Source organism: Rhizobium sp. Root149 (assembly GCF_001427345.1).
GTDB lineage: Bacteria > Pseudomonadota > Alphaproteobacteria > Rhizobiales > Rhizobiaceae > Neorhizobium > Neorhizobium rhizoryzae.
Map to the genome: position 1 here is coordinate 57,327 of NZ_LMGD01000023.1, position 230,686 is coordinate 288,012.

The window sequence follows — 230,686 nt, forward strand, 5'->3', positions numbered from 1 at the left end:
GAAAACGAGCATCTGCGCAGGAGGCGTGGTGATGATGACGTAGAAGAAGAGCGAGATGGTGATGAAGATGATCGTCGCAATGTCACGTGCGCGGTCGCTGATGTCCTTTTTGAAGACCGTGATGAAGGAGACCGACGTATAGGCCGCACCGATGACCGAAGTAATGGCGGCGAACCAGAGGACCGCACCGAAGATGCGAAGGCCGAACTCGCCTGCCGCAGCCTGAAAGGCCTGCGCAGCTGGGTTGGCGCCTTTGCCCGACACATCGATCGCGACACCCGCCGATACCACGCCGAGAATTGCGAGGAACAGGACATAGCGCATGATGCCTGTCACCGCGATGCCGGAGAGCGCTGCGCGGTTGACGGCACCGAGGTTTTCGATACCGGTCTGGCCTTTGTCCAGGAGGCGGTGTGCACCGGAGTAAGTGATATAGCCACCAACAGTGCCGCCGACGATCGTGGTGATGGTGGCGAAATCGATGGTGGAAGGGATGAAGGTTTCAAACATCGCCTTGCCGACGGGTGGCTGAGAGACAATCGCAACATAGAGGGTAAGGATGATCATCAAGACGCCCGCGCCGATGATTGCCTTGTCAACAGCGACCCCAGCACGCTTTGAGCTGAAAATGCCGATGGCGATCAGAGCGCTGATGGCGCCGCCCCATGTGGGGTCGAGGCCGAGAAGCGCGTTGAGACCAAGGCCCGATCCGCCAATATTCCCGATGTTGAAGAACAGCCCACCAACGATGACGAGAATTGCAAGGATGTAGCCTGTGCCGGGAATGGCAGCGTTGGCAATGTCGGATGCGCGCATCCGTGTCAGTGTAACGATGCGCCAGATGTTCAACTGGACGACGAAGTCGATCAGGATGGACGCCAAGATGGCGAATGCGAAGGCGGCGCCAAGCTTTGTGGTGAAGGTAGCGGTCTGGGTGATGAAGCCCGGTCCGATCGCTGATGTGGCCATCAGGAAGACGGCAGCAGTGAGCGCCGCGCGGCGTGACTTGCCAGATGCAGGATCGGCAGATGGTACGGCAGTTGGCTGTTCCATGGTTCCCTCTTTTGTTTGAATGAGAGCGGCCTCAATGGATCCCCGACCGTTCTCCTAACGCTAAGGGTTATCCCGTTTTACAAATTCGTCAAGATTGTTGAACGATATTTCTTTTATCGCCATACATAAGCACAATTGTTGTGCGGCGCGATGATTTGCTGTGCAGTGCAAGAGAACTGTTGTTCAGCCGACCAAGTCATTGAAGAAGCGCAGAAACAAAAGCGGGGCGGAGATTGCTCTCCGCCCCGCTTGCGTCTTGAATAGGCGATGTCTAGTGGGTGACCGGCGCGGTTGAAGGCGAGGCCTCAGCGCCATCCGTCGGCTTCTTGATCCGGAACCAGACGATGTAAAGGGCTGGAAGGAACAGGAGAGTAAGGACGGTACCCACCACGATTCCACCCATCATCGCATAAGCCATCGGTCCCCAGAAGATCTCGCGGGCAATCGGAATGAGGGCGAGGCTGGCAGCCGCGGCGGTCAGCATGATTGGCCGCATCCGATGCTCCGATGCCTCGATGACCGCATCCCAGGCATGACGCCCCGCGGTGCGAAGCGTCTCGATCTCCACCACCAGAATGACGGAGTTTCTGATCAGAATGCCGATCAGCGCGAGAACGCCGAGGATGGCCACGAAGCCGAGCGGTGCGCCGCTTGGCAGAAGAGCGGCTACTACGCCGATCAAGCCAAGCGGTGCAACAATGACCACCAGGAACAGGCGCTGGAAGCTCTGCAACTGGAACATAAGGATCGTTGCCATGGTCAGGAGCATCAATGGAACGACAGCCACAATCGGAGCCTGGCTTTTCGCGCTGCTTTCGACAGAGCCGCCGGTCTCGATCTTGTAGCCGATCGGCAGCTTCGTCTTGAAGTCGTTGATGGACGACTTGAGGGAGGCATCGATCGTCGCCGGCAGGGTGCCGTCAACAATGGCTGCTTCCACGGTTACGGTTGGCAGGCGATCGCGACGCCAGATCACCGGCTGTTCCAGCTCGTAGCGGAAGTTTGCAATCGAAGCGAGCGGCACGGATTGACCGTTATTGCCCGGCAATTGCAGATTGCGTAGCGTCTCGATGGAACGACGCTCGTCTTCGGTCGCGCGGCCAATCACGTCGATCAGATAGATGCTGTCGCGGATCTGCGTGATGGTTGAGCCGTTCGTGATATTGTTGAGCGCCGTGGCAATGTCAGAGGATGTAACGCCGAGCTGGCGGGCCTTATCCTGAAGCACATCCACCTTCACGCTGCGTGCGGGTTCGTTCCAGTTGAAGACCACGCGACCTAGACGGGGATCCTGACCCACTATCCCAGCTAGTTGGCCTGCAAGCATGCGGACCTGCTGAGGATCAGGACCACTGACGCGGTACTGGATGGGGCGGCCTACCGGGGGTCCAAGTTCCATTTCTTTCAAGAGGATGTCCGCGCCCGCATACTCGGTCTCGGCAACCTTCTCGAGCTTGGCCTTCAGGCGCTCGCGAGCTTCTATGCTCTTGGTGACAATGACCATCTGACCGAAGTAGGCGGTGGATGGCTGTACGTCAAACGAGAGTACGAAGCGCTTTGCTCCCTGGCCGACATAGGAGGTCCAATGAACGATATCCTCATCCTTGGCAAGATAGGCTGCCTCGAACTTGTCCATATCAGCCTTGGTCTGGTCGATCGTGTAATTCTGGCGTGAATTCCAGTCGACGATGAGTTCCGGGCGATCGGATTGAGGGAAGAATTGCTGCTGAACGAAGCCCATCCCGTAAACGGAGGCACCAAACAAGGCGACCGTAACGAGGATTGTCATCTTCGGCCAGGTGACGCAGACGTGCAGGATCCTTGAAAAGACCCGTGCCATCAGGCCTTTGTGGTCCTCGTGCTTTTTCATGGTCTTCGGCAGCATGACCACGCCCAGCAATGGAGCAAAGAGTACCGCAACGATCCATGAAACGATCAGTGATATCGCAATCACAACGAAAAGCGAGAAGGTGAATTCGCCCGCCGCGCTATCGTTCAGACCGACGGGAATGAAGCTCGCCACGGTGACGAGTGTGCCTGTCAACATTGGAAAAGCCGTTGAGGTGTAGACGGCGGTTGCCGCCTTGGCGAGCGTTTCACCGGCTTCCAGTTTGGACACCATCATCTCGATCGCGATCATGGCGTCATCGACGAGCAATCCAAGTGCGATGATGAGAGCACCGAGCGAGATGCGCTGAAGCGAGATGCCCAGATACTCCATGAAAACGAAGGTGATCGCCAGGACCAGCGGAATGGAGACGGCAACAACCAGGCCAGCTCGCATCCCAAGGCTGAGAAAGCTGACCACAAGAACGATGGCGATGGCTTCGAAGAGAGCTTTGGTGAAGCCGCCGACGGCTTCCTCGACGACGACGGCCTGATCCGCCACGTGGTGCACGCCAATACCCACAGGCAGGTCGGCTATGACGCGATCCATCGTCTTCGACAGGGCTTCACCGAAGTTCAGCAGGTTTGCTCCCGGCTTCATGCCGATCGCGAGACCAATGGCCGGCTGACCATTGTAGCGGAACAGAGGCTGTGCAGGATCCGAATAGCCACGCGTGATCTTTGCCACGTCGCTGAGACGGAAGAAGCGGTCATTGACCCGAAGATTGATGTTGCGGATGGCATCCTCGGTTGCGAATTGGCCCGATACCCTGATGTTGATGTTTTCGGCCCCGGTACGCATCGTGCCGGAAGCAACAACCGCGTTCTGTTGCTGCAGCGTGTTCAGGATCTGGCTCTGGGTAATGCCCAGAGCAGCCATCTGGCGCGTGGAGAACTCCAGGTAGATAACCTCATCCTGTGCTCCGATGAGGTCTACCTTGCCGACATTTGGCACACTGAGAATTTCGGTCCGCGCCGCTTCCAGATAATCACGCAACTCGCGCTGCGTCAGCCCATCGGACGTGAACGCGTAAATGTTGCCGAACACATCGCCGAAACTATCGATGAATGCGGGTCCCTGCACACCCTGTGGAAGTGTGGGAGCGATATCGTTGATCATGTTGCGAACTTTGACCCAGGTCGGTTTTACATCCGCCGCCTTGGTGTTTTCTCGCAAGTTTACATAGATCGTGGTTTGACCGGGAGTGTTGATGCTCTTTGTGTAATCGAGCGATTCCAGTTCCTGGAGCTTCTTCTCGATCCGGTCGGTCACCTGACTGGTCATCTCGTTTATCGAGGCGCCCGGCCATTGGGCCTGGATCAGCATGGTCTTGATGGTGAAGTCCGGATCTTCTTCACGCCCGAGGTTGATGTAGGAGAGCAATCCGGCCACTGCCGAAAGGATCATGAAATACCAGACGAGCGACCTGTGCTTGAGTGCCCATTCGGAAAGATTGAATTTCTTGTTCATAGAGGCAGCTCTTCAGCAAAACGGACGGGTTGATTATCGGTGAGGGAATTGACGCCTGCGGTCACGACCCGTTCACCTTCCTGCAGGCCCTGCGTGACGTTGACGCCGCCAGTTGCGGAAGGCTGGATTCCGACGGGGCGTCGAACGACTTTTTTGCCCTGTGGATCGATGACCCATACGAAGGTCGCTCCATCCTTTTCGCCAACCGCCCGGGACGGCAACCAGAGGGCCGCTTTGATCTCTTCCATCGGTGTCGCGGTGACCGTGCTTCCCAGTCGGTAGCTTTCTGGTGCCGTTTCCAGCGCAATCTTGGTTCGCCGTGTACGGGTCGCGGCGTCTGCCTGTGGTGCTGCTTCACGCACCTGTCCCTTCACCTTGATCTCCGGATCGGCCTGCAGCGAAACGAGGAAAGTGCTTCCAATCCTGGTCAGATCACCATAGCTTTCCGGTATGTCGATCACGGCGTCCTTGGCGTCGAGGCGTGCAATCGTTGCCACCGTCTGACCAGCCGCCACGACCTGTCCGACTTCAGCGGCAAGCGACGACACCACTCCGTCCGTCTGGGCGATCAGGGTCGCATAACCCAGTTGCTCCTGGGCTTTTGTGAGATCTGCCTCCAGTTGAAGAACCGATGCCTCGGACGCTGCACGAGATTGAACGGCCTCTTCGACGCGTTCCTTGGTCGTAGCGTTTGTCTGGAGAAGCGTGCTTTGACGCTGCTCGTTGACACGGGCCAGATCAAGCTTGGCACGCGAGGATGCGAGATCCGCTTCTGCTTTCGTGACGGCGAGTTGCAGCGCAGTGGCATCGAGCTTTGCCAGTTCCTGCCCTTTGCGCACAACATCCCCGACATTGATATTGCGTGAAACGATGCGGCCAAGGACCTGGAAGCCGAGATCGGCGCTCAGCTTTGCTTCAACCGTGCCGGTAAAGCCCAGTGTTGTCAGTTCGCGCGGCTTGACTGTTGTGAACAGGACGGGTCGAACCGGCGGTGGTGGCTCCTGTTCTTCGGTGCAACTGGTAAGAGCCAGGCCTGCGGCCAGCAGCGTCAGTGAGATAGAGAGCTTCATCGTGCTACTCCTGCATCGAAAGAGACCTGCTGGTTTTCACGCAGAAACTGAGCGCCCTCGATGACCACAAGATCTCCGGCTTGCAATCCGCTGGAAAGAACGACCTTCGATGAGTCGTATCGTTGTATCTCGACCTGCTTCAGTCGACTGGTCTTCTTTTCGGGATCGATTGTCCAGACGGCAGGTTGACCTGCCTTGGACATGAGAGCCTGCCACGGTACGTTGATGCGTTCCTGACGCTCCATGTCGACATTTGCGACAATCGGAGAGCCAAGCGACATCGCGGGCGGAGGATTCTCAATGGCGAGCTTCACCCGAACGGTGCCAAGTGATCGGTCTATCGCGGGGCTGACCTCCCGGATGGAAGCCTTCGCCCTCACGGAGGGGTCTGATACCAGGGCGACTTCCATCGCCAGCGGCTGGCGATTACCGGTGAGGACCGACTCCTGAACGTTGAACGCCGCATCGCGCGCACCATCATGCGCAAGCGTAAAGACGGACGTCGAAGGCTGGACGACCTGACCAACTTCGACACCTCGAACGGTAATCGTGCCGTCCGCGTCAGCGCGCAATTCAGTTTGCCTTAAGGTATCAGTCGCCACGTCCAGACGTGCCTTTGCTGCGTCCAGGTCGTTCTGAGCGGATTGGAACTGTTGAATCGCGCTATCCAGATCCTGCTGCGACAATGCACCCGTTTGCGTCAATGCCTTTCTCCGAGCCAGCACGGAGCTTGCCATGCGCAGGGTTGCCTCTTGTGAGGCGACCGCGGCCTTTGCCGATTCCAGATCAGCCGACTGCTCAGTTGAGTCTAGCCTGGCCAGGAGATCGCCTGCCTTCACGCGATCACCGACATTGACCTCCCGCGAAATGACGCGACCGCTGACCTTGAACGAGAGTTCACTCTCTATGCGCGCCTTGACCTCGCCGGTGCCGCTGGCACGCACGACGTCGGGCGTCAGCCGAACAGATTCGACTTTGACATGAGCGAGATAGGGCTCCCGTTCCTTGCTCTGCTCGTCACAGGAAGAGAGAGCCAGAGCCGCTATCGCGATGAAAACGGCGGGAAGGGATCTTTTTGGCGCCTTCAGGCCTTTGGGAGGAGGAGTAGACGTTGCCGTCATTGGTGATCCTGATCATAACAGGGTTGAAATAATTCATCAGATGTTGAATATATGTCTTGCAAGCATGGGAGTTGTCAAGATGGAAGCACGAACGAAACCACAGCAGGCGCAAAAGGCGAGGGCCGGACGAGGAAGGCCCCGCAAAGGCGCAGAGCCTGGGACCGACACCTTGCTTGAGTCTGCCCTTCAGAGCTTTGCTGAAAATGGTTTCGAAAACACATCGCTTCGAAATATTGCGACGATAGCGGATGTAGATGTCGCTCTTATTTCATACCGTCACGGGTCAAAGTTCGGGCTTTGGACTGCCGTTGTTTCGTCGGTCGCCGAGGAGTCTTTGCAAAACATCGATAAATTCATTGCGGATGCTTTGAAGCTCCCCGCGGAGCAAAGAGTTGATTACGTTGCAGAACAGCTCGTCGAGATGATTTTCTCAAAGCCGCACTTCGCCCGACTGATGATAGGGGAAGTGGCCGGAAGCCCTGATCGGGAGCGGCAGACTTTTATCGCGGAAAAACTTGGCAAGCCTATTCATACCAAGTTGCGTCATTTTCTGGATGACCACAAAGAAGAGGCGAGACTGATCGATGATGATCTTGCAGTGTTTGCCTCAATCTCACTTCTTGGTCTTCTCTCGACAACGCAGGATTTTTTGTCGGAGATGGTCGGCATCAAGCACTCCGACAAGGAGCTCAAGTCTCAAATGACCCGAATTGTTACCGGGCTTCTCACGCGATGAGCCGCGCGCAGGTCTGTCAGCGTTAGGCGTTTGGCTTCAAAGCTGGTCCGGCTGATGCTGCCTCCAGTTCTCTCTTGCTGCGCGAACCCGACCACCGGGAAAAGATCAGATAGATGATCGGCGTCGTGTAGAGTGTCAGCGCCTGCGAGACGATCAGGCCGCCAATGATCGTGATCCCGAGCGGACGATGAAGGTCGGCACCCGGGCCGCTTGCCAGGATCAGCGGTAGCGCGCCCATGAATGCCGCAAGGGTCGTCATCATGATGGGGCGAAACCGCTTGAGGCATGCTTCATGGATGGCCTCGGCAGGCGTCATGCCAAGCCGGCGTTCTGCATCGAGGGCAAAATCGACAAGCATGATGCCGTTTTTCTTCACGATCCCGATCAGAAGAATGATGCCGATGAATGCAACAAGTGTCAGTTCCGTACCGCTCACCCACAGTGCCAGCAGAGCACCGAGCCCGGCCGATGGCAGCGTCGAGATGATCGTCAGCGGGTGGACGAGGCTTTCGTAAAGAATGCCAAGCACGATATAGACGGCCAGCAGGGCGGCTAGAATCAGCAGCGGCTGGTTGCTGGAGGAATCGCTGGCATTGGCAGCGTCGCCCGCAAATTCAGCGTGAAGCGTATCTGGCAGATGCATATCCGCAACGGCGGCTTTGATGGCCTCGTTCGCCTGAGACAGCGTAATGTCCGGCCCGACATTGTAGGAGATCGTGACGGAGGGGAACTGATCCTCATGGTTCACGCCAATCGGCGCCAGGGTCCGCTCGACCTTGGCAAATGCGCTGAGGGGAACCTGCGTGCCGCCTGTCGCTGGAACGTAGATTTTCAGGATATGCTCAGGGTCTTTCGCGAATTCCGGATAGGCCTCCAGAATGACGCGGTACTGGTTTCGCTCTCCATAGATCACCGTGACCTGTCTCTGCGCAAAGGCATTGTTCAGGGCCGTATCGACCGCGCTCATGCGTATGCCAAGTCGCGAAGCGGCCGTCCGATCAACCACCACATTGGCCTGCAATCCATTGGGTTGCCGGTCGCTGTTCACATCCGTCAGCAGCGGTTCCTGTCTCAGCCTTGCCAGAATTCGCGGCGCCCAGGTTATGAGTTCGGCATAATCGGCACTCCAGAGGGTGAACTGAAATTCCGAATCCGAAGATCGGGCACCGACGCGAATATCGCTCGGCGAATGAAAGGAGGTATCGAGGCCGGGAATGACCGCTGTCGCCCGGCGCAGCCGCTCGACAACCACATCGGTGGGATCTCGCTCCGCCCGCGGCTTCAAAGAGATCTGCATCTGCCCGCGATTGGCGGTTCCGAGAAAGCCACCGCCGACGCTTGCGCCTATGTTCTTGACGGCCGGGTCCTTCTCGACGATCGCCAACGCACGCCGCTGAAGCTGAACTATCGCCGGATATGAGATGTCACTGGCCGCCTGGCTGTTGCCCATCACGAAACCTGTATCGTCCCTCGGAATGAAACCCTTCGGAACTTTCGCATAGAGATAGCCTGTCAGCGCAATGCAGGCGGCCGTCGTGACAATGGCCAGAAAACGGTGATGCAGCAGGCTGCTCAGGGTTCTGTCATAGAAGGCAATCATGGAATCCATGGTGCCCTCGACCAGTCGGTCGAACCAGTTTGCCCGAGCCTCCAGATCATGCGGCTTCAGCTTGTGGCCGCAGATCATCGGCGTCAATGTGAGCGAGACGATGGTTGAGACGAGAATGGTGAAGGCCAAAGTCAGCGAGAAGGTTAGGAAGAATTTTCCGACGATCCCGCCCATGAAGAACAGCGGAATGAAGGCAGCCATCAGTGAGACACTGATTGCAATCACGGTGAAGCCGATCTGGCTTGCGCCTTCAAGTGCCGCCTGCAGTGGGCTCATGCCCTTTTCCAGATTTGCATAGACATTCTCGATCATGACGATGGCATCATCGACGACGAAGCCGCTGGCGACCGCCAATGCCATCAATGAGAGATTGTCTATGGAAAGGCCCGTAAGCCACATCGCGGCAAAGGCCCCGGCAAAGGACAAGGGCACCGTGATGCCCGCCGCGAATGTCGGCACCAGTCGCCGGAGAAAAACGAAAACGACGGCCATGACGAGGCTGATCGTAGCAAGCAGCGTGAACTGCATGTCCTTCACGCTTGCATTGATGGTCGTCGTGCGGTCGTTCAGCACGTCGATTTCGATACCCGCAGGGATCAACTGCTTGAGTTCGGGAAAGAGCGCGCGCACAGCATCGACAGTTGCAACCACATTGGCGTCCGTTGCCTTGGTGATGTTGAGCAGCACGGCCGGCTTGCCGTTGAACCAAGCATCGGACCGCCGATTGCGCACGCCCGGTTCCACGCTGGCAATGTCCGACAGCCGGGTCGCGGTTCCATCGCCAGACCGAATGATCAGGTCTCCGTAATCTTCCGGTTTCGTGAGTTGCGCGTTGAGAGAGAGTGCATAGAAAGCATTAGGCCCATCGATGGCACCCACGGGGGCGAGGGCATTTCCATTGACGATGGCATTGCGTACATCGTTTGCGGAAAGACCGATGGCTGCCAGCCGATCCGGATCGAGCCGCACGCGGACCGCCGGTTGATCCGCGCCGCTGACATTTACATCGCCCACACCCTCCACCTGTGAGATGCGCTGAACGACGACCGTATCCGCGGCATCGAAGATGGCACTTGCTGGAAGAGTGGATGAGGTGAGCGCCAGCGTCAGTATGGGTGCTGCGGCAGGGTTTGCCTTGCGCATCGACGGCAGGTTCGGCATGTCGCTCGGCAAATCCGCCACGGCAGCATTGATAGCCGCCTGCACATCCTGTGCGGCGCTATCGACGTTGCGGGAAATGTCGAACTGCAAAAAAATGTTCGTCGTGCCCAGCCCGCTGGTCGATGTCAGTTCCGTCAATCCGGCAATCGCACCAAGGTGCCGCTCGAGTGGAGCGGCAACGCTTGATGCCATGCTTTCCGGATCGGCACCCGGACGACTGGCGGACACACGAATTGTGGGGAGATCCACCGCTGGCAGGCTGGAAACAGGCAGGAAGCGATAAGCCACAATGCCCAATATCATCAGGCCAATCGCAAGAAGTGTGGTGCCAACTGGACGCCTGATGAAGGGGGCGGACAGGTTCATGCCGTTTCCCCGGCGTGGCGCACTTCAGGTGTTTCGCTTGGACGCTCCGCCTTGCGAATGCGCAGTCGATCCAGTGCGAGATAGATGACCGGCGTCGTATAGAGGGTCAGCAACTGGCTGAGCAGCAGGCCGCCGATGATAGAAATGCCGAGCGGAATGCGCAGTTCCGCGCCGGAGCCTTGTGCCAATGCAAGCGGAAGGGCGCCGAAGAGGGCCGCCAGCGTCGTCATCATGATGGGACGGAATCGAAGGCTCGCCGCCTTGATGATGGCTTCACGCGGAGAGAGCCCGTCCTCCCGCTCAGCGCTCAGCGCAAAGTCGATCATCATGATGGCGTTCTTCTTTACGATACCCATCAGGAGGACGATGCCGATCAGCGCGATGATCGAGAGATCCTGACCGAATGCCATAAGCGCCAACAGCGCACCCACACCGGCCGACGGAAGGGTGGAGAGGATCGTGATCGGGTGGATGGCGCTTTCGTAAAGCAGGCCAAGAACGATGTAGATGGTGATGATAGCTGCCAGTATTAGCCAGGGTTCACCCGCGAGGGATCGATCGAACTCTTCCGTATCGCCGCTGTAATGGCGCTGGATAGATGCTGGAAGGCCAATCTCGGCTTCGGCGCTTTTGATCGCGGCCACAGCGTCCGACAAGGAGGCGCCGCGTGCCAGATCGAAGCTCAGGGTGACGGCCGGGAATTGTTCGCTGCGGCTGATCACCAGCGGAGCCGTGGTGAAGCGTACCGTAGCAACGGTGCCAAGCGGTATCATGGCGCCATTGGCGCCCGCCACATAAAGCTGGTCCAGTGCCTTCGGATTGCCCTGAAAACGCTCTGCTGCCTCCAGAATGACGCGATACTGGTTGGCTTGACCATAAATCGTGCTGATCTGGCGCTGCCCGAAGGCATCGTAGAGCGTATCGCTGATCGCCTGCATGGATACGCCGAGCCGAGCCGCCGTCTCCCGGTTAACCTGAATCGCCAGCCGTCCGCCGCCGAGCTCCACTTCAGAGGTAACATCAATGAGGAGAGAATCCTGTTGAAGGCGACGCGCGAGCCTCTCCGCCCAGTCTGCGACAGTCGCCGCGTTCGTACCGGTCAGCGTGTATTGATAGGGCGCGCGGCTGGCCCGTGTGCTGATCGAAATATCGCGAACGCTCTGGAATGTTGCATGAATTCCGGGAATTCCGGCAACGCGCTCCCGCAGCCGATCGATCAGGTCGGTTGAGGATATGTCCCGTTCGTCCTGTGGCTTCAGAACAATGCGGTAGCTTGCGGTGTTCAGCGTCAGGTTCGTCGCGCTCGTGCCGATGACGGCCACCACACTCTCAACCGCGGGATCCTGCCGCAAACGGTCGCCGATCACCTTTTGCGTCGTCTTCATCGCGTCGAAGGAGCTCGTCGGCTCCGTTTCCACGACAGCGGTTATCATGCCCGTATCCTGAACCGGCAGGAATCCCTTCGGGATGATGAGATACAGAAAGACTGTTACACCAAGGGTAATTGCTGTCAGGCCCAGCATCAGCCAGCCGCGATCGACTGCCCAGACAACACTTCTATGATAGCCTCGATTGACCCAGTCCATGAAGCGATCGCTGAGACCCAGAATACCGGTGCTTCTGGCCTTTGGCGCCCGCAAAATGCGAGCGCACATCATTGGTGTCAGGGTCAGCGAAATGATGGCCGATACCACAACGGCAATAGTCAGTGTCAGCGCAAACTCGCGGAACATGCGCCCGACAATACCCGTCATGAACAGCAGCGGAATGAATACCGCGATGAGAGAGGCAGTCAGCGAGATGATGGTGAAGCCGATTTCTCCAGCACCCTTCAGTGCTGCCTTCATCGGATGTTCGCCCTCTTCGATGTGACGGGCGATGTTTTCGATCATCACGATGGCATCGTCGACGACGAAACCTGTTCCGATGGTCAGCGCCATCAGCGAAAGGTTGTCGAGGCTGAACCCGGCAAACCACATGATGCCGAACGTTGCGATCAGCGAGAGTGGAAGGGCGACCCCGGCGATAATGGTAGCCGTGAGAGTTCGCAGGAAAAGAAAGACGACGAGGATAACCAGTGCGATCGACAGCACCAATGTCCACTGCACATCGTGAATGGAAGCCCGGATCGTCTCTGTTCGGTCATTGACAATATCAAGCGCGACGCCCGCCGGGAGTGTCGCCTTCAGCCGGGGAAGTTGCGAGCGCACATCCTCGACCGTCTGTATGACGTTTGCTCCGGGTTGGCGCATGACGTCGACGATAACGGCGGCACGACCGTTATACCATGCGCCGACACGGCTGTTCTCCAGCCCTTCGACGACATCTGCGACATCCTTCAGACGGACCGGCGCGCCGTTCTTGTAGGCGATGATGGATTGTCGATAGACCTCAGGCTCGTGGATCTGGTCGTTGGCGGAGAGCGTGAAAGATTGAAACGTGCCATCCACGGCACCTTTCGCTCCCGACACATTGGCATTGGTGATGGCCGTGCGCAGGTCCTCCATCGAAAGACCGTAGGAGGCAAGCCGTGTCAGGTCTGCCTGAATGCGGATGGCTGGCCGTACCCCGCCCTCGACGCGCACATCACCCACGCCCGAGACTTCGCTCAGGCGTTGGGACATGATGGTATCGGTAAAATCACTCAGGTCACGAATGGGATAGGTATCCGAATGCAAGGCCAGCGTGATGATCGGTGTGTCCGCCGGATTGACCTTGGCGTAGGTGGGCGGATAGGGCAGCGTCTTGGGAAGGCTCCCGGCTGCTGCATTGATGGCAGCCTGCACATCCTGAGCCGCTCCATCGATATCTCGATCAAGATTGAACTGCAGCGTGATCTGGCTGATGCCGAAGGCGCTCGAGGACGTCATGGCGGCTACAGACGGAATTTGCCCCAGCGGCCGTTCCAGCGGCGCGGTGACCAAGGCCGTCATGGTGTCCGGATCTGCTCCGGGCAGCTGTGTCGTCACCCGGATCGTCGGAAAATCCACCTGGGGCAGCGGTGCGACCGGAAGCGAGAAAAACCCGAGCAGTCCGCCCAGCAGAGTGGCAATTCCGAGAAGCGAAGTTGCGACGGGTCGCGAGATGAAGGGCGTGGAAACACTCATCGCGATGCATCAGCCGACTTCTGGCCGTCAACCTTCGGCGCATCAGGCTGAGCACCCTCTTTTGGAGGCACCGCGCCGCCATCTCCCGGAGGCCTTTCTGAAGGCGTTTCCGTGCCTTTGTCGGCGTTTCCATTTTCGGGATGAGGCGTGGCTGAACCCGGTTGACCGGAATGCTCTCCAGCAGGAGGTTTGTTCTGCCCATTGTTTCGGTTTCCGCCACCCTTGCGACGCTGTGCGCGATTTTCATCCGAAAGCGGGACGACCATCTTGGCAGGATCAGCCTCTTCAGGCGTTGAAACCTTGACCTGCGCGCCATCCTGCAATCGCGCAAAGCCGGTTGTCACAACGCGCTCACCCGCCTTCAGGCCGTCGCTGATCACTGCGATCTGATCATCCTGCATCTGCACCGAGACCGCCTGCATTCGCACCTTGTCGTCACTCTCGACAACATAGGAATAGGTGCCACCCGGCCCTCGTTGCACGGCTGCGGATGGAACGGTCAACCGGTCTTTTCGTGTTTCGACCAGAAGGCGCGCATTGACAAAGGCTCCCGGCCACAGCGAAAGATTCTCATTGGGAAATTCTGCGCGCAGCTTGACTGTGCCTGTCGTGGCATCGACCTGATTGTCGACCACAGTCAGGCGCCCTTGTCCGAGCACCGTTTTGCCGTCATCCGCAAATGCATCAACACTCAGAGGTGCTTTGGAGCTTGCTGCGTTGACGCGGGCCAGTTCCTGCTGGGGCACGGAAAACACGACAGTGATCGGACGGATCTGCGAAAGTGTAACGATCCCGCTGGAATCGCCACTGGAAACGATGTTGCCGACGTCGACATTGCGAATGCCGGTCCGTCCGTCGATAGGCGCGCGGATAGTGGTGTAATCCAGCTGAACCTGCGCAGCCTCGATCGATGCCTGGTCCGATTGGACCTGGGCTTTGTACTGCGCCACGAGTGCCCGCTGGTTATCGACCTGTTGCTGGGTTGCAGCAGAATTGCCGGCCAAACGCTGAACGCGCTCGAATTCGACGACCGCATTGCCCAGCAATGCTTCGTCCTGGGCCTTCTTGGCGATAGCCTGATCGAGCTGTGCCCTGTAGAGCGCGTCGTCAAGACGGGCGATAATCTCACCCTTCTTGATATCCTGCCCTTCCTGAAAGCGGATCTCGGTGATGCGACCGCTGACCTGCGCACGCACGACGACAGAATTGGCGGGTCGTACCGTCCCCACGCCCGTCGCGTAAATCGGCACATCTGCAAGTTTAGCTGGCGTTGCCACAACGGGAATGGACCGATCCCGGCTGCCTTCCCGCTCTTTCTTCTCTTTTCCAAGCCAAGACGATGCCACCGATTGCATATGCGGATGCTGAACGGCATAGGCAAGCCCTGCTCCAGCAAGCGCGAGGCCGAGCAGAACCATTTTTGTTACTGACTTCATCGATCAACCGTTCATGTCGTGTTGGCATAGTCCTCATGCTCCGAAGTTCTGAAAACCGCTCGAAGCTGTCTGACATCATCGTGATAACCCAATCACAACTTTGAGAAAATGCCACTTACAAGAACGTAATGTTCCGACTTTTTCAGGTTGCTGTGTCCAGTCCTGAAGTATCAATCCAGAAGCTTGGCTTCCAGCGATGCGCGAATGAATGCCTCCCGCGCAAGATCCTGCGCCATTTGGCGGTTGACTGCTGCCAGGCAACTGGTTCGTGCACTCCGGTAGTGACGCCCGCGCCGTGGCGGCCAACGGAACATCAGCTTCTCCAAAGCTTCTGCCGGGCCATGAACCGCTTCCGGAGATCCGTCGTTCAAACGGACCCACACTGGCGTCAGCCACCGTGGAGCGTTACGACCGTCTACCACTTCATTCGTCATTAAGCCTATCTCCCTGTCGCTCAGAGAAACGCCGAATGTAAACAATGGGTTCCAGCCGATCATGCATCGGATCTGCTGGTCCGGCAATAGTTACCATACTCTTAAGAACGAGAGTTAGCCAATCAATGCTGCTTCACAAATTTGACACGATGCGACGGCTGTGCCGCTGGCTCATCTAAAGGGCACGTGTTTCATCCAAGTTTATCTCATATTAAACTTATCACTATTAGTCTTAATTACATTAGTGGTGCCTATCCGCCCCAACCCGCGTCATGATGTCGTGGAAAGACTGTCCCTGCATCTATGTCATCCTATTCGAGGCATTCATGTTCGCCTTACTTTCCCGTTCCATCGCAGCAAAGCTCCTTTTCGTCACTGGAATATCGATCGGCCTTGTTCTCTTCCTCTCCAATCTTGTTCTGATCTCGCAGACACGAGATCGCGTGCAGGCATTGACGATGGAGCAGTCGAATGCGGAAGCCAAAGCTATTGCGCGTGAAATCGCTGGCGATGTCGGCGAACTGGCGAGTGCCGCCCGGACGATGGCAGGCGTCATAGGTCGAGCGCATGAAGGGAAGTCGCTCGATCGCCTGGGGATCACGAATGTTCTGCGTGCCAATCTCGAGCAGAATCCGTTCGCGTTCGGAAGCTGGATGGCGGAAGAGCCGCGCGCTATCGATGGACGTAAGGACGAGGTAAAAGGGCAGACCAATCTCGGTGCGAATGAAGACGGCGTCTTCACGCCCTATTGGTCCAAAGATCGAAACGGCGCAATTCAGTACTCAACATTCGCTGCCAAGTACGATGCGGAATGGTATGCCCTCGCTGCCAAGAGTCGCAAAGGTGCCATTACTGCCCCCTACCTTGCCGAGGGCACCGACGTCCCTACGACCATGAGTTCCATAGCTTACCCGGTCATCTCCGGCGGCAAGATGATCGGGGTCAGCGGCGTTGATATCTCACTTCGTTCGCTCTCCGAAAAACTGAAAGCGCTGAAGCCGTTTGGAACGGGCCGTGTCCTTCTCGTCGATCAAACTGGCCAATGGATGGTTGCGCCGAAGGATGATCAACTGATGAAGCCCTATCAGGCCGAAGGCGCGGATAGTTTGAAAACGGCGCTGGCAAGCGTCAAGAGCGCTGTTCTGGAAAACCTGACGTCAGATACAGGGGAAGGTTTTGACCGTCTGATCTATCCTTTTGCGGTCCCTGGCGTAAACGCGACCTGGGCGGTTATCATCGATATCCCCAGCACGGCGATCAGTGCGCCTGTGACCGAACAGACCAAGATGATGATCCTCGGCGGTCTGATCGTCCTCGGCGCCGTCATGATTTCCCTGTTCCTGGCGGTCAGAGGGCTGGCGCAACGCCCACTTCATGGTCTGGTCGGTGATGTCGAACGGATGTCGAACGGCGATTACTCGAATGAAATTTCGAACCAGGCCCGTGGTGATGAAATCGGCATGGTTGCCAAGGCGCTCGAAGGTTTCCGCCATCGCCTTGCGGAAAGTCATAACCTTGCTGCGGAAGCTGATGCTCAGCGGAGTGCCGCGGAAGGCGAGCGGAGACGCAATGAGGCTGAACGCAGCCAGTCCGCTGCGATCCAGCAACATATCGTGGCCGCGCTCGGAACTGGGTTGGCACATTTGTCGCAAGGCAACCTGACTTACCGGATCAACGATGACTTCCCGGGCGACTACGCCGCGATCAAGCGCGATTTCAACAGCGCGGTAGAAAGTCTGGAGCAGGCGATTGCTTCCGTAAACGGAAGCGTGGTCAACATTGCGGCAGGGACAAGCGAGATTTCCGAGAGTGCGGCAGACCTCGCCAAGCGGACCGAGACACAGGCCGCCAGCCTGGAACAAACCGCCGCGGCCCTGAACGAATTGACGGAGCAGGTCAATGCCAGCGCAGATAATGCCGGGACCGCTGCCAGCGCCGTTTCGATTGCTGTCACGGACGCGGAAAAATCAGGCGGTGTCGTCCAGAAGGCGGTAGCGTCGATGCATGGTATCGAGCAATCCTCACAGGAAATATCACGCATCATCGGTGTCATCGATGAGATTGCCTTCCAGACCAATCTCCTTGCGCTGAATGCAGGCGTAGAAGCTGCGCGTGCAGGCGAGGCGGGCAAGGGATTTGCCGTCGTTGCGCAGGAAGTACGCGAGCTTGCTCAACGTTCTGCCAATGCGGCCAAGGAGATCAAATCCCTCATCAACGCCTCCGCAGCACAGGTGCAGGACGGCGTAGCGCTTGTCGGCGAAGCTGGAAAATCGCTTGAAAAGATCGCTCAGCAGGTGATGCAAATCAACGGGCTGATCCGCCAGATCTCCGTCTCGGCGAGCGAGCAGGCGTCTGGCCTCAAGGAGGTCAATATGGCCGTCAACCAGATGGATCAGGTAACTCAGCAAAACGCTGCCATGGTTGAGGAAACAACTGCGGCCAGCATGGCACTGCTCGGTGAGTCCAATACCCTCAGAAATCTGGTTGCCCGCTTCCAGGTTGCGGGAGCGCAGTCCGCCGCTTTGAGAGCAACGGGAGAAGCAATGCGCGCGGCCACGAACACCCGCACGACGGGCACCCTGCCGGCGCGCCAGCCAGTGGTTCGCAAGGTAGCCGGTGCTGGAACCCAGTCTGTGCCAGTCGCCTCTGAAAACTGGAGCGAATTCTAAATCCAGACGTGGTTCGACCAGCTTTTACGATTTTGCGGGGTCGCAGAGATAATTGCGATCCGGCTTTCTATGAGCACAGGTGCAACTGAATGACGCACGGGTTTTGGTGTATGTTTGACCGATCCTCACGACACGGCTTGCTGGAAGTATAATTTCAACTTATTAGTATTCTTGCAGAAACGTTGAAACTAGCACGGTGCGGTGCTCATCTAAGGTTGCATGCTATTGGCTCTCAATACTTGCGTGTACTGAACCGACGGAGCGAAGTTGGCGTCGATGCCCAATTTTTGACGCGGATGAATTGTCGTCGGTGCCAAGGAACCATTCCTGTCTTCCGTAATTGATGCTGCAACAGCCTCCGGTAAGTGTACCAAATAATTGAGAAGGTAGTGAAAACGTCGTGAGCAAATCCTTCTCCGTGACTTCGGCAGAAATGCTGGCGAAGATGAATGACGAGCTTCAGGCTGCGGATTCCAGATTGGTCGGGAACGCGGCCTTGTTGGCATCCGTGCTAAATGGCTGCGGGGATTGCATCAAGATCCTGGATCTCGAGGGACGCCTTCAATTCATGAGTGAAGGCGGCAAACGGGTGATGGAGGTTGATGACTTTAGTGCATTCCAAGGCTGCCCTTGGCCGGATTTCTGGGCTGGAGACGGTAACGTTGCCGCCCGTCAGGCTGTTGAAACAGCTGCATCTGGACAGCCCGCACAATTTTTCGGTGACGCCAAGACCGCGAAAGGAACGCAAAAATTCTGGGAGGTTCAGGTCATTCCGGTATTTGGCGAGGGTGGAAATCCCACCCATCTGCTGTCCATCTCAAAAGACATCACTGATGTTACCGACGCTCTGCGCCGAAACGAGTTACTCGCACAGGAACTTCAGCATCGCATTAAGAACACCCTCGCCATGGTCGCGGCAGTAGCCTCCCAGACCTTGAAAGGCGAAGATATCAGCGATCGCAGAACGGCATTTCTGACAAGGATCCAGGCGCTTTCGAAAGCCAATGAGATCATAACCGCAAAAACATGGCAGAACGCACCAATGCGCGCTGTGATCGAGAAGGCTCTGGAACCGCATCTGCCACGGCCGGAGCGATGCTCTATTCAAGGTGACGATCTTGATCTGACCGCCAAGCAGGCGCTCTCTCTCGCCTTGTCGGTGCATGAACTGGCCACGAATGCGACCAAATACGGCGCATTATCTGGAGAAGATGGCAGGGTTGACATTGAATGGCGCGTCGATGACGAACAGCCTGTCGGCGAGCGATTGCTGTTTGAATGGCGCGAAACTGGTGGCCCGCCAGTAAGTGAACCAAGTTCACGTGGCTTCGGATCCAAGCTTGTCATGCGCGCTCTCGCCTCGGATTTCCAAGGCAAAGTCACGCTCGATTATCTGCCTACCGGCGTGGTTTGCAGAATGCTCGCGCCGGCGCCAACTGTAGCCTTGTGATGCTGACCACGGGTGAACGGTTCATGTTTGCGGCGTCTCAGGCGACGGCTTCTCTTTGCGATTTGAGTGTAATTTCCAGCCGGCTTATGGATTGATTGGCCCGTTTTACGAAGCCATTGAATCCGGAGAAGAAGATCCGGAGGAACCTTTCTGTTTCATGTTCAGCTGGGCTTGGCGTATGTTTCAAACATCGCGCGCCCAAGGCTGCATAAAGATCAAGCCTGCTTTGGCTGATCGTGCCGAAAGCCAGTTGCGAGGCTTGCCGTAGACAATACCAATCGAGAATGATGTCGATCAGGGGAATGTCGCCAAGATCCGCTTCCGGCAAATTGACCGTTTCTGCCAGATGACGCAGGAGGTCCGGCTGATCGAGTGCCGAACCGAGAATGCCACAAGCGCTCCGAAAGTCTTGGTCCATCAGGTCCTGAACGACGGCTTGAGGCCATTCCTTCTTGAAATAGCGATGCTGGATGAGCGAACGAAGGTGGTCGACCAGAAACGTCCGGTAATCATTTGCTGCAATGGCACTATCTTCGGTCTCACCCGTACGGTTCGCTTCAAGTCTATAGGCAGCCGAGATAGCTTGCTCGACGGGCATATCGTTGAGGGAAATGGTGTCGACCATGACACCCTTATCGGTCAACGCGACTGTCTTGAAGGCGGGCGGGAAGGCCACGAGAGACGGGACTGCAATATTGCGAAGTTCGCCATGTTCCATGACGGCACGTGTTACGCCTTCGACATGGAGGTGGCCGCTGAAATGCACTTCCACGCCGGACTGGATGAGCTTTGCGGCAGCAGCCGGTTGCGGTGTCCTGCGAACCACATTGGTTTCGCCGAACAGAGCCGCTTCAGCGGCGCTGGTACCGTCGAATGGGTCAAGCACCGGGTAATGTGAAAAGGCAAGCAGGGTCTTTCCGGAAGCATTGGCCCTGGCTGCAACACTTGCGATCCAGTCGATCAGAAATGGCTTGCATCGCAAAAGCGCATTCCATCCGGCGGCGGTGCTGTCGATGAAGGCGGCTTCCTCCTCCCGAGCAAAACTTCCGTTCCGCGGCTCAAAGATGTTGGCATCGATCATCAACAGCCAAAGGCCGGGTTCCGGTTCTACCAGATAGGAGGCATCCATAAGCGAGTACACGTTCTCGCCGTCCGGTGATGCGATCTCATATCGCCGGTCTTCATCCCGGTCCGATAATCCGAAGGGCGTTTCCCAATGAAGGTACGAGGGCTGGCGGTAATAGCCGAACTCCCGCATTGGCTGGAGCCCGACAGGGTAACCTTCGCAATACATGTCGTCGCTGACGATCACAGCACCATGCGTCAGGGTCTTGTCGCTGGTGATGAGGACGCCGGATCCATCGGCACTGATAAATTGCTTCGTCTGATGACGCCCGGCAGGTCCGAAGATGTCGTGATTTCCAGGGAGCGCGTAGAACTTCAGGCCAAACTCTTTTTCATAGCCCAGCAATATTTCACGGAGCCGCCGCATGGTGGACCGTTGCCCGTCATCAGAATAGTCGCCCAGCAGGACAACGTGCCGGATTCCCCGCTCTATGACTGCCTTCAATGCCGCGTGAAGCGCTGGCGCGCTCTCATTGAATACGCGCGTTGATTGGCGTGTTTCGGACCAGGTGCGCAGAGCCATGCGCCGGCCATCTATTGTTATCCCGGGGAAACCAAAGTCTGCGTCAAGATCATGGAAATGGATATCGGCGATAACAGCGATGGTATTGTGATGAGGCATGGCGACAAGCTTGTACTATGTTCTGAAATCCGGTCGAACCTATTCTTCGCCGATGAGACCGTCGAAGACTTCCATCATGGCATCGACAATGGCCTGACCCAGGGCGTTTGCCGTTTCTCCGACCTTTTCATCCGTGCCGTCGCGAGCCGCAAGCGCTAGGTCCGCCCCTTGATCCGCAACGATAGCCTTCGCCCGCTCGATTGCCCACTGGGCAAAATCACTGCGGCTGCTAATGGTCATTTCATCGTCCTGCTGATCTGTCATTGTCGCGATTTTCTCCAGAGGAATATCGGCTAACTACGCGCAATTGCCGTGATTGACAACGAGGCGCAGGGACGATGGATTGTCTTCGCGAAAATCGTGCGGGCTTAACTCAGATAAGTTCGGGGAGGGCGCCCCAGAATGCGCCGAAACATTGTAGAGAAAGCAGCAATATTCTCGTAGCCAGCGTCCAGTGCGACGGTGGTGACACTCTGCCCTTCGGCTAGACGGGGAAGGGAGGCGAAGACACAGGCCTGCTGACGCCACTGGGTGAAGCTGATGCCGGTTTCTTCCCGGAAGCGGCGCGTAAAGGTGCGCCGGCTCGTCTTCAGTTCTCTGGCCCAGTCATCGATACTGGTGGCTACTGTTGGCGCGTTGAGAAAACGGCGACAGAGTTTTGCCAGGCCTGCATGGTTGGGAAAGGGAAGCCCTAGCGGCCTTTCTGGAAACTGCTCAAATTCGTCCAGAAGAAGATCTGTCACAAGGCTTAGCCGATGATATCGTTCAGGCTTTTTCTCGACATTGACAAGTTCGCCGATGAGGTTCTGAGCAAGAGGCGTGACCTCCACGACGCGCGGATGGGCGGGGCTCCCTTCCGGCAAATCCCAGTAGATCGACTGCATGTGCACTTCGCTGATCATCTCCGCCGAGTGTCGATAGTTGGAGGGGATAACCAGCGCATGTCCCGGCGGGATCATCCATCGCCTGCCGTCGGTATTGACCAGCACAATACCTTTGCGCGCAAACCATAACTGAGTGCGGCTGTGGGAATGCACCGGCACCTCAAAGCCTGCCGGATAAACGCGCTCAAGCGCGATCAGCCTCTCATTGGTCTGCTCTATCCAGACAAGGCTACGGTTGTGGTCCTGATAATCCGGTCCATCGTCGGACGTATGATCCACAATACGCATTTGGCCCACTCGCGAAATATATAGACCGAAACACAAATGCGGGCCATCTGCAACCTCGCTAAACCAACTTCTGCGGTGTTTCGACGCAACCGAGGCATAATATCAAGAGGACAGAGGAACGGTCATGGCGAGCATAGCTGCCACAGGAGCTACGGCAGAGAAAACTGCTGTTTCCATCATCTTCGCGGCAAGTTTTTGCCACATGCTCAACGATATCATGCAGTCACTGCTGACATCGCTTTATCCTCTCCTCAAGGCTAATTACGCGCTCGATTTCGTACAGATCGGCCTGCTGACCTTCGCGTTTCAGGTGACCGCATCCCTATTGCAGCCTGCCGTTGGCGTTATCACCGACCGTTGGCCGATGCCCTTTTCGTTGCCGACGGCCATGCTCTCCACCTGCGCTGGTCTGATCACACTTGCCTTTGCCCACCACTTCGTTGTGCTGATTATTGGCGCCTGCCTCATTGGCATTGGTTCGGCGATTTTTCACCCGGAAGCGTCTCGCGTTGCGAGATTGGCATCGGGTGGCCGTCACGGACTGGCTCAATCCATGTTTCAGGTGGGCGGAAATACGGGCACGGCCATCGGACCTCTTCTCGCCGCTTTCATCGTCATCCCCTATGGACAGTCGGTTCTGAGCTGGTTCTCGCTGATCGCCCTGCTTGGCTTTTGTGTGCTGTCCGGGGTCAGCGTCTGGTACATGCGCCATCGCCGCAGTAACGCGGGCCGCTCCAATCCAAGCCGGACTCTGCCGCTGCAACGTTCGCATGTGGCTTGGACACTTGCGATCCTGATTGTCCTGACCGCGACGAAAAATGCCTATTTGGCCAGCATTTCGAGCTATTTCACATTCTATGCGATCCATAAGTTCAACGTCAGCGTTCAGGATGCGCAGCTCATGCTCTTCCTGTTCTTAGGCGCGTCGGCGGCGGGCGTCTTCGTGGGAGGTCCGATCGGCGATCGTTTCGGTTCTCGAAGCGTGATCTGGTTCTCAATTCTCGGAGTCATTCCTTTTGCACTGATGCTGCCCTACGCTGATCTGTTCTGGACGTTGGTATTGGTCATCCTGATCGGCTTCATCTTCTCGTCCGCGTTTTCAGCAATCGTGGTCTTCGCGCAGGAACTGGTTCCGGGTCGCGTAGGATTGATCGCCGGATTGTTCTTTGGCTTTGCCTTCGGGTTCGGGGGGATTGGAGCTGCGGTGCTCGGCGTGTTTGCCGACCGGCAGGGCATCGAGTTTGTCTATAGCCTCTGCTCGTTCATGCCGCTCCTTGGGCTGCTCACTGTCTTGCTGCCTCGGCTTCCGAGCGAGCGACGCGCCTGATGCCGGATATTGGCGAAGCCGGGAAGGCTTCGCTAGTAGCTCTTAATCGTCCGATTGCAAACGCACAAATTTAAAGCACTTGATCGTCTGAAGGCTTCCCCAGGGCTTCGTTGTTCGCCAATGGTCGCCGCTAAAGGCGGAATGCAAAACCTCTTGCATGGCATGTAAATTGCATACACTTTCGGTAATTATCGCAGCCCTGTGCCGGAGGTTTGAATGCTGCCGACTATTCTCGATCTCGAAGCCGTGAGAGCGGCCTATGCCTCTGGTCTGACGCCCCTGCAGATGATCGATGAGATCATTGCGCGCCGAGAAGCATCCGAGGATCCGGCAATTTTTATTACGCAAAGCTCTCCAGATCAGTTGCGTATTGCGGCCAGAGAATTGATGGAACGAGCGCCGGAGCCGAACAGCCTGCCGCTCTGGGGGGTGCCATTTGCAGTCAAGGACAATATCGATGTGGCGGGACTTCCCACCACGGCCGGATGTCCGGCCTTCGCTTACGAACCCGTTGCAGACGCTACGGTCGTCGCGCGCCTGAAGGCTGCGGGTGCTTTGGTGATTGGGAAGACGAATCTTGATCAGTTTGCAACCGGATTGAACGGAACGCGCTCGCCCTACGGCGCGCCACGCTCCGTATTCAATCGCGATTATGTTTCGGGTGGTTCGTCTTCCGGGTCTGCCGTAGCCGTTGGCGCAGGATTGGCAAGTTTTGCGCTGGGAACAGATACAGCCGGCTCCGGTCGCGTTCCCGCAGCCTTCAATAACCTCGTGGGCATCAAGCCAACTCCAGGGCTCGTTCCCAATGTGGGCGTGGTACCAGCCTGCCGCAGCGTCGACGTCGTGACGATCTTTGCAGCGACTGTGGGGGATGGCGTCGCCATTCGCAAAGTCATGGAGGGCTATGATGCGGCCGATCCCTATTCCCGCAAGGCGATTGCGACAACCCTTCCGCACCAGGGTCTGCGCATTGGTGTGCTTGACGTCTCTGAGCGCGAGTTCTTCGGAAACAACGAGGTAGAAGCTCTCTATGACACTGCGATTGAGAGGGCGCTGTCGCTTGGCGCAACAATCGTGCCCTTTGACTACGCGCCATTCCGTCAGGCAGCGGAACTGCTTTATAACGGGCCGTGGGTGGCGGAGCGGTTGGCAGCGGTCACAGATTTCCTTGCGACGAATGCGCAGGATTTCGACCCAACCGTGAGACAGATCATCGAAGGTGCTAAAGCCTATGATGCCGTCGCGGCGTTCGAAGGGCAATATAAACTAGGCCACCTGCGTCAGAGGGCTGATGCGGAATGGGCAAAGGTAGACATATTGATGCTGCCGACCTCGCCGACAACCTACACGGTAGATGCGATGGTAGCTGATCCCATCGTCAAGAACAGCCACTTTGGCCGCTATACAAATTTTGCCAACCTCTTCGGATACGCAGCGATTGCTGTGCCCGGAGGTTTCGGTGCAACCGGCCTGCCGAATGGGGTGACCCTTTTCGGCCCAGCCTTCTCCGACGATGCGCTGGCGCCTTTCGCGGATGCCCTGCATCGTGCTTGCGCGTCGGGAATGGGCAAGGACCGCGGCGCTGTATTGCCGGAAGCTTCAATGGTGACAGAACCTGATGATGGGTTTGTTCCTATCGTCGTGGTCGGAGCGCATCTCACGGGTATGCCGCTGAACCATGAACTGACCGGCTCAGGTGGGCGCTTGATCAAAAGCTGCCGGACGGCAGCTGACTACCGGCTTTACGTTTTGCCGAACACGACACCACCGAAGCCGGGGCTCATCCGAGAGCCGGGTTATTGCGGACCAGGGCTGGAGGTGGAAGTCTGGAAGGTAAGCCCCCAGGCATTCGGGCGTTTTGTCCAAAACATCCCGGCACCGCTTGGTATCGGGAAGGTCACGCTCGACGATGGCTCCCAGGTCTCTGGTTTCCTGTGCGAGCCTTACGCGCTTGGGAACGCCAGGGAGATCACAGCCCTTGGCGGTTGGCGCGCTTACATTGCAAGCATCAGGCAAGCCGGATAGCACCGTAAGCGTGGGATCCATTGAAGGGATCTGATGCCGCCGCGCGAATGTCTCTTCCTCGAGGAGCAGGACGGATGTCGGCTGCTCAACTTGGCGTGCGTCATAAAATATACGTATTCAGGCTGCTGTCAGCTTCGGTTATCAGTGCTGGTCATTGAAACTGGTCGACCCTTTTCGACCAGAACCGAAAATGACAGAGCCGGAGCCTATGATGTTCAAACGCCCAATCCTGGGAAGCATCCCGCTGAGCATCATCGTCTCGGTCTATATTCTGTTGCTCCTGAACCGAACGTTCTGGGCAAAGACATTCGGGATCATGGCCGGGCAGAACCTGGCCATCGCAGCCTTTGCTGTTGGCATCACCTTTGCATTCATCGCTTTGTTCGTCAGCTTTTCGGTCAAATATCTGATGAAGCCGCTGCTGATCGTGTTCATCTGGACGGCTGCTTCGTCCGCTTGGTTCATGGATCAGTTTGGCGTCATCATTGACGACGATATGATCAGAAATGCAGCGGAGACGAACACTGCAGAAGCCAGTCATCTGATCACTGCAGGCTTCATACTGCACATGTGTCTCTACGCACTCTTGCCCAGTCTGTTGATCGCATGGGTGAAGATCCGCCATCGGAACTTTTTCAGCAAAGTCGTGCGCAACCTAGCGGTTATCATTCCCTCTCTTGTCATCTTCGCCGTTGCCGGGCTGTCTCATGCGGGGATTTACAGTTTCGCGCGGCGCCAGAACCACGATTGGTTCGAGATGTTGAATCCTGTTTTCCCGATGATCAACGCGGTCACCTATGTCCGCAAGGCCACTGCCGAAAAGAACATCGTCGTAAAGCCGCTTGGCCGTGATGCGAAGGTGGCAGATGCACTCAAGGCCTCACACAGAAAGCCCCGAGTAACCATTGTCGTCGTCGGCGAAACGGCGCGTGCCTCCAGCTTCCAGCTCGGCGGTTACGAACGCCCGACGAACCCTGAGCTTTCAAAGCGGGACATCTTCTACTTCACCAAAGCCACGAGCTGCGGAACAGCAACCGCCATCTCTGTTCCTTGCATGTTTTCGAACCTGGGCCAGAACGGTTACGCGCATGCGAGAGCTCTTGCGCAAGAAAACCTGATGGATGTTCTGGTCCATGCTGGCGTGCGGACCGAGTGGCTGGATAACAATACTGGCAGCAAGGGCGTGGCTGATCGTATCCCCTATAGCGATCTCTTCAACTCCAAAGATGCTCGCTTCTGTAATGGCGGCGAATGTTGGGATGACATCCTCCTTGATCGTCTGGACGGCTGGCTGAAAACTGTCAGCGGAGATGCGGTTCTGGTTCTGCATCAGCTTGGCAGCCACGGTCCGGCCTACTACGCCCGCTACCCCGACGCGTTTAAGATTTTCCAGCCTGATTGCCGCTCTTCGGAATTCTCCAAATGCCATCGCGATGAGATCATCAACGCCTATGACAACACGATCGTCTACACGGACCATGTCCTTGCGAGCATCATCGACAAGTTGAGCGCGCAGCAGGATCGCCTTTCGCCATCGATGATCTACATGTCGGATCACGGGGAATCTCTCGGCGAGAAGGGCCTGTTCCTTCATGGTGCACCGTGGCTCGTTGCACCGGAACAACAGACGCATATTCCCTTTGTTCTGTGGCTAGGAGCCGAAGCGAGGCAGGGGATAGAGTCGGAATGCATTGATAAGCTGGAAAAAGAGCCCGTCTCGCACGACAATCTCTTTCATACCGTGCTGGGCTTGATGCATGTAGAAACCAAGGTAAAAGATCCAAAGCTTGATATTTACGGTTCCTGCAAGGCATCGAATGCAAAATCCTGATGAGATTCCGCGCAAGGTAACGGGAATAAGGCATCTTTTTGCGGCACAGCGATATTCCGCTTCAGGCGCCAGAAGGTTGTGGCAGGAAGCGGCATTTCGTCACGAATGCCTCGCAATGCTGGCGTCACTTGTCTTCTTCGCCATCATAGGCGCAAGCGTTGCGCGCTTTTTGATTCTGATCGGTGTTTTCCTGATCGTCGTCGCGCTGGAAGCGCTTAATACAGCCATCGAAGAGATCATCGACCGTATCTCGCCCGAATTCTCAGCCACCGGACGGCATGCGAAAGATCTCGGCTCATTTGCCGTTTTCTGCGGGCTTCTCGCCTGGGGAATTCTGATGCTGGATACGACGGTCCGGGTGATCGTTGGCTGAGATCTAATGTTCGATCTTCGTATCGAGGATCTCCAGGCTTTTCGGATTGAAGAAGGCAGCAACCTTCTCCCCCTCTGCATTGATGGCGAAAGCTTCGTAGCAGCCATCTTCGCTTCGGATGGATCTCACTTTCCAACCAACGCTTTCGAGCTTTGCTTGCAAGACCTTGCGTGGTTGCCAATCGGCAATCGGTACGTTGCACCGTTCGCTTGCAACGGCTGCCGTCCCGACGGCCCAGCTTGCAATCGCAATAGCGACGAGACGTTTCATGTGATCTGCTCCAGCCATTATTCGCCTGTTACGCTGTATTCTTCAGCTGACATCCACCTGAAAACAGGAGAAATTCATCACGGAATCGCAACGCGGTCGATTTCAGTTTGGTGACAGTTTGATAAGACACTTGCGTGGTCGAAATGGAGACACGTTGCCTTGCGTATCCTGCTTGTAGAAGATGATGCAACACTGGCGGATGCGGTGCGCACTCACGTCACCCGGCACAACCATGCAGTGGATCTTGCGGAAGACAAGGAGAGTGCGCTTGCCTGTCTCGCTGGTGTTGATTACGCGCTGGTTCTCCTCGATCTTCGCCTGCCCGATGGAAGCGGCCTCGATATTCTCAAGCACATCCGGCTGAAGAAGCAGATGATACCGGTCATCGTTCTGACCGCGCATGACCAGGTATCTGACCGGATCGCAGGGTTGAATGCAGGTGCGGACGACTATCTGGTCAAGCCCTTCGACCTGGATGAACTGGAAGCGCGAATCCATGCGGTTTCCAGACGATACGGCGCCAGTCAGACTCCGATGGTCGAACTGGCCGGCTTCGAGGTCTATCCGTCCGAACATCGCATCGAGGGAAAGACCGGTGAGCGCATTTCCCTTTCCGCGCGTGAGTGGGCTGTGCTTGAATGCCTTCTTGCGCGACGCAATTCTATCGTATCCAAGTCCCAGATCGAAGAAGCGCTCTATGCTTTTGGTGCCGAAATCGAAAGCAATACCGTTGAGGTTTATGTGAGCCGTCTTCGGCGCAAGTTGGGGAAGGAGATTGTCGAAACAGTTCGCGGTATCGGCTATCGGGTGGCTGAATGAGTATGCCGAGGCCCCGCAGCATTGCACGCGAACTGCGCATTTCGCTCGGATTGACCCTATTGGCTTTCTGGCTGCTGGCTGCAGGACTTGCCTTTTCTGTCATGCAGGAGGAAATGGGCGAGGTTTTCGACAGCGCTCTTCAGGAGACAGCAGAACGCCTGGCACCTCTGGTCATTGATGACCTTTACACTCGAGAGGATACCAGCGCTCCCCGGAAGCTGACGGCGTTGCGCGAAAACGTGCCAGATGAGTATTTGACCTATCAGGTTCGGGATGGCTCCGGTCGCGTGCTGCTGCATTCGCATAATGTCAGTGCCGATCCTTACGAAGCGCCGCTGGTGGAAGGCTTCTGGAGTGGCGGCGAAAAACGCATATTCACGGTTGCTGCCGTCAGTGGCAGCATCTTCGTACAAGTCGCAGATTCGCTGGAGCATCGGCGGGAGGCCTCAATTGAGGGCGGTACGGCACTGCTGCTGCCGCTTCTCCTGCTCCTGCCGGCGAGTCTGATTGCCGTCAGTTGGTTCGTGCGCCGAAACGTCAGCGAGGTGGATCGTTTGAAGCGCGTTATCGGCCTGCGCGACAGCGGGAATCTTGCACCCATCGATCTCAAGGATCTGCCTATCGAACTCGAACCGATCCAGCAATCCGTCAACCTTCTGATCAAGCGGGTGGACGATGCGCTGGAAGCAGAACGTTCCTTGACCGCCAACAGTGCTCACGAATTGCGGACACCCATTGCAGGTGCACTTGCACAAAGCCAGCTCCTGCTTTCCGAGCTTGAGGATGGACAGACCCGGGATCGCGCCAGGCAGGTTGACGCAGCACTCAGGAAGCTCTCCGTGCTGACGGAAAAGTTGTTGCAGCTTGCGCGAGCCGATGCGGGCATCGGTAAGTCTGCGGTTCGTTCGGACCTGTCGACGATCCTTGACGTCGTTATGGAAGAATTCTTGCGCAACAGCCAGAGTGGCTCGGTTCTTCATTATCATCGTCCGGAGAGAATGGTCCTTTCTCGCGAGGTAGATCCGGACGCCTTTGCCATTGCTGCCCGTAATCTGGTCGAAAATGCTCTCGCCTACCGCTTGCCTGACACGCATGTCGACGTGCACCTGAAGCCGGATGGCCTGCGCGTATCGAACCTCACGTCGCCCAAGACCTTGCTTCCTCCGGAAAAGCTGCGACAGCGCTTCGTGCGCGGCCATTCCCTTCATCCCGGCTCGGGTCTGGGGCTCGCCATCGTGGAACGGCTGGCGACCCAGATGGGCGCGCAACTGGAACTGACGGCCACGCCGCTGGCGCCCGACCAGTCTCGTTTCGATGCGAGCATCGTATTTCCTGACCCGTGATTCTGTCTCACAGTTGTTTTCTCGTGAAATCGCCGTGAACGGGATTGCGCTGCGCTCAAAAACAGTCTTAGGCTTCCCGATGATGGTCTCGGTTGCCCATAAAGCAACCGGTGAAAAGGGAATGTGGTGATGCAACGCAAGTTGCCAATGCCACGGCTGCCCCCGCAACTGTAGGCGAGGAGCGACATCCGTTATCCACTGGCGTCAGGGCCGGGAAGGGGGATGAAGCTGCGAATCGCAAGCCAGGAGACCTGCCATCAGAGGCGGACATTCGTCCGATTATGACACACCAATCGACCGCGCGGTGGGCGCGGGGAGGCAGATATGCATATTGAACCGGGCGTCGTTGACGGCGCAAAAATCGTGCTCAGCTACGCGACAGCATTGGCCGCGCTGGGGCTGACAGCCAAAATGGCAACAGACAGTGTTCGTCGGGATGGTGGTGTCGCGTCGCTCGCGTTGCGAAGTGCCATTACGACCGTTCTCGTCTTCGGCTTTTTCGAGGTCTTGCCGCATCATCCGGTCGGCGTTTCCGAAGTTCACCTCATTCTTGGGTCGACCCTGTTCCTGATGTTCGGCGCAGGTGCTGCGTCCATCGGGCTTGCCGCCGGCCTCCTCATCCAGGGCCTGTTCTTCTCGCCGTTCGATCTTCCTCAGTATGGCATGAACGTAACGACCTTGCTCGTTCCGCTTTGGGCCATCAGCCAGCTCGCGGCCAAGCTTATTCCGGCCCGCACGGCCTATGTTGATGTGACCTATCGCCAGGCATTTACACTGTCTACCGCCTATCAGGGTGGTATTGTTGCCTGGGTGGCCTTCTGGGCGCTCTATGGCCACGGGTTCACGGTCGAAAATCTCGTGAGCATCGGAAGTTTCGGCGTGGCCTATATGAGCGTTATCCTCATTGAGCCGTTGGTCGATCTGGCCGTGCTTGCAGCGGCTAAATCCTTGCGCAAATACAGCCAGGGCCCGATTTTCAGCCGTCGACTGCATCAGGCAGCCTGACACTGTGATCTCTAAGCCGGCGGCCTGATTGCAGGCCGCCGATTGCCGAGACGTTATGGAACGTCCCGGCCTTCTGCCGTGGAATAGAGTTCGAACCAGTCTTCCCGCGAAAGCTTGACTTTCATCGCATCGCCAATCTGTCGAATACGTGCAACATTGTTTGTACCCATGACGGGCAGAATATGGGCCGGATGTGCGAGTAGCCAGGCGACGGCAATGGCTGTGCGATCTACACCTTGTTCGGCTGCGATGCGATCCAGCGTCCTGCCAAGGTCAGTGTCATCTGAAAAAAGGCGGCCACCACCCAGAGGTGACCATGCCATTGCCCGGACCTTGTCTCGTGTCATCGAGCTCAGATCACCATTCGTGAACGGGTCCCGCGCCAAAAGGCTCAGTTCGATCTGGTTGACCACGAGTTTCGTCTGCATGCACGACTGCAGCGCCGCGAGATCCCAGGGGCGGAAATTCGAAACGCCGACGGCTCTGACCTTGCCGGATGACACGGCGGCATCGAGAGCGCCGCCGGTTTCCGTAAAATCCATGAAAGGATCGGGGCGGTGGATCAGCAAAAGATCGATGTAATCTGTGCCCAGGAGACGTAGAGATCTGTCGATCGACGCGCTGATGTGCTGTGCCGAGGTATTATAATGCTTCAGCCGTGCCCCGGCGTAGTCTCCCGTGGGTGCAACTATGCCGCATTTGGTAACAATTTCGATCTTGTCTCGAAGTCCGGCGCCTTTCAATGCTCTGCCGAAATGCTCTTCAACGGTATAGCCGCCATAGATATCCGCATGATCCATGGTGGTAATACCCTGTTCAAGGCATGCTTCCACTTTGGCAATGATATTGCCCGCGGACACATCCTGATCATCGGCTAGCCGCCACATGCCATAGACGATCCGTGAGAGATCCAATCCGGCCTGAATTTCAACGCGCTGCATCTGCTTCCTTTCTCGCCAAATCGCGGGCTGCAGCCCGCCGCTGCCACGCGGTTTATCTCAACTCTGTGATATTGTCGAAGCGGTGATGGACGAATAGCAGCGCTTACTGGAACAGCCGTTGCAGGCGTGGCCTGATGCGCAAAAAGCCACGATAAAGTAGGTCGAAAAGGGGAGTCAAGGGCGCCCATCCTGCCATAATTCCGAGTGGGCGGAACATGGGAATCGCCCGCCACATTGCAGCAAACGCCTGTGCACCGACATAAAGCTTGCCATTTTCTTCTGCATGAAACCGCGCCAGTGCTTCTGCACGATCAATCGGGCAACTGGCCGATGCATCATAAAGGTCTACGAAGCGGATGGCATTGCCGCGGTCCAGCTTTCGCATCAGCGCAATTTCGCGACGGCAAAGCGGACATCCGCTGTCAAACCAGACTGTCGCACGATGAGGGTTCATTCCGTCTAGCCTTTCTTTTGTGCCAATCTACGCCCTCTCTGATCCGACGGATCAATGGGGACCCGAAGAGCGCTTTGACCCGGGAGCCTATTTGGTTTACGAGACCCCCAGACTGAGGCGAATGCGGAACAGACCGGACATGATGGCCTATCTCGGGCTGATGGCAACAGCCTTCGTCGCGGCAACCCTATTGCCAGCACAATCGGAAGCACTCCTTGCATATCTCGTCGTCCAGGCTGAACACCCGGTTGTTCTGCTCGTTGTTTTTGCCACCATCGGGAATGTCGCAGGATCCGTCGTGAACTGGGCGCTCGGTCGGGGCATCGAACGTTTTCGCAACCGGCGCTGGTTTCCGGTCTCCGAAGCTGGCCTCAATCAAGCAAGCCGCTGGTACGGAAAATACGGCCGATGGTCTCTGTTGGCGAGTTGGGTTCCGATCATTGGCGATCCGATCACGGTCGTAGCGGGCGTGCTGCGAGAACCGCTGGCAAGCTTTCTCATCTTCGTTACGATCGCAAAGTCTGCGCGCTATTGCGTGATCGCAGCGCTAGCATCCAACGCATTTTGAAGCATGGGTCGGTCTCGACCGTTCAAGAATATTCCCTATCACCGTCTGTAGACGCGCGATTCTTTGCGTGAAACGAACTGGATATCGATCAGACTTTCTCCGCGCTGATCACGAAAATGAAACAGATTTCTTTAGGGGCGGACCTTCGTTGACTAAGTCGACCTGTTCGGTAGTCTTAAGCCATCAACTGGAGGGAAGTTGCCATGTCGAAAGATATTCGCACTCTGAGGTTTGCCATGGCCTGTGTACTTGCATCGCTTCTAATGGCACCGGCCGTGCATGCCGACACGACACTGTTGAATGTCTCTTATGATCCGACACGCGAGTTTTATAAGGACTTCAACGCGGCCTTCGCCAAGCACTACAAAGCGCAAGCTGGTGAGACCGTTACGATCCAGCAGTCTCATGGCGGTTCTGGCAAGCAAGCGCGTTCGGTAATCGATGGTCTTGGAGCCGATGTGGTGACGCTTGCACTGGAAAGCGACATTGACGCCATTGTACAGAATGGCGGGAAGATAAAGCCCGACTGGCGCGCACGCCTCGGCAACAACTCTTCTCCGTATACCTCCACGATCGTTTTCCTTGTTCGAAAGGGCAATCCCAAGGGCATCAAGAACTGGGGCGATCTGGTCAAGGGTGACGTGAAGATCGTGACCCCGAATCCAAAGACCTCCGGTGGCGCTCGCTGGAACTATCTGGCGGCATGGGCTTGGGCCAACGAGGAATTCAAGGGGGATCAGGCCAAGATCAAGGCGTACATTGCAGATCTCTATAAGCGTGCCCCGGTGCTGGACAGTGGTGCCCGCGGCTCGACGGTCACCTTCGCGCAACGCCAGATCGGCGATGTTTTGCTGGCCTGGGAAAACGAAGCTTTTCTCGCCGGTGAGGAATTCGGCAAGGATGCGTTCGAAATCGTCGTGCCCCCGATTTCAATCCTCGCTGAGCCGCCGGTTGCTGTCGTTGACGCCAATGTCGATGCAAAGGGAACGCGCAAGGTCGCAGAAGCCTACCTGCAGTACCTGTATTCCGATGAAGGCCAAAACCTCGCAGCGAAACACTTCTATCGTCCGGCCAACCGTGCGGTAGTGAAGCCGGAACTGCTGAAGGCCTTGCCAGACATCAAGCTAGTCACCATCGATGATCCGCAGTTTGGTGGTTGGAAGAAAGCGCAGCCTGAGCACTTCGGTGACGGCGGTATCTTCGACCAGATCTACAAGCCGGCACGCTGAGGAGTGAGCCTGATATGACATCAACCACCGCTTCGATGCGGTGGCGATTGAAAGAGCCGAGCATCATCCCAGGTTTCGGATTGACGCTTGGCTTTTCGCTCGCCTACCTCGGCCTCATCATCCTGATACCGCTTGCCGGTCTCATAGTTCGGGCTAGTTCGCTCTCGGCATCCGAGTTTCTGTCCATCCTGACGGATGAGCGGACACTGGCAGCCCTCAAGATCAGCTTCGGAACTGCGCTGATCGCAGCCCTGATCAACGGTGTCTTTGGCGTATTGATCTGTTGGGTTCTGGTTCGCTACGACTTTCCCGGCCGTCGCCTGATCGATGCGATGGTGGATCTTCCGTTCGCCTTGCCAACGGCAGTCGCAGGCATTGCGCTCAGTGCGCTCTATGCTCCGAAAGGATGGATCGGCGCATGGTTCACCCCCTTCGACATCCGTATTGCCTACACACCGATCGGCATCACCATAGCGCTGATTTTCATCGGGCTCCCGTTCGTCGTCCGCACTGTGCAGCCTGTCATGGAGGAGATCGATCGTGAGGTCGAGGAGGCGGCAGCCACGCTTGGTGCCAACCGCTTTCAGACCGTCTTCAAGGTCTTGCTGCCCAGCCTGCTGCCCGCGATCATGACGGGTTTTGCCCTGGCGTTTGCACGCGGCGTCGGCGAATACGGTTCGGTCGTCTTCATTGCCGGAAACATTCCTTACGTTTCCGAGATCGCGCCATTGTTGATCGTCATCCGATTGGAAGAGTTCAATTATGCGGGCGCGACGGCGATTGCGACGATCATGCTGGTTATCTCATTCGCCATGCTTCTGATCATCAATTTGATCCAGTCGTGGAGCAGGGGGAGGTACGGCAATGGCTGATCGTGCAACTCGCTTCGTCAATCCTGTCGACGAGAGGATCGGAACCAAGATCGTCCTGACATCGATCGGTGGCCTGTATCTCGCCTTCTTTCTCTTCCTGCCGCTGGTGGCCGTGTTCATCGAAGCCTTCCGCAACGGTGCTGCCAGCTATTGGGAAGCTTTGGTTGAACCAGATGCCGCGGCGGCCATTCGGTTGACATTGCTCGTTGCCGCTATTGCGGTTCCGTTGAACCTTGTCTTTGGCGTCGCTGCCGCCTGGGCAATCGCTAAGTTCGAGTTCAAAGGCAAAGCTTTCCTGATAACCCTCATCGATCTGCCATTTTCAATCTCACCGGTCATTTCGGGTCTGGTTTATGTGCTTCTCTTTGGAAGCCACAGTGTGCTGGGACCTATCTTAAAGAGCTATGGGATCGAAATCCTCTTTGCGGTTCCAGGTATCGTCCTGGCGACGGTGTTCGTGACGTTCCCCTTTGTCGCGCGTGAGCTGATTCCGCTCATGCAGGATCAGGGTTCGGGAGATGAGGAAGCGGCACTTTCTCTTGGAGCTTCCGGTTGGCAAACCTTCTGGTACGTAACACTGCCCAATATCAAATGGGGTCTGTTGTATGGCGTGCTGCTCTGCAATGCCCGCGCGATGGGCGAATTTGGCGCGGTGTCTGTCGTCTCCGGCCATATTCGCGGCCTGACCAACACAATGCCCCTTCATGTCGAGATTCTCTACAATGAATACAATATGGCGGCGGCGTTTGCCGTTGCGTCTCTGTTGGCTGCGCTCGCGCTCGTGACACTCGCGCTTAAAACGCTTCTTGAAATACGATTTGGCGCTGGCAATGCTGGCGGACGACATTAAGGGCATGATGATGGAAGTTACCGTATCAAACGTCACCAAGGAATTTGCCCGGTTTCCGGCCCTCAACGATGTATCTCTCGATATCCGTTCCGGTGAACTCATTGCTCTGCTTGGCCCGTCAGGTTCTGGAAAGACAACGCTTCTGCGCCTCATCGCCGGACTCGATCAGCCTACGAACGGGAAGATTCTGTTCGGTGGAGAGGATGCCTCCCATAAGAGCGTTCAGGAGCGCAACATCGGATTTGTCTTCCAGCATTACGCGCTGTTTCGGCATATGACGGTGGCTGATAATATCGCGTTCGGATTGAATGTTCGTCCGTCTTCCACTCGCCCTCCCAAAAATGAGATTCGGAAACGGGTCGCCGAGCTCCTTGAGATGGTCCAGCTTTCGGGTCTGGAAAAGCGCTATCCCAATCAGTTGTCCGGCGGTCAGCGCCAGCGTGTGGCTTTGGCGCGTGCCATGGCAATCGAGCCGCGGGTTCTTCTGCTGGATGAGCCATTCGGGGCACTGGATGCCAAGGTTCGCAAGGAACTGCGCAAATGGCTCCGAGAATTTCATGATCGTACTGGCCATACGACTGTGTTCGTTACCCATGATCAGGAAGAAGCATTGGAACTTGCCGATCGCGTCGTGGTGATGAGCCAAGGCAAGATCGAGCAAGTCGGATCAGCTGACGATGTTTACGACAAGCCCGGCTCTCCATTCGTGCATCGCTTCATCGGTGAGGCATCGGAACTGCCGGTTCGTGTTGAAAATGGAGAGGTATGGCTTGACGATCGCACAGTCGGTCTGAAGGCCGATGGCGCAACCGAAGGTCCGTCTTCGCTGTTCTTCCGACCGCATGATGTCGAGTTTCTAAGTGGCTGCGGCGGCTGTTTCGATGGAATTGTGGTGGGAAGCAGGCGTTTGGCGGGAGCCCGTCGCCTGGAACTCGCACTGGGAGGGAGCCAGTATCGTGTGGAAGTCGACGTACCTGTCGATCATCCGGCGGCCATCAGAAGCCAGATCAACTTCAGGCCGAAACATTGGCGTCTCTTCCCCAGAGCAGCGTGATCTCAGTATGAAGGAGGAGCGCGCTCCGCTCCTCCCTGCTCTGGCTGTGGTCTGGGACGAGTCAACAACTCATGATGTCAGAAGGTAGGCGGTGTATTGACCCAGATCAGCACCGTTTCACCGTCATGGATGTTCCTCCAGGAGTGTAGGCGAGTACTTTCGAAATAGAAGCTGTCACCGGCTGCGAGTTCGAAGAAGTTTGACCCATCCAGCATGATCTCAAGGTTTCCGCTGAGAATATGCAGAAACTCCTCACCTGGATGTCTGTAGGCTCCTTCACTTGAGGCGCCGGGTGCCAGAACAAACCGATGGCATTCCATCTGGTTGCGTCCCTCCGCCAAACACTGGATGGTGACGCCTGAAAAGGTCGTTGGCCAAGTCGACCATCTACCGGATCGGATGAGTGATTCCGCGCCGCTTGGTTCCTCCTGTCCGCTCAAGGACGTGATGGTCGTGCCGAAATAGTTGGCCAGATCATGCATTCCTTTGAGCGACAACCCCTGCGATGTCCTCTCGAATGTCGAGAGAAGCGAAATCGGGATATCGAGATCGCGCGCCACGGCATCGAGAGTCTTGGCTGCCTCTCGTCGCATACGTCTGATCTTCTGGCCGATCGATAGATTGGAGCCTGAGGTAAGCTCTTCCTCGTTGGAGGCACTGTCAGTGTCTGCATCTGCAGATTCTTGCTTCAACTGCTCACGGATTGCCGCCGGGTTCAGTCCTTTTTCGGTCCTGAGGTAGCTGATCATTTTCAGACGGTCGATGTGTGAGCTGTCAAACAGGCGCTGCCCGGAGGGCGTCCGGATCGGCTCAATCAACCCCTGGCTTTCCCATAGGCGCAGGGTTGAGGGCGAAACCCCCGCCATGCGCGCCGCCTCCGCAATTTTGAATAGGATTGTATCCATCTTGCCGCTGCTCTGAATTTCTGATCGGTCCATGCTGAAATAATGTGCGGAACCCCGATTGTAAAACTACAGAAAAAATGCAAGAAATCGTTAGAGGGCGATTTTCGTTCCGGATCTTTTTCAAAGAGGGGCGCAGCATGGATAATCAGGCATTGGCGGTTCGCCGCAGCGACGCAATTTCGCGCGGCGTGGGTGTCACCACGAGCGTTTACGCAGAACGCGCCGAGAATGCAGAAATCTGGGATGTGGAAGGCCGCCGCTATATCGATTTCGCCGCGGGCATCGCCGTCGTCAACACGGGGCATCGGCATCCGAAGGTCATGGCTGCGGTTCGTGATCAGCTCGACCACTTTACCCATACCTGCCATCAGGTCATTCCTTACGAGAACTATATTCGCCTGGCTGAGCGTCTCAATGATGCGGTCCCGGGCGACTTTCCCAAGAAGACGATCTTCGTGACGACCGGTGCGGAAGCGGTTGAGAATGCGGTAAAAATCGCCCGCGCTGCCACAAATCGGTCGGCGGTGATCGCCTTTACTGGCGCCTTCCACGGCAGGACATTCATGGGCATGACGCTCACCGGCAAAGTGGTGCCTTACAAGACGGGGTTCGGTGCCATGATGCCCGATGTCTTCCACGTACCGTTTCCGGTTGCTCTGCACGGCACAACCGTCGAAGATACGCTGGGCGTTCTCGACAAGCTGTTCAAGGCTGATGTCGATCCTAACCGGGTTGCTGCCTTCATTGTAGAGCCAGTTCAGGGCGAGGGCGGCTTTTACGAAGTGCCGCGCGCGTTCATGGCAAAGCTCCGCGAGCTCGCTGACAAGCACGGTATTCTGCTGATTGCAGATGAAGTTCAGACCGGGTTTGCCCGCACCGGCAAGCTTTTCGCCATGGAGCATTATGGCGTTCATGCAGATCTGACCACCATGGCGAAAGGTCTGGGCGGCGGTTTCCCTATCGCTGCAGTCACAGGTCGCGCCGACATCATGGATGCGCCTGGACCGGGAGGACTGGGGGGCACTTATGGTGGTAACCCGATTGGCATTGCTGCGGGGAACGCGGTGCTCGATGTGATCGAGGAAGAGGCGCTTTGCGCACGGGCAGACCAGCTTGGCGCGCGGCTCAAGCAGAGATTGCACTCGCTGACGGAAGCCGTTCCACAGATCGCGGATATTCGCGGACCTGGCTTCATGAATGCTGTCGAATTCAATCTCCCTCACTCAACGACTCCAAACCCGGATTTCACGAACAAAGTGAGACTTCGGGCGCTGGAAAAGGGCTTGATCCTCCTGACCTGCGGCGTCCACGGCAATGTGATCCGCTTCCTCGCTCCGATCACCATTCAGGACGATGTCTTCGCGGAAGCGCTGGATATTCTGGAAACCACCCTCCGCGAATGCGCGGCGGAGGCTTGATCCATGTCGGTTTCTTCCACGCTCGCATCACGGCTCGAAGATCCGTCCTTGCTTGTCGATACCGCGCTGATCGCTGACCGCTGGGTCGGACGGAGCGAAACAGGCGAAACCTTTGAAGTCACCAATCCGGCAACTGGAGAGGTGCTGGCCGTATTGCCCGATATGGGGCGAGCGGAAACGGCGGATGCAATCGAGGCGGCGCATGCGGCGCAAAAAGCATGGGCTGCGAGAACGGGTAAAGAGCGCGCCGGTGTGCTGCGTCGCTTCTACGATCTGATCGTGGCGCATGCTGATGATCTGGCGATCATCCTGACCTCGGAAATGGGCAAACCCCTTGCCGAGGCCAAGGGCGAAGTTCTCTACGGCGCTTCGTATGTGGAATGGTTTGCCGAAGAGGCAAAGCGCATATATGGCGATACCATCCCCGGACATCAGCCAGACAAACGCATCATCGTTCTGAAGCAACCCGTTGGTGTCGTTGCGTCGATCACGCCGTGGAATTTTCCGAATGCGATGCTCGCCCGCAAGCTTGCGCCTGCCCTGGCGGCTGGCTGTGCCATGGTTTCCAAACCGGCTGCGGAAACTCCGCTTTCCGCACTGGCGCTCGCTGTTCTGGCGCTACGCGCTGGCTTGGCGCCTGGACTTTTCAACGTCGTGCTGTCCACGGATTCAGCCAGCATTGGACAGGAGATGTGTGCGAACAGTAAGGTTCGCAAACTGACTTTCACCGGGTCCACCAATGTCGGCAAGATCCTCATGCGGCAAGGCGCAGATCAGGTGTTGAAGCTTGGGCTGGAGCTTGGTGGCAACGCACCTTTCATCGTCTTCGATGATGCAGATCTCGATGCCGCAGTAGAAGGCGCGATGATCTCCAAATTTCGCAATAACGGCCAGACTTGCGTTTGCGCAAACCGGCTATACGTACAATCCGGTATCTATGATGCGTTTGCAGCCCGGCTTACGGAACGTGTCGCACAGTTGAAGATTGGCAATGGCTTCGAGGAGGGTGTTCAGGCAGGCCCGCTCATTTCATCCAAAGCACTCTCCAAGGTTGAGGAGCATATTTCCGATGCTCTTTCTCAGGGGGCGAATGTGACCACCGGTGGGCGACGCGACGGCCAAGGCGATCTCTTCTTTCAGCCAACGGTCCTGACGGATGTAACATCTTCCATGAAGGTCGCACGGGAAGAAACCTTTGGCCCGGTCGCGCCTCTCTTCCGCTTCGAGACTGAGGAAGAGGTGATCGAGCTTGCCAATGATACGGAGTTTGGTTTGGCCTCCTACTTCTACGCTAAGGACCTCTCCAAGGTCTTCCGCGTGGCGGAAGCTTTGGAATATGGAATGGTCGGGATCAATACCGGATTGATCTCCACCGAAGTTGCGCCATTCGGAGGGATCAAACAATCCGGACAGGGGCGTGAAGGCTCGAAATACGGCATCGAGGACTATCTCGAAATCAAGTATCTCTGTCTTTCCATCTGAGCCTCAGCCATCACTGTCTCTAAATTGAAAACAGTGATGGCGCAATTGTTCATCTTATGAAGACGTCTGACAAATGTCATCTTTCACGCAACGGAAGCACTGTCTTGCTTCACACGTGAAAGGAAATGAAGATGACCCTGATCCACGAGAATATGAGCCGCGGTCGTACGAATACTGGTTGGCTTGACAGCTTTCACACGTTTTCCTTCGGTGGCTTTCAAGATCCGACCCGTATGGGATTTGGCGCACTTCGCGTGATCAATGAAGACCGGATCGCGCCGGGTTCCGGCTTCTCAGAGCATGGTCACGCTGACATGGACATTCTGACGATCGTGCTTTCCGGTCAGTTGGAACATCGCGATACATTGGGCAATGTCGCAACGATTGCGCCCGGTGAAGCTCAGTTGATGTATGCTGGCAGCGGCGTGCGCCATTCTGAGATGAATGCTTCAGCTGACGCACCTGCTCATTTTCTGCAAATCTGGTTGATCCCGGACGTTCGGAATGGCCTGCCCACATATCAGCAGGCACCCTTGCCGGTTGAAGACGATATGACTGGGGGATGGCAAGTTCTTGCGGCAGGCGGTGATGCGAAGGCGCCTCTGAGGCTGAATTCCGATACGCGGCTTTTCCTAGCAAACGTCGCTGAGGGGACACGGCTTCCTGTCCCATCGTCGCCCGAACGGTTGACCTTCGTGCATATCATCGAGGGTCTGGCAATGGTCGACGGTGAGCGTCTTTCATCAGGAGACGGTATCCAGTTGGGAACTGGTTCAATTCCCGATATTGAATGGGTGACTGACGGAAGGGCGCTGCTGTTCGATATGCATCGCTAACGGCATGTCGTAGCAAAAATTGTGCTGCGGTTTTGCGGTAACGACATGCGATCAAACAAAAAGTTAAAGCGTCGAGAGCGGATCTGAAAGATCGCGCTACCCTTTAACGGCATTAGGCAGCCTGCGCAGGAAGTGGCTTGTTTCTGCGCAGGTTGAAAAGGTTACCGGTGAGGATCAGGGCTGCGCCGCAGGCTGTGAAGACGTCGATCGCTTCTGCATAAAGCAGATATCCAATCACGGCGGAAAGCGGCACCCTGAGATAATCCATAGGCATGACGACAGTGGCATCTGCATAGGAAAGTGCTTTTGCCATGCAAAAATGGGCAAATGTACCGGAAAACGCGATCAGAAAGATCCACGGCCACAGACCAGCCGATGGCCAGACCCAGACATTGAGGGCTGGAGTAAAACCGATAACCGACTGGATGATCAGCATCCAGAAAATGATCTTGGTGGCGCTGTCACGCCTGGTGAGTGCTTTCGTCGTGATGAACGATACCGCGAAGACAAAGGCTGCGCCCAGGACGACGAGCTGGCCGGGATTGATGGATGTACCACCGGGCCTGACAATAATGATAACGCCGACGAGGCCCAGCAGAATCGCGAGCGATTTTCTCCAGGTCAGCTTTTCACTGAGAAAGGCTGCCGCCATGAGGGCGGTCCAGATTGGCGCGGTAAACTCAATTGCGATCACCTGCGCCATCGGAATCATGGTCAGCCCCATGAGCCACAAAAACTGGCCGACATAATGTGCACCATTGCGGACGATATGACTGAACAGGATGCGCGTGCGCATCGCGCGGAAGCCACCCTCCCGATACACGAATGGGAGCAGCATAAAAAATGCGATGACGGATCGCATTTCCATGACCTGAAAAACGTTCAGCTCTTTTGTCGTCGCACGACCCGAAACGGCCATCAGGAGCAATAGGGCGATTGAAGCCAGCATCCACGCTGCCGCCTTGAGTGTGTTGGGCCGGGTCTCTGACATCGCGAATACTTCTTTAAATGGTGCAAGCTGCCACCTCAGTCTGGCTTGCGCTCGCTTCGCAAGCGAATGAGCGGCAGCAAACCAACTATTTGAGGCATATCTAATTCTTGCCCCTCGTTACCGGTTTTATGGGGCAGATACCAATTCAAATTTGTACATTCTGATCCAAATGCGTTGATCGATCAGTTTCTGCGATTACAACTCTTGGCAGATGCTCAAATGCCTCTACCTTGGGGGGTGAACTCAAGCTCAGGATAAGTGCAATGCCCGGAACGATCGACCCGTTCAAATTCCTTGGCCATGATGGCGAAATGGCTGCACTCGTCCGCAAGTTTGAATGGCGTCAGACACCCTTGGGCGATGTGTCAACCTGGCCCCAATCTCTGAAAACGGCGATTGCGCTGCTGATCCAGTCTCCGGTTCCAATTGTCATGCTATGGGGGGAAGAGGGCGTCATGATCTATAACGACGCCTATTCGGTCTTTGCTGGCGCGCGACATCCAGCATTGTTCGGCTCAAATGTGCGGGAAGGATGGGCCGAGATAGCCGATTTCAATGATCATGTCATGAAGGTCGGCCTGTCAGGAAAAACCTTGGCCTACCGCGATCAGGAACTGACACTCCACCGCAAAGGCTACCCCGAGCAGGTGTGGATGGATCTCGATTATTCTCCAGTGATGGATGAGGAAGGTCGTCCGGCGGGGGTCATTGCGATCGTCGTTGAAACCACCGAGCGTGTTCTAGCGGAGCGCCGCAACAAGGAGGAATTCCAGCGGCTGCAGAACCTGTTTTCGCAGGCGCCTACATTCATGGCGATGTTGAGCGGACAGGACCATCGTTTCGACCTGATCAATCCCGAATATCAGAAATTGATCGGAAGCCGCGACGTGCTCGGGCAACCCATTGCGTCGGCGCTACCCGAAATGGCAGATCAAGGTTTCATCTCGCTTCTTGATCAGGTTTTCGCAACCGGGGAACCGGTCATCCGCATGTCGGAGCGCGTTGTCATCGGACGCGCCAAGGGTGGGAGAATGGAGGAGCGGTTTGTGGACTTCGTCTTTCAGCCGATCCGGGATGAGGCCAACTCTGTGAGCCACATCTTTGTTCAGGGATCCGATGTCACGGATCGGGTACGGGCTGAAAATTATCAGAAGCTTCTGATCAACGAATTGAACCACAGGGTGAAGAACACGCTCGCCTCCATCCAGTCCATTGTTAGCCAGACGCTGCGCAACGTCGAGGGGGCTGCGGCTGCATCCAACGCCATAACACGACGAATTCTGGCGCTCTCGAAAGCCCATAATGTCCTGACAAACGAGAACTGGTCAGGCGCAAGCCTGAAGATGATGATTGAAAGCGCGCTTGAAGCTTTCCAAGAAGGCGGTAAACGGCGCTTCGTTCTATCAGGGCCGGATCTGCGGGTCGGGCCGCACGCCGCAATGTCCGTCGCCCTTGCGATCCATGAACTTGCGACAAATGCGCTCAAATATGGAGCTTTGTCCGTGCCTGACGGATATGTCGATATTGCCTGGTCTCTTGAAGATCAGACGTTTCGCCTTCTCTGGCGAGAGCGTGGAGGACCTGCCGTTATCGACGCCGGACAGCGCGGCTTTGGCTCAAGGCTCATTCTTCAGGTGCTCCCTCACGAATTATCCGGCGACGCCCAATTACGCTTTGATCCAGCCGGCGTGATTTTCACGCTGGATACAACTCTGGAGGCAATTCGGGATAAGCCGGTCATGGATTCTGTCTGATGCGTATACTTGTTGTTGAGGACGAAATGTTGGTCGCCATGTTGATTGAGGATCTTCTTGTCGACCTCGGGCACCAGCCGATTGGTCCTGTCATGCGGCTTGAACCGGCCATTGAAAAGGCTGCGACTGCAGAGATCGATATGGCAATTCTCGACATCAATCTTGCTGGCAAGCGTTCCTTCCCGGTGGCAGATCGCCTGACAGAGCGGGGCATACCCTTCATTTTCGCCAGCGGCTATGGTGCTGCCGGTCTCGAACCGCCATACCTTTCGGCACACGTCCTTCAGAAACCTTTCGATTTACCCCAGCTGAGGGATGCTCTGAAACACATTGGCGTCGATGAATAGGTCCTTCAGTCGTGGAGGTGGGTTCAAGTTTTACTTAAACATGAACGCCAGCAGGCTATGGATGACTGTTGCGCCGCCGATCGGCGCGATGAACAGAACCAGGATGTTGAAGCAGATCACCCATGCCAGGATTTTTTGCTCCCTTGGGCTGAGGTTGGGCTTCGATGGTTTGGGCGGCAGTGGCTCCGGCCTTGGCCCATAGCTCTTCATATCCAGAAACATCGGCAAATCCGCTATTGGTCGTTCTGAGTTGACTACGATCTCAATCCTCGCCGGATCATCGACCCAGCCGTTCGATCAAAACGGCTGGGTCGTCGAATGTTAGAGGCCAAGAATGTCCTCGATATGGATCGGGAAATGTCGTACGCGCCTGCCCGTCGCATGCCAGACGGCATTTGCGATTGCGCCCACGGTTCCAGTAATGCCGATTTCGCCGACGCCCTTGACGCCGATGGCATTGACGTATGGATCGTCCTCTGCAACCAGTATGGCTTCCAACGACGGAACATCTGCGTTCACCGGAACATGATATTCCGCGAGATCGGCATTCATCACGCGGCCTGTGCGCTGGTCAATGAGTGCGGCCTCATGCAGGGCGAACGATGTTCCCCAGATCATCCCGCCATAATACTGACTGCGGACCAGCCGGGGATTGATGACGCGTCCTGCGGCGAAGGCGCCCACCAGTCTCGTTGTGCGGATTTGTCCAAGATCAGGATCTACCTTGACCTCGGCAAATACGGCGCCGTGTGAGTACATGGCGAACTTTTCCGCATTCCCGGGTTCCCGCATCGACTTCGCTTCGCCGATGACTTCGCTCTGCTTTGCCCGTGTCAGGATGTCGGCAAAACGTTCACCGCGGCTTTCGTCGTCACGACGGACCAATCGTCCGCCTCTGGGAAGGACACCAATGTTGCCAGCACCGAACAGTGGTGAGTCGGGATCGTTGGTGGCAATTTCCGCAAGCTTTGCGAGCGCATCGAGACCTGAATTGCTCAAGGCGAGGCCAGCACTGGCGGTGTGGCCTGATCCCCCGGCGACCCCGGCATCCGGCAGCGTTGAAACGCCGGATCGGAATTCGATCTCGTGTGCTTCCAGCCCCAGCGCCTCTGCAGCAATCTGCGCCAGTGCGGTCCATGCGCCCTGGCCCATGTCAACGCCGCCGGTTTCCACGAGAACGGAGCCATCCGCCCGCACGGTTGTTCTTGCCTGTGCCGGGAACATGGGGCAGGGGAACACGGCCGTACCCATTCCCCAGCCGACGAGCAGCCCATTGTCGTCCCGCATCGTGCGCGCTGCGCGCGGGCGCTGTTTCCAACCGAATGCCTCCGCGCCGCGCTCATAGCATTCACGCAGTGCCTTGGAAGAGAAGGGTCTGCCGGAGCCGGGCTCACTCTCGGCGTAGTTCAGCAGACGGAACTCGAGCGGATCCAGTCCGCAGGCTTCGGCGGCTTCGTCTATGGCAACTTCAAGCGCAGCGGATCCGCTTGCTTCGCCGGGTGCACGCATCGGCCCTGGTGTGCCGATGTCAAGGCGCAGACCTTTGTGCTCCGCCAGCAGCGCATCTGCCGCGTAGAGCGGAAGCGAAGCATTGGCGGCAGGTTCCAGAAAATCGTCGAAGCTCGACGTGGCAGATATCGAACGGTGATGGATTGCTTTCAACCTGCCATCACTCGACAATCCCATTCGCAGCGTTTGCCATGTCTGTCCACGATGGCCGACCGGTCCGTACATCTGGGCACGGGTGAGTGCCAGTCTGACCGGGCGCTTCAGCTTGCGTGCGGCGGCAATCGCCAGAATCTGCGGGCCATTGAGAATTGCCTTCGAACCGAAGCCGCCACCCAGAAATGGAGACCGTATGACGACATTTTCGACTGGAACATCGAAATAGCGCGCATAGGAGGCGCAGCTCATGGCCAGCGCCTGATTGGGCATATCGAGGGTGAGGTGATCGCCGTTCCACTCTGCGACAACGGCATGCGGTTCCATGGCATTGTGATATTGCGCAGGTGTTGAATATTCCGCTTCGACGATCGTTTCTGATGCGGCGAAGGCGGCATCGAGATCGCCGTGGGAGGTCGATGGCGGGCCACCCACCCCGACCGCTTGCGGGTCAAACTGAACGCCGTTGTCGCGACCGGTGCGCGCTTCAGCCGTCTCATAGACGGGTTGAAGCAGGCGCGCGCCTTCCGTTGCTGCTTCCAGCGTTTCCGCTACCACCAGAGCAATTGGCTGTCCGGCGTAACGGACTGAATGGTTCTGCAAGAGCTCCAGCCGAAAGCCAAAGGGTGGCATCTTTTCATCCGGATCATGCGCGAAAGCGGGTGCATTATCCGGCGTGAAGACCTCGATGATGCCGGGATGACGGCTGGCAGCTTCCACATCCATGGCCGTTACGCGGCCGCGGGCGATTGTTGCGCCAACCATGACGGCGTAGGCAAGTTGTGCGGGATGGTTGTCCGCGGCATAGGTTGCCTGCCCGGTCACCTTGAGAACGCCATCGCGCCGGGTCAGGGGCTGCCCCGAGTTTGATCCATAACGGGTCGTTGGTCTTGCCGAAGTGTCTGACGAATGGTCAAGCGACATGGGCATCTCCTGAAAATGTCGATAGCGGCGAGCCAGGAAGTGCTGGCATCGCAGCAGGTGTTCCGGCACTGGCAGCAGACAAGGCTCTGGCGGCAAGGCGGCCAGCAAGCTCGATCTTGAAGGCATTGTCCCCGCTGGGGATTGCCCCCTGCAAGGCGAGACCGGCGGCGTGATGGAAGAGGTCCTTGGATGGTATTTGTCCGATCATTGCCGCTTCCGCATCTCTCGAACGCCACGGTTTGGCGGCAACGGCGCCGAGGGTCAGGCGAGCCTCTAGAATGCGACCATCCTCGATCGTCATGGCGGCCGCTGCCGAAACCAGGGCAAAGGCATAGGAGGTACGCTCGCGAAGCTTCAGATAGCGGCTATGCGCTGCAAATCGTGATGCGTCCGCCGGGATGCGGATTGCCGTGACCAGTTCGCCCGCTTCGAGCGCGTTTTCCTTGGCCGGCTGATCTCCCGGAAGAAGGTGAAAGCTTTCTATCGGTATCTCGCGGGTACCTCCCTTGCCAGTTACCTCGACCATCGCTTCAAGAGCCGCAAGCGGGACGCAAAAATCGGAAGGATGGGTGGCGATGCAGTGATCGCTCCAGCCCAGGACCGCGTGCAGGCGATTGAGACCGTGGCGTGCATCGCAGCCAGAGCCAGCATTTCGTCGGTTACAAGCGCTGGCCACATCCTGATAGTAGGAGCAGCGTGTCTTCTGAAGAAGATTTCCGCCCGCCGTCGCGGCATTGCGCAACTGAGCAGAGGCACCGGATAGCAAAGCCTCTGCAACCATGGGAAACGCAGTGGCGAAGCGGGTTTCGTAAGCCAAGTCTGAATTGCGCACGAGCGATCCGATGCGCACACCGCCATCCGTTAGCCAATCGATACGCTTCAGATCTTCCAGGCGCGTTATGTCGACAAGCGTCGTCGGTTCAGCAACGCCGATCTTCATGAGATCCAGAAGGTTTGTGCCGCCCGCCAGTATGCGCGCGCCGGGCTTCGCAACTGCGGCAACAGCTTCATCGACAGAGGATGCTCGGACATAGTCGAACAGGTTCATGCCGCATCCCTTTCCTTGAAGATTGTTGCATCTTTTTCCATCGCGGCAAGGACGGCTTCCGTGATGCCCTTGTAGGCACCGCATCGACAGATATTACCGCTCATCAGTTCTCGAACGCGCTCTGGATCACCCACAGCTTGCCCTTCGGCGATCAGGCCGACGGCACTCATGATCTGCCCCGGCGTGCAATAACCGCACTGCAGGCCATCACACTCAAGAAACGCTGCCTGAACCGGATGAAGTTCATCGCCGGTTGCCAGGCCTTCAATCGTCGTGACGTGAGCCCCGTCGACCGTCATTGCAAGCGTAAGACAGGAATTGATCCGGCGACCGTCCACGAGAACAGTACAGGCGCCGCACTGCCCTCGGTCGCAACCCTTCTTGGTTCCGGTCAGTTGCAGGCGTTCACGCAGAAGATCGAGCAGCGTCACGCGTGGATCTTCAAGAACAATCGTTCTTGCGTCTCCATTTATGGTAAGGCTGATGGAGAGTGACATGCGTACCCCATTCAGAAAGAGTGATGTTGAGCTTTGAACCGCGATTGACGGTATGTCCGGCAGTATGAAACTTTGAATTGCCATCGTGGCCAAAAAAGCAGTGCGTCAGCTTCTGCTTTACATACTCAATATACGGAGGCACCCTCCGTTTAGCAAGAGGCTTAAGTCAGAAATTGGAAATGGTCCCTGAAGCGAAGAAGACAAGGCGCAAGCCGCGAGCGGACTCGGTGCGTAACCGTGAAATCTTGCTCAAGGCCGCGACGGAAATTTTCAGCGTCGGGGGAACGCAGGCCAGTCTTGAGGCGGTCGCGAAGAAAGCAGGCGTCGGGATCGGTACGCTTTATCGGCACTTTCCGTCACGGGAAGAACTCTTTGAGGCAGTTTACCGCCATGAGGTTGACCAGCTTTGCGATTTGGCCTCGACGTTGGGTCATGAGACTGACGCCTTCGCAGCACTCAGGCAATGGCTTCAGGCCAATGTGAGGCTTGTTGCCACGAAAAAGGGGATGATGCAGGCCCTGCAACTGGCGGTCTACGGCAATCCCGAACTGAAAGCTTCGTCAACAGCGCGCATGGTCGAAGCGCTGGACTTGTTGCTTCAACGTGCCGTAGCCGGGGGGAGTCTTCGCGACGATATCTCTGCGGAGGATCTGCTGCGGACGCTGATCGGGATCTATTACGCGCAACCCGAGAATGATTGGCAAGCCAAGGCGCTTAAGTTGCTCGACATCTTTCTGGATGGGCTAAGAGCCAAGGCGTGAATAGGCACCGAGAATGAAACGCTCCGCATCGAACAGATAGTCGCGCAGCATGTCCGCGGCTTTTGCTGTCTGACCGGCTTCCAGTTCTGACAGGATGAGCAGGTTCTTGTCCACGTAGCGCGCGTGGAGGTATTCCGGATCGCGCAGCAGGCCGAAAACAAGGCGAAGCTCCAGCGCTACCTGTGCGAAAAACGTATTGAGGCGAGGACTGTCCGCCAGCTCGACAATGGCCGCATGATAGGCGATATCGGCGGTTCCGGCTTGCAGCCATTCTCCAGCTTCCCGGTAGCGAACCGCTTCTTCGACGGCGGCCCGCATTTTTGCAACACCCGGATGCCTGGGGTGAGCGCCTGCCATCGCCTGACATTCGATCATGCGTCGAACATTGTAGATATCGATGATAGTGGCCATGCTTGGCGTGCTGACAAACACCCCCCGATTGGCTTCGTGGCGAAGGAGGCCTTCCTTCGTGAGGAGGCGAAACACTTCTCGCAACGTATTGCGCGACACGCCGAGTTCCTCACCCAGCGCAACTTCCGAGAGATGGCTGCCCGGTGTCAACCAGCCCGAAATGACACGTTCCCGAATTTTGTCCGCAATGCTTTCTGCCAAGGTTTGGGCAGGTTCGCTTGCTTGTCCCACCTTGTCTGCCGGCATCGCCTTCTTCATGCGTCAGTTGTTCCATCGGTAATAGCAAAGATGCGGATCGATAGCATCAAGCCTTGGCGCCGTCACGTGTAATTCAGCTATGCATTTCCGCCGTACCCAATGCATGGTAGCCAGATAGTCATCGGATCACGACGAGGACGAACGGATGGTGACGCTGTTTCAAAAGACCTACGACCGGATGTTCGACCGCGTGATGAACCTGCTTCCGAAAGGCGATGTGGCCGAAGTCTGGAGCTTCGATGACAGGACAACCCGCCTTGAGATGGAAGCCGAAGCCAAAAGCCGTGGAATCACGTTACGCGCACGTTCCGCTTACAAGCCGCTGGTGAATGCATTTCTGGAAGAAATTGACCTGTCGGACGTGACCGCCGTCAGCGTCAGCTATCCCGTTTCGCCGTTCGCGGACAAGAAACGTTTTCGTCTCGAGGCTTATCCTCTGGCGGCCCTTGTTGGATCTCGTTCCTTTGAGTTGCAGCCGAAGGCGCCCGTTGAGGATCTGTGCTACGAAGTCAATCTTTCCATCGGGAGCGACATCCATACCCGCACGATCTATGCGCCGAACCGCGTGTACGTTGACCTGACGGGACAGAACGTCTTGTCGCCCACTGGCTGGCTCAGAGTGCCGGAACGGGGCCTCAATCAACGGATAGAGACGGATTTCGAAGAGATTTACAAAGACGCGATGAAGATCATCGCCGCCCATGGGTGGAAGAGCGATGCCCCGTTTTTCGAGGAGTTGAACGTCTCTGTCCAACTCCCGCAGATGGATTTGCCACTGCCGCCTCTGGATGAAAGCATGAGCCTGCGCGAGGCGCTACATGAGGATCTGTATTTCTCCGCCCTCGAATATTTCACGCTGAAGTCCGGCAAGATGCTCGGTGATCGTAATGTCAGGCCGGGACAGATCGTGCCCGAAATCACCTTCGCGACTGGGCGTCCTGAACTGTCGATAGAACTCCGGCCTTATGATCGGCGCGCGCGAGGAGGTGAGGCCCAGCCTCTTGATGAGGCGCAGCAGGCGGCTGGGGAGGCGCAGATCGTGACCGAACTGAATAGCCTGCGCGGGGAAACGCTCACTTGCGAGACGGTTGCGGGTCGCCTGGTTCATGCGCGATATCTTCAGGGGTCGGACGCGCCGGTGCTGATCAGCGGCGGGCAACATGCAAATGAGACATCCGGAATAGTAGGAGCGTTACGCGCGGCCCGGATTCTTTCAACCTCGGCGTCTTCCCATTTCACCGTCATTCCTTGCGAAAATCCTGACGGCTATGCCTTGCAAGGCCGGTTGTCTGCGGAAAATCCGTCGCATATGAGCCATGCCGCACGCTACACTGCGCTCGGAGACGATCTGGAATATCGCAGTGTGTCTGACGAGGCGCTGATCTTCGAGAAGCGCTTGCGAGTGCAGACGCGAAGACAAACGGGCGCTGGGCTGCACATTAATCTGCACGGATACCCCGCACATGAATGGACCAGACCTTTGACCGGCTATGTTCCGCGTGGCTTTCCGGCGTGGATGATCCCGAAGGGGTTCTTTCTCATCCTGCGGCATCATGAAGAAGCAAGGCCTGAAGCCATGGCGTTGCTGGATCACGTGACGCGCCGGTTGGCGAGCCTGAAAGACCTGATGGCCATGAACCGTCGCCAGCACGCACTCTTCGAAACGCATGCAGGACCGAACGGCCTCACGCTTGTGAACGGGTTTCCGTGCATGGTCACTGTCGGGAATGATGGGCTTTATCCTGTGACCTTGATCACGGAATATCCCGATGAAACGCTCTATGGCGCGCCCTTTGTCGCCGCGCACACAGTGCAGATGGAAGCCGTTCTTGCAGCGTATCAGGCCTGGCAGGAAATTCTAAGGCCTGGATTAACGTAACATGATTGCGCGGAAATCATTGACGTTCGTTCCCGTCGGTCCAGTGACGAACAGGTCGCCAACTGCCTCGAAGGCTGAATAGCTGTCATTCCGACTGAGGAGTTCCCGGGCATCGATACCAGCTGCGCGCATGCGCTGCACGGTTGTGCCGTCAACAAAAGCGCCGGCATTGCTCTCGGAGCCGTCAATGCCGTCGGTATCCGCAGCGATCAGGCTTGCTTCCAAATCCTGAAGCCCCAAGGCGGCGGCCAGTGCAAATTCCCCGTTGCGACCACCACGCCCACCCTGTCCCCGGATCGTCACCGTCGTCTCGCCACCTGAAATGAGAACGCAAGGCCTGCTGAATGGTCTATCGCGTTGACCGATCTCGCGCGCGAGCGCTGCATGAACGTTCGCGACGTCCCTTGCTTCGCCTTCAATGGAATCCGACAGTATATGGGGCGTGATGCCAGCTTGCGAGGCTGTCAAAGCTGCGGCTTCCAATGAGAGGCGTGCCGACGCGATGATGCTGATGGAGTTGCGCGCGAACGTTGGGTCGTCTGGAAGAGGAGCATCCGCACCGGGTGATTGGAGATGTGCCATCATTCGCGGAGACAGTGAAATTGCGTACTGTTCGATGATGGCTTGCGCGTCGGCTCGTCTGGTCGAGTCGGGAACGGTTGGACCGGAGCCGACAAAGGCCGGATTGTCACCGGGTATGTCGGACACGATGAGGCTTGCAACCCGCGCCTTTGTTGCTGCCGCCAGCCGACCGCCCTTGATACCGGAGAAATGCTTGCGGACCGTGTTCATTGCCGAAATTGGCGCGCCAGACGCAAGCAGAGCCTCGTTCAACGCAATTTCGTCATCCAGCGTCAGTCCGTCGGGCGGGCAGGGCAGGAGCGCAGAAGCGCCGCCGCAAATCAACGCTATGACGAGATCTTCTTCGTTCAAATCAACAATGGTGTCGAAGAGGCGTTTGGTCGCCTGCAACCCAGCTGCATCCGGAACAGGATGAGCAGCCTCAATGATATCGATGAAGCGAGTGCTGCATCCATAGCCGTAGCGAGTCACGACGACGCCGGTCAAAGGTTTCGGCCATAGCTCTTCCAGCGCTGCTGCCATCTGGGCCGCCCCTTTGCCTGCTCCAATCACCACCGTTCTTCCGGAGGTTGGCGGCTCAGGGAGATGACGCGCCAAAGCGGTCCTGGGATCTGCGGCGTCAACCGCTGCCCGAAACATCGCCGCCAATAACTCCCGATCGTGCATGCCCAACTCCCCATTATGCGTGTCAGTGAGCCTACAGTCCGGTCATCAACTGTCAATCCGCAAGGCTGCTCGGCCTAATTGCATTAGGGATATTGCATATTTTTAGGGAACAGCGCGGCGATTTTCGCATTCTGTCATTCGAGTTCACGACAGGAGAGCGGCCTTGAAAACTTTAGCGAATCTTGCGCTCAATTTGACGCTCGCGGTTGTTCCGTTCGGCATCGCGATCGCCATCGCAGATGAGGCCCTGAAGGAAAACCAGCCAGTTTCGAGCCTGGATATGAGCGCACCAGAGTTGTGGACAACGCAGCCGGTAGTAGTAAATGATACGTCCGCTTATGAACGAGTGCCGGGCGTTCAGTATGCTGAGGTCAAGCCGGCGGAAGACTCTGCTAAGCTGATGGCTGGGTCACGCCACCTTCCGGCTCAATCGGAAATTCTTCAGGAAGCGGTCGTAGCTTCAAAGATCGATATTGCGGGCATTGACGCCTGTAGCAATCGTTATCGATCCTATCGAGTCGGGGACAATACCTATCAGCCTTTCGATGGCGGTCCTCGCCGATTGTGTTCTTTGCGGAATGATGGATCTGAAACCGCCAATGCCTCAGAAGGGCCGGTCTACGCATCCGGTGCTGTCATGGACGACTCGAGAGATCCGGTAACCGCCTCATCCACCCATGCCGAATGGTGTTCTGCTCGCTACCGGTCCTACGACGTTTCGACGAATAGCTATCAGCCATTTTCGGGCGGACGCCGAACCTGCGTGTCGCCCTACAACTGAAATAACGCTGTCCCGCAAATTCGCTTTTCAGCAATGGCCTGCTCGGACCGTCGCAATACGATTGATGTTGTCTGCAGACAGATTGCTCGACATCTCGTCTTGAAGTTGTTTGATCAGTGCAGCACGCGCTGTATCCATGTGTTCCGCCGCAGTCTGTGATCCAAGCGTATTCGCGATCGATACAGCGTATCCAATCATGTTGATAAGCGCGAAGAACTCATCGCGACGTTCGTTGTTTTCGAAATTCATGGAAACTACGTTCATTGAGCCTGCCTCGTTCCAACTGTTGGAACCATTGCATAGCTTTGCGTTGCAGGCGCGTTGCAAAAGCGTTGCACACGTCGAACGCGTTTCCGCATTGCTGAAATAAAGTTTTAATTGCTCATATTTCTCCATAGAGGCGCCGCCATGTTGGCGTGGTATGGAAGCTCCATCCAGGCGAAGCCCCGCGACTGTCTTCGCAACGCTGAAGCTCACGCATGAGCATCAAAGCATCCTCGCGCTTTTGATCGACAGAGCAGTCGGCAAGCATTTCACGTAGCCGGTCCGTCGGAAAGGCGCTTTCCTGTGCAATCCGTTTCCAGGTTCGCTCTTTGAAAAAGAGGGCGCGCGAGGCCGAAGCCAGAGCGTCTCTCTCATGCTCATCGATGAAGGATCGCTCAAGCGCCTTGCCAAGCGTTGCATCAACATTGACGAGCGGAATGGTAAGGGGCGGATAGTTCAGCTCGGCGGGGCCGTGCAGAAGCGCCACATCGCCATCATCAAACCGCACGCCTTCGCGGTAATCCTCAAAGATCCGGCCGATGCCTCGCATGCCAAAGGCGGCGCATTCACAAGCCCTGAGAGCTCCCATGCTTGCAGCACCCAATACCGTGCAACCGGAACTGAGGGCGTAGAGAATTTCCTTATGCCACACCGGAGCAACATATTCGAAATAACCATCTACGATGCCGATGACGGTCGCGCCAGCGGAAACGGCGTTCATGACATCTCCCTGCTTTGCAGGCGGTGCGATGATGACGTTGGTACCATTGCCAGTTTGCGTGGCAGCATCGGGAAGGGTGGGGCCTACAAAGACGATCTTCATTGCAGAGCCTTCGACAAAGCCCGTGCGCCATAACGGCTTCGTCGCTCGCCCTCCGGGTTTTCGAGATCCGGCGCCACAACTTTAACGACTGATACCGGCAGCCAGCCAGGGGTCAGGTCGACGGCATAGAGCCTTTTCTGGCCTGATGTCTGCAAGGTTGAAAGAACAAGATCGAGCGCCTGTTCCGGAGAATGAACATCGGTAAGCCGTGAATCCGATAGCGTTGTCTTGCACCGGCTCTCGAATGCGCATTTATGGTCATCCGAGAGTGGACGCTGGTATAGTTCCGGAAAGAGATCATCTCGAGCGCCTGCGATGAAGGTCATTCGAGACTGTGCCGCCTCTGTCACGGCGCGTATCGCCGCAGCCTCCAGCGAAAGTCCCGCCCCTGCGCCGAGCGTGACATCGACATGTCGCAAGCCTCGACCATTAAGCCGTTTTGGTCCGAGCATGGCGCACGCGACAGGGATTCCTGTATCGTTGGTAATGTCGAAAATCGCGATCTGCATCTGCGCCTGTTGAATACGCCGAAGCAGGCCAACCATTTCCGAGCCGCCGGTTTCAGGATCGATGCGCTCTTTATAGCGGAAGGGAGCACGGGCTACTTCCCACAGGGTCAGCGCATCGCGCTCTACGCGTTCCAGCAATCCATGCAGTATTGCTTCTGCCTGGGTGTTGCCGGATGCCAATCCGTCTGAACTTTGCCAATAACGAGGCCGCAGGATAGTTCGGTCCATGGTGACCGCCTCATAGGGCAGCCAGACATATGTTCCCGTCAGGAGATCCTTGGCCAATGCCCAATCAATGATCTCATCGTCTTGAAGCACATTCGACCCGGGGACGAGGAGGCAGTCGAGCCGATCGAAATCCTGTCCGATTCGTCGGAGATCTGCTGTAGAAGCGCGCATTGTCTCGCATGCTGCCTGGGAAGCGATTGATCTTTCAATCGCTTCCATCATTGCAGAGATTCTCGCGCTGTCGTCGTCGAGTCCCTTTCCATTCGCAATGACGATGGATTTTGCGTTCGGCGTGAACGCACACCAGACGGGAATCCCGAGCCGATCGAGATCCGTCTGGCGTGCGACACGCGTAATTCCAAGTCTGGGAAGGAAAGCGGCTACTTTTGAATAAGTCTCCGCAGCAGAACAGGTACGAAGAAGCAACGACTTCTTAGCTTTCGTGGAAGCTCGAAGCGATGGATGAAGAGGAATCAAGCGCGATCGCAGCCTTGACACCCTTGGTCACGACGGCACCTGATTGCGTAAGGGTAATCAGAGAAGCAAGCTCGCCGGTGGGCTGACCGGTAACCGGAACAACCGTCCCCGCCTCAAGATCCGCTGCATAGAGCTGGCTTTCACCCGCGACGCTCAGAATAATCAATTTTGCCATGCTTTTCTCCTTTAAAAACCGGCTTTAACAAGCCCCTCACGATACATTTCCGTCTGCCACTTTTCCTTGTGTGGCAGCACCGCAACCCAGCGCTCCAAATCAAAATCCGGGTTGTTTCTAAGGACTCGCAGTCTGTAAGTGCGAGCCTTCGCGGCATCACCTAGCATGGCCCAGCAAGCCGCTGCTAGTCGATCCGCTGGTTTGCTGTCTCGCATGCGTCCGATAAATTCAAGCGCCTGAGCAAACTCTCCCAGAAAATAACAAGCTCCCGCAGCGGCCCAGAAATAAGGGTCCGGGGGCAGGGGGTTCAGTTCGATCGAATTCAAGACTTTCCGTAGTGCATCTGCAGGTTTGCTGGCATGGACCAGGCTATCCGCATGACTGAACAGCACATCCGCATAATGCGGGCTTAAAGTTTCAGCCTTTTCCAGAGCCTCAAGACTTTCATCGATCCGTCCCATGAACAAGTGACTGACACCGACTTCCTTGAATGCTCCTGCCGACTGGCCATTGTGGTTGACAGCTTGATCCGCAAGCCTGACTGCCTGTTGCAACAGGTCCTGATCGCCGCGTGCTGTCAGGATCCATTCCATGCTGAAGGTCCGCGAAAGACCAGCAAGCGATGAAGCAAAGTTCCGATCAATCTCAAGCGAGGCTTTGAAGTGTCGCCTTGCACGTCTTATGGATGGCAGCGACATGTGCGACAAATCCTGCAATCCCCGGAGAAAGGAAACGTAGGCCTCAGGCTGGCTGCTGACGTCCAAAGCCATGGTCTGCGTCGAATGCAATTGTCTGACCAGAGACGTCTGGACTGCATCGGTTATGGTTTGTCGCTGACCCGCAATTTCACCGGGGTCAAGCTTGAAACGCGTGGCCCAGATGATCTCATCAGTCGGCAGGAATACGAGTTGAACGAACAGAGCATCCTCGGTGCGCTGCGTATCCAAAACGTATGTAATCTTATGGCGCTCGAGAATGGCCGCCTTGTCGCGTGAACTCCGAATTCGTTCGGAAGTATAGGGCGCCACGACAGAAACCGCCCTGCTGGCGCAAAGTCCGATAGTCAGATCTTCAATCAGCGCGTTTGCGACTGAGCCAGCTTTCTGTGCACTGACTGCCGTATCTGGCGGAAGGAGTGCTATCCGCGGCACCGTCCAAAGATCACCGGACGGTGGAGGTGCCATGATCTGCTGTGATTCTCGCGGCTGAACGGCGACGCGTTGCTGATCCTGCCCCTCGGATACGGAGATACGGCGTCGAATCTCTTCATCGCCCGGATCGTGTTCCAACAGCAGTACTGCCGCACGCCTCAGATCTGAGCGTGCTACCTTTTCCAGGTTATCGGCCGCCTTCAGGAATTGCTGGCGCAGCAGGGCCACGTGACGCTGTCTGACATCCTTTACCCAGATGGAAAGTTGCGCAGACGTTCGCCCTTCCAGCGGTAGAAAGACCTTGGCGACCGCATCGCTGCAAAGGTTGAGATTGTCGGCAGAGATTTCGGCTGTTTCGAATTCCAGGTCACAGGTCAGCGCTTGATGATTCAGCGTCAGGTAGGCGCCGTCCGCTTCGATAACGGGCACCCTGTTCTCGCCAATTGCTTGGGACAATCTGCGCAGGGCGGAACGAAGGTTTGTTGACGCGGCATCGGGATTGCCCGCCCATATGAGTTGGGCAGCGCTCCTGCGCGCAACCTGTGTTTCTGACGAGTACAAGTATGCAAGCAAAACCAGAGACAGGTAAGGCGCGGCAATTGTCTGCCCCGCCTCGTCCTGCAATTGGCAGCCGCCCAGAGTGGTCAGCCGTAGGGACATAATGTACTCAGTGCGAAGCGAATGTCAGATCGCTCACATCTGCAAGTACAGACTGTTCTTTGGAAAGACTACGAACAAGCCCCAGAATAGACTGGCGAACACGCTTGTCTTCAATGGCCGCAAAAGCAGCAGCAAGCGCAACGCATTCTTTGGAATTCATAAAATCAGCGGCGGATTCCTGCTTGCCATCGTCTTCCATCGCGCCCGGGCTTCCTTCGAAGAAGAACGGGATCGGAACGTTCAGTATTTCTGCAATATGCTGGAGACGGCTTGCGCCGACGCGATTTGCACCCTTTTCGTACTTCTGAACCTGCTGAAACGTAATACCGAGACTATCGCCCAGCTTTTCTTGGCTCATCCCGAGCATAGTGCGGCGAAGACGAATACGAGAGCCGACATGAACATCTATCGGATTTGGAGTTTTCTTTACCATTGTAGATCCGGAAAAAACATATACCTGTGCGTACATTGCGCTGATTTTGTTCCTGACGCAACTATTTTCCGTTGACTGAGAATTGGATTCTCGATCTCCTGTTGCATTCTTGCGCGAAATTGATGGAATGCGACTTGGCTTTGACTTGTCATCGGGCAGGTTGTGGATCGACCCGATCAAATAGTGCTTGAATGGATCGGGTAACGAGATTTTTGCCATATATCGCAAGCATATTGTGGCGGTATAGCCAATGAAAAACCCGATTTTCGCTCGTTGTTTAAGAGCAGTTTCATCCATCCGGCTGGTTATTTCGGAGCAATCCGGAGCAGGCTACGATGCGGGTCGTTCAAGTCACTATGCATGATTTATGATTCATTAACCAGTTGCAGCACAAGAAATGTGTCAAAGACTCAGGTGAATTCATGTTGAACCGACCACTATTCCGCCGTGCGGACGACCTGGACGATTTCGTCGATCTCAGTTCCGTCCCGCGTCATCGCTTTATCCACAACAATGCCTTCATTGCGCGGCTTCGAAAGGCTGTTGAATTCGATTACGTCATGGTGAGCGGGCTGGATATCGAGGGCTTTCATTTCGGGACCGCACAATCAATCGATACCGACTTTCCTCCTGCATTTCTGGAAGCCTATTACGAGGAGAAATTCTACCTAACCGATCCTTTTGTTATCGCCTGCAAAATGGCGCATCGCGTCGTGGTCGAGTCCGAAGCCGTGAGTGATGCCCCTCGCAATGAGCGTCTCGCCTATTTGCTGGAGACCTTCAATGTCAGAAACAGGACAGTCTTCCCCATCCGGAGAGGCGATCTCGTCTATGGGTCAGTGGGTTTCACGCGTTCGGTTCCATTTGACGCTGACGAAATTGCCTTCCTCAACGCTATTGCGGAGGCCACGCATCACGAAATTACTGGTCCGTTGATGCGAAAATTCGCAGCGACTGAACTCAAGCTCTCCCAAGGCGAAGTGGCTTGTCTCCGATTAGCGTCCGGCGGTCTGACAAGCGAGCAGATAGCAAGTGAGAGCGGATATCAGGTGGATACCGTCAATACCTACATCAAAAATGCGACGAAGAAGGTTGGAGCAACAAACCGCACGCAAGCAATCGCTGAGGCGATTCGCCGAGGGCTGATTGACTGAAACTAAGAGTAAGTGGTTCCAGTCACTTTAAATTTCGTGATCGCTAATAGGACGGACAGCGGTTTACAATGGTGGCTGCATCGCTATCTTGCCAGACATCAACCGCATATGCGCGGCACTGTATTGCGTACGATCAAAGCTCAGAAGCTTCTGATCCAACTTCAGCCATGGAGAAATCTGGGTGAATTCAACAGACGATGATCTGGCGGCTTGCGCGCGCGAGCCGATCCACGTGCCGGGAGCCATACAGCCCCACGGCGCTCTCATCGTCTTGGACCCCGATGGCTGGAACATTGTGCGAATGAGCGCAAATTCAGGCGACTTCCTGGGATGCGAATTGTCTCTCGGTGGGAGGCTGCCAGCGCATATGAATGACCTGCAACAGCATTTGCGCGCCTGGCATGCCACTCCAGAGTTCTCGCTTCAGTATTCCTGCTCGACAACGAAGCACATTTATACGGCGCATCGCGCACAACAGATGGTCATTGTCGAGGCTGAAGCTTTGGGCGACAAGCCTCTTGATGAGGTTTTCAGTGCGCTTCGGTCTTTCACGCGCAGGCTTGCATCTGAGTCAGATATCACGCAGTCACTGAACGCGGTGGCGCAGTTCGTTTACGAGATTACAGGTTTCGATCGGGCACTCATCTACAGGTTCGATCCTGAGTGGAATGGACATGTGGTGGCGGAGGCTGGCAATGAGATGCTTCCATCTTATCTTGGTCTGCGGTTCCCAAGCTCCGACATTCCGGCGCAGGCTCGAGCCCTCTACGCAAGTAACCGCCTCCGTATCATTCCCGATGCCAGCTATACTCCTGTTCCAATTCTGGCTGCAGACGATGCTCTTGATGCAGAACGCCTCGATATGAGTTTTGCGCAGCTGCGCAGCGTTTCGCCGGTTCATCTTGAATATATGCGCAACATGGGAACAGGCTCATCCATGTCTGTCTCCATCCTGGTGGAAGGGCAGCTGTGGGGCCTGATTTCGTGCCACGGCGTTGGGGCGCACAATGTCCCGCAAGCCATTCGGGAGACGTGTGATATGGTTGCGCAGTCGCTGGCCATGCGCATTGAGGCCCTTGATCGCGCTAAAATCGTGGCCCGCCGTCTCAAGCTTGGACAGGTTACGTCCGCCCTCTTGCGACAGATGGCGGAGGGCGCCGACTGGAGCTCGGATCTGGTTCGTGACGAACAACTCCTGCTGAGCCAGGTCAACGCAGGTGGCGCCGTTCTTTATGCCGGAGAGGCCAGCCAGCTTGTCGGTTTATGTCCCTCTGCCGTTGAATTGAAGGGCCTTGTGGAGTGGTTGAGCCAGAAAAGCCGTGACGTGGTCGCGACCAACCAGCTTGCGTCTGAATACGCTGCTGCCGAGGCATTTGCAGAAACAGCAAGCGGTATATTGGCCATCAGACTTTCCACACTGCGGCCCGACTGGCTGATCTGGTTTCGGCCCGAACTGGTACGGACTGTGAAGTGGGGCGGAAATCCCCATAAGTCCGTGCAGGAAAGCGGACGCATTCATCCTCGCAGGTCGTTCGATGCCTGGCGAGAGCAGGTCAGACTTCAGTCATCTGCATGGGACGAGGCGGAAATTGAGGCGGCTAAGAACCTTCGACAGGCGATTGTCGGCATTGTCCTGCGCAAAGCAGAGGAACTGGCGGAACTCTCGGGAGAATTGCAGCGCTCCAACAAGGAGCTGGAGGCCTTTTCCTGTTCGGTTTCTCACGATCTTCGTGCTCCGTTTCGCCATATCGTCGGTTTCGCCCAGCTTTTGCGGGAGCGAGAGACATCGCTCGATGACAAATCACGCCATTACCTGCAAACCATTTCCGATGCGGCGGTCTCTGCCGGTCGCCTGGTTGATGACCTTCTCAACTTTTCGCAACTTGGTCGTGCCCCGATCATGTCAAAGCCGGTAGACATGAACAAACTTGTCGCCGAAGTCATGAAGAGCATTCAGATGGATTTTGGAGACAGGTCAATCGAGTGGTCAGTTGAATCTCTGCCTCAGGCATGGGGGGATGCAACGCTGCTTCGGCAGGTCTGGTACAACCTCATCGAAAACGCAGTCAAGTATACGCGACCTCGCAGTCCTGCGCGGATATCCATCTCGGGCGAAACCGAAGAGCATGCCACGCGTTACAGCGTTTGTGACAACGGGGTAGGGTTCGATATGGCCTATGTCGGAAAGCTCTTCGGCGTTTTCCAGCGACTTCAGCGGGCCGAAGACTTTGATGGCACCGGTATAGGCCTCGCCTTCGTGCGACGCATAATTGAGAAGCATAGTGGAAGCATCACGGCGGAGGGCGAGGTCGACAAGGGCGCCCGCTTCACGTTCGTTTTGCCAAGTCAGGGTAGAAAGGTTCGTACGCTTGCCTGAACTTCGTCCAATCCTTCTGGTCGAGGATAGTCCCAGAGATCTCGAACTCACGCTTGCTGCACTTGAAAAGTGCCAGCTTGCGAACGAAATCGTCATCGCTCGCGATGGCGCGGAGGCTCTTGATTATCTTCTGTCGACCGGCCCCCATCGTCAACGACCCAGCGGCGATCCGGCTGTAGTCCTTCTTGACCTGAAACTCCCGAAAGTCGACGGGCTTGAGGTTCTGGAGCGGGTCAAGAGCGATGATATGTTGCGGCATATCCCCATCGTGATGCTGACGTCCTCTCGCGAGGAACAGGACCTGGTTCGCAGCTACGAACTGGGTGTGAACGCATTTGTCGTCAAGCCTGTTGAATTCACGGAATTCTTCAAGGCTATTCAGGATCTTGGTGTCTTCTGGGCACTCCTCAACGAGCCCCCGCCGGGATATTCCAGACATGCAAAATATTGAACCTCTCTTGCGTCCGGCTCGTATTCTCCTGTTGGAGGACAGCCTGCTTGATGTCGAACTGATCAGTGAACATCTCGCGCAGTTGTCGCCAACACCTGAGATTCATCGGGCTTTCAATCGTGCCGGCTATGTCCGTGCTCTCGATGAAATTGAGTTTGACCTCATACTCGCAGATTTTTCCCTGCCGGATTTCGATGGCATGGCGGCGCTCGATATGGCGCATGACAGGGTTCCGGAGACGCCTTTCATATTCGTGTCCGGTGTCTTGGGAGAAGAGGCAGCGATCGAAAGCTTCCGGCGCGGTGCAACGGACTACGTGTTGAAGCAACGGATGATCCGTCTTGCGAGCGCGGTCGAGCGGGCTCTGTCGGAATCGAGAGAGCGTGCCGAGCGAAAGCGGATCGAGCAACATCGCGAGCTACTCGTTCGAGAGTTGAGCCATCGGGTGAAAAATACGATGGCGATGGTCATGTCCATTGTACGTCGCACCGTCAAGAACAGCGTCAGTGTCGATGACTATGTTGAAAATCTCATGGGGCGCCTCAGAGCCATGGCAGATGCCCATGCGCTCCTGTTCGAAACGAACTGGAAGGAGGCGGCGCTTCAGGATGTGATCTACAGAACCATCAGTGCTTACATTCGCAATCTCGATCGTATCAGCCTGACTGTTGGTCCTTCTTCCACGCTTGACCCCAAGGCCGCGTTGGCCTTCAGCATGGTGCTGAATGAACTTGCCACCAATGCGTTGAAGTATGGTTCGCTGAGCAACGACAGCGGTAGGGTGGTGCTCAACTGGTCAGTCACCGACGATCATGAAAAGCAACTGAATTTCGAATGGCGTGAAGTCGGCGGACCGCCAGCGCAAGAACCCACCCGGACTGGCTTCGGCACGACCTTGATCAGTCGCACCATCGAGTATGAGCTTCAGGGCAAGGTTGCGACCGAGTATTCGCCAAGTGGATTGGTGTGCAAAATCAGTTGGCCACTCCAGGATCCAGCCCCTCCGCTGCCGGATGGCATCACATCATCCTACTACTCGGGTAGCGATAAGGACGTCACGCATTAAGGCGTCCAGCCGCTCAGGCATCCATGGTTTCCCAACGTGAGGTATCCCCTGGAGCCTCGTCCTGACCTCCGGTAGTTCAACGTAGCCACTGCAGACAATGACTGGCACGCTACGTTGATTTAGCAATTCGATAACCGGAAATGAAAATTCGCCGTTCAGGTTGAGGTCAACGATCGCGAGGTCGATCTCGAGATCGCCAATTGAATCCATAGCATCGCCGACACGTCCAAAGGGCCCGTGTACCTGAAAGCCGCGGCTGATGAGATGATCCTCCATGTCCATGGCAAGAAGCATGTCGTCTTCCAGAACCAGGACAGAGAGAGATGAGGGAGCGCCCGTGCTGTTCATGCTTTTTGTCTCCAGGTATGCTTTTTATGGATCATCACACGCGCTTAGATGCATCACTCCTCAACAAGTTCAAGGATTTGGATGGTAAGATTTCAAGGTTTTATATTCGGCAAACCTTAAGGTAGTGGCATCTAATAGAAGGCAGTTGCGCAGGCGCGTTACCAGCATTTGACAGGTGATATGCATGACACAGAGTCCTGAACCGGCACCGAGGCGGCGCATGTTGAAAGGCGTACGGTTGGTCTTCAACAACGGGCACAGCGTCGTTAACGGCGTTCTGCGAGATATTTCCGATACGGGCGCTCGCGTTTCGGTCGAGAATGGATTGGCGCTGCCTGATGAAGTCAAGCTCGTGCTGGACGAAGGCGGTAGCCATCAGTGCTTAGTGGCGAGACGAGAGTTGAAGGAGTTGGGGCTGCGCTTCCTTTAGTCCGCGATGGACTGTGTTTGTAAGCAGTCCGGTTTCCGGACTGCTTACAAATGAATAAATGTTGTGGCGAAGATCCCGGCTCTTAAGCCGAGGTTGTTGAGATCGGGATTTGGTCTTCGGTCAGGCATCTGGTGATACGGCTTCGTCCGACATCAATGACGTGGCGCATGGCGGCAACCGCTTTTTCCGGGTCGCGGGACGCAATTGCGTGAGCGATGCGCAGGTGATTGTCGGCAATCGCGTCGATCATCTCAGGCGATGCGGCAGGCGACGACAGCCTGAACGAGATCGCCAATGCCGCCTCGATCAAAGCAGTGGCAGAACGCATGAAGGGATTTCCTGACATGCGGGCAATCGCAATATGGAAATCAAGGTCGACTTTGGCGATCGTTTCCGGGGTGTGGGATAGATTATCGAATTTGGCGGCAATGGCATAAAGTGCGACTATATCATCGCTCGTGGCGCGCATTGCAGCAGCTGCGGCTGCCGCAGGCTCCAGCGCCAAACGGATTTCCGCCAGGTAATCGGTAAATGTCTGGTCGATCCCCGCATCGAAACGCCAGCCTAGAACGTCCGGATCGAAGAAATTCCATTTGTCGCTCGGAAGCACGCGCGTGCCCACCTTCGCCTTCGGCTCAATCAGCCCCTTGGCGGCAAGCGTTTTCATCGCTTCACGCAGAACGGTTCGCGAGACGTTGAACCGCTGCGTCAATTCGTTATCGCCCGGCAGGATCGTCCCAACCTTTATGCGACCCGATACGATTGAGCTCCCGAGCTCAGCCACAACATGCGCATGGCTGCTGCTCCGCTTTTTGCCCGTGATTGCCGATTCCAGAAGGCCCACGTCTCTCTCCCTGACTCTGTCTCAACACATGCACCAGCGCCTACCCGCGCGAATCGCACGCCGTTTTGCGACTTAATTACGAACCGATGCGTTTCCAAAACCAAAAGCATTGTAAGATGCAGCATTGCTACTGCATGCCCGCATCATTCATCCTCTCCCGACGCCGACAGGCTTCGCTCTCCCAAGCGACCCGCCGAAAAAACGAATGAGCCAATGAACATCATAAAATCATACTTTTGAAAAGGTGATTATTCCATTGTGTTGGAATATGAGCGGAAAATCGCAATTTAAATCGATATAAATCTTGCAAATCGATTTAAACTTTGGCAATTGGTGCCTGTCTACGATGAGGTATTCCAAAAAGTCGGTCGCTTGACAAAGCCCGGTGCGTGCTAATAGTCATATTTTTGACGGCGCGGACGCGCAGGGAGGTGCTACGAGGGAGTCGTAGCTTCACAAACGGAATTATATCGATGTTGAGACTACTGCAGGTTTCGGTCAATGGGCAGGCGCGTGTTGTTGCCTGGAATGGTGAAGACGACGCGCGGATCGTGGAAGGTGTGGCTTCCGTCTATGATCTTGCCCAGCAGGCTATTGCCGCTGGCCGCACGTTCGCCGAACAACTTTCGCAGTCTACCTTGGGTGAGGTTGTGGATCTTGATGCTGCCGCGCGCGAGAAGCGTTTGCTGCTGCCTGTGTCGCATCCGGATCCTGCACACTTTGTCGTCGCCGGGACTGGCTTGACGCATCTGGGTTCCGCCGATGGCCGTGACAAGATGCACAAGGCGGCACAATCGGCTGAAAAGCCAACGGATTCCATGCGCATGTTCCTCATGGGTGTCGAGGGCGGCAAGCCTAAGGCTGGTGAGGCCGGCGTCCAGCCTGAATGGTTCTACAAGGGTGATGGTTCGCAGTTGAAGGCAACGGGTGAGGATCTTGTATCTCCAGCTTTTGCCCTTGATGGTGGAGAAGAGCCGGAACTTGCTGGCATCTATCTCATCGGTGCGGATGGCACACCTTTCCGTCTCGGCTTCTGTCTTGCGAACGAATTTTCCGACCATGTGACCGAGAAGGGCAATTATCTTTGGCTGGCGCATTCCAAGCTGCGCGAGGCGGCGCTTGGACCTGAGTTGCTGGTCGGTGATCTGCCGGATCATGTCGAAGGCACCTCGAAAGTCATTCGCGGCACAGAAGTGATCTTCGAAAAGCCCTTCCTGTCTGGTGAGGCGAATATGTCGCATACGATCGCCAACCTGGAGTATCATAACTTCAAGTACGATCTGTTCCGTCGTTCGGGCGACCTTCATGTCCACTTCTTCGGGACGGCAACTTTGTCGTTCTCGGAAGGCATCAAGACAGAGCCAGGTGACGTGTTCGAGATTGAAGCAGCACCGTTCAAGCTCCCGTTGCGCAACGCTCTTGCAGTTGCGAACGAGCGTCCGGTGTCTGTTCGCAAGCTTTGAGGTGATGCCTGTGCCGAATATTCGTCTTGCCATTGTCGGGCTCGGGAAAATCGCACGCGATCAGCATCTTGGTGCTATTGCGGCGACGGATGGCATTGATCTGGTAGCCGTTGCCAGCCGCAATGCCTCGCTTGAGAATATCCACTGTTTCCCCGACATTGATGCTCTTCTGGCCTCCGATGTCGACGTTGACGCGGTTTCGCTCTGTACGCCCCCGCAGGGACGGTTTGAGCAGGCACGCGCAGCGCTGATGGCGGGAAAGCACGTGATGCTTGAAAAGCCGCCGGGCGCTACGATTGCGGAGGTTTTTGCACTGGAAGCTTTGGCGCGCAAACAGGGTGTCAGTCTGTTCGCGACCTGGCATTCTCGCGAAGCAGCTGCCGTTGAACCTGCGCGTCGTCTTCTGGCCGAGCGCCGCATCCAGTCTGTCGAAGTCGAATGGAAGGAAGATGTTCGCCACTGGCATCCGGGGCAAGCCTGGATCTGGGAGCCAGGCGGACTTGGTGTCTTCGATCCTGGCATTAATGCCCTGTCGATCGTCACCCGCATCATGCCCGAGAGCTTTCATCTGGTCTCTTCGGAGCTTTCCTTCCCGGCAAACCGGGCAGCACCTATCGCTGCTGATCTGGAATTTCAGACGGCCAGCGGTACACCCATCAAGGCAGCCTTCGACTGGCGCCAGACGGGGCCGCAGACCTGGGATATTCGCGTTTCCACACAGGAAGGCGATGTGGTTCTCACACACGGTGGCAGCCGCCTTATCGTTAATGGCGAGGCGCAGATCGTTGAGGAGGATCGCGAATACCGCAGCCTCTATAAGCATTTCGTTGACCTTGTCTCATCGAAGCGGTCGGACACAGACTTCTCCCCGCTGGTACATGTCGCAGATGCCTTTATGCTTGGCCGTCGCAATGTCGTTGAGTCTTTCGAAGATTGATTTGCGCCGTCTGAACCTATTCCTCTCGTGAGAAGAAGATCATGAGCAACGACAATTTGCCCACCAAAACTGCAACCGGTCCGAACGGAAAGCTCCGCTCGCGTGCATGGTTCGATAATCCTGCCAACGCCGACATGACGGCGCTCTATCTTGAGCGTTACATGAACTTTGGTCTCAGCCAGGCTGAGCTCCAGTCCGATCGCCCGATTATCGGCATCGCCCAGACCGGTTCGGACCTTTCGCCGTGCAACCGTCATCACCTCGAACTGGCAAACCGCCTGCGCGAAGGTATCCGGGAAGCGGGTGGTATCGCCATCGAGTTTCCGGTGCATCCAATCCAGGAAACAGGCAAGCGTCCGACAGCAGGTCTGGACCGTAACCTCGCCTATCTAGGCCTCGTCGAAGTCCTGTACGGTTACCCGCTGGACGGTGTGGTTCTGACTATCGGCTGTGACAAGACGACGCCTGCCTGTCTGATGGCTGCGGCCACCGTCAACATTCCGGCTATCGCTCTTTCTGTCGGTCCGATGCTGAACGGTTGGTTCCGTGGCGAACGTACCGGTTCCGGAACTATCGTCTGGAAAGCACGCGAACTGCTGGCCAAGGGCGAGATCGATTATGCCGGTTTCGTCAAGCTGGTTGCATCGTCCGCTCCTTCGACCGGTTACTGCAACACCATGGGCACCGCGACGACCATGAACTCGCTGGCGGAAGCTCTCGGCATGCAGCTTCCGGGCTCGGCCGCCATTCCGGCTCCCTACCGTGACCGTCAGGAAATTTCCTACCTCACCGGCCTGCGTATCGTTGAGATGGTGAAGGAAGACCTGAAGCCGTCGGACATCATGACGAAGGAAGCATTTGTCAACGCGATCCGCGTCAACTCGGCGATCGGTGGTTCTACAAATGCACCGATCCATCTCAATGGTCTGGCGCGTCACCTTGGCGTCGAACTGACGGTTGATGACTGGCAGAAGTACGGCGAAGAAATTCCGCTTCTCGTCAATCTGCAGCCTGCTGGCGAATATCTTGGCGAAGATTACTATCATGCAGGCGGGGTACCGGCAGTCGTCAACCAGTTGATGCAGCAGGGCCTGATCCACGAAGATGCCATGACGGTAAACGGCAAGACCATCGGCGAAAACTGCCGTGGCGCCGTGATCGAAGACGAGAAGGTCATCCGTCCTTACGATCAACCGTTGAAGGAGCGGGCGGGCTTCCGCGTCCTGCGTGGCAACCTCTTCTCGTCCGCCATCATGAAGACGAGCGTGATCTCCAAGGAGTTCCGCGATCGCTACCTTTCCAATCCGAATGATCCCGATGCATTCGAGGGCAAGGCGGTGGTGTTCGACGGACCGGAAGACTATCACCATCGCATCGATGACCCGGCGCTCGGTATCGATGAGAACACGGTTCTGTTCATGCGTGGTGCTGGTCCAATCGGTTATCCCGGTGCGGCCGAAGTCGTCAACATGCGCGCTCCCAGCTACTTGCTGAACAAGGGCGTTACATCCTTGCCGTGCATCGGCGATGGCCGGCAGTCCGGCACATCGGGCAGCCCGTCCATCCTCAATGCATCGCCCGAAGCCGCCGCAGGCGGCGGTCTGGCGCTGCTCAAGACCGGTGACAAGGTCCGCATCGATGTGGGTCGTGGCACGGCAGACATTCTTATTTCCGCAGAAGAGCTTGCAGATCGCCGTCGCGAACTGGAAGCAAAGGGCGGGTATCAGTATCCGAAGCACCAGACACCGTGGCAGGAAATCCAGCGCGGCATCGTCGGGCAGATGGAGACCGGCGCCGTTCTGGAGCCGGCTGTGAAATATCAGCGCATTGCTCAGACGGAAGGTATTCCGCGCGACAATCACTGATAGAAAAGAAACGGCAGGAATCAGGCTCTGATTCCTGTTGCCAACAATGGCGAGCTCGATGGGGGGCTCGACCAAGGAGGAGAGCAAGAATGAAAATTTTGAAGTATTTGACGACTGCTGCGATGTTTGCCGCCATGGCCTTCGCTGCTCCTGTCAGCGCTGCTGACAAGGGTCTGGTCGGCGTTGCCATGCCAACCAAGTCCTCCGCCCGGTGGATCGCTGACGGCGACAACATGGTGAAGGTTCTGAAGGAACGCGGTTACTCGGTTGACCTGCAGTACGCAGAAGACGACATTCCGAACCAGCTTTCCCAGATCGAAAACATGATCACGAAGGGTGCGAAAGTACTCGTGATCGCGTCGATCGACGGCACGACGCTCTCGGACGTTCTGCAGCAGGCTGCCGACAAGAAGATCAAGGTCATCGCTTATGACCGCCTGATCCGCGATACGCCGAATGTCAGCTACTACGCGACATTCGACAACTTCCAGGTCGGCGTTCTGCAGGCCACGACGCTGGTAAAGGCTCTCAAGGCTGATACAGAAAAGGGTCCGTTCTACATCGAACTCTTCGGCGGTTCGCCGGACGATAACAACGCCTTCTTCTTCTACAACGGCGCCATGAGCGTTCTCCAGCCGTTGATCGACAAGGGCGTTCTGAAGGTTGGTTCGGGCCAGGTTGGCATGGACAAGGTTTCCACGCTGCGTTGGGACGGTGCAACCGCCCAGGCTCGTATGGACGCCATCCTGTCTGCATTCTATGCCGACAAGAAGGTCAACGCTGTTCTGTCTCCTTATGACGGTATCTCCATCGGCATCCTGTCCTCGCTCAAGGGCGTAGGTTACGGTTCCGGCGGCGTTGCAATGCCGTTCGTTTCCGGTCAGGACGCAGAAGTTCCGTCTGTTAAGTCCATCATCGCTGGCGAACAGTACTCCACGATCTTCAAGGATACCCGCGAACTCGCGAAGGTAACCGTCGACATGGTTGATGCTGCGATGAGCGGCAAGGAGCCGACTGTCAACGACACCAAGACCTACGACAACGGCAAGAAGGTCGTTCCTTCCTACCTGTTGAAGCCGGTTGCTGTTGACAAGACCAACTGGAAGGAAGTTCTGGTTGGCAGCGGTTACTACAAGGAAGACCAGCTGAAGTAATTCCTGTATCGATAGTGCGGCGGCGCGTTGAAATCGCGTCGCCGTATTCTTTGTTTCCCATCGGAGATGATGGCATGCTCGCACACGTCAATGCGGCTGAACGCCCCCCGATTCTCGAAATGCGTGGCATTTCTAAGTCGTTCGGTGTTGTTAAGGCTTTGACCGACGTCTCGTTCACCGTTCGCGAGGGCGAAATTCACGCGCTCGTCGGTGAAAACGGCGCTGGTAAATCTACACTCATGAAGGTTCTGTCCGGCGTCTATCCGCATGGCAGCTACGAAGGCTCCATCCTGTTTTCAGGTGAAGAGCGCCAGTTTCGCGATATCAATGATACTGAAGCGCTGGGCATCATTATTATTCACCAGGAGCTCGCGCTGATACCGCTCCTGTCCATTGCCGAGAACATCTTTCTGGCCAACGCTCCGTCGCGTTTTGGCGTGATTGATCGTTCGGCCGTTCATGAGCGCACCAAGGCTTTGCTGGCCAAGGTCGGCCTGAACGAGCAGCCGGATACGCTGATCACCAATCTCGGCGTCGGCAAGCAGCAGTTGGTCGAAATCGCCAAGGCTCTTTCAAAGGACGTTCGTCTTCTCATTCTTGACGAGCCGACTGCATCTCTCAACGAAACAGACAGTGCTGCACTGCTGGAGCTTCTGAAAGAGTTCAGGAACCAGGGCATCACCTCAATCATGATCAGCCACAAGCTGAACGAGATTTCCGAAGTCGCCGACCGCATCACGGTTCTGCGCGATGGCCGCTCTGTCGATACCATGGATTGCCACGCTGGCGTCGTGCCGGAAGACGAGATCATCCGCAAGATGGTCGACCGCGATATGGAAAGCCGCTACCCGAAGCGTACGCCGAAGATCGGCGAGATGATCTTCGAGGTGGATGACTGGTCCGTTTATCATCCGCAGCACACGCATCGCCAGGTCGTGAAGAACCTGTCGCTGAAGGTTCGCGCGGGCGAAGTCGTTGGTATTTCCGGCTTGATGGGTGCGGGCCGCACCGAGTTTGCTATGAGCGTCTTCGGCCGTTCCTGGGGCCGCAATATCACCGGCACTGTGAAGATGCACGGCAAGCCTGTCGATGTCTCGACGGTTACCAAGGCGATCGATGCGGGTCTGGCCTATGTCACGGAAGACCGCAAGCATCTCGGGTTGATCCTGGCGGAAGACATTCGCAAGAACATCTCGCTGGCAAACCTGCCTGGCGTCTCACGCAGCAGTGTGATTGACGACATCTCAGAAATGAAGGTGGCGCAGGAGTTTCGCGCGCGCATGCGCATCCGCAGCCACAATGTCTATCAGGAAACGGGCAAGCTTTCCGGCGGCAACCAGCAAAAGGTCGTGCTGTCGAAATGGCTGTTCACAAACCCTGACCTGCTGATCCTCGACGAGCCGACCCGCGGGATCGACGTCGGTGCAAAATACGAAATCTATTCCATTATCAACGAACTCGCGGATGCCGGAAAGGCAGTCGTGGTGATCTCCTCGGAAATGCCGGAGCTGATCGGGATTTGCGATCGCATCCTGGTCATGCATGAGGGCGAATTCGTCGGCGAAGTTGCCGGCGCTGAAGCCACCCAGGAGAACATCATGCGCGCTATCATGCGCCGCAAGGGGAGAGACGAATGAGCACGCCTGAAACAACTGCACCGGCACCGCAGAGCGTCGCCGGTTTCATCAAGGACAACCTGCGCGAATACGGGATGCTGATGTCGCTTCTCGTCATCGTCATCTTCTTCCAGTTTGCGACAGGCGGCATTCTTCTGAAGCCGCTGAACCTCACGAACATCATCCTGCAGAACAGCTATATCGTCATCATGGCGCTCGGCATGCTGATGATCATCGTGACCGGCCATATCGACCTCTCGGTCGGGTCCGTGGCAGGTTTCATCGGCGCAGTCGCCGCCATGATGATGGTGCAATACAACTTCGATTTCGTCACGGCCTGCATTATCTGCCTGGTCCTGGGCGGACTGATCGGAGCTGTACAGGGCTATTTCGTCGCCTATCTGAAGATTCCATCGTTCATCGTGACGCTTGCCGGCATGCTTGTTTTCCGCGGGCTAATGATCGCCGTCCTCAGCGGTCGCTCGATCGGACCATTCGATGTCACGTTCCAGCGGCTGTCATCCGGCTTCATTCCGGAATTCATCTCGTCTGAGGGCGGCTTGTACCTGACATCGCTGGTTCTCGGCGTTGCAGTCGCTGCCTTCCTGGTCTGGCAGAACATCAAGAACCGCGGGCGTCGCATGTCGCATGGCGTCGAAACCGAGCCGTTTGGTTTCTTTGTCGCAAAGAACATCCTTGTTCTCGCCAGCATCAGCTATGTTGCCTACTTGATCGCGTCCCATCGCGGTATGCCAAACGTTCTGATCATCATGGCGATCCTGATTGCGGCTTATGGTTTCTTCACCAACCGCACGATCATCGGTCGCCAGATCTACGCAGTCGGCGGTAATGCCCGTGCAGCCGAGCTCTCCGGTATCAAGACGCAGCGTCTGGTTTTTGGCACCTTCGTCAACATGGGCGTACTGGCAGCTCTTGGTGGTCTCGTGGTTGCAGCACGCCTGAACAGCGCGACACCGAAGGCTGGCGCAGGTTTCGAACTCGACGTTATCGCTGCCTGCTTCATCGGCGGTGCATCTGCCTATGGTGGCGTTGGCAAGGTTACCGGTGCTGTTATCGGCGCCTTCCTCATGGGCGTCATGAACAACGGCATGTCCATCCTGGGTATCGGCATCGACTATCAGCAGGTGATCAAGGGTCTCGTTCTGCTCGGTGCAGTCTGCGTCGACGTTTACAATCAGCGTCGTTAAGCATCCTCCCAAGCATTTCGACTGCCTGACAGGCCGCGCATCGCAAGGTGCGCGGCTTTTGCGTTTCTTCGGCTGGACATTACGGGCGATCGGCGATTCGAGAGCTCGGCAGCCCGCGAACTTTAATTGCGCAAATTAGCACTCGTCCTTTCCGGCTCATGCGCTGTCACGCTCAACATAATCAGGACATTTCGGGCAGGTCGAGACTACCATTACCGTCAGATCAGGGGCGTTCCTGCCGCAAGAGGAGCGGTATTACAGCCACCAGATCCACGGTAGAGCGAGGACGAGGAGGTTTTCCGAGCCCTGCCGCACATGGATTTCAGATTGAACGAATGCACTTCTTTGGAGGAGAAGAACGTGACTTCGCATTGCAAACTCTCATTTGCGCACCCGCCCGCCCGACCGGGCCAGACGCCTGATTTCTCCTCAGTGGAGATTCCGAAGGCCGGCCTGCTGCCTGTTCTGCCACTTGATGTGACGGCTGCGGATTGCGTTGAGCACGCCAACTCGCTCATTCGCGTCATGGATGAGAATGGCGAAGCAGTTGGGCCTTGGGCTGAGTTCTTGAACCGCTTCGATGTCGATACGCTTCGCGCTGGGCTGCGCGATATGATGATGTCGCGCACCATCGACATGCGTATGATGAATGCGCAACGGCAGGGCAAGATGTCGTTCTATATTCAGGGCGTTGGCGAAGAGGCGATCGCCTGTGGCTTCCAGCGCTGTCTGAAGCCGGGCGACATGAACTTTCCCACCTATCGCCAACAGGGACTGCTGATTGCTGGCGGCTATCCGCTGGAAATGTTGCTGGGGCAGTTCTATTCCAACGCATTCGATCCGCTGCAGGGCCGCCAGTTGCCAACGCTGCATTCCGCGCGTGACTATGGATATTTCACAGTTTCCGGCAATCTTGGCACGCAATATGTGCATGCTGTTGGTTGGGCAATGGCCAATGCGCTCACTCAGAAGGATAACATCTCGATCGGTTGGATCGGTGATGGTTCTACCGCATCCAACGATTTCCATACAGCGCTTTTGTCCGCCTCGTCCTACAGCCCGCCGGTTATCCTCAACGTCGTGAACAACCAGTGGGCTATCTCGACCTATACAGGCGTTGCCAAGGGCAAGGGCAGAACCTACGCCGCGCGCGCTCTGGGTTATGGAATTCCGGCCATCCGCGTAGATGGCAATGATTATCTTGCAGTGCTTGCAGTTTCGGAATGGGCAACACAGCGCGTGCGTGCAGGCCATGGTCCGGTGCTAATCGAATGGTACACTTACCGCGTCGGGGCGCATTCATCATCCGATGACCCGAGTGCGTACAGGCCTAGAGACGAAGGCAAGGCCTGGCCCTTCGGTGACCCTATCGATCGCCTGAAGAAGCACCTCATCCACATTGGTGAATGGAGCGAGCAGCGCCACGTCCAGGCGGAAGCGGAAGTGCTCTCGACGGTTGTCGAGGTGCAGAAGCGCGTTGAGGCGGCCGGCACGATGATCGATCCGAAGCCAATTCCGGGAGCGACAATCTTCAAGGGTGTTTACGCTGACATGCCGGAACATATCCGCCGTCAGCGACAGGAATTAGGGGTCTGACCATGGCGCAACTGACGATGATTGAAGCCCTTCGTGACGCCATGGATGTAATGTTGGCCCGCGACCCGCAGATCGTCATTTTTGGCGAGGACGTAGGCTATTTCGGCGGCGTTTTCCGCTGCACCTCCGGTTTGCAGAAGAAGTATGGTGAGGAGCGCGTGTTCGACACGCCAATCAACGAAAGCGCTATTGTCGGTCTGGGCATCGGCATGGCGGCGCAAGGCATGAAACCCTGCGTGGAAATCCAGTTCGCTGACTATGTCTATCCGGCCTATGACCAGATCACGCAGGAAGCGGCGCGTATTCGCCATCGCTCCAACGAGCAGTTTTCTTGTCCCATCGTCATCCGCATGCCGACAGGTGGCGGCATCTTTGGGGGCCAGACCCATAGCCAGAGCCCGGAAGCCTTGTTCACACATGTCGCGGGCCTGAAGGTGGTGCAGCCCTGCACGCCGCATGATGCAAAGGGTTTGCTGATTTCCGCCATGGAAGATCCCGATCCGGTGATCTTTCTGGAACCAAAGCGGCTTTATAACGGCCCCTTCAACGGTGATCACAAGGCCCCGGCGCAAAGCTGGAAAAACCATGCGCTCGGCGAGGTGCCGGAAGGGCACTATTCGATTCCCATCGGCAAGGCGCGCGTTCACCGGGAAGGTTCGGCAGTGACGATCCTCACCTACGGGACGATGGTTTTCGTTGCGGAAGCTGCGGTGAATACGCTTGGCGTCGATGCGGAGATCATCGATCTGCGCTCGCTTCTGCCGCTCGATCTAGAAGCCATCGAGGAATCCGTTCGCAAGACCGGGCGCTGTGTCGTCCTTCATGAAGCCACAAAGACCTCCGGTCTGGCAGGAGAAATCATCGCCATCGTGCAGGAGGCTTGCTTCTACCATCTTGAAGCGCCGGTTCAGCGCGTAACCGGCTGGGATGCCCCTTATCCGCATGCACTGGAGTGGGATTATTTCCCCGGACAGGAGCGCGTCTGTCGCGCTCTTCAAGCAGTGATGGAGGCTTGATCATGGGTATCAGAACAATCCGCCTGCCGGATGTGGGCGAAGGTGTCACGGAAGCTGAAGTTACTGAAATTCTCGTCAAGCCCGGCGATCTTGTGAGAGAGGATGATCCGATCGCAGCCGTCATGACAGACAAGGCGACGGTCGAAATCACCTCAGCCTATAGCGGCAAGGTCATCTGGATCGGCGGCGAAGTCGGCAAGACGCTGGCCATCGGCTCGGATCTCATCCGTATCGAAGATGAAAGTGCAGGCGGGGACGATGATGGCGCTCCCTCGCTCGCTCCTGCTGAGGCTCAGCCTGCTCCAGCTTCGACATCCAGTACCGCGGCGCAGACGGAAAGCTGCCCGCTGAAAGCGTCACCTTCGCTGAAGGTGGTTGAGACCCGGCCAAGCGCACTCACCTCAACAGCCACGCCGCCGCGTGCAGAAGGTGTCGCAGTACTTGCTTCCCCTGCCGTACGGGCAAGGGCAAAGGAGGCTGGCATAGACCTTCGCCAGGTTGCAGGCAGCGGGCCGGCAGGCCGCATTACCCATGCCGATCTGGATCACCTGTTCCAGAACGCTGGTCAGGCACAGCCACGCAATCCGCCTCGGCCGGAAACAGTGGAAACTGTGAAAGTGGTCGGCCTGCGCCGCATGATTGCCAAGCGCATGAGCGAGGCAAATGCCACCATCCCGCACATCACTGTTGTGGAAGAAGTAGATGTGACCGAGATCGAGGCACTCCGCGTCAAGCTCAATGAGACGCGCGGCGACAAGCCGAAGCTCACTATCTTGCCACTCATCGCGGCTGCGCTGGTCAAAGCCAAGGAAAGCTGCCCGAAAATATTCGCTCGTTACGACGATGAGGCCGAGGAAGTCCATTATTCCACTGCGGTGCATATCGGCATTGCGACGATGACGGAAGCAGGGCTCATGGTGCCCGTGGTGCGCAACGCACAGGCGCTTTCGCCCTATCAGCTTGCAGGCGAAATAGCCCGGCTTTCGGACGCCTGCCGGGAGGGCAAGGCGAAGCGGGAAGAGCTTTCCGGTTCCACGATCACTATCACATCCCTTGGGCCGTTGGGGGCGATTGCCACGACACCGATCATTAACAAGCCGGAGGTTGCCATTCTCGGCGTCAACCGCATGGCAGTACGCCCAAGCTGGAACGGCAGCGCCTTCGTGCCGCGCACCATGATGAATATTTCAGCCAGCTTCGACCATCGCATAATTGACGGATGGGACGCGGCAGTCTTCGTTCAGAGGATGAAGACATTGCTCGAAACTCCTGCCCTGATTTTCATGAAGGATTGATGGAATGACCGATCTTTCATGCAAAGTGCTGGTGCTGGGTGCCGGTCCGGGTGGCTATGTCTGCGCCATCCGCGCCGGTCAGGCAGGGCTTGATACGATCATCGTGGAAAAGGCTGCTCCCGGCGGAACGTGCCTTAACGTAGGCTGTATCCCTTCCAAAGCTTTGATCCATGCCGCAGAGCAATTTCACGCTGTCGCGGAGGCGGCAACCGGCCATTCTCCGCTGGGGATTGCAACCGCCTCGCCGAAGATCGCTCTTTCGAAAACGATGGGATGGAAGGATGGAATCGTTCGCCAACTGACCGGCGGCGTCGGTGGCCTGCTCCGCAAGGCCGGGGTTCGCAAGATTGACGGTGAAGCACGCATTCTGGATGGCAAGACCATCGAGTTGAAAACGGCTGAAGGTCTCTCCCGTGTTTCGTGTGAGCATCTGGTGATTGCGACCGGCTCGGCTCCGATTGAGGTGCCATCGCTGCCGTTCGGTGGCGATATCCTTTCCTCCACTGAGGCACTTTCCCTTCAACAGGTACCGGAAACGCTGGCGATTGTCGGCGGCGGATATATCGGGCTCGAAATCGGCACGGCTTACGCAAAACTCGGGGCGAAGGTGACGATCGTGGAAGCCAGGGCTCAGATCCTGCCGCAATATGACGCCGAACTTTCAAAGCCTGTTCTGACGCGGCTGAAGGCTTTGGGCGTCGAGGTGCATCTCAATGCGCAAGCCGAAGGCTATGAAGGCGGGGTGCTGCGGGCAAAGACGGCGGATGGCGAACTGAAGATCGCCGCCAAGAAGGTTCTTGTCACGGTCGGCCGGCGCCCTGTTGTTGCCGAATGCGGTGCTGCCGATCTGGGACTCGATATGCAAGGCCGCTACATAAAGATCAACGGCAAGTGCCAGACATCGATGCGCGGCGTTTATGCCATAGGTGATGTGACCGGCGAACCCATGCTGGCCCATCGCGCCATGGCGCAAGGGGAGATTGCAGCTGCGGTGATTGCGGGGGAAGCAGTTGACTGGGACAAACGCGCCATTCCCGCCGTCTGCTTCACCGATCCCGAAATCGTTGTGGTTGGCCAACTGCCGGAGGAGGCGCGAACGGTCAATGCGGAGGCGGCGGTGGCAACCTATCCGCTGCGGGCCAATGGTCGCGCCATGACACTGGAGCGCACGGATGGTTTCGTGCGCATTGTGCATGAAAAATCTGACGGTCTGGTTCTTGGCATTCAGGCGGTGGGTGCTGGAGTTTCCGAATTTGCCGGAGAGTTCGCGCTTGCGCTGGAGATGTGCGCCACGCTGACTGATATTGCCGCGACGATCCACGCGCACCCGACGCTTGGAGAAACGGTGCAGGAGGCCGCACTGGCCGGATTGGGCAGGGGACTGCACGCTTAGATGTGGAATGAGGAGGAGACCCATGGATTTTTCGCTGACGGAAGAGCAGGCGGCCATTCGCGAAATGGCGGAAGCCTTTGCCCAGGATGAAGTCGCACCGCAAGCGATCGAGTGGGATCAGGCCAAGCATTTTCCGGTGGATGTGCTCAAGAGTGCCATGGCGCTCGGGCTCGGCGGTATCATGGTTTCCGATGCACATGGTGGCTCCGGCCTCGGCCGGGTGGAAGCGGTGCTCGTCTATGAAGCGCTTGCGAAGGGGTGCCCGGCTTTCTCCGCCTATGTTTCGATCCACAACATGGTCGCGAGCATGATCGACAAGCATGGCAGCGAGGTACAGAAATCCGCCTATCTGCCGCGTCTTTGCACCGGCGAATTGTTGGCCTCCTATTGCCTGACGGAACCCTCCTGCGGCTCGGATGCGGCTGCGCTGACGACCCGGGCTGAGCGTGATGGCGATGATTATCTACTGACCGGCCAGAAGATGTTCATTTCTGGCGCGGGCGCGACAGATCTCTATGTCGTCATGGCCCGCACCGGTGGTCCCGGTGCCAAAGGGGTTTCTGCCTTTCTGGTGGAGAAGGATGCCGCCGGTCTCTCCTTCGGTGCCAATGAAAAGAAAATGGGCTGGAATGCCCAGCCAACCCGCACAGTCATACTCGATAAGGTGCGCGTGAAGGCCGATGCCATGCTGGGGCCGCAAGGAGCCGGCTTCAAACTGGCCATGGAAGCGCTGGATGGCGGGCGCACCTCCATCGCCGCCTGTTCGCTTGGCGGCGCGCAATCGGCACTCGATAAGGCTGTTACCTATACCAATGAGCGCAAGGCCTTCGGCCAGAAGCTGAACGAGTTCCAGGCCTTGCAGTTTGCGCTGGCAGAAATGGCCATTGATCTGGAAGTTTCTCGCACCTTTCTGTGGCGTGCAGCGTCAGCACTCGATGCGAAGCTACCGGAAGCAACGCAGCTTTGCGCCATGGCCAAGAAGCATGTGACGGATGCCGGGTTTGATGTTGCCAACCGCGCGCTGCAACTGCACGGTGGTTATGGCTACCTGGCAGACTACGGAATCGAGAAGATCGTGCGCGATCTTCGCGTTCACCAGATTCTGGAAGGTACCAATGAAATCATGCGGCTGATCGTGGCGCGCACTGTGATTGCGCAGGCGTAAGCGGGCCGAAGGGAGAGACACCATGACCTACCAAACCATTCTGACGGAACGCCGCGATAGCGTGCTTCTGATCCGCCTTAACCGCCCTGAAGCCCTGAACGCCTTGAATTCCACCGTCGCGCAGGAATTGATCGCCGTTACGGCCGAGGCGGATGCCGATGACAGCATCGGGTGCCTTGTTCTGACCGGCTCTGAAAAGGCTTTCGCGGCGGGCGCTGATATCAAGGAAATGCAGCCGCTGACGTTTCAGGATGTGGCCGTCACCGACAAGTTTTCGGAATGGTCGCTGTTTACCAACCGCCGCAAGCCAATCATTGCTGCCGTGTCGGGCTTTGCGCTGGGCGGTGGCTGCGAACTTGCCATGATGTGCGATTTCATTCTGGCATCGGATACGGCCAAGTTCGGCCAGCCGGAAATCAAGCTCGGCACTATTCCCGGCATGGGCGGTTCGCAGCGGCTGACGCGCTTCGTTGGCAAGTCCAAGGCCATGGATATGGTTCTGACAGGTCGCATGATGGATGCTGCTGAAGCAGAACGTTGCGGTCTCGTCAGCCGCGTATTCCCGGCGGTGGATCTGGTGGAAGAGGCGGTCAAGGTCGCAACGGTTGTGGCTGGCATGTCTCAACCGGTGGCGGCCATGGCAAAGGAAGCAGTCAATCGCGCCTTTGAGACAACACTTGCCGAAGGGCTGTTGGTCGAGCGCCGCCTGTTCCATTCCACCTTTGCCCTGGAAGATCGCTCCGAAGGCATGGCCGCTTTCGTGGCGCGCAGGCCTGCTGAATTCAAGAACCGCTGATTGGCGGTATCGTGAACGGGAAGGGAGGAGACTTCATGTTTCACGCTACGATGAGCTTCGATCTGGGAGAGGATGTCGCGGCATTGCGCGAAACCGTTCAGGCCTGGGCGCAGGAACGGGTAAAGCCGCTGGCTGCCGAGGTGGATCGCTCCAATAGTTTCCCGAACCAACTCTGGAAGGAGATGGGGGAACTGGGCTTGCTCGGCATCACCGTGGATGAAGCCTATGGCGGTGCGGGCATGGGGTATCTGGCGCACACGGTGGCGGTGGAGGAGATTGCGCGTGCCTCCGCCTCCATCAGCCTTTCCTACGGTGCCCATTCCAATCTTTGCGTCAACCAGATCAAGCTGAATGGTTCTGAAGCTCAGAAACAGAAGTATCTGCCGAAGCTTGTTTCCGGTGAACACGTCGGCGCGCTGGCTATGTCGGAGCCGGGCGCGGGGTCGGATGTCGTCTCCATGAAGCTCAGGGCCGAAAAGCGCGACGGTCATTACGTTCTGAAGGGCAACAAATACTGGATCACCAACGGCCCTGACGCCGATGTGCTGGTGGTTTATGCCAAGACTGACCCGGAGGCAGGATCGAAGGGCATCACCGCCTTCATCATCGAAAAGGGCATGAGGGGTTTTTCCACCAGCCCGCATTTTGACAAGCTGGGCATGCGCGGCTCAAATACGGCGGAACTGATTTTCGACAGCGTGGAAGTGCCTTTCGAAAATGTACTTGGCGAAGAAGGCCGCGGTGTTCGTGTCCTGATGGCTGGGTTGGATTACGAGCGTGTGGTGCTGTCCGGCATCGGGCTTGGCATCATGGCGGCCTGTCTGGATGAGGTCATGCCCTATGTCTCAACCCGAGAGCAGTTCGGCCAGCCGATCGGCAATTTCCAGCTCATGCAGGGCAAGATCGCCGATATGTATGTGAGCCTCAATACTGCGCGCGCCTATGTCTATGAGGTCGCCAAGGCTTGCGATCGCGGCACGGTCACGCGGCAGGATGCGGCAGGCGCCGTGCTCTATGCCAGTGAGCAGGCCATGGTGCAGGCCCATCAGGCCGTGCAGGCGCTGGGCGGGGCGGGCTTCTTGAGTGATAGCGTGGTGAGCCGTCTGTTCCGCGATGCGAAGCTAATGGAAATTGGGGCTGGCACATCCGAAATTCGCCGCATGCTGATTGGCCGGGAGTTGATGGCCGCCATGGCCTGAACCTGCTTGCCTGTGGTGTAACGGCTGGAGGAGCCGATGAGATTGAAATCCCAACATATTGCTGGATCGGAGAGCGCGAAAAAGAACCGTGCTGCGCATCTGGCCATGCTGGAAACCATTCGCGCGGCTGCGGAACTTGCTGCGCAAGGGGGTGGCGAGGAGGCGCGCAAGCGGCATGCAAATCGCGGTAAGATGCTGCCGCGGGAGCGCGTGGCCAACCTTCTGGATATCGGATCGCCCTTTCTGGAGGTTGGCGCAACGGCTGCGCATGACATGTATGAGGGTGCTGCACCTGCGGCTGGCCTGATTGCAGGTGTCGGCCGTGTCGAGGGGCAGGACGTCATGGTCGTCGCCAATGATGCGACGGTGAAGGGTGGCACCTATTACCCGATGACGGTGAAGAAGCATTTGCGGGCGCAAGAGATTGCCGAGGCTTGCAATCTGCCCTGCATCTACCTCGTGGATAGCGGCGGCGCGAACCTGCCGAACCAGGATGAGGTCTTCCCGGATCGCGATCATTTTGGCCGCATCTTCTTCAATCAGGCGCAGATGAGCGCCAAGGGCATGGCGCAGATCGCGGTTGTCATGGGGTCCTGTACGGCGGGCGGTGCTTACGTGCCTGCCATGTCGGATGTTTCCATCATCGTGCGGGATCAGGGTACGATCTTTCTGGCCGGTCCACCGCTGGTGAAGGCTGCGACCGGCGAGGTCGTCAGTGCGGAAGATCTGGGTGGTGGCGATGTTCATACGCGCCTTTCCGGCGTGGCGGACTATCTGGCGGAAGACGATGCCCATGCGCTGGCGCTTGCCCGCCGCGCCGTTGCCAATCTCAACCGGCAGAAGCAGCATTCCGTTCAATGGCAGGCGCCGGAACTTCCAGCCTATGATCCGGAAGAACTGCTGGATGTAGTACCTGCCGACCTGCGCACGCCCTATGACATTCGTGAGGTGATCGCGCGCGTAGTGGACGGCAGCCGCTTTGATGAATTCAAGGCGCGCTTTGGCGAAACGCTGGTCTGCGGTTTCGCCCATATCATGGGGTGCCCCGTCGGGATTGTCGCCAACAATGGCGTGCTTTTTTCCGAAAGTGCGCAGAAGGGCGCACATTTTGTGGAGCTATGTTCGCAGCGCGGCATTCCACTGGTGTTCCTGCAAAACATAACCGGCTTCATGGTGGGCAGGAAATACGAAAACGAAGGTATTGCCCGCCACGGTGCCAAGATGGTGACGGCGGTGGCGACGACTGCCGTACCGAAAATCACCATGCTTGTGGGCGGCTCTTTCGGGGCGGGAAATTATGGCATGGCGGGTCGTGCCTTCTCGCCCCGCTTTTTATGGACATGGCCGAATTCGCGAATTTCGGTCATGGGCGGGGAGCAGGCCGCGAGTGTTCTGGCCACCGTTCGCCGCGAAGGCATAGAGCGCAAGGGTGGTAGCTGGAGCGCAGAGGAAGAAGCCGAGTTCAAGCGCCCGACACTGGATATGTTCGAGCGGCAAAGCCACCCGCTTTATGCCTCGGCACGTCTCTGGGACGATGGGATCGTGGATCCGCGCAAGACGCGTGAGGTTCTTGCCCTTTCACTTTCCGCCAGCCTGAACGCGCCAATCGGGGAAACCCGGTTCGGCCTGTTCCGAATGTGATGGCAAAAGGGGAGAGAACAATGTTTCGCAAGATCCTGATTGCCAATCGCGGTGAGATTGCCTGCCGCATCATCAAGACAGCACGCCAGCTGGGTGTCTCGACGGTTGCCGTCTATTCGGAAGCCGACCGAAATGCGTTGCACGTAAAGCTGGCGGATGTGGCAGTCTGCATCGGCGGCGCAGCTCCCAAGGATAGCTATCTAAGGGGTGATGCCATCATCGCTGCTGCGCTTCAAACGGGTGCGGAGGCCATCCATCCGGGCTACGGCTTTCTGTCGGAAAACCCGGATTTCGTCGATGCGGTAAAGGCTGCCGGTCTCGTCTTCATAGGTCCTTCCGCCGACGCCATTCGTGCCATGGGCTTGAAGGATGCGGCCAAGGCGCTGATGGAGAAAGCGGGCGTTCCGGTCGTTCCCGGTTATCACGGGGATAATCAGGACGGTGCATTCTTGGCTCAGCAGGCCGAACGCATCGGCTATCCGGTACTTATCAAGGCCGTCGCCGGTGGTGGTGGCAAGGGAATGCGGCGGGTGGAAAGCGCTGGCGAATTTGCCGATGCGCTTCGCTCCGCCAAGGCGGAAGCTGCAAATGCTTTCGGCAATGACGCCGTTCTCATCGAGAAATATGTCGCTGCACCCCGTCATATCGAGGTGCAGGTGTTTGGTGATGGCATAGATGCCGTGCACCTTTTCGAGCGAGATTGTTCGCTCCAGCGGCGGCATCAAAAGGTGATCGAGGAAGCGCCAGCCCCAGGCATGACGCTCCAGATGCGTGAAGCCATGGGATCGGCGGCGGTCAAGGCAGCGAAGGCCATCGGCTATTCCGGTGCTGGCACCATCGAGTTCATTGTCGATGGGTCTGAAGGGCTTCGCCCGGATCGCTTCTGGTTCATGGAAATGAACACGCGGCTTCAGGTGGAGCATCCGGTGACGGAAGCCATCACAGGCCTCGATCTGGTGGAGTGGCAGCTGCGCGTGGCAAGCGGCGAGCGGCTTCCGCTCACTCAGGACGACATCCGGCTGAACGGCCATGCGTTCGAGGCCCGGCTTTATGCGGAAGACGTGGATGCCGGTTTCTTGCCCTCAACGGGCAGGTTGGCGCATCTGGCTTTCCCCACCAACTGCCGTGCCGACACCGGCGTTCGTACCGGCGATGAGATCTCGTCCTGGTACGATCCGATGATCGCCAAGATCATCACCCATGGGCCGACGCGGGACATCGCGCTTTCAAAGCTTTCCCGCGCCTTGGATGAAGCGCAGGTGGCTGGGACGGTGACGAACCTGACCTTCCTCGCCGCGCTTTCCCGTCATGAAGGATTTGCCAAAGGCGAAGTCGATACGGGTTTGATTGCCAGAGACCTTGCTGCGCTGACGGCAAAGCCGGAGAGCCGTAGGCGGGAGATGGCTATGGCAGGCTTGGCGGCTCTCCATGCTGCGGCAATTCCCAACGATCCGCTTGCCGGATTTTCTCTCTGGGCTCCATTGGAGCAATGTGTTGCTCTGGAAGAGGCGGGAGAAATGCTGGAGGTGAGGCTTCAACTCACTCACCCCGATCAAGCACAGGCATCAATTGAAGGCGATGTCTTTACCGCCATTCGCCGCGGTTCCGGCTGGTCTCTCGAAGGGCAACCCGATGCGCAGGTTGTTGAAGCCGAAGGTTTCCACGTCTACTCGTCTGGGCACCTTTTGAGCTTCCGCCTGCACGATCCGCTGGATCGCGATCAGTCGGCTGGTCCCGGCGGCGATGTTACGCTTGCCCCCATGCCGGGGCTGGTGCGCGCCATGCTGGTGCAAGCGGGGGAGACGGTGGCGGCCGGTCAGCCTCTGTGTGTTCTGGAGGCCATGAAGATGGAGCACACGCTGAAAGCCGTGCGTGCTGGCCGTGTCGCGGAGGTGTTCGTTTCCGAAGGTGCACAGATTTCAGCGGGCGATCCGCTGGTTCAGCTGGAGCCGGAGGCTTTGCCGCATGGCTGAATTGGTGGAGCTTTATGAGGTCGGTCCGCGCGACGGGCTGCAGAACGAGAAGCGGGTCATCCCAACCGCCGATAAGCTGGCTCTGATCGAAAAGCTCAGTCGCTGCGGGTTTCGCCGGATCGAGGCCACCAGTTTCGTCAGCCCCAGATGGGTGCCGCAGATGGCAGATGCGGCAGAGGTGATGGCGAGTGTTCCACGTCGCCAAGGTCTGTCCTATGCGGTGCTTGCACCGAACCTGAGGGGATACGAGGCTGCAAAGCTGGCCGGTGCTGATGAGGTGGCAATCTTTGTTTCGGCCTCGGAAGGCTTCAGCCGTGCCAATCTCAATACCTCGATTGCCGAAAGCCTGGAACGCTTGAAGCCGGTAGCCGAGTCAGCGCTGGCAGCTCGTCTACGCCTTCGCGGTTATGTGTCAGTTGTTACAGATTGCCCCTTCGAAGGCCGTGTTGAACCCGAACCGGTTGCCCGTGTTGCTGGCAAGTTGGCAGCACTCGGTTGCCAAGAAATCTCGCTTGGAGAGACGCTGGGGCGCGGCACGCCGCAAGCCGTGGCAGCCATGCTGGAAGCTGTGCTGGATGTCGTTCCGGCTCGAAAACTGGCAGGGCATTTTCATGATACCGGCGGTCGGGCGCTCCGCAATATAGACGTGGCACTGGAAAAGGGGTTGCGGGTATTCGATGCCTCTGTCGGTGGCTTGGGCGGCTGCCCCTATGCGCCGGGGGCGGCGGGCAATGTGGCAACGGAAGCCGTGGCGCGGCATCTGGCTGCATCAGGTTTCGAGACCGGTCTTGATCTCGATGCGCTTGATGATGCTGCTGCTTTCGCCAAAACGCTGAGGAGCGGGACATGAGCGAGACGATCAAGGTGGAGGTCGATGCGCGCGGTATTGTGCAGCTTCGCCTGATCCGGCCTGACAAGCGCAATGCGCTATCAGCACAGATGATCGCGGAGTTGACGGAATTTGCGGCAAGCGCACAGGAGCGGCGGGACTGGCGGGCCGTCATTCTCTCCGGTGATGGAGCCACATTTTGTGCCGGTGGCGATCTGGACTGGATGCGCCAGCAAATGCAGGCTGATCGGGAAACGCGCATGGCGGAGGCGCGCAAACTCGCAACCATGCTAGGCGCATTGAACGGGCTGCCTCAGCCGTTGATCGGCGCCATCCAGGGCAGCGCCTTTGGCGGCGGTGTGGGCATGGCCTGCATATGCGATGTGGCGCTCGCGACGCCGGAGACCTTGTTCGGTCTGACAGAAACACGGCTTGGCATCATTCCGGCAACTATTGGCCCCTATGTGCTGGCGCGCATGGGCGAGGGACGGGCACGACGCGTGTTCATGTCGGCAAAACGGTTCTCGGCCTTGGAAGCCGTGGAACTTGGAATTGTGTCGCGGGTGGTCAGTGCGGACGCCTTGATGAACGAAGCAGTTGCCGAGGCGGAGCTTTATCTTTCCACGGCACCGGGTGCTGTTGCGTCTGCAAAGGCGCTGGCACGTTCGCTTTCCCGATCACTCGACGCTGACCGGATCGAGGAAAGCATCAGCGCACTGGCCGATGCCTGGGAGCAGGATGAGGCTAAAGAAGGCATTGCCGCCTTCTTCGAAAAGCGTAAACCCCACTGGGATCACAGTTAAGTCCGTCATGACAGGATATCCGGCATGAGCAATTCCGATCTTACCATTCGCGTCGAAGGCCGTGTCGGCTATATCACGCTGACGCGTCCCAAGGTGCTGAATGCAGTCAATGAAGCCATCGTTGACGGTATGACCGAGGCAATGACGCGCTGGGCGGATGACCCCGCTATCTCGCTGGTCATGGTGGATTCCGATAGTGAACGTGCCTTCTCTGCTGGTGGCGATCTGTCGGCCATGTACGAACATGGGCGGGCCGGTCAGTTCGATGCCGGAAATGCTTTCTGGCGGGATGAGTATCGGCTGAATGCGATGATCGCGCACTATCCGAAACCTTATGTTGCCTTCATGGATGGCATCGTCATGGGCGGTGGTGTGGGGCTTTCGGCCCATGGTTCGCACAGGATCGTGACGGAGCATTCCGTTGTCGCCATGCCGGAATGCAGCATCGGCCTCATTACCGATGTCGGAGGCACCTATCTCCTTCATCAGGCACCTAGTCATCTGGGCGAATATCTGGGACTGACCGGCACGCGCATGAACGGTGCCGACGCCATCTACGCCAAACTTGCGGATCATTATGTCGAGCGTGAAAAGCTGGCGGCTCTCAAAGCCAGACTGATAGAAACTGGCGATGCAACGGTCATCTCTGAATTCTCGTCAACACCGCCAACCTCGGTTTTCGCGGAGAGACAGTCAGAAATTGATCACGCCTTCAGCGGCGAAACCGTTCATGACATTACCGATAGGCTGAGTACACTCTCATCCGAATGGGCCGTGAAGGCGCTGGAAGCCATTCGCCGTGGTTCCCCCATCTCGCTTCAGGCAACGCTGAAGGCAATTCGTGAGGCGGACACGCTGGAAATCGGCATTCGCAATGAATACCGCTTCGTTTCCCGCGTCCTGGAGCACGGCGATTTCATCGAGGGCATTCGCGCGGTGATCGTAGACAAGGATCGCAATCCGCGCTGGAAATATGCCGGTTTGGATGATGTTCCGCGCGAACTTCTTGCGCTGATGATGCAGGAAGCCGAAGGCGGGGATTTGCTGCTCCCCGCCCGCTGATTGATCAGGAAAGAGATTTTCCGTAGCGCTCAACGCTTTCGGCCAAGGGTGTCGTGCTGGCCCCCGGCTGTTGCGGACGCAGAAAAATGCCGTCCTTCACGTGAGAAGGCTCGTGGAAGTGATCCTTGATCCAAGGGATATATTCAAGGATTGTTGAGGCCGGGTGCCAGTAGCTGAGATGCACATGCACCTGGCTCATCTCGCCAGCGTGGGGTACAACCGGCAGCCGGTTCGCGAGTGCCAGATCGGCGACCTGGATGTATTCGGTGATGCCGCCGAGGCGGGTCACATCCGGCTGCACATACTGAACCGCTGCCGCATTGATGAAGCTGCGGAAAGCATCCACGGTGTAGAGCTGTTCGCCCAATGCGACGGGTATCGATGTATTGCGGGCAAGCGCTGCGTGACTGGCAATATCGTCATACCACATGGGTTCCTCGAACCAGTAGATATCCAGTCCTTCAGCCCGTGCGCAGAAGCGCTGGCAGGTTGGAAGATCCCAGCGACCATTTGCATCGATTGCAATGCGAACACTATTCCCAACACGGGCGCGCACGGCGGCGAGGCGCTCGATGTCTGTATTGGGATCATCATGGCCAACCTTGATCTTGATGCGGGTAAAGCCCTCTTCTTCCACAGCCCGCGCCGAACCCGCAATCAACGCTTCCTTCGAGAAGGAAATCCAGCCGATGTCGGTGTTATAGGCCTCCAGCTTTTCAGTTCTTGCTCCGCCCAGTAGTGACCAGAGAGGAACACCCGCCTTCTTGGCGGCCAGATCCCACAGGGCAACATCCACCGCTGCCAGTGCCAGATGCGTAATGCCCGCGCGCCCAACCCATTGAAGCGCCGGGTAGCGCGCAAGTTTCGTCCAGAGACGCTGATGGTCCGCCGCATCCTCTCCCAACAGCAGCGGTGTATAGCAATCGCGAATGCAAGCGGTGATCAGCCTGTCCGAGGCCAGATGCGCATGTGTTCCGGTAAAGCCGTAGCCTTCCAGCCCGTCAGCCGTCGTGATCTTGGCGCCGACCACGCCCCAGTGCGTGATGCTATGGGTGGAGTCGGAGATGGAATCCGATGTGAGCGGCAAATGTAGAATGAACGGTTCGACGGCAGTGATTTTCATTGCGGATCCTCCTCCAGGATATCGAATGGCTACCGCTACAGCTGCTCCAGATAAGGCAGTGCAGCAGGCGTAATGCTGTTGGCCACGGCTTCAATGCGCAGCATGGCTCGTTGGCGGGAAACTTGAAGGTGATGGACGAGCGCATCGCAAGCCATCGCGAGTCTACCCTGTTCCAGGTTCAGGATGATGGTCAGATGCTCAGGTAGAAACGGCTCGCTCGCGAACATGTCTGATGTTTGACGGTAGAGAAAATGATGCGCGACCAGCAGGGCCTGCGGCAGGCTTACGGCGCGCAAAAGCGCCTGATTGCCGCAGTGTGATAAGAGATCGACATGGAGTTCCTGCTCCAGCCGGTCAAGCGTTTCGCTGGGAACCTGGGGGGCATCCAGCGCTTCCTCAAGATGCTGTCTCAATAGCGTGAAATGCTCTGACGGGAGGTGTTGAGCCGCTTTTTGCAAGGCCAGCGGCTCCAGCACCCAGCGCAATTCGTAAAGCTCTTCAATGTGGTCGCGCGTCAGGGCCTGCGCATACCAGCGGGCGCTTTGGTCCTTGCGAACAATGCCGCGTTCCTGAAGTCTTGCCACAACATCCCGCGCTACGGTACGGCTTACTCCATAGTGTCTTGCAAGGATAGCCTCGTTGATCCGCCAACTGGCAAGCGCCGTGCGGGAGACGATTTCCAGCTCGACTTCCGGATAGATGAGTTCCCAGCTTGATCTGGGTTCGACTTCTGCAAGGGGCAGCTGTGCTAAAAGTTGAGAATTGCCCAATCGGTCACAGTCGCTAATCTCGTATCCCCGGCCTTGTGCCTTGCGCACAAGGCCGTCACGTTCCAGTTCCTGAAGTGCCTGCCGCGCCGGAGCCCGGCTTATGCTGAAGCGCTCGGCAATTTGGGTTTCGCTTAGTCGCATGCCTTGTTGATAAGCCCCGGAACGGATGTCGCGGACCAGCATGTCATACGCCTGTCGGTACAGCTTTGGGACGCGGTTGTTTGTGTGCATGTCGTGACAGCGATTTCTCATGGATCAATTGACATGAGGGATTGCACATATAACTTCAAACGTCTAGTGTGTGCATTAGACGTTTTTATGGAAGAGATGATCTCTTGAACCAGAGCCTTGAACCGCGACTGACGCTGGCTGAAGTGGAGCGATTTACGTTCGACGTCCTGTTGGCCGCGGGTGCCGATCAGCCGACATCGAAGGCTGCAACGCGTGCAATGATGCACGGAACGCGGTTTGGCGTGGATAGCCACGGCATACGGCTGCTTCCCCACTATGTTCAGGTTCTGAATGGGGGGCGGGTCAATAAGGCGCCGAATTTGAAGGTTGCGAACCGGTTTGGCGCAGTGGCTTCTCTGGACGCCAATCACGCCCACGGCGCCTTGGCTGCTTACGAGGCAATGGACCTTGCAACAGACCTCGCCGATCAATTCGGCATCGGGGCCGTTGCCATTCGCAATACATCGCACTTCGGTCCGGCGGGTGCCTATTCGCTTCACGCGGCCGAGAAAGGCTTTCTCGGCATCACGTTCTGTAACTCTGACAGCTTTGTTCGCTTGCACGATGGTGCAGAGCGATTCCATGGCACGAACCCGATCAGCGTTGCAGTTCCTGTGTCTGGAGATGCTCCCTGGTTGCTGGACATGGCGACGAGCGCCGTTCCCTTCAATCGCGTTCTTCTTTACCGGAGCCTTGGGCTGGCCTTGCCGCCAGCAGTCGCGTCGGATGCCGATGGTGTCGATACGACGGATGCGAACGCGACTGAAATGCTGGCGCCACTCGGGGCGGCTTTCGGGTTCAAGGGTGCCGCACTCGCAGGCGTTGCCGAAATCTTCAGCGCGGTTCTGACGGGGATGCGCCTTTCCTTCGACATAGCCCCCATGGGCGGGCCGGATTTTGCAACGCCACGGGAAATGGGTGCCTTCGTGCTCGCACTGAAGCCGGAAGCCTTCGTGGATCAAGCGACATTCAATGCGGGGATGCAAAGATATCTGCAACAGTTGCGTGGATCGCGCCCGCGGGACGGTGCAGATGTCATGGCGCCGGGTGATCGCGAATGGCGTGTCGCGCGCGAGCGCGAAGCCGCAGGCGTTCAACTTGATCCTGCCACGTCTCAAGCATTCAGTGCTCTCGCTGAGCAATATGGTGTCAGAATGCCGAGCTCTATTGATGCACCTGCTTCTTAGCATCTCCTTAACTTTCCCGCTTGACACCTGCGGGAATTAACCCATAGTGGCAATTGGTCAGACAATCTGACCGATGGCGTATCGGGAGAGGACGCGCGGGGAGGGTTCAATGTTCGTGGCTTTGGAGCCGCGCCGCCTTTATCGGCAGGTCGCGGAACAGATACGCGCGCTGATAGAGGCCGGCGAATTGAAGCCCGGTACGCGTCTGCCGCCGGAGCGTGAACTTGCCGAGCGTTTCGCCGTATCTCGACCAACGGTTCGTGAAGCGCTGATTGTCCTGGAAGTCGAAGGCCATATCCAGATCCGCATGGGGTCGGGGGTCTATATCAGCCAGAAATCTCAAGGGTCTGGTGAGCTTCGCCAGTTGGAAGACACAGAAGGTCCGCTGGAAATTCTGCAGGCGCGATGCCTTATCGAAAGCGCGATTGCTGAAGAGGCTGCGCGGCGCGTCACGCGAGCTGGTCTCCAACGGATCGATGCCACGCTCGAGCGGATGGCACGCTCGCTCGATGACCCGGAAGTGGCGCTGGGCTGCGATCGCGATTTTCATACGGCCATTGCGGATATGATTGGAAATTCGGCCCTCAAGCACTTCACAGGCCTGATCTATGATTCCCGCATGTCGCCGTACTTCACCAAACTTGCCAGCTATTTCGAGGGCCCGCATACCTGGAAGCTGGCTCTGGAGGAGCATCATATCATTCGCGATGCGCTGGCGACGGGTGATCCTGCTGCCGCGCGCGAGGCAATGCGCAGCCATCTGACGTTAGCGCAAAAGAGATTCTCGGAAAGCTTCGGGGAGGAGCAACCGAGAGAGAAATGATTGAGCCGCTCCGGTTCAGTCGTTCGATAAGTCTGGTTTACTTGGGAGGAAAGAATGAAACTGAGATTCAAGACATTGCTGGGAGCTGCCGCCGTCATCGTGGCATCCACGCTTTCAGCGCATGCCGAGACGGCGCTCAAATGGGCGCACGTGTATGAAACGTCCGAGCCGTTCCACACGGAATCCGTCTGGGCGGCGCAGGAAATCGCCAAGCGGACGAATGGACGTTACAAGATCGATGTCTTCCCGGCATCACAGCTTGGCAAGGAAGCTGATATCAATCAGGGCCTCAAGCTGGGTACGGTCGATATCATCATCTCGGGCTCCAGCTTTGCTGCGCGCGATTTCAAGCCGATCGGCGTTACCTACTATCCTTACATCTTCCGTGACCCGAGCCATCTCATCGCTTACACCAAGAGTGACGTTTTCAAGCGTCTGGCCAAGGGCTACGAGGATAAGACCGGCAACCATATCGCAGCCGTCACCTATTACGGTACGCGCCACACGACATCCAACAAGCCGATTTCCAAATGCGCTGATCTGCAGGGCGTGAAGATGCGCGTGCCTGACGTTCCGGCCTACCTTGCAATGCCGCGTGCATGCGGTGCAAACACAACGCCGATTGCCTTCGCTGAAGTTTACCTTGCCCTGCAAAACGGCACTGTCGATGCGCAGGAAAATCCGCTGACGACGATTGAGGCGAAGAAGTTCTACGAAGTTCAAAAGAACATTGTCCTGAGCGGCCATATTGTCGACCACCTGAATACGCTCTTCTCGAAAAAGCTTTGGACCAGCCTGTCCGACGAGGACAAGAAGATCTTCTCGGAAGTCGCTCAACAGGCAGCTGAGCGTGGCACCAAGAAGATCGAGGCCCGCGAGAAGGAACTCGTCGACGAGTTCAAGAAAAAGGGCATCACGGTAACGGAAGTCGATAAGGCTGATTTTGAGAAGAACGTCATCGAGAAGGTCAAGCTCGAGGACTTCGGCTATGAAAAGGCTGATTGGGACGCCATCCGCGCGATCAAGTAACGCCTTCGGCGCGGCGGCTGACGCCGCGCCCCCTTCTGCAATCCGCTTCGATCCGTGCCTTGTCGCCAATCGACAGGCCTCTTCAAAAAATCAGGCCACTGCCTGACCGGCGAAGCTATGTTCTTGAACAGGAAATTGCTGATGTCTGCGGCACAGGAAATCCATACACCGGTCACGCCGGAGGAATTGGCGCATACCTTCGACGAAGCGCCGGCCCATGTCGACCTCAAGGTCTATGCCTTCGAGGACTGGCTCACTCTTGGTCTCTTCTGGGTGATGACGGCTTGCGTGTTTCTGCAGTTCTTCACGCGCTACGTGCTGAATGACAGTTACGCCTGGACGGAAGAAATCGCCGTCAACTGCCTGATCGGCGTTGTGTTCATGGGGTCGGTCATGTGCGTGCGAATGTCACGGCATATCCAGGTCGACGTTCTGTATCATTACCTACCGGCGCGCGTGACGCGCATCATGGCGACAGCGGTGGATATCATCCGCATCGGCTTCTTCGCCTACGGCTCCTGGCTCATGTGGCGCTACATGGAGATCGTCGCCGACGAGGAAATGGTGACTGTCCAACTGCCCCGGAACATTGTTTTTTATACGGTTCTCGCCGCCTTCGTCCTGATGCTGGGCCGTTCCATCCAGGTTTTCATTGCCAATATGCGCCGCGGCTATTCCGTTCTCGAGCGCCCTGAAGCCTTCCAGAACGCAGAGGATTGATTGATATGCTTCTCCTGATTGGATCCTTTCTGGCGTTGATGGTGCTGGGTCTGCCGGTTGCAGTTTCCATGGCCGTCTCATCGGTCCTCTACATCGTGTTCTATGATGTCGCGCCAGATATCATCGCCGCTCAGCGTCTGATCGCGGGCGTTGAAAGCTTTCCTCTGCTGGCCGTTCCTTTCTTCATTCTGGCTGGCAATCTCATGAACATTGCCGGTGTCACAGGCCGCATCTACTCATTCGCGGTCGCACTTGTCGGCTGGATGAAAGGCGGCCTGGCGCAGGTCAACATCATCGGCTCTGTCGTGTTCTCCGGCATGTCGGGCACGGCGCTCGCCGATGCAGCGGGCATCGGCACCATCGAAATCAAGGCCATGAAGGACCACGGTTATCCGGTGGAAGCAGCCGTCGGCGTTACCGCTGCATCCGCAACGCTTGGGCCAATCTTCCCGCCTTCGCTGCCCTTTGTCATCTACGGCATGATGGCCAATGTCTCCATCGGCGCCCTTTTCATGGCGGGCATCATCCCCGGCGTGGTCATGACCGTGCTGATGATGATCACAGTCGCGATCTTCGCCTATATCAAGCGTTGGGGTTCCGATACGCCTTTCAGCATCAAGAACTTGCTGGGCGCATCCCTCGAAGTCCTCGTGGTGATGGCTGTGCCAACCGGCATCTGGATCCTGACGATGCTTGGCCTTTCGTTGAACTGGGCCATCTTCGTTGCCTTGATCGTGCTTTTGCTATGCGACTGGCATTTTGACTTCTCTGCCGTCATGGCGCTGATGACACCCGTCATTCTGATTGGCGGCATGACGATGGGCTGGTTCACGCCCACAGAAGCAGCTGTCGCGGCAGTACTCTGGTCGCTTTTCCTGGGCTTGGTCCGTTACCGCACCATGACGTTGAAGTCGGTTGCCAAGGCGACACTGGATACGGTGGAAACCACGGCGTCTGTCCTGTTCATCGTTGCAGCAGCCTCAGTCTTTGCATGGTTGCTGACTGTGAGCCAGACCGCCCAGCTTCTCTCGGATGCAATCCTGTCGATCACGAGCAACAAGTGGGTCTTCCTTATTCTCGTAAACCTGCTGATGCTCTTCGTCGGATGTTTCCTGGATACCATCGCGGCCATCACCATTCTCGTTCCGATCCTGCTGCCGCTCGTGAAGCAGTTCGGTATCGATCCGGTCCATTTCGGCCTGATCATGACATTGAACCTGATGATCGGCCTTCTTCATCCGCCGTTAGGAATGGTCCTGTTCGTTCTCTCGCGTGTCGCCAAGCTTTCCGTGGAGCGCACCACGATGGCGATCGTACCATGGCTGGTGCCGTTGCTCTTCGCGCTCCTGCTGATCACCTTCATTCCAGGCATTACACTTTGGCTGCCGAGGGAAATGGGCCTCATTCGCTAATCAAAAGGCTCCCGCGTCTCGTGGCGGGAGCTACCACCAAACATCGAGGCTAGAAACACATGAAGACGCGCGTTGCTCGTCTCCACGCGACACGCGATCTTCGCGTGGAAGAAGTGGATACCCACATGCCGGGCGAGGGCGAAGTTCTGCTTGCCATGGCGGCGGGTGGCATTTGCGGATCAGATCTGCATTACTATCAGGATGGCGGCTTTGGGCCTGTGCGGGTACGCGAACCCATCATCGCGGGGCATGAGGCTTCCGGCATCGTAAAGGCGCTTGGCTCTGGCGTCAGCGGTCTTGCCATCGGGCAACTGGTGGCGGTCAATCCATCGCAACCCTGCGGTCATTGCGAATATTGCGCCATCAACCAGCCAATTCATTGCCTGAATATGCGGTTCATGGGCTCTGCCATGCGCCTGCCACACGAAAACGGAATGTTCCGCGATCAAATGGTCGTGCCCGCCAGACAATGCCATGCGGTTGGCGGCAATGTCACGGCCGGCGAGGCCGCCTGTGCCGAACCTTTGGCTGTCTGCCTGCACGCGGTTTCGCAAGCAGGTAATTTGGCAGGAAAGACGGTGCTCGTCACCGGCGCTGGCCCGATTGGTCTGCTGGTTGTCGCGGCGGCCCACCACGCTGGTGCTGGCACAATTGTTGTGACGGACCTGACCGATGCGGCCCTTGCCCGTGCGCCTGCCATGGGAGCGGATGTCACGATCAATGTGGCGCGCGATGGGGAGGCGTTGGCTCCTTATCAGGAGAACAAGGGCAAATTCGATGTTGTGTTTGACTGTTCCGCCGCAGGTCCTGCTCTGAGATCCGCCTTCGCAGCCATCAAACCGCGAGGAACGATCGTTCAGGTCGGCGTGACGGGTGACATCACCATTCCGCTGAATGCCCTGGTGGGTAAGGAAATTGTCTGGCGTGGATCGCAACGCTTTCACGCGGAGTTTGCTCAGGCCGTTGATCTGATTTCAAGCCGGACCATCGATGTCAGGCCGATCATCTCCCACGAGTTTCCGCTCGAGCAGGCTATCGACGCCTTCGAGCAGGCCGGTGACAGAACTGTCGCGTGCAAGGTGCAATTGACGTTCAAGCAGACGGACTAGAATTTTAAGGAAAAGACGATGAGGCATACGTGGCGGTGGTTCGGCCCGATCGACAAGGTGAGCGTGCAGGATGCGGCACAGGCGGGCGCGGAGGGTATTGTCAGTGCTCTCCACCATATCGCGACGGGCGAAGTCTGGCCTGTGGACGAGATTGCGAAGCGACACCAGGAGATCAAGGCGGGTGGTCTTTACTGGGATGTCGTTGAAAGCGTCCCGGTTTCGGAAGACATCAAGACCCAGACGGGCGACTGGAAGCGACACATTGCCAACTGGCAGGAAACGCTTCACCGTCTTTCCGCGTCCGGCATCCGCACGGTGTGCTACAACTTCATGCCAGTGCTGGACTGGACGCGCACGGATTTGCGCTGGGAAACGCGGCACGGCGCCAAGGCAATGCGCTTTGACCTGACGGATTTTGCCGCCTTTGATGTCCACATCCTGAAACGACCGGATGCCGCGCTCGATTATCCGGAATGGTTGAGGGAGGAGGCTCATCGTCGCTTCTCTGAGATGGCGGATAGCAAGATCGCAGCGCTTGGCAAGAACATCGGCGCTGGCCTTCCCGGTTCGGCGGATGGCTATACGCTGGATCAATTGCTGGAGAAGCTACGCACCTATCAGGGCGTTAACCGAGAGCGGTTGCAGCAGAACCTCATCGATTTCTTGAGTGAAGTGACGCCCGTAGCAGAACAGGTAGGCATCAATATCTGCGCTCACGGAGATGACCCGCCGTGGCCGCTCTTGGGTCTTCCGCGCATTCTGTCCACCGAGGCAGACTATGCCCACATGCTTGGCCAAGTGGATGCCCGCGCCAACGGCATGACGCTCTGCACCGGTTCGCTGGGGGCAAGGGCGGACAATGATCTGCCCTTTATCGCTACGCGTTTCGCCGATCGCATTCATTTCGTGCATCTGCGCAATGTAACGCGTGATACGGATACAGTGCCCTGTTCTTTCTTCGAGGACGAGCATCTGGAAGGCGGCACAGACATGGTTGCCGTCATCGCAGCGCTTGTCTCGGAAGAGGCGAGGCGCCTGGAGGAAGGGCGCACAGACCACCAGATCCCCATGCGGCCGGACCACGGCCAGGAAATTCTGGACGACCTGGCACGCGGCGCGCAACCGGGCTATCCGGCGATCGGGCGTCTCAAGGGGCTGGCGGAATTGCGTGGCATTGAAAGGACGCTGAAACACCAGCGCTATGGGCTGGGAGCGTAAAAATGACATTTCTTTCCAAAGGTTCAGCCCTGCCAGCCAATATACGTCGCCCCGGATATGATCAGGATAGACTGAAACCCGGTATCCTGCACATCGGTCTCGGCGCCTTTCATCGCGCTCACCAGGCGGTCTATACGCAGCGAGCCTTAGAGGTGCAGTTTGGCGACTGGGGGATTGTGGCCGTAAACCTTCGTTCGCCGGAGCCGGTGGAGGCGCTTGCCGCGCAGGACGGGCTTTATTCCATCACGGTGCGGAGCGAGGCAGGAGACAGTTTAGAAGTTTTGGGGGCAACGGTCGACTGGATCTGCGCTGCGAAGGACGGACAACGCGTCCTCGATTATCTGGCTGATCCGGCCATCAGGATCGTGACCATGACTGTCTCGGAGAAAGCCTATGGGCTGCATCCGGTGACTGGCGGACTTGACCATAACCACGCAGCCGTAGCGCATGACCTCGCAAACCCGCATAAGCCAAGCGGCGTTCTTGGCTTCATCGTTGAAGGTCTGGCCCTCCGCCATGCTGCGGGGTTGAAGCCCTTCACCGTTCTCTGCTGCGATAATCTGCCCGCCAACGGCAGGGTCATTCAGCGGCTGGTGCTGGACATGGCCCGTACCAGAGGTACCGGTCTGGCAGAATGGATTGAGCGGGAGGGCGCTTTTCCGTGCTCGATGGTGGATCGGATCGTTCCTGCGGCAACCGAAGAAACACGCCGGCGTGCTGCCTCTCTTCTCGGCGTGGATGATCGTCTGGCACTTGATACCGAACCGTTCTTGCAATGGGTGATCGAAGACAGGTTTGTCGAAGGGCGTCCTTCGTGGGAAGCGGGAGGCGCGATTTTCGCCGAAAACGTCGAGCCGTATGAAAAGATGAAGCTCCGCCTGCTGAACGGTTCGCACACGTTGCTTGCGCATCTCGGCATCCTCAACGGCCTTGATTATATTCGCGAGGTCATGGCGGTTCCGGAACTGGCCGCGAAAGCGCGCAAGCACATGGAGGAAGTGGTCAGTACTCTCGACCCTGTGCCAGGAATTGATCTTCCAGCCTATATCGATGAGCTTCTCGCCCGCTTCGCCAATCCGACGATTGCGCATCGCAACATACAAATCTCGCTGGATACGACGCAGAAATTGCCGCAACGTCTGCTGGCCCCCGCGATCGATGCCCTGACGCAGGGAGAACGTGCTGACGCAACAGCCTATGCTGTCGGCACCTGGATGGCTGCGGTGCGCAAGCGTGGAGACTGCGATGACCCCCGGCGTGCCGAAGTTCTGGCCGCGGCTCAAGGCATGGAGCCGAGTGATCCCTCAGCTTCGTTCTTTGCCCTCCCTGGCCTCTTTCCCGAGCAGTTGAAGGAAGCGCGGAACTGGCGTGACCAGATCAACGCTTCCATTCGGGAGCATCAGGTTATTTGACGTTCCAGCCTTCGATCAACTGGCGCAGTGTTTCCCGGTCAGCCTCATCCAGGCGTGGCAGTCCGGGAACGCGCACCGGACCAACCTGCAGTCCCTGAATCTCAAGCGCTTCCTTGACGACCGTAACATTCGCACCGTTGCGGAACTTCGTCCGAAGACGCTCGAACAACTCAATCTTCTCGACGACGAGTCTGGCGGTCTCGAAATCACCCTGGCTCAGCGCCTTGTGAACTTCGAGTGACAGTTGCGGGGCGACATTGACGAGGCCGGATGTGAAGCCTCTAGCACCCACGGCGGCAAAGGCAGGTGCCCAGCTTTCCGCCAGACCGCAGACATAGAGCGCGCCGTTCGCGTCTGAGGCGGAGATCGCGCGCGACAGCAGCATGAGATCGGTCGTTGCGAATTTAATGCCTGCAATGTTCGGGTGATCAGCAAGCCGCTTCATGTCGTCCACGCTGAAGCCATCTGCTCGCACGTAGGCAACCAGCGGCAGTTCGCTTCCCTCTGCCAATCCACGGAAATAGTCGATTTGCGATTGCGGGGCAGCGAAGGGGTCAACCGGTTGGTGGGACATGACGGCACTTGCGCCGATTTCCTTCGCGCGCCGCGCCATTTTCAGGGCTTCGCGCTGGGAGCGACCGATTGCAGCGGTGACGGGAGCTTTGCCGTTGACGCCCGCAACTGCAGCGTCCTGAACCTTGTAGATTTCATCAACCGTGAGAGCATAGAACTCCCCGGTATTTCCGGCAGCCACAATATTGTGGATGCCAGCATCTGCGACGCGACGATAGACTTCGCGGGTGACCTCCGGGTTCACTTCCCCGGCAGAATCATAGGCAGTAACCGGCACACCGGATACGCCGGCGAGGGCCGACTTGATGGCTTGAATGGACATGGAAAACCTTTCGGAGAATCGGATTCAGATAGGGAAACGGGGAACCGGCACGCCGGTCACATCCACGTCGATTGCGATGACGGTTCCGTGTTCCATTTCGCCATTCACCTCACGCACGAGCGTCGTGACGAAAAGGGTGCGAAGATCCGGACCGCCAAAACACGGCATGGTCGGTCCGCTCAACGGCAGTTGATAGAGCTCGACAATCTCACCGTCCGGGCTTATCCGGTTCAGCTTTCCATCCAGAACCCCGGCACTCCAGTAGAAGCCATCCACATCGGTGGCGCCCCCATCCGGACGGCCTTCCGCGTTGGTGAATTTGGTCAGCCGTCTCGCAGGTCCGAGCGAGCCTGTAGCAGGGTCGAAGTCAAAACTCTGCAGGAACTGGCCACTACTGTCGGAATGGAACATCGTTCTTCCATCCGCACTCCATGCCAGGCCGTTGGAAGTGAACAGGCCATCTTCGATAATCGTCTGAAACGTTCCGTCAGGTGCCACCCGGTAGAGACGCCCATTGGCAGTTGGTGGAATGGCTTCATCCCGTGTCCCGATCCAGAAATGCCCATCTGGACCCACCTTGCCATCGTTCAAACGGCTGTCAGGACGCCCACCATCCGGATTGCAGAACAAGGTCAGCGCGCCGGACTCAGGGTCCATGACGTGGACACCGGTTTGCAATGCCACGATGATTTTGCCGCTTTCGCAGAGCGCAAGGCTACCGATCAATGCGGGCATCGGGTAATGGCTCAGGTTCCCATCCGCACGGATACAGTAGACGGCGGGAGCCAGCACATCCACCAGCCACAAATCTCCTGTCCGGTCGTCCCATGTCGGCGACTCCCCGACCCTCAAAGGCGTGTCCATGAGACGGCGCACCTTTGGATGTATCACGCGTGGCGATGGCATAATGTCCTCCAATTGCATGCTTTACCCAAGGCAGGCGGCGTCTCCCCACGCCGTGCCTTGCCGGTCATACGCCCTGGAACATGCGTGCCCGGGCGTTCAAAATGTGTGTCTTCATTGCCCCATGGGCGCGCTGTTCATCACGCGCGAAGATGGCCGCGACGATTTCCGCATGCTCATCCTGCACGGCACGAACATGCGCTGGCGTTCTCTTCAGGCTGAGTGAACGGGTAACCGACATGCCGATGGCGATATGCGGCTTGAACCATTCCCTGACCAGCGTGTGAAACTGGTTGCCCGTGGCAAGGGCAATGGCGTCGTGCAAAGCCTGATCTTCTTTCGCGCCAAGATCCCCTCGCTGCAGACAGGCTTCTAACTCGTCGAACCTCGACTCGATGTGGGATTTGTCCTGCATCTGCCAGTTTTTCGCCGCCAGGGAGGCGGCTTCCGCTTCCAGTCCTGCGCGAAATTCGAAGAAGCGCTGTACGTCGGCCAGGGATCCGACCGGCACTTCCGTGAGGACAGACTGATCCGGCCGCTGGCGAACATAGGAACCCGAACCCTTGCGAGATACGATCAACTGGTCCGCGCGGAGCTTTTCCAGAGCCTCGCGGACGACGGGGCGTGATGCGCCCAGCATCGTCGAGAGGTTGGTCTCCGAAGGCAGTCGTTCGTTGACTGGAAACCGACCATCAGCAATCATTCCGACGATCTTCTCGTAGATGATGTCGCTGAACCGCGGGTCCTGTCTCTGGCTCGCAATGAGCTCGGGTTTGTTCATCAGCGCCCCTTTTCCTTTCGCCAGGCGGCGAATTCTTTTTCGGCTTCCGGGCTTGGCGGATAGATGCCGAAAATCGATCGACCTGCGCGCACCTGTTCTTCGACGAAGTCCTCGAAAACCGTCTGTTCGAACGCTTCGTTTGCCACGTCCTCGGCGATATCGGAAGGGATAACGACAACGCCTTCGTTGTCTCCGACCAGAATGTCTCCCGGGTAAACTGCAACATCACCGCAGCCGATGGGCTGGTTGATGTCCAGGGCGTGGTGACGGATCAGGTTGGTCGGCGCTGATGGAGCAGCGTGATAGGCGGGGAAGGGGAGTTCGGCGATATCTGGTGTATCCCGGAACCCTCCGTCGGTCACAACGCCTGCAACTCCACGCTTCCAGAGACGGGTTACCAGAATGCTACCGGCAGATGCAGCGCTTGGATCCTTGCGGCTGTCCATGACCAGAACTGCCCCTTCCGGGCATTCCTCCACAGCGCGACGCTGCGGATGACCGCGGTCAGCAAAAACACCAAGATGATCAAGATCTTCGCGGGCGGGGATGTAGCGCAATGTGTAGGCCGGACCGACCATTCGCGGGGCGTCATGGTTGATCTTGTGAATGCCGGCGATGAAGACATTGCGAAAGCCACGTTTCAGCATGACAGTCGTCAAGGTTGCGGTCGAAACCGCTTTCAATTTGTCACGCGCCGCTTCGCTGACTGCCATTTCGTCTTCTCCCTTTGAAACCCCTCGGCGAACCCCGTGGGCTCGCAATATCGCGGCAGATTTATAAAAGCTGTAAAAATCTGTCAATACTTGTAATCATCTGAAAACGTGCATATGGTTCGACCGCTGGCCTGGAGGGGCCGCATCAGTGCTGCGAGGAGTCGGCGGCACGGATGCCATTCAGTTTCTGGAGGAGAAGACGATGGGTGACGGGGATAACAAGATGCCGGGCGTTTCACGCCGTACGGTTCTGGCAGGCATCGGGGCGGCGGCGGCCATGTCGCTTGCGCCACGGGGTGCTTCGGCTGCGACTGGCAAAGAGGCGCCTCAGCTTGCGGCAATGGTAAAAGACGGGAAGCTTCCGCCGCTTGCCGAGCGTATTCCGCCGAAGCCGATGGTGGTGAAGCCGTTTGAAAAAATCGGTTCCTATGGCGGCTCTCTGCGCCGTGGCCTGCGTGGCTCATCCGACCATAATGGCATTTTGCGCATGGTCGGCAACCAGGGTCTGGTGCGCTGGAACATGGACTTCACCGAGGTTCTGCCCAACCTGGCAGAGAAGTGGGAAGTCAGCGCGGACGCGACAGAGTTCACCTTCTATTTGTTGCAGGGTGTGAAGTGGTCTGACGGCAATCCATTTACTGCCGACGACGTTGTTTTCGCCATCGAAGACTGCGTCAAGAACAAGGAGCTTTACAGCGCTACCCCGGCGCAGCTTTCCGTTGCCGGCAAGGCAGTCGAAGTTACGAAGGTCAATGACTACACGGTCAAGTTCAAGTTTGCCGGACCGAATGCGCTCTATCTTGAAAACCTGGCAACACCGCTTGGGCAGCACCCGACGCTGTTTGCAAAGCACTACTGCAGCAAGTTCCTGCCCAAGTACAATCCGAAGCTGGCCGATGATGTGAAGGCAGCGGGCGTCAACAGCTGGCCCGAACTCTTCCGTGCAAAGTGCGGCGATATCGAAATTCCGTCTCGCTGGGGCAATGTCGAAAAGCCGACCCTCGACCCCTGGGTCGTCAAGGAAGCCTATTCCGGCGGTGCAACACGCGTGCTGATGACGCGTAACCCTTACTTCTGGCAGGTCGATACCGAAGGCAACCAACTACCCTATATCGATGAAATCAACTTCGGCATCAGCCAGGATGTCGAATCGCTGATGCTGAACGTCATCTCCGGCAAGATCGATATTCAGGAGCGCCATGTCAGCGTTCTCGCCAACAAGCCAACGCTTTCCGAGAACATGAAAAAGGGCGATTACCGCCTGCTGACGCTGATCCCCTCTGCCTCGCAGCAGTGCCAGATCTACCTGAACATGACGCATAAAGATCCGGCGATGCGCAAGATGTTCGCCGACAAGTCCTTCCGGCAGGCATTGTCTCTCGGCATGAACCGTCAGGAAATCATCGATATCGTCTACTTCGGCCAGAGCGAACCCTATCAGGCAGGACCGCGCCCCACACATCCGTGGTACCATGAAAAGCTCGGGCGTCAGTTCACTGAGTTCGATGCTGCCAAAGCGAACGAGCTTCTGGATAAGGCGGGCTACAGCAAGAAGAATGCCAATGGCATCCGTCTGCGGCCAGATGGTCAGCCGGTCTTCTTTGCCATCGACGTGATCCCGACGCTTTACCCGGATCTGGTCGACGTGCTGGAACTGGTGAAGACGCAATGGGCCGGTATCGGCATCGACATCAAGGTCAACACCATCGAGCGCGCGCTCTACTACACACGCGGTGACGACAACGCCCATGATGCGGCAGTCTGGCCGGGTCCGGGTGGTCTGGATCCGATGCTCGATCCGCGTGACTTCTTCGCGTTCCACCCGCAGGGTTCCCGTTATGCCATTCCGTGGACGCTCTGGTACACGTCCAACGGTGCAAAGGGCGAAGAGCCGCCGGAAAGCCAGAAGAAGCGCTTCAAGCTGTTTGATGAGGCGCGTTCCACGGCGGACCTGCAAAAGCGCGGTGCGATCATGAAGCAACTCTTCGACATCACAGCTGAAGAGTTCGAGACGATCGGCGTATGCCTTGCGGTTGGCGGCTTTGGCGTCATTCGCAACAACCTGCGAAACGTCCCGGAAAAGCAGCCTGACAGCTGGTCCTGGCCGAACCCGGGCCCTGCTTTGCCGCAGCAATTCACCTTCAATACCTGATCACCAGAGCTGGTGCCGCCTTGTTGAGGGCGGCGCTCCATTCCACGAAGTTTCCCGGGCGACAGCACAGTATCGCTGCTGTCGTCCGGCGGACCTTGCTCACGAGTGCCTGCCATGCTGAAATTTATCGGGAAACGGCTGCTCTGGATGATACCATCCCTGTTCGCGGTCAGCTTTCTTGCTTTCGTGCTCATTCAGTTGCCACCGGGCGACTATGTCACCACCTATATCGCCACCCTTGCCGCTTCGAACGAAGTCGTTGACCAGAACACGGCTGCGCAATTGCGTGAACGTTTCGGCCTCGATGACCCCATGCTGGTTCAGTATGGCAAGTGGATGTGGGGCATTTTGAGCCGTGGCGATTTCGGCATCTCCTTCGAATGGCAGCAGCCGGTATCAGGCCTGATCTGGGAGCGCATGGCACTGACGCTCGTTCTCGCCATCGCAAGTCTTCTGGCAACTTGGGCAATCGCTCTGCCCATCGGCGTGTACTCAGCCGTCAAGAAGTACTCCATTGGCGACTATGCCTTCACGGCTTTCAGCTTCTTCGGATTGTCTGTCCCGTCCTTTCTGCTGGCGCTCGTGCTGATGTATGTCGCAGCCGTTGAATTCGGAGCCGACGTCGGTGGCCTGTTCTCGCAGGAATACGAGACAGCGCCGTGGAGCATCGCCAAGATGGTGGATCTCATTACCCACATCTGGCTGCCGGTGACCATTCTTGCTGTTTCGTCTACGGCCAGCCTCATTCGCGTCATGCGCGCCAACATGCTGGACGAACTGCCGAAACCCTATGTCACGACCGCACGCGCCAAGGGACTTTCCGAGTTTCGACTGCTGACGAAGTACCCGATGCGCATCGCGCTCAACCCTTTCATCTCGACGATTGCCTGGCTCTTGCCGAACCTCATCTCCGGTTCGGTGGTGGTCGCGATCGTCCTGAACCTGCCGACGGCAGCGCCGCTTCTGCTCCAGGCGCTCATGGCGCAGGACATGTATCTGGCAGGTGCCTTCGTGCTTCTCATCTGCGCACTCACCCTCATCGGATCCCTGATCAGCGATATCCTGCTGGCCATGGTCGATCCCCGTATCCGTCTCGAATAGGAGGGCGACCATGGTTGATGCAGCTATCTCAACCTATCAACCGGATCGCGCCGCCGTTGCATCGCAGTGGCAGCTTATCTGGTGGGCATTCAAGCGCCACAAACTTGCAATGATCTCGCTTTGGATCACGGTTGCCATGTATATCGTGGCGCTTGTTCCCGGCTTCTTCGCGATCAACGATCCTGTTGCCCAGAATGCGCGGGCGACGTTTTCGCCGCCGCAGCGGATCCATCTGTTCGATACATCGAACGGCTTTTCTATTGGGCCTTACTTTCACCCCATGAAGCTGACGCGCGATCCGCAGACACTCGCGGCAATCTTCGTTGAAGACACGACGAGGAAAGTGCCGATCCAGTTCTTCGGCAGAGGCTACGAATATTCCGTGCTCGGACTGTTCAACAGCAACGTCCATCTTCTGGCGTCAGGTGACCCTTCGCGCCCGCTCTTTCTGTTTGGCGCTGACCGCCTGGGGCGAGATGTCTATAGCCGTGTTATACAGGGTGCGCAGATCTCGTTGTCCATTGGTCTCGTCGGCGTCTTCATCTCGCTGGTGCTCGGCATCGTGCTTGGCGGTATTTCGGGATATTACGGTGGGCGCATCGATTTCTTCATGCAGCGGGTGATCGATTTCGTTCTCTCGCTACCGACGATCCCGATCTGGCTTGCCATGGCCGCCGCCCTGCCACAGGGCTGGCCCGCGACGATGCAGTACATGATGATTACGATCATCCTGTCGCTGACCGGATGGGCGCAGCTTGCCCGCGTCGTTCGTGGCCGCTTCCTGTCACTGAGAACGGAAGAATTCGTCGCCGCCGCCCGCCTCGATGGTGTCTCGGAAGGTCGCATTATCTTCCGCCACATGCTTCCGAGCTTCTCCAGCCATATCATTGCGTCGGTCACGCTTGCGGTCCCGGCCATGATTCTGGCCGAAACGTCGCTTTCCTTCCTCGGCCTTGGCCTCCAGCCGCCGACCATCTCGTGGGGCGTGCTTCTGCGCGAGGCCCAGAACATTCGCTCGATCGCAACCGCTCCGTGGCTGTTCATGCCCGGTGCTGCCGTTGTCGTCGCCGTCATGGCGCTCAACCTTCTGGGTGACGGTCTGCGCGATGCAGCCGATCCCTACAACAAGTGAGGGCGAACCATGTCTGATGTTCTCTCCATGCCCGCCCGCAAGCCGCTTCTGGAAGTTCGCAATCTCGTTACCGAGTTTCCCCTGCGAACTGGCGTATTCCGCGCTGTCAACGATCTCTCATTCTCGATTGAAGCCGGCAAGACGCTCTGTGTCGTCGGCGAAAGTGGTTCCGGCAAATCGGTGACCGCCCGTTCAATCCTGCAGATTGTCGACGCGCCCGGTCAGATCGCCTCCGGCTCCATCATGCTGAACACGGCAGATGGCGTCTCGATCGATCTGGCGAAATTGCACCCGCGCAGCAAGGCGATCCGTGCCGTGCGCGGGCGTGACATTGCAATGATCTTTCAGGAGCCGATGTCCTCGCTATCGCCGGTGCATACGGTGGGCGACCAGATCACGGAAGCCATCCGTCTTCACATGAAGATGACGAAGGACGAGGCCCGCGCCGAGGCGATCAATCTGCTGCGGCAGGTTGAAATCCCGAGCCCGGAACTGGCAATCGACCGCTACGCGTTCCAGTATTCCGGCGGCATGCGCCAACGTGCGATGATTGCCATGGCGCTGGCCTGCCGTCCAAAGCTCCTGATCGCCGATGAACCGACGACGGCGCTTGATGTGACGACGCAGGCCGAAATCCTGGACCTCATCGCCCGCCTGCAGAAGCAAAGCGGTATGGCGGTTCTGTTCATCACCCACGACATGGGTGTGGTGGCGCAGATTGCCGATGACGTGCTCGTCATGCATCACGGCGTCGCCAAGGAGTATGGAACGGTCGAGCAGATCTTCCATTCGCCGCAGGATCCCTACACGAAGATGCTGATCGGTTCTGTGCTGAAGCTGGAGCAGAAGGCGGAAATACGGCTTGCCCGACCGCCGCTGGACCAGACCGCGCCGCCCATTCTCGAAGTGCGCAATCTTTCGCAGCAGTTCGGCACTGCGAAGGCGCTCGATAACGTTTCCATATCACTGCTGCCGGGCGAAACTCTCGGTATCGTCGGCGAAAGTGGTTCCGGCAAGACGACCATGGGCCGCGCCATCATGCGGCTTTACGACCCGACCGCCGGGGAAATGCTCTACCGCAAGGCAGATGGTTCCGTGGTCGATCTCGCAAAAATCGAGGGTGAGGAACTGAAAAAGGCCCGCCGCGAGTTGCGCATGGTGTTTCAGGATCCTTTCGGCTCGCTGAACCCGCGCATGACAGTGGCTCAGGTTATTGGTGAGCCGCTCCTCGTCAACGGCATTGCCCGAGGCAAGGAACTGGATGACAGGGTCAGTCACCTCATGGAACAGGTCGGTCTCGATCCTCGTGGCCGTGAGCGCTACCCGCATGCCTTTTCCGGTGGCCAGCGCCAGCGCATTGGGATTGCCCGCGCCATCACCTTGAACCCACGCATTATTGTCGCAGACGAAGCGACATCGGCGCTGGATGTTTCGGTGCGCTTCCAGGTTCTCGATCTCCTGATGAAACTGCAGGACCAGCTGGGGCTCGCTTACATCTTCATCAGCCACGACATCGGCGTCATTCGCTACATGTGCGACCGCGTGGGCGTCATGTATCGAGGCAAGATCGTTGAAGTCGGTGAGGCAGAGAAGGTCTGCAACGCACCCGATCATCCCTACACGCAGGCGCTGCTTTCCGCCATTCCGCGTCCAGATCCACGCGACCGCGACCGTTCGCGCCGCTTCCGCTACATCGAGCCCGCAGCCGTAAAGAATGGCAGCGCGGGGCGATAAATCCGACATTGCATGAGGCATAACCATGAAAATTGATCGCATGCGCGTCTTCGTGACGCGCGACAAAGACCGTCCCCGCGTTATCGTCGCTCTGGACACTGATGATGGGTTGACCGGCTGGGGTGAATGCTACAATCACGGCCCCGACCTCGCGCTGCCGCCGCTACTGGATTACCTCTATGGCTTCATCGCCGGGCAGGATCCGACGCGCGTGGAGTATCTCGTCAACCTGCTGATCCAGCAAAGTCGCTTCCCCCCCGGTGCGCTCGGGCTTTCGGCAATTTCAGCGCTTGACCATTGCTTGTGGGATCTGGCGGCGAAGGCTGCAAATGTGCCGGTCTACAAGCTCCTGGGTGGCGCGGTGCGTGACAAGATCCGCGTTTACGCGGGTGTCTACACGGCACCGGATGCGCCCGCTGCCAAGGAAGAGCTTGATCGCCTGAACGAAGGCTGGGGCTTTACCGCCTTCAAGCTAAGTCCATGGCGCATCGATCTGCATGCCAATCGCTGGGGTGAGGTCGTTCGCGCTTCGGCGGAATATTTCCGCTCCCTGCGTGAAACGATCCGTTCCGACTACGAAATCGCCTTCGATGCGCATGCAAAGATCTTTGAACCTGCGGCAGCGCGGCAGCTTGGCAATGCGCTTGCTCCTTACGATCCGTTGTTCTTCGAAGAGCCGCTGCGGCCAGAGAACATCGAGGCCTGGGGTGATCTGAAGCAGGGTCTCAACTGCACGCTCGCGACAGGTGAAAGCCTCTACAGCCGCTTCGAATTCCTGCGTCTGTTGCAGGTCAAGGGTGCAGACTGGATCCAGCCGGATATCTGCGTCGTCGGCGGCATCACTGAAATGCGCAAGATTGCCGTTCTGGCTGAAGCCCATTTCGTCAGCATGGCACCGCATAACCCCATGGGTCCGCTTGCCACGGCGGTGAATGTTCACTTCGCGGCGGCGATCCAGAACTTCCGTATCCTGGAATATCGCCTGCCGCGCGGCCAGTGCTATGTCTACGGCGGGACCGATGTCGAGACGCGTGAAGACGAAACGCGCTACGTTGTCGATCCCTATCTGCCGAAGGATGGCTATCTGGAACTGCGCCCGGATCGTCCCGGCTGGGGTGTCGAAATGGATGAGAAGGCCATGCAGGAAGATGGCTATGTGCATTGGCAGCGTCGGGTGCCTAAGCGTCCTGATGGTTCCTATGCCTTCGCTTGAGGTGGTCGACATTGCGCACGGGCAGTTTACGGCCCGTGTCATTCCAGCGTGGGGAGGGCGGGTTGCCAGCCTTCGCCATGCTGAGGCGGGCGATATTCTCGTGCCCAACACTGCGTCGGAATTCGATCCCTTGAACTGGCCGAAAGCCGGTGGCTATCCGCTGTTCCCTTTCCACAATCGGATCAAGCAGGCCGCGTTTCATCATGACGGCGTGCTCCGTCATTTGCGGCCGCATCCTGCCCTTGGCGGCGATGTGATGCACGGTCCTGCCCACCAGCGGGTGTGGCAGGTCACGTCATCCTCAAGTTCGTCCGTGTCCTTGCGATTGCATTTTGAAGCCGATGCCGACTGGCCATTTGCATTCATCGCGCACCAGCAGATTGGACTCGATGACCTTGGCCTGACTGTCCACCTGGAGCTTGTTAATCGCTCTGATGATCCCATGCCCGGATGTTTCGGCTGGCATCCTTATCTCGCCGCTGATCTATCCGCAGCCGCCCGGACAGATGCCCGGAATGCCTATGTGCTGGATAAGCAGAACCTTCCGACACTGGCCGCGCCTGCTGCTCGTCAATCGGAGGAAATTCCCGCTGAGGTTGGCTATACGCTGCACTTCCGCGACTGGACCGAGGCATCCTACTCTTCGAAAAGAGGATGGGACGTGGCCGTGACTGCAGATCCTGTCTTCAAGCACATCGCGGTCCATCGAACAGAACGTTACCTCTGCCTTGAGCCAGTGAGCGCGGCAGCCGGCGTCTTGAACCTGAACCCGGAGCAGCGGCAGGCAAGAGATTTGACCGTTCTCAAGCCGGGGGAAGCGATCGCTGGATCGGTTCGCCTCTCTGTTCGGTCAACCGGATGAGACGGTCGTATGTCTGCCTCTGCCCTTTGCGCGCGGTTCATCAACGCCGTTTGACAGAAACTGGCTCTGGTCCTTCGCCACGATATCCCGAAGAAAGCCAATGATCGCGCGAATACGGCTGGACTGCACGAGATCCTGGTGACAAACTAGCCAATAGTGCCGGTCAAGCTTCACGTCGCTCAACACTGGCTGAAGTTCCGGATATTGGCGGGCGATGAAAAAGGGCAGAACGCAGACCCCCAATCCATTTCGGGTTGCGGTCAATTGCGCGAAGATACTGGAGCTTTGCAGGCTCGGTTGAATGCGCGGATGGATGTCTCCCAGATAGTCCAGCCCCGGCGCAAAGATCATATCCTGAATATAACCGATGAATTGGTGATTGAGCAGTTCCTCTCGGCTTTCCGGCGTGCCACGACGGTCGAGATAGCTCTGGCTTGCATAGATTTGCAGCGCGTAGTCGGTCAGTTTCTCGACATGATAGGGCCCCGCCTTTGGCGGATCGAGGACGACGGCAAGATCGGCCTCTTTGCGTGAGAGCGCCATGATCTGCTGGATCGTCACAAGTTCAAGTGCGAGATTTGGATAGCGTGCGGAAAGTTCTCCGAAACGGGCGGCGAGAAAGAAGTTCGAGAAGCCCTCCGGTGCAGAGATGCGCACGACACCTTGCTGAGCAGGCCCCTGACCGGCCAGTTCCGCTTCCAGCCGCTCGGTCTCCTGTTCGACCTTCTCTGCCGTTTCCACGAATCGCTGGCCAATTGGTGTCAGCACATAGCCGCGCGGGTTACGCTCGAAGAGCTTGACCTTCAGGGTAAACTCCAGCCGATCGATGCGGCGCGAGACCGTGGCGTGACTTGTCCTCAGTTTTCTCGCTGCCGTCGAGAGCTGGCCTGAACGCGCCACAGCAAGAAAGAATTGCAGGTCATCCCATGTAAAGTGCGCTTTGGTCACGAGCTTCTCCCCTATCTGTTCATTTTTGAACAGATGCTGTTTGAAATTAGTTCGTTCAAACGCTTGCACAAGCGGATTTTTAAGAGAAACATAATTCTCGAGCTGCGGGCTTTGAGGAGAGCCAGCAGCCTGTTTTTGAACAGGCTCATATGAGCGCCACGCACTATCTCTGGGAGGATAATGATATGCGCGGAACTATTCTGGCGTCGGCTGCGGCGCTTCTTGCCAGCACATCCATGGCGTTTGCTGCTTCCGTTTCCGACGGAAAGGTGAAGATCGGCATTCTGAACGACCAGTCCGGTGTCTATGCCGATTTCGGCGGCAAGGGCTCTGTCGAGGCGGCAAAGATGGCCGTTGAAGATTTTGGCGGCAAGGTGCTCGATAGCGCCATCGAGATTGTTGACGCTGACCATCAGAACAAGCCGGACATCGCTTCCAACATCGCACGCCAGTGGTTCGACACAAACCAGGTCGATGCCATCATGGAATTGACGACGTCTTCCGTCGCTCTCGCGGTGCAGGCGATTGCAAAGGAAAAGAAGAAGATCGACATCGTTACCGGTGCTGCGACGACAGAACTGACGGGCAAGCAGTGCAGCCCCTATGGCTTCCATTGGGCCTACGATACACATGCTCTGGCTGTTGGCACCGGCGGCGCGCTCGTCAAGCAGGGCGGCAAGAAGTGGTTCTTCCTGACGGCTGACTACGCATTCGGTTACTCGCTCGAGGGCCAGACCAGCGAATTCGTCAAGGCCAATGGTGGTGAAGTGGTGGGTGCAGTCCGCCATCCGCTCAGCAACGCAGACTACTCGTCGTTCCTGCTTCAGGCGCAGTCATCCGGTGCGAATGTCGTCGGTCTCGCGAATGCTGGCGCGGATACGCAGAACGCCATCAAGCAGGCAGCGGAATTTGGCATCACGCAGAGCGGACAGCGCCTTGCAGCGCTGCTCTTCACGCTTGCTGAAGTCAACGGCCTCGGTCTTGAAGCGGCACAGGGTCTGACCCTGACGGAAGGTTTCTACTGGGATCGTGACGACGAGAGCCGCAAGTTCGGCGAGCGTTATATGAAGCGCACTGGCAAAATGCCGAACATGATTCAGGCGGGCACCTATTCTGCTGTTCTTCAATACCTGAAGGCCATCCAGAAGGCCGGAACGGATGAGACGGAAGCCGTTGCCAAGCAGTTGCATTCCATGCCGGTCGAAGACGTCTTCGCGGGCAAGGGCACTGTTGGCCCGAATGGCCGCATGATCAAGGACATGTACCTGCTGGAAGTCAAGAAGCCGTCCGAGAGCAAGAAGCCCTGGGACTACTTCAAGGTTCTTGCCACCATTCCTGGCAAGGAAGCCTATATCGATCCGGCCAAGAGCGGCTGTGACCTCGTAAAATAAGCGGGTCTTTTCATGAACGCACCATCCCCACAGTCCCTGGGGGAGCAACGCGCGGTCCTTTCCGCGCGTGGTCTCTCTCGCCGCTTCGGTGGTTTTCTGGCGGTCAACAATGTTGATATCGACGTCTTCCATGGTGAGATCCATGCGCTTATCGGGCCTAATGGCGCCGGGAAGACGACGGTGTTCAATCTTTTGACCAAGTTTCTTCAGCCAACCGCGGGTAAAATTACCCTTATGGGCGAAGACATCACGTCCACTTCCCCGGACCGCGTGGCACGAATGGGGCTGGTGCGCTCATTCCAGATATCGGCGGTCTTCCCGCATCTGACGGTGCTGGACAATGTCAGGGTGGCCCTGCAGCGACCGAACGGTCTGGCACACCAGTTCTGGCGGCCGATGTCCGCGCTCGACACCCTGACAGGGAAAGCCGATGCCCTGCTGACAACCGTCGGGCTCATGCGGGAGCGCGATGCGCTTGCGGCGGACCTATCCTATGGGCGCAAACGCGTTCTGGAGATTGCAACGACACTCGCTCTCGATCCTAAAGTGCTGCTGCTCGACGAACCGCTGGCTGGGATGGGGCAGGAGGATATCACTGCCATTGCCGGGCTCATCCGCTCCGTCGCCAAAACGCGCGCGGTCTTGATGGTCGAGCACAACCTGTCGGTCGTGGCCGACATCTGCGACCGGGTCACCGTGCTTCAGCGTGGCGAAATCCTCGCAGCGGGGGACTACGCAACCGTCAGCCAGGATCCACAGGTGCGCACGGCCTATATGGGCCGCGAGGAGGATTGAGATGAACGCATTACTGGACGTTCGCGGCCTCAACGCATGGTATGGCGAAAGTCACGTTCTGCATGGGGTCGACATGCAGATCCGTGAAGGCGAGACGGTAACCCTGCTTGGCCGCAACGGCGTCGGCAAGACGACGACGCTGCGCACTATCATGGGCATCATCCGCCAGCGCAAGGGTACTCTGCGCTTTAACGATCAGGACATGATGCCCGTGCCGCTGCACAAGACGGCGCGGCATGGCTTGGGTTTCGTACCGGAAGAGCGGGGTATCTTCGCGAGCCTCAGTGTCATCGAAAACCTCATGCTGCCGCCGCAGATCGCCAAGAACGGCATGACGGTCGACGAGATTTTCGAACTGTTTCCAAACCTTCACGAGCGTCGAAACAGTCCTGGAACCAAGCTTTCCGGTGGCGAGCAGCAGATGCTGGCTATTGCGCGGATCCTGCGCACGGGTGTGCGGATGCTGCTTCTGGATGAACCAACGGAGGGGCTTGCGCCGGTCATCGTGCAAAGGATCGGTGACGTGCTGATACGCCTGAAACAGCGCGGTATAACGGTTCTTCTGGTGGAGCAGAATTTCCGGTTTGCAAGTCGCGTTGCCGACCGCTTCTACCTAATGGATCACGGCCATATTCAATCGGAGTTTCCCGTTGCGCAGCTTGGCGAGCGCATGGATGAACTCCATAAAGTTCTAGGAGTCTGAACCATGACAATGGTTTTCGGAGTTCCGCTTCCCGCGCTGCTGGGTCAGCTTCTGATCGGTCTGATCAACGGGTCTTTCTATGCCCTGTTGTCGCTCGGGCTGGCGATTATCTTCGGCCTTCTGCGCATGATCAACTTTGCGCATGGCGCACAGTATATGCTGGGTGCGTTCACGGCTTATCTGCTTCTCCATTTTGCCGGCATTGGCTACTGGCCGGCGCTCATCCTGACACCCATCATCGTCGGCGTGTTCGGCGCCGTTATCGAGCGGCTGTTCCTGCAAAGGCTCTATGGTCTTGATCCGCTCTACGGTCTGCTCTTCACCTTCGGCCTTGCGCTGATGCTGGAAGGCATTTTCCGCTACTACTATGGCGCATCCGGTCAGCCCTATGCCACGCCTCCATCGCTTGCGGGCGGCACGAACCTCGGCTTCATGTTCCTGCCGAACTATCGCGGCTGGGTGGTTGTTGCCTCGCTGGTAGTCTGCATCGGAACCTGGCTGCTGATCGAGAAGACAAAGCTTGGCGCCTATCTTCGGGCAGCAACGGAAAATTCCACGCTTGTGCAGGCGTTCGGCGTCAACGTGCCGATCCTGCTGACGCTGACCTACGGGCTGGGTGTTGCTCTTGCTGCCTTTGCAGGTGTGCTGGCAGCGCCAATCTACCAGGTCTCGCCCTTGATGGGCTCCAACATCATCATCGTCGTTTTTGCGGTGGTCGTCGTGGGCGGAATGGGATCCATCCTTGGTGCGATCGTAACGGGCTATGTTCTGGGCATTACCGAAGGCCTGACCAAGGTGTTCTATCCGGAAGCCTCCAACACAGTGATCTTTGTCATCATGGCAATAGTCCTGCTCGTCCGGCCTGCCGGACTGTTCGGACGGGAGTAAGAACATGGCTGAAATTCACACCTCCACCGTCCCGTCAGATGCCCTCGATGACCGTTCTGTTTCGAAATCCGAGATCACGGCGAGGCGTCTTGCGCTCATTGCAGGCTTGTTGCTGCTTCTTGTTGCGCCCTTCCTGATCTACCCGGTCTTCATCATGAAGGTGCTCTGCTTTGCTCTCTTTGCGGCTGCCTTCAACCTTCTGATCGGCTATACCGGTCTTCTTTCCTTCGGGCATGCGGCCTTTTTCGGCGGCGCTGCCTATTTCACCGCGCACAGCGTGAAGGAATGGGGCGTGCCGCCTGAACTCGGCATTCTCATCGGAACTGCAGGCGGCGCCGCTCTCGGCCTCATCATGGGTTTCTTTGCGATCCGGCGACAGGGCATTTATTTCTCAATGATCACGCTGTCGCTTGCGCAGATGTTCTTCTTCTTCTGCCTGCAGGCCAAGTTCACGCATGGTGAGGACGGTATCCAGTCTGTTCCGCGTGGGCATCTCTTCGGCTTCATCGATCTCAGCCAGCCGATCGCCATGTATTACACCGTGGCCGCGATCTTCCTGATTGGAGTTTTCATCATCTGGCGCTTCGTGCATTCGCCCTTCGGCATGATCCTCAAATCCATCCGCGAGAACGAGCAACGGGCGATCTCACTTGGCTATTCCGTCGCGCGCTACAAGCTCGGAGCCTTCGTGATGTCGGCAGCGCTTGCCGGATTGGCAGGCGGCACCAAAGCTCTTGTGTTCCAGTTCGCGACGCTGACCGATGTGGGCTGGCAGACCTCCGGCGAGGTGATCCTGATGACACTGCTTGGTGGCATCGGCACCATGCTTGGCCCCATCCTCGGCTCCGCAATTGTGGTCATGCTGGGCAATTATCTGGCAACGACCGGCTTTCCGGTCACGATCATCACCGGCGCTGTGTTCATGATCTGCGTGCTGGTCTTCCGACGTGGCGTGGTGGGGGAACTGGCGGCCTCAAGGATCGGCCGAAAATTCGGGCTGGCGCGCTGGCTCTAACCCGATAATCGCACCAAAGCTTCTAGTTTAAACTCCGCATGGGCGCATTGAGCGCGCCCAGGCGAACCTTTGGTCCCCTCACGAGCTGTGTCATGAATAGCTTCGATTACATTATCATTGGTGCAGGGACTGCTGGCTGCGTGCTCGCCAACCGCCTGTCCGCCGACGGGAAGAACACGGTTCTGCTTCTGGAGGCTGGCGGAAACGACAATTATCATTGGATCCATATTCCGGTCGGCTATCTCTATTGCATCAACAATCCCCGGACGGACTGGTGCTTCCAGACCGAGAAGGAACAGGGTCTCAACGGCCGCGCGCTGAACTATCCTCGCGGCAAGGTTCTTGGCGGCTGCTCTTCGATCAACGGCATGATCTATATGCGCGGCCAGGCACGCGACTACGATCAGTGGCGACAGATGGGCAATCCCGGCTGGGGTTGGGATGACGTCTTGCCGCTTTTCCGGAAATCCGAGGATTTTCATAAGGGCGGCGATGACATGCACGGAGCCGGTGGGGAATGGCGCGTGGAAACCGCCCGCGTTCGCTGGGCGGTTCTCGATGCCTTCCAGCAGGCGGCAGAAGAGGCAGGCATTCCCAAGACGCCGGATTTCAACCGGGGCACCAATGAAGGTTCTGGCTACTTTGACGTCAATCAGCGTTCGGGCATTCGCTGGAACACGGTCAAGGCCTTTCTTCGGCCCGCAATGAAACGCGGCAATCTACGCGTCGTGACCAAGGCGCAGGCGAAAAAGCTCATCATCGAACAGGGAGAGGTGAAGGGTGTCGAGGTATCCGTCGGTGGCGTCGATCAGCGTTTCTATGCCCGTCGCGAGACAGTGCTTTCGGCTGGCGCGATCGGCTCGCCGCATCTCTTAGAGCTGTCGGGTGTCGGGCGGGGAGAGGTTTTGCAAAATGCTGGAATCGACCTTGTCAAGGACGTCGGGCAGGTGGGCGAAAACCTTCAGGACCATCTGCAATTACGCCTGACCTTCAAGGTGACCGGTGTCCCAACTCTGAATGAGAAGGCATCCAGCCTGCTTGGCAAGATGGCCATTGGTCTCGAATATCTGGCGAAACGATCCGGCCCCATGGCGATGGCGCCCAGCCAGCTTGGCATCTTCACCCGTTCCGGACCCGAGAAGGAAACGCCGGACCTGCAGTACCATGTGCAGCCCGTTTCCCTCGATAAGTTCGGCGATCCGGTTCACACCTTCCCGGCCATTACAGCAAGCGTGTGTAATCTGCGGCCAGACAGTCGAGGTTCTGTACATGCAAAGAGCGCTGATTTTGCGCAACAGCCTGCTATCGCGCCCCGCTATCTTTCGACGGAAAGTGACCGGATGGTCGCCGCGCAGTCTATCCGGTTGACGCGAGAGATTGTTTCTAAGCCTTCCTTCGCCCGCTATAATCCGCAGGAATACAAACCAGGTCCGAGTTATCAGACTGAGGAGGAACTGGTCAAAGCCGCTGGAGAGATCGGAACGACGATTTTCCACCCTGTCGGCACCTGCCGCATGGGACCGGACCCGGAGAGCGTCGTCGATCCGCGATTGCGGATGCGCGCTCTTGGACGTCTGCGAATAGCAGATGCCTCCATCATGCCGACGATCACGTCGGGAAACACGAATTCACCAACGGTCATGATTGCGGAGAAAGCGGCGATGATGATTTTGGAAGACAATAGATAATGGCATCGGGAGGACTTTGATTATGGCGAATATTGCATTTGTAGGGCTTGGAAACATGGGCGGACCAATGGCCGCCAATCTGGTGAAGGCTGGCCACGTGGTTCGCGGTTTCGATCTGTCGGAGCACAGCCGCAAGGCAGCCGGAGAGGCCGGGGTGCAGGCGGTCTCGTCCTTGGCTGACGCATGCGAGGGCGCAACCGTGATCATCACCATGCTGCCGAAGGGGGAGCATGTGCTCTCCGTCTGGTCAGAGCTCAAGCCATCGCTTGCATCTGGCACACTGTTGATCGATTGCTCGACCATCGATGTGGATTCAGCCCGAAAGGCGCATCAACTTTCAGCCGAGGCCAATTGCCATTCCCTTGACGCGCCGGTGTCCGGTGGTATCTCGGGAGCAGCGCAGGCAACACTCACCTTCATGGCGGGAGGCACGCAGGCCGCCTTTGACGCGGCGCGCCCAATCCTTGAGGCCATGGGAAAACGCATTGTCCATTGCGGCGGCGGCGGCGCTGGTCAGGCCGCAAAGATCTGCAACAACATGCTGCTTGGCATTTCGATGATTGGCGCCTGCGAAGCCTTTGCGCTGGGCGAAAAGCTTGGCCTGACCCATCAGGCGCTGTTCGATGTGGTTTCCACCTCGTCCGGTCAGTGCTGGTCGGTCAATACCTACTGCCCGGTTCCGGGCCCGGTTCCGACTTCACCTGCCAACCGCGACTACCAGCCCGGGTTCGCAGCAGCCCTGATGCTGAAGGATCTGCTGCTCTCCCAGGATGCGGCAAACAGCAGCGGAGCGAATACGCCGCTGGGCGCTGCGGCTGCGGCTCTTTACCGCGAGTTCGAGGCCTCAGGCCATGGTGGGACGGATTTCTCTGGCATCATCGAGATGCTCCGTACGAAATGACCTAGAAGTTTTGCAGGATGAGAGTTCCCAGTGCAGCCGCAAGCGCTGGGGTCATCACCACCAAGCCCAACTTCAGGAAGGCGAAGGCACTCATGTGAATGCCTTCGCGTCGCAATGCTGTAAGCCAGAGGATGGTGGCAAGTGACCCCGTGACCGACAGGTTCGGGCCAAGGTCTACACCAATGAGTACAGCGCCCGCGATGGCATCTGACACATTCGCGGCCTGCACCGCGCTTCCGGCGAACAGACCTGCTGGCAGGTTGTTGACGAGGTTTGAAACAATCGCGACGCCGGTGCCTGCGATCGCTATCGCTTGTGTTTCTGATTCCGCCGCAAGCGTTGCTAGCTGCTGCGCAAGAAGCGATGTCAGCCCGGTTTTGTTCACGGCTTCCACAACGACGAAAAGACCTGCGACCAGTGGCAAAACGCTCCAGCTGACCCCGCGTAAAACCTCAAGAGGGTTCTGGCGGGTGAGCAGCAGGACGCCAAGGGTTGTGATGACACCGGCTATGAAGGTGGGGATTCCAAGATCAAGATGCAGGGCAGAAGCTATGACCAACACAGCGGCAGTGATGCATAGACCGATACCAGAGATTTTTGCCGCTCGTGTCAATTCCGGTGTTGGAATGTTTTCTGCCAGTTCATCCGCCATCAATGCTTTGCGCTGCGTCACGTAGAGGCAAACAAAGGTAATGGCGATCGCAGCAATTGAGGGGAGCAGGAATGTCGCCAGCCAACGGGACAGGGGCGGCATCTCTCCACCCGCAAAGATGACCAAGTTTGCGGGATTCGAAATGGGCAGGACGAAGCTCGCGGCGTTGGCGATGAATGCGCAGATCAGGAGATAGGGCAGAGGGTCCTTTACCTTCGCTGCACGACAGGCGGCATAAACCGCCGGTGTCAGGACAACCGCTGTTGCGTCATTTGACAGAAAGACCGTGACAACCACGCCGACTGCGTAAACCAGGCAAAAAAGACGGCGCGGAGATCCTTTCGCAGCGGAGGTAGCGATCGCGGCAATCCAGTCGAACAGGCCCTCTCGCCTGGCAAGCTCCGATAGCAACATCATTCCGATGAGAAAGAGGTAGACGTCGAACCCTTTCAGTACGCCGCTGACGGCGTCGCTCCAACCGATGATATTGAGGAGGAGGAGCATTGCAGCACCGGCAACCGCCCAGACCGCTTCCGGCCATCGAAAAGGACGGACGACGACGCCAAAGGCGGTCATGCCCGCAATAAGCCAGGTCATAGTAACCGAAGTCATGCAATCATGTCCTTGAAGCGCATCGCGGGTTCAATTCGGAACCCGGACATCAGGTTCGATGCTGCCGTCCATGATGGCCATCCCGTTGGGAATGTCATTGTCGTCCAGCTTTCGACGAATACCTTCCTCGTCGAGACCGTAAAAGAACCAGCGCTCTCGCAAACGCCGGCGCAACTCCTCGACCGGCACTTCAACCAGAACGGTGAGGTCAAAGATCTGATGCAGCCGGTCCCAAGGCTCGTTGCGCATCAGCAGATAATTACCTTCGCAAACGATGATGCCCGTCTCACGCGGGATGAGGCGACCCCCAGCCCTGGCAATTTCAATGGATCGATCAAAAACCGGAACGGCGATTGTATCATCTTCATTGGCCTTCAGCCTTTGCAGCATATGTCTCAGACCATGCGCATCGAACGTATCGATGGCACCCTTGTTGGCAAGGCGACCCATATCTCGAAGCACGGCGTCGTCGTAGTGAAATCCGTCCATTGGGAAGACCGCGGCAAAGCCCGGCCGCTTGTGGTTGATCTCTTCCACTACTGCATCCGCCAGCGACGACTTTCCGGATCCGGGTGCTCCGGCCATGCCTGCAAGTAGTCGAGAACCCGAGTAGGACGACAGGAGGCGGTCAGCCAATCGCTTGGCATTGTCGACGAGTGCGGTCATCTGGAACTCCGGTTCGGCATAGAAGCGGTGGGTTGGTCATGTGCCGATGGATCCAAATCGAACCAGCGATCACAGATCAAGTCTTTTCAAGTAAATCTGAATAAAGACAAGGCCAAGAAAAAAGCGCCTGCCGGAGCAGACGCTTTCATGTTCATGGATACTACCGACCTCAGCTTGCAGGAGTAAGCGTCACAGAGGTTCCGGTTGCAGCGAGGTTCAGGCCAAGCTGGCCCTGGACGCTGACCGTCTGAAGGTGGATCGATCCGGACGTGCCGCCGACGAGAACGTTGGCGCCGACGCCTGCAACAACGGTTACCTCAGCCGTTGCGCCCTGATAAAGGCCGCCGAGTGAGCCGCGGTGATAACCGGCAGTCGGAGCGAAAACGGCCCAGACCATCCGCTGTTTCGTCGTGAAGCCAAGGTCTACGCCCATCTTGCGCACAACGCCCGTATAACGGTCGAGCGGCTCACCACCCATCGCGGACGTAAAGACGCAGTCAGCTTCCTTCGCAGAACCGAGCACGTAGCCAACGCCGCCACCGATCGTGCAATCCAGATAGCCGATGCGCACGCCACCGCGCTGGTCCTGCTCCTGAGCAACCGGAGCGCGGTCATAGCGGGATATGGTGTCGGCTGAAAATGCTGTGCCAGCGCTTGCAATGACGGGCAGAGCAGAGATGGCAACTGCGAGGATTTTCTTCATGGGTTTACTCCTTGGGTATTACTCTATGCGTTTGGTGCGGCAGTTCTCGACTCAGCAATGCTGACGCTTGTGAATTTCCTCATCAACGCGCGTGGCAAAAAAATGATCCTCGTAAACCCTTTGTTTATTTTCTTTAGTCGCCAGACGTCTTTTCCACCGAGTTCAACATCAGGATGATGCCACTTGTCCTGCACAAGATCGTTCACACTTTAAGGTCCATTCAAATTGGAACCGGATCTCCATGAACGAAGCCGCTGAAGCACCACGCATAAACCGCACCGTCCTGCAGCAGCTTATCGCAGGCCTGACAGATGGTCTTATCCTTGTGGAGCTGGATGGCAGGATCGGTTGGGCAAACGAAGCAGCCCTGAAGAGCCACCGCGTGGAAGATCTTGCCGGACTTGGCGAGACTGTTGCGGATTACCGCCGCCGCTTCACTCTTCGGTATCGAAACAACCACACGCTCGACGAGGGGCAGTACCCGCTTGAACGGCTACTGGGCGGGGAAGCATTGGACGGGGTCACCATCGAAGTCTCTCCGACCAGCGATCCTGACGCGTGCTGGGTTCATGTCGTGCGAACGCTGATCCTCGAAGACGCCGGTGCCAAGCCTGATGTTCTGGTGCTGATCATTCGCGACGAAACCCCGCGCTATGAGGCAGAAAAGCGTTTTGAAAAATCCTTCAACGCCAATCCCGCGCCGGGACTCATATGCAGGCTGGACGACCAACGCTTCATCCGCGTCAACCAGGGTTTCATGGAAATGACCGGACTGAGCCAAGACGATGTGCTGGGCAAGATGGTCGAGGAAATCGGACTGTTCTCCAATTGCGAGACGGGTGATGACGCCATGATCAAGCTGGCGGAAGGCAGGGTCATACGTCAGCGCGAGGCCCTGATACCGCTTCCGGACGGTGGAGATCGATTGGTCATTGTGGCGGGCGAGCCAATTCCTGTCGGTGAGGTGCCCTGCATGCTGTTTACATTTGCCGATCTTGATGGCCGTCGCAAAGCGCAGAACGCTCTTCGCCAGAGTGAAGAAAGGTTCTCCAAGTCTTTCCGCCTTTCGCCAGCACCGGCTGCAATCGCGCGGTTGGATGACTTCGTCTTTATGGAAGTCAACGAGGCTTTCCTTGCTCTCAGTGGCAGGAAGATCGAATCCGTTATTGGAAAAACAGCGGCTGATTTGAAGCTTTGGGAGGATACGAAGACCCGCAAGGAAATCGAAAAGCATCTGCGAGATAACGTTCCGGTCAGAGATGTGGCCTTGCGCATGCTGCTTGCGAACGGCGATACGGCGGAATGCCTTGTCTCTGCAGAACGGGTTGAGATAAATGACCATGCGTGCGTGCTTTGGTCGGTTCAGGATGTGACGGAACGAAGACGCTCGGAACTTGAACTCATCGAGGCCATCGAAAGCGTCATGGCCGATACGTCCTGGTTCAGCCGCACCGTCGTAGATCGCCTCGCGACCCTGCGCCGAGCTTCAACCGGGAAAAACCCATCGGCTGAACTGAAAGATCTGAGCGAGCGTGAGAGCGAGATCCTCGGACTGATCTGCGATGGTTTGAGTGATGCCGAGATGGGCGATGCCCTTTGCCTGTCGCGCCATACCATTCGAAATCACGTAGCGTCCCTCTACAACAAGATCGGCGTCAATCGCCGTGCTGCAGCCGTGATATGGGCGCGCGAGCGTGGGTTCAGCGGGAACGGTGCATCTTCTGCCAAAAAGACATCGAAAGGCAAAAAAAGGTGAAAACCTACTAGCAGGATTAGTAGTTCTTTCTCTGCATCAGCGCCGTTTCCGGTCCTATCTCCAGTCATGTAGCGCAATGAAGCGCTGCTGGCCCAACTGAAACAAGGAGTAGGATCATGGATAAGAACCGGATCGAAGGTGCTGCCCGTCAGGCGAAGGGTACGATCAAGGAAGCCGTCGGCAAGGTGACGGGCAATCGTGACCTCGAGATCGAGGGCAAGGCCGACAAGGTTGCCGGCGAAGCGCAGAGCGCTGTCGGCAAGGCCAAGGACTCCGTGAAGTCCGCCCTCAAGTAGTTTCCGGATCAACCCGTGAGCGAGGCAGGTATGATGATTGTCGCACACGCACGTTCCCAGATGCGCGGACACCCCCAGGATCACAGTGTTTGTGCTGCCTTGCAGTCGATCCTTGCCTATGCGCAGGGACTCGAAAAAAGCAGCATTACCTGTGCCTTAGAGGATGGTCGGATTGTCCTGACAGGTGAGGTGGACTCCACCGACACACTGGAGACCGCGATTGCTATCGCTGAAGTCTTCACCGGACGCAGCGTTCTGGCCGACCTCGCCGTGCAGCCACGGTTCCATCTGCCTCGCTATATCGCTGTTAATGACGCGGTCATCCCGGACCATAGCTAAATCAGCTTCTGAAGGAAGAGAACATTATGAAAAAGATCATTCTTCTCGCCACAATCGCATCTCTCGCAGCAACTCCGGCCGCCTTTGCGGCAAGCGGAAAAGCTTCCCGTGCCCAAGCAGCGGAGCCTGGTCAGCGTATCGGTGCGCTGAGTTGCGAAATCGAAGGTGGCGTGGGCTTGATCCTCAGTTCGAGCAAGAAGGTGCAGTGCCAGTTCCGTCAGCAGAATGGCAAGGTTGAGCGTTACACCGGTTCGATCGGCAAGCTCGGTCTCGATATTGGCGTGACGGGAAAAACCTACCTCAACTGGGTGGTTGTCAGCACTGCTGCGTCTCGCATCGGCGAAGGCTCGCTGGCTGGCAGCTATGTCGGCGCCTCCGCGTCTGCTGCCGCCGGGGTCGGCGTCGGTGCCAACGCGCTGATTGGCGGAAACTCCAGGAATTTTGCCCTTCAGCCAGTCAGTGCTCAGGTTGGGACAGGTTTGAACGTCGCCGCCGGCGTTTCTCGTCTCCAGCTGAACCACGCAGGCTGATGGGCAAGGCGGTGGCCGGGAAACCGGCCGCCGATCCTTGGTTGTTCCGATTAGCCGGAAGGGCGAAGGCGTTTGCGATACAGAACGGGCTTTTCCTTAAACCGACGCTGGAATGCCTCATAAAACGTGGAGAGCGAACCAAAGCCGGACTCGTAGGCAACCTCCGTGATCGGCAGATCTGTCGCGATCAAAAGCGATTGTGCCGTGTCCAGTCTGTGCCGAATGATGGCCTGATTGATGGTCATGCCGACCGCCTTGCGGAACAGTGTCATGGCATAGTTGGGATGCAGGCCCGCAGCCCGCCCCACATCTTCGGCGGAGATTTCGCTCAAGGCGCCTTCTCCAATGAATCTTAGCATTTTCTCGACATGAATGACCCAATCCGCATCTCTTTTGCCCAAGCTTGCGATTGCGTCACCTTGCTCCCTCAGATCACGCCATCCTTCGCGCTCGATGCGCATGACCCGCGCTGTCAGTTCAGAGCGAACGATCTCCATCAGTTCGGCATCACCGGATAGCAACTCATCCCGCCAGCGCTTGAAGACCTCGCTTTCCCAGGGGCGCATCTCCATCGCCTCGATCACAGCGCCGCGGAAGACGGCGTTGCGGAACCGGCTGAGGTTGGGAAAACCCAGGAGCACCGACATCGGCACATAGAGGCAGACGAACTGCGTGCCTTCCTCCCGGTCCGTGACTTGATGCGGGATCATTCCCCAGAAGAGGCAAAGACGGTTTTCATCAATCGTCAGCTCGCGCCCATCGAACCAGTAGCTCATGCGTCCACGAAGGACGAAATTAAGTTCAATCTGACTATGCATGTGCGGCCCGGCCATGCGCTGCACATCGAGGCATTCTCCCGCACAGAACCGATGATCTCCAAATATGACGAGCGGATGTCGTGGGTCATGGTCAGGATGAACCGGGACGGATTCGTCATTATTGATTTTTGCCAAACGTTCCATCTTAGGATTCCGGAAAAGATCGATAGAATGACGGTAGATCATTACGGTTTTAAAGCAAATGATATTGTCATGCTTGAAACCCGGATCCGCGTTCATCGAATTGGCGGCAGGGTGTCGGGCAATAGCGACTGAATGACGGTCATCGGGAGGAAAACATGACCTTTTTCAACGGCCTGAAGGCCCTTGCCTTGTCTGCTGCCTTATTCTCATCCACGGCATTCGCGGGTGAAATCGTGATCAACTCGGACCATTCCGATCCGGCGCCGAAGAAGGCGATGGAGGAACTGATTGCCGATTTCCAGAAGGCGCACCCGGACATCAAGGTGAAGTGGAACAACTTCGACCACGAAGGCTATAAGGCGGCAATCCGCAACTTTCTGACTGCCGATGCGCCGGATGTGGCGGCATGGTATGCTGGCAACCGCATGGAGCCTTTCGTAAAGGCTGGCCTGTTTGCCGATGTTTCGGATGTCTGGACCGCAAATGGACTGAATGACCAGCTCAAGTCCGCAGCATCTTCGATGACGATTGACGGCAAGAAGTGGGGTGTTCCCTACACCTACTATCAGTGGGGCATCTACTATCGTAAGGACATTTTCGAGAAGCAGGGCATTACGCCTCCCAAGACCTGGGCCGAGCTTCTGGCCGCTTGCGAAAAGCTGAAGGCTGCGGGCATCACGCCTTTCACAATCGGCACAAAGGCCTTGTGGCCAACCGGCGGCTGGTTCGATTACCTGAACCTGCGCGTCAACGGCTACGAGTTCCACATGGACCTCACTTCCGGCAAGGTTCCGTATACGGATCCGCGCGTAAAGGCCGTGTTCGCCAAGTGGGCAGAACTGGTGAAGCCGGGCTACTTCGTTGCAAACCATGCTGCCATCGACTGGCAGGACGCCGTACCGCAGATGGTTCAGGGCAAGGCCGCCATGTACCTGATGGGTAACTTCGCTGTCGCGACGATGAAGAGCGGCGGCCTGAAGGAGGAGCAGATCGGCTTCCTGCAGTTCCCGCAGATCACGCCGAACCTGCCTGTCGCCGAAGAGGCTCCGACAGACACCTTCCACATTCCGGCCAAGGCCAAGAACAAGGAAGACGCGAAGAAATTCCTCGCCTATGTCGCATCGCCCGCTGCGCAGAGCAAGATGAACGCGACGCTCGGCCAGCTTCCGGTCAACAACAAGGCCGAAAAGCCGCAGGATGTGTTCCTGAAGCAAGGCTTTGAAATGCTTTCGGGTGCCTATGCACTCGCGCAGTTCTACGACCGTGATGCGAACGCCGAAATGGCAAAGGCCGGCATGGAGGGTTTCCAGGAATTCATGGTCAAGCCGGACAAGGCTGACGCCATCCTGGAGCGCCTCGAGAAGATCCGTCAGCGCGTACACAAGTAAAGTCCTCCTCCCGGACTTGGGGCAGTCGCGACCGTGCATCGGACGCGGCTGCCCGATCTATCGCAACGTCATCAACAGAGGCGCGACCATGAGCGAGGCTGTTCCGTCGTCAACCGGCTACTGGAAAAAGAACCAGCAAAGGCTTGCGCCCTGGCTGTTCCTGGCGCCAGGCATGGCGATGTTCGTTATCTACGTGCTCTTTCCGATCATCGAGTCGATCTGGATCAGTTTTCATGACTGGGATGGTCTCGGCGATAAGGTCTGGATTGGCCTTGGCAACTATGTCGAGTTGATGGGCGACGATTCCTTCTACACCTCGCTGAAGAACAACGTTCTGTGGCTGGTGCTCTATCTGCTCTCCATTCCGGCCGGTCTCGCCGTCGCGCTATTCCTGAACCAGACGGTTACCGGTATCCGGCTCTACAAGTCACTGTTTTTCTTTCCCTTCGTCATCAGCCAGGTTGTCGTTGGTCTGATCTTCACCTGGTTCTACGCGCCGGATTTCGGGCTGTTCTCGAAGCTGATCGAAAATCTGACCGGACAGCAGATCGCCATTCTGGCGGACGAGCGCTTCGTGACCTACGGAATCATCGTCGCGGGCCTTTGGCCGCAGACCGCCTATTGCATGATCCTGTATTTGACGGGTCTCAACAACATCAATCCCGAACAGGTTGAAGCGGCGCGCATGGACGGCGCCAAGGGCATCAAGCTGTTGTGGTATGTGGTCCTGCCCCAACTCGCACCTGCAACCTTCATCGCCATGGTCGTGACAGTCATCGGCTCCCTGCGCTCCTTCGACCTGGTCTCCATCATGACCTCCGGTGGGCCTTACGGGTCAAGCCAGGTTCTCTCCTATTTTATGTACGAGCAGGCGCTGTCGGAATATGGGTTCCGGATGGGCTATGGGGCTGCGATAGCCGTGGTTCTCTTCCTGATCATGATGATCTTCATCACGCTCTTCATCGTGCGCATGCTGATGCAGGAAAGGAATAGCTGATGTTTCCTACTCCCATTCAGAAAGCGTCTCCGTTCGCTCAGACCGCCTACAAGGTGGTGCTTCCCCTGGCGCTGGTTCTCTGGCTGTTGCCGCTGATCGGGGTCGCAATAACCTCGGTGCGCCCTGCGAGTGATCTCGCTGCCGGCAACTATTTCGGCATTCCGTCCGGCTTCGGCGGCGTCGAGAATTACACGGCTGTGTTCAGGGACTCGCCTATCGGGCTTTACATCCTCAATTCCTTCAAGGTTACGATCCCCACCGTTATCGGCGCTGTAGCTTTGTCATGCCTCACGGGTTTTGCGCTTGCGGTCTACAAGTTCCGCGCCAACTTGCTGCTTTTCTTCATGTTCGTGGCGGGAAATTTCATTCCGTTCCAGATCCTGATGGTGCCTGTCCGAGACATGACGCTGAAGGCAGGGCTTTACGATACAACGCTCGGTCTTGTTCTCTTCCATGTTGCCTTTCAGACCGGGTTCTGCACGCTATTCATGCGAAACTTCATCAAGGGGCTTCCATTCGCGCTGATTGAATCTGCCCGTGTCGAGGGTGTCTCTGAGTGGCGGATCTTTCGCTACATCGTCCTGCCGTTGATGCGTCCGGCCATCGCTGCTCTGTCCGTTCTCGTGTTCACCTTTGTCTGGAATGATTATTTCTGGGCGACGGTGCTGGTTCAAGGGCAGCACGCCATGCCGGTCACGGCCGGGCTCTATTCGTTGAACGGTCAATGGGTTGCCGCCTGGCATCTTGTCTCGGCCGGATCCATCATCGCGGCCCTTCCGCCAGTCGCGATGTTCTTCCTCATGCAAAAACACTTCATTGCAGGCCTGACGCTCGGAGCGACCAAGGGATGACCACCATCGTAAACATTGGCTCGCCCGAGTTCGGTCTGAGCTTGCGTCTGCCTGCTCTCGGCATGCCGGAAATTCTGAGCTTCGGAGCTGGTCGGCTGCAGCCTGATGCCCTGTTCGAAATCGATCGCTCCAGCCGGATCAACGGCATGGATGTCGCGGTTCCCGCCAGCGTCCTGCTGCCAACGGGCGGAATGGGATATTTCGGTTGGCCCGCGATATCCGGCCATAGGCAAGGCCAAGATTTCATTGCGCAGTTCGGCAACTGGGCGGTCGAAGCAACTGGCCAGACGACGACATTGACCGCGCGTGACGACGTTGCAAAGCTCGCACTCACCATAACCTTGTCGGCCTATCCATCTGGCATCATTGCCATGAGCACCACCCTGACAAATATGGGAAGTGACGCCTACCAGCTTGATCGGTGCATGGCCGGCACATTTCCCGTGACGTGGCCCGATGTCGATATTACCACGTTCACCGGCATGTGGGGGCGGGAATTCCAGATCCGTCGCGAGCCTCTGGGCACCGGTATCTGGTCGCAGGAAAGTCGTCGCGGGCGTACGTCGCATGATCGCTTTCCCATGCTCTACCTGGGAGGCCAAGGCCAGCGGTTCGGCGTGGCGCTGGGATGGAGTGGCGGCCATCAGATCGTGATCGATAGAACGGATGATGGCCAGCGGCTGGTTCACCTCGGTGAATTATTCGAAGCCGGGGAGGCGATCCTGAAGCCGGGTGAGAGCTATCAAAGTCCGTGGGCCTATGCAGGCCCGGACCGCGAGGCCTTCCATGCCTTCGTGCGGTGGGAACTGCTCAACTGGCCGGAAGGAAAGATCAGCCCCCGCCCGGTGACCCTGAACACCTGGGAAGGCAATTACTTTGATCATCGCCTTCAATCGTTGAAGGATCAGGCCAGTGCCGCCGCGCAGATCGGGATCGAGCGCTTCGTTCTGGACGATGGCTGGTTTGGCAAACGGGACGACGACACCACGAGCCTTGGCGACTGGGATATCGATCCGCGCAAATATCCTGAAGGCCTTAAGCCACTGGTCGATCATGTCACGGGTCTCGGGATGCAATTTGGCATCTGGTTCGAGCCGGAAATGGTCAATCCGGTTTCTCGTCTGTTCGAGGCACATCCGGATTGGGCGCTGCAGGTGGAAGGCAGGCCGCATCTGCTGTCGCGCAATCAGCTCGTCCTTGATCTGACGCGTCCTGAGGCCACGGACTATCTCTTCGAGAAGATTGATGCGGTGCTCTCCAATCACGCCGTCTCCTACATCAAATGGGACATGAACCGTGACCTGACCCATGCTGGCGGTCGTGATGGCAGGGCAGCAATCTCCGCTCAGACCCGCGCGGTCTACGCCTTGATGGACCGGATCCGGCAGGCGCATCCAGACGTCGAAATCGAAAGTTGCGCGTCGGGGGGCGGGCGCATCGATTACGGCGTTCTGGCGCGGACGCACCGCGTTTGGACTTCCGACTGCACTGATGCGTTGGAGCGATTGGAGATCCAGCGCGGTGCGTCTCTGTTCATTCCTCCCGAAATTCTCGGAAGTCATATCTCTGCGTCTCCGAACCACCAGACGGGGCGGCGTCACAGCCTGTCCTTCCGGGCTTTGGTGGCGATGGCGTACCATCTGGGTGTCGAGCTCAACCCGCTTGAACTCTCTGAAAAAGAGAAGTCCGAGTTGAACGTCTACATCGCGGAATACAAGCGGCTTCGGGATCTGCTGCATGCGCCCGGCGCGAACTTCCAGCTGGAACCGCAGGATGGCCGCTACGTTTGGGGCGCCTCCAATGCGCACAAGATCGTGTTGTTCATTGCGCAAGGGCCACAAATGGTGGGCGAACAGCCGGCCCCGCTCAGGTTGCCAGAAAGGCTTGCAGGCTTTGGGGGCCAGTGGAGGATGAGAAAGCATCTTCCGGCCGAACCCGATTTCATCCGGATGTCGGATTGGCAACGGCGGTTGCTGGCAGGTGAGATCTCATTTGATCTCCGAAATGCAGTCCTGAGCGGTTTGCCGCTACCGATGTTGCGACCCGAAAGTGCATTGATGCTTGAACTAGAACGACAAGAGGGAGGCAAGACCCATGGCTGACGTAAACCTTCGCGGCGTGAAGAAGCAGTTTGGCGCGCTCAGCGTCATCAAAGGCGTCGACCTCGACGTGAAGGACGGCGAGTTCTGCGTGTTCGTCGGTCCATCCGGTTGTGGCAAATCTACCCTGCTGCGAATGATTGCTGGCCTTGAAGAAATTACCTCCGGCGTACTTTCCATCGGTGGCAAGGATATGACCAGTGTCGGACCTTCCGAGCGTGGCGTTGCCATGGTCTTCCAGTCCTACGCGCTCTATCCTCATCTGACGGTGGCGGAAAACATCGGCTTTGGCCTCAAGATGACCGGGCATGACAAGGCTTTGATCGCTGAACGCACGGCAATGGCGGCCAGGATGCTTCAACTTGAGCCATTGCTTCAGAGAAAGCCGGGCCAGCTCTCCGGCGGTCAGCGTCAGCGTGTCGCCATCGGACGCGCTATCGTTCGTAATCCGGAAGTCTTCCTGTTCGACGAGCCGCTTTCCAACCTCGACGCGGCGCTGCGCGTGCAGATGCGCTCTGAACTCTCCAAGCTGCATCAGGATCTGAAGGCCACGATGATCTACGTCACCCACGACCAGGTCGAGGCCATGACCATGGCTGACAAGATTGTGGTTCTTTCGGCGGGCCGGATCGAGCAGGTTGGTTCTCCGCTGGAGCTCTACCATCGCCCGAACAATCTGTTCGTGGCGGGCTTCATCGGTTCGCCGAAGATGAACTTTCTGAAAGTCGAGATCGAGACTGTCGAGAACGGTCTGGCAAACATTCGGCTGCCGGGTGGGACGGTAGCAATCAATGTCGGCACCGCAGCCATTCGTCCCGGTCAAATGACGCTTGGCCTGCGCCCCGAGCACATCAATGCTGGCGGGCAGGGAGATGCGACGATTGCCGGGACTGTAAAGCTTGCCGAATATCTCGGTTCCGAAACCCTATTCTTTGTGGCGCTCGCCGACGGCACCGAAATTGCCGTTAAGGCGGATGGTCTCGCTTCGGCCAAGCCCGGCGATACGCTGCAACTCGGCATCAATGCAAAGGCCTGCCATCTCTTCGACGCGGAGGGAAATGCGGTCATCAACGGAGATCTCACACGATAATGCTGGGCGTTTGTTATTACCCTGAACATTGGGATGAAGCTCGTTGGGAAACCGACGCCCGGCGCATGGTCGAGCTGGGAATCCGTTTTGTTCGTATCGGCGAATTTGCCTGGTCCCGACTGGAGCCTGCGCGCGGCCAGTTTGCGTTTGAATGGCTTGATCGTGCGATGGATATTCTGGCGCGTGCCGGACTGAAGATCGTGCTCGGCACACCGACTGCGACGCCGCCGAAATGGTTGGTGGATGAATGCCCTGATATCATTCCCTATGATAAGGACGGAAAGCCGCGTGGCTTCGGTTCACGTCGGCATTATACCTTTTCCTCCGAAACCTGGTGGAAGGAGAGCAAGCGCATTGTCGAGATTGTCGCCGAACGGTACGGCAATCACCAGGGTCTCGTCGGTTGGCAGACAGACAATGAATATGGCTGCCACGATACGATCATTTCCTGGGGTCCGGAGGATCTGAAGGCGTTCAAGCGTTGGCTGCGCATGCGCTATCAATCGCCGGATCAGTTGAACGAAGCCTGGGGTTCCGTATTCTGGTCGATGGAACTGACGAGCTTCGATGACGTAGCGCTTCCGAACCTTACGGTGACCGAACCAAACCCCGCGACGCGGCTGGATTTCTGGCGCTTTCATTCCGATCAAGTTGCCGCCTATGACAAGATGCAGTGCGACATCATTCGCAAGCATTCGCCTGATCGCTGGATCACGCATAACTTCATGGGCTTTATCCTGGATTTCGACCACTTCAAGGTCGGCGATAATCTGGATCTCGCTTCCTGGGACAGCTACCCAATCGGTTTCGTAGAGAAATTTCCTTTTTCGGAAGCAGAACGAAATCGCTGGGCGGAAACATCCCATCCCGATATCGCGCCATTCCATCACGACCTTTACAGGGCGGTCGGAAACGGCCGGTTCTGGGTGATGGAGCAGCAACCAGGGCCAGTGAACTGGGCTCCATGGAACCCTGTTCCCAAGCCGGGCATGGTACGGCTGTGGACATGGGAAGCCATTGCCCATGGTGCCGAAGTCGTCAGCTATTTCCGCTGGCGTCAGGCGACCTTTGCACAAGAACAGATGCATGCCGGCCTCAATCTTGCCGGTCTGGATGAGTTGTCTCCTGGTGGGCTTGAAGCTCAGCGCGTAGCACAGGAACTCGCCAGCCTCGGAGCCCTTCCCGATACCCGGAAGGCACGTGTCGCACTGGTCTTTGATTATCAGAGCTACTGGACAACAGTCATTCAGCCGCAGGGCAAAGACTTCCGCTATGAGGAGCTTTGCTTCCGCTGGTATGAAGCCGCCCGTCGTCTCGGTCTCGATATCGACTTCGTTCGTCCCGGTGCTTCTCTCGAGGGTTATGACCTCGTTCTCGTACCATGCATGACGGAGGTCGATGAGGCCGCCCATGCGGCGCTCAAGGCCGCGACCGGAACAATCCTGATTGGTGCTAGGACAGGCTCTCGCGATCGCTATTTCCGGATCCCGGACAATTTGCCGCCCGGCTCGCTTTCCGAGATGACCGGCCATCGGGTGATCCAGGTGTCGACACTTCGGCCCGGTCTCTCAGATCCCGTTTCCGGGGCGGTAGCAGGGAACGGTATCCGCTGGCGAGAATATCTACAGACTGACGCAGAGGTTCTTTCCACATTCGCTAATGGCGATCCGGCACTGACGAAGAAGGGCAGTGTCCATTACCTTGCCTGCTGGCCAGACGAAAAACTTCTTGCCGCAGCAGTGAGGCATGTCGCCACGAAAGCCGACATTCCCATTGTCGAAGTGCCGGATCATATCCGAATTCGAACCCGTGGCGACCTGAGTTTCGCATTCAACTATGGCGATAGCCCATGGTCAATACCAGCGGACTGCGAAAGGGTGCTTGGGGAGGCTATCCTGGCCCCACAAGAGCTATCAGTCTTCAGACTGAAACCTTGACCTGATTGATTCTGAAACGATGAAGCCGGCATTTGCCGGCTTTTTACGTTCACGGAAGAGGTGTGAAACAGGATTTCGTATCTTTGCGCGGTTGCGTGATGATTTTGCTGCGACGCGACAAATGCGCAATATTATTTCTCACAGAGCCATATATCTTTCCAATCTGGAAAGGTGCTCATAAATTCATCGGATAGATGGCAAAGTTGAGAGTTCAGGCTCTTTACAAGGGTCGCCTAATAGATATGAGAGTTGAACGCCGCAACAAGCGGGCACGGCATGTTGGACCACGGGGCACAATCCGTCCTGAAGCTGTCCATTATGCACCGCTTCGCGAAAAGGCGCCAAAAACAAGAAGTTGAATGAGACTCGCGCTTCAAAGATCTTGAAACTACGGCATCAGGGTGACTGCTCGCCTTTGCCGACGGGAGATGAACATGAAATATAAACTTGGTTTCGCCGCTGCCCTTCTCGCAGCATCCTTCCTTTCAACCACCGCGAGCGCGAAGACCTTCGTTTTCTGCTCCGAGGGTTCGCCGGAAGGTTTCGACCCGGGCCTCTACACAGCTGGCACCACCTTCGATGCCTCTGCTCATCCTGTCTACAGCCGCCTGCTCGAGTTCGAGCCTGGCACGACGAAGCCGGTAGCCGCGCTTGCTGAGAGCTGGAAGGTTTCCGAGGACGGCAAGGAATATACGTTCAAGCTTCGTTCCGGCGTGAAGTTTCAGACCACCGAGTTCTTCAAGCCCACCCGTACGCTGAATGCGGACGACGTGGTATTTTCCATCGACCGTCAGATCAACAAGAGCAATCCGTGGAACCAGTATATCGCTGGCGCTTCCTGGGAATATGCCGCTGGCATGGGTTTCCCGGAACTGATCAAGTCGGTTGAGAAGGTCGATGACCTGACGGTGAAAATGGTGCTGAACCGTCCGGAAGCACCCTTCCTTGCCAACCTTGCGATGCCATTCGCTTCGATCATGTCCAAGGAATATGCCGACAGCCTGGACAAGGCTGGCAAGAAGGAGCAGCTGAACCAGATGCCGGTGGGCACGGGTCCGTTCACCTTCATCGGTTATCAGCAGGATGCCGTCATCCGCTTCCAGAAGAACGCCGACTACTGGGGTGGCGCACCAAAGATCGACGATCTGGTCTTCGCGATCACCACGGACGCCGCTGTTCGTTATCAGAAGCTCAAGGCTGGCGAATGCCACCTGATGCCTTATCCGAATGCTGCCGACGTGACGTCGATGAAGTCCGACAGCAACCTCAAGGTCATGGAGCAGGAAGGCCTCAACATCGCCTACCTCGCCTACAACACGACACAGGCGCCGTTCGACAAGCCTGAAGTTCGCAAGGCGCTGAACAAGGCGATCAACAAGAAGGCGATCGTCGAAGCAGTCTTCCAGGGCATGGCAACGCCTGCCAAGAACCCGATCCCGCCGACAATGTGGTCCTACAACGACAAGGTCCAGGACGACAGCTACGATCTCGAAGCAGCCAAGAAGATGCTGGCGGATGCAGGCGTCAAGAACCTTTCGATGAAGGTCTGGGCTATGCCGGTTTCGCGCCCGTACATGCTCAACGCTCGTCGCGCTGCCGAAATCATCCAGGATGATTTTGCAAAGATCGGCGTGAAGGTCGAGATCGTGTCCTACGAGTGGGCTGAATACCTGCAGCGTTCGAAGGCCAAGGATCGTGACGGCGCGGCTATGCTGGGCTGGACCGGTGATAATGGCGATCCGGACAACTTCCTCGATACGCTTCTCGGATGCGATGCTGTGGGCGGCAACAATCGCGCTCAGTGGTGCAACAAGGAGTTCGATGCCCTTGTGAAGAAGGCAAAGGTCACCTCCGACCAGGCAGAACGCACGAAGCTCTATGAAGAGGCGCAGGTCGTGTTCAAGCGCGAAGCGCCTTGGGCAACGCTCGACCACTCTTTGTCCATCGTGCCCATGCGCAAGAATGTGACCGGCTTCGTTCAGAGCCCGCTTGGCGATTTCACATTTGAAAATGTCGACATCACCGAGTAAGTTTTCGGTGTAATCCCAAACTGGGCCGCGGGATGAGGGCATTCCGCGGCCTTTCCTCAGCCTGGACGACCAGATTGTCGTCAGATGAAGGCTGGCACTTCCGACGGCCGACTCCGTGGAACCGCCAGACCCAAGAAAAATAAGCAGGTTTCATCCATGTTTGGCTTTCTTTTGAGACGGCTTGCCGTCTTGATCCCGACATTTATCGGGGTATCGATCATTGCCTTTGCGTTCATTCGTCTGCTGCCGGGTGATCCGGTTGCCCTTCTGTCGGGCGAACGCGTCATGTCGCCCGAGCGTCATGCGCAGATCAGTGCGCAACTCGGTCTGGATCGGCCTATGGTCATCCAATACCTTGATTATCTCGGCGGTGTGGTCACGGGCGACTTCGGCACCTCGATCGTTTCGAAAACGCCTATTCTGAAGCAGTTCCTGGCGCTATTTCCTGCAACCGTGGAGCTGTCATTTTGTGCGATCATCATTGCCGTCGCCCTGGGCATTCCAGCTGGCGTCATCGCGGCAATCAAGCGCGGCTCTGCTGTCGACCAATCCATGATGGGCATCGCCCTTGTCGGATATTCGATGCCGATCTTCTGGTGGGGCCTGCTGCTCATCATTTTGTTTTCCGGCATTCTTCAATGGACTCCGGTTTCTGGCCGCATATCGCTGATGTTCTATTTCAAGCCGGTGACGGGCTTCATGCTGATCGACTCCCTGCTGTCCGGTCAGAAAGGCGCATTTTCGTCAGCGGTCAGTCACCTCATTCTGCCGTCCATCGTTCTGGCAACCATTCCTCTCGCCGTCATTGCGCGTCAGACGCGCTCGGCAATGCTGGAAGTGCTGTCCGAGGATTATATTCGCACTGCGCGCGCCAAGGGTCTTTCCCCTTTCCGCGTCGTGGGCCTGCATGCCCTTCGCAACGCCATGATCCCCGTTATCACAACAATCGGTTTGCAGATCGGTGTGATGCTGGCCGGCGCCATTCTCACGGAAACGATCTTCTCCTGGCCGGGTATCGGCAAGTGGATGGTGGATAGTGTTTTCCGTCGCGATTATCCGGTTATCCAGGGTGGGCTGCTTCTGATCGCGGCTATCATCATGATCGTCAATCTCATCGTTGATCTGCTCTACGGGCTCGTCAACCCGCGTATCCGCCACTAAGAAGGAGAAAATCCCATGGCAGAAACGACCAAGACAGAAACAGTGAGCAGCGCGGCTTTGCGCCGCCAGATGCTCAGCGAATTCTGGTTCTATTTTTCCGAAAACCGCGGCGCGGTCATCGGCCTCGTTGTGTTTATTGCACTGGTCATCGTGGCTGTGTTTGCGCCTCTGATCGCGCCGCATTCGCCCTTCGAGCAGTACCGTGACGCCGTTCTGGTGCCGCCATCCTGGCTTCAGGGCGGACGTGCGACCTACCTGCTCGGCACTGATGCAGTCGGTAGAGACATTCTGTCTCGCCTGATCTACGGCGCCCAATATTCGCTGTTCATCGGTCTGTTCGTCACCACGCTTTCGCTGACCGGCGGCATTCTGGTGGGCCTTATTGCGGGCTACTACCGGGGTTGGGTCGATACGGTCATCATGCGCCTGATGGATATCATCCTGGCATTTCCCTCATTGCTGCTGGCGCTCGTGCTGGTCGCAATTCTTGGACCGAGTCTGACCAACGGCATGATCGCGATTGCATTGACCTTGCAGCCGCATTTCGTGCGCCTCACGCGCGCGGCCGTCATGGCTGAAAAGACACGTGACTACGTAACCGCTGCCCGGATTTCCGGAGCGGGTCCATTCCGGTTGATGTTCAGGACCATCCTGCCGAACTGCACGGCACCCCTGATCGTACAGGCAACGCTATCCTTCTCGAACGCTATTCTGGACGCGGCTGCACTTGGCTTCCTGGGAATGGGAGCCCAGCCCCCGGCGCCGGAATGGGGCACGATGCTGGCAGAAGCACGCGAGTTCATCCTGCGCGCATGGTGGGTGGTTACCTTCCCAGGCCTTGCGATCCTGATCACCGTTCTTGCAATCAATCTCATGGGTGATGGGCTGCGCGATGCGCTCGATCCCAAGATGAAGAGGTCCTGATCATGGCGCTTCTTGATATTCAGAACCTGACCGTTCAGTTCGAAACCGCTAGCGGCTGGTTCAAGGCCGTCGACGGTGTTTCACTGTCGGTCAATGAAGGTGAAGTTCTTGCGATTGTCGGAGAAAGCGGTTCCGGAAAATCCGTTTCCATGCTTGCTGTCATGGGCCTCCTGCCCTGGACAGCCAAGATCACGGCTGACAAGATCGAGTTCCAGGGTCGCGACATCAGCAAACTGCCCGATGCAGAACGGCGAAAGCTGATCGGTAAAGACATGGCGATGATTTTCCAGGAGCCGATCGCCAGCCTGAACCCGTGCTTTGCCGTTGGCTTCCAGATCGAGGAAGTTCTGCGGATCCATATGGGCATGGGCAAGGCGCAGCGACGCGCGCGTGCAATCGAGTTGTTCAAGCTGGTTGGTCTGCCGAACCCGGAAGAACGGCTCAATCACTTCCCGCATCAGATGTCTGGTGGTCAGTGCCAGCGCGTGATGATTGCCATGGCCATTGCCTGCAATCCTAAGCTTTTGATTGCAGATGAGCCCACGACGGCATTGGACGTCACCATCCAGAAGCAAATCCTCGATCTCCTCATGAATCTGCAAACCGAACATGGCATGGGCCTGATCATGATAACCCACGATATGGGTGTCGTCGCAGAAACAGCGGACCGGGTTATCGTGCAGTACAAAGGGCGGAAAATGGAGGAGGCCGATGTGCTGTCTCTGTTCGAGGCTCCGAAGAACGCCTACACCCGCGCGCTTCTGGCCGCTCTGCCGGAGAATGCCACCGGCGACCGGCTCAGCACCGTTTCCGACTTTGTTTCCACGGCTGAACTTGCGGGAGATGTTCGATGAGACCTTCCGATCTGAAACAGGCTGAAACAATGCTCGAGATCCGCAATATCAAGCAGGACTATCGTGTTCCTCAAGGCCTCTTCAAGCCGGAGAAGATCGTGCACGCCGTGAAAGGTGTGTCGTTCAAGCTGGAGAAGGGCAAGACATTGGCCATTGTCGGCGAAAGTGGTTGTGGAAAATCGACCCTCGCTCGTATTCTGACCTTCATTGACCAGCCGACCGCAGGTGAGCTTTTCATTGATGGGAAGCTTGTTGATACGAGACCTGGACATCTGACGGCTGACATGCGCCGGAAGGTGCAGATCGTTTTCCAGAACCCCTATGGCTCTTTGAACCCGCGCCAGAAGATTGGCGATGTGCTCGGCGAGCCCCTGGCTATCAACACGAAGATGTCGGCTGCCGAACGGCGTGATCGCGCAACGGAAATGCTCATCAAGGTTGGGCTTGGACCAGAGCACTACAATCGCTATCCGCATATGTTCTCAGGCGGCCAGCGCCAGCGTATCGCCATTGCTCGGGCTCTGATGCTCAATCCGAAGCTGCTTGTTCTCGACGAGCCTGTTTCGGCGCTCGATCTCTCGGTACAGGCTCAGGTTCTCAATCTGCTGGCTGACCTGCAGGACGAATTTGGCCTGACCTACGTTTTCATCAGCCATGATCTGTCTGTCGTGAAGTATATCGCAGATGAAGTCATGGTGATGTACTACGGAGAAGCAGTCGAATACGGCACGCGAGACGAGGTGTTTTCCAATCCAAGCCACGAATACACCAGAACGCTGTTTGCGGCGACTCCACGCGCGGATGTTGACTCTATTCGCCAGCGTATTGCTCGTAAGGCCGCTCGCCGCTGACGGGGCAGGGGCGTCGGAAACATCCGGCGCCTTTTGTCATCTGGATGACCAATATTCTTTTGTCGTTTATGTTATTAAATGCTTAATTAGCTGTGATTCTAGGGTCTTATTTCAGCTGACTGATGTTGTTTAATCAGCAGAGCGACAGGCATGCAAAAATATACGAGTAACCAGCGGATGCTGCTGGATGTTCTGCGGTGTCATCAACCGATCACCAGAGCGGATATTACGGATCTGACAGATCTGACCCAACAATCCGTCCACCGGATACTTGAGGGACTAATTGCAGATGGCCTGGTCGTTACCGAACGCGGAAAACCCAATGGCCGTGGCAAGCCCAGTCCCATGCTGCAATTGAATAATGCCGTGCGGTACTCTTTGGGCATAGCCATCGACGACGATAGCATGCGCATCAGTGTGGTAAACTTCAGCGGTATTCCGGTACTCGAAAAATGCGTGACCTCGGTCACTTTGACGGATAAGCGCTCATCGGCCGTGTTTGTTCAGATGCTCGAGGGCGTCCTGAGTGAACTGGGCATTCGACGTCAGCAACTCTGCGGCATTGGCATGGCCAGTGACATCAAGGCCAATTCGGAAGACGAGGGTTTTAATCTCCTGCGTTGTCCGCAAGTACTTGGTGATATGTGGAATGTGCCTGTTTTCTCGGAGACCCTTGCTGCCGCGTCGGCCATCGGGGAGAGCCTGACTGGCGTAGGCAAACGTATCGGAAACTTCGCCTTCATTAGCCTCGACAAAGATGTTTCCGGCGCACTCGTATCGAACGGAGCCTTGTTTCGGGGATCTCACGAAAATGCCGGAAACTATTGCTACCTACTCTCCGGCCTGGAGGAACTGGATCGGGTCTCGCTTCGCGGGCTTCACGCCTTCGTTCAACGAAACGGCGTCGATATCCCCAATGTAGAAGGCCTGCTTGACCGGTTCGACATGAGCCTGCCAGGTGTCCTCCAATGGATCGATGACGTCAGCAATACATACCTGCACCTCTTCAGGGCCATCTTCGGCATCTTTGATCCTGATGCCATCGTTCTCGGCGGGCGCGTTCCGCAGTCGCTGGTTGCCTTTCTCCTGCAGGACATAGCGAGGAAACTTATACCGACAGGAATGCCTGCTCCTCGCGCTTTGCCCTCTCTCTTGCAAAGTGAAGTCGCCGGGGATGGCGCAGCGATTGGATCCGCCCTTCTGCCCTTGAAGAATCTGTTCTTTCGTTAGCGCTCTTAAAAGCCCTTGAGCGTCCCGGACGGTGCGCGGCCAAACCTGTCCCTATACTCTGCCGCAAATCGTCCCAAATGCGAGAAACCCCATTTGCGTCCGATATCACTGACTGAAACGCCTGGCGGCGCCCATTGAAGTTCTCTGTGGGCAGCCTGCAGTCTCAACTCTTTCAGGTAAGCCATAGGGGTTGTTTCGCGGAACTGTTTGAACCCCTGCTGTAATGATCGGGGGCTAACACTGACCGCCGCAGCAATGGCGTCAACCGTAAGCGGCTTGTGCAAATTCGCCTGCATGAAGGCAATGGCGTTCTCGATATATTTTGGCGTGAGAAGATTGGTAGCGCTTTCAACGGACGGCGTATAGTTGTGCCATACCAGTTCCACGAGGCAGCTTGCGACTGCATCTGACAGGATTTGAAGCGTAGACGCGTTGGAGTTGATGTCCTGGTTCAAGCCTTCAGCCAGGGCACGCCCTATCAAGCTTAAAAGACGTCCAGGGCCTGTATCTATCTTCAACGTCAACTGAAACTGAAGACTTTCGTGTATTGTACGGCCTACCAGGTTACCTAGTTTGCTGCGCAGATCCGCCTGGGGTATCTCAAGCACAAGATGAGCGCGTGAGGCCGGAACGTCGAGTGCGGAGACCTGCCGCGTCGGAGCCAGGACTATGACATCGGGCGTCGCGTCGAGGCATTGCGTTCCCACTTGAATCTTTGCGGCGCCGTGTAGCGGAAGAAACACCAGCAGCCGATCGGCCGCATCCTGCCGGGATATCGTACAGCCCCCGTCGATACGTAAAGCAGTGATAGAGGTTGTGCCTATTTGAGCCTGTCGGTGATCAAACCGAAATGTATTGCAATTGGGGCGAATGGTTACCCGTCCGCCGGTCAACTGCATGGCCTTTTCCAACATTACTGGGTCGTCGCCAGTTGATAATCTTGCGCCGGCAGTAAATCCGTCTGTGTTTATATGCAGCATTACGACGTCCTCACCTGAGAATCCGGTCGACAGGATCAGCGATCAGATCCGTCGGTGTCGCAATCATCGGTGACAGGCATGCTATAGCCGGTGACAAAATTCGTTAAATTTGGAGCTATCTTGCGTTTTCCGGCTGAAAGGCGCGAGCATTATCCTTTTCATGAAGCAGAATGATTCATAACAAATATCAGTGAAATATAATATGGTATGTATATGGTTAACTTAACTATATGTTAACAATAAATATTTGACAAAGAATTACTAGAAAGTATCCTTCGAGCATCAAAAGCAAGCACGGAGGTTTGGCTATGGAGATTTCAGGTAGTACGCCCCCCGCCGCGTCCGGCCTTGGCGAAATGGGCACAACTGACTTTAGTGCAGGCGCCGGAGCAGGCAAGATCAGCCCGGACGGCAAGGCATTCACCTCGATGATGATGCAAGGGATGATGGAGAACGCCGAGTTGCAGCGCAAACTCTTTGATCCCGTCAAGGAGGCGGTCGACGAAGGTAAGGAAGAATAGAAATAGCGATATGGCTTCTTGTTTGGAGTAATAAGCCATGAATACTGCCGAAGACGTTGCTAAACTTGCAGACGCCCTGGGAGGGCCTCCTGGCGGCAATTCGAAGCTTGAGGCATTGAAGGGTGAACTGATTGCGCGCTTCAGCGGAGCATCACCTGGAGGCCCCGCTCAGTTCACTGCTTCTGCCGCGCCGCTCGATCGGTACGCACGCCGTCGTATTTCGCCTTACGAGGCCAAGGATCCTGCGCCCTCAACCTATGTCGGCTCCGATGGTGCCAAGTCAGGTTCATCGACGTTTGCACCCTTTTTCGCTCAGTTGCCGCCGCAACTGATGGGCGCGCAGGGTCGATCGGGTGGACCGCTTCTCGTGGACATTCGGGTCGAAGAAGAAGTAGAGCGCTCCGACGGGAGCGATATTGTCGATGCTGCCATCGATGAGTTCGAGGTCGCGCAACGCAATTCGGCAAGCCTCGGCGTTGCAAGTGCATTGGTGCAGACGGCGCTCGCTTCGTTCAAGCGTCTCACGCAAGGACAGTAGAATGAATATCCGCAGTTCGTTGCTTCGCAGTTCGTTCTTCCTGTCGCTCCTGCTTTTGACGGCTTGCTCGAAGGAAGTAATTGGCGGGTTGAGCCAGAAAGACATGCTGGATGCACAACTCATCCTCGATCGTGCCGGGCTTCAGGTCAGCACTCTCAAAGGAGAGGACGGACGCTACAGCTTGACGGGATCATCAGCAGATTCGGCGCGCATTTTGGCGATCCTGGCGGACCATGGGCTGCCACGAAATGAACATGCCTCTGTTGCGCAGATATTCCCGGGCACTGGTTTTGTGGTCACGCCTTTCGAACAGAAGGCAAGGATGGGTTACGCTCTTGAGCAACAATTGTCGCAGACGCTGTCCGAAATTGAGGGCGTCGCGGAAGCGCGGGTTCATGTCGTGCTTCCCGAGGATAACGGCCGCGGTCTGGTGCGCGAGCAATCCCGCGCCTCCGTGCTCATCAGATACCGTGATGAGGCGGACTTGGCGACAATTGAGAGCAAGACGCGTTCATTGGTCGTGAACAGCGTGCGCGGCCTCTCCTATGAAGATGTTTCGGTTGTTTCCAGTCCCGTCATTCCTGTCGACCGCGAGAATTTCCGTCCCGCAGGGCAGGTCGCTGCTCCAGAAGAAGCAACGGATAGTAGCAGCAATTCTGCACCCTCGTCTCTCGGTCGGGTTCTGTTGATTGCACTTGCCGCCGCGCTTGCCGCTGTAGCCGCTGCAATTCTGGTTCTGCCACAGCAGCGTCAGGCCCATTGAAATGGCCGTACCGGGGGAGATTGCGGCAGGGAGACGTCGGCGGGAGATCCTGGCAAAGGCAGCTCTGTCCAATCACCCGCTTTTTTCTTCCATTCCGCCGGATGTGTTGGAAAGACTTGTTAAGACTCAACGGCTGACCAATCGGTTGTATAGGAAGGTTATTGATGAGTTCGGCGCGATTCCTCCTGCAAACCGCCTCGTTGAAGCATTCCTATTAACATCAGAAAACGAAATTAAAGAAACAGCTAAAATATTAGGGGTAACTTTAAGCTTGCCTAGCCTCCGTACGCATCTCACTCGATCTGATATAGATGCCCTTGGGAGGAATTTTCATAAATCAAGCATGAAAAAAATTCTGACTTATGCCAACATTACTGTCGAGGGCCCGATTCGTAACTACAACGACCTCGAGGAATGTTTTGCGCACATGGAGGCGGATGGCTGGGTCATGATGGAAATTTGGGCTCGCCATAATCGCATCGATCCCCGTTGGCGGATCAGACCGGGAGCGACAGAGAACAGCGGTATAGCATCCATTCCGGGCTCTCAGGCGATAACACTCGTCAATCAGGCGATGCTCGATCTTGTCGACCGCGAGGCAGAGGTATGACTGCTGCGCCAACCTCGACCATCATCAGATCCGAGGATATGGGGCTTGTGCAAAGCGCGTCGGATCTGTTGGCAGCGGCTTCGAGGCGTAACGCTGATCTGGAATATGTAATCTCTGCTGCGATGCGCGAAGCTCAGGAGCGTGGTTACGCGCAGGGTCGAACTCAGGCTCTGCGTGAGATGGAACTTCGGTTGAAGGAAACGATGGCTCGAGCGGAGCGTGAGCTTTTCGATTTCGAGGATCGGATTGTAAAGATCGTTATCCAGGGCCTTGAAAAGATTTTGGGCGATATGCCCGAGAACGAGCGCGTCAGGCGCGTCGTGCATGCTGCCATTGAACAATCGACCGCTGCTACTGGCTTTAAGCTGCGCGTATCCCCCGACGAGTTCGATTTCGTTGTCGGGGCGTTGCGAAACCTGGAATCTCGCCTGACCGTTGTTGCGGACGCCTACGTCGGACGTAACGAACTGCTTCTTGAAGTTGACGGGACGCGACAGCAGATAGGACTGGCGGATCAGTTGGCGAATTTGCTGGAGGCGATCCGACGTGGCTGATGTGATTTCAAGGCTCGAACAGGCCTTGGAACGGACGGAAACGCGCCGTGTCGCCGGGCGTATCCGCAGTATCTCCGGGCTTATGGTTCGGGCGGAGATGCCCCTGGTTCGCATGGGTGAGTTGTGCGAATTGCGCGAGCCCGGCACGGGATTGATTGGTCTCGCCGAAGTCGTGGGCATCGAGAGCGACAATGTGCTGTTGTCTCTGCACGGAGATACAGTGGGGTTGTCGCTCAGGACTGAAGTGATACCCACAGGAAGGCCTCCAAGCGTGGCTGTGGGGGACTTCATGATCGGGGCGATCATTGATGCGCACGGGCGGGTTATCCGTAAACCCTTTCAGCAGCAGCCAGACCAGTCTTCACGGTTGCAGCCATTGAATGGGGCTCCAGTCGATCCCTTGTCGCGTCGATCCATATCAAGACCCTTCGAAACCGGCGTGACGGCCATCGATGCGATGCTGACATGCGGTGAAGGCCAGCGCGTAGGGATATTCGGCCCCCCCGGCGCAGGCAAATCGACATTGATCTCGCGGATTCTTGAGGCAGGCGCATGGGATGTTGCCGTCTGCGCTCTCATTGGTGAACGTGGTCGCGAGGTTGCCGAATTCGTCGAACACAATCTTCCGGATGACAAACCGTCTCGCATGGTGCTTGTGGCGGCCACTTCTGATCGGCCTGCTCTGGAGCGTTACAAGGCGGTCCTGACAGCCACATCCATCGCGGAATACTTCCGTGATCGGGGCAAGCGTGTTCTGCTCGTTATCGACAGCATGACGCGTGTCGCTAGAGCTCTCCGTGAAGTTGGTCTCGCAGCAGGTGAGCCACCTGTTCGTCGCGGTTTCCCACCATCGGTCTTTGCCGCCCTACCTCAGATATTCGAGCGGACGGGCAATGCCGCGACTGGTTCGATCACATCATTTTACACGGTCCTTGTCGAAGGGAACGATACTGACGATCCGATCGCCGAGGAAACGCGTTCGCTTCTCGACGGCCATATCATCCTCTCGGAGCGTATAGCGAGAAGCGGGCGCTATCCCGCGATCGATGTTCTCCAAAGCAAGAGCCGTACGATGGGAGCCGTCGTCAGCAAAGACCATGTCAATGCTGCGAACAAAGTCCGATCCCTGATGTCGACATACATCGACGTCGAATTGTTGATCCGTGTCGGCGAGTACAAGGCTGGCAACGACCCTGAGGTGGATGAAGCCGTCCAGAAGCGGGATGCCATCAACGCATTGCTCTACGACGGAAAGGGCCAGAACCGAAGCTTCGATGAAACGGTAAGAGCGCTTCAGGAGTTGGTCTGATGCAGCATCAACAGGCGCTTTCACTGCTGTCCTACGATTTGGGTGCAGGTCCGCTAAAACGAGCATTGCGGCGAAGGAAGGCCTACACGCTTGATACGGGCATTGCCACCTATTCCATACGTCCTGTAGCCAGAGCAGGTCAGGGCGATGTCGCAGTGAAGCGCTACCTCGTGGAAATCGTCGGCGGGGAAGAAACAACCGAACTGTATCTGGATGCGCAGGGGCTGGATCTGCTCATTGCTCGGCGCGAACCCACTCTTGAATGGGACGAGGTGCCCTCTGGTGCGCGCGCGCTGATTTTGGAGTTCATTTTCGAGGATCTGGTCCGGTACCTCGAGGCTGTTCTGCGAACACGGCAAAGCATCAGACTTTGCAAAATTCAAAAGCAACCACCTCTTGAAGCCAATGCCTACTTTGAGATCGAGGTGGATGACATCAAGTTCGACGTTGCCGGGTGCTTCAGTGGTTCGATCCTCGAGCGGATCTGGCATTGGTCCCTCTCGCTTCCGCGGGAAAAGCCGAAATATCTGAATTTGGAAATTGCATTTCGCCGCGGTGGGGCTGTTCTGACCGCCAGCCAAATCCGATCGCTGCGCCTGGGCGACGGTATCGTTTTGTCGGTTGGTGGATCACATGACTGGACTGCGGTCATAGGTGAGACAATCAAGGTGCCCGTCATTGAACGGCAAAACGGATTTGAATTGACTGCGCCACTCACCGTCGGGACGCAGCAATCAGTGAGGCAAATGATGGATAGTGTCGCGGATGACAACCTGGCATCTGAAGAAGAAGGAGCGCCTGGCAATATCGGAGATATTCCGATCAAGATTGCCTTCAACGCTGGCCGTTTGAGCCTGCCGATCTCCGAACTTGAAAACCTTGAGCCCGGCCATGTTTTCGAACTGGAACGACTGGAAGAAAGCGGTATCGAAATCGTTGCTCAAGGCGTGCTGATCGGCCGGGGCAAGTTGATTACCGTTGATGGGCTTACTGCCGTACAGATCACCACGCTGGCAGACCCATGAACCAGGATATGCTGCTCTACCAGAGCCTCGCGGCCCTCACAGCGGTTTCAATGCTGCCGGTTCTTGCCGTCGTTGCAAGTTCCTTCACCAAAATATCAGTCGTATTGCTGATCGTTCGAAATGCCATAGGCATTCAGCAGACCCCGCCGAATCTGCTGATATTCGTTGTCGCCATCGTTCTTACCGCATTCATCATGAATCCTGTTCTACAGGCCACCTGGGAACAATATCTCACACACAATGCCCTGTTTACGTCGTCTGCGACGTTTTTTTCTGGTTTCAATTACGTCAGCGAACCGCTTGTGCAATTTATGAAGAAGTATGCGGATCCGGAAGTCCGCACTTTCTTCATAGAAGCAGCACGTCGCATCTGGAACGATGCGCCCGGTGTGACCTTCAGCGAAGATGATCTGACAATTCTCGCGCCTGCCTTCCTGGTGACAGAACTCACGCGCGCATTCGAGATCGGCTTTCTGATCTACCTGCCTTTTCTGATGATCGATTTTGCCATTTCGGCCATTCTCGTCGCGCTTGGCATGTCGATGATGTCACCGACCGTCGTTTCCACCCCTGTGAAGCTGTTGCTCTTCGTATCCATCGATGGCTGGCGGCGTCTACTGGAAGGATTGGTGCTGACCTATGCAAACTGATCGGCACCAGCTTCCAGAGACACCTTGGAGCGGCGAAGGCTTTGCTTTCTCGGATCATTCCCCCGATAGTCGCTTGCGGGGTCATTCGTAGTCATGGATCCGAACCTCGTCATCAGCGAAATCAATGCGGCATCCATGGCGACCTTCATATTTGCTGGTCCCTTGCTGATCGCAGCAGCCATTATCGGGCTCTTGATTGCCGTATTTCAGGCGGCGACGCAGATTCAGGAGCAGACCATTTCGCAGATCGTGAAAATTCTCGTTCTATCTGCCGGTCTGGTTGCAAGTGGCGGGGCGCTTGTTTCTCCTCTGGTTCAACATGCAGAACATATCCTGAATGATTTTCCGGATATGGTTCGCTAACGCAAGGATAAGACTCTGCAGGCCGACGAAAGCGTTCTTTTGGCGACCGCCCTGTTGCTAAGCGGATCGCGTGCGTTGGGAATTTTCGCGATCTTCCCAATCTTTACACTTTTCAACATCACCGGGATCGTTCGATTTGGTGCGGCCCTCGGGCTTTCTGCGCCAGTGATCCTCGTGACCCATGCGCAGTTGCAGATCGAATCCATCAGTTACGCCGATATAGCGTTACTGTCCGCAAAGGAGTTCTGTTTCGGTGTCTTGCTGGGAGCTGGACTCGGCATACCCTTTTGGGCTGCCCAGGCTGCGGGCGATATGACGGATGTCTACCGAGGTGCCAACCAGGCGAACATATTTGACCAGGTCAATGCCTTGGAAACAACGACCCTTGGATCCGTGCTCCTGGCCCTCTCTTTGATGCTCTTTGTCAGTGCAGGCGGTCTCTATGATATGATATCGATTTTTTACCGGTCCTTTGTCTTCTGGCCGGTTCTGGAGGTTTCACCGAAAATAGAGATTGAGCCACTGACGGCGGTGGTGGAAATCTTCGTTACGCTGTTCAAGGTCGGAGCGGTTCTCGCGTCTCCTTACATGATCGTGGCATTCGCAGTCGAACTGTCATTTTCCTATATCGGCCGCGCGGCCAAGCAACTGCCGCTCAATGATGCACTTCCAGTTTTCAAGAATGTAGCAGTACTTGCTGTCTTTACAGTCTATACAGTGTTCATTGGGCACTATGTTGAAGATACGTGGACAAAAGGTTTCGGCCAGATCATCAAGATAATGCAGGTGGAAATTGTCGAAAAATGACGATACCGAAGAGAAGCAGTTACCGCCCAGCCAGATCAAGCTGAACAGGCTGAAACGCGAGGGGCAGGTTGCTCATTCGAAAGATGTGCCAGCCGCTGCCTCCGTCATCGTGATTAGCGGCTTCCTGATTTTAGCACATAGCTGGATCTATCAGAGTGCAAGCAGCTTCTTCGATTTCCCGCTGACAATTTTGCCTGAGCATACCATCATCGTGCCGAAAGACCGATTGGCCGCGACGCTTTATGCTGCTGCCGATCAGGTTTCAAACCTGATCATGGCCCCCTTGCTCCTGGGTCTGGCTGCTGCCCTTGTGTCTGCGATCATTGATGGGGAAGGGCTGCTCATGTCGATGAAAAACATGGCTTTCGATCTCGGCAAGTTGAATCCTGCACAGGGGCTGAAGAACATCTTCTCCCTGTCGAGCCTCTCCGAGTTTCTGAAAGGTCTCGTTAAGTGTATCGTTATGCTGATTACAGGAGCGGCCACACTTCTTTATTTCATGAATGCACTATTTTGGGCACCCTTATGCGGCGTTGCTGAATGTGCTCTCGGTCTTTCTGCAAGTGTCACAAATACGCTGATGGTGATCATCGCCATCATTCTGGTTGTCACGGCAGGTTTCGACATCAGGATATCGCGGGCGCTGTTTCGCCATGAGCATCGGATGACAAAGACCGAAGCGAAGCGAGAACAGAAGGAAATGTATGGCAGTCCGGAGGTCCGGTCAGCCCGTCATCGCATTGGTGCCGAAATCAGATCCGGCCCGCCGTCCAAGGTAACACCCGATAAGAAGTGAGGCTCCGCGCAAGGCTGTCTTCGCATCGAACCGAAGCAACGAGCCTTATCTTTTCATCCTATCGTAGGATGGGGACAGACTCGGTGAGTTCAAGTCTTTTTCGCGACCCCTTCTACACTCTGGCATCTTTCTCTGTTGCAGGCTCATCCGCCAGTTGCTCGAGGATGGCTTCAGTCTTGATGACCTTTCTCTGGCTTGCTTTATAAATCTCTTTCCAGACTGTCGCGTTCCAGGTTGCCTGTTCCCGCTGTTCATTCTTTACGATGACATCGGAGGCTGCATCTTGTAGCCGAGCCTTCGCCTCTCGCGCTGCCATTGCGCCATCTTTCAACTCTTTGCCGGAAATTTGGCTGTTGTGAGCAGCGAAACGGCCCGAATCGATATCGCGGACCCGTTGCTTTGCTTTATCTTTGAGAGCTGTGGCATCATTATGCGCGATGACCGCCTGCATGCGCTGGCCTTCTGCAATCGCCATGTTCCGCTCCGCCCGGTCCGCGCGGATCGAGCGGATCTTGTGGATCAGTTCAAATTCCTTCCTGAATTTGGACATGCCTGAGTTCCTCGACAGGGGATTCCGACCAAGTTACCGCATCGATTTCGGGGAAATTTCTTGAAGTGCGCCGCCGCGGATGACTTTGATCGTTGAATTCTGAGGTTTGGCCAAGACTGCTGCGATTGTATCGTTGAACAATTGCGGCCCCCGGATTGTCAGCATTCCTGTAGCTTTGTCGAAGCGGAGCGTTCTCTCCGGAACGATTGGATACAACGTCTTGATTATGTTCTGGGCCGCTACCCAATCATAATTTCCGAGCGGCAGAACGGTGGTCTTCACCTCGCTGGACGCCGCGACGATCGCCTTGGTTCCGTCATAGGCGAAAAAGAGATTGGCATCTTGAGCCAGCTTCTGGAAAACAGCGATACCCTCCCCATGCGCACTCCATTTTTCCAGTCTCCCCGGCACGTCTCCGAGCTTCTGTACGGGAATGCCGGCTAAATCGGCTAAGATATCGATGACCTGTGAGAGTGGCTGGCTTTTGACTTCAAACCGTACGGTTCGCGCCTCTACCGCAAAAAGAGGAAACAATGCTAGGCAAGCTGTCAGACACAGTCTTCTCACCCAGCTTTGCATCACATCTAATATCCTGCGGATGAATAATTATAATATTCGAAACTGCTTCGCAGATTCAGGATAAACATATCATCAACTCGTCGACAATCTATTAATGCTGTTTCATGCCGATCAGGGTCAATGGGCGGGCGTTGGCTCCACGACCTACTCCCGCCCAAGATGCACCAATCAGAACGCTTCCTTTTGGTCCAGATAACGGACCTTAGTCGCCACTTCCTGAACGCTCATTTCACCGACGAAGTTCACCTCGGATGTCTTGCTGTCCGTGCGGAACAGAGTTTTTCCGTTGGTGAATTCACCGCCTTCGATCGTGACATTCGATGTGATTGGTTGGCCGCCGTTGGTGCGAACGAAGGTCTGGAAACCGTCAGCCTTGAAATCCTTGATGTAGATGTTCGAGTCGGCATTGACCTGGAAGACCTTGTCCGCTGCCTGGGAGGCGGATCCGCCGATGACATTGAGATCACCAGGTGATTTCACAGTCAGTGCGTCTTCTCCGACATCCTTCCAGTGGACGTTCTTCAAGGTCGCTCCACCGTACACATGGATACCATCTGCTCCATTGTCGCCAATGGTAACGTTTTTCAGCGTCGCACCATTCTTAAGAATGAAAATCGGTTGCTGTCCTTCACCTTGGCCACCATCCCCGAGCTTCGAAGAGGCCGTATAAGTTGCGCCCTTTCCGTCGAACTCGGTCCCATCGACAACGATTGTTTTGTCGACGACGTTGACCTTCCCCTTATTGGTCGTGTCTTCAGGCTCATTGCTGCGTGTTGATCCACCGGCACCACCGCTGCCCTGGCCACCACCGGCRCCACCGCTGCCCTGGCCACCACCGGCACCACCGCTGCCCTGGCCACCACCGGCRCCACCGCTGCCCTGGCCACCACCGGCACCGCCGCTGCCATGTCCACCGCCAGCACCGCCGCTGCCTTGGCCACCACCGGCACCGCCGCTGCCTTGGCCACCACCGGCACCGCCGCTGCCATGTCCACCACCGGCACCACCGCTGCCATGTCCACCACCGGCACCACCGCTGCCCTGGCCACCACCGGCACCGCCGCTGCCATGTCCACCACCGGCACCACCGCTGCCATGTCCACCGCCAGCACCGCCGTTGCCCTGACCGCCGCCAGCACCGCCGCTACCGCTTCCTCCGCCGGCACCACCGTTGCCCTGACCGCCGCCAAACATGGAAGATAGCATCGAGATCAATTTGGAGAGAACTTGGACCAATTGCTGAAGCATGCCGGTGATTTCGCTCGCCATCGAGTTGGCGCCACCGCCTGCAGAGTTGCCGTCACTAAAGGGGGAGTACTGCTTTGTATCGGTGCCCTTCCCGCCGCCGCACCCCCCAGCGGAAGAGGCGGAGTCGCTACTACTGCTCCCTTGATAATCCGAAGCACTCACATTTCGTCCAGATTGCCCATTAACGCCATACATGAATTGACCTCCGTTTCTCATCTATCCCATTAAATCTTTACCGGCTTATGTTTGCCTCGTATGTCGAGCAATGGTAATAAAGCCAAGAGATGATTAGAAAAGATCAATATATCTAATCATCAGACACTATATATAAAGTAATAAATGAGTGAACATGTCCAGTAAAATCCGATGCAGGATTAATCAAAAAGGTTAACGTCGAAGATAAGATTTTAATAAAAATGACGCCGAAAGAGTTTAGGCGGGTTTCAAGTGCCGTCGCTCAAGGTCCATAGCCGAGTATGTATTTCCTCTGCTCTGAATGGATTGCGTCGCCAAGGGATGATTTTGTCTCTGCCAAATTGATACGAGGCCCCTGTTTCAAGGCTCTGGCTTGTCTCACGGTACCCGGAGATCGTGCGGAGATGCCGGATTGATAATATCTTTCAGCCGATGGGAGCGGTATCCTATGACTCGTCGCCATGCAAAGAGCTGTTCGAAAAGAGCGACAGCCGAATTCGTGGGCAGAGTCTATCCTCTTGTAATAACAGGAAGCTGCATCCATTGGGAATTCGGATGCGGTTTATTTACCTTCGTGGATTATCCATTCCGATCGCCGCATCACACAAGATGTATATTGAAAAATTATTATATGAAGATTTACTTAATAATATTATTTTTTGGCCACTAAATGAAATGATTGTCCATTTTGCGAAGTATACATGGCTTTACTTTTGGATCATTCTATCTCAGTATTGTGGTCATTAAAGCTTTCCAAAGGGAGAATTCGATATGGCTTCTAGTGGTGGAACTTCCGCATCGAGCAGCAGTGGCGGCAGCGCCAGCCCAGAGGTGGATGGCGCGATCAGTAAATATCAGACGTCCCAGAAGCAATCTTCTGTCGAAAGCTTGACGACGGCAACAAAAGTTACAGAGATCAACGGTATTTACAACGCAATCAAGAAGATAAGCCCGGCTTAATATTATGATTTCTCTAGCATAATTTATTCGTGTTTCTCCAGTCCTGGTGATATACTGAAATGCGTTTCATTGAGCCATTACGTCCGCAGATCGAGCGGTTGCGCGCGCTACCGCTGTCGCTACGCCAGGCTTTGGCGGCACGGAAGGGCGTGGGCTCAAGCGAAATTCCAGCGCTGGTGATCGCGAAAAACGGCCGTGTCGGAGAGGTGGAACTTCAAAGCGGCTCTCAAACGATCGGCGGAGATGTTTCGTCAGACATTATCGTCCTGGGGCTCGAAGCCAGGCCTTGCCTTCGGGTTGAGCTGCAAAACGAGGACGGAGAGGTCTCCGCCGTCGCAGAAGCATTGGTTGACGGCGTGCGAGTCGGTTCAAGGCGATTGCAGCGTGGAGAATTCTTCCCTGTGCGGCCGGGCGACCAGTTCGCGATCAGGGATGTTCAACTATCGCTGAAGGGATTGTCTTCCTTAGAGAGGGGGGCTACCGCGAAGCGCAAGATGACTGCGGCGGTTCTTCTATCCGCAGCCTTGGCGCTGATGGTCTTTGCACTCATCGGAATTCCCGCAGAACCGTCGCAGAGGGAGGCCCAGCAGGTTGTGTCGGCGACGGCACCCATCAATGTGACGATGAAAGAACTGCGTGAAGCATTTCGGATGTCGGGGCTTAAACTGGATGTTCGGCTCGATCAATCTGCTGGAGAACTGCTCATTGGAGATGAGCAGATTGAGTTGAACATCGTCGATAAGGAAAGGCTGTCCAGCATCATCTCGGTCTTTTCCAAGAGAAGCGCCCTGCCGCTTGTGGACCGAACCAAGCTGACATCCGGCCTTGACAGCATGATCGCCGCGTCCGCGCTCGAGCCTGTCAAGTTTGTCGTCGGAACAGACGGCAAGCGTTATCAGGAGGGCGATGTATTTGCCCAGAAGTGGAAGATCGATGCTATCGAGCCTGGCAGCGTAAAGTTGTCCCGGGATGGCAAGCAGGACGTGATTTCAATGGGGCCCGTATCGGATCCTCTCGTGTTGCGACTTGCAGATCGTAACCGGGCCGCAGTGAGCAAGCCATGAACCTTACAACCATCACGCAGGCTTTGATGAAGAGAACCGAGATTTTATTCTCGGTGTTCTTCCTCGTGGTTGTGGCCATGATGGTTTTGCCGCTGCCCACGTTCCTGATCGATCTGATGATCGGCTTCAATCTCTCCTTCGCATTCATCATTCTCATTACAACGATTTACCTTCGCACAGCGCTGGATATTTCGACATTTCCAGCCTTGATCCTGATCGGAACCGTATTTCGTCTGGCCATTACGATCTCCACGACACGTCTTATCCTCGCCGAAGGTTATGCCGGCGAGATCATCACGGCATTCGGAAATTTCGTCGTTTCCGGCAACGTGGTGGTTGGCCTTGTCGTCTTCCTGATTGTGGCACTTGTGCAGTTTATCGTGGTCACGAAAGGTGCGGAGCGCATTGCCGAAGTCAGCGCCAGATTTACGCTCGATGCAATGCCGGGAAAGCAGCTGGCCATCGACAGCGATCTTCGCAATGGGCACATTACGGCGCAGAAGGCGCTGAAGCGCCGTGAGCAGCTTGAATTGGAGAGCCAGTTTTTCGGCGCGATGGATGGCGCGCTGCGCTTCGTCAAGGGAGATGCAATCGCGTCGTTGGTCGTCGTTGCTGTCAACCTGATCGGCGGACTTTCGATCGGTATGTTCCAACGCGGCATGTCATTCTCCGAGTCTGCCCATCACTACTCCTTGCTGACAATCGGTGAAGGTCTGGTATCGCAAATACCCTCGATGCTCATGGCAATCGCCGCAGGCACGGTTGTGACCCGTGTTTCTTCCGAAGATGCCGTCAGCCTGGGTTCAGATATCGGAAGACAACTCTCTCAGGATTCGCGCGCTCTGGGCGTAGCCGGCGCAATGACCTTTTCGATGGGTTTTGTTCCCGGCTTTCCGGCGCTCGTGCTTTGGCCGCTGGGTCTCCTGCTTGGAGCTGGCGCCTACTGGGTCGCGCGACCAAAAAAAGCCGGTGCGCCAAGAGCAGAGCCACGCGCCGTGGCCATGGAACGCAAGGAGCTCGATCGTGCCCGTTTCGGCGACCCTATTGTCGTCACGGTTTCGGAAGCAACCCTGCAGCGGCTGGATAGAGCCAATTTCGCCTCCATCCTCGAAGCTCGGATCTCGTCCATGGCACATGTTGTCGGTGTCGCGGTAACGGTTCCAACATTCAATCCAGATCCACGCATCGCTGATCACATTGTTCACATTCAGGTCGAAAACGTCCCTGTCGGCGTGCTGACCATCGAGCCGGATGCAGATCTCGATCTAATGGCATTTTCTCTATGCAGGATCGTGCGTCGGCATGTGGGTCCCACCTTCAGCGTTGAAGATGTCATGCAATGGTTGACCAGCGTCGAACAGCGGCTGGGTCGGCTGGCGGTAGAAGTTCGGGAGAATGTGCCGCAGATCGTTCTTGTAAAAGTCGCCCGGCAGCTACTTACCTCGGGTGTAACGCTATCCCAGCCGCGCGCCGTTCTGGAGGTCATCCTTGAGCGGACAGATTTGTATTCGAATCCCGAGCAACTGGCAGAAGCGGCCCGTGAGGCCATCGGTAGCCAGGTCGCCTATGGCATGCTCGACTATCGCGGCGTTCTTCCGCTCATTCCTTTCGAGTCGCAGTGGGTGGACGCGCTTGATCGATATTTCGCGTCCTATTCGTCACAATCGAAATTCGAAGCCGAGGCAGACCTTGAAGCCATGTGCCGATCTCTTCCGGACCGGCTTCTGAAACTGAATGAAAGTGGGATCGAGCCGGTGGGTCTCATTGCACGCGAGCACAGGTCAGCGACGCAGTTTTATTTGTCTCGCCATCGGATACTCCTTCCTTTGATTTCCGAGGATGAAATACCGGCCGACATCTCGTGCGAAATGTTGGAACCGATAACGCTCGTCCGCAGAGAAGATGCGCAATCGGAAATGGCATAAGTAATAACTTAAATATAAACCCGTGAGTTAATAAAATATGGATCTGATACGATAATATTATTGAACTGATCCAAAAATTTGTTAAGCTTAATTCCAGTATAGAATTTTACCGTCAAACTTACAGAAATTGGGTTTTTGCGTTAACCTGAGAGGGAACTGATATGAGCACCGCACCCGTATCCAGCAGAGGTTTTGATCCTTCGTCATTCGGCGCATCAAGTGGTGCCGGCGGCGGTGAGTCCTCTTCGCTATCTTCCAACCGCATGAGCCCCTATGGTGGTAGCAGCGGGTTATCGAGCCTGGACTCCAAATACATGAGCTCGACCGCGGGCGCAGGTAGCGGGCAAGGCATGAGCGGAATCCTCAGTGCGCTGAAGGAGCTCGTCTCCATGATCGGCAAGCTGGTCCAGGCTCTGGAGCAGAAGCTTGGCGGTGGCGCTCAAGGCGGTGGGGAAGGCGGCGGCGCCCAGGGTGGCGGTCAGGGCGGTGGTGCCCAAGGCGGTGGTCAGGGCGGCGGCGCTCAAGGTGGCGGTCAGGGTGGTGGTGCCCAGGGCGGCGGCCAGGGCGGTGGCGCGCAAGGCAGCGGCGGTGCGCAAGGTGGCGGTCAGGGTGAAGGCGCTGGCGGCAAGGGTGAGCTTGCTCAGTTGATGAGCCAGATCAAGGAGCTCATGCAGAAGCTTCAGGATTTGATGGCGAAATTGGACGGCGGGAAGTCCGGCGGACCAGGTCAAGGCGAAGGTCCAGGCAAGGGCGAAGGTAAAGGCGGCGACCAGAAGGGTCAGATCGGCGAAATGATGAATCAGATCAAGGAGCTCATGCAGAAGCTCGAAGATCTGATGTCCAAGATGGGCGGTGGCGAAGGTAAAGGCGGCGGAGAAAAGGGCGGCCAAGGAGAGCTTGGTCAACTTATGGGTCAAGTAAAGGAACTGCTGCAGAAGATTGAAGACCTGATGTCCAAGATGGGCGGGGGCGAAGGCGCCGGACAGGGCGGCGGTGCTGGCGGCGGCGAGGGTGCCGGACAGGGCGGCGGCGCTGGCGGCGGTCAAGGTCCGGGCAAGGGTGGCGGCGAAGGCGCTGGCAAGCCGGGCGAAGGTGCTGGCGGCGGTCAAGACCAAATGATGTCCCAAATCGCATCGGTATTGACGCAGTTGACGAGCATGATCCAGAAGCTCATCGATATGGTCCAGAATATGGGCGGTGCGGGTGGTGCATCGTCTGGCGCATAAATCCAGGCAATCAAGATCAGTACTTTAAAACTAACGAGAAGGGGGCTAGCTGCCCCCTTTTTTTGATAAAAATGTTTGTCGTTACTGTGCGACGTCGGTTCATTGGCTTTCCACCAGAACACTGACACTCGTCTTCATCTTGGCGGTTCTACAAAGGAGAATTGACGAGAAGGCCATATTTGATAATCAAGGACGGGGCGGATCGCTTGGTCCTTTGGACGCGTCGCGCGGCTCGTCTTCTGCGCGGGCCAATGATTACGGCAGTACAATTCTCTTGCATCATCTATGTCCGACTGCGCGGACTCGTACCATTAGCTTTCTTGAAGGCGCGGTAGAAAGCGCTAGGTTCCGAGTATCCCATGTGAAATGCGAGTTCTGAAATCGTCATATCGCCGGTTTCCAGTATATCTCGAGAAAGCTTCATTCTCATGCTGTCCTTGATTTTGGAGTAACTGGTTCCCTCGCTTTTAAGCTTTCGTCTCAAGATTGACGGCGCGGTTCCGACAGTCGTTGCAAGCCTATCGAACCTCGGCCATTCCGTCGGTGAGGAGGCCTCAAGAATGGTGCGAACAAGATCGGTGAATGTCTGGTCGTGACGATAGCGGATCAAAAGGTTTGCAGGTGCCATCTGAAGGAATTTGGGCACATCCGCAGGCCGACGTATGTTGGGCAAAGTCAAAAGATTTATGTCAAAGTATACCGCGGTATTTTTGGCGCCGTACTCGACCTGGCATCCGAAGAAAACAGAATAATCTGGCATATCTCTCGGTGCCTCGCACGCAAACTCGACTTTCAGGAGTGGAATGCGTTTGGCGATCAGCCAGCAACAGACACCCAGAATGATGAGCCAGAATGTTCTGTAAGTGAAGGCGCTTGCAGTCGGTACCTCTTGAACAACCTGAAGGATAGCCTGCCCTTTCGCCACCTGAAGCCGGGCGCTGGGTTGATGCAGAACAATGGACAGAAATTTCAGGCCACGAGCCAGAGCCTCTTCAAGCGTCAGGCTGGTGATAACACTGTGGCACAGCAATTCAAAGCTGCCCCGTGGCATCTGTCGTGCACCGAGACAGAAAAATTCATCATCCAGAACGTCGGCTATTCGCCGCCAAAGTTTGCCATAACTGCGGATTGTCACCGGCTCTTGCAAGGTAGCATCGATGCCGCACGAGTTGAGGAGAGGGGCGGGATCAATCCCGCGACTAAGCAGTGGCTTGAGCGCCTCTTCCACGAAACATGGCGATATGAGCGAGTTCCTATGCTGGGTCATGGTAATTTTTGACATCGTTTTTGCGTGATTTGGTCATTGATTGCCACAACTGGATCATCATTTCATCATCTGGTTTCGTTTGGAGGAGCAAATGACCGCTGACCGCACCTATGTAATCTCTGGAGCAGGTTCCGGACTCGGTTTGGCGACCGCTCGACATCTGGCCGCACAGGGCGCCAATGTCGTCCTGTTGGATCTCGATGGCCAGAAGCTGAGCTTCGCCGAAAAGGAGATCGGATCTCGTGCAGCCACATTCGAGGCAGATGTGACATCCGAAAGTCAGGTCAAGGATGCGATTGCCGCCGCTGTGAAGAGGTTCGGCAGCATCGACGGGCTGGTCAATTGCGCTGGAGTGGCTCCAGGGGAGAAGATCATCGGCCGTTCAGGTCCTCATGATCTGGAAAGATTTACACGCACCCTGATGATCAACCTTGTTGGCAGTTTCAATCTGCTCAGGCTCTGTGCGGAGGCCATGGTCGAAAACACTCCTGGTCCGGAGGGGCAGCGAGGCGTGATTATCAACACGGCTTCGATTGCTGCTTATGACGGTCAAATAGGTCAGGCTGCCTACGCCGCTTCCAAAGGTGGGGTTGCGGCGCTCACTCTGCCGGCAGCGAGAGAGTTGGCCCAACACGGCATCAGGGTCGTGACTATAGCGCCTGGCATTTTCGAGACGCCAATGATGGCAGGGATGTCACAGGAGGTTCAGGACGCGCTTGGTGCATCCGTGCCATTCCCAAAGCGCCTCGGTAAACCGGAGGAATACGCAATGTTGGTCAGTCATATCATCGAAAATCCCATGTTGAACGGCGAAGTTATCCGTCTGGACGGTGCTCTTCGCATGGCGCCACGGTGAGGAGACAGTCATGACGATCGATCACTCGGTTGTAATCGCGGCAGCCGCACGCACGCCAATGGGAGCGTTCCAAGGCAGTTTGTCGTCTCTTTCGGCCAGCGACCTGGGAGCGGCGGCAATTCGCGCCGCGGTGGATCGCTCGGGGCTCAATCCGGAATTGGTGGATGAGGTGCTGATGGGGTGCGTACTCTCAGCCGGGCAGGGACAGGCACCCGCGCGGCAGGCGGCCATCAAGGCTGGGCTACCCTTATCGGCAGGGGCCACGACCATCAATAAGATGTGTGGTTCCGGCATGAAAGCTGTCATGCTGGGTAGCGATCTGATCCGGGCGGGCAGCGCCGCAGTCGTTGTCGCAGGCGGCATGGAGAGTATGAGCAATGCACCCTACCTCCTGAAGAAGGCTCGGACTGGTCTGCGCATGGGACATGAGAGTGTTCTGGACCATATGTTTTTGGACGGTCTCGAGGACGCCTACGAACAAGGCCGCCTGATGGGTAGTTTGGCGGAAGACTGCGCCCAGGCCCACAGCTTTTCGCGGCAGGCCCAGGACGAGTTTGCGTTATCGTCGCTAAGCCGGGCTCAGGCGGCAATCGCCAATGGATCGTTCATCGCTGAAGTCTGCCCCGTTGAGGTTGAGAACAACCGGGCTACACGATCCGTTTCCGTTGATGAACAGCCTTCACTGGCGCGACCAGACAAGATCCCGTCTCTCCGACCTGCTTTTCGCGAAGGAGGAACGATAACGGCTGCGAATGCGTCCTCGATATCGGATGGGCCTGCTGCGGTTGTTCTCACAAGTATGCGTGCGGCCGAACGCCATCAGCTTGCTCCTCTTGCTCGAATTGTGGGTCATGCCACCTATGCCGGCGCACCTGCCGATTTTCCAACAGCGCCCATTGGCGCGATCCGCAAACTGTGTGATGTCCTTGATTGGCAGCCGGGGCAAGTCGACCTGTATGAAATCAATGAAGCCTTCGCAGTCGTAACGATGGCAACAATGCGAGCTTTGGATCTGTCCCATGACAAGGTCAATATTTATGGAGGCGCCTGCGCATTGGGGCATCCGATAGGTGCTTCTGGTGCCCGCGTTCTGGTCACACTTCTCAACGCTCTGCGATCAAATGGCTTGCGCCGCGGAATTGCATCGCTTTGCATTGGTGGTGGTGAGGCAACGGCGATGGCGATTGAACTTGTCTAATAACCTATCGTTTTAAAGTATCCGGTGGAAACGGGGTCGCCCGACCTGCTTCAGGTCCAACCTCAGAGAGACGGGAAATCGTTTATTCGATCCATGCGCATCCCTCGCCGCGTGGATCATGGGCGGCACTCGGTGTTCGATCTGTATCGAAGAGAAGGGCGCCGGCCTGTCCAAAGATTGGCGAGAATGCTGCGAGCCGCGCCAGGTCATGTCCACGACCGGCAAGTTGCTCCAGACATTCATCGCTCATCATGCCCTCGACCTTGAGGCTATCCCGGGCGTCAGAGAAGGTTTTGCCCAAAAGGAACCGCGGCTTCTCCAGTGCTTCCGCTGGCGTGAGCTTATCATCGAGCAGGGCGGTCAGGAGAACGGCAAGTGTTTGTGGTTGCCCATCTGCGCCTTGCGTTCCGTAGGTAAGGAACGGTCGTCCGTCCCGCAGTGCGAGACCCGGATTGAGCGTGTAGAAAGGAAGTTTGCCCGGCGCAATACAGTTGGGATGGCCAGGTTGTGTCGTGAACGCAGCACCCCTGTTTTGCCAGAGAATACCGGTGTCACCGACGACAACGCCGCTTCCCCAATCGAAGTAGGTACTCTGCAGAACACTTGCGCACCGGCCCTGTCTATCTACTACTGAGAAAAATACTGTGTCACCGTGTTGATGTTCATGCGGCCAAACCAGCGCCTGATGGGGATCGATTGTGTCGGCAGCCGCCCTCAGTCGTTCGGTCGCCAAGAGATCCTTCGGATTCCAGCTCATGCTCGCGGGATCTGAAACATGCGCTCGGTCCATGAATGCGCGTTTCACGGCCTCGACAAGAAGATGATACCGCTCGGCAGATCCACTCGGAGCAGATGCCAGACGCATATGGTTGAGAATTCCCATGATCGCCAGCGTCGTCATCCCCTGTGTCGGTGGAGGAGGGGCAACGAGGATGGTGCCCCGATAATCCAGCGTCAGAGGAGAGACGTCACGGGTACGGGTCAGGGCAAGATCCGCTGCGGTAAGGCATGATCCGGCGGCCTTCAAACCTTCGACGATCCTTTTTGAGAGTTTGCCTTCGTAGAAACTGCGTGCACCTTCCGCCATAAGTGCGGCAAAGCTATCTGCGAGCCCTGGCTGTTTAAAAAGGCCCGTTGTGTTGCGGTGATCAAAATACTGCGAAAATCCGTGCCAGTTCGTCGTTTCGCCAGCCCGGAAATCGAGCCAGAAATCCTGTGATTTGCTGGGCTCGTATCCATTGGCTGCCAAGTCCATCGCACGCTCGAGAAGTGCAGGAAGAGATCTCGTGCCAAACCAGTTTTCGCGCGAAAACGTCAGGGCATGATCCCAGCTATCGACAACGCAAGCTGTTGTCAGCATCGAGGCAGGACCACGGAGGGGAATCGGTTGATTTCGGATCGCTGATGTAGCCTCTCCGGCTTGTCCGATACCGAGGAAGCAATGACTTTTCCCGTGCTGATCTGCCACAAGCCAGACAGCGTCACCACCCAGTCCGCAGAAATGGGGAGTGACCACCGTCAGAACAGATCCGATTGCGATCGCAGCTTCGATCGCGGTTCCTCCAGCCTTGATGACCTCCGCTCCGGCCTCCGTGGCGAGTGGGTGGGGGGATGTCACCATTCCTGGCTGAGGTCTCTGATTCGTAGAGGCAACTGGCATCCGAAGCACTCATGGCTCGCGACGGCAGGATGGATCGAGGATCCATTCCGCGCTGTCGTTCCATACATCTGTTTCTACGATCAGCCCATCGCGCACGACAAACCGATCCACATAGCGATTGTGGTCGAAAGGGGTGCCGTCAGGCCATTCGCCGTAAAGATAGCCAAGGCTGTAGACGATCGTCTCGCCATTGCCTGCGATGACGTCAGTACGCAGAATTCTCTTTTTGACCCATTTGTAGCGGGCTGCATTGAATTCGGTTGGACCTGAAGTCGTTCGGAATTCGCGATTGCCCGTGAACCTGCAGATGAAGTCTGGCGCCGTGTAAGATGCAGCCTTCACCGGATCGGCTGCCATGGAGGCAGCAAGATAATTCTCGACGCATTGCAGAGCGAGCGTAGCCTGATCGTTCATGGTCCACCATTGTGTAACGAAGGCTAATATGATTGCATATTAATTGTATGCATCGCAACAAGAGTGAAAAGACCGATGAGCCTGTTCACCTGTGACTTGATCCTGCGTGGCGCGCTCCTCGACAAAGAGACGCCTGAAGATATTGCAATTTCGGACGGTCGCATCGCAAGAATTGGGGCTGACCTGCCGGCAGCGGGTGCCGTGGAGATCGATCTTGGCGGGCGCGTGGTCCTGCCGGGTTTCGTCGATTCCCATATCCATCTGGACAAGGCTTGCCTGCTCTGCAGGTGCCAGCATACCTCGGGTGGATTGAAAGGCGCCATCGCCGCTGTTTCACAATTGAAGGCGGAATTCACAGCGGATGACGTTTATGAAAGAGGACGACGCGTGGTGGAGCAGGCAATCCTGCAGGGCACGATGCATATGCGGGCCCACACCGAGGTCGATCCACGCGCAGGCCTGCGAAGCTTCAATGCAATCAAGCAACTGAAAAGCGAATATAGATCATGTCTGGATATTCAGATCTGTGTATTTCCGCAGGAAGGTTTGACCAATGATCCCGGAGCGTCGGAGCTCTTACTTGAGGCATTATCGAATGGTGCCGATCTTCTGGGCGGTTGTCCCTACACCGACACCGCGCCCTACGAGCAACTGAACTGGTTGTTCAAGACAGCAAGGGATTTCGACGTCGATCTGGATCTTCATCTCGATTTTGATCTGGATCCTTCCGGCAGCCTGCTGGATGAGGTCTGCCGATTGACCGATCAAACCGGATGGCACAACAGGGTTGCAGTCGGTCACGCGACAAAGCTGGCGGCCATGACCGAGCCATTCTTCACAGCACATGTGGCGCGACTGAAGGCGAGCGGCGTCGCGGTCACGGCTTTGCCGTCGACAGATCTGTATCTCAATGGGCGGGACATTGGCAGTCTTTCACCACGGGGCATTGCGCCCGTTCATCTTTTGGCAGAGCAGGACATTACGTGCTCTATCGCGACAAACAATGTTCTGAATCCGTTTACACCGTTCGGTGATTGCTCCTTGTTGCGCATGGCCAACCTCTATGCGAACTGCATGCATCTCTCGCCCGATGACTTTGACGCTTGTCTCTCTCTCATCACGCACAGCGCTGCACGGTTGATGGGCCTGTCGGATTACGGTGTGATGGTCGGCAACGCCGCAGATCTGGTTGTTCTGGATGCGACCAACCGGCTGGAAGCCTTTGGCGCGATCGCGCAGCCTCTCCTGGGCTTCAAGTCTGGCAAGCAAACGTTTGAACGACCACCAGCAAGACTATTTCGCGAAACTGCGAAATGAACGCGCCGGGCATGCTTTAGCCTGTCGTCTGATCAATCAGGATCATGTTCTGAATGAGGGCTGAGAGGGCGCGCAAGTCTCGAACCCGCCTGTTGCCCCGCAGAAGCGGACGCATCAACCAGTCCAGAGCACGACCATGGCGTATCCACCGCATGGCACCGCGCCAGATTCCACGCTGATCGCCAGCTTTGTAATGGGCCAAGGCTTTATTGACATCGGCAACGTTCATTCTGGATGTTGCATAGCAACTTAGCGCAAAAATCAGGAGATCTGAAACCTGCGCCATCCGCATGTTGCGGATGACACCGAAGAGCTCAAAATCAATGAAGCAGATATTGCTTCCATCCCAGAGAATGTCTTTGAGATTTGGACGACCGTGCGCCATCCCCGCCGCATGGAGTTGATGCAGCGCTGTTGCCGCCGCGCAAAGTGCTTGCGACCGTTCTTCATCAGAGGTTTTCGGATCATGCAGGAGTGCAACGAGAGAGGTTCCTCCATTGCGAGTGATGAAGTATCCGGTATCTGCCGCAACCAGCTGCGGCGCTGCCAAGCCGCGTTCGTTGAGTGCCCGGTAGCCATCGACTTCGCGTGCAAGCGCCTTGAGTGGATCTCCTTTACGCAATCGCCAGACCAGCGACAGTTTCTCCGGTCGCTTGACCCAGAAGATGTCGTTACCCAACTGAATGCTTTCGACACGCTGAGAGGGATTGCCCGCATCGGCGAGCGCCTTCAGGCGTTCAACTGTTTCCGCTGGTATTCGCGGCATTTCTAGACCTTCTGATACTGTCAGATGGCCCGTCGACTGCTCGGCACCGTACGACATGCTTGAACGAACGGGGAGCCAAGTCGGGCGGGGTCAGCTGATTGGCGATCAACTGTTTACAATTCTGGCACGAATGCACCATGCGCAACGGGAATGCAAGTTGGGTCGATTTCGCACTGACGATCTTAACCAACGACCATTGGGCAATTTGATGCAATTCATTTTATATTTTCGCACGATAGCGTCTTGCTCACGAAATATCAGGGATTATGTTGGACAGTCGCGCCTAAATGAAAATATCGGTCGGGAGGGACCAAGCGATTTTCAAGAAATATGGTTGGTCAGTGTTAGGCGTTTGCGTGGTGGCCGTTTCTGCCTGGTTGCTTTATCGCGAAGTCAGAGGTCTTTCGCTTGAGGATGTCGGAGATAGTCTTGCCGCGATCTCACCTATGCATTGGACGCTGTCAGTTCTCGGGGCGCTCGTGGCCTATGCGGCGTTGGCAGGTTACGATGCACTCGCCCTGGGCTATCTTGGGCGGCGTGTCGGCAGGCTTTTCATAACTCTCACCTCATTTACGACCTACGCCTTATCTCATAATCTCGGTGCATCAGTTCTCTCCGGATCGCTGATCAGGTATCGCGCATATTCTTCCAAAGGGCTGACCGGGCTTGAAATAGGCCAGCTCATAGCGTTCTGCTCATTTACGTTTGCGCTTGGGACGGTGATTTTGACGGGGATCGTGCTGATCCTTGATCCGACGATTGCAATCCGTTTTTTTGATCACACATCGCCGCAGCTGGCGCGCGGCGTTGGCGCATTTCTTCTGTTGCTTGTGATCGCCTACGTCTATGGCAGTTGGCGGCAGCTAAAGCCCTTCAAGATCGGACCACTCAAGATCGAATATCCGAATCTGCGGATCGTGATGCTGCAACTGATCATAGGCCCGCTTGAATTGCTCGGCGCTGCGGCGATCATCTATTTCGCCCTTCCGCACATCGGGAACCCGGGCTATTTGACGATTCTCAGCCTGTTTCTCCTGTCTTTTTCAGCAGCGCTGATATCGAGTGCGCCGGGAGGACTGGGTGTTCTTGAGTTGCTGTTTGTTAACAGCCTGCCGGAGGTCCCGGCATCGGATGTTCTGGCCGCTCTCATCGTTTTCCGGCTTCTTTACCTGCTCATTCCATTCGCGGCTTCGCTAGTCATTGTTCTGCTGTTCGAACGCAACTTGCTCAAAGCGCAAAGGAATGCAGCCTGATTGTCAGGCCTTCATCTGCTGACGACACCAGTGCACGGCAGGTTCGATCCCACCCAGCGGGAACATGTGAAAGCGCTCAATCCGGCTGCTCGGGTTTGCGGATTTGAAGGCCTCAAGTGTTCGCGCCATTTCTGTAGGCTCATAAGGCAAGAGGAGCCTGCTCAAATTGAGGGCCCGCTTCTGAAGTACCTTTATCGAGGGGCCAACCCCGCAGGTCATCGCATATCTGATGAGGGTTTGCAGCTTTGCCGGGCCGGCCAGACCGACATGAATTGGCAGGTCGATACCAAGGGTTTCGATACGTCTTGCCCAATCCAGCAGTGAATGGCTCTCGAACAGAAACTGGGTCGTGATGACAACACGGGCATCCGTCCGCTTTGCGAATTCGCATTTGCGCAGAAGAGCAGCGTCGACGTGACGCGTCGACCCATCCGGGTCTATATCCCGATTACCTTCCGGGTGGCCCGCAATATGCAACTGTTTGAAGCCGAGTTTGTCAAAAAGACCCGTTTCGATCAGGTCGAATGAGCTGAGCAGGTCACCACGGGCAGATGTTGCGCCACCGGCGAGCAGAAGCGCGTGGGTTATATCGGCCTCATTCCTGTATCGGTGAAGAAGATCCTCCAGTTCCTGCCGTCCAGTGAAAGATCTGGCGGGCAAATGCGGCGTAACGGAAAATCCTTCATTGCGCAGGCGGCGTGCTGTCTCCACCAGGCTCGGGAGGGGAGTGCCATCCACATGCGCCAGGAAGATTTGAGTCCCGGTCGGTAGGAGATCGAGGAACGATGGAACTTTGGCTGCTGTGCGCGGAAGTACTTCGATGGACCAATTGTCGATCAGGCGCGGTGGCAACAGGTTACTATCCGTAAAGTCTTGTCTGAGGTCCATAAAGATGTGTTCTCTTGATCCTGGCGGCCTTAGCCCCAAGGATACCGTTCAATGAACATAGCAGCGTGTCTCGTTGCGACATCCGCGTGAATGTCCTGGAGGCAAGCTTTCCTAGCCTATGATTGCAAATGCATTTCGCACCGTGCCATTGCCTGCCAAAGTCGGCCGTTGACCGATCCATTGAACATGGCGGCTGAGTATCGAGCATGCGCCGTCAACGTTTCCCTGGCGAAGGGCGGAGAGGATTGCCGTGTGGTCGTGGTCGGTCTGGGTTTCCCAATTGGATTGCCATGCCGCAAACAGAAAGCGGGCGCTGGCGGCATGAAGATCATCGATCGTCGCGAGCAATCGCGGCATGCCGCATGGTGCCAGAATGGTTCGGTGAAAAAGACGGTTCGCCTCCTCCCAGCTCCGAACGTCCTTGGAAACATCGCCAGCGCGAATAGCCTCTTCCGCGGCATTCAAGATTGCAGGCGTCAGATGCGGCGCCGAGTGCCTCAAAGCCAGGACTTCGAGGGCCGCACGCATTTCTGCGACTTCCTTCACATGTGACAGCTGGAAGGAAGCCACTCGAACACCGCGCCGCGGCTCGCTTGCAGCAAGACCTTGCGCTTCGAGGCGACGGAACGCTTCGCGGACAGGCACGTGGCTCGCCCCGAATTCGGCTGCAATATGGTCTTGGCGCAGCTTGGCGCCAGCAGGAATTTCGCCGGAAATGATGCGTTCAGCCAGTACCTTGCTGATTCTTACCGCCAGCGTGTCTTCGATCTTCGTGCTCATCTGTGTGTGATAAGGCTCTGCCATGATCTTGTCGATCTCATAAAGCGCATGTTGGGTTCTGCCATCTCTGCTTCTATGTCAGGATGAGAACGCACGATAGGAATTCCGTGATTTTGGTCTGGCAGTTTGCATAAGGCGAGCAGCGAGATGTGCAGCTTTTGCAGTTTCAATGCGCAGTCTCCTGTGATTGTCTGCGGGCCAAAGCGAAAGGAATAGCTTCATGCTCTGCAAACTCATCGGCATCCCACTTCAAAGCGGTGCTTCACAACTCGGTTGTGAGATGGGACCCAGCGCGTTGAGGACCGCGGGTCTTCGGCAGGCGCTGATGGATCTGGGCCATCAGGTTTCCGATTGTGGCAATCTCGCAATCCCGGAACAGACGCATCGGGATCATCCGAATGAAAAGATCCATGATCTGGCGGAGATTGTTGCGTGGACCGAGGTCATCGCTGAAGCAGCCTACCGTGAAAGCCGCGATGCGATGCCGATTTTCCTGGGCGGAGACCATGCACTGTCTGCCGGAAGCGTTTCCGGTATGGCGCGACGTGCCGCAGAACATGGGAGGCCCTTCTTTGTTCTGTGGTTGGATGCTCATACCGATTTTCATACGCTTGAGACAACGAATAGCGGTAACCTGCACGGTGTTCCCGTCGCCTATTTTACAGGTCAACCGGGGTTCGAACCATATTTTCCGAAACTTGAGCAAAAAGTCGACGCTGCAAATGTCTGCATGATCGGAATTAGAAGCGTCGATACCGCTGAACGGCGCGCCATTCAGCAAACCGATGTTCTGGTGCACGATATGCGGGCCATAGACGAGAATGGCGTTGCTGCCCTTCTTCGCGAGTTTCTGAAGCGCGTTTCTGCAGCACACGGCATGCTGCACGTCAGCCTCGACGTTGACTTCCTTGACCCCTCCATCGGTCCTGCCGTTGGGACCACCGTTCCGGGCGGGGCCACCTTTCGAGAGGCGCATCTCCTCATGGAAATGCTCCACGACAGCGAACTGGTGACTAGCCTCGATCTGGTGGAGCTCAATCCATTTCTTGACGAACGTGGTCGCACCGCAACCATGCTTGTCGATCTAACAGCAAGCCTCATGGGACGAAAAGTATTGGATCGCCCGACGCAGCGTTATTGATAGATATCAATTAGCATACAGTAGTATCTGCGCGTTCCATTTCCCATCTCAGTTCTTCACGTCCTGTTAAGGACCAAAAGCTAATTCTAGGAGCAGTTGCTCAGTTTTTGGTCCGGGGGGACATCTTGTTTGAAAAATTGCAACGGCTCCGGATCGTAATTCCGGCGCTGATACTCACTGCTGCGCTCGTCAACTTCGGTGCGCAACTCGCCTTTGGCAACTTCGCGCGGAACACGGTGACAGAGGTCAGCGAACTGACCGTGTCTCAGAACAAGGTTGGCAGCATTCTGGAAACCCTTATCGAGCTCCAGCGAGGCATAGAACTCGATGTGCTCCACGTCCAGGAGTCGCTGACGGATCTCTCGGCAACGAGAGGGATGGACGGACTTGACGATGGCGCAGATCTGGCGGCCAAGTCCGCGGACGAACTCAGACGCAGAGTTGCAGATGTTGCTAAACTAGCCTCGGATGCAAAGCTGCCCGAGGTTCGTTCAAGTGTAGAACTTCTTCTGCCACGGTTTGAGGCTTTCTACGCGCTCGGACGCAAGATGACACAGGCCTATGTCGATGGCGGGCCTGAGCTTGGCAACAAGATGATGCCCGAGTTCGACGAAGCGTCCGATGCGCTGCAGAAGGAGATGGACGCGTCAACAAAGGCAATCAGCAATCTGAAGGCCAAACGCGACGCTCAGCTTGTTGAAAATGTCCAGTCCATGCGGGACAATGAGCAGTCTCTGTTGCTCATGATGGCGCTTAACAGTGGCTTTGCACTCTTCATGAGCGGCCTGACCATTGCCTTCGTTCTGCTGTGGGTTGTACGTCCTCTCGGACGGATCACCGAACGAACGCTTCGTGTGGCGGATGGGCAGCTGGATCTGGACATTCCCCACGTTGGTCGCAAGGACGAGATTGGCGAACTTGCCCGCTCGGTGGAAGTATTCAAGCAAAATGGCGTTGAGCGGATGGAGCTTCAGGCGGAAGCTGACCGCGCCCGGAAGATCCGTGAGGAAGAAAGGTTGTCGCGGGATATTGTTCAGCTCGAGGAGGCCCGTAATCTCAAGTCAGTTGTCGATAATCTTGGCGCAGGCCTGGCACGACTGGCGGATTTCAATGTCCGCATGACGATCGACGAGCCGTTCGTCGCGCAATTCGAAGTCCTGCGGAATGATTTCAACAATTCCATAGCTGCATTTCAAACAACACTTGAACAGGTGATGTCCAGTACCACCCAGGTCTTGGCTTCCTCTCAAGAGATGCGTGAGGCTGCCGACAACCTTTCGCGCAGAACAGAACAACAGGCCGCGTCGGTGGAGGAAACATCGGCTGCGCTCGCTCAAATTACTGCCACGGTTTCCTCATCGGTCGAAAACGTCATCGAAACCAGAAATCTGGTGAGGGAAGCAAAGACCTGCACCGATACGTCCGGTGAGGTGGTGCAGAACGCTGTCGCGGCGATGAAGCGGATCGAGGGCATGTCGGCTGAGATCGGCAATATCATCGACGTCATTGACCAGATCGCGTTTCAAACCAACCTGCTTGCCTTGAATGCAGGCGTTGAAGCCGCACGAGCCGGTGACGCCGGTAAGGGCTTTGCCGTGGTTGCGCAAGAAGTGCGTGAACTCGCACAGCGGTCTGCCAAGGCCGCAAAGGAGATTTCCAACCTCATCGACAATTCAACTCGTGCTGTCGAAGAAGGCGTATCGATGGTGGAGGACACTGGGCATGCCTTGGAGAAAATCAGCCAGTTCGTGGCGGCAATCGATGAACGGGTCGAGACCATCGCCACGGCTTCCCGCGAACAGTCTCTGGGCTTGAACGAAATACAGGCCGCGATCGGATCGATCGACCAGATGACGCAGCAGAACACGTCGATGGTGGAGGAAAGCTCCTCGATCAGTGCAACGCTCGCGCAAAGTGCCGAACATCTGGCAAATCTCGTAGATCGCTTCCAGATCAATGCTGGGAACACGGTCCAGCAGGACCGGCGTAAACGAGCTGCCTGATCGGCTGAGGTCGCCCGCTCGAGGAGAGCGGGCGACTGTTTATCAATAGGATTTGCCCTTCATTTCGACGGAGGGCTTCTCGCCGCGTTCGCGCGCTTGCTTCAGGCTTTGATATTCGCCGAGTGCACTGGCTGCCGCATCGCGAAGCAGGGCTATGTTGTGCGGCCCTACGATGAAGCGATAACCCCGATCCAGAAGATCGTTCACAGATGCGCCGCCGTTTGGCACCGTGCCTAAAACTTTTCCCGCGTCCAGTATCGCCTTTTCGGCCTGCCGGGCCAAAGCCTGTACCTCGGGATGCTCCGTTTGGCCAAGCAAACCCATATTGCCCGCCAGATCGTTGATGCCGATGAACACGATGTCGGCGCCTTCAAGAGCGGCGATGCCCGCGGCATTTTCGATCGCCGTGACTGACTCGAGCTGAATGGCAATCAGCATGTTATCATTGGCTTTGTGGATATAGTCCGGCTCCATGCCATAGGTCGAAGCGCGAACGATTGAGGCGGCATAACCGCGAATTCCAGCTGGTGGGTAGTAGCAGGCGCGGATGGCCTGTTCAGCGGCCTCAACAGTGTCCACGGAGGGGATCATCACCGACTGAACGCCACCGTCAAGAACTCGCTTCAGCAGAACATGATCGTTCCAACCCACACGCACCATCGCCGGCGAAGGTGTCGTTTCCAGAGCCCGCAGCGAGTCCACGATGTCGCGGGTATCCCCTATGCCATGTTCGAAGTCGGCCAGAATGAAATCGAAGCCGACATGGCCAAGAACCTCGCATTCTGTTGGGGTGCCGCCAGCAACCCAGCAGCCATAAGCTGCCTCGCCGGCCAGTAATCTCTGTTTGAGAACGTTCGGGCGATACATGAGCCCCTCCTCGATAAGCTGCGATGCAATCACGAATTTCGTAACTTGCGTGCAGCTTATATATCAGAGGAGGGAGTCGCTACTGCTATTTCCCGAACCCTAGAGTGCAGCGCACGGCCGAATCCCAGCCTGCAAGCAATTCGTCACGGTTCGACGCATCCATTGCAGGAGTGAATTGGCGGTCACGGTGCCATTCGGCGGCAAAGCCCTGTTGATCGGGCCAGATGCCTGCACCATGGCCCGCAAGCCAGGCAGCACCCAATGCCGTTACTTCGGTCGAGGTTGAGCGATCCACAGCAACACCCAGAATGTCGGCTAGGCGCTGCATCGTCCAGTCGTTCGCAGACATGCCACCATCGACGCGAAGAAGAGTATCTGCCTGACCCGGCCAATCCTTGCGCATGGCACCCAGAAGGTCGCGGGTCTGGAAACAAACGGATTCGAGCGCGGCACGGGCAAATTCCGCAGGCCCGGTATTGCGTGTCATACCAAACATGGCACCGCGCGCCTCCGCATCCCACCACGGCGCCCCCATTCCGGTGAAGGCCGGGACGAGATAGACCCGCTGGCCGGGATCGGCCTTTGCTGCCAGTTCAGCCGTTTCGGATGCTTTGCCGATCATCTTCAACCCGTCGCGCAACCATTGTACGGCAGCGCCAGCGATGAAGATCGAGCCTTCCAGCGCATAGTGAATGTCGCCATCAAGACGGTAGGCAATCGTCGTCAGCAGTCGGTTCTTCGATGCGACGCGATCAGTGCCCGTGTTCAACAGTGCAAAGCAACCAGTGCCATAGGTGGATTTCATCATGCCCGGCCTGAAGCAGGCCTGACCGATCACTGCGGCCTGTTGATCACCCGCCACACCGCGAATGGCGATCGGCGACCCGAACAGGGCAGCGTCCGTTGTGCCGAACTCGTCAATGTTCGAGAGAATTTCCGGCAACATCGAGCTCGGAATGTTGAACAGCTTCAGCAGATCGTCGTCCCATGTCGCGTTGCCGATGTTGCACAGCATTGTCCGGGAAGCATTCGTCACGTCAATCACATGCCGTTTGCCGCCCGTCAGTTTGTAGACGAGCCAGCTATCGACTGTTCCGAAAGCCAGATGTCCGGCTTCCGCTGCTTCACGTGCGCCGGAGACATTGTCGAGCAACCAGGCGATTTTGGTGGCGGAGAAATAGGGATCGATCAGCAACCCGGTGCGTTCCGCCACCAGATCGGCGTGACCTTCGTCCCTTAGCCTCGCGCAATGGCCCGCAGTCCGTCGATCCTGCCAAACGATGGCTTTATGGATCGCTTTGCCCGTGCGCTTGTCCCAGACGAGAGCCGTCTCACGCTGATTGGTAATGCCAATCGCCGCAATCTGTTCGGACGAAATGCCAGCCTTGGAAATGGCAGTGCGCGCAGTTTCCAGCGTCGTAGTCCAGAGATCCTCAGCCTCGTGCTCCACCCAGCCCGACTGGGGAAAATGCTGCGTAAACTCCATCTGTCCGACGCCAGCCGCCTTGTACGATCGATCAAACAGGATCGATCGCGTTGAGGTAGTTCCCTGATCGATTGCGAGAATGAAATCAGTCATGCGTCGATTTCCATGTTCATCGTGTCAAAACAATTGGCTTGGAGGTTTGGTAGCATATTGGAAGCAATGCAGAAGCCTCTTTTTGCTGCGCATTGGTGCCCAAAACAGCAGCAGTCACAGCATATGGATGACTGGCGGCAGTGCCAGCGAAACGCCTGAGAGGAACAGGAGAAGGAAGGCGAGCTTCCGCATCGCCACAGGCGATAATGGTGGCGGATGTTTTCGCGCCAGCCACGTGGCCAGCATGACGACTGGGATAGCGCAGAGGCTCCACCAGAACGAGGCGCGCGGCATCTGGCCACTCGCGGTGACGATGCCAAGTCTCAGCAGGGCATTGGTTGCAAAGATGGCGACCAATGTCTCCCGTATTGTACCGGGCTTCAGCGGTTGGCGGTAGAAGTGATAGATCAGCGGCGGCCCTGATGTTGAAAACATGCCACCCATGACCCCGGCGATGGCGCCGAAACCTGCGAATGACAGCGGCGACGACATTTTCATGAGCGGTTCCGGCTTCAGCGACAGCTGAATACTGGAGACGATGATGACCGTGCCTAAAAGAATCTTGAGCCCTTCCAGGGAGTTGGCAGCCATCAGGGTCAGAAGCCAATAGCCCGCTCCCAGAAACAGGACACTGGTTGCGAGCGCAGGAAAGAACTGGCGGAAGGCGATATCGCGCCAACCTTTCAGAAGCACCTGAAGAGCGTTCACTACGACTAAAATGCTGACCAGCACCGCCGCATCCGTCAATGGTATGATGCCGGTAAGACCTACCCCGCCCATCATGATCAGCCCGAGCGCAAAGCCTGTCAGCGTTTGTGTATAGGCTGCAACAAAAGCAATGGCGAGCAGACCCGCCAGACTGAGCGGGTCCATCTTCAGGCTGCCTTGATCGATTGGAACAGCGCTTCGCGCGCAGCACCTTGACGGTAGAAGACGGGCGGCTGACCGAGCGGAGCAGGCACGGTGACTGTCTCGCCACCGGTGTGAGCCGCACCACTCCAAACGTGAACCCAGGTTTCGCCTTGTGGGAGATAGACTTCACGCTCTGCCTGACCTGCCTGCCAGACCGGGGCAACCAGCAGATCACGCCCGTACAGATACGCATCCTGAATGGCGTAGGTGTTGCGGTCATTCTCGTGGTGGAGGAATAATGGACGCTGGACCGGAAGGCCCGTGCTGGCCGCCTCTTCGGAAAGTTCCTTGAGGTAGGGCGCAAGATGCACGTAGATCGATGTCATCCGGGCGAAATGCGCAAGGACTTCGGCGTCTTGATCGATCTGCAGGTTATCCTTCGGGCGGTTGCCCTCATGGCTGCGCATGACAGGTGTAAAGGCGGCCATCTCCGCCCAGCGCATGATGAGTTCCGGCGTACGAACATTGCCGAAAAGGCTGGTGTAACCGCCGATATCCGAATGATGATAGGCGTTTCCGAGCAAACCGGACGACAGCGCGCCGCAGATGACCGTGACCAGGCCGTCATGGCGGGTGAAATCAACAGACTGATCGCCACCCCACAGAAGCGGGCAGTGGGCCTGAACGCCGGTGAAGCCTGCACGCATGAAGAACAGCGTTTCGCCCGTCTTGCCGCGGCTTGCCACAGCCTTCGCATTCACTTCCGCCCACAGCGTCGGCCAGGCATTGTGCATAAGCTTGGCATTGATGCCGTTTGAGAGCTTCACATCGATTGGCAGGTATTCGCCGAAGTCGGCCATCCAGCCGGAGAGGCCGAAATCCAGCATGTTCTTGCCGATCACCTCTTCGGCAAACCAGTCGGCAGCGTCAGGATTGGTGAAGTCTACCACGCCACAATCGAACTCGCCGAAATCCACGAGCGCCGTCTTGCCCTTCTCATCCTTGGCAAAGTAGCCCTTGGCATCAGCGACCGGAAACAGCGGGCCATCAACGCAAAGATAGGGGTTCACGTAGCCAAGGAAGCGAACGCCGCTATCGTTGAGTTCGGCAATCTTCTGGCGCAGGCTGGGGTAACGCGCCTCGTTAGCCTGCCAATCCCAGAAGAGACGAGCGCCAAAGGAGGTATGACGAAGACCAACCCAATCCTCGCACCAGAGACCGGAGACCTTCACGCCCGCTTCGCGCATTTTCTCCATGCGAGCAAAGGAGTTCTCGCCATCCTTCAGCCCGAGGATAGCACCACCATAGACCCAATTCGGCAGTGTTGGCTGGCGACCAAAACGGTTGGAGAGCTGGCCGACCAGATCGATGAAGCTCGGACCCGAGAAGAATTCGAGACGCTCAGGCACGGCCCAGATCTCAATCTCGTGGAAGCCGTCACGACGGAAATCGAAGACCGAATAGGCGGTCGTTTCCACATGCAGCGCGTATTTGCGCGAAGAGATGTAGGTCGGCTGCGGATAATTGGTGTTGTAGTAATCACCGCCGGATTTGCCGGTTACGTCGGCCTTGAAGGTGATTTCGGTCGATTTGTCGCGACCCACGCCGGGCTCGGATGTCCAGAGCGGGAACTTGCGGCCGCGCATGTCGAAATACGACATCTGCTCGCCACCACCCCAGACATGTTCGTCCTTTTCGGCAGCAACGCGCAGCCATACGCGATTGATAGTGGGATCCAAAGCTTCGGTTGCGAGATGATCGCCAGAAACGGTCATCACGAAGCGGGCGGGAAGACCCTCGGCAGCGGAAAACTCGATCCGCTCTCCGGTGACGACGGCATGGGCAAGCGGTGTACGCTCAACCACGTAGTCATCAATTTCGAAATTACCGCGATACATATCCATCCGCTCTTCGCCCTGTCCGACAAAGAGGGCAGGGGAAGCCGCCGTGTGCCGCAGGATTTCGAGACCATTCAGGCTGATGCTGAAGCCGCCGGGGATGAGATTGATCTGCATGGTCAAGTATCCTTAGTTCTGGGTCAGGCCAGCGTCGATGACGAAGTTTGAGCCGGTGCAGCCATTGCTTTCATCCGAGCCGAGGAATAGTGCGAGGCGAGCCACATGGCTGGCGTCGAGACGGAATTTCAATGCCTGAAGATCGATGAACTGCTGGTTCTGCTCCGGACTGGTCCAGAGCTTCAACTGGCGTTCGGTTACGATTGCGCCGGGCACAAGGCAATTGACGCGGATGCCGGATGGGCCGAGTTCGCGCGCCAGCGTCTTGGTCATGCCATTGATGGCCGCTTTCGACGTGGTATAGCCGATCATGCCCGGACGCCCGCGCATCCAGGATATAGACCCGAACATGATGACGGAGCCACCGCCGTTCTCAGTCATGCCCTTCGTCACGGCCTGCGTCATGAAGAATTGGTGATCAAGGTTGAGTGAAAGGGCGCGACGCCAGTATTCAGGCTCTACCTCATCCATCGCGTGGCGGTCGTCCTTGCCTGCATTGTTCAGGAGAACGTTGACGGGTCCATGGTCGCTCTCGATCCGCGCCACCGTTTCCCGTAGAAACGCAATGTCGGTGAGATCACAAGCGTAAAAGCTGGAACCTGTCGTCTCGGCAGTCGCCTTGCCCGCCGCTTCATCGATATCAATGAACGAAACCCGCGCGCCCTGCGCGCGGTAGGCTTTGACCATCTCCTCGCCAATGCCGGAAGCTCCGCCAGTGATCAGCACATGGCGATTTACAAGGGAGCGATAGAGAACGGTATCGTAGGATGCGGACATGTCAGTGCATTCTCAAACGTCGGGATTGAAGAGGGGCTTTGCGAGCCCTGGAACATCGGTGCGCATGGCAAACAATGCGCCGGAAAGCGGAAATTCGGCCAGTTCCTCAGCGGGGCGGCCAATGCTGGCGCTGGTGCAATAGAGCGTACGAAGATCGGCGCCACCAAATGTGACCATGGTCGGGCACTTCGCCGGGACAGGATATTCGGCGAGCAGTTCTCCGTTTGGAGAGTATCGCTGAACGCGCCCACCTTCGAACAGCGCGGTCCAATAGCACCCTTCCGCATCAACCGCGCCACCGTCTGGTCGTCCCTTGTCGGTATCTGAGCCGAACGTGGCAAACATCTGGCGGTTGGTCGCAGCGCCTGTCGCCACGTCATAATCGTAGGTGTAAAGCGAGTAGCGTAGCGTATCGGAATGATAAAGCCGCGTTCCATCCGGCGAAAATGCGACGCCGTTCGAGGTAAACAGGTTGGCTGCCAGTTTCTCCAGGCCACGCTGATCGTATCGATAGAGGCTGGCAATGCCACGTTCGCGCGTTTCGTCCACGGTACCGGCAATGAAGCGACCTGCTGGATCTACCATGCCGTCGTTGAAGCGGCTGATCGTCTGGTCTTCCGGATTATCCGCCAGTTTGCGGATGAGCTGACCGTCATGCGAAATCAGCCAGATGCCGGAGCGCAAGCCTGCGACAAAGCCGCGGCCCTCAGCCAGTCCGATGCAGCCAACCTCTTCCGGCAATTCGATGGTGCCAAGCGAGCTATCCGCAGGGTCGAACCAGTGAATGCGGCTCTTCTTGATATCCACGAAATAGAGCACCTGCTCGGCGACTGACCACAGCGGGCATTCACCGAGGGACGTCTTCGCATCCAGAACGAGGTCGAAACCGGCTGTCACGGGATCCACCTCAATAGGCCGCCGTTGGGGCAGGTGCGAGAGGCTTGTCTTCGCCCTTCATCTGTCCCAGCCAGTCATTGGCGCGGCCTGTCATCATGGCGATATCGGATGCAATGGCCGCGTAATCATAGCCATAGCCGATGAAGCGCTTCACCATATCCGGGTTCGGGCCGACAATACCGACGGGCTTACCAGCGGCATGCGCATCCTTGGCGGCCTTTTCGATCAGCGCCTGAACTTCCGGATGCGCGATGTTGCCGATGTGGCCCATGGCAGCGGAAAGATCGCCCGGACCGACGAACAACGCATCGATGCCCTCGACAGCAGCAATTTCCGGCAGTCGTTCAATGGCTTCCGGCGTCTCCAACTGAACGATGGTGCAGACATCGTCATTGGCGTTTTTGAGGTAGTTCGGGATCGTGCCGAACTTCGAGCCGCGATGAACGGCAGCAACGCCACGAATGCCGTGCGGCGGGTAGCGCGTGTAGGACGCGGCGGCCTTCGCCTCTTCCGCCGTCTGCACGAAGGGCAGCATCACGGTGCGGGCACCGGCGTCCATACAGCGCTTGACGAGAACCTGATCGTTCCAGGCCAGACGGACAACGGCGTCGGCTGGCGTGCAACCGATGGCGCGCAGGATGTGGGCCAGATCGGACACTTCGATCGGAACATGTTCCATGTCCACGACGAGGAAATCGAAGCCCGCATAGCCCAAGGCTTCAGCGCTTGCCGGGGCTGCGGCCATCAGCCAGGTGCCGAGAGGCGTTGCACGATTTTTGTCGGACAGCCAGGATTTGAAAGGGTTCAGCGTGCTCATGAGGCTCGTCCTTTAGAAAATGACCGGATCCGGCACTTTGGCCGGGCCGCTGAGAAAATCGAAATCGCAGCCCTGATCGGCCTGGCTGACGTGTTGCTGGTAAAGAGCGGCGAACGAACGCTCATAAATGCGGGCCGTGGGTTTCCACTCGGCCCGACGCGTCGCCAGTTCTTCGTCGCTCACCTTCATGTTGATCGTACCGGCCACCACATCCAGTTCGATGAGATCGCCGGTCTTGACGAGCGCAAGAGGTCCGCCAACAGCCGCTTCCGGCGAAACATGCAGAATGCAGGTGCCATAATGCGTGCCGCTCATGCGCCCGTCGCAGATGCGCACCATGTCGCGCACGCCCTGCTTCAGCAGCTTCTTCGGGATTGGAAGATTGCCCCATTCCGGCATGCCGGGCGCGCCAACAGGCCCTGCGTTGCGCAGAATGATGACGGTATCTTCAGTTACCTCGACATCATCCTTGTCCAGCGTCTTGTTCATGGTTGCCGGATCGTCGAACACGATGGCCGGGCCGACATGCTTGAGGAACTTCGGGTTGGCGGCAGACGATTTCATCACCGCACCGTTGGGCGCGAGGTTGCCACGCAGCACTTCCAGTGTCTTACCCTTGGAGAGTGGAACGACCGGATTGCTTTCGTCGCGAATGATATCGTCGTTCCAGCATTCGGCATTCGCGATGTTTTCGCCAATCGTCTTGCCGTTGACGGTAGGACGCGAAAGATCGAGGTGGTGAGAGAATTTTCTAAGCAGCGCATTCAAGCCGCCCGCGAAATAGAAGTCTTCCATCAGATATTCACCTGACGGGAAGACGTTTGCCGCAACCGGAACCTTTGCTGCCATGGCAGACATGTCGTCCAAGGTCAGGTCTATGCCTGCGCGCCGCGCCATGGCGACCAGATGAACGGCAGCATTGGTCGAACCACCCAGCGCCATATAGGCCACCAGACCGTTTTCGAAACTTGCCTTGTTGAGAATGTCGGACGGTTTCAGATCTTCCCAGACCATTTCCACGATGCGCGTGCCGCAGAGCGACGCCATACGTGGATGGCCGCTGTCTGTGGCGGGAATGGAGGAAGCACCTGACAGTGTCATGCCCATCGCATCGGCAATCGATGTCATGGTGGAGGCGGTACCGATCGTATTGCAGGTACCGGCAGAGCGGGTCATCCGGCTTTCCAGATCCACCCAGTCATCCTTGGTGATATTTCCTGCGCGAAGTTCATCCCAGTATTTCTTGGTGTGCGTACCTGCACCCGTCTTGATGCCGCGCCATTGGCCGTTGGACATGGGGCCAGCCGGGCAATAGATCACCGGAATATCCATCGAGAACGCGCCCATCAGCAAACCCGGCGTGGATTTGTCGCAGCCGCCGAGTAGCACAGCCCCATCGATGGGATGCGAGCGCAGCAGTTCCTCGCATTCCATGGCAAGGAAATTGCGGTAGAGCATGGTCGTGGGCTTCACCATGACCTCGCCCACCGAAAGTGCCGGCATTTCAACCGGGTAGCCGCCAGCCTGCCAGACGCCGCGCTTCACCGCTTCGGCGCGGTCACGCAGGTGCGAATGGCATGGGCTCATTTCGCTCCAGGTGTTGATGATGCCGATAACGGGTCGGCCCATGAACTCTTCGCGACGCATGCCCATCTGCTGGGTCCGCTGACGGTGCGCAAAACCACGCATATCATCGGAAGCGAACCAGCGTTGGCTGCGCAGTTCGGATAAATCTTTTCTTGTGGTCATCTGTTTATCCCTTGATGCCGCCTGCGGTCAGACCGGAAACGACACGTTCCTGGAAGATGACGATGAGGATCGCCACGGGTACGATGCCGACCACCAGCGCCGCCGAAATAACCGGCCAAGGGAAGGCGAATTCACCCTGATAAAGCTGAATACCGACAGGCAGTGTGCGAAGCGCCGGATTGGAATTGAAGGACAAGGCCAACAGGAATTCATCCCAGGCATTGACGAAGGCAAGAATGCCAGCCGTGAAGACGCCCGGCGCGCAAAGCGGCACGACCACCTTGAACAGCGCGCCCATGCGGGTGCAGCCGTCGATCATGGCAGCGTTTTCCAGATCGCGTGGAATGCCTTCAAAGAAGGAGACGAGCATCAGCGTGCAGACCGGCAGCGACAGAACCGTATAGGGCAGGATCAGTGCGATCCAGCTGTTAAGCAGATTCAAGGCCCGCATGATTTCGAAAAGAGGCACCAGCAGGGTGACCAGCGGGAATGTCGAGACCGCGATGATCAGCGACAGGATCAGCCCGCGATACTTCAGGTTCAAGCGGGCAAGCGCATAAGCCGCGAGAACCGATACCAGCAGCGTCAAACAGGTAGAGAGAAGCGCCACCATGAAGCTGTTGAAGAGGAAGATGTGCAGCGGCTGATCCGAGAAAGCTTGCATGTAGTTTGCAAGCGTCGGCTGATGTGGAAGCCAGGTGATCGGCTTCACGGTCAGTTCCGCTTCCGTCTTCAGCGAGGTGAACAGGATCCAGAGTGCTGGAAACATGCCGTTGACGAGAAGGATCGAGGCGGCAATGAAGCGCAACGGCTTACCGGAGAAGAACGATGTCGAGCCGGAAGATGCAACTTGGCTCATGGTTTTACTCCTTGGTCCGGATGATGCGGAGATAGACGGCGGTCACGCACATGGAGAGCGCGAACATGACAACGGCAAGCGCTGAGCCATAACCCAGATCGAGGAATGAGACCGTGTTCTGGTGGATGTACATGGCAAGCGTCGAGGTAGAGGTGCCGGGGCCGCCACCTGTCATCATGTAAGGAATATCAAAGGTTTGCAGCGCTGTGATCGTGCGGAAGATGAGCGCGACGACGATCGCTGGCTTCAGCAGCGGCAGCGTGATTTCGAAGAACTGGCGGATACGTCCGGCACCGTCCACATCCGCCGCTTCATAGAGCGAACGCGGGATGGTTTGCAGGCCTGCTAGAATGATCAGCGCCATGAAGGATGAGGTCTTCCAGATGATGGTGAGACAGATGGCGGCAAAGGCCAGGTTCGGAGAGTTGAACCAGATAACGCCCTCAATGCCAAAGCGGGCCAGAACATCGTTCACCACGCCGTATTCGGAATGGAAAAACCAAGCGAAGATCAGACCGGCGAAGGAAAGTGGCAGCGCCCACGGAATGAGCAGGGACAGGCGAACCGGCCATTGAACGCCGAAGGGCAGATTAGCGAGAAGCGCCAGAGCCATGCCGACAATCAGCGCGCCGGGAACGGTGATCAGCGTGATCAGAACCGTATTCCAGGTCGTTTCCCAGAAAACGGGATCCGTGAACATCAGCTGATAGTTTTCGAAGCCAACGAATTCCGCAGGCAGACCCGATGTCAGCGAGAGGCTGAAGAAGCTCGTATAGCCAAGCCGCAAGACGGGATAGACGATGATCAGCGTCAGAAGAACCGCGGCGGGTGTCAGCAGCAGAACAGCCAGTGCGCGATCGCTCATGTCCAAGAGCTTCACCCAGCCGGGTTGCGCCTTTTCGATCCGGTCAGACGTGGCAATGGTTTGAGTGGTCACCGTGGCAACTCCTGCGATTTTCATCGGCAAAAAATGGTCGTCCTGCAGGATCAGCCATGCGATCACGTGGCAGGGTCAAAGGAGAGGGCAGGGCAATCTGCCCTCTCCGGATGGTATGCGTGGATCAGCGAAGGATGCGGCGCAAACGCGCTTCGATCTGTGCAGCGCCATCTTCCGGTGTCGTAACCCCGGCCAGGACCGCGTTTACGGTCGTACGGATGACTTCGCTCACTTCGTTGTAGCGCGGTGTAACCGGGCGTGGCTTTGCGGTCTCGACAACCTGCTTGGCGTCAGCAAACCATGGAGCAGCCTTCAGAACGTCTGCATCCTGGTAAAGCGAAGCATAGGTCGGGAGCAGCGAACCGTTTGCCGCCATGTACTTGGAAGCATCCTTGCTGGAGAGGTATTCAACCAGCTTTTTCGCGGCATCCTGGTTCTTGGAATAAGCGGAAACGCCCCATTCCCAACCTCCGAGGCAGGTCGCAGACTCGCCGCCGGTCACTGCGGGAAGACGGGTCACACCGACCTTGCCAGCCACTGCGGAATCCTTGCTCTGCGACTGGGCCCATGCGTAGGACCAGTTGACCGCGAACACCACATTGCCCGCCTGGAACTCTTTGCGCGTATCATCCGTCGCCACTTCGGCAATGTTCTTCTTGGAGACGCCTTCATCCACGAAGCTCTTCCAGAGCTTGAGAGACTTTACGGCGGCATCCTTGTCGAAGGTCAGCTTACCATTGTCGACCAGGTTCTTTCCCTGGCTCCAGTAGGGGAGCAGGAAGGTGCAGACAGCGCCCTCGATTGCCTTGCCCTGGAAGGAGAGACCCTGCAGATCCGGGTTGTTTTCTGCGCCATTGATCTTCTTTACAGCGGCCTTCAGCTCATCCCAGGTCTTGGGCGGCTGTACGCCATGCTTCTCCAGCAGATCCTTGCGGTAATAGAGGAACATGGAATCGGCAAATGCGGGCAAGGCGACGACCTTGCCATCCACCGTGTTCGCTTCAGCATAGGCTGGCAGATAGACGGACATGTCCTTGCCCGCGAATGGGCTGGTCCAGCCCGCAGCAGCGAACTGAGCCGGACGAATGACATCGAGGATCAGAACGTCGAGCGAAGAATCCTTCGCGGACATGATCGTGTTCAGATACTGCGCCTGCGCTTCGGACGTATTGCCGCCGGTTTCGATCGTGACCTTCGTGCCGGGGTTCGCCGCTTCGAACTGGTCCAGAACCTTGCGCCATACCTGCGGCTGATGCTGGCTGGAAATATAGACCTTCAGCTCGGTATCAGCAAAGGCAGGTGCCGAAAAACCAAGGACAGTGGCGGACAAAAGCGCGCCGACGATTGGCTTGATGTTCATATTCTCTCTCCCAAACGACTTTTCTATGCGGGTCTGGAAACTCCCCCGCAGGAGTGTCAAGCGATGGCGCGTTCGGTCACGGCATCGAAGAGATGAACCTTGGTCGGATCAAGGCCAAGGCGTAGCTCGGAGCCCACTTCAGGGCGCATTTCTGGCGGCATGCGCGCGGTCAGCATCTCTCCGCCTATAGCGAAGTGCACCAGCGTATCGGAGCCGAGCGGCTCGACGACCTGTACCTTCGCCGCCAGCGTCATTGCAGGATCGGCATGGGTGACGAAATGTTCCGGACGAATGCCGACGATCACATCCCGTCCATCGGAAAGCCCCTGCTTTGCTGAAGCGAGCGAAGACAGCGGAAGGCGATCACCATTTGCGAAAGCCAACGCACCGTTCTGAACCTTCGCCTTTGCAAAATTCATGGCAGGCGAACCCACGAAACCGCCTACGAAAACGCTCTGCGGCTTGTTGTAGACCTCATCTGGCGTACCCACCTGCTCGATATCGCCACCCTTCAGGATTACGATACGGTCGGCGAGGGTCATGGCTTCGACCTGATCGTGCGTAACGTAAATGATCGTCGTGCCGATCTGCTGGTGCAGGCGCTTGATTTCGGTGCGAACCTGGCCGCGCAGCTTGGCATCAAGGTTTGAGAGCGGCTCGTCAAACAGGAAGACCTGTGGACGGCGCACGATGGCGCGACCCATAGCCACACGCTGGCGCTGACCACCGGAAAGCTGGCCCGGACGGCGCTCCAGCAGATGAGCAATGCCCAGCATTTCCGCTGCTTCATTGATGCGGCCTTCGGCATCCTTCATCGAGACACCGCGAACCTTCAGGCTGAAGCCCATGTTCTCGCGCACCGTCTTATGCGGATAAAGAGCGTAGTCCTGAAAAACCATAGCTATGTCGCGTTCGCGGGGAGCCAGCTTGTTGACCACCCGTTCACCGATACGAATCTCACCATCGCTGATCGATTCCAGGCCCGCGACCATGCGCAGCGTCGTTGATTTGCCGCAGCCGGACGGTCCGACGAAGACAACGAACTCACCATCCTGAATTTCAAGATCGATACCCTTGACGATGCGAAGCGCACCGTAGCTCTTTTCGAGCTTGCGAAGGCTGACAGACGCCATGTATTCCTCCCGGCGACATCATACGGATGCCGCATCCTGCAAATTTTTTCCAATCATAGCGCTACGATTGACAAATGCAATGCCCGCCGAACTTTTTCTTTCGGATGTTGATAAACTATGCATGCTCCCGCACTATTCATGAGAAAAAAATGTTGCAATACAAGCAATAAGCTGCGAGTTTGAAGCGGCGATTACAGAATTGCTGAAACGCGATTTCCTTGATCGCAGCGCTGTATAGGAGGAGATATGGCGGATCAGGCCAAAGGGCAAACGGAGCGCCCGCAGCGGCGCCGGCGCAAGATGCAGAGCGTCACCATGATGGACGTCGCAGAGTTTGCGCAGGTGTCTCCGTCGACGGTTTCCCTGTATCTGCGTCGCCCGGAAGCCGTGTCCGCCAGTGCTGGCAGCACGATAGCACGCGCGATCGACAAGCTGAACTACGTTCCTAACCTGGTGGCCGGAGGACTGGCAGCCGCATCGTCGCGTGCCGTGAGTATCATCGTGCCGTCGGTGCGCAACGCCTTTTTTGCCGAAACGGTCGCGGCGATGCAGAACACACTGCGCAAGGAAAAGCTGCAGTTGATCCTGGGTCATACTGAGTATGATGAGCGGGAAGAGGAGGAGCTGGTCAAGACAGCCCTGTCCTGGGCGCCTGCGGCGATCGTTCTCACTGGACTGTCTCACAGCGATACGACCCGGCGTATGCTGCAAAAGCTCAGCGTTCCCGTGATCGAAATCTGGGAACTGGGAGGGCAGCAGATTGATGCGGCCATCGGGTTCCATCACGATCAGGTGGGCGCCGCTGCTGCAAAACATCTGATTCAGCAGGGCCGACGAAATCTTGCCTATCTCGGTGCACGTCTTCACGAAGACAGACGCGCAAAACAGCGCTGCGATGGCTTCGTCGAGGCGGCAAAAGGCGCGGGCGTCACCGTTGATATCGTCCAGCATCCCGCCGCCGCATCAGCCGAGGTGGGCGGCATGCTTCTATCGGAAGCACTTCAAGCTTTGCCGCAACTGGATGGTGTCGCCTGCTCGAACGATCACGTTGCGCTCGGCGCGCTGTTTGAATGCGAACGATCCTCGATCAGCGTACCGGAGCGGCTCTCTATCGTCGGATTTGGCGATCTGAGCTTCAGCGCTGCATGCAATCCACCTTTGACGACGATCCGTCCGTCAGGCGATCTGATCGGGCGTGAAGCCGCGCGGCTCATCATCGAACACATGGCGGGCAAAGAGCCTGAACCACAGATTTCGATCGATACCCGCTTTACCCTGCTTCACCGTCGCAGCAGTTAGATCGTTCGGATCTCTATCTTAAGCGCAGATCCTGAGCCGCTTACGGACAGGAGTGTGCTCTCCAGCGGAATTGCGGCGCAGTCGAAAGTGTGCAGTTCGAAGCGACCAATCTCCAGTTCGACGACCACATTTCCGGAAGAGCAGAAGATGAACACAGTCGCCTCGTTGCGCCGCCCGATGAAGGGAAGCTTCAGCCGCTCCACCTGATGCGTACACCGTGTGCGTCTCGTCATGACGTTGAGATCGATGACCGTTCCCCCCAGCAATGTTGCCGATGTCGCGACATCCGCCGGAAAGTGGTGGGGCTGGGACGCATGAGTAAGAGCCAGCCTTTCCCCGTCAATCTCAAGCTCCATGCCCTCGCCGGATAGAATGGTCAGTGTCCGGTCGATTTCGGCGAAGGACGAAAACGGACCATCGCTGGCAACCGTTGCCATACTGATACGCCATTCGAAATTGGCCAGACTTGCATCCTTCGGAAAGACGGCGATTTCCGCCGTCTCCCCGCCACCATTCTTCCAGGGCATGCGCTTGTAGTCGGCAGCCTTGAAGATCTTCATCTCAGTTGCCCAGAATGCCGGGCAGGCGCAGACCCTTCTCAGCCGCGCAGTCGAGCGCGATATCGTAGCCCGCATCCGCATGACGCATGACGCCGGTTGCCGGATCGTTCCAGAGCACCCGCTCCAGCCGGCGGGCGGCATCATCCGTGCCGTCAGCGCAGATCACCATGCCGGAGTGCTGGGAAAAGCCCATGCCTACGCCGCCGCCATGGTGCAGCGATACCCAGGTCGCACCGGATGCGCAGTTCAGTAGAGCGTTCAGCAGCGGCCAGTCCGAGACCGCATCAGATCCGTCCTTCATCGCTTCGGTCTCACGGTTTGGCGAAGAGACCGAGCCCGAATCGAGATGGTCGCGGCCGATTACGACCGGCGCCTTCAACTCGCCATTGCGCACCATTTCGTTGAAGGCGAGGCCAAGCTTGTGTCGGTCACCAAGGCCGACCCAGCAAATACGCGCCGGCAGGCCCTGGAAGGCGATACGCTCACGCGCCATGTCCAGCCAGTTGTGCAAATGCTTGTTGTCGGGAAGCAGTTCCTTCACCTTGGCATCGGTCTTGTAGATATCTTCCGGATCGCCGGAAAGGGCGGCCCAACGGAACGGACCGATGCCGCGGCAGAACAGCGGGCGGATATAGGCAGGAACGAAGCCGGGGAAGGCAAAGGCGTTCTCGAAACCTTCTTCCTTCGCAACCTGACGGATGTTGTTGCCATAATCCAGTGTCGGGATGCCCATGTTCCAGAAGTCGACCATGGCCTGTACATGCACCTTCATCGAAGCGCGGGCGGCTGCCTCGACAGCCTTCGGATCACTCTCCTGTTTGGCGCGCCATTCGGCAACCGTCCAGCCAGCGGGCAGATAGCCGTGGATCGGGTCATGCGCTGACGTCTGGTCGGTCACGATGTCCGGCTTAACACCACGACGCACCAGTTCCGGAAAAATGTCCGCGGCGTTGCCGAGGAGACCGACGGACTTTGCCTCGCCTGCCTTGGTCCACTGATCGATCAGGGCCAGTGCTTCATCCAGCGTGTGCGCCTTGGCGTCGACATAGCGGGTGCGCAGGCGAAAATCGATGCGGGTTTCATCGCACTCCACCGCAAGGCAGCAGGCACCGGCCATGACGGCTGCGAGAGGCTGTGCGCCGCCCATTCCGCCGAGGCCGCCGGTGAGGATCCACTTGCCCTTCAGGTTGCCGTTGTAGTGCTGGCGACCGGCTTCCACGAAGGTCTCATAGGTGCCCTGTACGATCCCCTGCGTGCCGATGTAGATCCACGAGCCGGCGGTCATCTGGCCGTACATGGCCAGACCCTTCTTATCCAGCTCGTTGAAATGGTCCCAGGTGGCCCAGTGTGGCACGAGGTTGGAGTTTGCAATGAGAACCCGAGGCGCATCCTTATGGGTACGGAATACGCCGACCGGCTTGCCGGACTGAACGATCAGTGTTTCTTCTTCTGTCAGCGTCTTCAATGTCTCGACGATCTTGTCGAAATCGTTCCAGGTGCGTGCCGCACGGCCAATGCCGCCGTAGACGACCAGATCATGCGGGCGCTCCGCAACATCCGGGTCCAGGTTGTTCATCAGCATGCGTAGCGGCGCCTCCGTCATCCAGCTCTTGGCGGAAAGTTCTGTCCCGGTGGCGGCGCGCACATCGCGAATGTTATGACGCGGGTTATTCATGATCGTGTTCCCTCAGTTCTTGAGTTCGAGCGCGATGGCTTCGATTTTGGTCAGAATGGTTTTCAAGTGGATGCGCAATCGATCTGCTTTCGGCGCATCATAGGCGAAGGGTGGCGCTTCCGTTTGCAGATGCGTGATCTGCGCCAGTTCCATCTGGATGGCGTGCACGCCGTGCTCCGGTTTCCCGTAATGCCGCGTCGTCCAGCCGCCCTTGAAGCGACCGTTCAAGACATGGGTATAGCCTTCTGCGCCTGCCGCAACATCCTTGGCGGCCGCTTCGATCCCTGCATCGCAGGTTCGGCCGGAATCCGTGCCGATGTTGAAGTCGGGCAGTGTGCCATCGAACAGGAAAGGGATGAGCGAGCGGATGGAGTGGCAATCATAAAGGACTGCTACCCCGTGGATCGACTTGACGCGCTCGATCTCTCCTGCGAGGGCTGCGTGATAGGGCGCATGGAACCCTGCCAGCCGATCGGCGATGTCCGTGCTTGTGGGTTCCTCGCCTTGCCTCCAGATCGCCTTGCCATCAAAATCCGTACTAGGCACCAGATCCGTCGTGTTCTGGCCCGGATAAAGGCTGTGGCCCGATGGATCGCGATTGGCATCGATCACATAGCGGTGGAAGGTGGCGCGCACCGTGGTCGCATCGGGCAACAGTCCGGCATAGAGCTCATGAATGTGCCAGTCGGTGTCCGCCAGCAGCTTTCCGTTGTCATTCAATCTGTCCCAGATGTTCGACGGAACATCCGTGCCCGTATGAGGAAAGGCCAGAACGACGGGCGATGTACCTTGCCTGACTTCGAAGACTTTGCTCATCTCATCCCTCCAGACCGGGGAGCAGGCCGTTCGAAACGCTGGCAGTCAGAGCGCCGCTGGCGACAAGCCGTCCGGCAGCCTCCAGATCCGGCGCCATATAACGGTCTTCCTCCAGCGTCGGAACGACAGCGCGCAGGGCGGAAATTGCTTTTATAAGTTCGGGGCTCGTGATGAGCGGAGCGCGGAACTCGACCCCTTGGGCTGCCGTCAATGCCTCAATGCCGATCATGGAGAAAAGATTGTCCGTCATCTGCAGCAGTCGGCGCGCACCATGGCAGGCCATGGAAACGTGATCTTCCTGATTGGCTGATGTCGGGGTGGAATCGACCGATGCCGGATGAGACATCTGCTTGTTTTCGCTCATCAGCGCAGCTGAGGTGACTTCCGCGATCATAAGACCGGAATTGAGACCCGGCTTTTTTGCCAGGAATGCGGGAAGACCGTACGACAGGGCGGGGTCGACAAGCAAAGCGATACGGCGCTGGGCAATTGCGCCGATTTCACAGATAGCGATTGCGATCTGGTCGGCTGCGAAGGCAACCGGCTCCGCATGAAAATTACCGCCCGAAACGACGCTGTCGTCAGACAGCACGAGCGGATTGTCGGTTACGGCATTGGCCTCGATTTCCAGTGTCCGACCCGCCATGCGCAAGAGATCCAGGCAGGCACCATCGACTTGAGGCTGGCACCGAATGCAGTAGGGGTCCTGAACGCGCTCATCGCCCTCGAGGTGGCTCTGGCGAATAACCGATCCTTCCAGTAAACCGCGGAGTGCCGCCGCCGTATCGATCTGCCCCTTGTGGCCCCGCAGCGTATGAATATCTTCCGTGAAGGGTGCGGAGGAGCCCATGGCCGCATCGGTCGAGAGGGCGCCCGTGATCAGCGCGGCCTGTGCCGCGCGGTGCGCACGGAACAGGCCGGCAAGCGCCAACGCCGTCGAAGCCTGCGTACCGTTGATCAGCGCCAGACCTTCCTTGGCGGCGAGAACGACCGGCGTCAGACCGGCGCGTTTCAGGGCTTCCGCGCCGGAAAGGCGCTCACCCTGGAAGAAGGCTTCCGCTTCCCCCATCATCACCGCGGCCATATGGGCAAGCGGAGCGAGATCACCGGAGGCGCCGACGGAGCCCTTTTCCGGGATCAGCGGCGCGACACCTTTCTCCAGCATGCCTTCAATCAGGCGTACCAGTTCCAGCCGCACGCCAGACGCGCCGCGCCCCAACGAAATCAGCTTCAGCGCCATGATCAGGCGGACGATGTTTTCCGGCAGGGCAGCGCCAACGCCGCAGCAATGCGAGAGGATGAGGTTGCGCTGAAGCGTGGCCGTATCGGCTGCGTCAATCTTGATGGATGCAAGTTTGCCGAAACCGGTATTGATCCCGTAGACCGGCTCATTGCCTGCCGCGATTGCCGCAATGCGTGCGGCAGCCTTCGCAATACGAGCATCGAAGCTGCGATCCAATACTGCGCTCTCGCCATTCCAGTAAATGCGCGAAAGATCCGCAAGGCTGACATTGCCGGGGTGAAGTGTAATCGTCATCAGAATGCTCCTATCGGCGATGAAGCAAATGTCTCGCCTTTGAAAATGCGTGCGTGAATTGGATTGAAGCCCATGCGATAGACCAGCTCGGCCGGTCGTTCGACGGACCAGATCGTAAAGTCAGCCGACTTCCCGACAGCCAGCGTGCCGGTTCTATCGGCAAGGCCAAGCGCCTTTGCTGCCTCGCGCGTGACACCCGCCAAGCATTCCTCGACGGTCATGCCGAAAAGCGTCGCGCCCATGTTCATGGTCATCAGCAATGAGGTTAGGGGGGAAGTTCCGGGGTTGCTGTCCGTTGCCAGTGCGATAGAGGCCCCTGCTTGTCTCAGCGCATCGACCGGCGGCAACTGCTTTTCTCGTAACGTGTAGAAGGCTCCGGGCAGCAGGACGGCAACAGTGCCGGCTCGGGCGAGAGCCGCAGCATCCTCATCCGCAAGATATTCCAGATGATCTGCCGACAGCGCCCCGTATGAGGCAGCCAGCCTCGCACCCTTCAGATCGGAAAGTTGCTCGGCATGCAGCTTGACGGCTAAGCCCAGACGCTTTGCCTCATCGAACACGAGCGCAATTTCATCCGGCGAGAAGGCAATGCCTTCGCAGAAGCCATCAACTGCATCCACAAGACCTTCGGCATGGGCGGCCCGCAGACCGGGCAGAACGACGTCCTTGATGTAGTCTGCCTTACGGTCCTTGTATTCTGGTGGGGTTGCGTGCGCAGCAAGCCATGTTGTGAGAATACGGACCGGGCGAAGCTTCGCCAGCCGTCGCGCCGCGCGCAACATGTTCAATTCGCCTTCGATCGTGAGTGCGTAGCCGGATTTGATCTCAATGGTCGAAACGCCTTCTGCGATCAGCGTATCCAGCCTCGGCAGAGCCTGATCAGCCAGCTGTTCTACGCTCAGGGCGCGGGTAGCCTTAACGGATGAAATGATCCCGCCGCCAGCCTTGGCAATGTCCTCGTAGCTTGCGCCCGCCAGCCGCATTTCGAATTCCAGGGCGCGGTTGCCGCCATAGATAAGGTGGGTATGGCAATCGATGAAAGAGGGGAGGATCCAGCGACCGCCGCAGTCTACGGCATTGGTCCTGTCAAATGCAGGGGCGTTGTCGCGTGGGCCGACATACTCGATCATGCCATTTCGAACGATAATGACCCCCTCATCGATCATGTCGGCCTGCGGGACCATGGTGGAGATCCGGGCATTCACCCAGATTTTCTTATCCGTCCCCGATCCTGATGTCTCGTTTCTCGTCATGGCTCCACCTTCCCGATTGCCTATAATGTATATACATGATAATTCTCTTCGCAAGAGACAAAAATGAAAAACCTGATCCGGAGGAGTTGAAGATGCGCACTGCCATTCACGCGAAAAGGGCCCTCTTGCCCCAGGGCTGGGCCAGCGATGTGCGTATTGAAGTGGCGGATGGCAGGGTTCACTCGGTGAGTTCTGGCATTCCTGCCCAAAGTGGGGAGGAAGCTTGCGCTCTGCTTTTGCCTGCGGTTCCAAACCTGCACAGTCATGCGTTTCAGCGTGCCATGGCCGGGCTTGCAGAGGTGAGGGGCCCAGGAGACGATTCGTTCTGGAGCTGGCGCACCCTGATGTACCGGTTCGCGCTCTCGATGAGCCCGGATCAGGTCGAGGCGGTGGCTGCGCAGCTCTACATGGAAATGCTTGAAGCGGGCTTTAGTCGTGTCGGTGAATTTCACTATCTGCATCACGACAAGGACGGCCAGCACTATGCGAATATCGCCGAAATGGCTGAGCGGGTCGCCGCTGCAAGCGCGGATGCTGGGATATCACTGACCTTGCTACCGGTATTTTATGCGCATTCCGGTTTCGGTGGCGCAGCGCCGAGCGAAGGTCAGCGCCGCTTCATTCATGATCTGGAGGCATTCAACCGGCAGATGGAGGCGTGCCGGACGCTCATTGAAAGCCTGCCGAACGGACAACTCGGCATAGCGCCCCATAGTCTGCGCGCTGCAACTCCAGATGAACTCGCAGCTCTTTTGCCCCTTGCAAAGCAGGGTCCAATCCACATTCATGTCGCGGAGCAGGTGAGAGAAGTTGAGGATTGCAAGGCGTCACTCGGTGCCCGACCGGTGGAATGGCTGCTGCACAATGTGCCGGTTGACGAGCGCTGGTGCCTCATCCACGCAACGCATATGCTGGAGGCGGAAACAGTAGAGATGGCGAAGCGAGGCGCAATTGCCGGTCTCTGCCCGATCACCGAGGCAAATCTGGGTGACGGCATTTTCGACGGCGTCCGCTTCCGTTCTGCTGGAGGCAGATGGGGGGTAGGCTCGGATTCAAACGTTCTCATCTCGGTCGCTCAGGAACTTCGCCAGCTTGAATATTCCCAGCGCCTTGGGCTTCGGTCCCGCAATGCGCTGACGGATCCTGGTCGTTCCACCGGCAGGGCGCTCTTTGAAGAAGCGGTGCGCGGCGGTGCACGCGCATTGAACACAGCGGCCTCGATACAGGCTGGCTCAGACGCTGACTTTATCTCTTTGGATGTATCCTCTGTTCCTCATTTGTCAGATGACCAAATTCTCGATAGTTGGATATTTGCTGAAACTGTTACCGTGGATTGTGTCTGGTCCGCCGGTCGAAAAATGGTCGAGCAGGGGCGCCATATTCATCGCGACCGCATCGACGATCGATTCCGTCGGGCAATGCAGGAACTGATGAGCCAATGAAAACCGAAAAGGACGGAACGCTCCACAATCGTATCCTTGGCGATATCGAACGTCGCATTCTGTCCGGAGAGTGGCCGCCGGGCCACCGTTTGCCATTCGAGGTGGATCTGGCGGAGCAGTACGGCTGCTCGCGTATGACCGCGAACAAGGTGCTGACGCAGCTTGCGCGTGCCGGAATGATCGAGCGTCGAAAGAAGTCCGGTAGCTTCGTGTCGCAGCCTGTGGCTCAGGCGGCTGTTTTGCAGATTCACGACATCGAGGCCGAAGTTAAATCGCTACGACAACACTACGGCTATCGTCTGCTCGCTCGCAGCAGAAGAGCGGCGACGGAGGCGGATCGTCAACGTATCGAAGTCGAACCCGCGACAGAGCTTCTGGAGCTTACCTGCCTTCATGAGGCGGATGGCAAGCCCTTCTGTCTTGAGCACCGGTTGATCAACCTCAATTGCGTTCCGGAAGCCGCCGATGAAGATTTCTCCCGATCGGCAGCTGGCCCCTGGCTGGTCAGCCGGGTTCCGTGGAACGCGGCCGAGCATCGAATCGAAGCCGTCTCCGCCAATGCGGAACTGGCTAAGATGTTGCAAATCGCGAGACAGACAGCATGTCTTGTCATTTGCCGACGTACCTGGGGTTCTGATGGTCCGGTTACGGCCGTCAGGCTGACCTATCCGGGTGAGCGTCACACGCTGGTCGCCCGATTTGAACCGGGCGAAGCCGAGCGCGGGTAGCTGAACGTTAAGAAAACAGGTTCGCCAGATGATAGAACGCTGCTGAAATGAGGGCAGCAGCGGGCAGCGTGACGATCCAGGCAATGACGATATTGCCGGCGAGGCCCCAACGCACGGCGGAGACGCGCCGAGCGGCTCCCACACCAACGATCGCGCCCGTGATCGTATGCGTCGTAGACACCGGGATGCCGAGCCAGGTTGCACCGAACAGCGTCAGCGCGCCGCCCGTTTCCGCGCAAAATCCTTGCATCGGGTTCAGCCGCGTAATCTTGGATCCCATGGTATGAACGATCCGCCATCCACCGAACAGCGTGCCGATCGCCATCGCGGCCTGACAACTGATCACGACCCAGAAGGGAACGTAGAACTTGTCTCCAAGATGGCCCTGGCTGAAGAGCAGAACCGCAATAATACCCATGGTCTTCTGCGCGTCATTGCCGCCGTGACCGAGCGAGTATAGCGAGGCCGATACGAACTGCATGATCCGGAAGGTACGATCAACGGCAAAGGGTGTCTGGCGGATGAAGAGCCAGGACACGATCAGTACGAGCACAAGAGCCAGGAGGAAGCCAATCGCCGGTGACATGAAGATTGCCCCAACGGTCTTCAGCAGTCCCTTCCAGACAATCGACTGAAATCCGACCTTGGCCAGACCCGCGCCCACCAGGCCGCCGACAAGAGCATGGGAGGAACTGGACGGAATGCCATAGACCCAGGTCACGATGTTCCAGATAATCGCGCCCATCAGAGCCGCAAAGATGACCTGCGGCGAGACAATCGACGGGTCGATGATGCCAGTTCCTAAAGTTTCGGCAACATGGAGGCCGAAGAACATGAATGCGATGAAGTTGAAGAATGCGGCCCAGGCGACCGCATATTGCGGTTTCAGGACGCGTGTCGAGACAATCGTTGCAATTGAATTGGCGGCATCGTGCAGGCCGTTCAGGAAGTCGAAAAACAGCGCGATGGCGATCAATCCACCCAGCAGGGGAAGTGCGAGTTGAACGTCCATTACACGTTCTCGATCACGATGCCGCTGATTTCATTGGCAACATCTTCGAAGCGATCAACGACCTTTTCAAGTTCGCTGTAGATCTCGCTGCCGATCATGAATGCCATCGCATTGCCGGTTTTTCCGTGGCGCTGAAACAGATCCTTCAGTCCTTGGTCATACAATTCGTCGGAACGACCCTCGACACGCGTGATTTCCTCAGCAATGGCAGAAAGCCTCTGGGCGTTGGTGCCAACCTTGTCGAGCAAAGGGATTGCCTCCGCGATGAGATCGGCGGCCTTGACGATTTCCGCGCCCATCTGCTGCATGAGTGGGTCGAAACCCGATTGTTCGAAAAGCCGGATGGTCTTGACCGTCTTGTGCATCATATCGATCGCATCATCCATCGACTGGATGAGATCCTTGATATCGCCACGGTCGAATGGTGTGATGAAACTGCGACGCACAGCCAGGAGAACCTGCCTTGTAATTTCGTCGGCTTCGTCTTCAAGCTTGACGATGCGCGCGCAATTGGCATCAACGTCATGGCCCAGTAGCATGTCGTTCAAAGCGCGGGCCGCGGAAACAACAGTTCTGGAATGCGCACTAAACATTTCGAGGAACCCGTCTTCCCTCGGCATCAATTTACGGAAAATGCTCATCATGGCTCAAAACCTTTTAACGATCACAGGCTGTCACAAATGTGTCATAATGCCTGATAGAGCAATTGTTCCGTTCACGCATCCTCGCGCTCATCCAAAATAATGAAGTCAATCAAAAAAGCCGCCAAGCTGCGGGAGAGCAAAACACCATCATTGCTGAAGCAGCTTGCAGGCGTGCCGGACAAGTTATTCTCTGGCTCCTTTCGCCAGCAATATGCCGCTCTTTGTTTTCGCCGCACCGCTGATGACAAGAGCGTCGAGATTGTCGTTGTGACGACGCGTGACAGCGGTCGCTGGGTCATCCCCAAGGGCTGGCCAATGAAGAAAAAGAAGCCGCATGAGGCTGCAGCCATCGAAGCATGGGAAGAGGCGGGCGTTCGGGGCGATGTCAGGAAGAAGCCGATAGGCCGCTATACCTATCTCAAGCTTCTCGATGACGGAAATGTCGTGCCCTGTGTCGTGGATGTCTTCCAGATAGAGGTGACGGAGATGCGCGAGCAATTCAAGGAAAAGGGCGAGCGCCGCATTGCCTGGGTTAGCCCGGATGAAGCGGCGCGGCGCGTTCGCGAGATCGAGTTGAAATCGCTTCTGGTCGAGTTTCAGCCCAAGCGATCAAAGCCCAGGAAGCCCGCTTCTGATTGATCGGCTCAGATCTTTGCCGTCTTTCTGAATTCCTCCACGCTCGCACGTGCCGCCGCAGCGAGAAGCCGCACGTCGTTGCTGACGGTCAGCAGATCGAACTTCCAACCCGTCGCCTGGGCGGCATAGGATGCTGAGCCGCAATGCAAGGCGGCGCGAATTCCGGCGGCATGTGCGGCCTCCCGGATTTTCACGATGGCGTCGATCAGTTCCGGCTCGGTTCGATCGAAACCGGTGCGATAGGTCCGCCCCGTCAGAGCGAGCGCAAGGTCGGCCGGACCGATGTACAGCCCATCCAGTCCCGGCGTTGATGCGATTTCTTCCATATTGTCGAAGCCCTTGCGGGTTTCGATCATGGCGAAGCACAATACTTCCTCGTCTGCCCGCTCGCCATAATCGGTGCCTGCCGAAAAAACTGCGCGTGAAGGGCCGAAGCTGCGCACGCCTGTCGGCGGATAGCGAACGTAGGAAACCAATCTCTCAGCATCCTCTCGCGTTTCGATCATGGGGCAGATGATGCCATAGGCGCCAGCATCGAGAATACGCATGATTTCGACAGGGTCGAGCCAGGCCACTCTGGCCATTGGCACGACGCCAGAGGCACTCATGGCCTGCATCATTCCAAGGCTGGTCATGAAGTCTACCATGCCGTGCTGCATATCTATGGTCAGGCTGTCATAGCCCTGCGCCGCCATGACTTCGGCCGTGAATGGGCACGCGAACGAAAGCCACCCGTTGAGCACCGGTTGATCTGCCGCCCACAATTGCCTGATCCGGTTCGCGCGCATGTTACGCCTTTCTAACTCTCATGAATCCGCATTTTCAGAGGGAACGTGCCTGTCCTGTTCGGCCTCGTCCACAAGATAATCTGGAAATCGCGTGCGTATTTCGTGCACGATCGATAGCGTCCCAGAGAGATGTTCACGCAAGGCACTTACCGCTCCCTCGACGTCGGAACGCCTGACAGCCTGCGCAATTGCTTTGTGATCGCCGATCAGAGACTGCAGTTTTCCAGGCATAGGAAGATTCAAACGCCGCAGACGATCAAGGTGGACCGATTGCGCCCTCACAACATCCCACAGGCGGCTGATGCCGGTTTGCAGGTAAAGAACGCGGTGAAAAGCACGATCCAGGTCTTCGAACCGGCCATATGTCTCAGGTTCGGCAAATCGCTCCTGAAGCGCAATGAGTTCATCCAGTTGATCGGCGGTTGCCGTTGGGTTTTCGACTGTCAGACGCCGCAAGGCTTCGGCTTCGATCGATAGTCTCAGAAACTGGGCCTGCCGCGCGTGGCTGATATCGATTCGCGAAACACGCGTCGCATACTGCGGGAATATGTCGATCAATCCCTCTTCCTTCAGGCGCAGCAAGGCGTCTCGAACAGGTGTCTGGCTGACCGTGAATTCGTTCTGGAGCGTGTGTCTCGACACAGGCTGTCCCGGTTCCAGTTCCAGAGACAGAATGCGTTCCCGCAAGATATCGCGGATCTGCACCGCCACTTGGCGGGATCTGTCCAGCACCTGGTCTCGCATTGTTGCCATACTCCTCCTGTCGCCTGCCGGACTATAGATCGAAACAGAATTTGATGCACTGATGTTTTAGTGTATTAGTTCAAATGCGGGTGGGGTGGAGGATTCTTCCCGTGCGCAATCAGGAGGACTTGCCATGCGGGAACGGAAGAAGCCGGAAGATTTGAGGTCTGCACGCTGGTTTGCGCCAGATGATTTGCGCAGCTTCGGCCACCGCTCGCGCATGATGCAGCTTGGCTACGGTGAAGAAGACTTCGCCAATCGTCCTATCATTGGCGTCCTCAACACCTGGTCAGAACTCAACACCTGCCACGCGCACTTTCGCGAGCGTGTGCAGGATGTGAAGCGCGGTGTCCTTCAAGCCGGTGCATTTGCCGTCGAACTGCCATCCCTTTCGGTCGATGAAAGCTTCATCAAGCCGACCTCGATGCTCTATCGTAATCTGCTCGCCATAGAGACAGAGGAGATGATCCGCTGTCATCCGCTGGATGGTGTGGTGCTGATGGGCGGTTGCGACAAGACCACGCCCGGTCTGGTCATGGGCGCGATTTCTGCGGGCGTTCCAATGATCTATCTTCCGGCGGGGCCAATGCTGCGTGGCAACTATGCGGGCAAATCGCTTGGGTCCGGTTCCGATGCGTGGAAATATTGGGACGAGCGCCGTGCAGGCAATATTTCTGATGCGGAATGGCTCGGTATTCAGGGCGGTATCGCCCGCTCCGCCGGGACCTGCATGACGATGGGGACCGCCTCTACGATGACGGCGATAGCCGATGCCATGGGGCTTACACTGCCCGGCGCATCCTCGATTCCAGCGGTCGATTCTGAGCATCAGCGCATGTCGGCAGCGTGTGGGCGCCGGATCGTGGAGATGGTCTGGGAGGATCTGACGCCGGATCAAATCATAACGGAAGGCGCTTGCCGCAACGCCGCCGTCGTCGCCATGGCGACCGGCTGTTCCACCAATGCCGTCGTCCATCTCATCGCTATGGCGAGACGTGCAGGTATCAATCTCACGCTGGATGATCTGGACGCTCTGGGGCGCATAACCCCACTCATCGCCAATGTGAGGCCATCCGGCAAGGATTACCTGATGGAGGATTTCTATTACGCCGGTGGGCTGAGAGCGCTCATGAAGCAGATGGAAGATCGCCTCGATCTATCGGTGCTCACCGTTACCGGCAAGACGATGGGAGAGAACCTGCAAGGTGCAAAGGTCTATAATGCGGATGTGATCCGACCGCTCTCCAATCCTGTTTACGAGGAAGGGTCGCTCGCCGTACTGCGGGGCAATTTGTGCCCGGATGGCGCAGTCATCAAGCCTGCTGCATGTGATCCCAAATTCCATGTTCACCAGGGTCCGGCACTTGTTTTCGATAGCTATCCTGAGATGAAGAAGGCGGTGGACGACGAGAACCTGGATATTACGCCGGACCATGTCATGGTGCTGCGAAACGCCGGTCCGCATGGTGGTCCTGGCTTCCCGGAATGGGGCATGCTGCCGATTCCAAAGGCCCTGATCAAACAGGGGCATCGCGACATGCTTAGAATCTCGGATGCCAGAATGTCTGGTACATCCTATGGCGCTTGCGTTCTCCATGTTGCCCCGGAAAGCTATATCGGCGGGCCACTCGCGCTGTTGAAGACAGGAGATATCGTCCGGCTCGATCTTCCCAATCGCCGTCTTGATATGCTGGTGGACGAAGGCGAACTCGCCCGAAGGAGGGCGGCCTGGGTCGCGCCTGCGCCCCGGTTCGAACGCGGCTACGGCCACATTTTCCTCAAGCATGTCACGCAGGCCGATAAAGGTTGCGATTTCGATTTCCTGGAAACGGGTTTTGGCCGTTCGGCAGGCGAGCCTGAAATCTACTGAAGTCGAATCAGGCTGCCCACGTGCCCATCAACATGTTGAGGAATCGTTCTGCCGCCGGAGAGAGCGCGCCGCCACGCCTTCTTACAACGCCGATCGTACGGGAAATCTCCGGTTGCCCGATCGGCCGGGTGATCAGGAAGGGATGATCACCCTGCGGCGTTGCCATGCGTGGAAGAACCGAGATTCCAAGTCCCGCTTCGACGAGACCCAGGGACGTAGAGAGGTGGGTCACCTCATAAAACCATCTCAGCTTGATGTTTGAGCGCGCCAGCGCGGCATCCAAAAGCGTGCGGTTTCCGCTGGATCGGTGAACCGTGATGAGATGGTAGGGTTCCAGATCTCCCCAGCCGACCCGCTCCATTGAGGCGAGGGGATGCTCCTTGCGGGCAGCCAATACAAAGGGGTCCTCAACGATTCGATCAAAGGTAAGATCCGGATCTGAATTCCCCATGATGTTGATTCCAAATTCAACCTCGCCGCGAGCAACCGCTTGCAGCCCATCGGTTGCCGGAAGATCGAGGATGCGGAACCGAATGTTCGGATATTCTTCGTTGAACTGGCGAATGACTGTCGGCAGGAAGTAGAATGCTGCCGTCGGCAGACACGCGATGGTGACCAGTCCACCGCGATTGACCCCCGGATCCTTGATTGCAAAGAGAGAGCCATCAAACTCTTCCAGCATGCGGCGCACCAATGGAATGAACTGGTTACCCAGCGCGGTCGGCGCCACGTGCCGTGTCGTTCGCTCAAGCAGCGGGGCTCCAACCGCTTGTTCAAGTTTTTGAATTCGCCTGCTCAGCGCGGGCTGTGAAATGTTGAGCGTCTCAGCCGCCCGGTTGAAACTTCCCAGTTCAACCACGCCTAGAAACGACCGTAAATCCAGTATTTCGCAATTAATGTTCATTTTGCATCAATCTCCGAAATCTTCGCATTTCACATATCAATAGCAATTCCTGTAAACGAAATAAACAGGATTATTAATCCGCATATCACATAAGTTAGCGGAAGCGAAAGCATGAACGATCTCATATCGATTCCTTGCGTCCTCATGCGAGGCGGCACTTCCAAGGGGCCGTTCTTTCTTGCGAGCGATCTACCGTCAGACCCTGAGAAGCGTAATGCTTTGCTGCTCGAAATCATGGGATCAGGACATCCGCTGCAGATCGACGGGATTGGCGGCGGAAACTCGCTGAGCAGCAAGGTTGCAATTGTCGGTCCTTCAACGCATCCCGAGGCTGATGTCGATTACCTTTTCGCTCAGGTCAAGGTCCTGGAACAGAGCGTGGACACCGCTCCGAATTGCGGCAACATGCTATCTGCCGTAGGTCCTTTTGCACTCGAAGCCGGTTTGGTTCAGCCGACCGGAGACGAAACGCTCATTCGCGTTCACAATGTGAATACCGGCAAGCTGATTGATGCGCGTGTTTGCACGCCGGGCGGACGCGTGGTGTATTCCGGAGAAGCTTCGATTGACGGCGTTCCTGGAACCGCAGCTCCCGTCTATCTTGCATTCCGCAACGCAGTCGGCGCCAAAACGGGGAAGCTGCTTCCGTCTGGCAATGCAGTAGATCTGATCGGCGGATTTGAGACAACATTGATTGATGGCGCAACGCCTCTGGTTGTCTTGAAAGCTACAGATTTCGGTTTCACGGGATCAGAGCCTGCAGCCGCATTCGACGCTGATGACGCTTTCCTCAACATTCTGGAACGGGTCCGGATAGAAGCGGGTCGGCTGATGGGTCTTGGCGATGTCAGAGCATCGGTCTTGCCCAAGCCGGTTCTTATTGGCTCTCCAAAGCATGGCGGCGATCTCGCCGTCAGGTACTTCACCCCTGCCAACTGCCATGCAGCTTTGGCAACGACGGGGGCCGTCACACTCGGACTGGGTGCGACGATCCCGAACAGCCTCATTTCCCAGCACCTGCTTCAGGCAAGTCTGCCCCGAACGCTGCGTTGGGAGCATCCTACGGGCGAACTCAGCGTCCGCGTCGAGATGGCACCCGGTGACAACATTCCGACGGTGTCCGTCATGCGGACATCGCGACGACTTTTCGAAGGCGCGGCACTCGTTCGCGCCGCTCATGACAATGCACATTCAGTTTACGGCAACACATCTGTTTAACTACACTACTCTGTGGGAGGAGACATCATGTCCATGAAACTTACACGTCGTTCCGCTCTTGCCCTTGGCGGAGCTCTGCTCTCCATGTCAATGGCAGGTTCTTCGCTTGCGGCGGACTATCCATCAAAGCCAATCACTCTTGTCGTGTCCTATGCTGCGGGCGGCGGCACTGACGCGATCGCCCGAGTTTTCGCCGCAAGGCTCGAAAAAGCTCTGGGCGGTCGCGTCATCGTGGACAACCGTCCGGGTGCAGCAGCAAACCTGGGCACGGAAGTGGTCGCAAACTCTGCACCAGACGGATATACGCTGTTGATCGGCAACCAGGGTCCGATGGCGGTGAACCCGCACATCTTCAAGCTGAAGGCTGATCCGGCCGAAAAGCTGGAGCCGATCGCGATGATCGCTGATGCCTCGCTGGTCGTAGTCACCGGACCACGCGTCCAGGCCAAGACGCTCAAGGACCTAATCGAACTGGCGAAGACCAAGCAACTGGTCTACGGCTCAGCTGGCAATGCATCCGCCAGCCATCTGGGCGCGCTGCTGTTCGGCCAGACCGCCAAAATCAATATCAAACACGTGCCTTACAAGGGCGCTGGTCCGGCGGTGAACGACCTTGTTGGTGGCCATATCGATTTTATGGTGACGACAATTCCGTCTGCAATCGGGCTTATTCAGGACAAGACACTCAACGCGCTGGCTGTAACAGGCGAAAAGCGTTTCGAATCGCTGACAGACGTTCCGACCGCCATTGAGGCTGGTCTTCCCGGCTACACGGCCTCTGCGTGGTATGGCCTGGTTGGACCGAAGGGACTTCCCGCCGACGTCAAGGCAAAGCTGACTGCCGCAACGGCTGAAACCTTGAGCGACCCTTCCGTCCTTGAGAAGCTGAAAAACGATGGCGCTACGCCCTCGAAGGTCGCTGGCGATGCTTTCGGCGCCTTTATGGCTCAGGAGCGGGCGCGCTGGGGCGAAGTCGTGAAAACTGCGGATATCAAGGTCGAGTAGGATGCAGGACAATAACATCGCAACTGACGCCGAGCCCCGTTCGGGGCTCGGGAAGGAAAGAGTTGCAGGACTGGTCCTGGTCGTGTTCGGAGCAATTGCTCTTTGGGCGGGTGCCGAACTGCCGTTTATGACCAGTAGCGGAGTGGGCTCTGGGCTATTGCCTCGGATCCTCGCGCTTCTGATCATCGTGCTTGGCGCCCTGCAACTTCTGCTTTCCTGGAAGAACCCCGGGGAATCAACGGGCCATTGGGCCATCAAGGAAATGGTCCCCGTGGTTCTGGCTGTCATCGCTTTCGCAGTGACGATCCGTGGCTACCATCTCGGGCCCGTGACGATCCCGGCGCTAGGACTGGCGGTAGCGACACCGCTCTCCATCATCGTTTCAGGCCTCGCGGCCAAAGACACAAAACCGCTTGAGCTCATTGTGTTTGCCGTCGTTCTCAGTGCGATCTGCATAGGTCTCTTCCGCTACGCGCTCGGCCTGTCGCTGCCCGTGGCTCCCTGGTTGATAGGATACTGATATGTTCGACTTCGTCAGCAATCTCGGGCTCGGCCTTTCGGTCGCGCTCACGCTCCAGAATGTCGCTCTCTGCTTTCTGGGATGCCTGATCGGTACACTGGTCGGCGTTCTTCCCGGGGTCGGACCTGTCGCGACCATCGCGATTCTGCTGCCTGTCACCTTGTCGCTGGATCCGACCGGCTCCTTGATCATGCTGGCGGGCATTTATTATGGGGCCCAGTACGGTGGCTCTACGACTGCAATTCTCGTCAATATTCCTGGTGAGGCGACGGCTGTCGTGACGGCCATCGATGGTCACAAGATGGCGCAGAACGGTCAGGCAGGACTTGCGCTAGGACTTGCAGCCATCGGCTCGTTCATTGCTGGAACGATTGCCACTATCATCATCGCCGCACTCGGTGGACCGATGACCAGGATGGGTCTGCTGTTTGGCCCTGCGGAATATTTCTCGTTGATGATCATGGGGTTGGTGCTGGCCGTTGTTCTGGCTCGAGGATCGCTCGTCAAGGCAATCTCCATGATTGTGGTTGGCGTTCTTTTGTCCTGCGTCGGCTCGGACATGGAGACTGGCCGCGAACGCGGGACCTTCGATCTTGAGATGCTACAGGACGGGATCGAATTCGTCGTGTTGGCCATGGGCGTGTTTGGTTTTGGCGAAATCTTCAAGAATCTGGCCGATCCGGAGGCACGTGATGTCGTGCGCAGCAAGATCGGTCGCCTCTGGCCCACATTCAAGGAATTGCGTGAAAATCTGCCGCCCATCCTGCGTGGTACCGCGCTTGGCTCTATTCTCGGCGTGCTTCCCGGCAACGGTGCGATCCTGGGTCCATTCGCAAGCTATGCTGTCGAAAAGCGCATTTCGAAGCGTCCGCAGGATTTCGGCAATGGCGCGCCTGCCGCAGTTGCGGGTCCTGAATCGGCCAACAATGCCGGAGCTCAGACGTCATTCATTCCGCTCTTGACACTGGGACTGCCTCCGAACGCGGTCATGGCACTGATGGTCGGCGCAATGATGATCCAAGGCATCGTTCCAGGACCGCAGGTCATCGAGCGCAGTCCCGAACTGTTCTGGGGACTGGTGGCATCCATGTGGATCGGCAATCTGATGCTTGTCATCATCAACCTGCCGCTGATCGGGCTCTGGGTGAAGCTGCTTCGCGTACCCTATCGCCTTCTGTTTCCGGCAATCGTCTGCTTCTGCTGTATCGGGCTTTATTCGATCTCATCCGATCCGGCACAGGTCATGCTCGCAGCACTATTTGGCTTCGTCGGTTACGCGCTGCACAAGCTGGACTTTGAGGCCGCCCCTCTGGCTCTGGGCTTCGTGCTCGGTCGCCTTCTCGAAGAAAAGCTGCGCCAGGCTCTGATCATTTCGGATGGGAACCCGCTTACCTTCGTACAGTCGCCATTGTCGGCTCTGTTGCTGGCCATCGGTGTGATTGCGCTTGTCATAGCGGTCAGCCCTTCAATGCAGAAGAACCGCGAGGACGTTTTCAAGGAAGCATGATTGCTCTTCCTCCCAAGGAGAGGCCGTCCTCGGAAGAGGGCGGCCTGATTTCGTTCAGGCTTGCTGTGCCGTGCCGCCTGAAAATTCGCGCTTTCTGATATATTATCGTTGCGCGCACGGTTGCCAGATGCGAGGGTAAGTTTCGCCGACTGGTTTTGCCAGCCTTCTGCTTGCCAACCTCCGCATTCCGATCATGAAATCTACGCCACTCGGCTATAGCTTTACCTTTCTTGCGTTTTCCGTTTTCGCCATTCAGGACGGTCTATCGAAGCATCTTGGGCTGACCCATTCACCAATTCAGGTCGCAATGGTACGCTACTGGGCGTTTGTTGCCTTTGCGATTGTCATTGCGATGCAATCGGAGGGTGGGCTGCGTCGCGCTGTCCGAACCAGCTATCCAGTGCTTCAGGTCTGTCGGGGGCTTCTGCTTTTCCTTCAGATCCTTCTCTCGATCGTCGCATTCACCAAAGTAGGACTTGCACAATCACAGGCCATATTCGCTGCCGGCCCCATATTCGTGGCGCTGCTATCAATGCCGATCCTTGGGGAGCGGGTAGGGTGGCGCCGTTGGACCGCCATTCTGATCGGTCTCGTCGGTGTTCTCCTCATGCTCTGGCCAAGTGGCGGTGAGTTCAACGTCTACATCGCCTTGCCGCTATTATGTGCCATTTTTGGTGCAATCTATGGTCTCTTCACCAGGCTGGTCAGCAGGGAAGATCCTCCATCAACGAGCTTTCTGTATCTGACGCTGGTTGGCTTCGTCGGTGCAAATCTCCTCGGTCCATTTTACTGGGTACCGTTCACCGGCTGGGATTGGGCGCTGATGATCGGACTTTGCTGTACAGGCATCATTGGCCATTTTTCGCTGATCAAGGCCTACGACAATCTCGATGCCGTACTGGTCCAGCCGATTTCCTACTGGCAACTTGTCGTGGGTGCGGTCATCGCCTCAACGATCTTCGGCGAAATCCTCCGCTGGAATACAGTACTTGGATCGGTCATCGTGATTGGAGCAGGGCTCTTTACCGTCTGGCGCGAATATGTTGTCTCCAGGCGTGAGCGCTTCAGGTCCGCTGACCATACTTGAGGAACTTTGGAAGTCCATGACGGTTCGATAGAAAATCAACCGGAGATCATTATGGCTGACAAAGATAAGGTCGAGGCGGACGCCGCCGGACAATTCGCAAAATCGCAAGCGGATCGAAAGGCGTCAGGTGTTGCCAGCGCAAAACCTACCGTGATTACAGGCTCTGAGGACGCCACAAAGCACAAGCTGCCACCCGAACCGAAGCCGCGGTAGATCGGCCTTTGGGAATCCGACGGTAGCTTCGAGAGGTCTATATGCCGTGCTACACATAATGTGGCGGATGAGTTGAAATGTCCGCTGGTTTGCAAAGTAGAAATGTCCGACTACTCGCCATACAGCCACCGTTCAGCCCCGATCTGGGCGGCAGATCCGCTTGCAAGATCAGATCGGGGCGGGTGGGCGCACCTCTTCGGCTTTAGCTTTGAGACGCCTTACTCGGCAACCCGTTGCCGCAACAGCGCTTTCTCCCGCCGTGCAATCACGGCCGGATCGCTCATGAATTCCTTCCGCCGGCCCGGCCCGCGAGCACGTTTAACGTAGCCGTTCTTCTCGCTGTTGCTCTTCACCTTCGGCTTGTCCTGGCGCTCCTTGATATAGGCCAGAACATTCCCGAGCCGGTTGTTCGACGTCTGGCCAATCGCCTTGTGCCGGATCGACGCCGCGCCGCCAGTCCGCATCCGTTGCGGAAGCCGACGCACCTGGCGCTCACTCAGGCCGAGAACATGTGCCGCCGACACCATCGTCATCCGACCGCCGATAACCTTCGATAAAACCTCGATCCGCTGCAGATCTCGCTCGCTCATCGCTATCAACCCCATCCGCTTGTCTCTGCGCTATCAAACGCGGGGAGTGTGACACTTTAACTTTGCAGAAACAGGACATTCTAACTTTGCGGCTACACATAAAAGTTGGATAAGCGTTATTATGGAACTAAGACGAGGCTGAATAATGAAGTCCGGCCATTGCGGCGCCATCAAGCGCCTGAGGCGTCGACTTCAAACGCCGTGAAGTCGGGTGTCGCATCAATGCGGATGTTCCAGTCTTCATTCTCGGCGGCGAATGCGCCGACTCGGGGCCCCAGCCAGCGCACCCCGAAACTGGGGCTGACGCGAATGACGAAATTGCGCCGGTCCCGCTGAAAGGAAACGGCAGCAGGCCAGAACGGGCATTGCGTATGGCGCTGAAGGCTTGGGTAGTAGTCTGGAACAGGCGGTCGCCGTCGAGCGTCAGGACCAGGCGACCTTTCTCGCGACGGAACAGCTTAACGCCAAGTTGCGCCTCAAGGAGGGAAAGCTGTTGGCTCACCGCCGAGGGTGAGATGCCAAGTTCTTCGGCCGCCTTGGTCACGCTGCTCAAGCGGGCAACGGCTTCAAAGTATTCGGTCGCTTTGAGATTGAGATCACGCATGCGCGAACCTTAGACGAAGGCTTTCCGGCATACCACTGCTCGAACGGCTGAAAAGAGAAAGGCAGCCCCAGACGGTTGCCGCCTGTCGAATTGACCTTGGGAGATTATAGTCATCCGCTGATTTAGCGTTCAGAGCCGTTAGAACTTTTCCACATTGTTTTGGAAAAGCTTCATGCGATCCTCTAGCAGATAGCTTGAAGTAATCTCCTTGAAAGCATTGAAGATGGTGTTGTACGAGGAGAAGAGTTTGTCGAGAGGAAAGTTCGACGCAAACATGCAGCAATCCACGCCGAAGATCTCGATGGGCGACTCTTCATAGGGACGGATTGATCCCGTCGTCCTGGTGAAGTCCCGCACACCAAATCCGTAAATCTTGCAGGCCACGTTCGGCGCCTCAAAAGGCTTTTGCATACTCTTGCGACAGAACTCGAAATGCTCCAGACCATTGACCTGCATACCGGTGATTAAGGATGATCTGCGTGTCGGGGAAATCGCACGCCAGCTCGTAGGCTCTTACATCTGCCAGTAATAGAGTTGCAGATCGCAGGAGAGGTTGTACTTCACCGTTCCTTAAAACCGCGGCGCCATTCCGGGGTGCGGCTGACCTCGGGTCTGTCCAGTTAGGTCTTTGCGGGGTCGGCATGAGAATTCATCAATTGCCGCATGCCGCGGAAGTTCTTGAACTGCATGTGTCCGTCCAGAAAGTCGGCCACATCAGCTGGAAATCCGCATACCCGACGATTCCATGAGGAAAGCCGCACCTATCGGCGATCGCCTGCAGCCATCGCGTCTCGCCCACCGGATCCTTCGGATCGCAACCAACGTCGAGATGCACGGATTTGACCAGGCTCTGGTTCTTCGCATCCCTAACGAGCTTGAAGATCCTTTCCTGCATCTAGCAGCGTTGCCGACCGGCAGAAGGCTATTTCTAGAGCCAGTTGTCAAATCAATCCCGCTCCCTCTATGGCCACAATATGGGTGACATCAGTGCTGCGGAGCGGCAGCGGCTAACCAATATCAAGCAATACGGTTTCTATGGATCACCTATGGCGGAGGCATCCTGTCTCCTCGGCCACAAATGACTCCGGACAGCTTGAGCCACAATCCCGAAGCTTCAGAAGATCCAGATCTCCTCACAGAGGCGCGTATGATGACGCTCTGCCGGGCCTTCAACCTGGAGACCGGCGTCGCGTCAAGGCATAGATCAAGGCGGCTGACACGATCAGAATGCCCTGGAACAGATACTGGTAGGTCTGCGACAGGCCGAGGAATGTCACGGCATTCAACACTTCAGTCAGCAGAATGGCGCCAAGCACGGAACCAATGAATGTGCCGCGCCCACCCGCAAGGCTCGTTCCGCCAAGAACGACTGCGGTGATGCTGGCCAGCGTATAGCTGACGCCCTGCCGCGGATCGCCAACGCCAATCTGTGTCATCAGCATGATGGCGCCGAGAGCAGTCAACAAGGAGCAAGCAATGTAGCCGCCGACGAATGTCGCGTTGACCGGTGTGCCGATCCGGCGGGCTGTCGCCTCGTTCGATCCGACTGCGCGTAGCCGCCAGCCGACACGTGTCGCGCGCAGGCAGTATTCAGCAAAGCATGCCAGAGTGATCAGAACGAGAAAAGCGACCGGGAATGGTCCCCATTGCCAGTTGATCCATTCGGAAACGGTCGTATTGATGTACCCGTCCGGATTATCGCGCAGAAGAAAGCTGCATCCCTGGATCGCTATATACATCGAAAGCGTTGCTGCAATCGGCGTGAAATTCCCGAACCGGATCAAGATGCCGTTGACCAAACCGACCGCAACGGCCCCCGAAAGCATGAGTGCGAAGCCCGCGATGATCATGGGCGCCGACTGCCCGTCATTGACAAAGAAGGATGCGCAGACCACAAGGAAACCGGCAAGCGGACCGACCGACAGATCAATTCCGCCCATCAGAAGCGCGATCGTCTGGCCGAGCGCGATGAAGCCGAGTGCGGTCGCAAGCAGCAAAATGTTGTAGACATTGTAGGCCGACAGAAAGTTTTCATTCTGGCCGTAGACGTAAAGTCCAAGCAGGGCGATGACGATTGCCAGTGGCACGGCCGGGGCATTATCCGACTGCAGGAACTGCCGCAAGCCACCGAAACCGCTTGGTTTTTCCGAAATGGCGTGGCCACCATGCGTATCTGCCTGAACGGCTGCCGCTACAATGGTCTCCTCCGTCACGTCATCGCCGGTCAATGTTGCAACGACATGGCCACGCGACAGAACAATGACCTTGTCGCACAGCCCCTCGAGTTCAACGGCATCGGATGAGTTGACCACGACAGGCGTCCCGGACGCCGCGACCGACCGCAGAATACGGTAGATCTCGAAACGCGCACCGACATCCACGCCTTGCGTGGGTTCATCGGCGATGATCAATCCCGGCTGCGACAGCATGGCACGCGCCATCACGACCTTCTGTTGATTGCCGCCCGAAAGCGACAGGATCGGCGCGTCAAGGCCCGGGGTCTTTACAGCCAGTTCCGAAAAGATCGACCGGACGCCTTCGAGTTCGCGTCGATGGCTGACGATGCCTGCGCTGGCGAACTTGTCGAGCGCCGAAAACGTCGCATTTTCTCGCACGGTCAGTCCGCTGGCAATTCCTTCCAGATGCCGGTCGGACGGCATGAAGGCCGCAGCCTCCAGCAGTGTTTTCTGATCCAGGGCGCCGCCCTGCAGCCGGATGTGCCCCTCGGCAGGATCAAGGCCGGCCAATACGCGCATCAACTCCGGTTGCCCATTGCCGGCTACGCCTGCAATGCCGAGGATCTGGCCGCGCGCAACGTCAAAGCTGACTCCATGCAGTCCATCGGCGCGCAGCCCTTCCACCGAAAAGGCGACCGTCTGCGCACCGATGGCATCCTTGGGAGGAAAGGCGGCGTCAAGAGTACGCCCGATGATCATCTTCACGAGGTCAGCATCGCTGATCTCCCTGACACGGGCGGCACCACGAACACATCCGTCGCGCAGAACGGTGACCCGGTCTGCAATCTGGCGAAGCTCTGCCAGACGGTGCGTGATGTAGATGACCGAGGTGCCGGACCGGGTGACCTCGCGCACACGATCAAACAGCATATCGGTCGATTCTTGATCGAGCGAGGCCGTCGGCTCATCGAGGATCAACACCTTGGGTTTCAGAGCCAGCGCCTTGGCGATTTCCAGAAGGTGCTTCTGGGCAACGGTCAGGTCGTCACCGCGCAGCCCAAGCGGCAGGTCGAGCCCGACGAGATCGAGCATTTCCTTTGCGATGACCTGGGCGGGCCGTCCTTCGAATAGCGCCGAAGGGAGGGCTACACGCAGATTTTCAAGCACGGTCAGATCGCCGAGGATCGCCGGATGCTGGAAGCAGATCGCGATGCCCAGAGAGGCCGCCAGATCCGGCGTCATCCGGTTCACGGGCCTGCCTTCGAAGATGATCTCGCCTGCGCTGGGTGGAAACGTTCCGGAAATGATGTTCATCAGGGTGGATTTGCCAGCACCATTTTCACCCAGAATGGCGTGCACCTCGCCGACCTCGAAAGCGACGCTGACATCTGTAAGGGCTTTAACGGCAGAGAAGTTCTTGCTGATGCCGTTCAGCTCAATAGTAATGCCGCGTGCGGTCGACGCAGTGGTTTTGATCGCTACATTGGGGGCTGCCATGTCTTCCATTCCATTCGATCGGCGGCTGGCCCGGCAGAGATCTGCCGGGCATTGCTGGTCACGAGATATGTGGTCTTACTGGCCTACGGCCTTGGCCTGTGCTTCGGCCGGAAGGGCCGAGGACAGGTAGATGGATCCCGGCAGATCCTTCCGGCACTGAACCGGATTAGGCTTTCCAGATACGGAATCTTCAAACGCCGCAGCCTTGAAAATCTCTTCCGACGGCTTCTGTCCCCCGGTTGCAAGTGCAATTGCCCACTGGACGGCAAGACGCACATTGTCGTTTCCGGTCGCGACGGTGAACAGCTTGAAATCAGGATTGGCAGCATGGTTTTCCTGCCAGAAGCAGCCGAGAGAGTTTCCGTCAGACGTGGCAATTGCCGGAATGGACTTGCCCTGCTTCGTGAACTGCGGCAGCGCACCGACCAGTGACGGTCCGAAATCCGAAACAATCACATCGATCTTGGCATTCTTGGCAATCTCGGCGGTCAGGACCTTCTGCGTCAGCGCAGGATCCCAGTTGGTGACCGCGAAGGGCTCGGGATTCACGAACTTGTATTCCGGGCCAAGGACTTTCTTCATGCCCTTCAACTCATCGATACCCTGGCTATTGCCCGCAGGACCGCTGAGGAAGAGAATGTTGCCGCCGTTGGGCAGGATCCCCTTGATCCACTTGCCCCAGGTCTCGCCGTCATTTTCGAAGGATGATCCGATGAACTTCGAATAATTGGTGCCTTCCTTGCCACCGACATTGACGCGGTAAGGCACGACGATCTTGCCCGACTTGTAGACGCTGGTCAGGGTTGGCAGCACGGCCGGCCCGGTATCGCCGAACACAACCAGCGCATCGAGGCCCTTTGCGGCCATGCTCTTGATATCCGAAATGGATTTCTGCGTATCGCCCTGCCCGTCAGCATATTCATATTTTGTAATGCTGGGGCAAAGTTCCACCGTCTGCTTGCCGGATGCGGTCGTCACCTGGCGCCAGCTATTGCCACCATAGCCATCCAGCAGGGCGAGCGTGGCCTTCTTCGGGCCGCACCATGACGGCACTTCCGCCCGGGCACTATTGACGCCATACAGCGAGACGAGAGTTGTCGTGACCGACACGGTCAGCGCCTTGATCAGGGTCGTATTTCTCATTTCTTCTCCTCCACTCTTCTGAGACCTGCCGGTTTGTTGGCGCCGGGTCGCCACTTGATCGAATAGACTGCGATGCCGAACCCAAGGGCCAGCGCCTGGATGATCGTCTGGGCCGAAAACGGCACGCCGATTGCGAGTGCGAACTGGCTCAGCTGATTGAGAAAGAATGCAGCCAGAACCGTCGAAACAGGGAAGCCGCGACCACCCAGAAGGGACGTTCCGCCAAGCACGACGACAGCGACCGATGGCAGCAGAAGACTGTCGCCCTGGAAGGCCGTCGGCTCGCGGGTGATGCCGGCAATCAGCACTCCGGCGAGCCCATAGAGCACCTGTGCCAGCACATAGGCCATCGACCGGTACAGTCGCACCTTCAGACCTGCCGCCTGACCGGCGAGAGGGTTCGCACCGACGGCCTCGAAGCGGCGACCTAAGACCGTCTTCTTCAGGATGAACGAGACGAGTCCCATTGCGCCGAGGGCAAAGAAGACTGCATTGGGCAGACCAAAGCTCGATCCGCCTGCGATCTCTGCAAGAAGCGGCGTGGTGATCGAGGGAACACCGCCGGATACTGCAAACACGGCTCCGTAAAGCAGTGCATTGGTTCCGATTGTCGCAATGATGGAATTCAGCCGGAAAATCGAAACCAGTACGCCATTCACAATGCCCGCCGACAGTGTGAAGCCGAGGACGATCAGAATGGCGACCGGCAGCAGACCGTCCTGCTGCTGCGGGAAATGCGTCGTCACCACAACCGCCAGCGACACGGCGCCGGGAAGCGACAGATCAAACCCGCCCTGCTGCACGACCAGGAGTTGGCCGAGACCGACGATGGCAATGATGGCCGCGAAAGGCAAACTACCGGACAAGGCACCCCAGGAGACACTTGACGGGGCGTAGAGGGCGCAAGCAACCAGAAGGACCATCGTCGACAGAAGAACTGTCAGGAAGCTACGCGCGAAGGCAGGCTTCTGCGCGATTATCTGGGAATGACCGGGAGCTGGGGCGGATGCGTGTGCCATCAAAATTGCGTCTTTCCTGCTCGATACGATGCGCATGGCCGAGGGTTCGCGGCTACGCACGCCACGACTGCCCTGCCGGGCAATTGAAACTGATCGTGAATTGGCGTCTTCACCTGCCGCGACGAATGATGCCCGTGCGGCAAGTCGCAGCCTTTAAGCCTTGACGAAGACCCGGCAAAAGCGAGCCAATTGGGCGGCTGCCGGTCGGCTGACCATTGGAGATCTGTCCACTGAATATCTGACGCGTGTCTGGCACATATGTCTCTCTCCCCAAAAACATCCTTGCGGTCGTCGTCTGCCGGGAAATCAGTCCCGATTGCTGATTGTGGGCCGCCATTCGTAGATGCTGACACTGCTGTAGACGCCGTGCATGACAAACGGATCCCGCTCGCTGAACTGTCGCATCTCATCCATGGACCCGACCGATGCCACGACGACACCGCCGCAGTATACGCCTGAGGCATCGTTGATGGGACCGGACTGAAGGATGCTGACGTGACCTGAACGCAGATGCGCCTTGTGTTCATCTACCAGGGCATTGCGCTCGTCGGCCTTGGCCGGGTCGCTCAGTGCGAAGCGAATAGCAAGCATGGCATCATTCTCCTCACCACCTTCTGGTTGTCCGGCATCTCCCTCCAGAGATCATTCCGGCTACCATTTCTAGGATGCTAGACCGGAGGCATCCTCAAAAAAACAACGGAAATATCCGTTATGGATTTCTTTCCCCGTCGCGCTGCACCAAGCAGAAATCCCATGACCCCTGCCTCCGGCAAACAGTCATTCAATCTCCTGCCTCTCCTATGAACCCGCCGGAGCCTCACCCCGGAACGCGCGCGTCAGGAGGTCTGCAAGTGCCTGACTTTCCAGGGGTCTAGGATTGGCATAGGCATTGGACATTGCCTGGCTCACCGCCGCCTCGATGCCGTTCTCGGGCATTCCAAGATCCCTGAGCGCCATCGTGGCACCGAGGTTTCGCGCCAGATCGAACAGGCCAATTGCGGGATCGGGAACACCAAGCGCCAAGGACAGCTGTTGCATCGCTTCCGGTGCCGCAGCCGCATTGTAGGCAACGGCATGGGGCAGTACCGCTGTGTGCATCGGCGCATGCGGCAGGTTGAACATGCCCCCAAGCGTATGACAAAGCTTGTGATGAAGCGCCATTCCGACAGAGCCCAGACAGACGCCGCAAATCCAGGCACCGTACAGCGCATCCCCCCTCGCCTGCCTATCCTGCGGGTCGGCGTGAATGGTGGGAAGTGCGCGTGCGAGCGCAGCAATGCCGTCGCGCGCCATCAGCGAGATGACCGGATTTGCTTCAGTCGCGTAGAGTGCTTCCACGGCATGCGCCATGGCATTGATACCGCTGGTAACCGACAGCGACACCGGCAGGGTCAAGGTCAGGTCAACATCGTAAACGATTACCTCGGGCAGAATGCGTGCATCAGACTTCGTTGTCTTGCGACCATTCTCCGTTTCGCCAAGGATGGGTGTTGCCTCCGAGCCGGCATAGGTCGTCGGCACGACGATCTGAGGCAGGTCGGTGCGAAAGGCGATGGCCTTTCCGAGGCCGGTCGTCGAACCGCCGCCGACCGACAGAACAGCATCAGCCTTGAGGTCGCTCGCCACGGTCATCGCCTCTTGCGTAACCTGTACGGGCGTGTGCATGGTTGCACCGGCAAAAGTGCCCGCAGCCCGCTCTCCAAGATTCGCCGCGATGTGTTCGGCAAGTTCTTTTTGTTCCGGGGTCGAGAGAACAAGCACTCTTTGCGCATTCAAGCGCGCTGCCTCGTCACCAAGGCTTGCAATCGTGCCGCTGCCAAAAATGACCCTTGCAGGATTGGCTGTATAGACGAATGTGCGCATGGCGGCTCCTCCTATGCTCACGCGCTCGGGACGAGCACAAAATCGAAGTCCGAGCGCCAGAGCGTCTCTTCACCCTCCAGCCGGGCAAAGGGCGCGACCAGGGTACGCTTGACGCCAAAGACGGCGTCGGATTCGAGATAGGTATCGCCGCCGACGAAGGTGTGGGTCACCAGTTTTTCGAAGCCTTCTGCGCGGATCATGTAGTGCATGTGCGCGGGACGATAGGGGTGGCGATCGAGCCCTTTCAACATCTGACCGACGGGACCATCGTCGGGGATCGGATAGGAAACCGGTTTGATGCCGATGAAGCTGTAGCGGCCATCCTCGCCGGTGATGAAGACACCGCGATTGTTCCACTTCGGCTGAATATCCGGCTGCTGAACGTCGTAATATCCATCCGCATTGTCCGACCAGACATCGATGCGTGCGCCTGAAACGGGATTGCCCTCCAAGTTCAGCACGCGGCCAATAAACAGGCAGCTTTCGCCTTTCCCATCGAGAGAAATCCGGTCTCCCATTGCACGGACAGGGCAGCCCTCGACGTGAAACGGGCCGAAGACCGTGTTTTCAGTTGCTCCTTGCGGGCGCCGGTTGTTGATCGCGTCGACCAGCATGGAAAGCCCGAGCGTGTCGGAGAGGAGGATAAACTCCTGTCGCTCCGCCGAACAGATCTGGCCCGTCCGCGTCAGGAAATCGATGGCTGTGCCCCACTCCTCCTGCGTCAGTTCCACCTCGCGGGCGAAACTGTGCAGGTGCCTCACGAGACTTGCCATGACGGTGGCAAGCCGCGGATGGGCATTGGCTCCGGTCCGGCCATTGACCACATCCACCGAGCTTTCCTCTGTGAAGTAGCTAGTGGCGTCTATCTGTTCTTGATGGTCCGAGCTCATCCGCGGCATCCTTTCCAGGTTTCAGGGAATGATGCGATCCGCACGCAGGCGATCGAAGGCATCCGTGAAGGAGGCAAGCGTGTCCTGGTAGTCGAGGAAGCCAAGCTTGCGGCTACGCCCCATGTCGTTGAAGGTCTCGATCTGGCGCCCGAGGTCTGCATCGGAATGCCAGAAGGAGGCGACTTGAGACAGCCTGTTGGGCGCCAGGCCGTGCTTTGCCACCAACGCGTCCCAGACCGGAGCGGCATCAGCCATCTGCTCCTCCAGCGGGGTGGGCTGTCCGGGATAAGGGGCTGCATCGAGCCCGAAGTAGGATGCAAGACGCGGCCAGAGCCACTTCCAGCGGAAGATTTCGCCGTTGACGACGTTGAAGGCCAGATTGGCGGCTTGCGAATGGGTTGCTGCCCAGGCGAGATGGCGGGCCAGCAGCCGGACATCGGTCACATCCGTTGCCGCCTGCCACTGCTCCGGTGAGCCCGGAAAGACGAAGGGCCGACCGGTTTCCTTACAGATGGCGGCATAGGCGCCAAGCGTCGCCGCCATGTTCATGGCATTGCCCACCGCATAGCCGATCAGGGTGTGGGGACGATGGATCGACCAGGTGAAACCATCCCGCGCGGCAGCCGCGAAGACCTCGTCTTCCTGAACATAATAGAAGTTCTCACCCGGAAGCCGCTCCTGTTCCTCCCGGAAAGGTGTCTCCGGTTGTGACTTGGCGTAGGATTCGAACGGTCCGAGATAGTGCTTGGTGCCGGTGGTGAGTGCCACGTGCTGCACGCCGCGACCGGCCAGCGCATTGAGAACGTTGCGCACGATTGCGCCATTGACCTCGCAGTTCTGCGCTTCCGTTTCCTGCCGAGACCATGCCGTGATAAAGACATGGCTTGGCGAGACACCGGCCAGAGCCTTTTCAACCGATGCACCGTCAACGAGGTCGCAGGCGAGCGTCTTGACGCCCTCGATCCGGCTTTGCGAGCGGGACAGGCCGGAAACCTCCCATCCCCCGTTTGCGAGAAGATGTTCGGCAAGATTGCTGCCGGTAATGCCGGTCGCGCCGACGATCAATGCGTGCTTTGTCATGCTTTATCCGTTCAGAAGAGTGATCTTGATGCTCTTGGTGGCGTCCTGCCCGAAGGAGAAGGCCTCCACTGCATCGACCAGCGAGAAGTCGTGGGTCTGGATCGGTGAGAGGTCGATGCCCGTCCGCTCCAGAAAGCGGATTGCGGCAGGCCAGACTCCTGGCGATCCAATGCAGCCACGTACGGTGAGGTTCTTCATCTGGATCTGCCCGATCGTTACCGGCACCTTGCGACCGATATTGATGCCCACCATCGACATCCGCCCATCCTCGCGGGCGTAGTCGAAGGCGGCGGCAAGCGATGCGTCGTGACCAGAGGCCTCCACCACGAGATCTGCACCATGGCCACCGGTCAACTCGCGGATCCTGTCAGCGGCACCGCCATCGGAGGGATCAATCGCCTGATCCGCACCAAGCTTCAGGGCAACGTCACGACGCGAGGCAAGCGGATCAACAACGATCACGCGCGCTCCCATCCCGATTGCAGCGGCTGCCGAGACGAGCCCGATCGTGCCGCCGCCGGAGACGACGACTGTTTCGCTTGCATTCGTGCCACCCGAGCGCAGAACGGCATAGAAGCCGCAGGTGAAGGGCTCGATGAGAGCCGCCTTCTTGTTATCGACGGCATCCGGCAGCTTGTGCAGCCACTCGGGATTGACGGCGAAGAACTCGCGATCGGCACCGCTCATGGAAAAGCCGAAATGGTGCAGCCGTTCCGGCGTGCGCACCACGCATTCGCCGACAACACGGTCCCCTTTCTGGAAGCCCTTCACGTTGCGGCCGACCTCGACGATCTCACCGCTCCATTCGTGGCCCGGCGTGACCGGATAGGAGATCGGAATGATGTAGCGACCGGCGAGCAGCTCATAATCAGAGTGGCAGATGCCGACAGCTTTCGTCTGGACCAGAACCTCGTTTGGAGGAAGTTCCGGCATGGCCACGTCGGCAATCACGGGTTTCTCGGGTGCTTCGAAAACCAAAGCCTTCATGATGTTCTCCTCCTCAAACGCGCTCCAGTTCGCCGCTCTTTGCAGAACGCACAATGGCTTCGAGCAACGCGATGTTGTTGATCATGTCCTCACCGCTGATGGGATAGGCCGACACGCCACGCACCGCCTCGGCAAAGGCGCGCAGGTTTTCGCGGACAGGTTCGGCCGGTGCCACTTCACGCACGGTGATCGGCTTGTTCTTCCAGCCTTCGGTCACGATCCAGCCATCCGGTGCCTCGACATGCGCCTTGTCGCGTACTTCGATCCAGCCCTCAGTGCCGAAGACGGCAAAGCGAGAGATGAAGGGGGTGGCAAGTGTTGCGGACACATAGGCCGTTCCGCCGTTGACGAAGCGGATATGGGCGCTCATCGTATCCCCTTGGGGGATCTTCGAGGCCAGGTTCTCGCAGACGACGCGTACATCGGCAGGCTGGCCCATCAGCTTCACTGCAAGATCCGTCAGATGGATGCCGGTCGCCGTCATCCCGCCCGCTGGCGCCTGATCTGCTTTCAGCCGCCAATTGGACTCATCAAGCGTCAGAAACTTGTCATGGCTGAAATTCGCCTCGATCTGCAACAGCCTGCCAAGCTTGCCGCTTTGCGCCGCCGCCAGGATCTCGGCGATGGGTGGTTCAAACCGGCGTTCATGTCCCATGCCGAGCACCAGCCCCGCTTCGCGGCACAGTGCGACGGAGGCCTCTGCACCGGCGCGCGTGAGATCAAGCGGCTTTTCGCAGAAGACATGCTTGCCGGCCGCCACGGCTGCTGCGATCTGTTCGCGGTGCAGTGAATGCGGCGTGGCAAGAATAACCGCTTCCACCGTGGCATCCGCCAGCGCCTCGCCGAGGTCGGTGGAAAAGGCCATTTCCATGTCGCGGGCAAAATCTGCAGCATCGGGATTGGCATCGACGCCGCGCACGATGGTAAGACCTGCGCTTCCATCCTTGAGGAGGGTCGCCATCTTGCGGCCCCACCAACCAAGGCCGACGAGAGCTGTCTTGACCGTTGCAGGTGACTTGAGCGTTGCAGGTGACTGGGCGCTCATCGATTGTCCACCCTCTTGTTGAAAGGGTGAATGCTGACGCTTTTCCAAAGGCCTGCCTTGTGGAACGGATCGGCAGCATTGAAGGCAATCACGGCATCCTTGCTGTCTGCCTCGAGCACGAACATCGAGCCGATCATCGTCTCGTTATCATCTGCCAGCAGAGGCCCGGAGATAACCGTCTTGACGGGAGCGCTGGCGAGATAGGCCTTGTGGGCGTCGTAATGGGCAAGACGTTTTTCAACCGCCCCCTCGTGATCAACACAGTGAACTACGTAATGCATGGTTTATCCTTTCGAGAGCCGCGCCGTAGCTGGCGATCCAAAAACCGCCACTGCGCACGCGTCAGAATGGGAAGGCGGGTCCGGACGAAGGTCAGGCCTTCATGTCGACGAGTATCTTCATGTGGGAAGCCTTGGGATCGAGCAGTGCCTCGAATCCCTGCTCCACCACGTCTTCCGGCCTGATCGTTGCCGTGACAATCTTTTCGACCGGCAGAATGCCGGCGCCAATCATGGATGCCACCCGTGGCCAGATCTGAACCGGATAGCACCAGGTCGCCTCAACCGTGATGTCCTTCAGCGCCCAGAGCATGGCATCGACAGCCGCCGGTTTCATATGAAGTCCGACCTGCACCACGGTTCCGCGCCGCCGCACCGCCTCAGCGCAGAGGTTCAGGGAAGCTTCGGCTCCCACACATTCAAGCGCGACATCAAGACCAACCCCCTCTTCCGTGTGGTCGCGGAACAGCTGCAATGCATCGGTCTCCCGAGGGTCGAACACGATTGCCTCCGGCACCAGTTGCTGGGCCAGCGCACGGCGGTTCGGATTGAGTTCCGAGACGAAGATCGTCGTTGCACCCGCCGCCTTGACCGCCAGAAGCACAAGCGCACCGATCGGACCGACACCGGAAACAAGGACGCTGCTGCCACTCGTGACTCCACCGCGATCAACACCATAAAGAGCAACGGCCGCCGGCTCGATCATCGCCGCCTGAACGTCTGAGACCGTATCCGGCACCGGAAAGACATTGTAGCCATTGACAACAGCCCGCTCGCCCATGCCACCCCACTCCCAGGACAGGCCGACACAGGCCATCTTCTCTGAGAGGTGGAAGAGGCCGCGACGGCCATAATAATCATCGCGCGGTGAAATCAGCGGCTGGATGGAGACGCGCGAGCCAGGCTTCACATGCGTGACATTGCGCCCGGTCTCTATGACCCGTGCGGAAAATTCATGACCCAGAATCTGAGGCAGCGTTGCGCCGGAATAGACATGCGGCGTGGCTGGCGTAACGATCGGGCCTGCGATGTATTCGTGCAGATCCGTTCCGCAAATGCCGCACACCAGGGGCTCGATCAGAACCATGTCATCGCCGAGCGGGCCAGATGGAGGAGCGACGTCCTCGACGCGAATGTCTTTCTTCGAATAATAGCGAACTGCCTTCATCGTCATGCCTGCCTTTCATACCTGCGTGCGGCAATGCCGCAGTGTCATAGCTGGAATTCACGCGCGCTCATGAAGCGCTGTCGTGCTGCCACGTCGAATTGAGGGTGTTGGCGGACGCCGCCGCGCGCATGCAAGATCGAGCTCTGGTCTGTCTGTCCACTATGCATCCTCCTCTGCACCATCCGTCAGATGGCGTGAAGCATCATCCGTTTGTGCCAAGCGAGCGCTTTGCACAGTCAGCTGAAAAACAAACGGCAGACATTCCTCCCACAGGAAACGCCGTGCGTCCCGATGCAGACGCTAGGACAGGACGGACCCCTGATCCAAATGGATAATTATCCATTATGGATATTTTTCAGGCCTTACAATCTCACGCCGCGCCTTACCCTTTTGCATGGGAGGACGCCGCGTTTGCGCCGGATGCAGGAAACGCATCCGCATGTCGGCCACGCAGCCCCCTTCGACGGGCAAGCCCTTGGTCTCGCAAGGTCCGCCATCAGGGAAGGTAGAATGGGTATGACTGACACAATGAAAGTGGGTTGGGCGGGTATCGGCAAGATGGGCGCCCCGATGAGCAGGCGCGTTCTTGAACACGGTCATTCCCTGACCGTTTATGAGCCTCTTCCCGAGAACCGCGCCTTTATCGTCGGGCTGGGGGCAAATGTCGCGCATTCCCTCGCCGACCTCGCCGCAAGCTCCGACGTGATCGTGCTGACGATCCCGAATGACGCGATCCTGCGCCAGTTGACCCTCGTGCCGGACGCCCTGGGCGATGTCATGCAGGCCGGGCAGATCCTGGTCGAAATGAGCACGGTATCGCCGGAGATCTCCGCCGAGATCGCGGCGGTTCTCGAACCCAAGGGCGTTGCCTACATCCGGGCGCCAGTATCGGGGAGCACGGTCACTGCGGCCTCGGGCGGACTGTCGGTGATGGTATCCGGTCAGGAGGATGCGTATCGTCGCATAACTCCGCTGCTTGAGAGCGTTTCAGCCAAACAGTTCTATGTCGGGCAGGGCGAGGAAGCCCGTTATCTCAAGCTCGTGGTAAACGCGATGGTTGGCGCAACCGCCGCACTGCTGGGCGAGGCTCTGACGCTCGGCCTCAAGGGCAATCTGTCGGTCGAGACCATGTTGAGCGTGATCTGCGAAAGTGCCGTCGCATCCCCGCTCATCGCCTATAAGCGTGACCTGCTCGTGAAGCGGAACTTCGATCCGGCTTTCTCCGTGTCGCAGATGATGAAGGACTTCGATCTCATCCTGGATACGGCGAAATCTGACCATGTCCCTATGTATCTCGCCTCGATGATCCGGCAACAATATGAGGCCGCCTTCGCCGAAGGACTTGCGGAAAAGGATTTCTTCGTCCTTTTTGAGCAATATGAGCGACTGGCAGGCATCGCCCCGGAGATGAGACCCGATACGGAGCCAAAGATTGGGACGCGCAAGACGGGCTGAACCAGGGCATGGGCAGGCCCGGGTTTCACGCGAATCTCTTCTTGTGTCCGAAAGGCTCGGCACAGGCCGCTGTGGGAGGCAGGCGTGAACGAATACGAGCTTCTGCGCGTCATAGACTTCATCGAGAAGACCAGGCGTCCGTTTCGCGACATGATCGATGAAGCGGGCGACGATGCCGTCTGGATGATCGTGACCTATCTGATCAAGAGCCATATCCTGAGCCAGAATGTCTCCATCTCGACGCTGGGCCAAGAATCCGGCCTGCCCTATGCCACGTCGATGCGTCTTATCAACCGAATGATCGACAATGGTCATATCGTGAGGGTTGCGAAGGGCCAGACCGGGAAGAGCTTCGTGCTGCAGCCGAGCGAAGGCCTCCTGGCGTCGTTCAAGGATTATGCCCGCAAGACGAAATCGCTTCTGGCACAGACCCTCGGTGTGCGCGCTGGCGAAGGCGATGATGAGTATTATTTCGGTGGTACACCGCTTGGTTCGCAGATCATTCCACCGATGCGGCTGGTGCAGAAGCGGGTCGAGGCACAACTCGAACTGCGCTTTCTGCTCAACGACGATAATTATTTTTCCGCCATGCGCAACATGTGGGCGGACTTCCGCAGCAACCTTGCATCGCGCAAGAACTTCGACCTGCTGCCCCTGCCCCAGCTCTATGCCCGCGCGCTTGAAAACGGGATGAAGGAGCAATCCGATTACGATGTCATTGCCATCAACATGCCATGGCTCGGCGAATTTGCCGAGCGCGGCTTTATCCGCCCGATCGACCAGTACATCCAGAAAACGGGCATCAATCCGCTCGACTTCCATCCATCCATCTGGACGGCAGCTACCTGGGAAGGACGTGACTACGGAGTTCCGAGCTATTGCACCGTGGAATTTCTTGCCGCGCGCAAGGATCTGTTCGCCGATGCGGGACTGGCTTTCCCAAAGACCTTTGATGAGGTGATTGCCGCAGGCCGCAAGTTCCATGCGCCGAATGAGGGAGCCTATGGGGTTGTGTGGGATGGCGCCCGCGGCATGCCCGTTGCATCCAGCTTCCTGTTCTTCATGGGAGCCTGCGGACAGCCACCGATCTCATTGCCGCGAACGCGTTCGGGATTTACGGTCGATGGCATCAACCTCGACGACGTAAGCTGCAATATCCTGTCAGATGCCGGCTATGCAGCGTTTGAATACATGCGCAGGCTGCTCGAAATTTCACCGCCGAACATACTGGACATGGCATGGGACCAGACGCTCTCGGTCTTTCTGAAAGGCAAGGCCAGTCTCGGCTATTTCTGGACCATGCGCGCAGCCCGCTTCGAATACGATGTCCAGTCTGTCGTCAAACGCCGCGTGGAATATCTGCCGCAGGCTTATGGTCCGGCGGGTACGCGCGCGACACCGATTGGTGGCTTCCTGTTCTGTATCCCGACCAACCTGCCCGAAGAACGGGTCGAACTCGCGGCTGACGCCATCGCCTGGATGGCGTCGCGAGAAGCGATGAAGGCGCATGTCAAGAACGGCTTCCCCGTCGCGCCGCGCTTCTCGGTCAGCGCCGATCCCGAGGCAGCGGCGAGTTCGCCGATTGTGCGATTCGTCGATCAGCTTGCCAAACGAAACCTTCTGCACACATGGCAACGACCGAAAATCCCTCAATACACGCGGATTGAAAAAGTCCTGGGCGAGGAAATCCACGACGCCTTGCGTAACAAGGAACCGGCCCGCCAGGCGCTGGAAAGAGCGGCGGGCCGTATCGAGAAATCTCTCAAACAGCTCTCGGCGCACAATGCGTGATCGGTAACGCATCATCCTGCACCTCAAGCTATGAAGCTCAGGCTGGAAAGAGCTTTATCGGTGCCAATCAGCTTTATGGAAAAGTATGGATCGTCGAAACCGGTGAGGTCGATAATTTTTCAATCGCTCCTGAGCGTTCAAGGCATTCCTACCTCTTGGGATGCCTTAGGCCCACTTTGCCGTGCCAGCACGCGGCATAGATCTGGCTTATCCAAAATTCTCGTACCACACCAACTCTTCGCGCGACGCAGTCATGGGGCCGCTTGTTCCACGAGCGCCCCTGAAATGAGCCATTATGGAGCCTTTATCACCTCATAAGTGCACCCGAACGACGATGCAGCAACGCGGTAAGTATCCTTTTCGTCGTCCATGGATTGCACAAGCGCATCCCCGGACTTGGCCACCATCGCCTCTCCCCACGGCGCCACGAAATCAAACCCGGATCGCGCTGCTGGCACTGTCCAGAAATAAACGTCCTTGCCTTTGGGAAGATACTCCTTCCAGCCTTGGGAATCCGGCGACTTGCCTGCATCGGCATATCGAGGCGCAAATTTGGCTGCCTTGACAAGATACTCCTCATTTCCAGTGTCCGGGCATCGATTTCGAACAACGAAATCGCCCATCTCCGCAGGCTTGCTGCGCGTCTCGACGCCTTCGCCCTTGATCATGGTGACAACAATTTCCCCCGGCTGGGCAGCACGTGCATCGACGGGCTTGGTTTTGCGGGCAAGGCCTACCTGGCCATCGGCCTTGGCTTTCGCGAACAGGGCGACTGCATCAACGGTTTCAGCGAGGGCCGATGTCGACACAAGCGGTAGGGAGCATAGAAAGAGGGCGGAGAGAGACAGTAGGACTGGTCGATTAAGCATTGCAGCATCCTCTTGATTGTTCATCCCAAACGAAATCTGACACGGCCAACTTGATTCGTCTCAGTCCAGATAAGGTCCGTCCTGAAGAATTACCGAAATAGTTCTCAGACAAATGACATCGAGCTCGCGCTGGCAGGAAATCCTCCAGATTTTCGATCGCAGCAGGTCGGGTTCCTCGATGCTACCGTCATGCGGCACCTTATTCGGCAGCAAGCCGATCGAAGAAAGGATCGACGTCATCGTCGTTCGCGGGTCTTGCGAGGTCACCATGCGATCACGTTCGACAGCGCGGAAGGTCTCGCGAAAGTATCCTCCCTCGAAATGACCCGAAAGTTCCAAATGAGCAATCACTTCTTCCTTGGCCATCCTTCGTGTTCCCTCGTATTGGCGCGGATCTGACGTTCCCACTCACTGAGAAGCCGCATGATTTCGAGGGAATGGGCCGGGCTTGGCGAAGGCCTGGGGGCGGACTTGAAGCCCTGCGACAGGCACTTTTCCACCAGTTCCACCTGATGACCGAAGGCATCGCGATCGGACGTCACGATGACCCGTTCCGGCATGTTGCCATAGTCCGTCACCTCGATCACGTTGTCCCCGGCTACCGGTAGCCAGGGGTTGGTGATGAAACGCAGGCTGCCCTTCTCACCCAGAACCGTAAAAGCATGGTCCATGCCAATGCTGTCGGTCGATTGTAGCGTCGCGATCAGCCCGTTGTCGAACCGCACCGCCAGCGATGCATCACAGACCGTGCCGTCGCTTGCTGAGATGTTTCCCGTTGCTACGCATTGAAACCGCCTGAAGGCATCGCCGCCGAAGCTGGCCTCTATCACGTAGTGGAGAAGCGAGGCCGGGTAGCAGCCCAGATTGAAAATGGTCCCCCCTCCGAGCGGGTTTGCGAAAGGTGCGATCGCAGCAGCGTAGTGGCCGCTGACGGAACACAGCCTGCCAAGCCGCCCGGAGGCAATGATGTTGCCTACTCTCGCCATCAATGGATGAGCGAGATACATAAGTCCCTCGAGAAAGAAGATGTCGGCATTGTCAACGGCGGCAATCAGCGCTTCAGCTTCTTCCACGGTCCGGGTCAAGGATTTTTCCGAAAGTATGGCCTTGCCCCGTGCTGCTGCCGCACAGACTGCCTCGGCATGGATATGGTTCGGCAAGCCCACATAGACGACGTCAATCGCCGGATCATCGAGGATGGCGTCGAGCTTCGTCGATGTCTTTTCAATGCCATAGGTCTGCGCAAAGGCGGCGAGACGCTGCGGGTCCCGCCCGAAGGCCGAGGCGACGCGCGAACCCTTGCTCTCCCGCAGGGCCTCAGCCACCGTGTTGGAAATGAAGCTCGTTCCGAGAATGGCCCAATTCAGCATGGTCATGTCTCACCGGTGGATCTCAAGGTAAGCTGAGGCAACCGCCGCGTCGATGTCCCTCGGTACGGGTATGACACAGGCCGAGGAGTCCAGCGTGCGACTTGCTACCCGCTCGAGGCATCTCGCCTGCAATGCAAAGCCGAGATCCATCGATTCCACCGTGTTGCCGAGCGGACGCGGCCCGGCAAGATTGGCCATATGTCCCGCGCCAAGAACATGGACGCGGCGGCCATCGTCCAGAACCAGCGTTTCGATGCCCTCCTCCGCATAGCCATCGACGTACCCGACCGACGGATGGGTACGCATGGCATCGACAGCGATTTCCTGCGGGAAATGCCCGCCGTTCATGAGGATGACGCCGTCCTTGAGCAGTGGAAGGTCTGCAACGGTAACAATGTCAGGGTGTCCTGTTACCGTGATGATGACATCGGCCGAGCGGATTGCATCGCCACGCTGCGGTGTATTGAAGCCATCCAGATGCGCCTCGAGCGCGGTTACCGGCTCGATATCAACGACGCTGACTGCGCTGAAGGCATTGCGGAAGCAGGCCGCCGTCCCTCGACCACAGGCGCCGTAGCCGAAGACCGTGACGCGCTTGCCATTGGTCGAGCGATTGGTGAAGCGTAGATAGCTCTCGAACAGGCTTTGTCCGACCGCGTGCCGGTTTTCCGCAAACTGCTTGATCGGGCTGTCATTGATGACGAGTACGGGTAGCCCGATCTTCGGCCGCATGGGTTCAAGTCGCATCCGGCCGGAGGTTGTCTCCTCGGTTCCGCCGATAAGCCCGGCATAGGGGCTTGATGCATATCGCGCAAAGAGATCGCCGCCATTATCCAGAATAAGGTCAGGTCTTCGCGCAATGATGCTGTCAAGGAAAGCGCCGTGTTCTTTTGCATCGCGGGTCTGGGCACCGATCACCTCAATTCCCTGATTGCGCAGATAATCAACTGTTGCCGGCTGGGTGCTGTTGAGATTGCCGGTCGCGATGATCTGCGCACCGCCAGCCTTCAATGTCATAAGGAGTGCAGCCGTCTTCGGCTCCAGGTGAATGCCCGTGGCCATGCTGAGCCCGGCAAACGGCTTGGTTCTGGCAAATTCATCGGCAATGTGCGCCAGCAGCCGGCAACCTTGACGTACCCAGTCAATGCGGGTCAACACATCGGGTTCGCTCATACGCTTAGCACTCCTTTTCCAGACGCCTGAACCAAGGCAATAGCGTCGGAGTGGCTAGCGCAAAAGGCACATTATTCTGCTGACTCGCGCAGTTTTTCTGCACTTTGGCTATGAACCCTGCCCTCTTCGCACAGCCATTGGCGCAGGCTCACGATCGGCTTTTCATCGCGATCGGCCATGCGACAGCAAAAACGGAAGCCGACAGGGCGATTTACAAAACCTTCCGGGGCGACGAGTACGCCACGGGCGATATCCACGGCGACGGAGGCAAATGGCGCGATGGTCACACCAAGTCCATTGCGGGCCGCACTGATTGCCAGCGTCAAATCGGCAATCTCCAGCCTTTTGGAAAATCGGACGGGGGCATGCCCGCTTTCATGGAACCAGTCATCCCAAAGGGAACTGACATCGCGCGCAATGAGAGCCGTCAGACCCTGCAGATCTGATAGGTGCGGGTCCGGCACCACCGAAGGCGAATGAACCGGACCGAATGCATCATCCATGAACGGGGTCGCATCGATATCAGGTAACGGCTGGTATTCACCGCCGACAATCAACGCATCGATATCCATCATATCCGAGAGCGAGCGACGCACATCAACCGGAACGACATCAATATCAATGGCGCTCAGTTGACGTTGCATCCTCGCCATGCGTGGCATCAGCCAATCGCTCGCCATGGGCATGGGAACTCCCAGACGAAGCCTGTAGCGATGAGCCCCTGTCGTGATCTCTTCAGCGGCGCGCGTCATGATACCGAACGCTACCGCTACCGCATCCGCCAGCCGTTTTCCGTTTGCGTTCAGCGTAACACGCCCGCCATCGCGTTGAATGAGCGGCACGCCGAAGTTTTCCTCGAGTGCTGTCAGTTGTTGCCGTACGGCACCCGGAACAACACCGAGGTCCTGCGCGGCCGCTCGTATACCGCCACATCTCGCAAGCGCCTCAAGCGCGCGCAGTGAATTGAGGGAGGACATGAATTTCATGGATCGTCCTTCAATCGGCTTGTCTCCCGAGTTCCCTGACAATCTGGCGCCCGCTATGCACTTTCGACCCAGTCAATGTACACAATCTATACGCAACGCACCGCGCCCGCCAGTTAGTCCGAATGAGCCCCCAGTCGGGCTAAAGCGTCGGCTACATATTGGCGTCCTTTTGAGAACTTCAGTCCTGAACTCTTGCCTTGAAAGGATTCGAACCGGCGGCATGTCGTCGCCTTTTCTAGTGGATTGACAGTGATCGCAACAACCATGGATAGGTTAGAAAACTGCCTCCATCCACTTCATAGTGGGTACTTGGCCGACTACCACGACGAACGATCCAGTTCGCCGTAGGAGCGATAGGCATGCCTCTCTCTGTCATGCATCGCACGGCAGGTGCTGGAACTGGCGACGATTTTCTTTGTTAGCGGAGGACGCATTGAGAGGCATTCGTTATGCAGCAGAGCAAGCCACCTAACATGCCAATTCGAACAGGCAGCAGGACAGCCAAGGGGACGATCATCTTGATCGGATTCTGTGCTGCTGTTGCAATCTTGGGAATTTTTGTCGGGGTGATCGTAATCTACGGCGGCATGCAGAGCCTGTAACGTATGACCACGTTCCGTTCGCAAAGATTCAAATACTGGTATTGGAGGAGACAACATGACAAAGCTTACGCCGGAAACTGCCGAGAGCCCAATGATCAAGAAGGAGGGGCCGCGCCGTTTCAATCAAAGCGTTGATACCAGCAAAACTCCCGAGCAAGAGGAACAGGAAGCGAAAGCAAAGCCCGCCAGCAAGCCGCCGACCAGCTTTGGCACCAAATAGCAACCTACCTATTTTACATCCTCGGTGATTAGCTCTGCGCAAGCCATGGTCGGCAATATTAGAGGATACGCATTCAGCCGTAACTGAATCACGCAGCTTATGAGGATGATATGTTCCAGCAGCCAGATACGTCGAAAAAGGCGCCGCTTTCGCCGGACGATCTAGAGGTTTTGGACAAGTTCCTGGAAGCATGGTGCGAAGAAAACGGGGTAGACCGCACCGATAGCGCAGCACAGGACGTCGCATCATCTTTAATCGCCTGGTATCAAGAAGATCAGAAATATCGCTCCCGGGTACAGCTAAAATCGGCTGACGAAATGCCAATCGCGCCGGACATACTGGCGCTTCTCAAGCAGATCTCCTGATGCCCGTTTCTTGCTCAACGATCTGCGGATGTCATCACGTTGAGCGCATACAGCTTCGGCAACTGAGCACTTGTCCTCAGCTTCATCAAAGCTTCGGCAGGTCTGACAGGCGGATACCCCACATCATCAAATCCGTAGACCATTTGCCCTAAACCCTATACTTCGATCTTGGGACACT

General features: G+C 57.1%; 210 protein-coding genes, 1 pseudogene and 1 riboswitch (1 of these 212 running past the window's edge). Of the genes and pseudogenes, 119 read left to right on the plus strand and 92 right to left on the minus strand.

What is annotated here, in order from left to right:
• The 4 genes from ASD54_RS20160 to ASD54_RS20175 all read right to left on the minus strand — a co-directional run.
• On the minus strand, window positions 1-1,053 hold the 5' portion of the coding sequence (locus ASD54_RS20160; RefSeq protein WP_062556368.1) for an NRAMP family divalent metal transporter. 192 nt of this gene lie to the left of the window's left edge; only the first 1,053 of its 1,245 coding nucleotides appear in the window; the start codon lies at window positions 1,051-1,053; its stop codon lies off the left edge, out of view.
• A gap of 271 nt (window positions 1,054-1,324) precedes the next feature.
• Window positions 1,325-4,411, minus strand: a complete 3,087-nt coding sequence (locus tag ASD54_RS20165; protein WP_062556369.1) for an efflux RND transporter permease subunit — start codon at window positions 4,409-4,411, stop codon at window positions 1,325-1,327.
• The gene (locus ASD54_RS20170; RefSeq protein WP_062556370.1) at window positions 4,408-5,481 is read right to left on the minus strand and encodes an efflux RND transporter periplasmic adaptor subunit; all 1,074 of its coding nucleotides are present in this window, start codon (window positions 5,479-5,481) and stop codon (window positions 4,408-4,410) included. Before ASD54_RS20170 ends, ASD54_RS20165 begins: the two co-directional genes overlap by 4 nt.
• The gene (locus ASD54_RS20175; RefSeq protein WP_062556371.1) at window positions 5,478-6,602 is read right to left on the minus strand and encodes an efflux RND transporter periplasmic adaptor subunit; all 1,125 of its coding nucleotides are present in this window, start codon (window positions 6,600-6,602) and stop codon (window positions 5,478-5,480) included. Before ASD54_RS20175 ends, ASD54_RS20170 begins: the two co-directional genes overlap by 4 nt.
• 79 nt (window positions 6,603-6,681) lie before the next feature.
• On the opposite strand from ASD54_RS20175, the gene ASD54_RS20180 reads away from it, so the two are divergent.
• A complete protein-coding gene (locus tag ASD54_RS20180; RefSeq protein ID WP_162249597.1) occupies window positions 6,682-7,338 on the plus strand; it encodes a TetR/AcrR family transcriptional regulator in 657 nt (218 codons plus the stop codon).
• A 22-nt stretch (window positions 7,339-7,360) separates the two neighbouring features.
• Here the strand turns inward: ASD54_RS20180 and ASD54_RS20185 are convergent, their stop codons facing one another.
• The 4 genes from ASD54_RS20185 to ASD54_RS20200 all read right to left on the minus strand — a co-directional run bounded on the left by ASD54_RS20185 (window position 7,361) and on the right by ASD54_RS20200 (window position 15,451).
• Window positions 7,361-10,474 (minus strand): efflux RND transporter permease subunit, encoded by a 3,114-nt coding sequence (locus ASD54_RS20185; protein WP_062556373.1) that lies wholly within the window; start codon window positions 10,472-10,474, stop codon window positions 7,361-7,363.
• Entirely contained in the window at window positions 10,471-13,581 is a 3,111-nt protein-coding gene (locus ASD54_RS20190) for an efflux RND transporter permease subunit (protein ID WP_062556374.1), read from the minus strand. Before ASD54_RS20190 ends, ASD54_RS20185 begins: the two co-directional genes overlap by 4 nt.
• Window positions 13,578-15,017 carry an efflux RND transporter periplasmic adaptor subunit gene (locus tag ASD54_RS20195; RefSeq protein ID WP_082547302.1) on the minus strand — a complete coding sequence of 480 codons (1,440 nt, stop codon included), beginning with the start codon at window positions 15,015-15,017 and terminating at the stop codon, window positions 13,578-13,580. Before ASD54_RS20195 ends, ASD54_RS20190 begins: the two co-directional genes overlap by 4 nt.
• Before the next feature lie 170 nt (window positions 15,018-15,187).
• The gene (locus tag ASD54_RS20200) at window positions 15,188-15,451 is read right to left on the minus strand and encodes a DUF982 domain-containing protein (protein WP_062556376.1); all 264 of its coding nucleotides are present in this window, start codon (window positions 15,449-15,451) and stop codon (window positions 15,188-15,190) included.
• A 326-nt stretch (window positions 15,452-15,777) separates the two neighbouring features.
• Between ASD54_RS20200 and ASD54_RS20205 the strand changes: the two genes are divergently transcribed.
• The gene (locus tag ASD54_RS20205; protein ID WP_062556882.1) at window positions 15,778-18,120 is read left to right on the plus strand and encodes a methyl-accepting chemotaxis protein; all 2,343 of its coding nucleotides are present in this window, start codon (window positions 15,778-15,780) and stop codon (window positions 18,118-18,120) included.
• 445 nt (window positions 18,121-18,565) lie between these two features.
• Window positions 18,566-19,570 (plus strand): HWE histidine kinase domain-containing protein, encoded by a 1,005-nt coding sequence (locus tag ASD54_RS20210; protein WP_162249598.1) that lies wholly within the window; start codon window positions 18,566-18,568, stop codon window positions 19,568-19,570.
• Window positions 19,571-19,607: 37 nt separating this feature from the next.
• Here the strand turns inward: ASD54_RS20210 and ASD54_RS20215 are convergent, their stop codons facing one another.
• The 3 genes from ASD54_RS20215 to ASD54_RS20225 all read right to left on the minus strand — a co-directional run bounded on the left by ASD54_RS20215 (window position 19,608) and on the right by ASD54_RS20225 (window position 22,489).
• Complete coding sequence (locus tag ASD54_RS20215; protein ID WP_062556378.1) at window positions 19,608-21,317, minus strand: metallophosphoesterase; 1,710 nt, start codon at window positions 21,315-21,317, stop codon at window positions 19,608-19,610.
• Window positions 21,318-21,356: 39 nt separating this feature from the next.
• Complete coding sequence (locus ASD54_RS20220; RefSeq protein WP_244484807.1) at window positions 21,357-21,557, minus strand: hypothetical protein; 201 nt, start codon at window positions 21,555-21,557, stop codon at window positions 21,357-21,359.
• A 128-nt stretch (window positions 21,558-21,685) separates the two neighbouring features.
• A complete protein-coding gene (locus tag ASD54_RS20225; RefSeq protein ID WP_062556380.1) occupies window positions 21,686-22,489 on the minus strand; it encodes a helix-turn-helix transcriptional regulator in 804 nt (267 codons plus the stop codon).
• A gap of 124 nt (window positions 22,490-22,613) precedes the next feature.
• Between ASD54_RS20225 and ASD54_RS20230 the strand changes: the two genes are divergently transcribed.
• The 4 genes from ASD54_RS20230 (at window position 22,614) to ASD54_RS20245 (ending at window position 28,045) form a co-directional block, all read left to right on the plus strand.
• The gene (locus ASD54_RS20230; protein ID WP_062556381.1) at window positions 22,614-23,816 is read left to right on the plus strand and encodes an MFS transporter; all 1,203 of its coding nucleotides are present in this window, start codon (window positions 22,614-22,616) and stop codon (window positions 23,814-23,816) included.
• A 216-nt stretch (window positions 23,817-24,032) separates the two neighbouring features.
• Window positions 24,033-25,841 (plus strand): allophanate hydrolase, encoded by a 1,809-nt coding sequence (atzF, locus tag ASD54_RS20235; protein ID WP_062556382.1) that lies wholly within the window; start codon window positions 24,033-24,035, stop codon window positions 25,839-25,841.
• 211 nt (window positions 25,842-26,052) lie between these two features.
• Entirely contained in the window at window positions 26,053-27,672 is a 1,620-nt protein-coding gene (locus ASD54_RS20240) for a phosphoethanolamine--lipid A transferase (protein ID WP_082547347.1), read from the plus strand.
• Complete coding sequence (locus tag ASD54_RS20245; protein ID WP_062556384.1) at window positions 27,659-28,045, plus strand: diacylglycerol kinase; 387 nt, start codon at window positions 27,659-27,661, stop codon at window positions 28,043-28,045. Before ASD54_RS20240 ends, ASD54_RS20245 begins: the two co-directional genes overlap by 14 nt.
• Before the next feature lie 3 nt (window positions 28,046-28,048).
• Here ASD54_RS20245 and ASD54_RS20250 read toward each other — a convergent pair whose 3' ends face one another.
• Window positions 28,049-28,315, minus strand: a complete 267-nt coding sequence (locus ASD54_RS20250; RefSeq protein WP_062556883.1) for a PepSY domain-containing protein — start codon at window positions 28,313-28,315, stop codon at window positions 28,049-28,051.
• 159 nt (window positions 28,316-28,474) lie between these two features.
• Here ASD54_RS20250 and ASD54_RS20255 point away from each other — a divergent pair, with 159 nt between their 5' ends.
• From ASD54_RS20255 to ASD54_RS20265, 3 genes are all read left to right on the plus strand, one after another.
• Window positions 28,475-29,134, plus strand: a complete 660-nt coding sequence (locus ASD54_RS20255; protein ID WP_062556385.1) for a response regulator transcription factor — start codon at window positions 28,475-28,477, stop codon at window positions 29,132-29,134.
• Window positions 29,131-30,477, plus strand: a complete 1,347-nt coding sequence (locus ASD54_RS20260) for a histidine kinase dimerization/phospho-acceptor domain-containing protein (protein ID WP_062556386.1) — start codon at window positions 29,131-29,133, stop codon at window positions 30,475-30,477. Before ASD54_RS20255 ends, ASD54_RS20260 begins: the two co-directional genes overlap by 4 nt.
• A 66-nt stretch (window positions 30,478-30,543) precedes the next feature.
• Window positions 30,544-30,751: riboswitch (cobalamin riboswitch) on the plus strand.
• Window positions 30,752-30,801: 50 nt separating this feature from the next.
• Window positions 30,802-31,482 carry an energy-coupling factor ABC transporter permease gene (locus ASD54_RS20265; protein WP_062556387.1) on the plus strand — a complete coding sequence of 227 codons (681 nt, stop codon included), beginning with the start codon at window positions 30,802-30,804 and terminating at the stop codon, window positions 31,480-31,482.
• 53 nt (window positions 31,483-31,535) lie between these two features.
• Here ASD54_RS20265 and ASD54_RS20270 read toward each other — a convergent pair whose 3' ends face one another.
• Together ASD54_RS20270 and ASD54_RS20275 are read right to left on the minus strand one after the other, a co-directional pair.
• Window positions 31,536-32,423 (minus strand): aldo/keto reductase, encoded by an 888-nt coding sequence (locus ASD54_RS20270; RefSeq protein ID WP_062556388.1) that lies wholly within the window; start codon window positions 32,421-32,423, stop codon window positions 31,536-31,538.
• Between the two features lie 103 nt (window positions 32,424-32,526).
• Window positions 32,527-32,877: a DUF393 domain-containing protein gene (locus ASD54_RS20275; RefSeq protein ID WP_062556389.1), complete on the minus strand. Its 351-nt coding sequence runs from the start codon at window positions 32,875-32,877 to the stop codon at window positions 32,527-32,529.
• 121 nt (window positions 32,878-32,998) lie between these two features.
• Here ASD54_RS20275 and ASD54_RS20280 point away from each other — a divergent pair, with 121 nt between their 5' ends.
• The 5 genes from ASD54_RS20280 to ASD54_RS20300 all read left to right on the plus strand — a co-directional run bounded on the left by ASD54_RS20280 (window position 32,999) and on the right by ASD54_RS20300 (window position 37,450).
• On the plus strand, window positions 32,999-33,445 hold the full coding sequence (locus ASD54_RS20280) for a YqaA family protein (protein ID WP_244484808.1): 447 nt from the start codon (window positions 32,999-33,001) through the stop codon (window positions 33,443-33,445).
• A 236-nt stretch (window positions 33,446-33,681) separates the two neighbouring features.
• Window positions 33,682-34,674: a sulfate ABC transporter substrate-binding protein gene (locus ASD54_RS20285; protein WP_244484829.1), complete on the plus strand. Its 993-nt coding sequence runs from the start codon at window positions 33,682-33,684 to the stop codon at window positions 34,672-34,674.
• 14 nt (window positions 34,675-34,688) lie between these two features.
• A complete protein-coding gene (gene cysT, locus ASD54_RS20290; RefSeq protein WP_062556392.1) occupies window positions 34,689-35,546 on the plus strand; it encodes a sulfate ABC transporter permease subunit CysT in 858 nt (285 codons plus the stop codon).
• Window positions 35,539-36,396: a sulfate ABC transporter permease subunit CysW gene (gene cysW, locus ASD54_RS20295; RefSeq protein WP_062556393.1), complete on the plus strand. Its 858-nt coding sequence runs from the start codon at window positions 35,539-35,541 to the stop codon at window positions 36,394-36,396. The genes cysT and cysW overlap by 8 nt, the downstream gene beginning before the upstream one ends.
• 10 nt (window positions 36,397-36,406) lie before the next feature.
• Window positions 36,407-37,450: a sulfate/molybdate ABC transporter ATP-binding protein gene (locus ASD54_RS20300; RefSeq protein WP_062556884.1), complete on the plus strand. Its 1,044-nt coding sequence runs from the start codon at window positions 36,407-36,409 to the stop codon at window positions 37,448-37,450.
• A gap of 77 nt (window positions 37,451-37,527) precedes the next feature.
• On the opposite strand, the gene ASD54_RS20305 is transcribed toward ASD54_RS20300, so the two are convergent.
• Entirely contained in the window at window positions 37,528-38,355 is an 828-nt protein-coding gene (locus ASD54_RS20305) for a MerR family transcriptional regulator (protein WP_082547305.1), read from the minus strand.
• A 137-nt stretch (window positions 38,356-38,492) separates the two neighbouring features.
• Here ASD54_RS20305 and ASD54_RS20310 point away from each other — a divergent pair, with 137 nt between their 5' ends.
• The 3 genes from ASD54_RS20310 (at window position 38,493) to ASD54_RS20320 (ending at window position 42,091) form a co-directional block, all read left to right on the plus strand.
• Entirely contained in the window at window positions 38,493-39,773 is a 1,281-nt protein-coding gene (locus ASD54_RS20310) for a 4-aminobutyrate--2-oxoglutarate transaminase (RefSeq protein ID WP_062556395.1), read from the plus strand.
• Between the two features lie 3 nt (window positions 39,774-39,776).
• Window positions 39,777-41,255: an NAD-dependent succinate-semialdehyde dehydrogenase gene (locus tag ASD54_RS20315; protein WP_062556396.1), complete on the plus strand. Its 1,479-nt coding sequence runs from the start codon at window positions 39,777-39,779 to the stop codon at window positions 41,253-41,255.
• 131 nt (window positions 41,256-41,386) lie between these two features.
• Window positions 41,387-42,091, plus strand: a complete 705-nt coding sequence (locus tag ASD54_RS20320; RefSeq protein WP_200958475.1) for a pirin-like bicupin family protein — start codon at window positions 41,387-41,389, stop codon at window positions 42,089-42,091.
• 112 nt (window positions 42,092-42,203) lie between these two features.
• Here the strand turns inward: ASD54_RS20320 and ASD54_RS20325 are convergent, their stop codons facing one another.
• Window positions 42,204-43,082: a DMT family transporter gene (locus ASD54_RS20325; RefSeq protein WP_062556398.1), complete on the minus strand. Its 879-nt coding sequence runs from the start codon at window positions 43,080-43,082 to the stop codon at window positions 42,204-42,206.
• Window positions 43,083-43,345: 263 nt separating this feature from the next.
• Between ASD54_RS20325 and ASD54_RS26845 the strand changes: the two genes are divergently transcribed.
• Both ASD54_RS26845 and ASD54_RS20335 read left to right on the plus strand, forming a co-directional pair.
• The gene (locus tag ASD54_RS26845) at window positions 43,346-44,836 is read left to right on the plus strand and encodes an HWE histidine kinase domain-containing protein (protein WP_062556399.1); all 1,491 of its coding nucleotides are present in this window, start codon (window positions 43,346-43,348) and stop codon (window positions 44,834-44,836) included.
• The gene (locus ASD54_RS20335; RefSeq protein ID WP_062556400.1) at window positions 44,836-45,183 is read left to right on the plus strand and encodes a response regulator; all 348 of its coding nucleotides are present in this window, start codon (window positions 44,836-44,838) and stop codon (window positions 45,181-45,183) included. Before ASD54_RS26845 ends, ASD54_RS20335 begins: the two co-directional genes overlap by 1 nt.
• A 30-nt stretch (window positions 45,184-45,213) precedes the next feature.
• Here the strand turns inward: ASD54_RS20335 and ASD54_RS20340 are convergent, their stop codons facing one another.
• The 4 genes from ASD54_RS20340 to ASD54_RS20355 all read right to left on the minus strand — a co-directional run bounded on the left by ASD54_RS20340 (window position 45,214) and on the right by ASD54_RS20355 (window position 49,314).
• Window positions 45,214-45,405 carry a hypothetical protein gene (locus ASD54_RS20340; protein ID WP_062556401.1) on the minus strand — a complete coding sequence of 64 codons (192 nt, stop codon included), beginning with the start codon at window positions 45,403-45,405 and terminating at the stop codon, window positions 45,214-45,216.
• A 99-nt stretch (window positions 45,406-45,504) separates the two neighbouring features.
• On the minus strand, window positions 45,505-47,769 hold the full coding sequence (locus ASD54_RS20345) for a xanthine dehydrogenase family protein molybdopterin-binding subunit (protein ID WP_062556402.1): 2,265 nt from the start codon (window positions 47,767-47,769) through the stop codon (window positions 45,505-45,507).
• A complete protein-coding gene (locus tag ASD54_RS20350; RefSeq protein WP_062556403.1) occupies window positions 47,759-48,817 on the minus strand; it encodes a xanthine dehydrogenase family protein subunit M in 1,059 nt (352 codons plus the stop codon). The genes ASD54_RS20345 and ASD54_RS20350 overlap by 11 nt, the downstream gene beginning before the upstream one ends.
• Window positions 48,814-49,314 (minus strand): (2Fe-2S)-binding protein, encoded by a 501-nt coding sequence (locus tag ASD54_RS20355; RefSeq protein ID WP_062556404.1) that lies wholly within the window; start codon window positions 49,312-49,314, stop codon window positions 48,814-48,816. Before ASD54_RS20355 ends, ASD54_RS20350 begins: the two co-directional genes overlap by 4 nt.
• 227 nt (window positions 49,315-49,541) lie before the next feature.
• Here ASD54_RS20355 and ASD54_RS20360 point away from each other — a divergent pair, with 227 nt between their 5' ends.
• The gene (locus tag ASD54_RS20360) at window positions 49,542-50,075 is read left to right on the plus strand and encodes a TetR/AcrR family transcriptional regulator (protein WP_244484809.1); all 534 of its coding nucleotides are present in this window, start codon (window positions 49,542-49,544) and stop codon (window positions 50,073-50,075) included.
• On the opposite strand, the gene ASD54_RS20365 is transcribed toward ASD54_RS20360, so the two are convergent.
• Window positions 50,058-50,744, minus strand: coding sequence for a GntR family transcriptional regulator (locus ASD54_RS20365; protein ID WP_062556406.1), 687 nt, complete (start codon window positions 50,742-50,744; stop codon window positions 50,058-50,060). The two genes, ASD54_RS20360 and ASD54_RS20365, sit on opposite strands and share 18 nt — an antisense overlap.
• Window positions 50,745-50,889: 145 nt before the next feature.
• Here ASD54_RS20365 and ASD54_RS20370 point away from each other — a divergent pair, with 145 nt between their 5' ends.
• A complete protein-coding gene (locus ASD54_RS20370) occupies window positions 50,890-52,623 on the plus strand; it encodes a peptidase M14 (protein WP_062556407.1) in 1,734 nt (577 codons plus the stop codon).
• Here ASD54_RS20370 and ASD54_RS20375 read toward each other — a convergent pair.
• Window positions 52,615-53,871: a glycerate kinase gene (locus ASD54_RS20375; RefSeq protein ID WP_062556408.1), complete on the minus strand. Its 1,257-nt coding sequence runs from the start codon at window positions 53,869-53,871 to the stop codon at window positions 52,615-52,617. The two genes, ASD54_RS20370 and ASD54_RS20375, sit on opposite strands and share 9 nt — an antisense overlap.
• A gap of 163 nt (window positions 53,872-54,034) precedes the next feature.
• Here ASD54_RS20375 and ASD54_RS20380 point away from each other — a divergent pair, with 163 nt between their 5' ends.
• Window positions 54,035-54,652 (plus strand): BA14K family protein, encoded by a 618-nt coding sequence (locus ASD54_RS20380; RefSeq protein WP_062556409.1) that lies wholly within the window; start codon window positions 54,035-54,037, stop codon window positions 54,650-54,652.
• 27 nt (window positions 54,653-54,679) lie between these two features.
• On the opposite strand, the gene ASD54_RS20385 is transcribed toward ASD54_RS20380, so the two are convergent.
• Genes ASD54_RS20385 through ASD54_RS20410 form a run of 6 tightly spaced genes read right to left on the minus strand, consistent with a single transcriptional unit; the run spans window position 54,680 to window position 59,372 of the window.
• Window positions 54,680-55,048 carry a hypothetical protein gene (locus ASD54_RS20385; RefSeq protein ID WP_062556410.1) on the minus strand — a complete coding sequence of 123 codons (369 nt, stop codon included), beginning with the start codon at window positions 55,046-55,048 and terminating at the stop codon, window positions 54,680-54,682.
• Window positions 55,035-55,739, minus strand: coding sequence for a TfuA-like protein (locus tag ASD54_RS20390; protein WP_062556411.1), 705 nt, complete (start codon window positions 55,737-55,739; stop codon window positions 55,035-55,037). The genes ASD54_RS20385 and ASD54_RS20390 overlap by 14 nt, the downstream gene beginning before the upstream one ends.
• The gene (locus ASD54_RS20395) at window positions 55,736-56,974 is read right to left on the minus strand and encodes a YcaO-like family protein (RefSeq protein WP_244484810.1); all 1,239 of its coding nucleotides are present in this window, start codon (window positions 56,972-56,974) and stop codon (window positions 55,736-55,738) included. The genes ASD54_RS20390 and ASD54_RS20395 overlap by 4 nt, the downstream gene beginning before the upstream one ends.
• Window positions 56,910-57,128, minus strand: coding sequence for a hypothetical protein (locus ASD54_RS20400; RefSeq protein WP_062556413.1), 219 nt, complete (start codon window positions 57,126-57,128; stop codon window positions 56,910-56,912). The genes ASD54_RS20395 and ASD54_RS20400 overlap by 65 nt, the downstream gene beginning before the upstream one ends.
• Window positions 57,129-57,139: 11 nt before the next feature.
• Window positions 57,140-58,939, minus strand: a complete 1,800-nt coding sequence (locus tag ASD54_RS20405; RefSeq protein ID WP_062556414.1) for a hypothetical protein — start codon at window positions 58,937-58,939, stop codon at window positions 57,140-57,142.
• Between the two features lie 7 nt (window positions 58,940-58,946).
• On the minus strand, window positions 58,947-59,372 hold the full coding sequence (locus tag ASD54_RS20410; RefSeq protein ID WP_062556885.1) for a helix-turn-helix transcriptional regulator: 426 nt from the start codon (window positions 59,370-59,372) through the stop codon (window positions 58,947-58,949).
• A 422-nt stretch (window positions 59,373-59,794) separates the two neighbouring features.
• On the opposite strand from ASD54_RS20410, the gene ASD54_RS20415 reads away from it, so the two are divergent.
• The 4 genes from ASD54_RS20415 (at window position 59,795) to ASD54_RS20430 (ending at window position 64,420) form a co-directional block, all read left to right on the plus strand.
• The gene (locus ASD54_RS20415) at window positions 59,795-60,526 is read left to right on the plus strand and encodes a LuxR family transcriptional regulator (protein WP_062556415.1); all 732 of its coding nucleotides are present in this window, start codon (window positions 59,795-59,797) and stop codon (window positions 60,524-60,526) included.
• 181 nt (window positions 60,527-60,707) lie between these two features.
• Entirely contained in the window at window positions 60,708-62,903 is a 2,196-nt protein-coding gene (locus ASD54_RS20420) for an ATP-binding protein (protein WP_062556416.1), read from the plus strand.
• On the plus strand, window positions 62,896-63,354 hold the full coding sequence (locus tag ASD54_RS20425; RefSeq protein ID WP_062556417.1) for a response regulator: 459 nt from the start codon (window positions 62,896-62,898) through the stop codon (window positions 63,352-63,354). Before ASD54_RS20420 ends, ASD54_RS20425 begins: the two co-directional genes overlap by 8 nt.
• Window positions 63,341-64,420 carry an HWE histidine kinase domain-containing protein gene (locus tag ASD54_RS20430; RefSeq protein ID WP_082547306.1) on the plus strand — a complete coding sequence of 360 codons (1,080 nt, stop codon included), beginning with the start codon at window positions 63,341-63,343 and terminating at the stop codon, window positions 64,418-64,420. Before ASD54_RS20425 ends, ASD54_RS20430 begins: the two co-directional genes overlap by 14 nt.
• Here the strand turns inward: ASD54_RS20430 and ASD54_RS20435 are convergent.
• On the minus strand, window positions 64,379-64,768 hold the full coding sequence (locus ASD54_RS20435) for a response regulator (protein ID WP_062556418.1): 390 nt from the start codon (window positions 64,766-64,768) through the stop codon (window positions 64,379-64,381). The genes ASD54_RS20430 and ASD54_RS20435 overlap by 42 nt on opposite strands.
• A 184-nt stretch (window positions 64,769-64,952) precedes the next feature.
• Here ASD54_RS20435 and ASD54_RS20440 point away from each other — a divergent pair, with 184 nt between their 5' ends.
• Complete coding sequence (locus ASD54_RS20440; RefSeq protein ID WP_082547307.1) at window positions 64,953-65,198, plus strand: PilZ domain-containing protein; 246 nt, start codon at window positions 64,953-64,955, stop codon at window positions 65,196-65,198.
• Window positions 65,199-65,280: 82 nt separating this feature from the next.
• On the opposite strand, the gene ASD54_RS20445 is transcribed toward ASD54_RS20440, so the two are convergent.
• Window positions 65,281-66,042 carry a FadR/GntR family transcriptional regulator gene (locus ASD54_RS20445; RefSeq protein WP_062556420.1) on the minus strand — a complete coding sequence of 254 codons (762 nt, stop codon included), beginning with the start codon at window positions 66,040-66,042 and terminating at the stop codon, window positions 65,281-65,283.
• A 473-nt stretch (window positions 66,043-66,515) separates the two neighbouring features.
• Between ASD54_RS20445 and araD1 the strand changes: the two genes are divergently transcribed.
• The 18 genes from araD1 (at window position 66,516) to ASD54_RS20535 (ending at window position 89,053) form a co-directional block, all read left to right on the plus strand.
• Window positions 66,516-67,505: an AraD1 family protein gene (araD1, locus tag ASD54_RS20450; protein ID WP_062556421.1), complete on the plus strand. Its 990-nt coding sequence runs from the start codon at window positions 66,516-66,518 to the stop codon at window positions 67,503-67,505.
• A gap of 1 nt (window position 67,506) precedes the next feature.
• Window positions 67,507-68,442, plus strand: a complete 936-nt coding sequence (locus ASD54_RS20455) for a Gfo/Idh/MocA family oxidoreductase (RefSeq protein ID WP_156379314.1) — start codon at window positions 67,507-67,509, stop codon at window positions 68,440-68,442.
• A gap of 41 nt (window positions 68,443-68,483) precedes the next feature.
• On the plus strand, window positions 68,484-70,307 hold the full coding sequence (locus ASD54_RS20460) for an IlvD/Edd family dehydratase (protein ID WP_062556423.1): 1,824 nt from the start codon (window positions 68,484-68,486) through the stop codon (window positions 70,305-70,307).
• 89 nt (window positions 70,308-70,396) lie between these two features.
• Window positions 70,397-71,461: a multiple monosaccharide ABC transporter substrate-binding protein gene (gene chvE, locus ASD54_RS20465; protein ID WP_062556424.1), complete on the plus strand. Its 1,065-nt coding sequence runs from the start codon at window positions 70,397-70,399 to the stop codon at window positions 71,459-71,461.
• 74 nt (window positions 71,462-71,535) lie between these two features.
• On the plus strand, window positions 71,536-73,098 hold the full coding sequence (gene mmsA, locus ASD54_RS20470) for a multiple monosaccharide ABC transporter ATP-binding protein (RefSeq protein WP_062556425.1): 1,563 nt from the start codon (window positions 71,536-71,538) through the stop codon (window positions 73,096-73,098).
• Window positions 73,095-74,285, plus strand: coding sequence for a multiple monosaccharide ABC transporter permease (mmsB, locus tag ASD54_RS20475; RefSeq protein ID WP_062556426.1), 1,191 nt, complete (start codon window positions 73,095-73,097; stop codon window positions 74,283-74,285). The genes mmsA and mmsB (ASD54_RS20475) overlap by 4 nt, the downstream gene beginning before the upstream one ends.
• 360 nt (window positions 74,286-74,645) lie before the next feature.
• Entirely contained in the window at window positions 74,646-75,881 is a 1,236-nt protein-coding gene (locus tag ASD54_RS20480) for a thiamine pyrophosphate-dependent enzyme (protein ID WP_062556886.1), read from the plus strand.
• Between the two features lie 2 nt (window positions 75,882-75,883).
• Entirely contained in the window at window positions 75,884-76,897 is a 1,014-nt protein-coding gene (locus ASD54_RS20485) for an alpha-ketoacid dehydrogenase subunit beta (RefSeq protein WP_062556427.1), read from the plus strand.
• A gap of 2 nt (window positions 76,898-76,899) precedes the next feature.
• Window positions 76,900-78,192: a dihydrolipoamide acetyltransferase family protein gene (locus ASD54_RS20490; RefSeq protein WP_062556428.1), complete on the plus strand. Its 1,293-nt coding sequence runs from the start codon at window positions 76,900-76,902 to the stop codon at window positions 78,190-78,192.
• Window positions 78,193-78,196: 4 nt separating this feature from the next.
• The gene (gene lpdA, locus ASD54_RS20495) at window positions 78,197-79,585 is read left to right on the plus strand and encodes a dihydrolipoyl dehydrogenase (protein ID WP_062556429.1); all 1,389 of its coding nucleotides are present in this window, start codon (window positions 78,197-78,199) and stop codon (window positions 79,583-79,585) included.
• A 22-nt stretch (window positions 79,586-79,607) separates the two neighbouring features.
• A complete protein-coding gene (locus ASD54_RS20500; protein ID WP_062556430.1) occupies window positions 79,608-80,750 on the plus strand; it encodes an acyl-CoA dehydrogenase family protein in 1,143 nt (380 codons plus the stop codon).
• A gap of 22 nt (window positions 80,751-80,772) precedes the next feature.
• Window positions 80,773-81,546: an enoyl-CoA hydratase gene (locus tag ASD54_RS20505; RefSeq protein WP_062556431.1), complete on the plus strand. Its 774-nt coding sequence runs from the start codon at window positions 80,773-80,775 to the stop codon at window positions 81,544-81,546.
• A gap of 35 nt (window positions 81,547-81,581) precedes the next feature.
• A complete protein-coding gene (locus ASD54_RS20510) occupies window positions 81,582-82,745 on the plus strand; it encodes an isovaleryl-CoA dehydrogenase (protein ID WP_062556432.1) in 1,164 nt (387 codons plus the stop codon).
• Window positions 82,746-82,781: 36 nt separating this feature from the next.
• Complete coding sequence (locus ASD54_RS20515) at window positions 82,782-84,386, plus strand: carboxyl transferase domain-containing protein (protein WP_062556433.1); 1,605 nt, start codon at window positions 82,782-82,784, stop codon at window positions 84,384-84,386.
• A 20-nt stretch (window positions 84,387-84,406) separates the two neighbouring features.
• Window positions 84,407-86,359, plus strand: a complete 1,953-nt coding sequence (locus ASD54_RS26730) for an acetyl/propionyl/methylcrotonyl-CoA carboxylase subunit alpha (RefSeq protein WP_062556434.1) — start codon at window positions 84,407-84,409, stop codon at window positions 86,357-86,359.
• Entirely contained in the window at window positions 86,352-87,209 is an 858-nt protein-coding gene (locus tag ASD54_RS20525; RefSeq protein WP_062556435.1) for a hydroxymethylglutaryl-CoA lyase, read from the plus strand. Before ASD54_RS26730 ends, ASD54_RS20525 begins: the two co-directional genes overlap by 8 nt.
• Window positions 87,206-87,991 carry a crotonase/enoyl-CoA hydratase family protein gene (locus ASD54_RS20530; RefSeq protein WP_062556436.1) on the plus strand — a complete coding sequence of 262 codons (786 nt, stop codon included), beginning with the start codon at window positions 87,206-87,208 and terminating at the stop codon, window positions 87,989-87,991. Before ASD54_RS20525 ends, ASD54_RS20530 begins: the two co-directional genes overlap by 4 nt.
• Window positions 87,992-88,015: 24 nt before the next feature.
• Window positions 88,016-89,053 carry an enoyl-CoA hydratase/isomerase family protein gene (locus tag ASD54_RS20535; protein ID WP_062556437.1) on the plus strand — a complete coding sequence of 346 codons (1,038 nt, stop codon included), beginning with the start codon at window positions 88,016-88,018 and terminating at the stop codon, window positions 89,051-89,053.
• Between the two features lie 4 nt (window positions 89,054-89,057).
• On the opposite strand, the gene ASD54_RS20540 is transcribed toward ASD54_RS20535, so the two are convergent.
• Window positions 89,058-90,176, minus strand: a complete 1,119-nt coding sequence (locus ASD54_RS20540; RefSeq protein ID WP_062556438.1) for a mandelate racemase/muconate lactonizing enzyme family protein — start codon at window positions 90,174-90,176, stop codon at window positions 89,058-89,060.
• Window positions 90,177-90,211: 35 nt separating this feature from the next.
• Complete coding sequence (locus ASD54_RS20545) at window positions 90,212-91,198, minus strand: GntR family transcriptional regulator (protein WP_082547309.1); 987 nt, start codon at window positions 91,196-91,198, stop codon at window positions 90,212-90,214.
• Between the two features lie 83 nt (window positions 91,199-91,281).
• Here ASD54_RS20545 and ASD54_RS20550 point away from each other — a divergent pair, with 83 nt between their 5' ends.
• The 8 genes from ASD54_RS20550 to ASD54_RS20585 all read left to right on the plus strand — a co-directional run bounded on the left by ASD54_RS20550 (window position 91,282) and on the right by ASD54_RS20585 (window position 100,087).
• Window positions 91,282-92,364, plus strand: a complete 1,083-nt coding sequence (locus tag ASD54_RS20550) for an Ldh family oxidoreductase (RefSeq protein ID WP_062556440.1) — start codon at window positions 91,282-91,284, stop codon at window positions 92,362-92,364.
• A gap of 109 nt (window positions 92,365-92,473) precedes the next feature.
• Window positions 92,474-93,187, plus strand: a complete 714-nt coding sequence (locus ASD54_RS20555) for a FadR/GntR family transcriptional regulator (protein ID WP_062556441.1) — start codon at window positions 92,474-92,476, stop codon at window positions 93,185-93,187.
• A gap of 54 nt (window positions 93,188-93,241) precedes the next feature.
• The gene (locus ASD54_RS20560) at window positions 93,242-94,216 is read left to right on the plus strand and encodes a sialic acid TRAP transporter substrate-binding protein SiaP (protein ID WP_062556442.1); all 975 of its coding nucleotides are present in this window, start codon (window positions 93,242-93,244) and stop codon (window positions 94,214-94,216) included.
• A gap of 141 nt (window positions 94,217-94,357) precedes the next feature.
• Entirely contained in the window at window positions 94,358-94,936 is a 579-nt protein-coding gene (locus ASD54_RS20565) for a TRAP transporter small permease (RefSeq protein ID WP_062556443.1), read from the plus strand.
• 5 nt (window positions 94,937-94,941) lie between these two features.
• On the plus strand, window positions 94,942-96,348 hold the full coding sequence (locus ASD54_RS20570; protein ID WP_062556444.1) for a TRAP transporter large permease: 1,407 nt from the start codon (window positions 94,942-94,944) through the stop codon (window positions 96,346-96,348).
• Between the two features lie 59 nt (window positions 96,349-96,407).
• Entirely contained in the window at window positions 96,408-97,457 is a 1,050-nt protein-coding gene (locus ASD54_RS20575) for an L-idonate 5-dehydrogenase (RefSeq protein ID WP_062556445.1), read from the plus strand.
• An 18-nt stretch (window positions 97,458-97,475) separates the two neighbouring features.
• Window positions 97,476-98,675, plus strand: coding sequence for a mannonate dehydratase (gene uxuA, locus ASD54_RS20580; protein WP_062556446.1), 1,200 nt, complete (start codon window positions 97,476-97,478; stop codon window positions 98,673-98,675).
• Window positions 98,676-98,677: 2 nt separating this feature from the next.
• Window positions 98,678-100,087: a mannitol dehydrogenase family protein gene (locus ASD54_RS20585; RefSeq protein ID WP_062556447.1), complete on the plus strand. Its 1,410-nt coding sequence runs from the start codon at window positions 98,678-98,680 to the stop codon at window positions 100,085-100,087.
• On the opposite strand, the gene ASD54_RS20590 is transcribed toward ASD54_RS20585, so the two are convergent.
• The 4 genes from ASD54_RS20590 to ASD54_RS20605 all read right to left on the minus strand — a co-directional run bounded on the left by ASD54_RS20590 (window position 100,080) and on the right by ASD54_RS20605 (window position 103,379).
• On the minus strand, window positions 100,080-100,982 hold the full coding sequence (locus tag ASD54_RS20590; RefSeq protein ID WP_062556448.1) for a dihydrodipicolinate synthase family protein: 903 nt from the start codon (window positions 100,980-100,982) through the stop codon (window positions 100,080-100,082). The genes ASD54_RS20585 and ASD54_RS20590 overlap by 8 nt on opposite strands.
• 24 nt (window positions 100,983-101,006) lie before the next feature.
• Entirely contained in the window at window positions 101,007-101,888 is an 882-nt protein-coding gene (locus tag ASD54_RS20595) for an SMP-30/gluconolactonase/LRE family protein (RefSeq protein WP_062556449.1), read from the minus strand.
• Window positions 101,889-101,952: 64 nt separating this feature from the next.
• Complete coding sequence (locus ASD54_RS20600) at window positions 101,953-102,666, minus strand: FadR/GntR family transcriptional regulator (RefSeq protein ID WP_062556450.1); 714 nt, start codon at window positions 102,664-102,666, stop codon at window positions 101,953-101,955.
• Window positions 102,666-103,379, minus strand: coding sequence for a ribonuclease activity regulator RraA (locus ASD54_RS20605; RefSeq protein ID WP_062556451.1), 714 nt, complete (start codon window positions 103,377-103,379; stop codon window positions 102,666-102,668). Before ASD54_RS20605 ends, ASD54_RS20600 begins: the two co-directional genes overlap by 1 nt.
• 202 nt (window positions 103,380-103,581) lie before the next feature.
• On the opposite strand from ASD54_RS20605, the gene ASD54_RS20610 reads away from it, so the two are divergent.
• From ASD54_RS20610 to ASD54_RS20635, 6 genes are all read left to right on the plus strand, one after another.
• Window positions 103,582-105,531 carry an ABC transporter substrate-binding protein gene (locus tag ASD54_RS20610; RefSeq protein ID WP_062556887.1) on the plus strand — a complete coding sequence of 650 codons (1,950 nt, stop codon included), beginning with the start codon at window positions 103,582-103,584 and terminating at the stop codon, window positions 105,529-105,531.
• Window positions 105,532-105,645: 114 nt separating this feature from the next.
• Window positions 105,646-106,632, plus strand: coding sequence for an ABC transporter permease (locus ASD54_RS20615; protein WP_062556452.1), 987 nt, complete (start codon window positions 105,646-105,648; stop codon window positions 106,630-106,632).
• A gap of 10 nt (window positions 106,633-106,642) precedes the next feature.
• On the plus strand, window positions 106,643-107,764 hold the full coding sequence (locus tag ASD54_RS20620) for an ABC transporter permease (protein WP_062556453.1): 1,122 nt from the start codon (window positions 106,643-106,645) through the stop codon (window positions 107,762-107,764).
• A gap of 9 nt (window positions 107,765-107,773) precedes the next feature.
• Window positions 107,774-109,498: an ABC transporter ATP-binding protein gene (locus tag ASD54_RS20625; protein ID WP_062556454.1), complete on the plus strand. Its 1,725-nt coding sequence runs from the start codon at window positions 107,774-107,776 to the stop codon at window positions 109,496-109,498.
• Between the two features lie 25 nt (window positions 109,499-109,523).
• Window positions 109,524-110,711 (plus strand): galactarate dehydratase, encoded by a 1,188-nt coding sequence (locus ASD54_RS20630; protein ID WP_062556455.1) that lies wholly within the window; start codon window positions 109,524-109,526, stop codon window positions 110,709-110,711.
• Window positions 110,698-111,573, plus strand: coding sequence for a galactose mutarotase (locus ASD54_RS20635; protein WP_062556456.1), 876 nt, complete (start codon window positions 110,698-110,700; stop codon window positions 111,571-111,573). The genes ASD54_RS20630 and ASD54_RS20635 overlap by 14 nt, the downstream gene beginning before the upstream one ends.
• Here the strand turns inward: ASD54_RS20635 and ASD54_RS20640 are convergent.
• Window positions 111,562-112,521 carry a LysR family transcriptional regulator gene (locus ASD54_RS20640; RefSeq protein WP_156379315.1) on the minus strand — a complete coding sequence of 320 codons (960 nt, stop codon included), beginning with the start codon at window positions 112,519-112,521 and terminating at the stop codon, window positions 111,562-111,564. The two genes, ASD54_RS20635 and ASD54_RS20640, sit on opposite strands and share 12 nt — an antisense overlap.
• Window positions 112,522-112,706: 185 nt before the next feature.
• On the opposite strand from ASD54_RS20640, the gene ASD54_RS20645 reads away from it, so the two are divergent.
• From ASD54_RS20645 to mmsB (ASD54_RS20675), 7 genes are all read left to right on the plus strand, one after another.
• Window positions 112,707-113,912 carry an ABC transporter substrate-binding protein gene (locus ASD54_RS20645; protein ID WP_062556889.1) on the plus strand — a complete coding sequence of 402 codons (1,206 nt, stop codon included), beginning with the start codon at window positions 112,707-112,709 and terminating at the stop codon, window positions 113,910-113,912.
• 12 nt (window positions 113,913-113,924) lie between these two features.
• A complete protein-coding gene (locus ASD54_RS20650) occupies window positions 113,925-114,707 on the plus strand; it encodes an ABC transporter ATP-binding protein (RefSeq protein ID WP_062556457.1) in 783 nt (260 codons plus the stop codon).
• Window position 114,708: 1 nt separating this feature from the next.
• Window positions 114,709-115,410 carry an ABC transporter ATP-binding protein gene (locus ASD54_RS20655; protein ID WP_062556458.1) on the plus strand — a complete coding sequence of 234 codons (702 nt, stop codon included), beginning with the start codon at window positions 114,709-114,711 and terminating at the stop codon, window positions 115,408-115,410.
• Window positions 115,411-115,413: 3 nt separating this feature from the next.
• Window positions 115,414-116,298: a branched-chain amino acid ABC transporter permease gene (locus ASD54_RS20660; protein WP_062556459.1), complete on the plus strand. Its 885-nt coding sequence runs from the start codon at window positions 115,414-115,416 to the stop codon at window positions 116,296-116,298.
• Between the two features lie 4 nt (window positions 116,299-116,302).
• Window positions 116,303-117,313: a branched-chain amino acid ABC transporter permease gene (locus ASD54_RS20665; RefSeq protein WP_062556460.1), complete on the plus strand. Its 1,011-nt coding sequence runs from the start codon at window positions 116,303-116,305 to the stop codon at window positions 117,311-117,313.
• Window positions 117,314-117,405: 92 nt separating this feature from the next.
• Window positions 117,406-119,001 (plus strand): GMC family oxidoreductase N-terminal domain-containing protein, encoded by a 1,596-nt coding sequence (locus ASD54_RS20670; RefSeq protein WP_062556461.1) that lies wholly within the window; start codon window positions 117,406-117,408, stop codon window positions 118,999-119,001.
• A gap of 22 nt (window positions 119,002-119,023) precedes the next feature.
• Window positions 119,024-119,902, plus strand: a complete 879-nt coding sequence (gene mmsB / locus ASD54_RS20675; protein WP_062556462.1) for a 3-hydroxyisobutyrate dehydrogenase — start codon at window positions 119,024-119,026, stop codon at window positions 119,900-119,902.
• A gap of 1 nt (window position 119,903) precedes the next feature.
• Here mmsB (ASD54_RS20675) and ASD54_RS20680 read toward each other — a convergent pair whose 3' ends face one another.
• From ASD54_RS20680 to ASD54_RS20690, 3 genes are all read right to left on the minus strand, one after another.
• Window positions 119,904-121,166, minus strand: coding sequence for an arsenic transporter (locus tag ASD54_RS20680; protein ID WP_062556463.1), 1,263 nt, complete (start codon window positions 121,164-121,166; stop codon window positions 119,904-119,906).
• A gap of 30 nt (window positions 121,167-121,196) precedes the next feature.
• Window positions 121,197-121,832: a nucleoside/nucleotide kinase family protein gene (locus ASD54_RS20685; protein WP_062556464.1), complete on the minus strand. Its 636-nt coding sequence runs from the start codon at window positions 121,830-121,832 to the stop codon at window positions 121,197-121,199.
• A gap of 169 nt (window positions 121,833-122,001) precedes the next feature.
• Window positions 122,002-122,535, minus strand: coding sequence for a DUF992 domain-containing protein (locus tag ASD54_RS20690; RefSeq protein ID WP_062556465.1), 534 nt, complete (start codon window positions 122,533-122,535; stop codon window positions 122,002-122,004).
• Window positions 122,536-122,776: 241 nt separating this feature from the next.
• On the opposite strand from ASD54_RS20690, the gene ASD54_RS20695 reads away from it, so the two are divergent.
• The 4 genes from ASD54_RS20695 to ASD54_RS20710 all read left to right on the plus strand — a co-directional run bounded on the left by ASD54_RS20695 (window position 122,777) and on the right by ASD54_RS20710 (window position 125,456).
• Window positions 122,777-124,291, plus strand: a complete 1,515-nt coding sequence (locus ASD54_RS20695; RefSeq protein ID WP_062556466.1) for a helix-turn-helix transcriptional regulator — start codon at window positions 122,777-122,779, stop codon at window positions 124,289-124,291.
• Window positions 124,292-124,407: 116 nt separating this feature from the next.
• Entirely contained in the window at window positions 124,408-124,587 is a 180-nt protein-coding gene (locus ASD54_RS20700) for a CsbD family protein (protein ID WP_062556467.1), read from the plus strand.
• A 15-nt stretch (window positions 124,588-124,602) separates the two neighbouring features.
• Entirely contained in the window at window positions 124,603-124,926 is a 324-nt protein-coding gene (locus ASD54_RS20705) for a BON domain-containing protein (protein WP_156379316.1), read from the plus strand.
• Window positions 124,927-124,952: 26 nt separating this feature from the next.
• Window positions 124,953-125,456: a DUF992 domain-containing protein gene (locus ASD54_RS20710; RefSeq protein WP_062556469.1), complete on the plus strand. Its 504-nt coding sequence runs from the start codon at window positions 124,953-124,955 to the stop codon at window positions 125,454-125,456.
• Window positions 125,457-125,506: 50 nt separating this feature from the next.
• Here the strand turns inward: ASD54_RS20710 and ASD54_RS20715 are convergent, their stop codons facing one another.
• Complete coding sequence (locus ASD54_RS20715; protein WP_062556890.1) at window positions 125,507-126,418, minus strand: helix-turn-helix domain-containing protein; 912 nt, start codon at window positions 126,416-126,418, stop codon at window positions 125,507-125,509.
• A 155-nt stretch (window positions 126,419-126,573) separates the two neighbouring features.
• Here ASD54_RS20715 and ASD54_RS20720 point away from each other — a divergent pair, with 155 nt between their 5' ends.
• The 12 genes from ASD54_RS20720 to ASD54_RS20775 all read left to right on the plus strand — a co-directional run bounded on the left by ASD54_RS20720 (window position 126,574) and on the right by ASD54_RS20775 (window position 141,830).
• Window positions 126,574-127,806 (plus strand): extracellular solute-binding protein, encoded by a 1,233-nt coding sequence (locus ASD54_RS20720; protein WP_062556470.1) that lies wholly within the window; start codon window positions 126,574-126,576, stop codon window positions 127,804-127,806.
• 88 nt (window positions 127,807-127,894) lie between these two features.
• A complete protein-coding gene (locus ASD54_RS20725; RefSeq protein WP_062556471.1) occupies window positions 127,895-128,803 on the plus strand; it encodes a sugar ABC transporter permease in 909 nt (302 codons plus the stop codon).
• Complete coding sequence (locus ASD54_RS20730) at window positions 128,803-129,654, plus strand: carbohydrate ABC transporter permease (RefSeq protein WP_062556472.1); 852 nt, start codon at window positions 128,803-128,805, stop codon at window positions 129,652-129,654. The genes ASD54_RS20725 and ASD54_RS20730 overlap by 1 nt, the downstream gene beginning before the upstream one ends.
• A complete protein-coding gene (locus ASD54_RS20735) occupies window positions 129,651-131,756 on the plus strand; it encodes an alpha-galactosidase (protein ID WP_062556473.1) in 2,106 nt (701 codons plus the stop codon). Before ASD54_RS20730 ends, ASD54_RS20735 begins: the two co-directional genes overlap by 4 nt.
• Window positions 131,749-132,843 (plus strand): sn-glycerol-3-phosphate ABC transporter ATP-binding protein UgpC, encoded by a 1,095-nt coding sequence (gene ugpC / locus ASD54_RS20740; protein WP_062556474.1) that lies wholly within the window; start codon window positions 131,749-131,751, stop codon window positions 132,841-132,843. The genes ASD54_RS20735 and ugpC (ASD54_RS20740) overlap by 8 nt, the downstream gene beginning before the upstream one ends.
• A complete protein-coding gene (locus ASD54_RS20745; RefSeq protein WP_062556475.1) occupies window positions 132,843-134,780 on the plus strand; it encodes a beta-galactosidase in 1,938 nt (645 codons plus the stop codon). The genes ugpC (ASD54_RS20740) and ASD54_RS20745 overlap by 1 nt, the downstream gene beginning before the upstream one ends.
• Before the next feature lie 434 nt (window positions 134,781-135,214).
• Complete coding sequence (locus ASD54_RS20750) at window positions 135,215-136,810, plus strand: ABC transporter substrate-binding protein (RefSeq protein ID WP_062556476.1); 1,596 nt, start codon at window positions 135,215-135,217, stop codon at window positions 136,808-136,810.
• A gap of 156 nt (window positions 136,811-136,966) precedes the next feature.
• Window positions 136,967-137,971, plus strand: a complete 1,005-nt coding sequence (locus tag ASD54_RS20755; protein ID WP_062556891.1) for an ABC transporter permease subunit — start codon at window positions 136,967-136,969, stop codon at window positions 137,969-137,971.
• A gap of 15 nt (window positions 137,972-137,986) precedes the next feature.
• The gene (locus tag ASD54_RS20760; RefSeq protein WP_062556477.1) at window positions 137,987-138,895 is read left to right on the plus strand and encodes an ABC transporter permease subunit; all 909 of its coding nucleotides are present in this window, start codon (window positions 137,987-137,989) and stop codon (window positions 138,893-138,895) included.
• A 2-nt stretch (window positions 138,896-138,897) separates the two neighbouring features.
• Entirely contained in the window at window positions 138,898-139,749 is an 852-nt protein-coding gene (locus ASD54_RS20765; RefSeq protein WP_062556478.1) for an ABC transporter ATP-binding protein, read from the plus strand.
• Window positions 139,746-140,600 (plus strand): dipeptide ABC transporter ATP-binding protein, encoded by an 855-nt coding sequence (locus ASD54_RS20770; protein WP_062556479.1) that lies wholly within the window; start codon window positions 139,746-139,748, stop codon window positions 140,598-140,600. Before ASD54_RS20765 ends, ASD54_RS20770 begins: the two co-directional genes overlap by 4 nt.
• A gap of 150 nt (window positions 140,601-140,750) precedes the next feature.
• Entirely contained in the window at window positions 140,751-141,830 is a 1,080-nt protein-coding gene (locus ASD54_RS20775) for an ROK family transcriptional regulator (protein WP_082547310.1), read from the plus strand.
• Between the two features lie 5 nt (window positions 141,831-141,835).
• On the opposite strand, the gene ASD54_RS20780 is transcribed toward ASD54_RS20775, so the two are convergent.
• A complete protein-coding gene (locus ASD54_RS20780; protein ID WP_062556481.1) occupies window positions 141,836-142,810 on the minus strand; it encodes an AraC family transcriptional regulator in 975 nt (324 codons plus the stop codon).
• Between the two features lie 308 nt (window positions 142,811-143,118).
• On the opposite strand from ASD54_RS20780, the gene ASD54_RS20785 reads away from it, so the two are divergent.
• From ASD54_RS20785 to ASD54_RS20835, 11 genes are all read left to right on the plus strand, one after another.
• Window positions 143,119-143,331 (plus strand): hypothetical protein, encoded by a 213-nt coding sequence (locus ASD54_RS20785; RefSeq protein WP_062556482.1) that lies wholly within the window; start codon window positions 143,119-143,121, stop codon window positions 143,329-143,331.
• Window positions 143,332-143,368: 37 nt separating this feature from the next.
• Entirely contained in the window at window positions 143,369-143,869 is a 501-nt protein-coding gene (locus ASD54_RS20790) for a hypothetical protein (protein WP_062556483.1), read from the plus strand.
• A gap of 1 nt (window position 143,870) precedes the next feature.
• Window positions 143,871-144,632, plus strand: coding sequence for a type III secretion inner membrane ring lipoprotein SctJ (gene sctJ, locus ASD54_RS20795; protein WP_062556484.1), 762 nt, complete (start codon window positions 143,871-143,873; stop codon window positions 144,630-144,632).
• A 1-nt stretch (window position 144,633) separates the two neighbouring features.
• The gene (locus tag ASD54_RS20800; RefSeq protein ID WP_062556485.1) at window positions 144,634-145,242 is read left to right on the plus strand and encodes a hypothetical protein; all 609 of its coding nucleotides are present in this window, start codon (window positions 144,634-144,636) and stop codon (window positions 145,240-145,242) included.
• Window positions 145,239-145,796, plus strand: a complete 558-nt coding sequence (locus tag ASD54_RS20805) for a hypothetical protein (protein WP_062556486.1) — start codon at window positions 145,239-145,241, stop codon at window positions 145,794-145,796. The genes ASD54_RS20800 and ASD54_RS20805 overlap by 4 nt, the downstream gene beginning before the upstream one ends.
• Window positions 145,789-147,105, plus strand: coding sequence for a FliI/YscN family ATPase (locus tag ASD54_RS20810; RefSeq protein WP_062556487.1), 1,317 nt, complete (start codon window positions 145,789-145,791; stop codon window positions 147,103-147,105). The genes ASD54_RS20805 and ASD54_RS20810 overlap by 8 nt, the downstream gene beginning before the upstream one ends.
• Before the next feature lie 170 nt (window positions 147,106-147,275).
• Window positions 147,276-148,130, plus strand: coding sequence for a type III secretion system cytoplasmic ring protein SctQ (sctQ, locus tag ASD54_RS20815; RefSeq protein ID WP_162249600.1), 855 nt, complete (start codon window positions 147,276-147,278; stop codon window positions 148,128-148,130).
• Window positions 148,127-148,780 (plus strand): type III secretion system export apparatus subunit SctR, encoded by a 654-nt coding sequence (sctR, locus tag ASD54_RS20820; protein ID WP_062556489.1) that lies wholly within the window; start codon window positions 148,127-148,129, stop codon window positions 148,778-148,780. Before sctQ ends, sctR begins: the two co-directional genes overlap by 4 nt.
• Before the next feature lie 93 nt (window positions 148,781-148,873).
• Window positions 148,874-149,143 (plus strand): flagellar biosynthetic protein FliQ, encoded by a 270-nt coding sequence (locus ASD54_RS20825; RefSeq protein WP_062556490.1) that lies wholly within the window; start codon window positions 148,874-148,876, stop codon window positions 149,141-149,143.
• A 39-nt stretch (window positions 149,144-149,182) separates the two neighbouring features.
• Window positions 149,183-149,950: a flagellar biosynthetic protein FliR gene (locus tag ASD54_RS20830; protein WP_244484812.1), complete on the plus strand. Its 768-nt coding sequence runs from the start codon at window positions 149,183-149,185 to the stop codon at window positions 149,948-149,950.
• On the plus strand, window positions 149,937-150,746 hold the full coding sequence (locus ASD54_RS20835) for an EscU/YscU/HrcU family type III secretion system export apparatus switch protein (RefSeq protein ID WP_062556492.1): 810 nt from the start codon (window positions 149,937-149,939) through the stop codon (window positions 150,744-150,746). Before ASD54_RS20830 ends, ASD54_RS20835 begins: the two co-directional genes overlap by 14 nt.
• 112 nt (window positions 150,747-150,858) lie before the next feature.
• Here the strand turns inward: ASD54_RS20835 and ASD54_RS20840 are convergent, their stop codons facing one another.
• From ASD54_RS20840 to ASD54_RS20850, 3 genes are all read right to left on the minus strand, one after another.
• Window positions 150,859-151,221, minus strand: coding sequence for a hypothetical protein (locus tag ASD54_RS20840; protein WP_156379317.1), 363 nt, complete (start codon window positions 151,219-151,221; stop codon window positions 150,859-150,861).
• 108 nt (window positions 151,222-151,329) lie between these two features.
• Window positions 151,330-151,875: a hypothetical protein gene (locus ASD54_RS20845; protein WP_156379318.1), complete on the minus strand. Its 546-nt coding sequence runs from the start codon at window positions 151,873-151,875 to the stop codon at window positions 151,330-151,332.
• Between the two features lie 168 nt (window positions 151,876-152,043).
• Window positions 152,044-153,144: a pectate lyase gene (locus ASD54_RS20850; protein ID WP_062556495.1), complete on the minus strand. Its 1,101-nt coding sequence runs from the start codon at window positions 153,142-153,144 to the stop codon at window positions 152,044-152,046.
• A 945-nt stretch (window positions 153,145-154,089) separates the two neighbouring features.
• On the opposite strand from ASD54_RS20850, the gene ASD54_RS20855 reads away from it, so the two are divergent.
• From ASD54_RS20855 to ASD54_RS26735, 4 genes are all read left to right on the plus strand, one after another.
• Window positions 154,090-154,278, plus strand: coding sequence for a hypothetical protein (locus tag ASD54_RS20855; RefSeq protein WP_062556496.1), 189 nt, complete (start codon window positions 154,090-154,092; stop codon window positions 154,276-154,278).
• 59 nt (window positions 154,279-154,337) lie between these two features.
• Window positions 154,338-155,342, plus strand: a complete 1,005-nt coding sequence (locus ASD54_RS20860; protein WP_062556497.1) for a hypothetical protein — start codon at window positions 154,338-154,340, stop codon at window positions 155,340-155,342.
• On the plus strand, window positions 155,339-157,267 hold the full coding sequence (locus tag ASD54_RS20865; RefSeq protein ID WP_062556498.1) for a flagellar biosynthesis protein FlhA: 1,929 nt from the start codon (window positions 155,339-155,341) through the stop codon (window positions 157,265-157,267). Before ASD54_RS20860 ends, ASD54_RS20865 begins: the two co-directional genes overlap by 4 nt.
• A gap of 161 nt (window positions 157,268-157,428) precedes the next feature.
• Complete coding sequence (locus ASD54_RS26735) at window positions 157,429-158,493, plus strand: hypothetical protein (protein ID WP_156379319.1); 1,065 nt, start codon at window positions 157,429-157,431, stop codon at window positions 158,491-158,493.
• Between the two features lie 283 nt (window positions 158,494-158,776).
• On the opposite strand, the gene ASD54_RS20875 is transcribed toward ASD54_RS26735, so the two are convergent.
• The gene (locus tag ASD54_RS20875; protein WP_062556500.1) at window positions 158,777-159,775 is read right to left on the minus strand and encodes an AraC family transcriptional regulator; all 999 of its coding nucleotides are present in this window, start codon (window positions 159,773-159,775) and stop codon (window positions 158,777-158,779) included.
• Between the two features lie 76 nt (window positions 159,776-159,851).
• Between ASD54_RS20875 and ASD54_RS20880 the strand changes: the two genes are divergently transcribed.
• Entirely contained in the window at window positions 159,852-160,616 is a 765-nt protein-coding gene (locus ASD54_RS20880) for a 3-hydroxyacyl-CoA dehydrogenase (protein ID WP_062556501.1), read from the plus strand.
• A gap of 10 nt (window positions 160,617-160,626) precedes the next feature.
• A complete protein-coding gene (locus ASD54_RS20885) occupies window positions 160,627-161,814 on the plus strand; it encodes an acetyl-CoA C-acyltransferase (protein ID WP_062556502.1) in 1,188 nt (395 codons plus the stop codon).
• A gap of 82 nt (window positions 161,815-161,896) precedes the next feature.
• On the opposite strand, the gene ASD54_RS20890 is transcribed toward ASD54_RS20885, so the two are convergent.
• Both ASD54_RS20890 and ASD54_RS20895 read right to left on the minus strand, forming a co-directional pair.
• A complete protein-coding gene (locus ASD54_RS20890; protein WP_062556503.1) occupies window positions 161,897-163,435 on the minus strand; it encodes a gamma-glutamyltransferase in 1,539 nt (512 codons plus the stop codon).
• Window positions 163,436-163,483: 48 nt separating this feature from the next.
• The gene (locus tag ASD54_RS20895) at window positions 163,484-163,888 is read right to left on the minus strand and encodes a nuclear transport factor 2 family protein (RefSeq protein ID WP_062556504.1); all 405 of its coding nucleotides are present in this window, start codon (window positions 163,886-163,888) and stop codon (window positions 163,484-163,486) included.
• A 75-nt stretch (window positions 163,889-163,963) separates the two neighbouring features.
• On the opposite strand from ASD54_RS20895, the gene ASD54_RS20900 reads away from it, so the two are divergent.
• Window positions 163,964-165,205 (plus strand): amidohydrolase family protein, encoded by a 1,242-nt coding sequence (locus tag ASD54_RS20900; protein WP_062556505.1) that lies wholly within the window; start codon window positions 163,964-163,966, stop codon window positions 165,203-165,205.
• A 16-nt stretch (window positions 165,206-165,221) separates the two neighbouring features.
• Here ASD54_RS20900 and ASD54_RS20905 read toward each other — a convergent pair whose 3' ends face one another.
• A complete protein-coding gene (locus tag ASD54_RS20905; protein WP_062556506.1) occupies window positions 165,222-165,971 on the minus strand; it encodes a lipopolysaccharide kinase InaA family protein in 750 nt (249 codons plus the stop codon).
• 287 nt (window positions 165,972-166,258) lie between these two features.
• On the opposite strand from ASD54_RS20905, the gene ASD54_RS20910 reads away from it, so the two are divergent.
• Entirely contained in the window at window positions 166,259-167,224 is a 966-nt protein-coding gene (locus ASD54_RS20910) for a YbhN family protein (protein WP_062556507.1), read from the plus strand.
• Between the two features lie 3 nt (window positions 167,225-167,227).
• On the opposite strand, the gene ASD54_RS20915 is transcribed toward ASD54_RS20910, so the two are convergent.
• The gene (locus tag ASD54_RS20915; protein WP_062556508.1) at window positions 167,228-168,112 is read right to left on the minus strand and encodes a hypothetical protein; all 885 of its coding nucleotides are present in this window, start codon (window positions 168,110-168,112) and stop codon (window positions 167,228-167,230) included.
• Between the two features lie 111 nt (window positions 168,113-168,223).
• Window positions 168,224-168,892 (minus strand): GntR family transcriptional regulator, encoded by a 669-nt coding sequence (locus ASD54_RS20920; protein WP_062556892.1) that lies wholly within the window; start codon window positions 168,890-168,892, stop codon window positions 168,224-168,226.
• A gap of 220 nt (window positions 168,893-169,112) precedes the next feature.
• Here ASD54_RS20920 and rocF point away from each other — a divergent pair, with 220 nt between their 5' ends.
• A complete protein-coding gene (gene rocF / locus ASD54_RS20925; protein WP_062556509.1) occupies window positions 169,113-170,033 on the plus strand; it encodes an arginase in 921 nt (306 codons plus the stop codon).
• Between the two features lie 125 nt (window positions 170,034-170,158).
• Window positions 170,159-172,036: a HAMP domain-containing methyl-accepting chemotaxis protein gene (locus tag ASD54_RS20930; RefSeq protein ID WP_062556510.1), complete on the plus strand. Its 1,878-nt coding sequence runs from the start codon at window positions 170,159-170,161 to the stop codon at window positions 172,034-172,036.
• A gap of 42 nt (window positions 172,037-172,078) precedes the next feature.
• On the opposite strand, the gene ASD54_RS20935 is transcribed toward ASD54_RS20930, so the two are convergent.
• The 12 genes from ASD54_RS20935 to ugpC (ASD54_RS20990) form a co-directional block, all read right to left on the minus strand.
• Entirely contained in the window at window positions 172,079-172,903 is an 825-nt protein-coding gene (locus ASD54_RS20935) for an aldolase/citrate lyase family protein (protein ID WP_062556511.1), read from the minus strand.
• Window positions 172,904-172,988: 85 nt separating this feature from the next.
• Window positions 172,989-174,482: a glycerol kinase GlpK gene (glpK, locus tag ASD54_RS20940; RefSeq protein WP_062556512.1), complete on the minus strand. Its 1,494-nt coding sequence runs from the start codon at window positions 174,480-174,482 to the stop codon at window positions 172,989-172,991.
• A gap of 114 nt (window positions 174,483-174,596) precedes the next feature.
• Window positions 174,597-175,355: a sulfite exporter TauE/SafE family protein gene (locus ASD54_RS20945; RefSeq protein ID WP_062556513.1), complete on the minus strand. Its 759-nt coding sequence runs from the start codon at window positions 175,353-175,355 to the stop codon at window positions 174,597-174,599.
• Between the two features lie 2 nt (window positions 175,356-175,357).
• Window positions 175,358-177,349, minus strand: a complete 1,992-nt coding sequence (locus tag ASD54_RS20950) for an alpha-glucosidase (RefSeq protein ID WP_062556514.1) — start codon at window positions 177,347-177,349, stop codon at window positions 175,358-175,360.
• 12 nt (window positions 177,350-177,361) lie between these two features.
• Window positions 177,362-178,126 carry an SDR family oxidoreductase gene (locus ASD54_RS26740; protein WP_062556515.1) on the minus strand — a complete coding sequence of 255 codons (765 nt, stop codon included), beginning with the start codon at window positions 178,124-178,126 and terminating at the stop codon, window positions 177,362-177,364.
• Between the two features lie 12 nt (window positions 178,127-178,138).
• The gene (locus tag ASD54_RS20960; RefSeq protein WP_062556516.1) at window positions 178,139-179,023 is read right to left on the minus strand and encodes an SMP-30/gluconolactonase/LRE family protein; all 885 of its coding nucleotides are present in this window, start codon (window positions 179,021-179,023) and stop codon (window positions 178,139-178,141) included.
• A gap of 10 nt (window positions 179,024-179,033) precedes the next feature.
• Window positions 179,034-179,840 carry an aldolase/citrate lyase family protein gene (locus ASD54_RS20965; protein ID WP_062556517.1) on the minus strand — a complete coding sequence of 269 codons (807 nt, stop codon included), beginning with the start codon at window positions 179,838-179,840 and terminating at the stop codon, window positions 179,034-179,036.
• A 12-nt stretch (window positions 179,841-179,852) separates the two neighbouring features.
• The gene (gene araD, locus ASD54_RS20970) at window positions 179,853-181,589 is read right to left on the minus strand and encodes an L-arabinonate dehydratase (RefSeq protein ID WP_062556518.1); all 1,737 of its coding nucleotides are present in this window, start codon (window positions 181,587-181,589) and stop codon (window positions 179,853-179,855) included.
• A 4-nt stretch (window positions 181,590-181,593) separates the two neighbouring features.
• Complete coding sequence (locus ASD54_RS20975; RefSeq protein ID WP_062556519.1) at window positions 181,594-182,448, minus strand: carbohydrate ABC transporter permease; 855 nt, start codon at window positions 182,446-182,448, stop codon at window positions 181,594-181,596.
• A gap of 4 nt (window positions 182,449-182,452) precedes the next feature.
• Window positions 182,453-183,313 (minus strand): sugar ABC transporter permease, encoded by an 861-nt coding sequence (locus ASD54_RS20980; protein WP_244484830.1) that lies wholly within the window; start codon window positions 183,311-183,313, stop codon window positions 182,453-182,455.
• 196 nt (window positions 183,314-183,509) lie between these two features.
• On the minus strand, window positions 183,510-184,745 hold the full coding sequence (locus tag ASD54_RS20985; RefSeq protein ID WP_062556520.1) for an ABC transporter substrate-binding protein: 1,236 nt from the start codon (window positions 184,743-184,745) through the stop codon (window positions 183,510-183,512).
• Window positions 184,746-184,801: 56 nt separating this feature from the next.
• Entirely contained in the window at window positions 184,802-185,878 is a 1,077-nt protein-coding gene (gene ugpC, locus ASD54_RS20990; protein WP_062556521.1) for a sn-glycerol-3-phosphate ABC transporter ATP-binding protein UgpC, read from the minus strand.
• A 246-nt stretch (window positions 185,879-186,124) separates the two neighbouring features.
• Between ugpC (ASD54_RS20990) and ASD54_RS20995 the strand changes: the two genes are divergently transcribed.
• Window positions 186,125-187,177 carry a LacI family DNA-binding transcriptional regulator gene (locus ASD54_RS20995; protein WP_062556522.1) on the plus strand — a complete coding sequence of 351 codons (1,053 nt, stop codon included), beginning with the start codon at window positions 186,125-186,127 and terminating at the stop codon, window positions 187,175-187,177.
• Here the strand turns inward: ASD54_RS20995 and ASD54_RS21000 are convergent.
• From ASD54_RS21000 to hutI, 5 genes are read right to left on the minus strand one after another with little or no spacing between them, the layout of a single operon-like run.
• A complete protein-coding gene (locus ASD54_RS21000; RefSeq protein WP_062556523.1) occupies window positions 187,174-187,737 on the minus strand; it encodes a HutD family protein in 564 nt (187 codons plus the stop codon). The two genes, ASD54_RS20995 and ASD54_RS21000, sit on opposite strands and share 4 nt — an antisense overlap.
• A 1-nt stretch (window position 187,738) precedes the next feature.
• Entirely contained in the window at window positions 187,739-189,412 is a 1,674-nt protein-coding gene (hutU, locus tag ASD54_RS21005; protein WP_062556524.1) for a urocanate hydratase, read from the minus strand.
• 12 nt (window positions 189,413-189,424) lie between these two features.
• Window positions 189,425-190,228, minus strand: coding sequence for an N-formylglutamate deformylase (gene hutG / locus ASD54_RS21010; protein ID WP_062556525.1), 804 nt, complete (start codon window positions 190,226-190,228; stop codon window positions 189,425-189,427).
• 1 nt (window position 190,229) lies between these two features.
• Window positions 190,230-191,765, minus strand: coding sequence for a histidine ammonia-lyase (gene hutH, locus ASD54_RS21015; protein WP_062556526.1), 1,536 nt, complete (start codon window positions 191,763-191,765; stop codon window positions 190,230-190,232).
• Window positions 191,765-193,018 (minus strand): imidazolonepropionase, encoded by a 1,254-nt coding sequence (hutI, locus tag ASD54_RS21020; RefSeq protein ID WP_062556527.1) that lies wholly within the window; start codon window positions 193,016-193,018, stop codon window positions 191,765-191,767. Before hutI ends, hutH begins: the two co-directional genes overlap by 1 nt.
• 92 nt (window positions 193,019-193,110) lie before the next feature.
• On the opposite strand from hutI, the gene ASD54_RS21025 reads away from it, so the two are divergent.
• Window positions 193,111-194,460, plus strand: a complete 1,350-nt coding sequence (locus ASD54_RS21025; protein WP_062556528.1) for a formimidoylglutamate deiminase — start codon at window positions 193,111-193,113, stop codon at window positions 194,458-194,460.
• Window positions 194,457-195,188: a histidine utilization repressor gene (hutC, locus tag ASD54_RS21030; RefSeq protein WP_062556529.1), complete on the plus strand. Its 732-nt coding sequence runs from the start codon at window positions 194,457-194,459 to the stop codon at window positions 195,186-195,188. The genes ASD54_RS21025 and hutC overlap by 4 nt, the downstream gene beginning before the upstream one ends.
• A gap of 7 nt (window positions 195,189-195,195) precedes the next feature.
• On the opposite strand, the gene ASD54_RS21035 is transcribed toward hutC, so the two are convergent.
• Window positions 195,196-196,200, minus strand: coding sequence for an inorganic phosphate transporter (locus ASD54_RS21035; RefSeq protein ID WP_062556530.1), 1,005 nt, complete (start codon window positions 196,198-196,200; stop codon window positions 195,196-195,198).
• Window positions 196,200-196,844, minus strand: a complete 645-nt coding sequence (locus ASD54_RS21040) for a DUF47 domain-containing protein (protein ID WP_062556531.1) — start codon at window positions 196,842-196,844, stop codon at window positions 196,200-196,202. Before ASD54_RS21040 ends, ASD54_RS21035 begins: the two co-directional genes overlap by 1 nt.
• A gap of 99 nt (window positions 196,845-196,943) precedes the next feature.
• Here ASD54_RS21040 and ASD54_RS21045 point away from each other — a divergent pair, with 99 nt between their 5' ends.
• Window positions 196,944-197,483: an NUDIX hydrolase gene (locus tag ASD54_RS21045; protein WP_062556532.1), complete on the plus strand. Its 540-nt coding sequence runs from the start codon at window positions 196,944-196,946 to the stop codon at window positions 197,481-197,483.
• Window positions 197,484-197,488: 5 nt separating this feature from the next.
• On the opposite strand, the gene ASD54_RS21050 is transcribed toward ASD54_RS21045, so the two are convergent.
• A complete protein-coding gene (locus ASD54_RS21050) occupies window positions 197,489-198,268 on the minus strand; it encodes an aldolase/citrate lyase family protein (RefSeq protein ID WP_062556533.1) in 780 nt (259 codons plus the stop codon).
• Between the two features lie 18 nt (window positions 198,269-198,286).
• Window positions 198,287-199,021 (minus strand): GntR family transcriptional regulator, encoded by a 735-nt coding sequence (locus ASD54_RS21055; RefSeq protein ID WP_062556534.1) that lies wholly within the window; start codon window positions 199,019-199,021, stop codon window positions 198,287-198,289.
• Window positions 199,022-199,145: 124 nt separating this feature from the next.
• On the opposite strand from ASD54_RS21055, the gene araD (ASD54_RS21060) reads away from it, so the two are divergent.
• A complete protein-coding gene (gene araD / locus ASD54_RS21060; RefSeq protein ID WP_062556535.1) occupies window positions 199,146-200,882 on the plus strand; it encodes an L-arabinonate dehydratase in 1,737 nt (578 codons plus the stop codon).
• A 7-nt stretch (window positions 200,883-200,889) separates the two neighbouring features.
• Here araD (ASD54_RS21060) and ASD54_RS21065 read toward each other — a convergent pair whose 3' ends face one another.
• Window positions 200,890-201,786, minus strand: a complete 897-nt coding sequence (locus tag ASD54_RS21065) for a LysR family transcriptional regulator (protein WP_062556536.1) — start codon at window positions 201,784-201,786, stop codon at window positions 200,890-200,892.
• Window positions 201,787-201,897: 111 nt separating this feature from the next.
• On the opposite strand from ASD54_RS21065, the gene ASD54_RS21070 reads away from it, so the two are divergent.
• The 6 genes from ASD54_RS21070 to ASD54_RS27000 all read left to right on the plus strand — a co-directional run bounded on the left by ASD54_RS21070 (window position 201,898) and on the right by ASD54_RS27000 (window position 207,336).
• Complete coding sequence (locus tag ASD54_RS21070; RefSeq protein ID WP_062556537.1) at window positions 201,898-203,004, plus strand: 4-oxalomesaconate tautomerase; 1,107 nt, start codon at window positions 201,898-201,900, stop codon at window positions 203,002-203,004.
• A gap of 27 nt (window positions 203,005-203,031) precedes the next feature.
• Window positions 203,032-204,009 (plus strand): tripartite tricarboxylate transporter substrate binding protein, encoded by a 978-nt coding sequence (locus ASD54_RS21075; protein WP_082547313.1) that lies wholly within the window; start codon window positions 203,032-203,034, stop codon window positions 204,007-204,009.
• 1 nt (window position 204,010) lies between these two features.
• The gene (locus tag ASD54_RS21080) at window positions 204,011-204,529 is read left to right on the plus strand and encodes a tripartite tricarboxylate transporter TctB family protein (protein ID WP_082547314.1); all 519 of its coding nucleotides are present in this window, start codon (window positions 204,011-204,013) and stop codon (window positions 204,527-204,529) included.
• 1 nt (window position 204,530) lies between these two features.
• The gene (locus ASD54_RS21085) at window positions 204,531-206,036 is read left to right on the plus strand and encodes a tripartite tricarboxylate transporter permease (protein ID WP_062556538.1); all 1,506 of its coding nucleotides are present in this window, start codon (window positions 204,531-204,533) and stop codon (window positions 206,034-206,036) included.
• 193 nt (window positions 206,037-206,229) lie between these two features.
• Window positions 206,230-207,123, plus strand: coding sequence for a DMT family transporter (locus ASD54_RS21090; RefSeq protein WP_062556539.1), 894 nt, complete (start codon window positions 206,230-206,232; stop codon window positions 207,121-207,123).
• A gap of 51 nt (window positions 207,124-207,174) precedes the next feature.
• Window positions 207,175-207,336 (plus strand): hypothetical protein, encoded by a 162-nt coding sequence (locus ASD54_RS27000; protein WP_165131245.1) that lies wholly within the window; start codon window positions 207,175-207,177, stop codon window positions 207,334-207,336.
• A gap of 392 nt (window positions 207,337-207,728) precedes the next feature.
• Here the strand turns inward: ASD54_RS27000 and ASD54_RS21100 are convergent.
• From ASD54_RS21100 to ASD54_RS21170, 14 genes and pseudogenes are all read right to left on the minus strand, one after another.
• Window positions 207,729-207,941 (minus strand): annotated as a pseudogene (locus ASD54_RS21100) (helix-turn-helix domain-containing protein); the annotation flags it as partial.
• Between the two features lie 112 nt (window positions 207,942-208,053).
• Complete coding sequence (locus ASD54_RS21105; RefSeq protein ID WP_200958476.1) at window positions 208,054-208,530, minus strand: LysR family transcriptional regulator; 477 nt, start codon at window positions 208,528-208,530, stop codon at window positions 208,054-208,056.
• 138 nt (window positions 208,531-208,668) lie between these two features.
• Complete coding sequence (locus ASD54_RS27530) at window positions 208,669-208,914, minus strand: amidohydrolase family protein (RefSeq protein ID WP_348272048.1); 246 nt, start codon at window positions 208,912-208,914, stop codon at window positions 208,669-208,671.
• Window positions 208,915-209,699: 785 nt separating this feature from the next.
• Complete coding sequence (locus ASD54_RS21120; RefSeq protein ID WP_062556896.1) at window positions 209,700-212,204, minus strand: ATP-binding cassette domain-containing protein; 2,505 nt, start codon at window positions 212,202-212,204, stop codon at window positions 209,700-209,702.
• Window positions 212,205-212,279: 75 nt separating this feature from the next.
• Window positions 212,280-213,347 carry a substrate-binding domain-containing protein gene (locus tag ASD54_RS21125; protein ID WP_062556543.1) on the minus strand — a complete coding sequence of 356 codons (1,068 nt, stop codon included), beginning with the start codon at window positions 213,345-213,347 and terminating at the stop codon, window positions 212,280-212,282.
• Entirely contained in the window at window positions 213,344-214,366 is a 1,023-nt protein-coding gene (locus ASD54_RS21130; protein WP_062556544.1) for an ABC transporter permease, read from the minus strand. The genes ASD54_RS21125 and ASD54_RS21130 overlap by 4 nt, the downstream gene beginning before the upstream one ends.
• A gap of 306 nt (window positions 214,367-214,672) precedes the next feature.
• Window positions 214,673-214,957: a YciI family protein gene (locus ASD54_RS21135; RefSeq protein ID WP_062556545.1), complete on the minus strand. Its 285-nt coding sequence runs from the start codon at window positions 214,955-214,957 to the stop codon at window positions 214,673-214,675.
• Between the two features lie 207 nt (window positions 214,958-215,164).
• Window positions 215,165-216,229: a maleylacetate reductase gene (locus tag ASD54_RS21140; RefSeq protein WP_062556546.1), complete on the minus strand. Its 1,065-nt coding sequence runs from the start codon at window positions 216,227-216,229 to the stop codon at window positions 215,165-215,167.
• 17 nt (window positions 216,230-216,246) lie between these two features.
• A complete protein-coding gene (locus tag ASD54_RS21145) occupies window positions 216,247-217,119 on the minus strand; it encodes an intradiol ring-cleavage dioxygenase (RefSeq protein WP_062556547.1) in 873 nt (290 codons plus the stop codon).
• Window positions 217,120-217,140: 21 nt separating this feature from the next.
• Window positions 217,141-218,199, minus strand: coding sequence for an SDR family oxidoreductase (locus ASD54_RS21150; RefSeq protein WP_062556548.1), 1,059 nt, complete (start codon window positions 218,197-218,199; stop codon window positions 217,141-217,143).
• A gap of 3 nt (window positions 218,200-218,202) precedes the next feature.
• A complete protein-coding gene (locus ASD54_RS21155) occupies window positions 218,203-219,186 on the minus strand; it encodes a zinc-binding dehydrogenase (RefSeq protein WP_062556549.1) in 984 nt (327 codons plus the stop codon).
• A 13-nt stretch (window positions 219,187-219,199) separates the two neighbouring features.
• On the minus strand, window positions 219,200-220,231 hold the full coding sequence (locus ASD54_RS21160; RefSeq protein ID WP_062556550.1) for a Gfo/Idh/MocA family oxidoreductase: 1,032 nt from the start codon (window positions 220,229-220,231) through the stop codon (window positions 219,200-219,202).
• Entirely contained in the window at window positions 220,228-220,512 is a 285-nt protein-coding gene (locus ASD54_RS21165) for a YciI family protein (RefSeq protein WP_062556551.1), read from the minus strand. The genes ASD54_RS21160 and ASD54_RS21165 overlap by 4 nt, the downstream gene beginning before the upstream one ends.
• Window positions 220,513-220,603: 91 nt before the next feature.
• Window positions 220,604-221,683: a 2,3-butanediol dehydrogenase gene (locus ASD54_RS21170; protein WP_312222765.1), complete on the minus strand. Its 1,080-nt coding sequence runs from the start codon at window positions 221,681-221,683 to the stop codon at window positions 220,604-220,606.
• 504 nt (window positions 221,684-222,187) lie between these two features.
• Between ASD54_RS21170 and ASD54_RS21175 the strand changes: the two genes are divergently transcribed.
• Both ASD54_RS21175 and ASD54_RS21180 read left to right on the plus strand, forming a co-directional pair.
• Window positions 222,188-223,132, plus strand: a complete 945-nt coding sequence (locus ASD54_RS21175) for an NAD(P)-dependent oxidoreductase (RefSeq protein WP_162249601.1) — start codon at window positions 222,188-222,190, stop codon at window positions 223,130-223,132.
• Window positions 223,133-223,216: 84 nt separating this feature from the next.
• The gene (locus ASD54_RS21180; RefSeq protein WP_062556553.1) at window positions 223,217-224,923 is read left to right on the plus strand and encodes an extracellular solute-binding protein; all 1,707 of its coding nucleotides are present in this window, start codon (window positions 223,217-223,219) and stop codon (window positions 224,921-224,923) included.
• 293 nt (window positions 224,924-225,216) lie between these two features.
• Here ASD54_RS21180 and ASD54_RS21185 read toward each other — a convergent pair whose 3' ends face one another.
• From ASD54_RS21185 to ASD54_RS21205, 5 genes are all read right to left on the minus strand, one after another.
• Window positions 225,217-225,792 carry a hypothetical protein gene (locus tag ASD54_RS21185; protein WP_062556898.1) on the minus strand — a complete coding sequence of 192 codons (576 nt, stop codon included), beginning with the start codon at window positions 225,790-225,792 and terminating at the stop codon, window positions 225,217-225,219.
• A gap of 60 nt (window positions 225,793-225,852) precedes the next feature.
• Entirely contained in the window at window positions 225,853-226,158 is a 306-nt protein-coding gene (locus tag ASD54_RS21190) for a cupin domain-containing protein (RefSeq protein WP_062556554.1), read from the minus strand.
• Window positions 226,140-227,168 carry a Gfo/Idh/MocA family oxidoreductase gene (locus tag ASD54_RS21195; protein WP_244484813.1) on the minus strand — a complete coding sequence of 343 codons (1,029 nt, stop codon included), beginning with the start codon at window positions 227,166-227,168 and terminating at the stop codon, window positions 226,140-226,142. The genes ASD54_RS21190 and ASD54_RS21195 overlap by 19 nt, the downstream gene beginning before the upstream one ends.
• Window positions 227,169-227,171: 3 nt before the next feature.
• Entirely contained in the window at window positions 227,172-228,335 is a 1,164-nt protein-coding gene (locus tag ASD54_RS21200) for an adenosylhomocysteinase (protein WP_062556555.1), read from the minus strand.
• Between the two features lie 71 nt (window positions 228,336-228,406).
• The gene (locus tag ASD54_RS21205) at window positions 228,407-229,321 is read right to left on the minus strand and encodes a LysR family transcriptional regulator (RefSeq protein WP_062556556.1); all 915 of its coding nucleotides are present in this window, start codon (window positions 229,319-229,321) and stop codon (window positions 228,407-228,409) included.
• A 693-nt stretch (window positions 229,322-230,014) separates the two neighbouring features.
• Between ASD54_RS21205 and ASD54_RS27470 the strand changes: the two genes are divergently transcribed.
• Together ASD54_RS27470 and ASD54_RS21210 are read left to right on the plus strand one after the other, a co-directional pair.
• Window positions 230,015-230,143 (plus strand): hypothetical protein, encoded by a 129-nt coding sequence (locus ASD54_RS27470; RefSeq protein ID WP_280139217.1) that lies wholly within the window; start codon window positions 230,015-230,017, stop codon window positions 230,141-230,143.
• Window positions 230,144-230,253: 110 nt separating this feature from the next.
• The gene (locus ASD54_RS21210; protein ID WP_062556557.1) at window positions 230,254-230,508 is read left to right on the plus strand and encodes a hypothetical protein; all 255 of its coding nucleotides are present in this window, start codon (window positions 230,254-230,256) and stop codon (window positions 230,506-230,508) included.
• The last annotated feature ends 178 nt before the right edge of the window (window positions 230,509-230,686 follow it).

Bases quoted from the DNA above. Each gene is read 5' to 3' on its own strand.
- rocF (WP_062556509.1), top strand. From the start codon at position 169,113: ATGCTCTGCAAACTCATCGGCATCCCACTTCAAAGCGGTGCTTCACAA.
- ASD54_RS20275 (WP_062556389.1), bottom strand. From the start codon at position 32,877: ATGAACCCTCATCGTGCGACAGTCTGGTTTGACAGCGGATGTCCGCTT.
- ASD54_RS20975 (WP_062556519.1), bottom strand. From the start codon at position 182,448: ATGAGCCAAGTTGCATCTTCCGGCTCGACATCGTTCTTCTCCGGTAAG.
- ASD54_RS20980 (WP_244484830.1), bottom strand. From the start codon at position 183,313: ATGAGCGATCGCGCACTGGCTGTTCTGCTGCTGACACCCGCCGCGGTT.
- ASD54_RS20945 (WP_062556513.1), bottom strand. From the start codon at position 175,355: ATGGACCCGCTCAGTCTGGCGGGTCTGCTCGCCATTGCTTTTGTTGCA.
- ASD54_RS20805 (WP_062556486.1), top strand. From the start codon at position 145,239: ATGACTGCTGCGCCAACCTCGACCATCATCAGATCCGAGGATATGGGG.
- ASD54_RS20390 (WP_062556411.1), bottom strand. From the start codon at position 55,739: ATGAAGATCGTCTTTGTAGGCCCCACCCTTCCCGATGCTGCCACGCAA.
- ASD54_RS20860 (WP_062556497.1), top strand. From the start codon at position 154,338: ATGCGTTTCATTGAGCCATTACGTCCGCAGATCGAGCGGTTGCGCGCG.
- ASD54_RS20785 (WP_062556482.1), top strand. From the start codon at position 143,119: ATGGAGATTTCAGGTAGTACGCCCCCCGCCGCGTCCGGCCTTGGCGAA.
- ASD54_RS20315 (WP_062556396.1), top strand. From the start codon at position 39,777: ATGTCGGTTTCTTCCACGCTCGCATCACGGCTCGAAGATCCGTCCTTG.
- ASD54_RS20280 (WP_244484808.1), top strand. From the start codon at position 32,999: ATGCGGAACAGACCGGACATGATGGCCTATCTCGGGCTGATGGCAACA.
- ASD54_RS20400 (WP_062556413.1), bottom strand. From the start codon at position 57,128: ATGGCAAAATTGATTATTCTGAGCGTCGCGGGTGAAAGCCAGCTCTAT.
- ASD54_RS20700 (WP_062556467.1), top strand. From the start codon at position 124,408: ATGGATAAGAACCGGATCGAAGGTGCTGCCCGTCAGGCGAAGGGTACG.
- ASD54_RS26735 (WP_156379319.1), top strand. From the start codon at position 157,429: ATGAGCACCGCACCCGTATCCAGCAGAGGTTTTGATCCTTCGTCATTC.
- ASD54_RS26740 (WP_062556515.1), bottom strand. From the start codon at position 178,126: ATGTCCGCATCCTACGATACCGTTCTCTATCGCTCCCTTGTAAATCGC.
- ASD54_RS21210 (WP_062556557.1), top strand. From the start codon at position 230,254: ATGTTCCAGCAGCCAGATACGTCGAAAAAGGCGCCGCTTTCGCCGGAC.
- ASD54_RS20385 (WP_062556410.1), bottom strand. From the start codon at position 55,048: ATGGAGAAATATGAGCAATTAAAACTTTATTTCAGCAATGCGGAAACG.
- ASD54_RS20995 (WP_062556522.1), top strand. From the start codon at position 186,125: ATGGCGGATCAGGCCAAAGGGCAAACGGAGCGCCCGCAGCGGCGCCGG.
- ASD54_RS20585 (WP_062556447.1), top strand. From the start codon at position 98,678: ATGACATTTCTTTCCAAAGGTTCAGCCCTGCCAGCCAATATACGTCGC.
- ASD54_RS20560 (WP_062556442.1), top strand. From the start codon at position 93,242: ATGAAACTGAGATTCAAGACATTGCTGGGAGCTGCCGCCGTCATCGTG.
- ASD54_RS20165 (WP_062556369.1), bottom strand. From the start codon at position 4,411: ATGAACAAGAAATTCAATCTTTCCGAATGGGCACTCAAGCACAGGTCG.
- ASD54_RS21105 (WP_200958476.1), bottom strand. From the start codon at position 208,530: ATGCGTGATCTCAATCTCAAAGCGACCGAATACTTTGAAGCCGTTGCC.
- ASD54_RS20510 (WP_062556432.1), top strand. From the start codon at position 81,582: ATGTTTCACGCTACGATGAGCTTCGATCTGGGAGAGGATGTCGCGGCA.
- ASD54_RS20855 (WP_062556496.1), top strand. From the start codon at position 154,090: ATGGCTTCTAGTGGTGGAACTTCCGCATCGAGCAGCAGTGGCGGCAGC.
- ASD54_RS20840 (WP_156379317.1), bottom strand. From the start codon at position 151,221: ATGGCGATTGCAGAAGGCCAGCGCATGCAGGCGGTCATCGCGCATAAT.
- ASD54_RS20915 (WP_062556508.1), bottom strand. From the start codon at position 168,112: ATGGACCTCAGACAAGACTTTACGGATAGTAACCTGTTGCCACCGCGC.
- ASD54_RS20965 (WP_062556517.1), bottom strand. From the start codon at position 179,840: ATGAGCACGCTGAACCCTTTCAAATCCTGGCTGTCCGACAAAAATCGT.
- araD1 (WP_062556421.1), top strand. From the start codon at position 66,516: ATGTTGAGACTACTGCAGGTTTCGGTCAATGGGCAGGCGCGTGTTGTT.
- ASD54_RS21070 (WP_062556537.1), top strand. From the start codon at position 201,898: ATGAACGATCTCATATCGATTCCTTGCGTCCTCATGCGAGGCGGCACT.
- ASD54_RS20545 (WP_082547309.1), bottom strand. From the start codon at position 91,198: ATGAGAAATCGCTGTCACGACATGCACACAAACAACCGCGTCCCAAAG.
- ASD54_RS21135 (WP_062556545.1), bottom strand. From the start codon at position 214,957: ATGCTTGCTATTCGCTTCGCACTGAGCGACCCGGCCAAGGCCGACGAG.
- atzF (WP_062556382.1), top strand. From the start codon at position 24,033: ATGCTGCCGACTATTCTCGATCTCGAAGCCGTGAGAGCGGCCTATGCC.
- ASD54_RS20230 (WP_062556381.1), top strand. From the start codon at position 22,614: ATGGCGAGCATAGCTGCCACAGGAGCTACGGCAGAGAAAACTGCTGTT.
- hutG (WP_062556525.1), bottom strand. From the start codon at position 190,228: ATGAGCAAAGTCTTCGAAGTCAGGCAAGGTACATCGCCCGTCGTTCTG.
- ASD54_RS20250 (WP_062556883.1), bottom strand. From the start codon at position 28,315: ATGAAACGTCTCGTCGCTATTGCGATTGCAAGCTGGGCCGTCGGGACG.
- ASD54_RS21045 (WP_062556532.1), top strand. From the start codon at position 196,944: ATGAAGTCAATCAAAAAAGCCGCCAAGCTGCGGGAGAGCAAAACACCA.
- sctR (WP_062556489.1), top strand. From the start codon at position 148,127: ATGAACCAGGATATGCTGCTCTACCAGAGCCTCGCGGCCCTCACAGCG.
- ASD54_RS20615 (WP_062556452.1), top strand. From the start codon at position 105,646: ATGCTGAAATTTATCGGGAAACGGCTGCTCTGGATGATACCATCCCTG.
- ASD54_RS20630 (WP_062556455.1), top strand. From the start codon at position 109,524: ATGAAAATTGATCGCATGCGCGTCTTCGTGACGCGCGACAAAGACCGT.
- mmsA (WP_062556425.1), top strand. From the start codon at position 71,536: ATGCTCGCACACGTCAATGCGGCTGAACGCCCCCCGATTCTCGAAATG.
- ASD54_RS20985 (WP_062556520.1), bottom strand. From the start codon at position 184,745: ATGAACATCAAGCCAATCGTCGGCGCGCTTTTGTCCGCCACTGTCCTT.
- ASD54_RS20305 (WP_082547305.1), bottom strand. From the start codon at position 38,355: ATGGATACAATCCTATTCAAAATTGCGGAGGCGGCGCGCATGGCGGGG.
- ASD54_RS20690 (WP_062556465.1), bottom strand. From the start codon at position 122,535: ATGAAGAAAATCCTCGCAGTTGCCATCTCTGCTCTGCCCGTCATTGCA.
- ASD54_RS27470 (WP_280139217.1), top strand. From the start codon at position 230,015: ATGATCAAGAAGGAGGGGCCGCGCCGTTTCAATCAAAGCGTTGATACC.
- ASD54_RS20365 (WP_062556406.1), bottom strand. From the start codon at position 50,744: ATGAAGAAGGCGATGCCGGCAGACAAGGTGGGACAAGCAAGCGAACCT.
- ASD54_RS20555 (WP_062556441.1), top strand. From the start codon at position 92,474: ATGTTCGTGGCTTTGGAGCCGCGCCGCCTTTATCGGCAGGTCGCGGAA.
- ASD54_RS20760 (WP_062556477.1), top strand. From the start codon at position 137,987: ATGGCAGAAACGACCAAGACAGAAACAGTGAGCAGCGCGGCTTTGCGC.
- ASD54_RS20655 (WP_062556458.1), top strand. From the start codon at position 114,709: ATGAACGCATTACTGGACGTTCGCGGCCTCAACGCATGGTATGGCGAA.
- ASD54_RS20405 (WP_062556414.1), bottom strand. From the start codon at position 58,939: ATGTCCCTACGGCTGACCACTCTGGGCGGCTGCCAATTGCAGGACGAG.
- ASD54_RS20195 (WP_082547302.1), bottom strand. From the start codon at position 15,017: ATGAAGTCAGTAACAAAAATGGTTCTGCTCGGCCTCGCGCTTGCTGGA.
- ASD54_RS20370 (WP_062556407.1), top strand. From the start codon at position 50,890: ATGGTGACGCTGTTTCAAAAGACCTACGACCGGATGTTCGACCGCGTG.
- ASD54_RS20270 (WP_062556388.1), bottom strand. From the start codon at position 32,423: ATGCAGCGCGTTGAAATTCAGGCCGGATTGGATCTCTCACGGATCGTC.
- ASD54_RS20355 (WP_062556404.1), bottom strand. From the start codon at position 49,314: ATGTCACTCTCCATCAGCCTTACCATAAATGGAGACGCAAGAACGATT.
- ASD54_RS20225 (WP_062556380.1), bottom strand. From the start codon at position 22,489: ATGCGTATTGTGGATCATACGTCCGACGATGGACCGGATTATCAGGAC.
- ASD54_RS20895 (WP_062556504.1), bottom strand. From the start codon at position 163,888: ATGAACGATCAGGCTACGCTCGCTCTGCAATGCGTCGAGAATTATCTT.
- ASD54_RS20460 (WP_062556423.1), top strand. From the start codon at position 68,484: ATGAGCAACGACAATTTGCCCACCAAAACTGCAACCGGTCCGAACGGA.
- ASD54_RS20345 (WP_062556402.1), bottom strand. From the start codon at position 47,769: ATGTCGCTTGACCATTCGTCAGACACTTCGGCAAGACCAACGACCCGT.
- ASD54_RS20215 (WP_062556378.1), bottom strand. From the start codon at position 21,317: ATGCCTCATCACAATACCATCGCTGTTATCGCCGATATCCATTTCCAT.
- ASD54_RS20430 (WP_082547306.1), top strand. From the start codon at position 63,341: ATGCAAAATATTGAACCTCTCTTGCGTCCGGCTCGTATTCTCCTGTTG.
- ASD54_RS20625 (WP_062556454.1), top strand. From the start codon at position 107,774: ATGTCTGATGTTCTCTCCATGCCCGCCCGCAAGCCGCTTCTGGAAGTT.
- ASD54_RS21090 (WP_062556539.1), top strand. From the start codon at position 206,230: ATGAAATCTACGCCACTCGGCTATAGCTTTACCTTTCTTGCGTTTTCC.
- ASD54_RS20900 (WP_062556505.1), top strand. From the start codon at position 163,964: ATGAGCCTGTTCACCTGTGACTTGATCCTGCGTGGCGCGCTCCTCGAC.
- ASD54_RS21155 (WP_062556549.1), bottom strand. From the start codon at position 219,186: ATGAAGGCTTTGGTTTTCGAAGCACCCGAGAAACCCGTGATTGCCGAC.
- ASD54_RS20190 (WP_062556374.1), bottom strand. From the start codon at position 13,581: ATGAGTGTTTCCACGCCCTTCATCTCGCGACCCGTCGCAACTTCGCTT.
- ASD54_RS20680 (WP_062556463.1), bottom strand. From the start codon at position 121,166: ATGACTTCGGTTACTATGACCTGGCTTATTGCGGGCATGACCGCCTTT.
- ASD54_RS20685 (WP_062556464.1), bottom strand. From the start codon at position 121,832: ATGACCGCACTCGTCGACAATGCCAAGCGATTGGCTGACCGCCTCCTG.
- hutH (WP_062556526.1), bottom strand. From the start codon at position 191,765: ATGACGATTACACTTCACCCCGGCAATGTCAGCCTTGCGGATCTTTCG.
- ASD54_RS20645 (WP_062556889.1), top strand. From the start codon at position 112,707: ATGCGCGGAACTATTCTGGCGTCGGCTGCGGCGCTTCTTGCCAGCACA.
- cysW (WP_062556393.1), top strand. From the start codon at position 35,539: ATGGCTGATCGTGCAACTCGCTTCGTCAATCCTGTCGACGAGAGGATC.
- ASD54_RS20565 (WP_062556443.1), top strand. From the start codon at position 94,358: ATGTCTGCGGCACAGGAAATCCATACACCGGTCACGCCGGAGGAATTG.
- ASD54_RS21170 (WP_312222765.1), bottom strand. From the start codon at position 221,683: ATGACGATGAAGGCAGTTCGCTATTATTCGAAGAAAGACATTCGCGTC.
- ASD54_RS20500 (WP_062556430.1), top strand. From the start codon at position 79,608: ATGGATTTTTCGCTGACGGAAGAGCAGGCGGCCATTCGCGAAATGGCG.
- ASD54_RS20725 (WP_062556471.1), top strand. From the start codon at position 127,895: ATGAGCGAGGCTGTTCCGTCGTCAACCGGCTACTGGAAAAAGAACCAG.
- ASD54_RS20300 (WP_062556884.1), top strand. From the start codon at position 36,407: ATGGAAGTTACCGTATCAAACGTCACCAAGGAATTTGCCCGGTTTCCG.
- ASD54_RS20490 (WP_062556428.1), top strand. From the start codon at position 76,900: ATGGGTATCAGAACAATCCGCCTGCCGGATGTGGGCGAAGGTGTCACG.
- ASD54_RS20570 (WP_062556444.1), top strand. From the start codon at position 94,942: ATGCTTCTCCTGATTGGATCCTTTCTGGCGTTGATGGTGCTGGGTCTG.
- ASD54_RS20200 (WP_062556376.1), bottom strand. From the start codon at position 15,451: ATGACGAATGAAGTGGTAGACGGTCGTAACGCTCCACGGTGGCTGACG.
- ASD54_RS20670 (WP_062556461.1), top strand. From the start codon at position 117,406: ATGAATAGCTTCGATTACATTATCATTGGTGCAGGGACTGCTGGCTGC.
- ASD54_RS20595 (WP_062556449.1), bottom strand. From the start codon at position 101,888: ATGCCATCGCCACGCGTGATACATCCAAAGGTGCGCCGTCTCATGGAC.
- ASD54_RS20205 (WP_062556882.1), top strand. From the start codon at position 15,778: ATGTTCGCCTTACTTTCCCGTTCCATCGCAGCAAAGCTCCTTTTCGTC.
- ASD54_RS20410 (WP_062556885.1), bottom strand. From the start codon at position 59,372: ATGGTAAAGAAAACTCCAAATCCGATAGATGTTCATGTCGGCTCTCGT.
- ASD54_RS20735 (WP_062556473.1), top strand. From the start codon at position 129,651: ATGACCACCATCGTAAACATTGGCTCGCCCGAGTTCGGTCTGAGCTTG.
- ASD54_RS20530 (WP_062556436.1), top strand. From the start codon at position 87,206: ATGAGCGAGACGATCAAGGTGGAGGTCGATGCGCGCGGTATTGTGCAG.
- mmsB (WP_062556426.1), top strand. From the start codon at position 73,095: ATGAGCACGCCTGAAACAACTGCACCGGCACCGCAGAGCGTCGCCGGT.
- ASD54_RS20720 (WP_062556470.1), top strand. From the start codon at position 126,574: ATGACCTTTTTCAACGGCCTGAAGGCCCTTGCCTTGTCTGCTGCCTTA.
- ASD54_RS21125 (WP_062556543.1), bottom strand. From the start codon at position 213,347: ATGAGAAATACGACCCTGATCAAGGCGCTGACCGTGTCGGTCACGACA.
- ASD54_RS20730 (WP_062556472.1), top strand. From the start codon at position 128,803: ATGTTTCCTACTCCCATTCAGAAAGCGTCTCCGTTCGCTCAGACCGCC.
- ASD54_RS20435 (WP_062556418.1), bottom strand. From the start codon at position 64,768: ATGAACAGCACGGGCGCTCCCTCATCTCTCTCTGTCCTGGTTCTGGAA.
- ASD54_RS20310 (WP_062556395.1), top strand. From the start codon at position 38,493: ATGGATAATCAGGCATTGGCGGTTCGCCGCAGCGACGCAATTTCGCGC.
- ASD54_RS20525 (WP_062556435.1), top strand. From the start codon at position 86,352: ATGGCTGAATTGGTGGAGCTTTATGAGGTCGGTCCGCGCGACGGGCTG.
- ASD54_RS20635 (WP_062556456.1), top strand. From the start codon at position 110,698: ATGCCTTCGCTTGAGGTGGTCGACATTGCGCACGGGCAGTTTACGGCC.
- ASD54_RS20240 (WP_082547347.1), top strand. From the start codon at position 26,053: ATGTTCAAACGCCCAATCCTGGGAAGCATCCCGCTGAGCATCATCGTC.
- ASD54_RS21075 (WP_082547313.1), top strand. From the start codon at position 203,032: ATGTCCATGAAACTTACACGTCGTTCCGCTCTTGCCCTTGGCGGAGCT.
- ASD54_RS21205 (WP_062556556.1), bottom strand. From the start codon at position 229,321: ATGAAATTCATGTCCTCCCTCAATTCACTGCGCGCGCTTGAGGCGCTT.
- ASD54_RS20515 (WP_062556433.1), top strand. From the start codon at position 82,782: ATGAGATTGAAATCCCAACATATTGCTGGATCGGAGAGCGCGAAAAAG.
- ASD54_RS21035 (WP_062556530.1), bottom strand. From the start codon at position 196,200: ATGGACGTTCAACTCGCACTTCCCCTGCTGGGTGGATTGATCGCCATC.
- mmsB (WP_062556462.1), top strand. From the start codon at position 119,024: ATGGCGAATATTGCATTTGTAGGGCTTGGAAACATGGGCGGACCAATG.
- ASD54_RS21145 (WP_062556547.1), bottom strand. From the start codon at position 217,119: ATGAGCTCGGACCATCAAGAACAGATAGACGCCACTAGCTACTTCACA.
- hutU (WP_062556524.1), bottom strand. From the start codon at position 189,412: ATGAATAACCCGCGTCATAACATTCGCGATGTGCGCGCCGCCACCGGG.
- ASD54_RS20695 (WP_062556466.1), top strand. From the start codon at position 122,777: ATGAACGAAGCCGCTGAAGCACCACGCATAAACCGCACCGTCCTGCAG.
- ASD54_RS20620 (WP_062556453.1), top strand. From the start codon at position 106,643: ATGGTTGATGCAGCTATCTCAACCTATCAACCGGATCGCGCCGCCGTT.
- ASD54_RS20775 (WP_082547310.1), top strand. From the start codon at position 140,751: ATGCAAAAATATACGAGTAACCAGCGGATGCTGCTGGATGTTCTGCGG.
- araD (WP_062556518.1), bottom strand. From the start codon at position 181,589: ATGACCACAAGAAAAGATTTATCCGAACTGCGCAGCCAACGCTGGTTC.
- ASD54_RS20170 (WP_062556370.1), bottom strand. From the start codon at position 5,481: ATGAAGCTCTCTATCTCACTGACGCTGCTGGCCGCAGGCCTGGCTCTT.
- ASD54_RS20245 (WP_062556384.1), top strand. From the start codon at position 27,659: ATGCAAAATCCTGATGAGATTCCGCGCAAGGTAACGGGAATAAGGCAT.
- ASD54_RS20765 (WP_062556478.1), top strand. From the start codon at position 138,898: ATGGCGCTTCTTGATATTCAGAACCTGACCGTTCAGTTCGAAACCGCT.
- ASD54_RS20320 (WP_200958475.1), top strand. From the start codon at position 41,387: ATGACCCTGATCCACGAGAATATGAGCCGCGGTCGTACGAATACTGGT.
- ASD54_RS20800 (WP_062556485.1), top strand. From the start codon at position 144,634: ATGGCCGTACCGGGGGAGATTGCGGCAGGGAGACGTCGGCGGGAGATC.
- ASD54_RS26730 (WP_062556434.1), top strand. From the start codon at position 84,407: ATGTTTCGCAAGATCCTGATTGCCAATCGCGGTGAGATTGCCTGCCGC.
- ASD54_RS26845 (WP_062556399.1), top strand. From the start codon at position 43,346: ATGCCCGGAACGATCGACCCGTTCAAATTCCTTGGCCATGATGGCGAA.
- sctJ (WP_062556484.1), top strand. From the start codon at position 143,871: ATGAATATCCGCAGTTCGTTGCTTCGCAGTTCGTTCTTCCTGTCGCTC.
- ASD54_RS20340 (WP_062556401.1), bottom strand. From the start codon at position 45,405: ATGTTTCTGGATATGAAGAGCTATGGGCCAAGGCCGGAGCCACTGCCG.
- ASD54_RS20325 (WP_062556398.1), bottom strand. From the start codon at position 43,082: ATGTCAGAGACCCGGCCCAACACACTCAAGGCGGCAGCGTGGATGCTG.
- ASD54_RS20880 (WP_062556501.1), top strand. From the start codon at position 159,852: ATGACCGCTGACCGCACCTATGTAATCTCTGGAGCAGGTTCCGGACTC.
- ASD54_RS20660 (WP_062556459.1), top strand. From the start codon at position 115,414: ATGACAATGGTTTTCGGAGTTCCGCTTCCCGCGCTGCTGGGTCAGCTT.
- ASD54_RS20780 (WP_062556481.1), bottom strand. From the start codon at position 142,810: ATGCTGCATATAAACACAGACGGATTTACTGCCGGCGCAAGATTATCA.
- ASD54_RS20285 (WP_244484829.1), top strand. From the start codon at position 33,682: ATGGCCTGTGTACTTGCATCGCTTCTAATGGCACCGGCCGTGCATGCC.
- ASD54_RS21140 (WP_062556546.1), bottom strand. From the start codon at position 216,229: ATGCGCACATTCGTCTATACAGCCAATCCTGCAAGGGTCATTTTTGGC.
- ASD54_RS21025 (WP_062556528.1), top strand. From the start codon at position 193,111: ATGCGCACTGCCATTCACGCGAAAAGGGCCCTCTTGCCCCAGGGCTGG.
- ASD54_RS20600 (WP_062556450.1), bottom strand. From the start codon at position 102,666: ATGAACAAACCCGAGCTCATTGCGAGCCAGAGACAGGACCCGCGGTTC.
- ASD54_RS27000 (WP_165131245.1), top strand. From the start codon at position 207,175: ATGGCTGACAAAGATAAGGTCGAGGCGGACGCCGCCGGACAATTCGCA.
- ASD54_RS20175 (WP_062556371.1), bottom strand. From the start codon at position 6,602: ATGACGGCAACGTCTACTCCTCCTCCCAAAGGCCTGAAGGCGCCAAAA.
- ASD54_RS20710 (WP_062556469.1), top strand. From the start codon at position 124,953: ATGAAAAAGATCATTCTTCTCGCCACAATCGCATCTCTCGCAGCAACT.
- ASD54_RS20540 (WP_062556438.1), bottom strand. From the start codon at position 90,176: ATGAAAATCACTGCCGTCGAACCGTTCATTCTACATTTGCCGCTCACA.
- ASD54_RS21150 (WP_062556548.1), bottom strand. From the start codon at position 218,199: ATGACAAAGCACGCATTGATCGTCGGCGCGACCGGCATTACCGGCAGC.
- ASD54_RS21040 (WP_062556531.1), bottom strand. From the start codon at position 196,844: ATGATGAGCATTTTCCGTAAATTGATGCCGAGGGAAGACGGGTTCCTC.
- ASD54_RS20265 (WP_062556387.1), top strand. From the start codon at position 30,802: ATGCATATTGAACCGGGCGTCGTTGACGGCGCAAAAATCGTGCTCAGC.
- ASD54_RS21080 (WP_082547314.1), top strand. From the start codon at position 204,011: ATGCAGGACAATAACATCGCAACTGACGCCGAGCCCCGTTCGGGGCTC.
- ASD54_RS21195 (WP_244484813.1), bottom strand. From the start codon at position 227,168: ATGACCATGCTGAATTGGGCCATTCTCGGAACGAGCTTCATTTCCAAC.
- hutC (WP_062556529.1), top strand. From the start codon at position 194,457: ATGAAAACCGAAAAGGACGGAACGCTCCACAATCGTATCCTTGGCGAT.
- ASD54_RS20745 (WP_062556475.1), top strand. From the start codon at position 132,843: ATGCTGGGCGTTTGTTATTACCCTGAACATTGGGATGAAGCTCGTTGG.
- ASD54_RS20790 (WP_062556483.1), top strand. From the start codon at position 143,369: ATGAATACTGCCGAAGACGTTGCTAAACTTGCAGACGCCCTGGGAGGG.
- ASD54_RS21200 (WP_062556555.1), bottom strand. From the start codon at position 228,335: ATGAGCGAACCCGATGTGTTGACCCGCATTGACTGGGTACGTCAAGGT.
- ASD54_RS20415 (WP_062556415.1), top strand. From the start codon at position 59,795: ATGTTGAACCGACCACTATTCCGCCGTGCGGACGACCTGGACGATTTC.
- ASD54_RS20715 (WP_062556890.1), bottom strand. From the start codon at position 126,418: ATGGAACGTTTGGCAAAAATCAATAATGACGAATCCGTCCCGGTTCAT.
- ASD54_RS20665 (WP_062556460.1), top strand. From the start codon at position 116,303: ATGGCTGAAATTCACACCTCCACCGTCCCGTCAGATGCCCTCGATGAC.
- ASD54_RS21055 (WP_062556534.1), bottom strand. From the start codon at position 199,021: ATGGCAACAATGCGAGACCAGGTGCTGGACAGATCCCGCCAAGTGGCG.
- ASD54_RS20950 (WP_062556514.1), bottom strand. From the start codon at position 177,349: ATGCAGATCAATCTCATCCCCGGCGGCTTCAGCATCAGCCTGAATGGT.
- ASD54_RS20335 (WP_062556400.1), top strand. From the start codon at position 44,836: ATGCGTATACTTGTTGTTGAGGACGAAATGTTGGTCGCCATGTTGATT.
- ASD54_RS20350 (WP_062556403.1), bottom strand. From the start codon at position 48,817: ATGAACCTGTTCGACTATGTCCGAGCATCCTCTGTCGATGAAGCTGTT.
- glpK (WP_062556512.1), bottom strand. From the start codon at position 174,482: ATGACTGATTTCATTCTCGCAATCGATCAGGGAACTACCTCAACGCGA.
- ASD54_RS21120 (WP_062556896.1), bottom strand. From the start codon at position 212,204: ATGGCAGCCCCCAATGTAGCGATCAAAACCACTGCGTCGACCGCACGC.
- ASD54_RS20770 (WP_062556479.1), top strand. From the start codon at position 139,746: ATGAGACCTTCCGATCTGAAACAGGCTGAAACAATGCTCGAGATCCGC.
- araD (WP_062556535.1), top strand. From the start codon at position 199,146: ATGCGGGAACGGAAGAAGCCGGAAGATTTGAGGTCTGCACGCTGGTTT.
- hutI (WP_062556527.1), bottom strand. From the start codon at position 193,018: ATGACGAGAAACGAGACATCAGGATCGGGGACGGATAAGAAAATCTGG.
- ASD54_RS20220 (WP_244484807.1), bottom strand. From the start codon at position 21,557: ATGACCATTAGCAGCCGCAGTGATTTTGCCCAGTGGGCAATCGAGCGG.
- ASD54_RS20920 (WP_062556892.1), bottom strand. From the start codon at position 168,892: ATGAGCACGAAGATCGAAGACACGCTGGCGGTAAGAATCAGCAAGGTA.
- ASD54_RS20535 (WP_062556437.1), top strand. From the start codon at position 88,016: ATGAGCAATTCCGATCTTACCATTCGCGTCGAAGGCCGTGTCGGCTAT.
- cysT (WP_062556392.1), top strand. From the start codon at position 34,689: ATGACATCAACCACCGCTTCGATGCGGTGGCGATTGAAAGAGCCGAGC.
- ASD54_RS20605 (WP_062556451.1), bottom strand. From the start codon at position 103,379: ATGGCAGTCAGCGAAGCGGCGCGTGACAAATTGAAAGCGGTTTCGACC.
- uxuA (WP_062556446.1), top strand. From the start codon at position 97,476: ATGAGGCATACGTGGCGGTGGTTCGGCCCGATCGACAAGGTGAGCGTG.
- ASD54_RS20485 (WP_062556427.1), top strand. From the start codon at position 75,884: ATGGCGCAACTGACGATGATTGAAGCCCTTCGTGACGCCATGGATGTA.
- ASD54_RS20180 (WP_162249597.1), top strand. From the start codon at position 6,682: ATGGAAGCACGAACGAAACCACAGCAGGCGCAAAAGGCGAGGGCCGGA.
- ASD54_RS20935 (WP_062556511.1), bottom strand. From the start codon at position 172,903: ATGTATCGCCCGAACGTTCTCAAACAGAGATTACTGGCCGGCGAGGCA.
- ASD54_RS20185 (WP_062556373.1), bottom strand. From the start codon at position 10,474: ATGAACCTGTCCGCCCCCTTCATCAGGCGTCCAGTTGGCACCACACTT.
- ASD54_RS21175 (WP_162249601.1), top strand. From the start codon at position 222,188: ATGGGTATGACTGACACAATGAAAGTGGGTTGGGCGGGTATCGGCAAG.
- ugpC (WP_062556474.1), top strand. From the start codon at position 131,749: ATGGCTGACGTAAACCTTCGCGGCGTGAAGAAGCAGTTTGGCGCGCTC.
- ASD54_RS21065 (WP_062556536.1), bottom strand. From the start codon at position 201,786: ATGAACATTAATTGCGAAATACTGGATTTACGGTCGTTTCTAGGCGTG.
- ASD54_RS21085 (WP_062556538.1), top strand. From the start codon at position 204,531: ATGTTCGACTTCGTCAGCAATCTCGGGCTCGGCCTTTCGGTCGCGCTC.
- ASD54_RS21185 (WP_062556898.1), bottom strand. From the start codon at position 225,792: ATGCTTAATCGACCAGTCCTACTGTCTCTCTCCGCCCTCTTTCTATGC.
- ASD54_RS20825 (WP_062556490.1), top strand. From the start codon at position 148,874: ATGGATCCGAACCTCGTCATCAGCGAAATCAATGCGGCATCCATGGCG.
- ASD54_RS20865 (WP_062556498.1), top strand. From the start codon at position 155,339: ATGAACCTTACAACCATCACGCAGGCTTTGATGAAGAGAACCGAGATT.
- ASD54_RS20885 (WP_062556502.1), top strand. From the start codon at position 160,627: ATGACGATCGATCACTCGGTTGTAATCGCGGCAGCCGCACGCACGCCA.
- ASD54_RS20890 (WP_062556503.1), bottom strand. From the start codon at position 163,435: ATGGTGACATCCCCCCACCCACTCGCCACGGAGGCCGGAGCGGAGGTC.
- ASD54_RS20650 (WP_062556457.1), top strand. From the start codon at position 113,925: ATGAACGCACCATCCCCACAGTCCCTGGGGGAGCAACGCGCGGTCCTT.
- ASD54_RS20610 (WP_062556887.1), top strand. From the start codon at position 103,582: ATGGGTGACGGGGATAACAAGATGCCGGGCGTTTCACGCCGTACGGTT.
- ASD54_RS20575 (WP_062556445.1), top strand. From the start codon at position 96,408: ATGAAGACGCGCGTTGCTCGTCTCCACGCGACACGCGATCTTCGCGTG.
- ASD54_RS20755 (WP_062556891.1), top strand. From the start codon at position 136,967: ATGTTTGGCTTTCTTTTGAGACGGCTTGCCGTCTTGATCCCGACATTT.
- ASD54_RS21190 (WP_062556554.1), bottom strand. From the start codon at position 226,158: ATGGCCAAGGAAGAAGTGATTGCTCATTTGGAACTTTCGGGTCATTTC.
- ASD54_RS20750 (WP_062556476.1), top strand. From the start codon at position 135,215: ATGAAATATAAACTTGGTTTCGCCGCTGCCCTTCTCGCAGCATCCTTC.
- ASD54_RS20505 (WP_062556431.1), top strand. From the start codon at position 80,773: ATGACCTACCAAACCATTCTGACGGAACGCCGCGATAGCGTGCTTCTG.
- ASD54_RS21130 (WP_062556544.1), bottom strand. From the start codon at position 214,366: ATGGCACACGCATCCGCCCCAGCTCCCGGTCATTCCCAGATAATCGCG.
- ugpC (WP_062556521.1), bottom strand. From the start codon at position 185,878: ATGGCGTCTGTCAGCCTTCGCAAGCTCGAAAAGAGCTACGGTGCGCTT.
- ASD54_RS20375 (WP_062556408.1), bottom strand. From the start codon at position 53,871: ATGCACGATCGGGAGTTATTGGCGGCGATGTTTCGGGCAGCGGTTGAC.
- ASD54_RS20210 (WP_162249598.1), top strand. From the start codon at position 18,566: ATGAATGACGAGCTTCAGGCTGCGGATTCCAGATTGGTCGGGAACGCG.
- ASD54_RS20905 (WP_062556506.1), bottom strand. From the start codon at position 165,971: ATGCCGCGAATACCAGCGGAAACAGTTGAACGCCTGAAGGCGCTCGCC.
- ASD54_RS21160 (WP_062556550.1), bottom strand. From the start codon at position 220,231: ATGAGCGCCCAGTCACCTGCAACGCTCAAGTCACCTGCAACGGTCAAG.
- ASD54_RS20440 (WP_082547307.1), top strand. From the start codon at position 64,953: ATGACACAGAGTCCTGAACCGGCACCGAGGCGGCGCATGTTGAAAGGC.
- lpdA (WP_062556429.1), top strand. From the start codon at position 78,197: ATGACCGATCTTTCATGCAAAGTGCTGGTGCTGGGTGCCGGTCCGGGT.
- ASD54_RS20260 (WP_062556386.1), top strand. From the start codon at position 29,131: ATGAGTATGCCGAGGCCCCGCAGCATTGCACGCGAACTGCGCATTTCG.
- ASD54_RS20590 (WP_062556448.1), bottom strand. From the start codon at position 100,982: ATGTCCATTCAAGCCATCAAGTCGGCCCTCGCCGGCGTATCCGGTGTG.
- ASD54_RS20845 (WP_156379318.1), bottom strand. From the start codon at position 151,875: ATGCAAAGCTGGGTGAGAAGACTGTGTCTGACAGCTTGCCTAGCATTG.
- ASD54_RS20875 (WP_062556500.1), bottom strand. From the start codon at position 159,775: ATGTCAAAAATTACCATGACCCAGCATAGGAACTCGCTCATATCGCCA.
- ASD54_RS20910 (WP_062556507.1), top strand. From the start codon at position 166,259: ATGAAAATATCGGTCGGGAGGGACCAAGCGATTTTCAAGAAATATGGT.
- chvE (WP_062556424.1), top strand. From the start codon at position 70,397: ATGAAAATTTTGAAGTATTTGACGACTGCTGCGATGTTTGCCGCCATG.
- ASD54_RS21000 (WP_062556523.1), bottom strand. From the start codon at position 187,737: ATGAAGATCTTCAAGGCTGCCGACTACAAGCGCATGCCCTGGAAGAAT.
- ASD54_RS21050 (WP_062556533.1), bottom strand. From the start codon at position 198,268: ATGCGCGCGAACCGGATCAGGCAATTGTGGGCGGCAGATCAACCGGTG.
- ASD54_RS21165 (WP_062556551.1), bottom strand. From the start codon at position 220,512: ATGCATTACGTAGTTCACTGTGTTGATCACGAGGGGGCGGTTGAAAAA.